Source organism: Streptomyces sp. NPDC039424 (genome assembly GCF_055639495.1).
Genome location: NZ_JBVKAI010000001.1, coordinates 30,254 through 254,066, shown reverse-complemented (window position 1 = coordinate 254,066; position 223,813 = coordinate 30,254). Strand labels below are relative to the sequence as shown.

At 72.6% G+C, this 223,813-nt stretch carries 211 protein-coding genes, 3 tRNA genes, 2 pseudogenes and 1 riboswitch (1 of these 217 only partly in view); of the genes and pseudogenes, 121 read left to right on the top strand and 95 right to left on the bottom strand.

The window, feature by feature from the left end; translation table 11 throughout:
* From ACZ7L0_RS01250 to ACZ7L0_RS01180, 15 genes are all read left to right on the top strand, one after another.
* Positions 1-398 carry the end of an ABC transporter permease gene (locus ACZ7L0_RS01250; protein WP_471240294.1) on the top strand. 535 nt of this gene lie to the left of the window's left edge, so 398 of the gene's 933 nt are visible here — the last part of the coding sequence; the start codon falls outside the window, past its left edge; its stop codon occupies positions 396-398.
* Complete coding sequence (locus ACZ7L0_RS01245) at positions 391-1,179, top strand: ABC transporter ATP-binding protein (RefSeq protein ID WP_471240293.1); 789 nt, start codon at positions 391-393, stop codon at positions 1,177-1,179. The genes ACZ7L0_RS01250 and ACZ7L0_RS01245 overlap by 8 nt, the downstream gene beginning before the upstream one ends.
* 360 nt (positions 1,180-1,539) lie before the next feature.
* A complete protein-coding gene (gene hpnC, locus ACZ7L0_RS01240; RefSeq protein ID WP_471240292.1) occupies positions 1,540-2,436 on the top strand; it encodes a squalene synthase HpnC in 897 nt (298 codons plus the stop codon).
* A complete protein-coding gene (hpnD, locus tag ACZ7L0_RS01235; protein WP_471240291.1) occupies positions 2,433-3,395 on the top strand; it encodes a presqualene diphosphate synthase HpnD in 963 nt (320 codons plus the stop codon). The genes hpnC and hpnD overlap by 4 nt, the downstream gene beginning before the upstream one ends.
* Complete coding sequence (locus ACZ7L0_RS01230) at positions 3,395-3,535, top strand: DUF6380 family protein (protein ID WP_471240290.1); 141 nt, start codon at positions 3,395-3,397, stop codon at positions 3,533-3,535. The genes hpnD and ACZ7L0_RS01230 overlap by 1 nt, the downstream gene beginning before the upstream one ends.
* On the top strand, positions 3,532-4,938 hold the full coding sequence (gene hpnE / locus ACZ7L0_RS01225; protein WP_471240289.1) for a hydroxysqualene dehydroxylase HpnE: 1,407 nt from the start codon (positions 3,532-3,534) through the stop codon (positions 4,936-4,938). Before ACZ7L0_RS01230 ends, hpnE begins: the two co-directional genes overlap by 4 nt.
* A 68-nt stretch (positions 4,939-5,006) precedes the next feature.
* Positions 5,007-6,071, top strand: a complete 1,065-nt coding sequence (locus ACZ7L0_RS01220) for a polyprenyl synthetase family protein (RefSeq protein ID WP_471240959.1) — start codon at positions 5,007-5,009, stop codon at positions 6,069-6,071.
* Between the two features lie 119 nt (positions 6,072-6,190).
* Positions 6,191-8,230 carry a squalene--hopene cyclase gene (gene shc, locus ACZ7L0_RS01215; protein WP_471240288.1) on the top strand — a complete coding sequence of 680 codons (2,040 nt, stop codon included), beginning with the start codon at positions 6,191-6,193 and terminating at the stop codon, positions 8,228-8,230.
* Positions 8,230-8,871, top strand: a complete 642-nt coding sequence (locus ACZ7L0_RS01210) for a phosphorylase family protein (RefSeq protein WP_471240287.1) — start codon at positions 8,230-8,232, stop codon at positions 8,869-8,871. The genes shc and ACZ7L0_RS01210 overlap by 1 nt, the downstream gene beginning before the upstream one ends.
* A gap of 5 nt (positions 8,872-8,876) precedes the next feature.
* Positions 8,877-9,899 carry an adenosyl-hopene transferase HpnH gene (hpnH, locus tag ACZ7L0_RS01205; protein ID WP_471240286.1) on the top strand — a complete coding sequence of 341 codons (1,023 nt, stop codon included), beginning with the start codon at positions 8,877-8,879 and terminating at the stop codon, positions 9,897-9,899.
* A gap of 4 nt (positions 9,900-9,903) precedes the next feature.
* Positions 9,904-11,019 carry a flavodoxin-dependent (E)-4-hydroxy-3-methylbut-2-enyl-diphosphate synthase gene (gene ispG, locus ACZ7L0_RS01200; RefSeq protein ID WP_471240285.1) on the top strand — a complete coding sequence of 372 codons (1,116 nt, stop codon included), beginning with the start codon at positions 9,904-9,906 and terminating at the stop codon, positions 11,017-11,019.
* Positions 11,020-11,055: 36 nt separating this feature from the next.
* Positions 11,056-12,969, top strand: a complete 1,914-nt coding sequence (gene dxs, locus ACZ7L0_RS01195; protein ID WP_471240284.1) for a 1-deoxy-D-xylulose-5-phosphate synthase — start codon at positions 11,056-11,058, stop codon at positions 12,967-12,969.
* Complete coding sequence (locus tag ACZ7L0_RS01190) at positions 12,966-14,351, top strand: aspartate aminotransferase family protein (RefSeq protein ID WP_471240283.1); 1,386 nt, start codon at positions 12,966-12,968, stop codon at positions 14,349-14,351. Before dxs ends, ACZ7L0_RS01190 begins: the two co-directional genes overlap by 4 nt.
* A gap of 71 nt (positions 14,352-14,422) precedes the next feature.
* Complete coding sequence (locus tag ACZ7L0_RS01185; protein ID WP_471240282.1) at positions 14,423-15,070, top strand: helix-turn-helix domain-containing protein; 648 nt, start codon at positions 14,423-14,425, stop codon at positions 15,068-15,070.
* A complete protein-coding gene (locus ACZ7L0_RS01180; RefSeq protein ID WP_471240281.1) occupies positions 15,067-15,189 on the top strand; it encodes a DUF6126 family protein in 123 nt (40 codons plus the stop codon). The genes ACZ7L0_RS01185 and ACZ7L0_RS01180 overlap by 4 nt, the downstream gene beginning before the upstream one ends.
* A 24-nt stretch (positions 15,190-15,213) precedes the next feature.
* On the opposite strand, the gene ACZ7L0_RS01175 is transcribed toward ACZ7L0_RS01180, so the two are convergent.
* Positions 15,214-16,011 (bottom strand): tyrosine-protein phosphatase, encoded by a 798-nt coding sequence (locus ACZ7L0_RS01175; RefSeq protein WP_471240280.1) that lies wholly within the window; start codon positions 16,009-16,011, stop codon positions 15,214-15,216.
* Between the two features lie 171 nt (positions 16,012-16,182).
* Here ACZ7L0_RS01175 and ACZ7L0_RS01170 point away from each other — a divergent pair, with 171 nt between their 5' ends.
* From ACZ7L0_RS01170 to ACZ7L0_RS01160, 3 genes are all read left to right on the top strand, one after another.
* Positions 16,183-18,255: an alpha-galactosidase gene (locus ACZ7L0_RS01170; RefSeq protein ID WP_471240958.1), complete on the top strand. Its 2,073-nt coding sequence runs from the start codon at positions 16,183-16,185 to the stop codon at positions 18,253-18,255.
* Between the two features lie 307 nt (positions 18,256-18,562).
* A riboswitch (cyclic di-AMP (ydaO/yuaA leader) is annotated at positions 18,563-18,721 on the top strand.
* A 4-nt stretch (positions 18,722-18,725) separates the two neighbouring features.
* Positions 18,726-19,661, top strand: coding sequence for a M23 family metallopeptidase (locus ACZ7L0_RS01165; protein ID WP_471240279.1), 936 nt, complete (start codon positions 18,726-18,728; stop codon positions 19,659-19,661).
* Between the two features lie 252 nt (positions 19,662-19,913).
* The gene (locus ACZ7L0_RS01160; protein ID WP_471240957.1) at positions 19,914-20,699 is read left to right on the top strand and encodes an SGNH/GDSL hydrolase family protein; all 786 of its coding nucleotides are present in this window, start codon (positions 19,914-19,916) and stop codon (positions 20,697-20,699) included.
* Positions 20,700-20,814: 115 nt separating this feature from the next.
* On the opposite strand, the gene ACZ7L0_RS01155 is transcribed toward ACZ7L0_RS01160, so the two are convergent.
* Both ACZ7L0_RS01155 and ACZ7L0_RS01150 read right to left on the bottom strand, forming a co-directional pair.
* Positions 20,815-21,429 carry a TetR/AcrR family transcriptional regulator gene (locus ACZ7L0_RS01155; RefSeq protein WP_471240278.1) on the bottom strand — a complete coding sequence of 205 codons (615 nt, stop codon included), beginning with the start codon at positions 21,427-21,429 and terminating at the stop codon, positions 20,815-20,817.
* A gap of 54 nt (positions 21,430-21,483) precedes the next feature.
* On the bottom strand, positions 21,484-22,662 hold the full coding sequence (locus tag ACZ7L0_RS01150) for a glutamate dehydrogenase (protein WP_471240277.1): 1,179 nt from the start codon (positions 22,660-22,662) through the stop codon (positions 21,484-21,486).
* A 169-nt stretch (positions 22,663-22,831) separates the two neighbouring features.
* Here ACZ7L0_RS01150 and ACZ7L0_RS01145 point away from each other — a divergent pair, with 169 nt between their 5' ends.
* The 10 genes from ACZ7L0_RS01145 to ACZ7L0_RS01100 all read left to right on the top strand — a co-directional run bounded on the left by ACZ7L0_RS01145 (position 22,832) and on the right by ACZ7L0_RS01100 (position 32,572).
* Positions 22,832-24,136, top strand: coding sequence for an MBL fold metallo-hydrolase (locus tag ACZ7L0_RS01145; protein ID WP_471240276.1), 1,305 nt, complete (start codon positions 22,832-22,834; stop codon positions 24,134-24,136).
* Positions 24,137-24,499: 363 nt separating this feature from the next.
* Complete coding sequence (locus ACZ7L0_RS01140) at positions 24,500-26,632, top strand: sensor histidine kinase (RefSeq protein ID WP_471240275.1); 2,133 nt, start codon at positions 24,500-24,502, stop codon at positions 26,630-26,632.
* 95 nt (positions 26,633-26,727) lie between these two features.
* Positions 26,728-27,162 carry a roadblock/LC7 domain-containing protein gene (locus ACZ7L0_RS01135; RefSeq protein ID WP_471240274.1) on the top strand — a complete coding sequence of 145 codons (435 nt, stop codon included), beginning with the start codon at positions 26,728-26,730 and terminating at the stop codon, positions 27,160-27,162.
* Between the two features lie 2 nt (positions 27,163-27,164).
* Positions 27,165-27,536: a DUF742 domain-containing protein gene (locus ACZ7L0_RS01130; protein WP_471240273.1), complete on the top strand. Its 372-nt coding sequence runs from the start codon at positions 27,165-27,167 to the stop codon at positions 27,534-27,536.
* Positions 27,514-28,113 carry a GTP-binding protein gene (locus tag ACZ7L0_RS01125; RefSeq protein WP_471240272.1) on the top strand — a complete coding sequence of 200 codons (600 nt, stop codon included), beginning with the start codon at positions 27,514-27,516 and terminating at the stop codon, positions 28,111-28,113. Before ACZ7L0_RS01130 ends, ACZ7L0_RS01125 begins: the two co-directional genes overlap by 23 nt.
* Positions 28,114-28,187: 74 nt before the next feature.
* The gene (locus tag ACZ7L0_RS01120; RefSeq protein ID WP_471240271.1) at positions 28,188-28,763 is read left to right on the top strand and encodes a GAF domain-containing protein; all 576 of its coding nucleotides are present in this window, start codon (positions 28,188-28,190) and stop codon (positions 28,761-28,763) included.
* A gap of 170 nt (positions 28,764-28,933) precedes the next feature.
* On the top strand, positions 28,934-29,962 hold the full coding sequence (tdh, locus tag ACZ7L0_RS01115) for an L-threonine 3-dehydrogenase (protein ID WP_471240270.1): 1,029 nt from the start codon (positions 28,934-28,936) through the stop codon (positions 29,960-29,962).
* Positions 29,963-30,014: 52 nt separating this feature from the next.
* Positions 30,015-31,208 carry a glycine C-acetyltransferase gene (locus ACZ7L0_RS01110; protein ID WP_471240269.1) on the top strand — a complete coding sequence of 398 codons (1,194 nt, stop codon included), beginning with the start codon at positions 30,015-30,017 and terminating at the stop codon, positions 31,206-31,208.
* 46 nt (positions 31,209-31,254) lie between these two features.
* Positions 31,255-32,157: a LysR family transcriptional regulator gene (locus ACZ7L0_RS01105; protein WP_471240268.1), complete on the top strand. Its 903-nt coding sequence runs from the start codon at positions 31,255-31,257 to the stop codon at positions 32,155-32,157.
* 58 nt (positions 32,158-32,215) lie between these two features.
* The gene (locus ACZ7L0_RS01100) at positions 32,216-32,572 is read left to right on the top strand and encodes an MmcQ/YjbR family DNA-binding protein (protein ID WP_471240267.1); all 357 of its coding nucleotides are present in this window, start codon (positions 32,216-32,218) and stop codon (positions 32,570-32,572) included.
* On the opposite strand, the gene ACZ7L0_RS01095 is transcribed toward ACZ7L0_RS01100, so the two are convergent.
* Positions 32,542-33,468: a transketolase family protein gene (locus ACZ7L0_RS01095; protein ID WP_471240266.1), complete on the bottom strand. Its 927-nt coding sequence runs from the start codon at positions 33,466-33,468 to the stop codon at positions 32,542-32,544. The two genes, ACZ7L0_RS01100 and ACZ7L0_RS01095, sit on opposite strands and share 31 nt — an antisense overlap.
* A gap of 40 nt (positions 33,469-33,508) precedes the next feature.
* Positions 33,509-34,192, bottom strand: coding sequence for a transketolase (locus ACZ7L0_RS01090; RefSeq protein WP_471240265.1), 684 nt, complete (start codon positions 34,190-34,192; stop codon positions 33,509-33,511).
* Positions 34,193-34,329: 137 nt separating this feature from the next.
* Between ACZ7L0_RS01090 and ACZ7L0_RS01085 the strand changes: the two genes are divergently transcribed.
* A tRNA-Pro gene (locus ACZ7L0_RS01085) sits at positions 34,330-34,403 on the top strand.
* A gap of 90 nt (positions 34,404-34,493) precedes the next feature.
* On the opposite strand, the gene ACZ7L0_RS01080 is transcribed toward ACZ7L0_RS01085, so the two are convergent.
* The gene (locus ACZ7L0_RS01080) at positions 34,494-35,495 is read right to left on the bottom strand and encodes a glycoside hydrolase family 43 protein (protein ID WP_471240956.1); all 1,002 of its coding nucleotides are present in this window, start codon (positions 35,493-35,495) and stop codon (positions 34,494-34,496) included.
* Between the two features lie 110 nt (positions 35,496-35,605).
* Here ACZ7L0_RS01080 and ACZ7L0_RS01075 point away from each other — a divergent pair, with 110 nt between their 5' ends.
* Entirely contained in the window at positions 35,606-37,432 is a 1,827-nt protein-coding gene (locus ACZ7L0_RS01075) for an ABC transporter ATP-binding protein (RefSeq protein ID WP_471240264.1), read from the top strand.
* A 180-nt stretch (positions 37,433-37,612) separates the two neighbouring features.
* Complete coding sequence (locus ACZ7L0_RS01070) at positions 37,613-38,695, top strand: hypothetical protein (protein ID WP_471240263.1); 1,083 nt, start codon at positions 37,613-37,615, stop codon at positions 38,693-38,695.
* 14 nt (positions 38,696-38,709) lie between these two features.
* Here ACZ7L0_RS01070 and ACZ7L0_RS01065 read toward each other — a convergent pair whose 3' ends face one another.
* The 4 genes from ACZ7L0_RS01065 to ACZ7L0_RS01050 form a co-directional block, all read right to left on the bottom strand.
* Positions 38,710-39,237, bottom strand: a complete 528-nt coding sequence (locus tag ACZ7L0_RS01065) for an NUDIX hydrolase family protein (RefSeq protein ID WP_471240955.1) — start codon at positions 39,235-39,237, stop codon at positions 38,710-38,712.
* A gap of 66 nt (positions 39,238-39,303) precedes the next feature.
* Positions 39,304-40,470 carry an amidohydrolase family protein gene (locus ACZ7L0_RS01060; protein ID WP_471240262.1) on the bottom strand — a complete coding sequence of 389 codons (1,167 nt, stop codon included), beginning with the start codon at positions 40,468-40,470 and terminating at the stop codon, positions 39,304-39,306.
* 2 nt (positions 40,471-40,472) lie between these two features.
* The gene (locus ACZ7L0_RS01055) at positions 40,473-41,876 is read right to left on the bottom strand and encodes a type I glutamate--ammonia ligase (protein ID WP_471240261.1); all 1,404 of its coding nucleotides are present in this window, start codon (positions 41,874-41,876) and stop codon (positions 40,473-40,475) included.
* A 20-nt stretch (positions 41,877-41,896) separates the two neighbouring features.
* The gene (locus ACZ7L0_RS01050) at positions 41,897-42,730 is read right to left on the bottom strand and encodes an SAM-dependent methyltransferase (RefSeq protein ID WP_471240260.1); all 834 of its coding nucleotides are present in this window, start codon (positions 42,728-42,730) and stop codon (positions 41,897-41,899) included.
* A 116-nt stretch (positions 42,731-42,846) separates the two neighbouring features.
* Between ACZ7L0_RS01050 and ACZ7L0_RS01045 the strand changes: the two genes are divergently transcribed.
* Positions 42,847-43,710 (top strand): Cof-type HAD-IIB family hydrolase, encoded by an 864-nt coding sequence (locus tag ACZ7L0_RS01045; RefSeq protein ID WP_471240259.1) that lies wholly within the window; start codon positions 42,847-42,849, stop codon positions 43,708-43,710.
* 25 nt (positions 43,711-43,735) lie between these two features.
* Here ACZ7L0_RS01045 and ACZ7L0_RS01040 read toward each other — a convergent pair whose 3' ends face one another.
* The 6 genes from ACZ7L0_RS01040 to ACZ7L0_RS01015 all read right to left on the bottom strand — a co-directional run bounded on the left by ACZ7L0_RS01040 (position 43,736) and on the right by ACZ7L0_RS01015 (position 47,297).
* A complete protein-coding gene (locus ACZ7L0_RS01040) occupies positions 43,736-44,545 on the bottom strand; it encodes an SAM-dependent methyltransferase (protein ID WP_471240258.1) in 810 nt (269 codons plus the stop codon).
* A 65-nt stretch (positions 44,546-44,610) separates the two neighbouring features.
* A complete protein-coding gene (locus ACZ7L0_RS01035) occupies positions 44,611-45,267 on the bottom strand; it encodes an endonuclease (protein ID WP_471240257.1) in 657 nt (218 codons plus the stop codon).
* Between the two features lie 2 nt (positions 45,268-45,269).
* Positions 45,270-45,614 carry a DUF3140 domain-containing protein gene (locus tag ACZ7L0_RS01030; RefSeq protein ID WP_471240256.1) on the bottom strand — a complete coding sequence of 115 codons (345 nt, stop codon included), beginning with the start codon at positions 45,612-45,614 and terminating at the stop codon, positions 45,270-45,272.
* Positions 45,615-45,658: 44 nt separating this feature from the next.
* The gene (locus ACZ7L0_RS01025) at positions 45,659-46,144 is read right to left on the bottom strand and encodes a Dps family protein (protein ID WP_471240255.1); all 486 of its coding nucleotides are present in this window, start codon (positions 46,142-46,144) and stop codon (positions 45,659-45,661) included.
* Positions 46,141-46,407: a WhiB family transcriptional regulator gene (locus ACZ7L0_RS01020; RefSeq protein WP_471240254.1), complete on the bottom strand. Its 267-nt coding sequence runs from the start codon at positions 46,405-46,407 to the stop codon at positions 46,141-46,143. The genes ACZ7L0_RS01025 and ACZ7L0_RS01020 overlap by 4 nt, the downstream gene beginning before the upstream one ends.
* 68 nt (positions 46,408-46,475) lie before the next feature.
* Complete coding sequence (locus ACZ7L0_RS01015; RefSeq protein WP_471240253.1) at positions 46,476-47,297, bottom strand: alpha/beta fold hydrolase; 822 nt, start codon at positions 47,295-47,297, stop codon at positions 46,476-46,478.
* Positions 47,298-47,422: 125 nt separating this feature from the next.
* On the opposite strand from ACZ7L0_RS01015, the gene ACZ7L0_RS01010 reads away from it, so the two are divergent.
* Both ACZ7L0_RS01010 and ACZ7L0_RS01005 read left to right on the top strand, forming a co-directional pair.
* The gene (locus ACZ7L0_RS01010; protein WP_471240252.1) at positions 47,423-48,610 is read left to right on the top strand and encodes a thiolase family protein; all 1,188 of its coding nucleotides are present in this window, start codon (positions 47,423-47,425) and stop codon (positions 48,608-48,610) included.
* A 140-nt stretch (positions 48,611-48,750) separates the two neighbouring features.
* The gene (locus ACZ7L0_RS01005; RefSeq protein WP_471240251.1) at positions 48,751-49,524 is read left to right on the top strand and encodes a sulfite exporter TauE/SafE family protein; all 774 of its coding nucleotides are present in this window, start codon (positions 48,751-48,753) and stop codon (positions 49,522-49,524) included.
* On the opposite strand, the gene ACZ7L0_RS01000 is transcribed toward ACZ7L0_RS01005, so the two are convergent.
* A complete protein-coding gene (locus tag ACZ7L0_RS01000) occupies positions 49,513-50,298 on the bottom strand; it encodes an HAD-IIA family hydrolase (RefSeq protein WP_471240250.1) in 786 nt (261 codons plus the stop codon). The two genes, ACZ7L0_RS01005 and ACZ7L0_RS01000, sit on opposite strands and share 12 nt — an antisense overlap.
* Before the next feature lie 89 nt (positions 50,299-50,387).
* On the opposite strand from ACZ7L0_RS01000, the gene ACZ7L0_RS00995 reads away from it, so the two are divergent.
* A complete protein-coding gene (locus ACZ7L0_RS00995; protein WP_471240249.1) occupies positions 50,388-51,158 on the top strand; it encodes a cobalt-precorrin-6A reductase in 771 nt (256 codons plus the stop codon).
* Between the two features lie 31 nt (positions 51,159-51,189).
* On the opposite strand, the gene cobF is transcribed toward ACZ7L0_RS00995, so the two are convergent.
* Both cobF and ACZ7L0_RS00985 read right to left on the bottom strand, forming a co-directional pair.
* Entirely contained in the window at positions 51,190-51,963 is a 774-nt protein-coding gene (cobF, locus tag ACZ7L0_RS00990) for a precorrin-6A synthase (deacetylating) (protein WP_471240248.1), read from the bottom strand.
* 56 nt (positions 51,964-52,019) lie between these two features.
* Complete coding sequence (locus ACZ7L0_RS00985; protein ID WP_471240247.1) at positions 52,020-52,550, bottom strand: DUF309 domain-containing protein; 531 nt, start codon at positions 52,548-52,550, stop codon at positions 52,020-52,022.
* Between the two features lie 104 nt (positions 52,551-52,654).
* Here ACZ7L0_RS00985 and ACZ7L0_RS00980 point away from each other — a divergent pair.
* A tRNA-Pro gene (locus tag ACZ7L0_RS00980) sits at positions 52,655-52,728 on the top strand.
* A gap of 80 nt (positions 52,729-52,808) precedes the next feature.
* Here ACZ7L0_RS00980 and ACZ7L0_RS00975 read toward each other — a convergent pair.
* Positions 52,809-53,369, bottom strand: coding sequence for a DinB family protein (locus ACZ7L0_RS00975; RefSeq protein ID WP_471240246.1), 561 nt, complete (start codon positions 53,367-53,369; stop codon positions 52,809-52,811).
* 153 nt (positions 53,370-53,522) lie between these two features.
* Between ACZ7L0_RS00975 and ACZ7L0_RS00970 the strand changes: the two genes are divergently transcribed.
* The gene (locus ACZ7L0_RS00970) at positions 53,523-54,347 is read left to right on the top strand and encodes a DUF427 domain-containing protein (protein ID WP_471240245.1); all 825 of its coding nucleotides are present in this window, start codon (positions 53,523-53,525) and stop codon (positions 54,345-54,347) included.
* Here the strand turns inward: ACZ7L0_RS00970 and ACZ7L0_RS00965 are convergent.
* The 7 genes from ACZ7L0_RS00965 to iolD form a co-directional block, all read right to left on the bottom strand.
* Entirely contained in the window at positions 54,344-56,383 is a 2,040-nt protein-coding gene (locus tag ACZ7L0_RS00965; RefSeq protein ID WP_471240244.1) for a beta-galactosidase, read from the bottom strand. The two genes, ACZ7L0_RS00970 and ACZ7L0_RS00965, sit on opposite strands and share 4 nt — an antisense overlap.
* The gene (locus ACZ7L0_RS00960) at positions 56,380-57,705 is read right to left on the bottom strand and encodes a glycoside hydrolase family 36 protein (RefSeq protein ID WP_471240243.1); all 1,326 of its coding nucleotides are present in this window, start codon (positions 57,703-57,705) and stop codon (positions 56,380-56,382) included. The genes ACZ7L0_RS00965 and ACZ7L0_RS00960 overlap by 4 nt, the downstream gene beginning before the upstream one ends.
* A 29-nt stretch (positions 57,706-57,734) precedes the next feature.
* Positions 57,735-58,625: a carbohydrate ABC transporter permease gene (locus tag ACZ7L0_RS00955; RefSeq protein ID WP_471240242.1), complete on the bottom strand. Its 891-nt coding sequence runs from the start codon at positions 58,623-58,625 to the stop codon at positions 57,735-57,737.
* Complete coding sequence (locus tag ACZ7L0_RS00950; protein ID WP_471240241.1) at positions 58,622-59,602, bottom strand: carbohydrate ABC transporter permease; 981 nt, start codon at positions 59,600-59,602, stop codon at positions 58,622-58,624. Before ACZ7L0_RS00950 ends, ACZ7L0_RS00955 begins: the two co-directional genes overlap by 4 nt.
* Positions 59,599-60,912: an ABC transporter substrate-binding protein gene (locus ACZ7L0_RS00945; protein ID WP_471240240.1), complete on the bottom strand. Its 1,314-nt coding sequence runs from the start codon at positions 60,910-60,912 to the stop codon at positions 59,599-59,601. Before ACZ7L0_RS00945 ends, ACZ7L0_RS00950 begins: the two co-directional genes overlap by 4 nt.
* A 211-nt stretch (positions 60,913-61,123) precedes the next feature.
* Positions 61,124-61,909, bottom strand: coding sequence for a GntR family transcriptional regulator (locus ACZ7L0_RS00940; RefSeq protein WP_471240239.1), 786 nt, complete (start codon positions 61,907-61,909; stop codon positions 61,124-61,126).
* A 26-nt stretch (positions 61,910-61,935) separates the two neighbouring features.
* Complete coding sequence (iolD, locus tag ACZ7L0_RS00935; protein ID WP_471240238.1) at positions 61,936-63,825, bottom strand: 3D-(3,5/4)-trihydroxycyclohexane-1,2-dione acylhydrolase (decyclizing); 1,890 nt, start codon at positions 63,823-63,825, stop codon at positions 61,936-61,938.
* A gap of 175 nt (positions 63,826-64,000) precedes the next feature.
* Here iolD and ACZ7L0_RS00930 point away from each other — a divergent pair, with 175 nt between their 5' ends.
* The 6 genes from ACZ7L0_RS00930 (at position 64,001) to ACZ7L0_RS00905 (ending at position 69,491) form a co-directional block, all read left to right on the top strand.
* Complete coding sequence (locus tag ACZ7L0_RS00930; RefSeq protein WP_471240237.1) at positions 64,001-65,020, top strand: sugar ABC transporter substrate-binding protein; 1,020 nt, start codon at positions 64,001-64,003, stop codon at positions 65,018-65,020.
* Positions 65,020-66,096: an ABC transporter permease gene (locus ACZ7L0_RS00925; protein WP_471240236.1), complete on the top strand. Its 1,077-nt coding sequence runs from the start codon at positions 65,020-65,022 to the stop codon at positions 66,094-66,096. The genes ACZ7L0_RS00930 and ACZ7L0_RS00925 overlap by 1 nt, the downstream gene beginning before the upstream one ends.
* Before the next feature lie 5 nt (positions 66,097-66,101).
* Entirely contained in the window at positions 66,102-67,013 is a 912-nt protein-coding gene (locus ACZ7L0_RS00920) for an ATP-binding cassette domain-containing protein (RefSeq protein ID WP_471240235.1), read from the top strand.
* Positions 67,014-67,016: 3 nt separating this feature from the next.
* Positions 67,017-67,919 carry a sugar phosphate isomerase/epimerase family protein gene (locus ACZ7L0_RS00915; RefSeq protein WP_471240234.1) on the top strand — a complete coding sequence of 301 codons (903 nt, stop codon included), beginning with the start codon at positions 67,017-67,019 and terminating at the stop codon, positions 67,917-67,919.
* Between the two features lie 103 nt (positions 67,920-68,022).
* Entirely contained in the window at positions 68,023-69,264 is a 1,242-nt protein-coding gene (locus tag ACZ7L0_RS00910; RefSeq protein WP_471240233.1) for a serine hydrolase domain-containing protein, read from the top strand.
* A gap of 50 nt (positions 69,265-69,314) precedes the next feature.
* Positions 69,315-69,491, top strand: a complete 177-nt coding sequence (locus ACZ7L0_RS00905; protein WP_471240232.1) for a hypothetical protein — start codon at positions 69,315-69,317, stop codon at positions 69,489-69,491.
* A gap of 4 nt (positions 69,492-69,495) precedes the next feature.
* Here the strand turns inward: ACZ7L0_RS00905 and ACZ7L0_RS00900 are convergent, their stop codons facing one another.
* The 3 genes from ACZ7L0_RS00900 to ACZ7L0_RS00890 form a co-directional block, all read right to left on the bottom strand.
* Positions 69,496-70,500, bottom strand: a complete 1,005-nt coding sequence (locus ACZ7L0_RS00900) for a Gfo/Idh/MocA family protein (protein ID WP_471240231.1) — start codon at positions 70,498-70,500, stop codon at positions 69,496-69,498.
* Positions 70,501-70,580: 80 nt separating this feature from the next.
* Positions 70,581-71,357 (bottom strand): SDR family oxidoreductase, encoded by a 777-nt coding sequence (locus tag ACZ7L0_RS00895; RefSeq protein ID WP_471240230.1) that lies wholly within the window; start codon positions 71,355-71,357, stop codon positions 70,581-70,583.
* Positions 71,358-71,365: 8 nt separating this feature from the next.
* The gene (locus tag ACZ7L0_RS00890) at positions 71,366-72,532 is read right to left on the bottom strand and encodes a phytanoyl-CoA dioxygenase family protein (RefSeq protein ID WP_471240229.1); all 1,167 of its coding nucleotides are present in this window, start codon (positions 72,530-72,532) and stop codon (positions 71,366-71,368) included.
* Between the two features lie 118 nt (positions 72,533-72,650).
* On the opposite strand from ACZ7L0_RS00890, the gene ACZ7L0_RS00885 reads away from it, so the two are divergent.
* Positions 72,651-73,682: a LacI family DNA-binding transcriptional regulator gene (locus ACZ7L0_RS00885; RefSeq protein WP_471240228.1), complete on the top strand. Its 1,032-nt coding sequence runs from the start codon at positions 72,651-72,653 to the stop codon at positions 73,680-73,682.
* On the opposite strand, the gene ACZ7L0_RS00880 is transcribed toward ACZ7L0_RS00885, so the two are convergent.
* Positions 73,663-74,823 carry a Gfo/Idh/MocA family protein gene (locus ACZ7L0_RS00880; RefSeq protein ID WP_471240227.1) on the bottom strand — a complete coding sequence of 387 codons (1,161 nt, stop codon included), beginning with the start codon at positions 74,821-74,823 and terminating at the stop codon, positions 73,663-73,665. The two genes, ACZ7L0_RS00885 and ACZ7L0_RS00880, sit on opposite strands and share 20 nt — an antisense overlap.
* Positions 74,824-74,954: 131 nt before the next feature.
* Between ACZ7L0_RS00880 and ACZ7L0_RS00875 the strand changes: the two genes are divergently transcribed.
* Entirely contained in the window at positions 74,955-75,971 is a 1,017-nt protein-coding gene (locus ACZ7L0_RS00875; protein ID WP_471240226.1) for a LacI family DNA-binding transcriptional regulator, read from the top strand.
* Here the strand turns inward: ACZ7L0_RS00875 and ACZ7L0_RS00870 are convergent.
* Positions 75,961-76,305, bottom strand: coding sequence for a cupin domain-containing protein (locus ACZ7L0_RS00870; RefSeq protein ID WP_471240225.1), 345 nt, complete (start codon positions 76,303-76,305; stop codon positions 75,961-75,963). The two genes, ACZ7L0_RS00875 and ACZ7L0_RS00870, sit on opposite strands and share 11 nt — an antisense overlap.
* Before the next feature lie 166 nt (positions 76,306-76,471).
* Between ACZ7L0_RS00870 and ACZ7L0_RS00865 the strand changes: the two genes are divergently transcribed.
* Together ACZ7L0_RS00865 and ACZ7L0_RS00860 are read left to right on the top strand one after the other, a co-directional pair.
* The gene (locus tag ACZ7L0_RS00865) at positions 76,472-76,984 is read left to right on the top strand and encodes a hypothetical protein (protein WP_471240224.1); all 513 of its coding nucleotides are present in this window, start codon (positions 76,472-76,474) and stop codon (positions 76,982-76,984) included.
* 65 nt (positions 76,985-77,049) lie between these two features.
* Positions 77,050-78,258 carry a serine hydrolase domain-containing protein gene (locus ACZ7L0_RS00860; RefSeq protein ID WP_471240223.1) on the top strand — a complete coding sequence of 403 codons (1,209 nt, stop codon included), beginning with the start codon at positions 77,050-77,052 and terminating at the stop codon, positions 78,256-78,258.
* A 2-nt stretch (positions 78,259-78,260) separates the two neighbouring features.
* Here ACZ7L0_RS00860 and ACZ7L0_RS00855 read toward each other — a convergent pair whose 3' ends face one another.
* Positions 78,261-78,839 carry a TetR/AcrR family transcriptional regulator gene (locus ACZ7L0_RS00855; RefSeq protein ID WP_471240222.1) on the bottom strand — a complete coding sequence of 193 codons (579 nt, stop codon included), beginning with the start codon at positions 78,837-78,839 and terminating at the stop codon, positions 78,261-78,263.
* 191 nt (positions 78,840-79,030) lie between these two features.
* On the opposite strand from ACZ7L0_RS00855, the gene ACZ7L0_RS00850 reads away from it, so the two are divergent.
* A complete protein-coding gene (locus ACZ7L0_RS00850; protein ID WP_471240221.1) occupies positions 79,031-80,458 on the top strand; it encodes an MFS transporter in 1,428 nt (475 codons plus the stop codon).
* Between the two features lie 43 nt (positions 80,459-80,501).
* Positions 80,502-80,575, top strand: a tRNA-Pro gene (locus tag ACZ7L0_RS00845).
* Between the two features lie 71 nt (positions 80,576-80,646).
* Here ACZ7L0_RS00845 and ACZ7L0_RS00840 read toward each other — a convergent pair.
* From ACZ7L0_RS00840 to ACZ7L0_RS00805, 8 genes are all read right to left on the bottom strand, one after another.
* Positions 80,647-81,363: a GntR family transcriptional regulator gene (locus tag ACZ7L0_RS00840; RefSeq protein WP_471240954.1), complete on the bottom strand. Its 717-nt coding sequence runs from the start codon at positions 81,361-81,363 to the stop codon at positions 80,647-80,649.
* Between the two features lie 12 nt (positions 81,364-81,375).
* Positions 81,376-82,377, bottom strand: coding sequence for a proline racemase family protein (locus ACZ7L0_RS00835; protein ID WP_471240220.1), 1,002 nt, complete (start codon positions 82,375-82,377; stop codon positions 81,376-81,378).
* Positions 82,378-82,390: 13 nt separating this feature from the next.
* Entirely contained in the window at positions 82,391-83,281 is an 891-nt protein-coding gene (locus tag ACZ7L0_RS00830; RefSeq protein ID WP_471240219.1) for a dihydrodipicolinate synthase family protein, read from the bottom strand.
* Complete coding sequence (locus ACZ7L0_RS00825) at positions 83,278-84,723, bottom strand: FAD-dependent oxidoreductase (RefSeq protein ID WP_471240218.1); 1,446 nt, start codon at positions 84,721-84,723, stop codon at positions 83,278-83,280. Before ACZ7L0_RS00825 ends, ACZ7L0_RS00830 begins: the two co-directional genes overlap by 4 nt.
* A complete protein-coding gene (locus ACZ7L0_RS00820) occupies positions 84,716-85,015 on the bottom strand; it encodes a (2Fe-2S)-binding protein (protein ID WP_471240217.1) in 300 nt (99 codons plus the stop codon). Before ACZ7L0_RS00820 ends, ACZ7L0_RS00825 begins: the two co-directional genes overlap by 8 nt.
* Complete coding sequence (locus ACZ7L0_RS00815; protein ID WP_471240216.1) at positions 85,012-86,172, bottom strand: NAD(P)/FAD-dependent oxidoreductase; 1,161 nt, start codon at positions 86,170-86,172, stop codon at positions 85,012-85,014. Before ACZ7L0_RS00815 ends, ACZ7L0_RS00820 begins: the two co-directional genes overlap by 4 nt.
* Before the next feature lie 106 nt (positions 86,173-86,278).
* Positions 86,279-87,061, bottom strand: coding sequence for a hypothetical protein (locus ACZ7L0_RS00810; protein ID WP_471240215.1), 783 nt, complete (start codon positions 87,059-87,061; stop codon positions 86,279-86,281).
* 104 nt (positions 87,062-87,165) lie between these two features.
* The gene (locus ACZ7L0_RS00805) at positions 87,166-87,507 is read right to left on the bottom strand and encodes a hypothetical protein (RefSeq protein ID WP_471240214.1); all 342 of its coding nucleotides are present in this window, start codon (positions 87,505-87,507) and stop codon (positions 87,166-87,168) included.
* Positions 87,508-87,645: 138 nt separating this feature from the next.
* On the opposite strand from ACZ7L0_RS00805, the gene ACZ7L0_RS00800 reads away from it, so the two are divergent.
* The 9 genes from ACZ7L0_RS00800 (at position 87,646) to ACZ7L0_RS00760 (ending at position 95,523) form a co-directional block, all read left to right on the top strand.
* Entirely contained in the window at positions 87,646-88,101 is a 456-nt protein-coding gene (locus ACZ7L0_RS00800; RefSeq protein WP_471240213.1) for a potassium channel family protein, read from the top strand.
* Positions 88,102-88,407: 306 nt separating this feature from the next.
* The gene (locus ACZ7L0_RS00795; RefSeq protein WP_471240212.1) at positions 88,408-89,292 is read left to right on the top strand and encodes a glutathione S-transferase C-terminal domain-containing protein; all 885 of its coding nucleotides are present in this window, start codon (positions 88,408-88,410) and stop codon (positions 89,290-89,292) included.
* 120 nt (positions 89,293-89,412) lie between these two features.
* Complete coding sequence (locus tag ACZ7L0_RS00790) at positions 89,413-89,562, top strand: hypothetical protein (protein ID WP_471240211.1); 150 nt, start codon at positions 89,413-89,415, stop codon at positions 89,560-89,562.
* Between the two features lie 216 nt (positions 89,563-89,778).
* Positions 89,779-90,759 (top strand): amino acid ABC transporter permease, encoded by a 981-nt coding sequence (locus ACZ7L0_RS00785; protein ID WP_471240210.1) that lies wholly within the window; start codon positions 89,779-89,781, stop codon positions 90,757-90,759.
* Positions 90,756-91,541, top strand: coding sequence for an amino acid ABC transporter ATP-binding protein (locus tag ACZ7L0_RS00780; RefSeq protein ID WP_471240209.1), 786 nt, complete (start codon positions 90,756-90,758; stop codon positions 91,539-91,541). The genes ACZ7L0_RS00785 and ACZ7L0_RS00780 overlap by 4 nt, the downstream gene beginning before the upstream one ends.
* Positions 91,542-91,619: 78 nt before the next feature.
* On the top strand, positions 91,620-92,648 hold the full coding sequence (locus tag ACZ7L0_RS00775) for a transporter substrate-binding domain-containing protein (RefSeq protein ID WP_471240208.1): 1,029 nt from the start codon (positions 91,620-91,622) through the stop codon (positions 92,646-92,648).
* 42 nt (positions 92,649-92,690) lie between these two features.
* Positions 92,691-92,849 (top strand): putative leader peptide, encoded by a 159-nt coding sequence (locus tag ACZ7L0_RS00770; protein ID WP_471240207.1) that lies wholly within the window; start codon positions 92,691-92,693, stop codon positions 92,847-92,849.
* A gap of 77 nt (positions 92,850-92,926) precedes the next feature.
* The gene (locus ACZ7L0_RS00765; protein ID WP_471240206.1) at positions 92,927-94,129 is read left to right on the top strand and encodes an LLM class flavin-dependent oxidoreductase; all 1,203 of its coding nucleotides are present in this window, start codon (positions 92,927-92,929) and stop codon (positions 94,127-94,129) included.
* A gap of 20 nt (positions 94,130-94,149) precedes the next feature.
* Positions 94,150-95,523 carry an NtaA/DmoA family FMN-dependent monooxygenase gene (locus ACZ7L0_RS00760; protein ID WP_471240205.1) on the top strand — a complete coding sequence of 458 codons (1,374 nt, stop codon included), beginning with the start codon at positions 94,150-94,152 and terminating at the stop codon, positions 95,521-95,523.
* Positions 95,524-95,752: 229 nt separating this feature from the next.
* Here ACZ7L0_RS00760 and ACZ7L0_RS00755 read toward each other — a convergent pair.
* Positions 95,753-96,157 (bottom strand): annotated as a pseudogene (locus ACZ7L0_RS00755) (ABC transporter substrate-binding protein); the annotation flags it as partial.
* A 405-nt stretch (positions 96,158-96,562) separates the two neighbouring features.
* Between ACZ7L0_RS00755 and ACZ7L0_RS00750 the strand changes: the two are divergent.
* Positions 96,563-97,444 (top strand): sulfurtransferase, encoded by an 882-nt coding sequence (locus tag ACZ7L0_RS00750; protein ID WP_471240204.1) that lies wholly within the window; start codon positions 96,563-96,565, stop codon positions 97,442-97,444.
* Between the two features lie 105 nt (positions 97,445-97,549).
* Here ACZ7L0_RS00750 and absR1 read toward each other — a convergent pair whose 3' ends face one another.
* Positions 97,550-98,635 carry a beta-glucuronidase AbsR1 gene (gene absR1 / locus ACZ7L0_RS00745; protein ID WP_471240203.1) on the bottom strand — a complete coding sequence of 362 codons (1,086 nt, stop codon included), beginning with the start codon at positions 98,633-98,635 and terminating at the stop codon, positions 97,550-97,552.
* Positions 98,636-98,730: 95 nt separating this feature from the next.
* Between absR1 and ACZ7L0_RS00740 the strand changes: the two genes are divergently transcribed.
* Positions 98,731-100,503 (top strand): LuxR family transcriptional regulator AbsR2, encoded by a 1,773-nt coding sequence (locus tag ACZ7L0_RS00740; protein WP_471240202.1) that lies wholly within the window; start codon positions 98,731-98,733, stop codon positions 100,501-100,503.
* Between the two features lie 7 nt (positions 100,504-100,510).
* On the opposite strand, the gene ACZ7L0_RS00735 is transcribed toward ACZ7L0_RS00740, so the two are convergent.
* Positions 100,511-103,114, bottom strand: a complete 2,604-nt coding sequence (locus ACZ7L0_RS00735; RefSeq protein WP_471240201.1) for a CHAT domain-containing protein — start codon at positions 103,112-103,114, stop codon at positions 100,511-100,513.
* A 121-nt stretch (positions 103,115-103,235) separates the two neighbouring features.
* On the opposite strand from ACZ7L0_RS00735, the gene ACZ7L0_RS00730 reads away from it, so the two are divergent.
* The 3 genes from ACZ7L0_RS00730 to ACZ7L0_RS00720 are packed head-to-tail and all read left to right on the top strand — an operon-like array spanning position 103,236 to position 105,792.
* Positions 103,236-104,672 (top strand): S8/S53 family peptidase, encoded by a 1,437-nt coding sequence (locus ACZ7L0_RS00730; protein ID WP_471240200.1) that lies wholly within the window; start codon positions 103,236-103,238, stop codon positions 104,670-104,672.
* Positions 104,669-105,307 carry an RNA polymerase sigma factor gene (locus ACZ7L0_RS00725; RefSeq protein ID WP_471240199.1) on the top strand — a complete coding sequence of 213 codons (639 nt, stop codon included), beginning with the start codon at positions 104,669-104,671 and terminating at the stop codon, positions 105,305-105,307. The genes ACZ7L0_RS00730 and ACZ7L0_RS00725 overlap by 4 nt, the downstream gene beginning before the upstream one ends.
* Before the next feature lie 5 nt (positions 105,308-105,312).
* Positions 105,313-105,792, top strand: coding sequence for a hypothetical protein (locus ACZ7L0_RS00720; RefSeq protein ID WP_471240953.1), 480 nt, complete (start codon positions 105,313-105,315; stop codon positions 105,790-105,792).
* A 213-nt stretch (positions 105,793-106,005) separates the two neighbouring features.
* On the opposite strand, the gene ACZ7L0_RS00715 is transcribed toward ACZ7L0_RS00720, so the two are convergent.
* Complete coding sequence (locus tag ACZ7L0_RS00715) at positions 106,006-106,803, bottom strand: N-formylglutamate amidohydrolase (RefSeq protein WP_471240198.1); 798 nt, start codon at positions 106,801-106,803, stop codon at positions 106,006-106,008.
* A 104-nt stretch (positions 106,804-106,907) separates the two neighbouring features.
* On the bottom strand, positions 106,908-109,127 hold the full coding sequence (locus tag ACZ7L0_RS00710; RefSeq protein WP_471240197.1) for an NADP-dependent isocitrate dehydrogenase: 2,220 nt from the start codon (positions 109,125-109,127) through the stop codon (positions 106,908-106,910).
* A gap of 208 nt (positions 109,128-109,335) precedes the next feature.
* On the opposite strand from ACZ7L0_RS00710, the gene ACZ7L0_RS00705 reads away from it, so the two are divergent.
* Positions 109,336-110,886 (top strand): M1 family metallopeptidase, encoded by a 1,551-nt coding sequence (locus ACZ7L0_RS00705; protein ID WP_471240196.1) that lies wholly within the window; start codon positions 109,336-109,338, stop codon positions 110,884-110,886.
* Here the strand turns inward: ACZ7L0_RS00705 and ACZ7L0_RS00700 are convergent.
* From ACZ7L0_RS00700 to ACZ7L0_RS00690, 3 genes are all read right to left on the bottom strand, one after another.
* Entirely contained in the window at positions 110,883-111,284 is a 402-nt protein-coding gene (locus tag ACZ7L0_RS00700) for a DUF4186 domain-containing protein (RefSeq protein WP_471240195.1), read from the bottom strand. The genes ACZ7L0_RS00705 and ACZ7L0_RS00700 overlap by 4 nt on opposite strands.
* A gap of 633 nt (positions 111,285-111,917) precedes the next feature.
* A complete protein-coding gene (locus ACZ7L0_RS00695) occupies positions 111,918-113,009 on the bottom strand; it encodes a mechanosensitive ion channel family protein (protein WP_471240194.1) in 1,092 nt (363 codons plus the stop codon).
* A gap of 218 nt (positions 113,010-113,227) precedes the next feature.
* On the bottom strand, positions 113,228-114,202 hold the full coding sequence (locus ACZ7L0_RS00690) for a lysylphosphatidylglycerol synthase transmembrane domain-containing protein (RefSeq protein ID WP_471240193.1): 975 nt from the start codon (positions 114,200-114,202) through the stop codon (positions 113,228-113,230).
* A gap of 183 nt (positions 114,203-114,385) precedes the next feature.
* On the opposite strand from ACZ7L0_RS00690, the gene ACZ7L0_RS00685 reads away from it, so the two are divergent.
* The 7 genes from ACZ7L0_RS00685 (at position 114,386) to rpmG (ending at position 122,385) form a co-directional block, all read left to right on the top strand.
* Entirely contained in the window at positions 114,386-116,278 is a 1,893-nt protein-coding gene (locus ACZ7L0_RS00685) for an ABC transporter ATP-binding protein (RefSeq protein ID WP_471240952.1), read from the top strand.
* 71 nt (positions 116,279-116,349) lie between these two features.
* A complete protein-coding gene (locus ACZ7L0_RS00680) occupies positions 116,350-117,216 on the top strand; it encodes an SCO4651 family lipoprotein (protein WP_471240192.1) in 867 nt (288 codons plus the stop codon).
* A 103-nt stretch (positions 117,217-117,319) separates the two neighbouring features.
* Positions 117,320-117,919, top strand: a complete 600-nt coding sequence (locus tag ACZ7L0_RS00675) for a 2Fe-2S iron-sulfur cluster-binding protein (RefSeq protein WP_471240191.1) — start codon at positions 117,320-117,322, stop codon at positions 117,917-117,919.
* A complete protein-coding gene (locus ACZ7L0_RS00670) occupies positions 117,916-118,911 on the top strand; it encodes an FAD binding domain-containing protein (protein ID WP_471240190.1) in 996 nt (331 codons plus the stop codon). The genes ACZ7L0_RS00675 and ACZ7L0_RS00670 overlap by 4 nt, the downstream gene beginning before the upstream one ends.
* A 6-nt stretch (positions 118,912-118,917) precedes the next feature.
* Complete coding sequence (locus ACZ7L0_RS00665; RefSeq protein ID WP_471240189.1) at positions 118,918-121,044, top strand: xanthine dehydrogenase family protein molybdopterin-binding subunit; 2,127 nt, start codon at positions 118,918-118,920, stop codon at positions 121,042-121,044.
* A 76-nt stretch (positions 121,045-121,120) separates the two neighbouring features.
* Positions 121,121-122,152, top strand: coding sequence for an NAD(+)/NADH kinase (locus ACZ7L0_RS00660; RefSeq protein ID WP_471240188.1), 1,032 nt, complete (start codon positions 121,121-121,123; stop codon positions 122,150-122,152).
* A gap of 68 nt (positions 122,153-122,220) precedes the next feature.
* Positions 122,221-122,385: a 50S ribosomal protein L33 gene (gene rpmG, locus ACZ7L0_RS00655; RefSeq protein WP_471240187.1), complete on the top strand. Its 165-nt coding sequence runs from the start codon at positions 122,221-122,223 to the stop codon at positions 122,383-122,385.
* 39 nt (positions 122,386-122,424) lie between these two features.
* On the opposite strand, the gene ACZ7L0_RS00650 is transcribed toward rpmG, so the two are convergent.
* Both ACZ7L0_RS00650 and ACZ7L0_RS00645 read right to left on the bottom strand, forming a co-directional pair.
* The gene (locus tag ACZ7L0_RS00650) at positions 122,425-123,111 is read right to left on the bottom strand and encodes an SDR family NAD(P)-dependent oxidoreductase (protein WP_471240186.1); all 687 of its coding nucleotides are present in this window, start codon (positions 123,109-123,111) and stop codon (positions 122,425-122,427) included.
* An 85-nt stretch (positions 123,112-123,196) separates the two neighbouring features.
* Positions 123,197-123,589, bottom strand: a complete 393-nt coding sequence (locus tag ACZ7L0_RS00645) for an ester cyclase (protein ID WP_471240185.1) — start codon at positions 123,587-123,589, stop codon at positions 123,197-123,199.
* Positions 123,590-123,783: 194 nt separating this feature from the next.
* On the opposite strand from ACZ7L0_RS00645, the gene ACZ7L0_RS00640 reads away from it, so the two are divergent.
* A complete protein-coding gene (locus ACZ7L0_RS00640) occupies positions 123,784-124,392 on the top strand; it encodes a TetR/AcrR family transcriptional regulator (protein WP_471240184.1) in 609 nt (202 codons plus the stop codon).
* Between the two features lie 172 nt (positions 124,393-124,564).
* On the opposite strand, the gene ACZ7L0_RS00635 is transcribed toward ACZ7L0_RS00640, so the two are convergent.
* Genes ACZ7L0_RS00635 through ACZ7L0_RS00625 form a run of 3 tightly spaced genes read right to left on the bottom strand, consistent with a single transcriptional unit; the run spans position 124,565 to position 128,120 of the window.
* Complete coding sequence (locus ACZ7L0_RS00635; RefSeq protein ID WP_471240183.1) at positions 124,565-126,910, bottom strand: ABC transporter permease; 2,346 nt, start codon at positions 126,908-126,910, stop codon at positions 124,565-124,567.
* Complete coding sequence (locus ACZ7L0_RS00630; RefSeq protein WP_471240182.1) at positions 126,907-127,599, bottom strand: ABC transporter ATP-binding protein; 693 nt, start codon at positions 127,597-127,599, stop codon at positions 126,907-126,909. The genes ACZ7L0_RS00635 and ACZ7L0_RS00630 overlap by 4 nt, the downstream gene beginning before the upstream one ends.
* Entirely contained in the window at positions 127,596-128,120 is a 525-nt protein-coding gene (locus tag ACZ7L0_RS00625) for a PadR family transcriptional regulator (protein WP_471240181.1), read from the bottom strand. The genes ACZ7L0_RS00630 and ACZ7L0_RS00625 overlap by 4 nt, the downstream gene beginning before the upstream one ends.
* Positions 128,121-128,477: 357 nt before the next feature.
* On the opposite strand from ACZ7L0_RS00625, the gene panD reads away from it, so the two are divergent.
* Together panD and ACZ7L0_RS00615 are read left to right on the top strand one after the other, a co-directional pair.
* A complete protein-coding gene (panD, locus tag ACZ7L0_RS00620) occupies positions 128,478-128,897 on the top strand; it encodes an aspartate 1-decarboxylase (RefSeq protein ID WP_471240180.1) in 420 nt (139 codons plus the stop codon).
* A 23-nt stretch (positions 128,898-128,920) separates the two neighbouring features.
* Entirely contained in the window at positions 128,921-129,265 is a 345-nt protein-coding gene (locus ACZ7L0_RS00615; protein WP_471240179.1) for a GNAT family N-acetyltransferase, read from the top strand.
* Between the two features lie 433 nt (positions 129,266-129,698).
* On the opposite strand, the gene gndA is transcribed toward ACZ7L0_RS00615, so the two are convergent.
* Complete coding sequence (gene gndA / locus ACZ7L0_RS00610) at positions 129,699-131,138, bottom strand: NADP-dependent phosphogluconate dehydrogenase (protein ID WP_471240178.1); 1,440 nt, start codon at positions 131,136-131,138, stop codon at positions 129,699-129,701.
* A 303-nt stretch (positions 131,139-131,441) separates the two neighbouring features.
* On the opposite strand from gndA, the gene ACZ7L0_RS00605 reads away from it, so the two are divergent.
* Positions 131,442-132,659, top strand: coding sequence for a transglycosylase family protein (locus tag ACZ7L0_RS00605; RefSeq protein WP_471240177.1), 1,218 nt, complete (start codon positions 131,442-131,444; stop codon positions 132,657-132,659).
* Here ACZ7L0_RS00605 and ACZ7L0_RS00600 read toward each other — a convergent pair.
* On the bottom strand, positions 132,649-133,794 hold the full coding sequence (locus tag ACZ7L0_RS00600) for a DMT family transporter (RefSeq protein WP_471240176.1): 1,146 nt from the start codon (positions 133,792-133,794) through the stop codon (positions 132,649-132,651). The genes ACZ7L0_RS00605 and ACZ7L0_RS00600 overlap by 11 nt on opposite strands.
* 229 nt (positions 133,795-134,023) lie before the next feature.
* On the opposite strand from ACZ7L0_RS00600, the gene ACZ7L0_RS00595 reads away from it, so the two are divergent.
* The 3 genes from ACZ7L0_RS00595 to glgC are packed head-to-tail and all read left to right on the top strand — an operon-like array spanning position 134,024 to position 137,253.
* Complete coding sequence (locus ACZ7L0_RS00595; protein WP_471240175.1) at positions 134,024-134,791, top strand: (2Fe-2S)-binding protein; 768 nt, start codon at positions 134,024-134,026, stop codon at positions 134,789-134,791.
* Positions 134,792-134,829: 38 nt separating this feature from the next.
* Complete coding sequence (gene glgA, locus ACZ7L0_RS00590; protein ID WP_471240174.1) at positions 134,830-135,981, top strand: glycogen synthase; 1,152 nt, start codon at positions 134,830-134,832, stop codon at positions 135,979-135,981.
* A gap of 51 nt (positions 135,982-136,032) precedes the next feature.
* A complete protein-coding gene (gene glgC / locus ACZ7L0_RS00585; RefSeq protein ID WP_471240173.1) occupies positions 136,033-137,253 on the top strand; it encodes a glucose-1-phosphate adenylyltransferase in 1,221 nt (406 codons plus the stop codon).
* Positions 137,254-137,258: 5 nt separating this feature from the next.
* Here the strand turns inward: glgC and ACZ7L0_RS00580 are convergent, their stop codons facing one another.
* Positions 137,259-137,636: a cupin domain-containing protein gene (locus ACZ7L0_RS00580; RefSeq protein ID WP_471240172.1), complete on the bottom strand. Its 378-nt coding sequence runs from the start codon at positions 137,634-137,636 to the stop codon at positions 137,259-137,261.
* Positions 137,637-137,802: 166 nt separating this feature from the next.
* Here ACZ7L0_RS00580 and ACZ7L0_RS00575 point away from each other — a divergent pair, with 166 nt between their 5' ends.
* The 3 genes from ACZ7L0_RS00575 (at position 137,803) to ACZ7L0_RS00565 (ending at position 143,331) form a co-directional block, all read left to right on the top strand.
* Positions 137,803-140,124 carry a GH92 family glycosyl hydrolase gene (locus tag ACZ7L0_RS00575; RefSeq protein ID WP_471240171.1) on the top strand — a complete coding sequence of 774 codons (2,322 nt, stop codon included), beginning with the start codon at positions 137,803-137,805 and terminating at the stop codon, positions 140,122-140,124.
* Between the two features lie 149 nt (positions 140,125-140,273).
* Positions 140,274-141,632 carry a wax ester/triacylglycerol synthase family O-acyltransferase gene (locus tag ACZ7L0_RS00570; protein ID WP_471240170.1) on the top strand — a complete coding sequence of 453 codons (1,359 nt, stop codon included), beginning with the start codon at positions 140,274-140,276 and terminating at the stop codon, positions 141,630-141,632.
* Between the two features lie 223 nt (positions 141,633-141,855).
* Positions 141,856-143,331 (top strand): SDR family NAD(P)-dependent oxidoreductase, encoded by a 1,476-nt coding sequence (locus ACZ7L0_RS00565; RefSeq protein ID WP_471240169.1) that lies wholly within the window; start codon positions 141,856-141,858, stop codon positions 143,329-143,331.
* Here the strand turns inward: ACZ7L0_RS00565 and ACZ7L0_RS00560 are convergent.
* Positions 143,310-144,134, bottom strand: coding sequence for an SDR family oxidoreductase (locus tag ACZ7L0_RS00560; RefSeq protein ID WP_471240168.1), 825 nt, complete (start codon positions 144,132-144,134; stop codon positions 143,310-143,312). The genes ACZ7L0_RS00565 and ACZ7L0_RS00560 overlap by 22 nt on opposite strands.
* Before the next feature lie 25 nt (positions 144,135-144,159).
* The gene (locus ACZ7L0_RS00555; RefSeq protein WP_471240167.1) at positions 144,160-144,567 is read right to left on the bottom strand and encodes a hypothetical protein; all 408 of its coding nucleotides are present in this window, start codon (positions 144,565-144,567) and stop codon (positions 144,160-144,162) included.
* Between the two features lie 401 nt (positions 144,568-144,968).
* Here ACZ7L0_RS00555 and ACZ7L0_RS00550 point away from each other — a divergent pair, with 401 nt between their 5' ends.
* Positions 144,969-145,142, top strand: a complete 174-nt coding sequence (locus ACZ7L0_RS00550) for a hypothetical protein (RefSeq protein ID WP_356037185.1) — start codon at positions 144,969-144,971, stop codon at positions 145,140-145,142.
* A 60-nt stretch (positions 145,143-145,202) separates the two neighbouring features.
* Positions 145,203-145,674, top strand: a pseudogene (locus tag ACZ7L0_RS00545) (GNAT family N-acetyltransferase); the annotation flags it as partial.
* A 166-nt stretch (positions 145,675-145,840) separates the two neighbouring features.
* Here ACZ7L0_RS00545 and ACZ7L0_RS00540 read toward each other — a convergent pair.
* The 3 genes from ACZ7L0_RS00540 to ACZ7L0_RS00530 all read right to left on the bottom strand — a co-directional run bounded on the left by ACZ7L0_RS00540 (position 145,841) and on the right by ACZ7L0_RS00530 (position 149,029).
* Positions 145,841-147,184 (bottom strand): amidase, encoded by a 1,344-nt coding sequence (locus tag ACZ7L0_RS00540; protein ID WP_471240166.1) that lies wholly within the window; start codon positions 147,182-147,184, stop codon positions 145,841-145,843.
* 126 nt (positions 147,185-147,310) lie between these two features.
* Entirely contained in the window at positions 147,311-147,892 is a 582-nt protein-coding gene (locus tag ACZ7L0_RS00535; protein ID WP_471240165.1) for an Rv1733c family protein, read from the bottom strand.
* Positions 147,893-147,982: 90 nt separating this feature from the next.
* The gene (locus ACZ7L0_RS00530; RefSeq protein WP_471240164.1) at positions 147,983-149,029 is read right to left on the bottom strand and encodes a LacI family DNA-binding transcriptional regulator; all 1,047 of its coding nucleotides are present in this window, start codon (positions 149,027-149,029) and stop codon (positions 147,983-147,985) included.
* Between the two features lie 219 nt (positions 149,030-149,248).
* Between ACZ7L0_RS00530 and ACZ7L0_RS00525 the strand changes: the two genes are divergently transcribed.
* Genes ACZ7L0_RS00525 through ACZ7L0_RS00495 form a run of 7 tightly spaced genes read left to right on the top strand, consistent with a single transcriptional unit; the run spans position 149,249 to position 159,042 of the window.
* On the top strand, positions 149,249-150,541 hold the full coding sequence (locus ACZ7L0_RS00525) for an ABC transporter substrate-binding protein (protein WP_471240163.1): 1,293 nt from the start codon (positions 149,249-149,251) through the stop codon (positions 150,539-150,541).
* A gap of 5 nt (positions 150,542-150,546) precedes the next feature.
* Complete coding sequence (locus tag ACZ7L0_RS00520) at positions 150,547-151,440, top strand: carbohydrate ABC transporter permease (protein WP_471240162.1); 894 nt, start codon at positions 150,547-150,549, stop codon at positions 151,438-151,440.
* A complete protein-coding gene (locus tag ACZ7L0_RS00515; RefSeq protein ID WP_471240161.1) occupies positions 151,437-152,342 on the top strand; it encodes a carbohydrate ABC transporter permease in 906 nt (301 codons plus the stop codon). Before ACZ7L0_RS00520 ends, ACZ7L0_RS00515 begins: the two co-directional genes overlap by 4 nt.
* A gap of 33 nt (positions 152,343-152,375) precedes the next feature.
* Positions 152,376-153,635 carry a glycoside hydrolase 5 family protein gene (locus ACZ7L0_RS00510; RefSeq protein WP_471240160.1) on the top strand — a complete coding sequence of 420 codons (1,260 nt, stop codon included), beginning with the start codon at positions 152,376-152,378 and terminating at the stop codon, positions 153,633-153,635.
* Positions 153,632-155,638, top strand: coding sequence for an endo-beta-N-acetylglucosaminidase (locus ACZ7L0_RS00505; protein WP_471240159.1), 2,007 nt, complete (start codon positions 153,632-153,634; stop codon positions 155,636-155,638). Before ACZ7L0_RS00510 ends, ACZ7L0_RS00505 begins: the two co-directional genes overlap by 4 nt.
* 27 nt (positions 155,639-155,665) lie before the next feature.
* Positions 155,666-158,686, top strand: coding sequence for an alpha-mannosidase (locus ACZ7L0_RS00500; RefSeq protein WP_471240158.1), 3,021 nt, complete (start codon positions 155,666-155,668; stop codon positions 158,684-158,686).
* A 47-nt stretch (positions 158,687-158,733) separates the two neighbouring features.
* Positions 158,734-159,042, top strand: a complete 309-nt coding sequence (locus ACZ7L0_RS00495; protein ID WP_471240157.1) for a protease inhibitor I42 family protein — start codon at positions 158,734-158,736, stop codon at positions 159,040-159,042.
* 56 nt (positions 159,043-159,098) lie between these two features.
* Here ACZ7L0_RS00495 and ACZ7L0_RS00490 read toward each other — a convergent pair whose 3' ends face one another.
* The 3 genes from ACZ7L0_RS00490 to ACZ7L0_RS00480 all read right to left on the bottom strand — a co-directional run bounded on the left by ACZ7L0_RS00490 (position 159,099) and on the right by ACZ7L0_RS00480 (position 161,804).
* Complete coding sequence (locus tag ACZ7L0_RS00490; protein ID WP_471240156.1) at positions 159,099-159,608, bottom strand: hypothetical protein; 510 nt, start codon at positions 159,606-159,608, stop codon at positions 159,099-159,101.
* Positions 159,609-159,631: 23 nt separating this feature from the next.
* The gene (locus tag ACZ7L0_RS00485) at positions 159,632-160,741 is read right to left on the bottom strand and encodes a C1 family peptidase (RefSeq protein ID WP_471240155.1); all 1,110 of its coding nucleotides are present in this window, start codon (positions 160,739-160,741) and stop codon (positions 159,632-159,634) included.
* Positions 160,742-161,102: 361 nt separating this feature from the next.
* Complete coding sequence (locus ACZ7L0_RS00480) at positions 161,103-161,804, bottom strand: FadR/GntR family transcriptional regulator (protein ID WP_471240154.1); 702 nt, start codon at positions 161,802-161,804, stop codon at positions 161,103-161,105.
* A gap of 164 nt (positions 161,805-161,968) precedes the next feature.
* On the opposite strand from ACZ7L0_RS00480, the gene ACZ7L0_RS00475 reads away from it, so the two are divergent.
* The 8 genes from ACZ7L0_RS00475 to ACZ7L0_RS00440 are packed head-to-tail and all read left to right on the top strand — an operon-like array spanning position 161,969 to position 169,797.
* Positions 161,969-163,039 carry a sugar ABC transporter substrate-binding protein gene (locus ACZ7L0_RS00475; protein WP_471240153.1) on the top strand — a complete coding sequence of 357 codons (1,071 nt, stop codon included), beginning with the start codon at positions 161,969-161,971 and terminating at the stop codon, positions 163,037-163,039.
* Positions 163,036-164,526, top strand: a complete 1,491-nt coding sequence (locus ACZ7L0_RS00470) for a sugar ABC transporter ATP-binding protein (RefSeq protein ID WP_471240152.1) — start codon at positions 163,036-163,038, stop codon at positions 164,524-164,526. The genes ACZ7L0_RS00475 and ACZ7L0_RS00470 overlap by 4 nt, the downstream gene beginning before the upstream one ends.
* Entirely contained in the window at positions 164,519-165,547 is a 1,029-nt protein-coding gene (locus ACZ7L0_RS00465; protein ID WP_471240151.1) for an ABC transporter permease, read from the top strand. The genes ACZ7L0_RS00470 and ACZ7L0_RS00465 overlap by 8 nt, the downstream gene beginning before the upstream one ends.
* A 45-nt stretch (positions 165,548-165,592) precedes the next feature.
* The gene (locus ACZ7L0_RS00460) at positions 165,593-166,933 is read left to right on the top strand and encodes an enolase C-terminal domain-like protein (RefSeq protein WP_471240150.1); all 1,341 of its coding nucleotides are present in this window, start codon (positions 165,593-165,595) and stop codon (positions 166,931-166,933) included.
* On the top strand, positions 166,930-167,685 hold the full coding sequence (locus ACZ7L0_RS00455; protein ID WP_471240149.1) for an SDR family NAD(P)-dependent oxidoreductase: 756 nt from the start codon (positions 166,930-166,932) through the stop codon (positions 167,683-167,685). Before ACZ7L0_RS00460 ends, ACZ7L0_RS00455 begins: the two co-directional genes overlap by 4 nt.
* The gene (locus tag ACZ7L0_RS00450) at positions 167,682-168,650 is read left to right on the top strand and encodes an aldo/keto reductase (protein WP_471240148.1); all 969 of its coding nucleotides are present in this window, start codon (positions 167,682-167,684) and stop codon (positions 168,648-168,650) included. The genes ACZ7L0_RS00455 and ACZ7L0_RS00450 overlap by 4 nt, the downstream gene beginning before the upstream one ends.
* Entirely contained in the window at positions 168,647-168,961 is a 315-nt protein-coding gene (locus ACZ7L0_RS00445) for an L-rhamnose mutarotase (protein ID WP_471240147.1), read from the top strand. The genes ACZ7L0_RS00450 and ACZ7L0_RS00445 overlap by 4 nt, the downstream gene beginning before the upstream one ends.
* Positions 168,958-169,797 (top strand): amidohydrolase family protein, encoded by an 840-nt coding sequence (locus tag ACZ7L0_RS00440; protein WP_471240146.1) that lies wholly within the window; start codon positions 168,958-168,960, stop codon positions 169,795-169,797. Before ACZ7L0_RS00445 ends, ACZ7L0_RS00440 begins: the two co-directional genes overlap by 4 nt.
* Here ACZ7L0_RS00440 and ACZ7L0_RS00435 read toward each other — a convergent pair.
* A complete protein-coding gene (locus ACZ7L0_RS00435; protein WP_471240145.1) occupies positions 169,785-171,206 on the bottom strand; it encodes a lipase maturation factor family protein in 1,422 nt (473 codons plus the stop codon). The two genes, ACZ7L0_RS00440 and ACZ7L0_RS00435, sit on opposite strands and share 13 nt — an antisense overlap.
* A gap of 135 nt (positions 171,207-171,341) precedes the next feature.
* Here ACZ7L0_RS00435 and ACZ7L0_RS00430 point away from each other — a divergent pair, with 135 nt between their 5' ends.
* Together ACZ7L0_RS00430 and ACZ7L0_RS00425 are read left to right on the top strand one after the other, a co-directional pair.
* Positions 171,342-173,417, top strand: coding sequence for a SpoIIE family protein phosphatase (locus ACZ7L0_RS00430; RefSeq protein WP_471240144.1), 2,076 nt, complete (start codon positions 171,342-171,344; stop codon positions 173,415-173,417).
* Between the two features lie 40 nt (positions 173,418-173,457).
* Entirely contained in the window at positions 173,458-174,321 is an 864-nt protein-coding gene (locus ACZ7L0_RS00425) for an Fpg/Nei family DNA glycosylase (protein ID WP_471240143.1), read from the top strand.
* A gap of 12 nt (positions 174,322-174,333) precedes the next feature.
* Here ACZ7L0_RS00425 and ACZ7L0_RS00420 read toward each other — a convergent pair whose 3' ends face one another.
* From ACZ7L0_RS00420 to ACZ7L0_RS00410, 3 genes are all read right to left on the bottom strand, one after another.
* Positions 174,334-174,999 carry a zf-HC2 domain-containing protein gene (locus tag ACZ7L0_RS00420; protein WP_471240142.1) on the bottom strand — a complete coding sequence of 222 codons (666 nt, stop codon included), beginning with the start codon at positions 174,997-174,999 and terminating at the stop codon, positions 174,334-174,336.
* 150 nt (positions 175,000-175,149) lie between these two features.
* Positions 175,150-175,665, bottom strand: a complete 516-nt coding sequence (locus ACZ7L0_RS00415; RefSeq protein ID WP_471240141.1) for a hypothetical protein — start codon at positions 175,663-175,665, stop codon at positions 175,150-175,152.
* A gap of 136 nt (positions 175,666-175,801) precedes the next feature.
* Entirely contained in the window at positions 175,802-176,350 is a 549-nt protein-coding gene (locus ACZ7L0_RS00410; protein ID WP_471240140.1) for a sigma-70 family RNA polymerase sigma factor, read from the bottom strand.
* 213 nt (positions 176,351-176,563) lie between these two features.
* On the opposite strand from ACZ7L0_RS00410, the gene ACZ7L0_RS00405 reads away from it, so the two are divergent.
* Complete coding sequence (locus ACZ7L0_RS00405) at positions 176,564-177,685, top strand: CapA family protein (protein ID WP_471240139.1); 1,122 nt, start codon at positions 176,564-176,566, stop codon at positions 177,683-177,685.
* Positions 177,686-177,701: 16 nt separating this feature from the next.
* Here ACZ7L0_RS00405 and ACZ7L0_RS00400 read toward each other — a convergent pair whose 3' ends face one another.
* The 3 genes from ACZ7L0_RS00400 to ACZ7L0_RS00390 all read right to left on the bottom strand — a co-directional run bounded on the left by ACZ7L0_RS00400 (position 177,702) and on the right by ACZ7L0_RS00390 (position 180,344).
* A complete protein-coding gene (locus ACZ7L0_RS00400; protein WP_471240138.1) occupies positions 177,702-179,114 on the bottom strand; it encodes an amino acid permease in 1,413 nt (470 codons plus the stop codon).
* 108 nt (positions 179,115-179,222) lie between these two features.
* Positions 179,223-179,570, bottom strand: a complete 348-nt coding sequence (locus tag ACZ7L0_RS00395; protein WP_471240137.1) for a hypothetical protein — start codon at positions 179,568-179,570, stop codon at positions 179,223-179,225.
* A 312-nt stretch (positions 179,571-179,882) separates the two neighbouring features.
* Positions 179,883-180,344, bottom strand: coding sequence for a universal stress protein (locus ACZ7L0_RS00390; RefSeq protein ID WP_471240136.1), 462 nt, complete (start codon positions 180,342-180,344; stop codon positions 179,883-179,885).
* A 127-nt stretch (positions 180,345-180,471) separates the two neighbouring features.
* Here ACZ7L0_RS00390 and ACZ7L0_RS00385 point away from each other — a divergent pair, with 127 nt between their 5' ends.
* The gene (locus tag ACZ7L0_RS00385; protein WP_471240135.1) at positions 180,472-181,305 is read left to right on the top strand and encodes a polysaccharide deacetylase family protein; all 834 of its coding nucleotides are present in this window, start codon (positions 180,472-180,474) and stop codon (positions 181,303-181,305) included.
* A 37-nt stretch (positions 181,306-181,342) separates the two neighbouring features.
* Here the strand turns inward: ACZ7L0_RS00385 and ACZ7L0_RS00380 are convergent, their stop codons facing one another.
* On the bottom strand, positions 181,343-182,023 hold the full coding sequence (locus tag ACZ7L0_RS00380) for a class F sortase (protein WP_471240134.1): 681 nt from the start codon (positions 182,021-182,023) through the stop codon (positions 181,343-181,345).
* Between the two features lie 332 nt (positions 182,024-182,355).
* On the opposite strand from ACZ7L0_RS00380, the gene ACZ7L0_RS00375 reads away from it, so the two are divergent.
* Positions 182,356-183,246 (top strand): hypothetical protein, encoded by an 891-nt coding sequence (locus ACZ7L0_RS00375; protein ID WP_471240133.1) that lies wholly within the window; start codon positions 182,356-182,358, stop codon positions 183,244-183,246.
* A gap of 35 nt (positions 183,247-183,281) precedes the next feature.
* Here the strand turns inward: ACZ7L0_RS00375 and ACZ7L0_RS00370 are convergent, their stop codons facing one another.
* Together ACZ7L0_RS00370 and ACZ7L0_RS00365 are read right to left on the bottom strand one after the other, a co-directional pair.
* Positions 183,282-184,013, bottom strand: a complete 732-nt coding sequence (locus tag ACZ7L0_RS00370) for a bestrophin-like domain (RefSeq protein WP_471240951.1) — start codon at positions 184,011-184,013, stop codon at positions 183,282-183,284.
* A 55-nt stretch (positions 184,014-184,068) separates the two neighbouring features.
* The gene (locus ACZ7L0_RS00365) at positions 184,069-184,674 is read right to left on the bottom strand and encodes a hypothetical protein (RefSeq protein ID WP_471240132.1); all 606 of its coding nucleotides are present in this window, start codon (positions 184,672-184,674) and stop codon (positions 184,069-184,071) included.
* A 252-nt stretch (positions 184,675-184,926) separates the two neighbouring features.
* On the opposite strand from ACZ7L0_RS00365, the gene ACZ7L0_RS00360 reads away from it, so the two are divergent.
* The 3 genes from ACZ7L0_RS00360 (at position 184,927) to ACZ7L0_RS00350 (ending at position 189,115) form a co-directional block, all read left to right on the top strand.
* Entirely contained in the window at positions 184,927-185,910 is a 984-nt protein-coding gene (locus ACZ7L0_RS00360) for an SCO0930 family lipoprotein (protein ID WP_471240131.1), read from the top strand.
* Between the two features lie 251 nt (positions 185,911-186,161).
* The gene (locus ACZ7L0_RS00355) at positions 186,162-186,974 is read left to right on the top strand and encodes an SAM-dependent methyltransferase (protein WP_471240130.1); all 813 of its coding nucleotides are present in this window, start codon (positions 186,162-186,164) and stop codon (positions 186,972-186,974) included.
* Complete coding sequence (locus ACZ7L0_RS00350) at positions 186,971-189,115, top strand: putative bifunctional diguanylate cyclase/phosphodiesterase (RefSeq protein WP_471240129.1); 2,145 nt, start codon at positions 186,971-186,973, stop codon at positions 189,113-189,115. Before ACZ7L0_RS00355 ends, ACZ7L0_RS00350 begins: the two co-directional genes overlap by 4 nt.
* 85 nt (positions 189,116-189,200) lie before the next feature.
* On the opposite strand, the gene ACZ7L0_RS00345 is transcribed toward ACZ7L0_RS00350, so the two are convergent.
* Positions 189,201-190,085 (bottom strand): LysR family transcriptional regulator, encoded by an 885-nt coding sequence (locus ACZ7L0_RS00345; protein WP_471240128.1) that lies wholly within the window; start codon positions 190,083-190,085, stop codon positions 189,201-189,203.
* Between the two features lie 232 nt (positions 190,086-190,317).
* Here ACZ7L0_RS00345 and ACZ7L0_RS00340 point away from each other — a divergent pair, with 232 nt between their 5' ends.
* The 4 genes from ACZ7L0_RS00340 to ACZ7L0_RS00325 all read left to right on the top strand — a co-directional run bounded on the left by ACZ7L0_RS00340 (position 190,318) and on the right by ACZ7L0_RS00325 (position 193,092).
* Positions 190,318-191,088, top strand: coding sequence for a GNAT family N-acetyltransferase (locus ACZ7L0_RS00340; RefSeq protein ID WP_471240127.1), 771 nt, complete (start codon positions 190,318-190,320; stop codon positions 191,086-191,088).
* Entirely contained in the window at positions 191,088-191,885 is a 798-nt protein-coding gene (locus ACZ7L0_RS00335; protein ID WP_471240126.1) for a lysophospholipid acyltransferase family protein, read from the top strand. Before ACZ7L0_RS00340 ends, ACZ7L0_RS00335 begins: the two co-directional genes overlap by 1 nt.
* Before the next feature lie 62 nt (positions 191,886-191,947).
* Positions 191,948-192,505 carry a hypothetical protein gene (locus tag ACZ7L0_RS00330; protein ID WP_471240125.1) on the top strand — a complete coding sequence of 186 codons (558 nt, stop codon included), beginning with the start codon at positions 191,948-191,950 and terminating at the stop codon, positions 192,503-192,505.
* 32 nt (positions 192,506-192,537) lie between these two features.
* Entirely contained in the window at positions 192,538-193,092 is a 555-nt protein-coding gene (locus ACZ7L0_RS00325; protein WP_471240124.1) for a hypothetical protein, read from the top strand.
* Here ACZ7L0_RS00325 and ACZ7L0_RS00320 read toward each other — a convergent pair.
* Complete coding sequence (locus ACZ7L0_RS00320) at positions 193,085-195,427, bottom strand: ATP-binding cassette domain-containing protein (RefSeq protein WP_471240123.1); 2,343 nt, start codon at positions 195,425-195,427, stop codon at positions 193,085-193,087. The genes ACZ7L0_RS00325 and ACZ7L0_RS00320 overlap by 8 nt on opposite strands.
* Positions 195,428-195,478: 51 nt before the next feature.
* On the bottom strand, positions 195,479-196,477 hold the full coding sequence (locus ACZ7L0_RS00315) for an LLM class flavin-dependent oxidoreductase (RefSeq protein WP_471240122.1): 999 nt from the start codon (positions 196,475-196,477) through the stop codon (positions 195,479-195,481).
* A gap of 135 nt (positions 196,478-196,612) precedes the next feature.
* Here ACZ7L0_RS00315 and ACZ7L0_RS00310 point away from each other — a divergent pair, with 135 nt between their 5' ends.
* Together ACZ7L0_RS00310 and ACZ7L0_RS00305 are read left to right on the top strand one after the other, a co-directional pair.
* Positions 196,613-198,328: a hydrogenase maturation protein gene (locus ACZ7L0_RS00310; protein WP_471240121.1), complete on the top strand. Its 1,716-nt coding sequence runs from the start codon at positions 196,613-196,615 to the stop codon at positions 198,326-198,328.
* Positions 198,325-198,846 (top strand): hydrogenase maturation protease, encoded by a 522-nt coding sequence (locus ACZ7L0_RS00305; RefSeq protein WP_471240120.1) that lies wholly within the window; start codon positions 198,325-198,327, stop codon positions 198,844-198,846. The genes ACZ7L0_RS00310 and ACZ7L0_RS00305 overlap by 4 nt, the downstream gene beginning before the upstream one ends.
* 9 nt (positions 198,847-198,855) lie before the next feature.
* Here the strand turns inward: ACZ7L0_RS00305 and ACZ7L0_RS00300 are convergent, their stop codons facing one another.
* The 7 genes from ACZ7L0_RS00300 to ACZ7L0_RS00270 all read right to left on the bottom strand — a co-directional run bounded on the left by ACZ7L0_RS00300 (position 198,856) and on the right by ACZ7L0_RS00270 (position 204,819).
* Positions 198,856-199,011 carry a hypothetical protein gene (locus tag ACZ7L0_RS00300; protein WP_471240119.1) on the bottom strand — a complete coding sequence of 52 codons (156 nt, stop codon included), beginning with the start codon at positions 199,009-199,011 and terminating at the stop codon, positions 198,856-198,858.
* Positions 199,012-199,029: 18 nt separating this feature from the next.
* Complete coding sequence (locus ACZ7L0_RS00295) at positions 199,030-199,236, bottom strand: hypothetical protein (protein WP_471240118.1); 207 nt, start codon at positions 199,234-199,236, stop codon at positions 199,030-199,032.
* Between the two features lie 10 nt (positions 199,237-199,246).
* Positions 199,247-199,846: a DUF5947 family protein gene (locus tag ACZ7L0_RS00290; protein ID WP_471240117.1), complete on the bottom strand. Its 600-nt coding sequence runs from the start codon at positions 199,844-199,846 to the stop codon at positions 199,247-199,249.
* Complete coding sequence (locus ACZ7L0_RS00285; protein ID WP_471240116.1) at positions 199,843-200,385, bottom strand: NifU family protein; 543 nt, start codon at positions 200,383-200,385, stop codon at positions 199,843-199,845. The genes ACZ7L0_RS00290 and ACZ7L0_RS00285 overlap by 4 nt, the downstream gene beginning before the upstream one ends.
* A complete protein-coding gene (locus ACZ7L0_RS00280) occupies positions 200,378-202,174 on the bottom strand; it encodes a nickel-dependent hydrogenase large subunit (protein ID WP_471240115.1) in 1,797 nt (598 codons plus the stop codon). Before ACZ7L0_RS00280 ends, ACZ7L0_RS00285 begins: the two co-directional genes overlap by 8 nt.
* Positions 202,175-202,238: 64 nt before the next feature.
* Positions 202,239-203,327, bottom strand: coding sequence for an NADH-quinone oxidoreductase subunit B family protein (locus ACZ7L0_RS00275; RefSeq protein ID WP_471240114.1), 1,089 nt, complete (start codon positions 203,325-203,327; stop codon positions 202,239-202,241).
* Between the two features lie 49 nt (positions 203,328-203,376).
* A complete protein-coding gene (locus ACZ7L0_RS00270; protein ID WP_471240113.1) occupies positions 203,377-204,819 on the bottom strand; it encodes a hypothetical protein in 1,443 nt (480 codons plus the stop codon).
* A 280-nt stretch (positions 204,820-205,099) separates the two neighbouring features.
* On the opposite strand from ACZ7L0_RS00270, the gene ACZ7L0_RS00265 reads away from it, so the two are divergent.
* A complete protein-coding gene (locus tag ACZ7L0_RS00265) occupies positions 205,100-205,591 on the top strand; it encodes a phosphatase domain-containing protein (RefSeq protein WP_471240112.1) in 492 nt (163 codons plus the stop codon).
* Here ACZ7L0_RS00265 and ACZ7L0_RS00260 read toward each other — a convergent pair whose 3' ends face one another.
* Positions 205,592-205,807, bottom strand: coding sequence for a dodecin (locus ACZ7L0_RS00260; protein WP_453414111.1), 216 nt, complete (start codon positions 205,805-205,807; stop codon positions 205,592-205,594).
* Positions 205,808-206,020: 213 nt separating this feature from the next.
* On the opposite strand from ACZ7L0_RS00260, the gene ACZ7L0_RS00255 reads away from it, so the two are divergent.
* Positions 206,021-207,280, top strand: coding sequence for an extracellular solute-binding protein (locus tag ACZ7L0_RS00255; RefSeq protein WP_471240111.1), 1,260 nt, complete (start codon positions 206,021-206,023; stop codon positions 207,278-207,280).
* 48 nt (positions 207,281-207,328) lie between these two features.
* On the opposite strand, the gene egtD is transcribed toward ACZ7L0_RS00255, so the two are convergent.
* Genes egtD through egtA form a run of 4 tightly spaced genes read right to left on the bottom strand, consistent with a single transcriptional unit; the run spans position 207,329 to position 211,735 of the window.
* Positions 207,329-208,291, bottom strand: a complete 963-nt coding sequence (gene egtD, locus ACZ7L0_RS00250; protein WP_471240110.1) for an L-histidine N(alpha)-methyltransferase — start codon at positions 208,289-208,291, stop codon at positions 207,329-207,331.
* The gene (gene egtC / locus ACZ7L0_RS00245; RefSeq protein ID WP_471240109.1) at positions 208,288-209,100 is read right to left on the bottom strand and encodes an ergothioneine biosynthesis protein EgtC; all 813 of its coding nucleotides are present in this window, start codon (positions 209,098-209,100) and stop codon (positions 208,288-208,290) included. The genes egtD and egtC overlap by 4 nt, the downstream gene beginning before the upstream one ends.
* On the bottom strand, positions 209,100-210,428 hold the full coding sequence (egtB, locus tag ACZ7L0_RS00240) for an ergothioneine biosynthesis protein EgtB (RefSeq protein ID WP_471240108.1): 1,329 nt from the start codon (positions 210,426-210,428) through the stop codon (positions 209,100-209,102). Before egtB ends, egtC begins: the two co-directional genes overlap by 1 nt.
* Entirely contained in the window at positions 210,425-211,735 is a 1,311-nt protein-coding gene (gene egtA, locus ACZ7L0_RS00235; protein WP_471240107.1) for an ergothioneine biosynthesis glutamate--cysteine ligase EgtA, read from the bottom strand. Before egtA ends, egtB begins: the two co-directional genes overlap by 4 nt.
* A gap of 255 nt (positions 211,736-211,990) precedes the next feature.
* Between egtA and ACZ7L0_RS00230 the strand changes: the two genes are divergently transcribed.
* Positions 211,991-212,806, top strand: coding sequence for a TIGR02452 family protein (locus ACZ7L0_RS00230; protein ID WP_471240106.1), 816 nt, complete (start codon positions 211,991-211,993; stop codon positions 212,804-212,806).
* 42 nt (positions 212,807-212,848) lie between these two features.
* Here ACZ7L0_RS00230 and ACZ7L0_RS00225 read toward each other — a convergent pair whose 3' ends face one another.
* Together ACZ7L0_RS00225 and ACZ7L0_RS00220 are read right to left on the bottom strand one after the other, a co-directional pair.
* Positions 212,849-213,295 carry a type II toxin-antitoxin system PemK/MazF family toxin gene (locus ACZ7L0_RS00225; RefSeq protein WP_471240105.1) on the bottom strand — a complete coding sequence of 149 codons (447 nt, stop codon included), beginning with the start codon at positions 213,293-213,295 and terminating at the stop codon, positions 212,849-212,851.
* Between the two features lie 25 nt (positions 213,296-213,320).
* Entirely contained in the window at positions 213,321-214,121 is an 801-nt protein-coding gene (locus ACZ7L0_RS00220; RefSeq protein WP_471240104.1) for an alpha/beta fold hydrolase, read from the bottom strand.
* 61 nt (positions 214,122-214,182) lie between these two features.
* On the opposite strand from ACZ7L0_RS00220, the gene ACZ7L0_RS00215 reads away from it, so the two are divergent.
* Complete coding sequence (locus tag ACZ7L0_RS00215; protein WP_471240103.1) at positions 214,183-214,605, top strand: MarR family winged helix-turn-helix transcriptional regulator; 423 nt, start codon at positions 214,183-214,185, stop codon at positions 214,603-214,605.
* A gap of 31 nt (positions 214,606-214,636) precedes the next feature.
* Here the strand turns inward: ACZ7L0_RS00215 and ACZ7L0_RS00210 are convergent, their stop codons facing one another.
* The 3 genes from ACZ7L0_RS00210 to ACZ7L0_RS00200 all read right to left on the bottom strand — a co-directional run bounded on the left by ACZ7L0_RS00210 (position 214,637) and on the right by ACZ7L0_RS00200 (position 217,930).
* Complete coding sequence (locus ACZ7L0_RS00210; RefSeq protein WP_471240102.1) at positions 214,637-216,127, bottom strand: SPFH domain-containing protein; 1,491 nt, start codon at positions 216,125-216,127, stop codon at positions 214,637-214,639.
* Positions 216,128-216,260: 133 nt separating this feature from the next.
* Positions 216,261-216,479, bottom strand: a complete 219-nt coding sequence (locus tag ACZ7L0_RS00205) for a hypothetical protein (protein WP_471240101.1) — start codon at positions 216,477-216,479, stop codon at positions 216,261-216,263.
* Positions 216,480-216,505: 26 nt separating this feature from the next.
* On the bottom strand, positions 216,506-217,930 hold the full coding sequence (locus tag ACZ7L0_RS00200) for an amidase (protein ID WP_471240100.1): 1,425 nt from the start codon (positions 217,928-217,930) through the stop codon (positions 216,506-216,508).
* Positions 217,931-218,112: 182 nt separating this feature from the next.
* Between ACZ7L0_RS00200 and ACZ7L0_RS00195 the strand changes: the two genes are divergently transcribed.
* The 5 genes from ACZ7L0_RS00195 to ACZ7L0_RS00175 all read left to right on the top strand — a co-directional run.
* Positions 218,113-219,501: a glycoside hydrolase family 43 protein gene (locus ACZ7L0_RS00195; RefSeq protein ID WP_471240099.1), complete on the top strand. Its 1,389-nt coding sequence runs from the start codon at positions 218,113-218,115 to the stop codon at positions 219,499-219,501.
* 269 nt (positions 219,502-219,770) lie between these two features.
* Positions 219,771-219,896, top strand: coding sequence for a hypothetical protein (locus ACZ7L0_RS00190; RefSeq protein ID WP_471240098.1), 126 nt, complete (start codon positions 219,771-219,773; stop codon positions 219,894-219,896).
* A gap of 128 nt (positions 219,897-220,024) precedes the next feature.
* Entirely contained in the window at positions 220,025-221,929 is a 1,905-nt protein-coding gene (locus ACZ7L0_RS00185; protein WP_471240097.1) for a diguanylate cyclase domain-containing protein, read from the top strand.
* 385 nt (positions 221,930-222,314) lie between these two features.
* Positions 222,315-223,061, top strand: a complete 747-nt coding sequence (locus tag ACZ7L0_RS00180) for an IPT/TIG domain-containing protein (protein ID WP_471240096.1) — start codon at positions 222,315-222,317, stop codon at positions 223,059-223,061.
* A gap of 124 nt (positions 223,062-223,185) precedes the next feature.
* Positions 223,186-223,813 (top strand): IPT/TIG domain-containing protein (locus ACZ7L0_RS00175; protein ID WP_471240095.1); only part of this gene is annotated, 628 nt, incomplete at its 3' end.

Here is a 223,813-nt window from a genome sequence, read left to right as displayed (position 1 = left end):
GCTACCCGGGCCTGTCCTGGCTGCTGATCGTGCCGGTGCTGGTGCTCCAGTTCCTGTTCAACACCGGGCTCGCGCTGATCGTGGCCCGTATGGGTGCCAAGACGCCGGACCTGGCCCAGCTGATGCCGTTCGTCCTGCGCACGTGGATGTACGCCTCCGGCGTCATGTTCTCGATCAACAAGATGCTCGAGGGGCGTCCCGAGTGGATCGTCCGGGTGCTCCAGGTGAACCCGGCCGCCGTCTACATGGACCTGATGCGCTTCGCCCTGATCGACGGCTACGGCGCCTCGAACCTCCCGCCGCACGTGTGGGCCATCGCCCTGTTCTGGGCCGTGGTCGTCTTCGCCGGCGGCTTCGTGTACTTCTGGAAGGCGGAGGAGCGGTACGGCCGTGGCTGAGCAGCACACCGGGGAGCTCATCCCCACCGTCATCGCGGACGACCTGCACATCGTCTACCGCGTCAACGGCGCCAAGACCGGCAAGGGCAGCGCCACCGCGGCCCTCAGCCGGATCGTCAAGCGCGGCTCCGACGACGCGGCGCGGGGCGTACGCAAGGTGCACGCCGTGCGTGGCGTCTCCTTCGTCGCCTACCGGGGCGAGGCCATCGGCCTGATCGGCTCCAACGGTTCCGGCAAGTCGACGCTGCTGCGCGCCATCGCCGGCCTGCTCCCGGCGGAGAAGGGCAAGGTCTTCACCGACGGCCAGCCCTCCCTGCTCGGCGTGAACGCGGCCCTGATGAACGACCTCACCGGCGAGCGCAACGTCATCCTCGGCGGGCTCGCCATGGGCATGACCCGCGAGGAGATCAAGGAGCGCTACCAGGACATCGTCGACTTCTCCGGCATCAACGAGAAGGGCGACTTCATCACCCTGCCGATGCGCACCTACTCCTCCGGCATGGCGGCCCGTCTGCGCTTCTCCATCGCCGCCGCCAAGGACCACGACGTCCTCATGATCGACGAGGCACTGGCCACCGGCGACCGCAAGTTCCAGAAGCGCTCCGAGGAACGCATCCGGGAGCTGCGCAAGCACGCGGGCACGGTGTTCCTGGTCAGCCACAACAACAAGTCGATCCGTGACACCTGCGACCGGGTGCTGTGGCTGGAGCGCGGCGAACTGCGCATGGACGGCCCGACCGACGAGGTCCTCAAGGAGTACGAGAAGTTCACGGGCAAGTGACCTGATTCGGCCAGGGCCCCGCCGGAACCTCTCCGGCGGGGCCCTGCGTCTGCAAAAGAAACGTCAACTCGGTCTGTTGTCAGGAATCTTGACGCCAATCGGTGTGTTGTTGTGATGTGCAGGACACCCCGACGGACCATGGCGCGTTGTACAACGTAAGCTGTACCGGTCCCCGAAAGCGGCAAGTGGGGCGATAATGCGCGACACCCTCCGCCCGTGGCGCCCCGCGGGCGGCCGGGCGGCGTGTCCGAAATAGTGAGTATTGGGTCGGCGGTGTAGAACGGGAGATGTGACGGCAATGGCTACGGAAACTCCCCAGCTCAACGCAGCATGTGCCGTCCCCCCCACGGGCAGCCCACGGTGACGGGAACCGGGACGGCGCACGACCTGGAGCGCGCCACCCTCGACAAGGCCGCGGGCGAGAACTTCCCCGTGGCGCCGTTCTTCCTGCCCCGGGCCTGGCGCGACGACCTCATGGCCGTCTACGGCTTCGCGCGCCTGGTCGACGACATCGGCGACGGCGACCTCGCCCCCGGCGGCGCCGACGCCCGGTTCCTCGGCGTGTCGGCCACCGACGCCGAGGACCGCCTCGTCCTCCTCGACGCCTTCGAGGCCGACCTGCGCCGGGTCTTCGACGCCACCCCCCGCCACCCCCTCCTGCGCCGTCTGCAGCCGACCGTCCGCCGCCGCTCGCTCACCCCCGGCCCGTTCCTCGGCCTGATCGCCGCCAACCGCCAGGACCAACTCGCCCGGCGGTACGAGACCTATGACGACCTGCTCGCCTACTGCGAGCTGTCCGCCAACCCCGTCGGCCGTCTCGTCCTCGCCGTCACCGGCACCACCACCCCCGAACGGATCCGTCTCTCCGACCGGATCTGCACCGCTCTGCAGATCGTCGAACACCTCCAGGACGTCGCCGAGGACCTCGGCCGCGACCGGATCTATCTGCCCGCCGCGGACATGAAACGCTTTCACGTCCAGGAGGCGGACCTCGCCACGGCGACCGCGGGCGCATCGGTGCGCGCCCTGGTCGCGTACGAAGCGGAACGCGCCCTCGATCTGCTGAATGAAGGCGCCCCCTTGGTGGGTAGCGTCCACGGCAGGCTGAAGCTGCTGCTCGCGGGGTTCGTGGCGGGGGGAAGGGCGGCGATCCACGCGATCGCCGCCGCCGAATACGACGTACTTCCCGGCCCGCCCAAGCCCGGCAAGGCTCAGTTGCTGCGTGAGGTGGGCGTGTCTCTGCGAGGAGAGGGGTGATCCGGACCGTGGAGTCTGTGCCGCACGTGTCCGCACCGGTACTCGCCGCCTACAGCTACTGCGAGGCCGTCACCGGGCAGCAGGCCCGCAACTTCGCGTACGGGATCAGGCTGCTGCCGACGCCCAAGCGCCGCGCGATGTCGGCGCTGTACGCGTTCTCGCGGCGTGTCGACGACATCGGCGACGGCGCGCTGGCGGACGACGTCAAGGCAGCGCGGCTGACGGACACCCGGGCGCTGCTCACCCGGGTCCGGGAGGGCGCGGTCGACGAGGACGACACCGACCCGGTCGCGGTCGCCCTCGCCCACGCCGCCCGTATCTTCCCGATCCCGCTCGGCGGCCTCGACGAACTCATCGACGGCGTCCTGATGGACGTGCGCGGCGAGACCTACGAGACCTGGGACGACCTCAAGGTCTACTGCCGCTGCGTGGCCGGCGCCATCGGCCGGCTCTCCCTCGGCGTGTTCGGTACGGAACCGGGGGCGCGCGGCGCCGAGCGCGCACCCGAGTACGCCGACACCCTCGGGCTCGCCCTGCAGCTCACCAACATCCTCAGAGACATCCGCGAGGACGCCGAGGGCGGACGCACCTATCTGCCCGCCGACGACCTCGCCAAATTCGGCTGCTCGGCCGGGATCGGCGGACCGACACCACCGGAGGGCGCCGACTTCGCGGGCCTCGTGCACTTCGAAGTGCGTCGGGCCCGCGCCCTTTTCGCCGAGGGCTACCGGCTGCTGCCCATGCTCGACCGGCGCAGCGGCGCCTGCGTCGCCGCGATGGCCGGCATCTACCGCCGCCTGCTCGACCGCATCGAGCGCGAGCCGGAGGCCGTGCTGCGCGGCCGGGTCTCGCTGCCCGGACGCGAGAAGGCGTATGTCGCCGTGCGCGGTCTGTCCGGGCTGGACACCCGGCACGTGACCCGGCACGTCACCCGGCGGGCCGTCAGGAGGCGTGCCTGATGGACCACCTGGACACGGCCAACCGCACTCCCGGCATGCGGCACGCAACCCTCCGGTGCGGCGTGGCGTCCCTGACTGCGACGACGCGCCGTGCACCGGGCCGGCCGCACGGCGGGGCCGCACGGGAGGGCGCACGATGACCGATGGGACGCGGTCCGACGGACCGTCCGGGCGCACGGCCGTGGTGGTCGGCGGCGGCCTGGCCGGGATCACGGCGGCGCTCGCGCTCGCCGACGCGGGCGTGCGGGTCACCCTGCTGGAGGGCAGGCCGAGACTGGGCGGCCTCGCCTTCTCTTTCCGGCGCGGCGAGCTGACCGTCGACAACGGACAGCACGTGTACCTGCGCTGCTGCACCGCCTACCGCTGGTTCCTCGACCGGATCGAGGGCGCGGCGCTGGCACCGCTGCAGGAACGTCTCGACGTACCCGTCCTCGACGTCACCAGGCCCGAGGGCCGACGGCTCGGCAGACTGCGGCGCGACGCGCTGCCGGTGCCCCTGCACCTGGGGCGCAGCCTCGCCGCCTACCCGCACCTCTCGCTCGCCGAGCGGGCCAGGGTGGGGCGTGCCGCGCTCGCGCTCAAAGGGCTCGACCTCGCCGATCCGGCCCTGGACACCCAGGACTTCGGCAGCTGGCTGGCCGCCCACGGCCAGTCGGCGCGTGCCGTCGAGGCCCTGTGGAACCTGGTCGGGATCGCCACCCTCAACGCGGTCGCGGGCGACGCCTCGCTGGGGCTCGCCGCGATGGTGTTCAAGACCGGTCTGCTGTCCGACCCGGGCGCCGCCGACATCGGGTGGGCGCGCGTCCCGCTGGGCGAACTGCACGACCGGCTGGCCCGCAAGGCGCTCGACTCCGCGGGCGTGCGTACCGAGGTCCGTTCACGCGTCACCTCCGTCTCTACCAACGAAAACGGGACCTGGAGCGTTCAGGTTCCCGGCGAGAACCTCGCCGCCGACGCGGTCGTGCTCGCCGTACCGCAGCGCGAGGCGCACGACCTGCTGCCGCCCGGCGCCCTCGACGCCCCCGAGCGGCTGCTGGCGATCGGCACCGCGCCGATCCTCAACGTCCACGTCGTCTACGACCGCAGGGTGCTCGGCCGTCCCTTCTTCGCCGCCCTGGGCACGCCCGTGCAGTGGGTCTTCGACCGCACCGAGTCGTCCGGGCTGCGCGAGGGCCAGTACCTCGCCCTGTCCCAGTCGGCCGCGCACGACGAGATCGACGCCTCCGTCGGCGTGCTGCGCAAGCGCTACCTGCCCGAACTCCAGCGGCTGCTGCCCCGCGCGCGCGGGGCCGAGGTGCGGGACTTCTTCGTGACCAGGGAGCGCACGGCGACCTTCGCTCCCACCCCCGGTGTCGGGCGGCTCAGGCCCGGCGCCCGTACCCAGGCCCCCGGCCTCTACCTGGCCGGATCGTGGACCGCCACGGGGTGGCCCGCGACCATGGAGAGTGCGGTCCGCAGCGGAGTGAGCGCGGCCGACGCCGTGCTGCACGCCCTCGGCCGGCCCCGTCCCAGCCACCTCTTCGCGTTCGAGGAGGCGGCCTGATGCCCGACCGGCATGCGGCGGGCCCCCGCACCCCCGGTACCGCGACAAGAGGAGTAACTGTGCCCACTGTGCCCCCGGCCGAGACGGCCGCTCGAGAGACCGCGGTGGACGTGACCGCGCTCCTGGAGCGCGGCCGGACCCTGGCCACACCGGTACTGCGGGCGGCCGTCGACCGCCTGGCGCCTCCCATGGACACCGTCGCCGCCTACCACTTCGGCTGGATCGACGCGCAGGGCAACCCGGCCGACGGCGACGGAGGCAAGGCCGTGCGCCCCGCGCTCGCCGTGCTCTCCGCCGAGGTCACCGGCGCCGCGCCCGAGACCGGTGTCCCCGGCGCGGTCGCCGTCGAACTGGTGCACAACTTCTCGCTGCTGCACGACGACCTGATGGACGGCGACGAACAGCGCCGCCACCGCGACACCGTCTGGAAGGTGCACGGCCCCGCCCAGGCCATCCTCGTCGGTGACGCCCTGTTCGCCCTGGCCAACGAGGTCCTCCTGGAACTCGGCACGGTCGACGCGGGCCGCGCCACCCGCCGCCTGACCACCGCCACCCGCGCCCTGATCGACGGTCAGGCGCAGGACATCTCCTACGAGCACCGCGACCGCGTCAGCGTCGAGGAGTGCCTGGAGATGGAGGGCAACAAGACCGGCGCCCTGCTCGCCTGCGCCTGCTCCATCGGCGCGGTGCTCGGCGGCGCCGACGAGCGCACCGCCGACACGCTGGAGAAGTACGGCTACCACCTGGGCCTGGCCTTCCAGGCCGTCGACGACCTCCTCGGCATCTGGGGCGACCCGGAGGCCACCGGCAAGCAGACCTGGAGCGACCTGCGCCAGCGCAAGAAGTCCCTGCCGGTCGTGGCCGCGCTCGCGGCGGGCGGATCCGCCTCCGAGCGGCTCGGCGAGATGCTCGCCGCCGACGCGAAGAGCAGCGACTTCGAGAACTTCTCGGAGGAGGAGTTCGCGGCCCGCGCCGCACTCATCGAGGAGGCGGGGGGCCGGGAGTGGACGGCCGAGGAGGCACGCCGCCAGCACACCATCGCCGTGGAGGCCCTCGACACCGTCGAGATGCCCGACCGGGTCCGCGCCGCGTTCACGGCGCTCGCCGACTTCGTCGTCGTACGGAAGAGATGATCGTTATCGGTCGAACAGCCCTCGCGTAGTCGCCGGCCGGTGCCTCGTCCCGCACCCGAGCACCGGCCGACGGCGGACCCACAGCAGCACGACTCGCACGACTGCACGAAGGGGAAGCCATGACAGCGACGACCGACGGAAGCACCGGGGCCGCACTGCCGTCCCGCGCTGCCGCGGCCAGCGACACCGACATCACCATCCCCGTGGCGGCCGGGGTGCACGAAGCCGCCGCACGCGCCGCGCGGCGCGCCACCGACTTCCTCCTGTCCCGGCAGGACGCCGAGGGCTGGTGGAAGGGCGACCTCGAGACCAACGTCACGATGGACGCCGAGGATCTGCTGCTCCGTCAGTTCCTGGGCATCCTCGACGAGGAGACCACCCGGGCCGCCGCGCTCTTCATCCGCGGCGAGCAGCGCGAGGACGGCACCTGGGCCTCCTTCTACGGCGGTCCCGGCGAACTCTCCACCACCATCGAGGCCTACGTCGCCCTCCGTCTGGCCGGCGACGAGCCCGACGCCCCCCACATGGCCAGGGCCTCGGCCTGGGTCCGCGAGCGGGGCGGCATCGCCGCCTCGCGGGTCTTCACCCGGATCTGGCTGGCCCTGTTCGGCTGGTGGAAGTGGGAGGACCTGCCCGAACTCCCGCCGGAGCTCATCTTCTTCCCCACGTGGTTCCCGCTCAACATCTACGATTTCGGCTGCTGGGCCCGGCAGACCATCGTGCCGCTGACCGTCGTCTCCGCGAAGCGCCCGGTACGTCCGGCGCCCTTCCCGCTGGACGAGCTGCACACCGACCCGGACAACCCCAACCCGCCCAAGCCCCTTGCGCCCGCGGCCAGTTGGGACGGCGCCTTCCAGCGCCTGGACAAGGCGCTGCACCGGTTGCGCAAGGTCGCGCCGCGCAGACTGCGCCGGGCCGCCATGAACTCCGCCGCCCGCTGGATCATCGAACGGCAGGAGAACGACGGCTGCTGGGGCGGCATCCAGCCGCCCGCCGTGTACTCGGTCATCGCGCTGCACCTGCTCGGCTACGACCTCCAGCACCCGGTGATGCGCGCGGGCCTTCAGTCGCTGGACCGTTTCGCCGTCCGGCGCGAGGACGGGGCCCGGATGATCGAGGCCTGCCAGTCGCCGGTGTGGGACACCTGCCTGGCCACCATCGCGCTCGCCGACGCCGGGCTCCCCGAGGACCACCCGGCACTTGTCAAGGCCGCCGACTGGATGCTGGGCGAACAGGTCGTGCGGCCCGGCGACTGGTCGGTCAAGCGGCCCGGACTGCCGCCCGGCGGCTGGGCGTTCGAGTTCCACAACGACAACTACCCCGACATCGACGACACCGCCGAGGTCGTTCTCGCACTGCGCCGCGTCAAGCACCACGACCCGGAACGGGTGGACAAGGCGATCGGCCGCGGGGTGCGCTGGAACCTCGGCATGCAGTCGAAGAACGGCGCCTGGGGCGCGTTCGACGTCGACAACACCAGCCCGTTCCCCAACCGGCTGCCGTTCTGCGACTTCGGCGAGGTCATCGACCCGCCGTCGGCGGACGTCACCGCCCACGTCGTCGAGATGCTCGCGGTCGAGGGCCTCGCCCACGACCCGCGCACCCGGCGCGGCATCCAGTGGCTGCTGGCCGAACAGGAGCCGGACGGTTCGTGGTTCGGGCGCTGGGGCGTCAACTACATCTACGGCACCGGGTCCGTGGTGCCCGCCCTGACCGCGGCGGGGCTGCCGGGCTCGCATCCCGCGATCCGGCGCGCGGTCGCCTGGCTGGAGTCGGTGCAGAACGACGACGGCGGCTGGGGCGAGGACCTGCGCTCCTACAAGTACGTCAAGGAGTGGAGCGGCCGGGGCGCCTCCACCGCCTCCCAGACCGCGTGGGCGCTGATGGCGCTGCTCGCGGCGGGGGAGGCGGGCTCCAGGGCCGTCGAGCGCGGCATCGCGTGGCTCGCGGCGACCCAGCGGGAGGACGGCTCCTGGGACGAGCCGTACTTCACCGGCACCGGCTTCCCCTGGGACTTCTCCATCAACTACCACCTCTACCGGCAGGTCTTCCCGCTCACCGCGCTCGGCCGCTACCTGCACGGCGAGCCCTTCACCCCGAAGCCCGCCACCCGGTCCGTCGAAGTCGGGGCGTCCCTCGTCGAGGCCGAGGGGAGCTGATGAGCGCACCTTCCGCCCCGGCCCCGCTGCTGATCGCCTGCGCGCTCGGCATCGAGCACCTCGCCCTGCGCACCCGCGACCGCGGCGGCGCCGGCGGGCCGGTCACCGTGCTGCGTACGGGGATGGGCCCGAAGGCGGCGGAACGCTCCGTCACCCGCCTGCTGGCCGACCCGGCGTTCACCGGGGCCGCCGTGCTGGCCACCGGCTTCTGCGCGGGACTCGCCCCCGGCATGCACCCCGGCGACCTGGTCGTCGCCGAGGAGACCCGGGACCCGCGCGGGACCGTCCCGTGCGTGGCCACCGACCTGCTCGTCAAGGAACTCGCGCGCGCCCTGCCCGGGCGCGCCGTCCACACCGGCCCGCTCACCGGCTCCGACCACGTCGTGCGCGGTCAGGAGCGGTCCGGTCTGCTCGCGACCGGCGCGATCGCGGTCGACATGGAGTCGGCGGCCACGCTCCTGAGCGCCGTCCGCGCGGGCGAGCGCCCGGTTGCGGCCGTACGGGTGGTCGTGGACGCTCCAGAACATGAACTCGTCCGGATCGGCACGGTGCGCGGTGGAATATCGGCTTTCCGTGTCCTTCGCTCCGTCCTTCCCGCTTTTTACGAATGGCACCGTTCTTTGCTGCTCCCCCGGAGGTGAGCCAGATGGCCATGCCGCTGCGTCAGTCCATCAAGGTCGCTACATACCTGGCCGAACAGAAGCTCCGTAAGCGGGAGAAGTTCCCGCTGATCGTGGAGCTGGAGCCGCTTTTCGCGTGCAACCTCAAGTGCGAGGGCTGCGGCAAGATCCAGCACCCGGCCGGAGTGCTCAAGCAGCGCATGCCGGTCGCGCAGGCCGTGGGGGCGGTGCTCGAATCCGGCGCGCCCATGGTCTCCATCGCCGGTGGCGAGCCCCTGATGCACCCCCAGATCGACGAGATCGTGCGTCAGCTGGTGGCGAAGCGGAAGTACGTCTTCCTGTGCACCAACGCCATGCTGCTGCGCAAGAAGATGGACAAGTTCAAGCCCTCTCCCTACTTCGCCTTCGCCGTGCACATCGACGGGCTGCGGGAGCGGCACGACGAGTCCGTCGCGAAGGAGGGCGTGTTCGACGAGGCGGTGGAGGCCATCAAGGAGGCCAAGCGGCGCGGCTTCCGGGTGACCACCAACTCGACCTTCTTCAACACCGACACCCCGCAGACCGTCATCGAGGTGCTCGACTTCCTCAACGACGACCTCGAGGTCGACGAGATGATGATCTCGCCCGCCTACGCCTACGAGAAGGCGCCCGACCAGGAGCACTTCCTGGGCGTGGAGCAGACCCGGGAGCTGTTCAAGAAGGCCTTCTCGGGCGGCAACCGGCGCCGCTGGCGGCTCAACCACTCCCCGCTGTTCCTCGACTTCCTCGAGGGCAAGGTCGACTTCCCGTGCACCGCCTGGGCGATCCCGAACTACTCGCTCTTCGGCTGGCAGCGCCCCTGCTACCTGATGAGCGACGGGTACGTGCCGACGTACCGCGAGCTCATCGAGGACACCGACTGGGACAAGTACGGCCGCGGCAAGGACCCGCGCTGCGCCAACTGCATGGCGCACTGCGGCTACGAGCCCACCGCCGTGCTGGCCACCATGGGCTCCCTGAAGGAGTCCCTGCGCGCCATGCGTGAGACGGTCTCCGGAAACCGGGAGTGACGTCATGACGGCCGTTCCCCTGGGCGTTCCCGAGGTGCCGGCCCGGCCGGTGGCGCCGCGGCGTGTGTCGCGGCGGATCCAGGTCGGATCCGTGGCGGTCGGCGGGGACGCGCCGGTGTCGGTGCAGTCGATGACCACGACCCGTACGTCCGACATCGGCGCCACCTTGCAGCAGATCGCGGAACTGACCGCGTCCGGCTGCCAGATCGTGCGGGTGGCCTGCCCCACGCAGGACGACGCGGACGCGCTGGCCACGATCGCCCGCAAGTCGCAGATCCCGGTGATCGCGGACATCCACTTCCAGCCGAAGTACGTGTTCGCCGCGATCGAGGCCGGGTGCGCGGCCGTCCGCGTCAACCCGGGCAACATCAAGCAGTTCGACGACAAGGTCAAGGAGATCGCGAGGGCGGCGAAGGAGCACGGCACGCCGATCCGGATCGGCGTCAACGCGGGCTCGCTGGACCGTCGGCTGCTGCGGAAGTACGGCAAGGCGACCCCGGAGGCGCTGGTCGAGTCCGCGCTGTGGGAGGCCTCGCTGTTCGAGGAGCACGACTTCCGGGACATCAAGATCTCCGTCAAGCACAACGACCCGGTCGTGATGATCGAGGCCTACCGGCAGCTCGCCGAGCAGTGCGACTATCCCCTCCACCTGGGCGTCACGGAGGCCGGACCGGCCTTCCAGGGCACGATCAAGTCGGCCGTCGCGTTCGGCGCGCTGCTCAGCAGGGGGATCGGCGACACGATCCGGGTCTCGCTGTCGGCGCCTCCCGTGGAGGAGGTCAAGGTCGGGATCCAGATCCTGGAGTCGCTGAACCTCAAGCAGCGCGGTCTGGAGATCGTCTCCTGCCCGTCGTGCGGCCGTGCCCAGGTGGACGTCTACAAGCTGGCCGAGGAGGTGACGGCCGGCCTGGAGGGGATGGAGGTCCCGCTGCGCGTCGCGGTGATGGGCTGTGTCGTCAACGGTCCGGGCGAGGCCCGCGAGGCCGACCTCGGCGTCGCCTCCGGCAACGGCAAGGGTCAGATCTTCGTCAAGGGCGAGGTCGTCAAGACCGTCCCCGAGTCCAGGATCGTGGAGACCCTGATCGAGGAGGCCCTGAAGCTCGCCGAGCAGATGAAGTGAGTCCGAAGCCAGGCACGGACCTAGAGGGGGCCCGACGTGACGATTCTGGAGACGATCCGGCAACCACGAGACCTGAAGGCGCTGTCCGGGGCGGAACTCGGGCAACTGTCGGAGGAGATACGCGAGTTCCTGGTACACGCGGTGGCCCGCACCGGCGGACACCTCGGGCCCAACCTGGGGGTGGTGGAACTGACCGTCGCGCTCCACCGGGTCTTCGAGTCCCCGGTCGACCGCATCCTGTGGGACACCGGCCACCAGAGCTACGTACACAAACTGTTGACCGGGCGTCAGGACTTCTCCAAGCTGCGCGGCAAGGGCGGCCTGTCCGGCTACCCCTCGCGCGAGGAGTCCGAGCACGACGTCATCGAGAACAGCCACGCCTCCACCGCGCTGGGCTGGGCCGACGGGCTCGCCAAGGCCCGCCAGGTGCAGGGCGAGGCGGGCCATGTCGTCGCGGTCATCGGCGACGGGGCGCTCACCGGCGGCATGGCCTGGGAGGCGCTGAACAACATCGCGGCCGCCAAGGACCGGCCGCTGATCATCGTCGTCAACGACAACGAGCGCTCCTACGCGCCCACCATAGGCGGCCTCGCCAACCACCTGGCCACCCTGCGCACCACCGACGGCTACGAGAAGGTCCTGGCCTGGGGCAAGGACGTACTGCTGCGCACCCCGGTGGTCGGCAACACCCTCTACGAGTCCCTGCACGGCGCGAAGAAGGGCTTCAAGGACGCCTTCGCCCCGCAGGGCATGTTCGAGGACCTGGGCCTGAAGTACCTCGGCCCGATCGACGGCCACGACATCGGGGCCGTCGAGTCCGCGCTGCGCCGGGCCAAACGCTTCCACGGGCCCGTCCTGGTGCACTGCCTCACCGAGAAGGGGCGCGGCTACGAACCCGCCCTCGCCCACGAGGAGGACCACTTCCACACCGTCGGCGTGATGGACCCGCTGACCTGCGCGCCGCTCGCGCCGGCCGGCGGCCCGTCGTGGACCTCGGTGTTCGGCGAGGAGCTCGCGCGGATCGGCGAGGAGCGCGAGGACGTCGTGGCGATCACGGCGGCCATGCTCCACCCGGTGGGCCTCGGCAAGTTCGCCGAACGCTTCCCGGACCGGGTGTGGGACGTCGGCATCGCGGAGCAGCACGCGGCCGTGTCGGCGGCGGGCCTGGCGACCGGCGGCCTGCATCCGGTCGTCGCCGTCTACGCCACCTTCCTCAACCGCGCCTTCGACCAGCTCCTGATGGACGTGGCGCTGCACCGCTGCGGGGTCACCTTCGTCCTGGACCGGGCGGGCGTCACCGGCGTCGACGGGCCCTCCCACAACGGCATGTGGGACATGTCGGTCCTCCAGGTCGTCCCCGGCCTCAGAATCGCCGCCCCGCGCGACGCCGACCAGCTGCGCGCCCAGCTGCGCGAGGCCGTCGCCGTGGACGACGCGCCCACCCTGGTCCGCTTCCCGAAGGAGTCGGTCGGCCCGGAGATCCGCGCCGTCGGCCAGGTCGGCGGCATGGACGTCCTGCACCGCGCGGAACGCCCCGAGGTGCTCCTGGTCGCCGTCGGCGTCATGGCACCGGTGTGCCTCCAGGCGGCCGAGCTGCTGGCGGCCCGGGGCATCAACTGCACGGTGGTGGACCCGCGCTGGGTCAAGCCGGTCGACCCGGCGCTGCCCGGGCTCGCCGCCGAGCACCGCCTGGTGGCCGTCGTCGAGGACAACAGCCGCGCGGCCGGCGTCGGCTCCGCCGTGGCGCTGGCCCTCGGCGACGCCGAAGTGGACGTACCCGTAAGGCGGTTCGGGATCCCCGAGCAGTTCCTCGCACACGCCAAGCGCGGCGAGGTGCTGGCCGACATCGGCCTCACACCGGTCGAGGTGGCCGGCAGGATCAGCGCGAGCCTGGCCGTCAAGGACGCCGCGGGCCCCGAGAAGGCGGAGAAACAGGAGAGAGCTGAATGACCACGAAGTTCGACCTCGGCGCACTCCTGGCCGAGCGCGGAGCCGAGCGCTACGAGCTGCACGCCAGGTACCTCAACCACCAGCTCCCGCGCATGCTGCACACCATCGGCTTCGACAAGGTCTACGAGCGGGCCGAGGGCGCCTACTTCTGGGACACCGACGGCGACGACTACCTGGACATGCTCGCCGGGTTCGGGGTGATGGGCCTGGGCCGCCACCACCCCGTCGTCCGCAAGGCGCTGCACGACGTCCTCGACGCCTCCCTCGCCGACCTCACCCGCTTCGACTGCCAGCCCCTGCCCGGCCTGCTGGCCGAGAAGCTCCTCGCGCACAGCCCGCACCTGGAGCGGGTGTTCTTCGGCAACAGCGGCACGGAGGCGGTGGAGACCGCCCTGAAGTTCGCCCGGTACGCCACCGGAAAGCCCAGGATCCTGTACTGCGACCACGCCTTCCACGGCCTGACCACCGGCTCCCTGTCGGTCAACGGCGAGGACGGCTTCCGGGACGGCTTCGCCCCGCTGCTGCCCGACACGCCCGTACCGCTCGGCGACCTCGACGCCCTCGCCCGGGAGCTGAGGAAGGGCGACGTCGCCGCCCTGATCGTCGAGCCGATCCAGGGCAAGGGCGTCCACGAGGCCCCGCCCGGCTACCTCCGCGCCGCCCAGGAACTGCTGCACCGGCACAAGGCGCTGCTCATCGCCGACGAGGTGCAGACCGGCCTCGGCCGCACCGGGGACTTCTACGCCCACCAGCACGAGGACGGCGTCGAGCCGGACCTGGTGTGCGTGGCCAAGGCCCTGTCCGGCGGCTATGTCCCGGTCGGCGCCACCCTCGGCAAGGACTGGATCTTCAAGAAGGTCTACTCGTCCATGGACCGGGTGCTGGTCCACTCGGCGAGCTTCGGCGCCAACGCCCAGGCGATGGCCGCCGGGCTCGCCGTGCTGTCCGTCATGGAGAACGAGCAGATCGTCGCGAACGCCCGCGCCACGGGGGAGCGGCTGAAGTCGCGGCTCGCGGCCCTGACCGACAGGTACGAACTGCTCGCCGACGTGCGCGGCCGGGGCCTGATGATCGGCATCGAGTTCGGCAGGCCGAAGTCCCTGAAGCTGCGCAGCCGCTGGACCATGCTGCAGGCCGCCCGCAAGGGACTGTTCGCGCAGATGGTGGTCGTCCCGCTGCTCCAGCGCCACCGGATCCTCACCCAGGTCTCCGGCGACCACCTGGAGGTGATCAAGCTGATTCCGCCGCTGGTCATCGGCGAGCGGGAGGTGGACCGGTTCGTGGACGCCTTCACCGCCGTGATGGACGACGCGCACAGCGGCGGCGGCCTGATGTGGGACTTCGGCAAGACGCTGATCAAGCAGGCGGTGGCCAACCGCTGACCTCACCGCCAGGGGTTTGCCTCTGAGGCAAGAAATTTGCCACTGGGGCAAACCTGCGGCTTCATGGAGGCATGAGCTCCTCCGCAGCCGAGCACCCGCCCGAGCACGGACCAGGGCCGTCGGACGGGCCGGTCACCGAGCTGCCCGCCGTCGCGCCCCGACTCCGCGCGCTGCGCCGCCGCACCGGCCTCACCCTGGAGGCGGCGGCCCGCGCCGCCGGACTGTCGCCCGCCCACCTCTCCCGGCTGGAGACCGGGCAGCGCCAGCCCTCGCTGCCGATGCTGCTCGCACTGGCCCGCACCTACGGTACGACAGTCTCGGACCTGCTCGGTGAGACGGTCGCCGAGCGGGACGCGATCGTGCGCGCCGCCGACATGGAACCGACCCGGGCGGGCGGCTGGACCTACTGGCCGGCCGGCGCGCCCGGCCGCGGGATGCAGGCGCTGCGCGTCCGCGTGCCGTACGGCTCGCAGGGCGACATCGTGCGCGTGCACCCCGGCGAGGAGTGGCTGTACGTCCTCAAGGGGCGGCTCAGGCTGCGCCTCGGGGACGCCGCGCACCTGCTCGCGCCCGGCGACAGCGCGCACTTCGACTCGCTGACCCCGCACCGCCTCGCCGCCGAGGACCACGACGGGGTCGAGCTCCTCTTCGTCCACACCCTGCTGCAGAGCCCCACGGCCACCCTGTGCCTGGGCCCCCTCAATGGAGAGACGCCATGAGCAACCTGGAGGACAAGTTCCCCCGCGCCCTGTGGGTCCGGCTGATCATCTACATCGCCGTCGGCCACCTCTTCGCCGCCTTCCTCTACCTGCTGTTCGCGGTCGGCGCCAAGGGATGACACCCCGCGGGGGCGCGGCCGGGGTCAGTCGAGCAGCCGCTCCCGCAGCCGCCCGCGGATCTCCGGCGTGACTCCCAGCCCCTGCTCCAGGTAGGCGTCCACGCCGCCCCACGTCTCCTCGACGGTCTCCATCGCCGCCGCCAGGTACTCGGCGCGTGCGTCGAACAGCGGACCGAGCAGCTCCATGACCTCGGGGGAGTAGGCCGAGTCGGAACTGCCGCTGCGGCGCACCTTGTAGCGGCGGTGCTTGGCGTTCGACTCCAGGTAGTCGGCCAGGATCGCGTCCCGCTCCACGCCCAGCGCGAGCAGGGTGACGGCTATGGACAGGCCCGCACGGTCCTTGCCCGCCGCACAGTGCATCAGGGCGGGGACGCTGTCCTCGGCGAGGGCGTGCAGCACCCGGGAGTGCTCGGCGGTGCGCTCCTTCACGATCCTGCGGTAGGAGGCGATCATCCGGTTCGCCGCCTTGCCGTCGGACAGGAGCGCGCGCAACTGGTCGAGATCGCCGTCGCGGACCATCGCCCAGAACTCCGCGCCGTCCGCCGGGTCGCTCAGCGGCAGGTTCACATTCCGCACACCGGGCAGCTCGACGTCCGGCCCCTCCAGCCTCTTGTCGGCCGCGTTGCGGAAGTCGAAGACCGTGTGCAGCCCCAGGGAGGCGAGGAACGCCGCGTCCTCCTCGGTCGCGTGCGCGAGGTGACCGCTGCGGAACAGCACCCCGTGCCGCACCCGCCGTCCGTCCCTCGTGGGCAGACCGCCCACGTCCCGGAAATTGCGCACTCCGGTCAGCTCCGGCTCGGTCGACGGGACCTGCTGCGTCACGTGGGCTCCTCACGGTCGCTCCCGCCGTCGCGGCTCGTCGGCGGGCCCGCCGTCGACCATACGACATTGGTTTTCCCGGGCAATGAGTTGTCCACAGGCGTTGCCTCGGAGGCCGTGAGCCGTCGATGATGTTGGTGCTTGAGCGGATCTGTTGCCACTTGTGAGGGCTCGATGGTGGACATCGCCGAAAACGGTCGTACATGGCTCCTGACGGGGCCCACCAGCGGTTACGCGCTGCACCTCACCGAGGAGCACGAACTGCTCCACCTGCACTGGGGCCCGCGCATCGCGCTCGCCGACGCCGAGGCGCTCGCCGAGCACCCGCTGCCGGGCTACTGGCCCTTCGAGTCCCCGCTCGACGGCCGCGAGGAGTACCCGGTCGAGGGCGGCCCCCGCTTCGTCAGGCCCGCCCTGTCCGTGCGCACCGAGGAGCGGCGCGGCACCGAGTGGACCTTCGAGGCGTACGACGCCGACGGCGACGAACTCCGGCTCCGCTTCCGGGACGCGGGGCTCGCGATCACCCTGCACTACCGGATGCGCGGGGACGTCGTCGAGCGCTGGGTGAGCGTCGGCAACGAGGGGGACGCGCGCGTGGAGCTGCTGCGCGCCGACGCCGCCACCTGGACGCTGCCCGACCGGGACGGCTGGCGGCTGTCCCAGCTGCACGGCCGCTGGGCCGCCGAGTCCCGGCTGGCGCGCGCGCCGCTCACCTACGGCGACAAGGTCATCGGCAGCCGCCGCGGCCACACCGGCCACCAGCACCTGCCCTGGGTCGCGCTCGACACCGACGCCACCGAGGAGCGCGGGGAGGTCTACGGCTGCGCCCTGGGCTGGTCGGGGTCCTGGCGGATCGCGGTCGCCCAACTCCCCGACGCGCGCGTGCAGATCACCGGGGGCGCGGGCTACGACGACTCCGGCCTGCTGGCGCTGGCGCCCGGGGAGTCGTACACCACGCCCGTCTTCGCGGGCCTGTGGAGCGACGGCGGCTTCGGCGGCGCCAGCCGCACCTGGCACGCCTACCAGCGGGCGTACGTCATCCCGGACGCGGACCGGGACCGGCCCGTGCTGTTCAACTCCTGGGAGGCCACCAACTTCGACATCTCCGAGGACCAGCAGGCCACCCTCGCCCGGCGCGCCGCCGCGATCGGCGTGGAGCTCTTCGTGGTCGACGACGGCTGGTTCGGCGCCCGCACCAGCGACCGGGCCGGACTCGGCGACTGGACGCCCAACCCCGAGCGCTTCCCGGGCGGCCTCAAGCCGCTCGCGGACTACGTGCACGCCCTCGGCATGCAGTTCGGCATCTGGGTCGAGCCCGAGATGGTCAACCCCGACAGTGAGCTGTACCGCGCCCACCCCGACTGGGTGCAGTTCCAACCGGGACGAAAGCGGACGGAATTCCGCAATCAGCTCGTCCTCAACCTGGCCCGTGAGGACGTCCAGGAGTACCTCTGGCGGCAACTCGACGGTCTCCTGTCCAACGCCCCGGTCGACTACGTGAAGTGGGACTTCAACCGCTGCTTCACCGACGCGGGCTGGCCCGGCGAGCCGTACCCGCAGCGGCTGTGGGTGGACCACGTCCACGCCCTGTACGCGCTGCTCGACCGGCTGCGGGCGGCCCACCCGGGCGTGGCCTTCGAGTCCTGCTCGGGCGGCGGCGGCCGGATCGACCTCGGCGTGATGAGCCGTACGGACCAGGTGTGGACCTCCGACAACACCGACCCGCTGGACCGGCTCGCCATCCAGCACGGCTTCAGCCAGATCCACCCCGCGCGGACCATGGCCGCCTGGGTCACCGACAGTCCGAACACCCAGCTCAACGGCCGGGTCAGCACCCTGCGCTTCCGCTTCGTCAGCGCCATGGCCGGAGTCCTCGGCGTCGGCGGCGACCTCTCCGAGTGGACCGAGGAGGAGCTCACCGAGGCCCGGGAGTGGGTGGAGCTCTACAAGGAGATCCGTCCGGTCGTGCAGCGCGGCGAGCTCTACCGGCTGCGGCCCCCGGAGGGCGGGCTGAGCGCGTTGCAGTACGTCCTCGGGGACGAGGCGGTCGTCCTCGCCTGGCTCCAGGCACAGCGGTACGGCGAGCCGGTCCCGGCGCTGAGGCTCAGCGGCCTCGACCCCACGGCAGCGTACGAATGCCGCGAAACGGGCGAAGTTCACCGGGGTGCCGTCCTGCTGCACCACGGACTGCGCACCGGACTGCGCGGTGACTTCGATGCGACGGTTGTCCGTCTGCGTCGCATCTGAGTCTTCTGCCTGAATTAGCCCCTTCATCACAACTCGCCATGTAATAGCGGGACATGGGGGACGGGTGGGTGAGGAGCGTCATAGTGGTGACCGAGCGTCGCGCGTCATGTCCACGTAATTCGCAGGGTTTTCCTGGGAATTGAGGGCGCGAAGCCAGGGGGAATTCACGGAGGGTGACCGGGAATTCCCATAACGGATCAAGCGAAACACGGACAGAGGGAACCATCCGCTTGTCCCTGTGTGTCCTGCTCGCTTACGTTCGCCACCACTCCGGACGGACCGCCGAATCCTGCCGCCGCCCGGAACCCGCACACACTCACCCGTGCCCGGCAGGAGCGGGGGACCCACCAGGCACGACTGCCTGTTCCGGTCTCCGGAACAGGCTAGGGGTGAAGCCGCGCACCGCGCGGCCGGGCATCTCCAGCCCGAACCCGACAGCTCACCTCGCAGGCGCCGGAGAGGAACCCGTCATGCCCGCGAAGGGTAAGCACCGCCGTCCCAAGAACCGGCGTTTCACCCGCTCGATCGCCGTGGCCGGAACCGGCGGCGCCGCGCTGGCCCTGCCCCTCATGGGTGCCACCGGCGCCCATGCCGCCACCCCCGCCAAGGACTCGGCTCCCGAAAAGGCCGTCCAGGCCGTGCCGGTGGCCGAGAAGAAGACCTCCACCGCGCAGTCGGAAGTGCGCACCTACACGGTGAAGGCCGGCGACTACCTCTCCAGGATCGCCGACGAGCAGCACGTCAGCGGCGGCTGGCACCGGCTCTACGAGGACAACCGCGAGGCCGTCGGCAGCGACCCCTCACTGATCCACCCCGGCCTGAAGCTGAGCCTCGGCAAGAAGGCCGCGCCGACGAGCACCGAGTCCTCCGCTTCCACCGGCTCTTCGACCGCCTCGCGGGCCAAGTCGCCGTCCAAGCCCTCGTCGAAGCCGTCGGTGAAGTCCGACTCGCAGTCGGCGTCGCAGACCCGGTCCCGGTCGTCGTCCGGCGCCGCCACCGGCTTCACCCTCCCCGTGGCGAGCGCCGCCGTCGGCACCGGCTACCACGTGGCGGGCAGCATGTGGTCCAGCGGCTACCACACGGGCGTCGACTTCGTGGTCCCGACCGGCACCCCGCTCAAGGCCGTGGGCGCGGGCACGGTCGTCTCCGCGGGCTGGGGCGGCGCCTACGGCAACCAGGTCGTGATCAAGCTCGCCGACGGCTACTACGCCCAGTACGGCCACCTCTCCGCGCTCTCCGTCTCGGCCGGGCAGACCGTCTCCGCGGGCCAGCAGGTCGGCCTCTCCGGCGCGACCGGCAACGTGACCGGCCCGCACCTGCACTTCGAGATCCGCACCACGCCGAACTACGGCTCCGACGTGGACCCGGTCGCCTACCTGCGCTCGCACGGCGTCGCCGTCGCCTGACAGGCGGGCCATCAAGGCCACCGAAGGCCGGACCCCTGATCCCCGGGTCCGGCCTTCGGTGTGCCGACCGTCGGACCGTGGGAGCCATTTCCGGATCACCGGCTTCCGGGTGTGGCGTATTCCCGGATGACGCTTATTGGGGCAGTGGCTTATCTCACCGACCGTCAACCCCGTATTACGGTCGCGTAGGTCACATCGGAAGGTGAATCATGGTCCGACGTGGCAGACGATTCGAAGAATGACAACAGATCAGTGATCGGGTCGTACGTGGCGGTGGGGGACAGCTTCACCGAGGGCGTGGGCGACCCCGGCCCCGACGGGGCGTTCGTCGGCTGGGCCGACCGGTTCGCGGTACTGCTCGCGGACCGGCGGCCCGAGGGCGACTTCCGGTACGCGAACCTCGCGGTGCGCGGCAAACTGCTCGACCAGATCGTGGAGCACCAGGTCCCGCGGGCCGTCGAACTCGCCCCGGACCTGGTGTCCTTCTGCGCGGGCGGCAACGACATCATCCGGCCCGGCACCGACCCCGACGAGGTGGCCGAGCGCTTCGAGCGGTCGGTGGCGCGGCTCGTCTCCGTCGCCGGTACGGTCCTGGTGACGACCGGCTTCGACACCCGCGGTGTGCCCGTGCTCAAGCATCTGCGCGGCAAGATCGCCACGTACAACGGGCACGTCCGGGCCATCGCCGACCGGTACGGCTGTCCCGTGCTCGACCTGTGGTCCCTCAAGACGATCCAGGACCGGCGCGCCTGGGACCACGACCGGCTCCATCTCTCGCCCGACGGACACACGCGCGTGGCCCTGCGCGCCGGCCAGGTCCTCGGACTGGAGGTCCCGGCCGACCCGGAGCAGCCCTGGCCCCCGCTCCCGCCCCGCGGCACGCTCGACGTCCGCCGCGACGACGTCCACTGGGCCCGCGAGTACCTGGTCCCGTGGATCGGCCGCCGTCTGCGCGGCGAGTCCTCCGGTGACCATGTGACGGCCAAGGGGGCACTGTCCCCGGACGACATCAGGATGCGGATCGGAGTGGTGGCCTGAGCGGGTCCCCTCCGGGGGTCCGGCGTCTGTGCGTTCCCCGCCGACGGGGGGCGGGGAACGCACTCGGCCGGACGTGACCGGCCCAACGTGGGCCGCACCCGGTCACCCGCTCACCTCAGTCCTCCGCCACTGCCTCGCGGTCCAGGCCCAGTTCGCGGGCCAGTGCCTCGTCCACCCAGCGCTGGGCCCGGGAGCGGGGCACCGCGCCCGCGTACGAGGTCAGTTGGACGGCGAGACCGTCGAGGAGGGCCGTCAGGCGCAGGGCCGTTGCGGCCGGGTCCGGGCAGTGGAACTCGCCCGCGCCGCCCCCCTCGGCGATGACCTCGGTGAGCGCGGCCTTCCACTGCCTGTCCAGCTCCCGGGTGACCTCCCGCAGGGCGGGTTCGCGCAGCGCCACCGCCCAGCCCTCGATCCACAGCCGCCAGCCCTTGGCCTGACCGGTGGGCGCGTACCAGCGCACGGCGGCCCGCAACCGGCGCAGCGCGGTCGTACGGCGGCCCAGCAGCCCCCGCAGGTGCGCGAGGTCGCCCTCGGCGGCGTGCGTGAACGCGGCGGCGACCAGCTGTTCCTTGGTGGAGAAGTGGTAGAGGACGAGCGCGTTGCTCACACCGAGCGCCGAGGCCACGTCGGCGATCCGCACCGCCGCCACGCCCCGCGCCTCGATCTGCTCGACGGCGGCCCGCAGCAGTTCCTCCCGCCGCTCCGCCACGCTCAACCGCACTCTCGCCACGCGGTCACCCTAAACGGTCACCCGGGCGCGGCGGCGAAGCGCCCGGCCGCCCGGTCAGCGGTACCGGCCGAAGCGCTCCGCGATCACCGGCAGCCGGTCGGCCACCAGGGCGTGCGCGGCGGCCCGCGGGGTCGTCCCGTCGGCCTCCGCGCGGGCGAGCACCCGGTCGATCAGGGCCCGCATCGAGCGCCGGGTGTGCGCGAACGCCTCCCGCGCCTCGGGGCCGATGTCACCGAAGAGCGTCCACCACCACCAGGCGTTCGTACCGGAGTTGACCACCACGTCCGGCAGCACGGTCACCCCGCGCGCGGACAGCGCCTCCTCCGCGGCCGGGAGGACCGGCATATTGGCCGCCTCGGCGATCCAGCGGGCGGTGACACGGTCCTGGTTGGCGGTGTCGATCGCGTACGACACCGCCGCCGGCACCAGCACCTCGGCGTCGGCGGACAGCCACGCGTCGCCCGGGAGTTCACGGTCGCCGGGGCGCAGCACGGCCCGGTCCACGGTGCCGTACGCGTCCCGGGCGGCCAGCAGCGCCTCGACGTCGAGACCGGCCGGGTTGGCGACGGTGCCCTTGATGTCCGCGACGGCCACGATCCGCAGACCCGCGCGGGCCAGGAAGCGCGCCGTGGCCCCGCCCATGGTGCCCAGCCCCTGCACCGCCACCCGCGTCCCCGCGTGGGGCACCCCGGCCCGGTCCAGGGCCGCGAGCACCGACTCGGCCACCCCGCAGCCGCCGACCAGCTCGTCCAGGCCGATGCCGTCCACCTCCAGGGCGAAGGCGTCCGCGAGCCGCCGCCGGGCCGCGGCCTCGTCGTCGAGCAGCGGGTACACGGCCTGGATCGACGACACCAGCCCCGCCTCGGCGGCGGCCCGGTCGACCAGGTCCTGGGTGAGCCCGAGGTCCTCACCGGTGGTCCAGCAGCTCTCGACATACGGCCGCACGGCCCGCAGATAGCGCACCAGCAGTCCGTACGCCTCCGGGTCCTGCGGATCACAGTCGATGCCGCCCTTGGCGCCGCCCAGCGGCACGTACCGGGCCTCGGGGTCGTAGTGCAGCGCCTCTTTCATGGTCATGCCGCGGGCGAGCCCGGTCACCTCCTCCAGCGTGCAGCCGGGCCGCATCCGCAGCCCGCCGCTGGCCACCCCCCGCACCAGCCGGTCGACGACCAGGAACCCCTGGCGGCCGGTGACGTGGTCCGTCCAGACCAGCGAGATCAGGGGGGCGGTCATGCGGACTCCTAGGGGCGTGCCACGGAGGGGAGCGGGTGGCGGGCGGTACCGCTACTGAACAGCGGGTCAGTAATGGAGAGTGTCCGACAGTATCGGGGCCGCGGGCGGCCGGGCAAGAGCGAACCGGACCCCGGCCCTCCCGGGCTGTCGGAGGGGCCGCCCATAATGGATGACCTCGCCGACTCCACCTGGAGGTACCGTGACCGGTTTGGGTTCCCTGAGCTCGGGGCTGCGCGCGCTGAGGCCCGCGGCCTTCGGCGCGGACCCCGGTGGTGAGCGCCTCGCGCGCATCCACAGCTCGCCCCACTTCAAGGACGGCGTCTTCCAGAACCCAGGAGGCACCGCCCGGACCCGGCCCTCCGGTTCCACGCTGGACTTCGCCAAGGTCTTCTTCGACAAGGACGAGCGGCCCCGGCGCTCCCCCCGGGGCACGGTCCCGGTGCACGCCACCACCCTCGCCGACCTCGCCCGGCCGCCCGCCACCGGACTGCGGCTGACCTGGATGGGCCACTCCAGCGTGCTCGCCGAGATCGGCGGGCAGCGCGTGCTGTTCGACCCCGTGTGGGGCGAACGCTGCTCCCCGTTCCCCTTCGCCGGTCCCAAGCGGCTGCACCCGGTGCCGCTGCCGCTGGCCGCGCTCGGCCCGGTCGACGTGGTGGTCATCTCGCACGACCACTACGACCACCTGGACATGCCCACCATCGAGGCGCTGGCCGGGACGGACACCCTCTTCGCCGTGCCGCTGGGCGTCGGGGCCCACCTCGAACACTGGGGCGTGTCCGAGGGGCGGCTGCGCGAGCTGGACTGGCACGAGGCGACCAAGGTCGGCGGACTCACCCTGACCGCCACCCCCGCCCGGCACTTCTGCGGCCGGGGCCTGCGCAACACCCAGCACACGCTCTGGGCCTCCTGGACCGTGGCCGGCGAGTCGCACCGGATCTACCACAGCGGCGACACCGGATACTTCGACGGCTTCAAGGACATCGGCGCCGACCACGGCCCGTTCGACGCCACCATGATCCAGATCGGTGCCTACAGCGATTTCTGGCCCGACATACACATGACGCCCGAGGAGGGCATGCGTGCCCACCTCGACCTCCAGGGCGGCCGGGCCTCCGGCGTGATGCTGCCGATCCACTGGGCCACCTTCAACCTGGCGACCCACGCCTGGTCGGAGCCCGGCGAGGGCACCGTCGCGGCCGCCCGCGCGGCCGGCGCCCGGGCCGCGCTGCCCCGCCCCGGCGAGCCCTTCGAGCCCACCGCCGAGACCGTCCCGTCCGAGCCGTGGTGGCGCGGTGTGGCCCTGGCCCCGGCGGGCGGCTGGCCCACGGCGGTCACGGAGGCGGCGGTGACGGAGGCGGCGGTCAAGGCGACCGCCGACTCCGCGGCCAGGGCCCAGGCCGACACGGCCGGTGACGTCGCCGACGGCACGGTCGAGGGCGAGGGGGACCCGGAAACCGTTCCGGCCGGCTGAGCGCGGGCGGACGACAGCCGGGCCGGGCGCGACAGCCGAGGGCCGGGGAGTCTCGTACTCCCCGGCCCTCGTCGTCTGTTCGTGACCGCATTCGACCAGGTCGGATCGGTATTTTCCCGCTCTGTTTCGCGCGTCCGGCACGGTTATCGGTCTTTCGTACGAGGCCTCATACCAGAGCGGGACCCTCTCCGGGGGAGTTCGTCAACTGCCCATCCCGCGCGACGCCGATGCGACTACGGTGAGTGTCCGCCGGGCGACGCAGGGCCGACCCGTCGGTTCCCGCCCGGCACCGCGATGGCGCATGCCCAGGTCGCGCATCCCGCGCGAGGAAACCAGGCCCGACGGACCAGTACGAGGACACCGATGTCTCACCTCCGTGCACCGGCCGCTCGCGCCGACCGCCGTGAGGGCGGCCGGCACGGGCGGCCGGTCGCCCGTCCCGTTCCCGCACTGCCCGAGGCCCACATACGGCCACAGCTGATGCGCCTCGCGGTGCTGCCGCCCGTCGCGGTCGCGCTCAGCGCCAGCGCGGCCGTCCTGGTCACCGTCCGCTCCGCCGGAGTGCGGCCAGGCATCACCCTGTGGGCCGTGCTCAGCGGCGCGGTCTCGGTCACCGTCGCCGGCATCCTGATCGCCGCCGTGGCCGCCGACCGGGCCGCCCGGTCGGTCAGCGACCGGGTCGGCGCCCTACGGCGCAGCGCCGCCTGCGGCGAGGCCGACCTGAGGGCCCTCGTCGAAGCGCTGCGGCGCGGCGAGACCCCGGCCCCGCGGGGGCCGCGCGGCAAACCCCCGCAGGACGCCGACGACCTCGAACTGCTCGCCGCCGACCTCGCCCGCGCCCACGACGGCGCCGTCACCGCCGTCGTCCAGGCCGCCCAGCTCTCCAGCCAGGCGGGCAGCGAACAGAAACTCGAGGTCTTCGTCAACCTCGCCCGGCGGCTGCAGTCCCTGGTGCACCGCGAGATCTCGATCCTCGACGAGCTGGAGAACGAGATCGAGGACCCCGACCTGCTCAAGGGCCTCTTCCACGTCGACCACCTCGCCACCCGCATCCGGCGGCACGCCGAGAACCTCGCCGTGCTCGGCGGCGCCGTCTCCCGGCGGCAGTGGAGCCATCCCGTCTCCATGACCGAGGTGCTGCGCTCCGCCGTCGCCGAGGTCGAGCAGTACTCGCGGGTCCGGCTGGTCCCGCCCGTCGACGGCATGCTGCGCGGCCACGCGGTCGCCGATGTCATCCATCTGCTGGCCGAACTCGTCGAGAACGCCACGCTGTTCTCCGCCCCGCAGACCCCGGTGCTGCTGCGCGCCAACCTGGTCACCTCCGGGCTCGCCGTCGAGGTCGAGGACCGCGGGCTCGGCATGCCGGTCGGCGAGCAGGCCAGGATGAACGCCCTGCTCGCCGACCCCGACCAGGTCAACGTCGCCAGCCTGCTGGCGGACGGGCGCATCGGCCTCTTCGTGGTCTCGCAGCTCGCCCGGCGGCACGGCATCACCGTCCGGCTGCAGACGAACATCTACGGCGGTGTGCAGGCCGTCCTGGTGGTGCCGCAGGGGCTGCTGGGTACGGCGCCGGACGACACGACGGGTACGGGGCGTGCGGACGCCGGAGCGGGCCGGGTTCCGGCGCCCCCGCTGCCCGCAGTGCCCCCCGTACCGGCGGCGGGTCCGGAGGCTGTGGGGGACCTGGGCGGGCGGACCGGTCCGCAAGGCGGCGCCGCGGAGCCGCCGACCGGTCGGCGGCGGCACGCCCAGCGGGACACCGCCCGGGCGGGCGACCCGGCGAACGACGGCGCACCGCCGCCGCTGCCGGTGCGCGGAGCCCACGAAGCGCGGCCCGCACCCGCGCAGACCCCGCCCGGCACCCGGCCCCACGAGCGAGGCACGGCCGCGCCGGACACGGCCGCGCCCCCCGCCCCGCGCACCGGTGGCACGGTGCGCGGCACCATGGGCAAGCCCCAGCTGCCCCGGCGCCGCGCCCAGGAGCACATCGCCCCCCAACTGCGGGGCGGTCCGGCACCGCGCCAGGACAGCGACACCCTCGCCGGTCACGACCCCGGCCTGATGGCGGCCTTCCAGCGGGGGATCGGCCTGGCCGAGGCGCAGCAGCACAGGGAGGCGACGCCCCCGGCGGGGCATGCCGAGCCCTCGCCTGCGGGCTCCGCCTCTATGGGCTCGCTCCATATGGACGCAGCACATGTGCGCTCGGCACACGTGGAGTCGGTCCCCGTGCGATCGGCACAGCCGGAGACAGGCCTTCAGCAGACAGGCCTTCCGGAGACAGGCCGTATGGAGACAGGCCGTATGGAGTCGACGTACGGGGGCCGAGCCCACACGGATTCGGCCCACCTGGAGCCACCCCACACCGAGCGGGCCCCCATCAAGGCACGGGCCGTGGACCCCGCCGACATGGACGTTCCCCCCAGACCCGAGACGCACCCGCACACGCCCGGGGCCGGTCTCACCGTCCGGCCCGACGGGAGCGCACCGGCCGGATGACCCCCCTCGCCAGCCCCGTCCCCACCCGCACCCCCACCCCCGTCTCCACTCCCAGCGCTCCCGAAGACCTTCGTACCCCAAGGAGTCGATCCACCATGGCGAGCGATGCGCCGACCGCCCAGGCATCCGACCTCGACTGGCTGATGAGCGGCCTCGTCCAGCGCGTACCGCACACCAGCAGCGCGGTGCTGCTGTCCTGCGACGGGCTGGTGAAGTCCGTCCACGGCCTCGACGCCGACAGCGCCGACCACATGGCGGCCCTCGCCTCCGGCCTGTACTCGCTGGGCCGCAGCGCGGGCGTCCGGTTCGGCGACGGCGGAGAGGTCCGGCAGGTCGTCGTCGAACTCGACTCGGCCCTGCTGTTCGTGGCCACCGCCGGCTCCGGCACCTGCCTCGCCGTGCTGGCCGGCCGCGAGGCCGACGCGGCCGTGCTCGGCTACGAGATGGCCATGCTGGTCAAGAGCGTCCGCCCCTACCTGGTGACCGCGCCCCGCCAGCACTCCGTCGGACCCACGGCGACGAGGCCTTGAGGGTGGCGGCGGCCGGCGACGGGCCCTGGCTCGACGACGCGGCCGGACGGCTGGTGCGCCCCTTCACGGTCAGCAACGGCCGTACCCGGCCCAGCATCGCGCTCGACCTGCTGTCGCAGGTGATGGCCACCGGGGCCACGCCCCTGGGCTACTTCGGCCCCGAGCACGCCCAGGCGCTCGACCTGTGCCGGGCGCCCGTCCCGGTCGCCGAGGTCGCCGCGCATCTGAAACTGCCCGCGGTGGTCACCAAGGTGCTGCTCTCCGATCTCGTCGACTGCGGGGCGCTCACCGCCAAGCCCCCCGCGTTCCACCACAACCCCACTGACCGGTCTCTTCTGGAGGCAGTGCTCGATGGACTACGACGACAGCTCTGACCCGTTTCCCACCGCGCTGAAGATCCTGGTGGCCGGTGGGTTCGGGGTGGGCAAGACCACCTTCGTGGGCGCGGTGAGCGAGATCGCGCCGCTCAGCACGGAGGAACTGCTCACCACGGTCAGCGCCGCGACCGACAACCTCGACGGCATCGAGAACAAGGTCGAGACCACGGTGGCCATGGACTTCGGCCGCATCACCCTCGACCCGCAGCATGTGCTGTACCTCTTCGGCACGCCCGGGCAGGAGCGGTTCTGGTTCATGTGGGACGAACTGTCCGAGGGCGCCCTCGGCGCGGTCATCCTGGCCGACACCCGCCGTCTGGAGGACTGCTTCGCGGCGGTCGACTTCTTCGAGGAACGCGGCCTCGGATTCGTCGTCGCCGTCAACGAGTTCGACGGGTCCTACCGGTACGACCCCGAGGAGGTGCGCGCCGCCATAGACCTCGACCCCCGGATCCCGGTCGTCCCCTGCGACGCCCGCATCTCAAGTTCCGGCGTCCAGACCCTGCTCACCCTCGTACGCCACCTCATCGCCCACGCCCCGGCGCCCGCGCCGAGCCACGGCGCCCACATGTGATCCCCACACCGCCCACGGAGCCCGTATATGACCCATGCCCATATGAGCTATGCCCACAGCGGCGGGACCCGGTCATGAGCTACGACCCACCGCGGCCGGTCCGGGGTCTGCTGCTCACGCCCGAGGACAAGGAGGCCCCCGCCCGCACCCGGCGGCTCAGCGGGCTAGGCCTGGGGGAGCGGGCCGAGCCCGCCCTCGACGCCTTCGCCGACCACCTCGCCGGGCTCGCGGACACCCCGTACGCGATGGTCAACTTCGTCGGTGCGAAACGGCAGTTCTTCGCGGGCCTGCGCACACCGGCCGCCGGGCCGTTCGCCAAGGCCGACGGCACCCGGCCCGAGGTGGGCCGCTGGCTGCCGCGCGACCATGGGTTCTGCCCCCATGTGGTGGTGCGACACCGGGCGCTGGTCCTGGAGGACGTCCGCGACTACCCGCGGTTCGCCTGCAACCCGGTCGTCGACGAGTACGGCATCCACTCCTACCTGGGCGCCCCGCTCATCGACAGCACGGGGATGGTGCTGGGCACGGTCTGCGTCGCCGACATCGCCCCCCGGCCCTGGGGGAAGACCGGGCTGGAGACCATCAAGGCGCGGGCCGCCGAACTCGCCGTACGCCTGGAGCGGCGCGCGGACGACGGATTCCCGCTGTGACGGCACCAGGATGCCCGGTGTGAAGCGGAGCTGTGGCGCCGCTTAAGAAATCCTCGATGGACCAGCGCGCCGCCGTACGGCAGATTGCTGTGCGAATCCACTTCCCTCCCCGAACGCGGGCGCCTTCGGCATGCCCGCGGACCGGGACCGTACCCACAGGAGCCGTAGCGTTGAAGGCGCTGGTCAAGGAGAAGGCGGAGCCGGGGCTGTGGCTCGCGGACGTGCCCGAGCCCGCCGTCGGACCCGGTGACGTGCTGATCAAGGTCCAGCGGACCGGGATCTGCGGCACCGACCTGCACATCCGGTCCTGGGACGGCTGGGCGCGGCAGGCGATCCGCACCCCGCTCGTGGTCGGGCACGAGTTCGTCGGCCAGGTCGTTCAGACCGGCCGGGACGTCACCGACATCCGGATCGGCGACCGGGTCAGCGGCGAGGGCCACCTGGTGTGCGGCAAGTGCCGCAACTGCCTGGCCGGGCGCCGCCATCTGTGCCGGGCCACCGTCGGCCTCGGCGTCGGCCGCGACGGCGCGTTCGCCGAGTACGTCGCCCTGCCCGCCGCCAACGTCTGGGTGCACCGCGTCCCCGTCGACCTCGACGTCGCCGCGATCTTCGACCCGTTCGGCAACGCCGTGCACACCGCGCTGTCCTTCCCGCTGGTCGGTGAGGACGTCCTGATCACCGGCGCCGGGCCGATCGGCCTGATGGCAGCCGCCGTGGCCCGGCACGCGGGCGCCCGCAACGTGGTGATCACCGATGTCAGCGAGGAACGGCTCGACCTCGCCCGCAAGACCGGCGCGAACCTCGCCCTGAACGTCACGGACACCACCATCGCCGACGGCCAGCGGGAACTGGGCCTGCGCGAGGGCTTCGACATCGGCCTGGAGATGTCCGGCCGCCCCGAGGCCCTGCGGGAGATGATCGCCAACATGACGCACGGCGGCCGGATCGCCATGCTCGGGCTGCCCGCGCAGGAGTTCCCGGTCGACTGGGCCCGGATCGTCACCAAGATGATCACCCTCAAGGGCATCTACGGCCGGGAGATGTTCGAGACCTGGTACGCGATGTCCGTCCTGCTCGAAGGCGGCCTCGACCTCGCCCCCGTGATCACCGGCCGGTACGACTACCGCGACCACGAGGCGGCGTTCGCCGACGCGGCAAGCGGCCGCGGCGGCAAGGTCATCCTCGACTGGACCGCGTAACCCCCGGGAACCACGTACCCCCTTCCGCGTCGGCACCTTCAGGAGCTTTCCCATGTTCGACTCCGTCCGCGACGACCTGAGCGCCACCCTCGACGAGATCCGCGCCGCCGGCCTGCACAAGCCCGAGCGGGTGATCGGCACCCCGCAGTCCGCGACCGTCGCCGTCACCGCCGGCGGCCGCCCCGGCGAGGTCCTCAACTTCTGCGCCAACAACTACCTCGGCCTGGCCGACCACCCCGAGGTCGTCGCCGCCGCCCACGCGGCCCTGGACCGCTGGGGCTACGGCATGGCCTCCGTACGCTTCATCTGCGGTACGCAGGAGGTGCACAAGGAACTGGAGGCGCGCCTCGCGGCCTTCCTCGGCCAGGAGGACACGATCCTGTACTCCTCCTGCTTCGACGCCAACGGCGGGGTCTTCGAGACCCTCCTCGGCGAGCAGGACGCGGTGATCTCCGACGCCCTCAACCACGCCTCGATCATCGACGGCATCCGGCTGTCCAAGGCCCGCCGCCTGCGCTACGCCAACCGCGACCTTGCGGATCTGGAGCGGCAGTTGAAGGAGGCGGCCGGCGCTCGCCGCAGGCTGATCGTCACGGACGGCGTGTTCTCCATGGACGGCTACGTCGCCCCCCTCCGCGAGATCTGTGACCTCGCCGACCGCTACGACGCGATGGTCATGGTCGACGACTCCCACGCGGTCGGCTTCGTCGGCCCGACCGGCCGCGGCACGCCCGAACTGCACGGCGTCATGGACCGCGTCGACATCATCACCGGCACCCTCGGCAAGGCGCTCGGCGGCGCCTCCGGCGGCTACGTCGCCGCCCGCGCCGAGATCGTCGCCCTGCTGCGCCAGCGTTCGCGGCCGTACCTGTTCTCCAACACGCTCGCCCCGGTGATCGCGGCGGCCTCGCTGAAGGTGCTGGACCTGCTGGAGTCGGCGGACGACCTGCGGGTGCGGCTCGCCGAGAACACCGCGCTGTTCCGTCGCCGGATGACCGAGGAGGGCTTCGACGTCCTGCCCGGCGACCACGCCATCGCGCCGGTGATGATCGGCGACGCGGCGCGGGCGGGCCGTATGGCGGAGCTGCTGCTGGACCGCGGGGTGTACGTGATCGGCTTCTCCTACCCGGTCGTACCGCAGGGCCAGGCCCGCATCCGCGTCCAGTTGTCCGCCGCGCACTCCACCGAGGACGTCGACCGGGCGGTCGACGCGTTCGTCGCGGCGCGGGCGGAACTGGACGCGTGAGGCTCCCGGGCCTGGTCGGCCCGGACATATTGCGATAATCGGAGTCATGATCGAGGCGCGGCGGCTCCACATCCTCCGTGCGGTGGCCGACCACCGCACGGTGACGGCGGCTGCCGCCGCGCTCTACCTCACGCCCTCCGCCGTCTCCCAGCAGCTGACGGCCCTGGAGCAGGAGACCGGCCACCGGCTGGTCGAGCGCGGCGCGAAGGGCGTACGGCTGACCCCGGCCGGGGAGATCCTGCTCGGCCACACCAACGCGGTCCTCGCCCAGCTGGAGCGGGCGGAGGCGGAACTCGCCGCGTACGGGTCGGGTGAGGCCGGCACCGTCACGGTGGCCGCCTTCGCGACCGGCATCGCCCAGGTGGTGGCACCGGCGGTGGCCCGCCTGGCCGCGTCCGCGCCCGGCATCCGCATCCGCGTCCAGGACGCCGAGGGCGACGCCAGCCTGCCGATGGTCCTTGACCGGCAGGTGGACGTGGCCGTCGCCGTCGAGTACCGCGGCGCCCCGGCCGCCGACGACCCCCGGCTGACCCATGTCCCGCTGTACGCCGAGCCCTTCGACGCGGTCGTCCCGGTCACCCACCGCCTGGCCGATTCCGCCGAGGTCCCCCTCGCGGATCTGGCCAAGGACTCGTGGATCGGCCCCTACCCCGGCAACCCCTGCCATGACGTGGTCGTCCTGGCCTGCGAGAACGCCGGGTTCCAGCCCCGTCTCGAACACTCCTCCGACGACTTCCGCGCGGTCGTCGCGCTGGCCGCGGCCGACGTGGGTGTGGCCCTGGTCCCGCGCTCGGCCCTGCGCGGCATGGACCTCACCGGCGTGGTCGTCCGCCCCGTCGACGGCGTCGCCCCCACCCGCCGCGTCTTCGCGGCCGTACGACGGGGAGCCGAGGGGCATCCCCTGATCCGCCCGGTGCTGGACGCGCTGGGCGAGGCGGCGCGGGCGTAGCGGGCACCCCATTCGCCCGCCGGGGGCACTGTCAGTGGGACGGGCTACGGTGCGGAGCATGCCGGATGCCGAAGACGTACGCCGTATCGCCCTCTCCTTCCCGGACACGGCCGAGAAGACCGCCTGGAGCATGCCCACCTTCCGGGTGGCCGGGAAGATGTTCGCCACCCTGCCCGAGGACGAGACGTCCATCGCCGTGCGCTGCCCCAAGGAGGAGCGCGACGAACTGGTGCTGGCCGAGCCGGAGAAGTTCTGGATCGCCGGTCACGAGGCCCAGTTCGCCTGGGTACGGGCCCGGCTCGCCGCCCTGGAGGACGAGGCCGAACTGCGCGACATCCTCGCCGACTCCTGGCGCCAGGCGGCCCCGCCCCGGCTGCTGGAGGCCTACCCGGAGCTGGGCAGGCCGGATGCCTGACCTGCGACGAAGCCGCCGATCCGGGCCCGCAGGCCCTCGGCGTCCAGGCCGTGCGCGGCGAGATGCTCCTCGACGGTCCCGTACCGGCGCAGCTCACGGCGGCCGACGCCGAGCCCCAGCACCCGGTGCGGCAGGTCGGACAGCGCGTCGTTCGCCGCGGCCGTCGAGGTCCCGGCGAGGTACGGCTCGACGAGGACGACGTCCGTGCCCGCCCGCTGTGTGGCGCGGCGCAGCGCGGGCGCGTCGAAGGGCCGTACGGTCGTCGCGTACAGGACCGTGACGTCCAGGCCCTGGGTGGCGGCCAGCACGGCGTCCAGCGTCGGCCCGACGGCGACCACCACGCCGGAGCGCCCCTCGCGGATGGTGACGAACCGCTGTCCGTCGACGGCGCGGGCCTGCCGGTTGGCCTGCACGGACAGCCGGACGTACACCTTGTCGTCGCCCGCGGCGACCGCCTGCCGGAGCAGGGTCTCCGCCTCGTCCGGGTGCCCGGGGACGTGCACGGTCCAGCCGTCCAGGGTGTCGAGCAGCGCCACGTCGCCGGGCGCCATGTGCGTGTAGCCGCCGGCGGGCCAGTCGAAGGAGGCCGCGGCGCTCACCAGCACCGCCCCGGCGTCCTGGTGCCCCAGGTCCAGCTTGACCTGCTCGAACGGCCGCTCGACGAGGAAGCTGGCGAAGGTGTGCACGACCGGTCGCAGTCCGGTCAGCGCCAGCCCGGCCGCGGCCCCGACCAGAAGCTGCTCACGGATGCCGACGTTGATCACCCGGTCCGGATGCCGGCGCCGCGCCTCGGCGAAGCCGTCCGTGCCGATCTCGGCGAGGACGACCGCCACCCGCGGATCCTCGTCCAGCAGCCGCGAGACGACGGGGGCGAAACGGTCACGCATGGTGTCCATGGCGGTGGGACCCTTCTGCAGTTCGGGGGAGGGGAGGCGGTCAGGCGTACTTGGGCTCGACGCGGGCGACGACCACGTGCGGGCGGCCCGGGTGCGGCGCGGTGAAGGCCGCGTACAGCGCCTCGTGATCACGTCCGTCGACGGTCGTGGCGGACCAGCCGGCCGCCTCGAAGCGCGCGGCGATGCCGCCGGGCCGGGCGTGGCTGGCGGAGGAGTTGTCGACGACGACGGTGTGCAGCCGCTCCAGCCCCGCGGGCCCGGCGAAGGCGATCGCCTCGTGGTTGCTGCCCTCGTCTAGTTCGGCGTCCCCGATGAGCACCCAGACCCGCGGCTCGTGGAGCCCCTGGGCGCGCAGCCCCAGCGCGGTGCCCACGGCGATCGGCAGCCCGTGCCCCAGCGACCCGCTGCCGATCTCGGCACCCGGCACCAGCACCCGGTCCGGGTGGTGGCCGAGCGGCGAGTCGTAGGAGCCGAAGTCCGGCAGCCACTCCACCGGCACGAACCCCTTCGCGGCCAGCACGGCGTAGTACGCCATCGGGCCGTGCCCCTTGCTCAGCAGGAACCGGTCCCGGGCCGGGTCCTCCATCCCCTGCGGGCCGACCCGCAGCACCCGGTCGTAGAGCACCCACAGCACGTCCAGGGTCGAGGTCGCCGCCGGTCCGTGCTTCTCGTCTCCGGTCATCAGGCTCATCAGCCCGGGCAGGTCCGCGTACGTGATCGTCATGCGGACGATCCTGCAACCTCGACCGAACCTGAGGTCAATCCCGAACATCCCGCGAATAAGGAGCGCGCGACCACCGACCCGAGTGCGGTATTGTTTCCGTGCGCGTTCGGCCAGGGAAACCCCAGGTCAACGAGTATCGGGACGTGGCGCAGCTTGGTAGCGCACTTGACTGGGGGTCAAGGGGTCGCAGGTTCAAATCCTGTCGTCCCGACTGTTGAAGTCGCAGCTCGGAGGCCGTTTCCTCAGCGATGAGGGGACGGCCTCCGTCGTGTTTCCGCGACCGGGGTCCGGCGCGGGGGCGTCAACCGCCGCCGTCGAGGTCGGTGCGCCGGCGGAGCACCCGTAGCCAGTGACCGAGGAGTTGCATCTCGTACAGCTTCCCGCGCGCGTTGGTGAAGGGGCGGTGGAGGACCATCATCAGCCTGCCGTCGAAGGTGTGGAACAGCATGCCGTGACCGCTGTCGTCGCGGACCAGCGGCCGGTGCTGTCGCCACGATCCCTCGATGCTGCCGGACGTCGAGACGGCCGAGGTCTGCACATAGCCACCGCCGACGGTGCCGTCCTTTTCAGCCACGTTCTTCTCGTACGTCGACCACAGCATGAGCAGGGACCCGTCGGGCGTGTGGTACAGCTGCGGGCCGTCGGTGACGTAGGGCGGGAGCTGGTGGGGTACGCCGGCGGGGATCTGCTCGCTGATCCAGAACGCGTCCGAGGCCTTGAACAGGAAGACCGGATCACCGATGGTCCGGGTCAGATCCGGAGCCAGCCGGATCGCCTCCATGGTCCCGTCGATGGTCTGCAGCCACTCGTGCGCGTACACCATCCACGGTTGGCCGCAGGGATCGACGTAGAGCGTGCCGTCGAGCGTCATGAGGTGCTGGGGCGGGGTGGGGCGTGAGGGGTCGACGACGGTGAAGGGGCCCAGCAGCGAATCGGACACCGCCGTGATGGTGCCGCGCATGTGGTTCGGTATCCGAAACGGCGTGCCCCACGGGCCGGGCGGTGATACCGCGAGCGGCTCGTCCTCGTTGTGCAGCGTGGTGAACAGGTAGTACTTGCCGCCCCATGCGTGCACCTCCGGCGCCCAGCCGCCGTCGGTGGCCCAGATCCCCTTCTGCTCGGCGGTCAGGAAGACCACGACGGGGCGCAGCCAGTCACGGAGGTCGTGACTGCGGTAGACCATCGTGCCGGTGCCGTCCGTGCCCGACACCGATGGGTCGTTGGCCGTGTAGAGGTAGTAGGTACGGGTTTTGTCGTCCGCCACGATGAACGGGTCGTGCAGCGGCATGTCGGGAAGCCGCATCACTTCGGTCTCAGCCACGGTCGAAGAATAGGCCGCACCCGGCTTTTGGGCGGAAAACGCTTGGACCGCGTGACCACCGCCGCGGGACACTGCGATTCCCGGGGGGTGGCATGGGATCGCCTGAATCGCGCGGGGTTGTGCCGGGCCGGGGCCCGGTGCTCCTCGCCCTTCGCTACTACGGACGAGAGCTGGCCCGGCTGCGGCGGCTCACGGTGCCCGCGATGCTGCTGCCGGCGCTGGGCAACATCGGCATCAACTACACCGCGCCGCTGGTCGTCGCCAAACTCGTCGGCCGCATCGCCGGCGACACCGGTGCCGCCGTCGGCCCGACACTGCCCTACGTCCTCGGTTTCGCCGGCGTCCTGCTGCTCGCCGAGACGCTGTGGCGCCTCGGCATGCACTGCCTGAACCGTCTGGACGCCCTCGGTATCGAGCACCTGTACGTGATCGGCATGGACGAACTGTTCGCGAAGGACGCCGCGTTCTTCCACGACAACTTCGCCGGGTCGCTGACCAAGCGGGTCCTCAGCTTCGCCTCCCGCTTCGAGGAGTGCGTCGACACACTGACCTTCCAGGTCGTGGGCAGCCTCGTGCCACTGCTGTTCGGGTCGGTGGTGCTGTGGAGCTACGAACCGCTGCTCGTCCTCGGGCTGTTGACGATGATCGCCCTGACGGCACTGGTCGTGGCGCCCCTCATCCGGCGCCGCCAGGCACTCGTCGACCAGCGCGAGGAGGCGATCGCCCGGGTGTCGGGGCACGTCGCCGACAGCCTGATGAACATGGACACGGTCCGGGCGTTCGCCGCCGAGGAACACGAGGCGGCCGAACACCGCTCCCGGGTCGCCGCGTCACGCCGGCTCACGCTGCGGTCGTGGGACTACGGCAACCTGCGCATCGACACCCTGGTCGCGCCGATGTCGGTGCTGACCAACGCGCTGGGCCTGCTGCTCGCGGTCGCGCTCGGCGGCGGGGAGCACGGGGTGGAGGCGGTCGTGGTCGCCTTCACGTACTACGGCAACGCGACGCGGATCATGTTCGAGTTCAACCAGATCTACCGCCGGCTGGAGAGCTCGATGACGGAGGCCGCGCAGTTCACCGAACTACTGCTGGTGCCGCCGACCGTGCTCGACCCGGCGTCTGCGGAGCCGCTGCTGCCCGGTTCGGCCGACGTCCGCTTCGAGCAGGTGACCTTCGCCCACGGGGGCGCCGAGCCGTTGTTCGAGGGCCTCGACCTGGCGGTGCCGAGCGGCGCGCGGATCGGTCTCGTCGGCCGGTCCGGCGGAGGCAAGACGACGCTCACCCGGCTGCTGCTGCGGATGACGGACATCGACTCCGGCCGGATCCTGATCGGGGGTCAGGACATCAGCCGGCTGCGCCAGTCCGACCTGCGCGGCCTGATCGCCTACGTGCCGCAGGACCCCGCGATGTTCCACCGCACGCTGCGGGACAACATCGCGTTCGCCCGGCCGGACGCCACCGACGCCGAGATCCGCCGCGCGGCCGAGGCGGCGCACGTCACGGAGTTCGCCGACGCGCTGCCGGACGGCTTCGACACCATGGTGGGCGAGCGCGGGGTCAAGCTGTCCGGCGGGCAGCGCCAGCGGGTCGCCCTCGCCCGGGCGATCCTGCGCGACGCGCCGGTCCTGCTGCTCGACGAGGCGACCAGCGCCCTGGACTCCGAGAGCGAGATCCTCGTCCAGGACGCGCTGTGGCGGCTGATGGAGGGGCGGACGGCGCTCGTGGTGGCGCACCGGCTGAGCACGGTGGCCGGCATGGACCGGCTCGTCGTCCTCGACCGCGGACGGATCGTCGAGCAGGGCACGCACCGGGAACTGCTCGCGTCGGACGGCGCCTACGCGAAGCTGTGGCAGCACCAGTCGGGCGGCTTCCTCGACGACGACCCCGCCCGGGCGGACCTGCGCGTCCTACCAGACTGACCGGCCCGGCAGGGGCCGGACGACGGAAACCCGACAGGCCCGACGGACTTGCGCCATGCTGCTCCCAGCAACGAGATCGGGGGGCACGTGCAAGCATTCCTGGCGGGGGCCGTACTTCTGGTGTGTCTGATCACGCCGCTGGCCGGAGGGGTTCAGCGGCCGCGGTTCAGGGCGAAGCGGTTGACGCCCGAGTTCTCGACGGCGGCGCCGTTCGCCGTGGCGTTCGGCACCTGGGTCATGTGGGTTCTGGCCTTTCCGCTGCTGCACCTCGGCTTCGCCGGTCTCGGGGACAGCCGGCTAGCCCTGGCGCTGCTCGCGTGCTGCCCGCTGGTCGCCTTCCCCATGGTCCGCACGGTGGCGCCCGGACGGCTCAAGGGCAACCGGCTGCTCCTGGCGGCACGCGCGGTGGCCGTCGTCTGTGCCGCGGCGGCGGCGCTGGAGGCGGGGGCTTTCCGGTCCTCCCCCGCGATAACCCAGTGGATGGTGGTGTTCGCGGCGACGGCCGCGGTGCTGGCCCTGCTGCGGATCGCGGACCACGGCTACTTCCCGCTGGTGCTGCTGTGGACGGCGGCGAAGAAGGCACTCGTGGCCGTCGCCACCGGGTACTGGATCCACCGTGCCGGCGGCACCCTCGTCCCCGATCCGCAGGACTCGGCCACCGGGGCCCGGTTCCTGGCCCTGCTGTGGTGGTCGCTGGTGGCGTTGTCCGGGGGATGCGCGCTGGTCGCGGTCGTCCGGCTGGTGCGCTGGCTGCGGTTCGGTCCACCGGCTCGTCCCGCGCCGCCGGGTGTCACCTCCTGGCCGCCGGCGGTGGGCTACGTATGGACGGCCGAGCTCACCCACGACGACGACACCTACAAGGAGCGCCCGGTGGTGGTGCTGGAGCACACCCCGGGCTTCGTCCGCGTGCTCTACGTCACCAGCGCCGACAAGTCCGGCCGGCCGCGCGGCTACCTGAAACTCCGCGCGGGGGAATGGAACGGCGCGCTGACCAAGGACGGCTGGCTCAACCTGGAGATCGCGCACATTCCGTACTGCGACTTCCTGTGGCGGCGCGGGGAGTGCCCGGACCGGGTGTGGGACCTGCTGTGCACGAAGGCCGACGTCCGGGAGCGCTCCGCCAAGGCGGGACCGGCCCCGGGGTTCACCTTCCGGCACCGGCTGTGGTCGGCGATGAACGCGCACGCCGGCCGCGACTCGCGCACGGTCCACGCCGCCTCCGGCAGCCGGCCGGGCCGGTCCTGGACGCGGGCGAAGGTGTGACGCGGGGCCCCGCCTCAGGAGACGTGACCCACATGGGCGAGGGCCTGCTTCAGCAGCACCCCGTGGCCGCCCGGCATCTCGCTCTGCAGCGCCGCTGACGCCGCCTCCTGCGGGCTGAACCACACCAGGTCCAGCGCGTCCTGCCGGGGCCGGCAGTCGCCGGAGACCGGAACGATGTAGGCGAGGGACACCGCGTGCTGACGGGGGTCGTGGTACGGCGTGATGCCCGCGGTGGGGAAGTACTCGGCGACCGTGAACGGCTGCAGGGAGGCGGGGACCCGGGGGAGGGCCACCGGGCCGAGGTCCTTCTCCAGGTGCCGCAGCAGCGCGTCGCGGACCCGCTCGTGGTGCAGGACACGGCCGGAGACCAGCGTCCGGCTGACCGTTCCGTCCGGTCCGATACGGAGCAGCAGTCCGATGCTGGTGACTTCGCCGCTGTCGTCGACGCGCACCGGCACGGCCTCCACGTACAGGATCGGCATGCGGGCGCGCGCCATCTCCAGCTCGTCGGGGGTCAGCCAGCCGGGCGTGGTTTCGGTCATGTCAGACATTGCTTGATCATACTTTCCGGGGATCGGGAATGGCGTGGCCTCAGTCACAGACGGCGGTCACGGACGGCCCGGTACGGGAGGCTCCGGCGAGGGCAGTCGGTACAGGCGGCGGGCGTTGTCGCGCCCCGTCCAGGCGGCGATCCGCAGGGCGTCGGGCAGACCCAGCTCGTCGGCGTCGACCCGCTCCTGGAGCAGCGCGGCCAGCCCCCGGCGGAAGCACAGCGCCCCGAGGTGGTGGAATTCGGCCACACCGTACGCGTCGGAGCTGTACAGAAGTTTGCGGAACGGTGTGATCTCCAGGGCTTCCTCCAGGATCGCCCGCGAGCGGGCCGGGCCCACGTGGTGCAGAGTCAGCCCGACGTCCAGGTACACCCGCTCGAACACGGCGGCCAGATAGGCGGCTTGGCGCTGGTAGGGCCAGCAGTGCAGCAGCAGCACCGGGATCGTGCCGGACGTCAGGTGCAGCCAGTCCGTCAGAAGGGCCGGGTCGGCCCGGTGCAGCCGGATGTCGTCGTCCCCGAACCCGGTGTGCAGCTGCAGCGGCAGACCGAGGTCGACGGCGGTCCACAGCAGGTGGCGTACGAGGACCGGGTCGGCCAGCCGGCCGCCGTGCGCGAGCCAGCGCCGGGCCGCCTCCGTCACCTCGGCGCCGGCGGGCCGCGCCGGGTCCAGGGCGAAGCCGGTGCGGTAGGCGGCCACGGACTTCACCGCCACCACCCCCGGCCGGCTCACGGCGGCCCTGGCCGCCGCCCCGAACGCGCTCGCGTACTCGCCCGCCTCCACGCCCCGCGCGGCCACCGACTCGGCCACGCCCTCCAGCCGGACGATCTCGTACGCCGTACCGCCCGAGGCGTCCGCCAGGTCCGCCGGGGAGGTCACCGGGTGCGGGGCGTAGCCCATGTCCACGCAGAACACCTCCGCCCCGGCCGCCGCGAGGAACCGCCGGTTGACCTCGCGCCAGCCCAGCGCCGCCCGCCGCGCCGTGTAGGCGGCGGGAGCGTGCCGGGGCAGGTCCAGCAGGGGAGCGCAGTGCCGCCGTACGGCCACACCGGCGGGGGTGTCGAAGGGGGAGGTCCCGCTGCCGGGCCGGCCCTCGCCCTCGGTGAGCAGCGAGGCGAACTCCTCGGGGCCGAGATCGGCGGTGACGGCGCCGTGGCAGTGGTGGTCGACCAGCGGCAGGGCGTCGAGGAACTCCTGGACCGGGCCGGACGCCGGGCCGCCCACGGTCAGTACCTCCAGCGGTAGGCCGCCGCGACCCGCTCGTCGTCCAGCCCGTCCACGGCCGCCGCCTCACCGAGGCGCACGGCGGTCACCGCGTCGGCCAGGACCGGGCCCAGCGCCGTGCGCAGGACCTCGTCGCGGCGGAACTCGGCGACGGCCTCCGGCAGCGAGAGAGGCAGCCGGCGCACGCCCCGCGCCGCCGCCTCCCCGGCGTCGAACCGGGCCGGGTCCCCGGTGGTCTCCTCGGGCAGCGCCGCCGCCGAGGCGACGCCGTGGAGTCCGGCGGCGATGACGCAGCCGAGGGCGAGGTACGGGTTGGCGGCCAGGTCGACCGGCTTGACCTCGAGGTTCGCCGACTGCTCCCGGTGGCCCGCGGTACCGGTGACCACGCGCACCGCCGCCTCCCGGGTCTCCCGGCCCCAGGCGGTGAACACCCCCGCCCACTGGGAGGGTTTGAGCCGGAGGTAGCTGGCCGGGCTGGGCGCGGTCACCGCCGTCAGGGCGGGCAGGTGCGCGAGGATCCCGGCCGCGAACGACTCGGCCCCGGCCGTCATGCCGTACCGGCCCGGCCCCCCGGCGTGCAGGTTCGCCCCCTCGCGCCAGGCGGAGAGATGCAGATGGCCGCCGTTGCCGACGCCCTCGGCGAGAACGGCCGGGGCGAAGGAGACGCGCAGGCCGTGCCGCTGGGCCACGGCCCGGACGGTCTGCCGTACCAGCACGCTCCGGTCGGCGGCGGCCACCGGGTCCAGGGCGCCCGCCGACAGCTCGAACTGGCCGGCCGCGTACTCGGGGTGGAACTGCTCCACGTCGATGCCCTGTGCCGCGCAGGCCGCGAGCAGGTCGGCGCCGTAGTCGCTCAGCTCCACCTGCCGGACGGCGCCGTACGCCGGGCCGGACACCGCCGGGACGAACTCCCCGCCGGGCGCCGAGGCCAGCCCCACGGCCCACTCGACCTCCACGGCGGCGCGGAAGGAGAGGCCGTACCGCTCGGTGGCGTCCGTGACGATCCGCCGCAGGAAGGTGCGCCCGCATCCGGGGTGCCGCTCGCCCTCCTGCGTGATCCGGTCGACCGGGGCCCAGGCCCAGCCGGGCTGCCCGGCCAGGACCACCAGCCGGTCGAGGTCCGGGTAGAGGCGCAGGTCGCCGTCCGGGGAGCCGAGGACGTCGGTGGTGACGATGGAATCGTTCGCCAGGAAGGTGTCGAAGACCGGCGACATGCCGACGCCCCAGGCGGCCGCCGAGGGCAGCCGCGCCGCCGGGACCGTCTTCACCCGGCCGATGCCCGCGGTGTCGACGTAGGCCAGCACGACGCCGTGCACGCCCCGCCCGGTCAGCTCGGCGGCGAGCGCGGTGGCCCGCTGGACGTCGCCGGGGCGCCCGCCGGGCACGGGATCGGCAAGGGTGGTCATCCGTCCTCCTCCGGTTCCGGTCAGGGTTTCACGGCCACCCCGCCGAACTGCGGTACCACGGCCGGGGAGCCGGGCCCGGCACGCCACCGGGAGCAGGGCACCAGGCCCGGTTCGAGCAATTGGAGCCCGTCGAAGAGGGCGGCGGTCCGGGCGCGGTCGCGGGCGGTGACCGGCGGGGTGGCGTGCTCGTTCCAGAACCGCATCGCCGCCTCGTTGCCCGCGCCGCCCAGCTCCGGGTCGCAGGTGGGGTGCGTCAGCACCAGGAAGCTGCCCGAGGGGACCGCCGCCATGATCCGGCGCACGGCGTCCCGCGCCGCGCCGTCGTCCAGGACGAAGTTGAGGATGCCCAGCATCATCACCGCGACCGGCCGGGTGAGGTCGAGGGTCTCGGCGGCGCGCCGGACGATGCCGTCCGGGTCGTGCACGTCGGCGTCGACGTAGTCGGTGACGCCCTCCGCGCTGCTGGTCAGCAGGGTGCGGGCGTACATCAGTACGATCGGGTCGTTGTCCACGTACACGATCCGTGACTCCGGCGCGATGCCCTGGGCGATCTCGTGGGTGTTCTCCGCCGTCGGCAGCCCGGTGCCGATGTCCAGGAACTGCCGCACCTCGTGCTCTTCGGCCAGCAGCCGCACCGCCCGCCCGAGGAACTCGCGGTCCGCGCGCGCCACGTCCCGGATCACCGGCAGCATCCCGGCGACCTGCTCGCCGACCCGCTGGTCGACCGCGTAGTTGTCGCGACCGCCGATCCAGTAGTTCCAGACCCGCGCGGCGTGCGCCACGGACCCGGTGGGCCCCGCCGATCCGCCCTCGTTCACGTCGCCGCCCCCCGCCCGTGCGATCTCCGCGGCCATTGTGCCGTCCGGTGATCGCGCTGTCCCGGGAATCCGCCGACCGGCCGGGGTCCGGGCCCGGACGGGCCATGAGGAACACTGGTTCCCCTACGCCCGCCGCCGACCGGAAGCAGCACATGTCCGCCTCCCCCTCGTCCCTCTCGACCGCCTCCGGCCTCCCGGCCGGCTCCGCCGACATCCGCCTCGTCGTCACCGACATGGACGGCACGCTCCTCGACGACGACAAGCGGATCCCGGAGGGACTGTGGCCGATGCTGGCCGAACTGCGCCGGCGCGGGGTGCTGTTCAGCCCGGCGAGCGGCCGGCAGTACGCCACGCTGGCCCGGCAGTTCGCCGAGGTGGCCGAGGGCATGGTGTTCATCGCGGAGAACGGCACGTACGTGGTCCGCGACGGGGTGGAACTCAGCTCCGACCCGCTGCGGAAGCCGGTCGTGGCCCGCCTCGCGCGAACCGTGCGGCGGCTGGTGGCCGGCGGCACGGACGTCGGCGCGGTGGTCTGCGGCAAGCGGTCCGCCTACGTCGAGCGGACCGACGAGGCCTTCCTCGCCGAGGTGCGCCGGTACTACGTGGAGCACCGGATCGTCGAGGACGTCACCGCCGTCGAGGACGAGGTGATCAAGGTGGCGCTGTTCGACTTCGGCCCGGCCGAGCGGACCACCGCCCCCGCGCTGGCCGAGTTCACCGCCACCCACCAGGTGGTCGTCTCCGGCGAGCACTGGGTCGACGTCATGAACCCCACCGCCAACAAGGGTGCCGCCCTGCGCCTCCTCCAGCGCGAGCTGGGCATCACGCCCGCGCAGACCATGGTGTTCGGCGACTACCTCAACGACCTGGAGATGCTGGACGCCGCCGAGTGGTCCTTCGCCATGGCGGGCGCCCACCCCGAGGTCATCCGCCGGGCCCGCCACCTGGCCCCCTCCAACAACGACAACGGCGTGCTGCGCACCGTCGCCCGGGTGCTGGGGATACCCGAGGCCTGAGCCCCGCTCAGTTCTCCGGCCCCTCTCAGCCGGTGGGCTTGCGCCCGACCGCGCCGTACAGGGACACCGGGCCCGCCCCGTCCTGGTCCGCCGCTTCGGCACGCCAGTCCGCCACGGAGACGATCCCCGGCTCCAGAAGGTCGAGTCCGGCGAGGAACCGGCCGACTTCGGTCCGCGAGCGCGGCACCAGGGTCACCCCGCCCGCCGCGTACGCCGCGACGCCCCGCCGGACGTTCTCGGGCTCGAAGTCGGCGGTCATCGCCGACAGGACCAGGCAGCTGCCCGGAGCCAGAGCGCCGAGCAGGGTGGCCACCAGGTCGGGGGCGCCGTCCTCGTCCGCGATGAAGTGCAGCAGGGCGATGAGGGACAGGGCGACCGGCCGGCCGAAGTCCAGTACGCGGGCGGCCTGTTCGAGGATGGCGGCGGGTTCGCGGGCGTCGGCCTGGACGTACTCCGTCACGCCCTCGGGGGTGCCGCGCAGCAGGGCGCCCGCGTGGGCCAGCACGATCGGGTCGTTGTCGACGTAGACCACCCGCGCGTCCGGGGCCACGGACTGGGCGACCTGGTGGAGGTTGGGCTCGGTGGGGATGCCGGTGCCGATGTCGAGGAACTGGCGGATTCCCGCCTCCCCGGCCAGCAGCCGGGTGGCCCGCCGCATGAACGCGCGGTTGGCGCGCGCGGCCCGCGGCGCACCGGCCTCGATCGCCATGATCTGCCGCCCGAGCCGCTCGTCGACCGGGTAGTTGTCCTTGCCGCCGAGGAACCAGTCGTACACCCGGGCCGGATGCGGCCGGGTCGTGTCGATCTCGGTCAGGGCCGGCTCGGTCCCGGTCACGCGGTGCTCCCTCTGCTCGTGCGGCCCCGCCCGCCCAGGCGGGGCCCGCGAGCAGTCTGGCATGATCACACGGCGCGTCGAAGGCTGTCTTCGGTCACCTGTTTGTCCAGGGCGGCGCGCACCAACGCGGCGGCGAGCACGGCCGGTTCGGTGTCACCGGCGAGGTCCAGCAGCCGCTCGGGGTCCGTCGGCAGGCCCAGCCGCTCCGCGCCGGCGAGCGCCTTGCCGTCCAGGTACGGCGCCACCTCCGGCCACACCCGCTGCGCCTCGCGCAGGAAGATGTCGGCGCCCGCCGGGCCCAGTCCCGGTATCTCCCGCAGCAGCCGCTTCAGTTCGCCGAGGTCGCCGTCGGCCGCGGCGCGCATCCGGCGCGGGTCGCCGGCCCACCGCTCGGTCAACAGCTCGGCGCCGTCGCCGAGTTGGGTGGCGGTGCGCTCGTCGTAGCGCCGGTAGCCGCCGCGGCCCAGCGCGTCGACCCGCTCCTGCCAGTCGGACCCGGCCATGCGGCGCGCGGTGTCGAGGCCCGACTCGTGCAGGGCCCGGGCGGCGGCCACCGCGACCGAGGCGCGGATCCGGGCGCTGAGCAGCACCGCCAGGACGAGGAGCCGGTACAGCGGCTGCGGGGTGTCCCTCAGCCGGATGCCCGCCTCCTGCGCGTACGTCCGCCCGTACCCGGACACCAGCTCGGCGAGGATCCGGCCGGACCGCTCGGCGCCGGTCACGGCTACGGCTTGAGCGGGTCGTGGCCGATGGTCATCAGCTGGTGCCGGCGGCGGGTGTCCTCGGGCGTGATCTCCGGCAGCGGCTCGTTCTCCACGTCCACCAGGCCGGTGACCCGGTCCACGACCCTGTACATCACCCGGATGTCGTCGTCGGTGAGGTCCGTGCGCCGCTTCTGCAGGATCGCCAGCACATGCTGCCCGGTGGGAGTGCCCGCCTCGTCCGGCAGCGGCTCCGCGTTCTCGTCGGCGTCGCGCACCCGCAGCCAGGCGGCCAGTTCCTGCGAGGTCATGTTCACCACGCGGTGGAAGTCCTCCCACAGCGCGTCGAGTTCGAGGGCGTCGGCCATGCCGTGTCCCCTTCCGTACGTACGTGTGCTTCGGGCCGCGCGGGTCACTTGTCCTCGGGCGGCCAGTTCTCGGCCTCGAACATCCAGCGCTGCTTCTCCAGGTCGGCGGTGATGCCGATCAGCAGGTCCTGGGTGACGGGGTCGGCCTTCTCGGTCGCGTCGATCCGTTCGCGCAGCCGCCCGATCGCCGCCTGCAGCGACTCCACCAGCAGCTGTACGACCTCCGTGTCGCGCAGCCAGCCGTCCTTGGTGCCGGGCAGCGCGAAGGTCGCGGAGATGGTCTCCGGGCGCCCGTCCGGCGCCACGCCCAGCGCCGCGGCGCGCTCCGCGACCGTGTCGGCGTAGTCGCGCGCCGCCGTCACCACCTCGTCGAGCTGCAGATGGATCGACCGGAACCGGGGTCCCACGATGTTCCAGTGCGCCTGCTTCCCGATCAGCGACAGCCCCAGCAGGTCCACGAGGGTCTCCTGGAGGGCGTTGCCGGTCACCCGGAGCGATTCCTCGGGCAGCGTGCTCTTCACCACGGTCATAGGGCGCTTCTCTCCTTCTCGAGCTCTCTGTCGTGCCTGGACTCACGGAGCAGTGCGTCGCGCTCCTGTTCGCAGGTGCCACCCCAGACGCCGGAGGTCTGGCCGTTCGCCAGTGCGTAGGCCAGACACTGGGTGATCACCGGGCAACGGGCACAGACGCGCTTGGCGGCGGCGACATCCCGCAGCGCCGGTCCGGTCGTGCCCACCGGGAAGAACAGCTCGGGGTCCTCGCCCACGCAGGCGGCAGTGCGCAACCACTCCATGGGGGCGCGGGTGCCCCGCGCGTACACCGGCAAACGCGGCGCCGAGCAGGGCGTATCCGGGTTCCGCCCTAGGCCGTGTCCGGTGCCGTGAACACGCCGTCCAGGAAGGCGGTCAGGTCCGCGAAGACCTCGGCGCGGTTGGTCTCGTGGAACACCTCGTGCCGGGCCCCGGCGTAGATCCGCCCGGTCGCCCGGCCCCCGGTCAGCCGCTCGACGCCGGGGCGGCTGCCGGGCAGCGGGACCAGCCGGTCGTCGTCGCCGTGCAGCCACAGCACCGGGAGCGGGCCCACGTCGCCGCCCTCGTCGACGGTTTCCAGGGTCCGTACGAACGCCTGCAGCGTCGGCCGCTTCATCGGACCGTGCCAGACCAGCGGATCGGCGGTGTACGCGGCGCCCACCGCCGGGTCGCGGGAGAGCGCGGCGGGGCTGACGGGGGTGTCCGGGATCTCGGGGAGGGCGAGCATCCGTCCCGGCAGCTCCCAGGCGCCGATCACCGGGCCGGACAGCACGAGCGCGGCGAGCTCGGCACCGTACCGCTGGGCGTGACGGGCCGCGATCAGGCCGCCCATCGAGTGGCCGACGAGGACCAGCGGCAGGCCGGGGTGCGCGGCGCGGGCCGACCGGGCCACCGCGTGCACGTCGGTGACCACGTCCTCGAAGTCCTCGACCACCACCCGCTCGCCGGCCGACCTGCCGTGGCCCATGTGGTCGGGCCCGAACACGGCCGCGCCGTGCGCGCCGAGCACGGCGGCCAGCTCCCCGTACCGGCCGATGTGCTCCCCGTACCCGTGCACCACGAGGGCGAGGTAGCGCGGCCGGGGGTGCGGCCACTCGCGTGCGGTGATCGTGCCCCGCGTCCCGGTCAGGACGTGCTCGCGGGCGTCGGCCATGGCTCCTCCGGCTGCGTCGGTGACGGTACCCGGGGATCTTCCCAGCGGGCCGGTGGGCGGTCTATAGTCCAAAACTAGCGGTGCTAATTAACAAGTGCGGAAACAGTCGGTCAGGAGTCCTCCCCGTGCGTCCCGTCCATTTCGCGGCCGCCCGCCGCACCCCCATCGGCAAACTGCGCGGAGCCCTGTCCTCCGTGCGCCCCGACGACCTCGCGGCCACCGTGATCCGCACCCTCGTCGCGGAGATCCCCGCCCTCGACCCCGCCCGGATCGACGACGTCTACTGGGGCGCCGCCAACCAGGCGGGCGAGGACAACCGCAATGTCGCCCGCATGGCCGCCCTGCTCGCGGGCCTCCCCGAGACCGTGCCCGGCGCCACCGTCAACCGGCTGTGCGCCTCCGGCCTGGAGGCCGTCACCCTCGCCGCCCGCACCGTCGCCGCCGGCGAGGCCGACATCGTGGTCGCGGGCGGCTCGGAGTCGATGAGCCGCGCCCCCTTCGTGCTGCCCCGCCCCGACGAGGCGCTGCCGCACCGCGTCGAGACCGTCGACACCCGCCTCGGCTGGCGCCTGGTCAACCCGGCGATGAAGGACCTGCACGGGCTGCTGTCCATGGGCGAGACCGCCGAGGAGGTCGCCGCACGGTACGGCATCCCGCGCGAACGCCAGGACGAGTTCGCGCTGCGCAGCCACCAACGGGCCGCCGCCGCCCGCAAGGACGGCCACTTCGACGACGAACTCCTGCCCGTCGAGCGCCCCGACGGCGTGGTCGTGGACGCCGACGAGTGCGTCCGCGAGGACACCTCCTACGAGAAGCTGTCCCGGCTGAAGCCCGTCTTCCGCGAGGGCGGCACGGTCACCGCCGGCAACGCCTCGCCGATGAACGACGGCGCGGCCGGACTGCTGCTGGTCAGCGAGGAGGCCCTGAACGAGCTGGGCCTGGAGTCCCTGGGCCGCTACGTGGCCGGCGCCTCGGCGGGCGTGCACCCCGACGTGATGGGCATCGGCCCCGTCCCCGCCACCCTGAAGGCGCTCGCCCGGGCGGGCTGGGAGGTCGCCGACCTCGCGGAGGCCGAGTTCAACGAGGCCTTCGCCGCCCAGGCCCTGGCCTGCGTGGACCGGCTCGGCATCGACCCCGAGCTGGTGAACCCCACCGGCGGAGCGATCGCCCTCGGCCACCCCCTGGGCTGCTCCGGCGCCCGCATCCTCACCACGCTGCTGCACCGCATGCGGCGTACGGGGGCGGCCCGAGGGCTGGCGACGATGTGCGTGGGCGTGGGGCAGGGCAGCGCGGTACTCGTCGAGCGGCACTAGGCCGTGTCCGCAAAGTCCCGCCTGCCCCTCCGGGCGGACGACGGGACTTTGCGGACACGACCTAGGGGCACCACCCCGGCGGGCCGACTGGCGAGACGGTGCTTACGCCGCCAGATGCATGCGCATAGCATCGGCCCGGCATGAACACGATGACGCTCTGGCACATATCCGGGTGGGGATTCGCCGCGCTCGCCCTCGCGGCGCTGCTCGTCGGCTTCTCCAAGACCGCCGTCAGCGGGGCCAACACCGTCAGCCTCGCCATCTTCGCGGCGGTGCTGCCCGCCCGCGCCTCCACCGGCGTGCTGCTGCCGGTGCTCATCGCGGGCGACGTGCTGGCCGTCCTCACCTACCGGCGCCACGCCCACTGGCCCACGCTGTGGCGGCTGTTCCCGGCGGTGGCGGCCGGGGTGGTCATCGGCACGGTGTTCCTGATGTGGGCCGACGACGGGATCGTACGGACCTCGATCGGCGCGATCCTGCTGCTGATGGCCGCCGTCACGCTGTGGCGGCGGCGCCGCGCCGACGCGGACGAGGCGCCGGACCCGGTCACCAGCCCGGCGGGCCGGATCAAGGCCCGCTCCTACGGTGTGCTCGGCGGCTTCACCACGATGGTCGCCAACGCGGGCGGCCCGGTGATGTCGCTGTACCTGCTGTCCGCGGGCTTCCGGAAGCTGGGCTTCCTGGGGACCTCGGCCTTCTTCTTCCTGATCGTCAACGTGTCCAAGGTGCCCTTCAGCGCCGGTCTCGGTCTGATCGACGGCCGCTCGCTGCTCCTCGACGCCGCGCTCGCGGTGTTCGTCGTGCCGGGCGCGCTCTTCGGCAAGTGGGCTGTGAACAGGATCAACCAGCGGCTGTTCGAGCAGCTGGTGATCGCGGCGACCATCGTGGGCGGCGTCCAGCTGCTACTGCGTTAGCCCGAGCAGCGCGGGCAGGTCCGCGAACGAGTCGAGGACGTGATCCGGGCTGCCGCTCGCCCGCTCATGGGTCTCGGGCAGGTACTTGCCGGTCTTCACGAGCACGCCGGTGATCCCGGCGCGCTGGGCCGCGAGGACGTCCGACTCGATGTCGTCGCCGACCATCAGCGCCCGCTCCGCGCCGACCCCCAGACGGCCCAGCGCCGCTTCGAAGAACGCGGGCGACGGCTTTCCGGTGACCACCGCCTCCACCCCCGCCGCCCGCTCCAGGCCCAGCAGGAACGCCCCCGAGTCCAGCCGCAGCCCCGCGTCGGTCCGCCAGTACAGGTTGCGGTGCATGGCGACCAGCCGCGCACCGCGCTGCAGGTGCCCGAAGGCCCGGTCGAGCGCCGCGTAGCCGAACTCGGGCCCCGCGCCGCCTACGACGACGACCTCGGGGTCGGCGTCCTCCGCCACGAAGCGCACGCCCTCCAGGTCCTCCCCGATGTCCCCGCTGTTGAGCAGCGAGCAGCGCGCGCCGGGGTAGTGCTCGGCGAGGTGGGCGGCGGTGACCGAGGGAGCGGTGAGCACGTCCTCGGCGGCCACGGGGAAACCGGCGTCCGCGAGGGTCGCGGCGATCGATCCACGCGTACGCGAGGTCGTGTTGGTCACCAGCGCCACGGCGAGCCCGGCCGCCCGGATCTGCCGCAGCGCCTCCACCGCACCCGGCAGCGGCTCCCACGACACGGTGAGCACTCCGTCGATGTCGATCAGCACGGCCCGCACGGATTCCATGCCTGGACGATAGCGATCCGGCCCGCGCTTCGGCCCGTACGACATCACGCCCGGCGATCACCGGGTCGGCGGCCCCGTACGCTGACGCCATGTCCCCGCACGCCACGACGCCGCACGTCCTGATCCTCGGCGGTACCACCGAGGCCCGCCGGCTGGCCGCCGGGCTGACGGCGCGTGGCGGGATCCGGGTCACCACATCGCTGGCCGGACGGGTGGCCCGGCCCGTGGCACCGGACGGGGAGGTCCGCGTCGGCGGGTTCGGCGGACAGGACGGTCTCGCCGCGTGGCTGCGCGAGCACGCCGTGGACGCCGTCGTCGACGCCACCCACCCCTTCGCCGCCCGGATCACCGCCCACGCGGCAGGGGCCACTACGGCGGCCGGGCTGCCGCTGCTGGTCCTGCGGCGCCCGGGCTGGCGGCCCGCCCCCGGCGACCGCTGGCACCCGGTCCCCTCCCTGGGCGAAGCCGCCGACGCGCTGCCCGGCCTCGGCCACCGGGTGTTCCTCACCACCGGCCGCCTGGGCCTTGCGGCCTTCGCCCACCTCACCGGCCTGCACTTCGTCGTACGGTCGGTCGAGCCCCCCGAGCCGCCGATGCCCCCCGGCCTCGAAGTCCTCCTGGCCCGCGGCCCGTTCACCCTCGCCGACGAACGGGATCTCCTGCGCGCCCACCGGATCGACGTACTGGTGACGAAGGACAGCGGGGGAGAGGCGACGGCCGCCAAACTGACGGCCGCCCGCGAACTCGGGCTGCCCGTGGTCGTCGTACGCCGCCCGCCGCTGCCGGAGGGCGTGACCGCGCTGCCCGACGTGGCGGCCGTACGGGAGCGCCTGGAACGGCTGGGCCTCAGCCGGCCGTGACCGAGGCCCGATGGCCACCGGGCCGGTCGGGTCAGCCCTCCTTCGGGTGCCGGCGCAGCAGGTAGGTGTCCATGATCCAGCCCTTGCGTTCCCGGGCCTCGGCCCGCAGCCGCTCGATGCGCGGGGCGGCCTCCTCGATCGGGCCGGAGACGAGGATCTCGTCCGGGGTGCCTATGTAGGCGCCCCAGTAGATGTCGATGTCCTCGCCCGCGTACCGCCGGAAGGCCTGGTGGGCGTCGAGCATCACCACCACGTCGTCCACCCCCTCCGGGAAGCCCTCGGCCAGCCGCCGCCCGGTGGTGATCTGCACCGGGCGGGCGACCCGGTTCAGCCCCGTGCGGTGCCGGGCGACGAGCGCGGAGACGCTGCTGATGCCGGGCACGACGTCGTACTCGAAGGCCACGGTGCCCCGCTGGAGCACCTCTTCCAGGACGGCGAGGGTGCTGTCGTACAGCGACGGGTCGCCCCACACCAGGAACGCGCCGGTCTGGTCCTCGCCCAGCTCCCCGGCGATCAGCCGTTCGTAGATGTCGGCCCGGGCGCTGCGCCAGTCCCCGACCGCGGGAGAGTAGGCGGAGCCCCCCGCACTGCGGTCGCGCTCCGGGTCCCGGGCCTGGACGAGCCGGTAGGACCCCTCGGGTATGTGCGTCCGCAGCATGTCCCGGCGCAGCCCTGTCAGGTCGCTCTTGACCTCGCCCTTGTCGAGGAGGAAGAACACGTCCGTGTCCTGGAGCGCCCGGACCGCCTGCAGGGTCAGCTGGTCGGGGTCGCCCGCGCCGATACCGATGACATGAATCTTTCGCACGCCCCCGAGTCTGCCGCATGCCACTGACAGTGCGTGCACCGCCTCCACACGCGCCGCTACGGCGTCCCGGGCCCCCGCAGCCGGGGCGCCCGCGCCCGCGCGTCCACCGGCCCGCCGCCCTCCTCCACGGCCCCGGCCAGCTCCCGCGCCCAGAGGGCGACCCCGTCGACGTCGATCCCGTACGGCCGCCTCTGCCCGCTTTGCGCCGCCCACTCCTCCACGGCACCCGCACCGCGCCGCAGGAGCCTGGCCCCGCCTCCGGCGTTCCCGCGGGCCGCGTGGGTCAGCCCCACCGCCAGCTGCGCCAGGCCCCGCCACAGCGCGCGCTCACCCTCCGGACCCGACTTCCAGGCGTCCTCGAAGACCTCGTGCGCGTGGAACGGCTTCCCCGCCGCCAGCAGCGCCTGCGCCTCACCGACGGTCTCCTGAGGAGTCCGCACGACACCCTCGGGCTGCCGCGCCACCCCCTCCGTGCCGTACGGCAGGGGCCGCCCCAGCCCGTCCCGGGGCCGCGCGTTGCGCGCCCGCCCCGCACTGTCCCGGTCCCGTGCCTGCGCCGGCCCGCCGTTTCCGCCTGTGCTGCCCATACGCCCGATTGTCCACTCCCGCCCGGAGCCCCTTTCGGACCGGCCCCCGGCGTACGGTAAAGTGCTGTCCGCGCGCTCGCACGACTCACCGTGCGTGAGCGCACCGGGACGTGGCGCAGCTTGGTAGCGCACTTGACTGGGGGTCAAGGGGTCGCAGGTTCAAATCCTGTCGTCCCGACGGTCTTGACGGGCTCGGAGCCCGGCGAGGGCCTTGCTCCACTTCGGTGGAGCAAGGCCCTCGATCATGTCCGGGAGGCGTTACTGGCCCACTCTTCCGTCGACGCACTCGCGCAACAGGTCGGCGTGCCCGCAGTGACGGGCGTACTCCTCGATCCTGTGCACCAGCAGCTCCCGGACCGCGATCCCGTCCTTGCCCAGCCGCTCGCCCAGATCCGGGTGCCCGGCCAGCGCGGCGTCGGTCGCGGCCTGCTCGCGCTCCAGGTCGGCGTACGCGGCGTCGACCTCGGCCTGATCGGCAACGGCTCCGTCGAAGTCCGCGTCACGCTTGCCGTACAGCTTCGGCACCGGATCACCGTCGCTGATCCAGTTGCGCCAGTCCCGTTCCACCTCGGCGAGGTGCCGGAGAAGGCCGAGCAGCGACATCGTCGACGGCGGAACCGACCGACGGGCCAGTTGCTCCGCATCCAGGCCCTCGCACTTCATCCGCAGGGTCATGCGGTAGTTCGTCAGGAAGTCCTGCAGCGTCGCGAGCTCGCCGTCCGGACTGGCACCGTCGCTGTCGCGGGGGTCGTCGTCCGGGTCGGCCCACATGTCGGGGTACACGGTCGCCCGGCTCCATCGTGCGGGTTGGTCATTCATGCGTGCCATGGTCGGCCGTGAGGGCCCGAGCCCGCTAGAGCCCGGCGTGCGAAGGGTTCCGCACGGCCGGCCGCCGCGCACTGGGCGCGCCGCCCGCCCGCCGTCGACGTACCCTCCTGGGGAGAGGCCCTGGCCGAGGCCGAGGAGCAGGTCATGACCACACTTCCGACCGCCCACTCCGTCCGCACCACCCCGGAGGGCATCCTGTGGGAGCCCAGCGAGCGCTGGGTGCGCGGTGTGAAGGGCGAGATCACCGTCGTGGACAGCCGGCACCCCGTGCTCGTGTGGGAGCCCGGGCTGCCCGTCCCCCAGTACGCCTTCCCCCGCGAGGAGGTCCGCGCCGATCTTCTGCGCCCGGCGGCGCATCCCCCGACCGGCGCGCACGCCGGGTCGCGCAGCTTCTACGACCTGGACGTCGGCGGCGAGCTGCTGGCGAACGCGGCCTGGACCTACCCCGGCCGCCAGCTGGCCGGATATGTCGCCTTCGCCTGGTTCATGACCGCGGCCAGAGGGCTCGACCACTGGTACGAGGAGGAGGAAGAGATCTTCGTCCACCCCCGTGACCCGCACAAACGCGTCGACGCCCTGCCGAGCAGCCGCCATGTCACGGTCGAGATCGACGGCACGGTCGCGGCGGACACCCGGCGCCCCGTGCTGCTGTTCGAGACCGGCCTGCCGACGCGGTTCTACATCCCCCGCGAGGACGTCCGCCTCGACCTGTTCGCCCCCACCGACCACAGCAGCAGATGCCCGTACAAGGGCGTCGCCGAGTACTGGTCCTGGCGGGGCGACGCGGACGTGCCGTCCAACATCGTCTGGAGCTATCCGGACCCCCTGCCCGCGGTGGGCGCGGTCAGGGGGCTCCTCGCCTTCTACAACGAGGCCGTCGACGTCACGGTGGACGGCGAACGCCGCAAACGCCCCGTCACCCTGTTCACCTGGGCCCTCTTCGACAGACCCGAGGCGAGCAGGGCCTAGGCGAGCAGGGCCTGGGAGGGCGTGCCCGCGCGCGGCTCCCGCAGCACGGCCACGTCACCCGGCGCCAGCGTGACCGAGCCCGCGGTCTCCTTGCCGGTGAGGAGTTCCGTGGCGCCGTCGGGGACGGGGATCTGCGCGCCCCGCCCGGCGTGGTCGATGAGGAACACGTAGTCCGCGTCCGCGCCGCGCCGCCGGACCACCTCGACGCCCGCGGGCACTTCGCGCACCGGCTCCACGCCCGCCTCCGCGCGCACCCGGCCGAGGAGCGCGGCGAGGGTGTCGGGGTCCGGGAGCGTCGCCACGTACCAGGCGGCGCCCGCCCCGTGCGCGCGCCGGGTCACGGCCGGTACGCCCGCGAGCGGGCCGTCCGTGTACGAGGCGACCGCCTCGGCGCCCGCCAGGGCGAGCCGCTCCGACCACAGCGTGCCCGTGGCTCCCTCCGGCACGCTTCCGGCCAGGCCGACCGACTCGCCGGGCAGCAGCGGGAACGGCTCGTCGCTCCGCACGCCCAGCACCTCCCGGAACGCGCCCGGGTAACCGCCCAGCCGCACATGGCAGTTCTCGTCCACCGCGCCACTGTGGAAGCCCACGGCGAGGGTGCCGCCGCGCTCGGCGTACGAGGTGAGGTTCGCGGCGCCCGCGTCGTCCACGAGGTACAGGCTGGGGGCGAGGACCAGGCGGTACGCAGAGAGGTCGGCGTCCGGGCGGACGAAGTCCACGGCCACCCCGGCCCGCCACAGCGGCTCGTACCAGGCCCGCACCAGGTCCAGATGGCGCAGCTCGCCGCTCGGCTGGGAGGGCAGTTCCAGGGCCCACTGGGCGTTCCAGTCCCACACGATCGCGACCTCGGCCGTACCGGTGCTGCCGCGCACCTCGGCCAGGGCCTTCAGGTCCGCGCCGAGACGCACCACGTCCCGCCAGATCCGGCTGTCCGTGCCCGCGTGCGGCAGCATCGCCGAGTGCCACTGCTCGGCGCCCGCCTTCGCCGCCCGCCACTGGAAGTAGGCGATGCCGTCCGCGCCGTGCGCCACATGGGCGAGGGCGTTGCGCCGCAGCTCGCCCGGGCTCTTGGCCCGGTTGACCGGCTGCCAGTTCACGGCGCCGGTGGAGTGCTCCATCAGCAGCCACGGGCCGCCCGCGAGCGAGCGCATCAGGTCGCCGCTGAGCGCGATGTCGATGTGCGACTCGGCGTCCGTGGACCGGAGATAGTGGTCGTTGGAGACGATGTCCAGCTCCGGGGCCCAGCGCCAGTAGTCCAGCGCCTCGAAGCTGAAGTTCACCATGAAGTTGGTGGTGGCCGGCACCGACGGTGCCGCCGCGCGCAGCACGTCCCGTTCCGCCGTGTACAGGGACAGCAGCTCGTCCGAGCAGAAGCGCCGCCAGTCCAGTTGGTGAGTGGGGTTGGGCACGGCGCCGGTGGCCCGCGGCGGGAGGATCTCGTCCCAGTCGTAGTACCACTGGCTCCAGAAGGTGGTGCCCCAGGCGTCGTTGAGCGCGTCCAGGTCGCCGTACCGGGCCCGCAGCCAGCCGCGGAACGCCGCCGCGCTGGTGTCGCAGTAGCAGGCCGCGTTGTGGCAGCCGTACTCGTTGTGGACGTGCCACATCGCCACCGCCGGGTGGTCGGCGTAGCGCCGGGCCAGCTGGTCCGCGATGCGCAGGGCCGCCCTGCGGTAGGCGGGGCTGCTCGGGCAGAACGTCTGGCGGCTGCCGTACGAGAGCCCGCGGCCGTCCTGGTCCACCGGCAGCGCCTCCGGGTGGGCCCGGAAGAACCACGCGGGCGGCGCCGCGGTCGGCGTGGCGAGGTCGGCGGCGATGCCGTTCTCGCGCAGCAGGCCGAGGATCCTGTCCATCCGTGAGAAGTCGTACACGCCCTCGGAGGGCTCCATCAGCGCCCAGGAGAAGATGCCGACGCTGACCATGGTCACCCCGGCCTCGCGCATCAGGCGGACGTCCTCGGCCCACACCTCCTCGGGCCACTGCTCGGGGTTGTAGTCGCCGCCGTAGGCGATGCCGGGGACGGACAGGGTGTGCTTCATCGGGCGTCTTTCGTGAGGAGGCGGCGCGTGGTCTGAACGCCCCACCGGTCGAGGGAGAGCAGACGGTCGCTGGAGGCCATCAGACCGCCGGTGGCCTCCACGTGCGCGGCCCAGCGCTCACGGGTCTCCACCGCCGGACGGGCCATCAGGCAGTCGGGGTCGTTGGTCCAGAGCCGGCCGTGCTGCCACTGGCGGGCGGCGCCGGTGAACTCGGCCGGGTCCTGCCCGGGCTGGCTGTAGTCGCCGGCCTCGGGGCGGCGGTGCGGGGCCGTGTCGGGGCTGACCCGCATCGCGTCGAACAGGCCGAGGGAGGGGAGGACGGGCGCGCCGCAGCCCAGCAGATAGGCGCCCTCGCCGATCGCCTCCCGGATCAGGCCGATGCCCGCCCGGTAGGCGGCCGGCGCGTCCGCGTCCTCGTGGCGTACGCCGTCCAGCGCGCCCGCGTAGAGGAAGTCGACCTTGAAGTAGTCGTAGCCCTCGGCGCGCAGGGTCCGGAAGACCTCGGCCAGGTACGCCGCCGCCTCGGGGTGGGTGGTGTCCAGGACGCACAGGTCGTGGCCCCAGTTGCGGCCCGCGTGCGCGAAACCGCCCTCGGCGTCGCGTACCAGCCACTCGGGGTGCTCGGCCGCGAGGTCGCTCGCCGGGTCCACCAGGAACGGCGCCGTCCAGATCCCGGCCCGGCGGCCCCGGGCCCGGATGGCGTCCGCGATCCCGGCGCGGGAGCGGAAGCGGCCGGAGAGGGTGAGCCAGTCGCCCAGCGCCTTCTGATAGCCGTCGTCGATCTGGACCACGTCGATCGGCAGGTCGAGGGTGTCCATCGCACGAAGGTTCTCGTGGATGTCCTCCTCGGTGACGGCGGTGAAGTACTCGTACCAGGAGCACCAGACGGTGGGCGCGGGGCCGGGTTCCTCCAGGCCGAGGCTGTCGGCCCAGTCGGCGAGGGCGCCCTGGATGCCGCCGGGGCCAAGGTAGGAGTAGAAGTCCACCTTGCCGTCGGCACTGATCTCCGCCCGGCCGTCGCGCACCTCCAGCCGGATGGAGGGTACGGAGGCCGACGGATCGGCCGCCGCGCACACGACGACCGGTCCGTCCTCGCCCTTGGGCGCCAGGGCGAGCAGCCCCTCCCCCTGGAAGACCCCGGCGGGCACGGTGACCCCGGGCCGGTAGCAGACGGTCGCCCAGTTGTCGTTCGTCGGGCGGTACGGCCTGGCGTCGAGGGCGTAGGTGCCGCTGGGGCTCCAGGACTGCCAGCCCTCCTCGTGGACGCGCGCGGTGCGCGGGTCCACGGGGACCGAGGCGACCGGGGTGAAGGGGTGGTGCACGGGCTTCTCTTTCGCGGAAAAGGGGGGCGTCAGCCCTTGTTGGCACCCAGCGTCAGACCGCTCACGAACTGCCGCTGCAGCACGAAGTACACGATCAGCGTGGGGATCGCGGTGAGCAGGGCGCCGGCGGCGACCAGGTTGGGGTCGGTGAAGTACTGGCCGGAGAGATTGTTCAGCGCCGAGGTGATCGGCATGTTCTCGCCGGTGGAGATCAGCACGATGGCCCAGAAGAAGTCGTTGTAGATCCAGATGGACAGCAACGTCGCCAGGGCGGCCATCGCGGGCTTGCACAGCGGCAGCACGATCTGCCAGTACATCCGCCACACCGACGCGCCGTCGACCAGCGCGGCCTCCGTCAGCTCGTGCGGCAGCATCCGCATGTAGTTGCTCAGCACGAAGGCGCAGAAACCGGACTGGAACGCCACGTGGATGAGGACCAGGCCGAGGGCGGAGTCGTACAGCTTGCCGCTGACCGTGATGCCGGGCAGGTCGATCAGCAGGTACATGCGGTACAGCGGGGTGATGATGACCTGCTGCGGCAGCAGGTTGCCGGCCGTGAAGACCAGCAGCAGGGCGATGTTGAGCCGGAAGTCGAAGCGGCTGACGTAGAACGCGACCATCGACGACAGCAGCAGCGTCAGCAGCACGGCGGGCACCGCGATCAGCAGCGTGTTGCCGAAGTAGTGCATCATGTCGGACTGCTCGAACGCGTTCTTGAAGTTGTCGAGGCTCAGCTTGTCCGGCCAGGAGACGTAACCCTTGTCGCTGGTCTCCGAGTACGGGCGCAGTGCCGCGAACACCGCCCACAGCAGCGGGGCGAGCCAGGCCAGCGAGGTGACGACGAGGAACACGTGCAGCAGGACCCGGGCCGGGCGGACCGGGGTGCGCTGCCGGGCGAGCGCGGCGGTGGGGGTGCTCATGCGCGCCGCTCCTTCCGGAAGGTCGCGATCAGGTACGGGATGATGACCGCCAGGGAGATCACCAGCAGGACGACGGCGATCGCCGACCCGTATCCGATCCGGCTGGACTCGCCGATGATGTTGTTGGTGATCAGGATCGACAGCAGCTCGGTGCCCTGGGCGCCCTTGTTGAAGACGAACACCAGGTCGAAGGCGCGCAGCGCCTCGATGATGGTGACGACCAGGACGACCGTGTTGGTGGGCCGCAGCGTCGGGAAGATGACGTTCTTGAACGTCTGCCACTCGTTCGCGCCGTCCAGCGAGGACGCCTCGCGCAGGGACGGGTCGACGCCCTTCAGGCCGGCCAGGTACAGGATCATCATGTAGCCGGTGTGCCGCCAGGACGCGGCGACCAGGACGGCCCACAGGTTGAGGTGCGGGTCGCCGATCCAGTCGATGTAGTGGCCGGGCTTGTTGGCGCCGATGAGGCTGTTGATCAGGCCCGTGTCGGGGTTGTAGACGAGCTGCCAGACGAATCCGGTGACCGCCAGCGACACCACGACCGGCAGGAAGAACGCGGTCTGGTAGACGCGGCTGAAGCGGATCCTCTTGTCCAGCTGGACGGCCAGGAACAGGCCCATCGGCGTCGGGACCAGTATGAGTACGACGAACCAGATGATGTTGTGCTGGACGGCGGGCCAGAACTGCGGGTTGTCGCTGAACAGCTGTTTGAAGTTGTCCAGGCCCACCCACTTGATCGAGTCGAAGCCGATGCCGTCCCAGGTGGTGAAGGCCAGGGCGATCGAGGCGAGGGCGGTGACCCAGACGAGGGCCACGTGCAAGACCGTGGGCACGCCGGCCATGAAGGCGAGCGTGACGCGGTCACGGCGGGTCAGCAGGCGCTTGTGGCCCTGCGGGACCCGCTTCTTCTCAGGCGCGGGGCCCGGAGGCGGCACGGGGGCCGCCTCCGGGCTCTTCGAGGTGGTGTCGGTGGTCATGCGGAGGCGAAGATCGTCTTCTTCTGGCGCTCGATCGAGGACAGTAGGCTGTCGACGCCCTTGGGGTTCTGGAGGAACTTCTGCAGTCCGGGCTGCATCACCGTGGAGGTGAAGTCGGGCCGACTGTCGCGGTCCATGAACTGCGTCAGGCTCTTGGCCCCGCTGATCATCGCGTACGCCTTCTTCTGCAGGGCGGTGTACGACGACGTGTCCGCCTTGCTGGAGGCGGCCACCACACTGGAGTCGGCCTTCAGGTAGATGGCCTCGGCCTCCGGGGTGCCCAGGTACTCCAGCAGCTTCACGACACCGTCGTGGTTCTTCGGGGACTTGCTGACCATGAAGCCGTCGGTGGGCGCCTCGACGGTGTCCTGGCCGTACGCGGAGTTCATCTCCGGGAAGGCGAAGAAGTCCAGGTCCTCCACGTCGGCCTTGTTGGTGAACTGCTGCGCCACGAAGGAGCCCAGGAGGTACATGCCGGCCTTCTTCGACACCAGGGTCTGGGCGGCGTCCTGCCAGGTGCGGCCCATGAAACCGTCCTGGTGGTAGGGCAGGATCTCGGCCCAGTGGTCGAAGACGGCCTTCACCTTGGCGTCGGTCCACGACTCCTTGCCCGCCATCAGGGACGTGTGGAAGTCGTAGCCGTTGAGGCGGAAGTTGATCTGGTCGAAGGTGCCCATCGCTGGCCAGGCGTCCTTGTCGCCGAAGGCGATCGGGACCAGGCCGTCCTTCTTCATCTGCTTGCACAGGGCGACGAGTTGGTCCCAGGTGGTGGGGACCTCGTACCCGTGCTGCTTGAACACGCTCTTGCGGTAGAAGAGCGCCCACGGGTACGTGTACAGCGGAACGAAGTAGTACTTGCCGTCCTCGCCCTTGCTGAGCTTCTTCATCGCGTCGGGGAAGTTGTCCCCGATCTTCGCCCACACGTCGTCGATCGGCGAGGCGAGCTTCTTGGCCGCGAAGAACTGCATGCGGTAGCCCGCGAACCAGGTGAACACGTCGTCCGGCGTGCCCTGCAGGTAGGAGTTGATCTGCTCCTGGAAGGTGTTGTGGTCCTTGGTGTTGACGTCGACCTTGATGCCGGACTGCTTCGTGAAGGCCGCGTAGATCTGAGCGAACGCCTTCTTCGGCACCGCGTCGGAGGAGTTGGAGCCGAGGGAGACGGTCTTCGGGTCGGAGGACGAGCCGCTGCTGCCGCAGGCGGACAGCAGGGGTATGCCGGCGCCGGCGAGGACGGCGGCTCCGCCCGCTCCGCGCAGGAGGGAACGGCGGCTGGGACCCGGGAGGGCAAGACCGGAGGGGGAGAGGCGCATGGCGGCTCCTGAAAAGGCAGGGCTCGGACAAGGGGAGAGCCGGTCTCCGAAAGGTCCTCGAAACCGATCAGAAACCAACTCGACCGAACATCGTGGGCGTAATAACAGCCGCATGTCCGCTCATGCGTCAATACCTTCCGTCCGTCTCGTGCGTCTCTTGCCCGAAACGTAATCGACACGGCCACCAGCGACTTCGTTCACAAAGTGACGGTCACGGCCTGACCAGCAGCTGGAAGTCGAATGCGTACCGCGAGGCCCGGTACACGTGGGTCCCGTACTCGACCGGGCGGCCCGTGTCGTCGTACGCCGTGCGCTGCATCGTGAGCAGGGCGGCGCCCTCCGTCTCGTCGAGGCGGACGGCCTCCTCGGCGGTGGCGCGGCGGGCGCCTATGGTCTGCCGGGCGCTGTGCAGGGTGATCCCCGCGGTGCGCATCATCCGGTACAGACCGGTCGACTCCAGCCGGGCGGTGTCGAGTTCCAGCAGGGCGGCGGGCAGGTAGTTGCACAGGAACGCCACGGGCTGGCCGTGCGTGAAGCGCAGCCGTTCCACGACCGTGACCTCGCCGCCCTCCGCCATGCCGAGCGCGGCGGCCACGTCGGCGCTCGCCGGCACCGGCTCGTTGCGCAGCACCCGCGTCGTCGGGCCCTGCCCGGCCGACTCCAGGTCGTCGTAGAGGCTGCTGAGTTCCAGGGGCCGCTTGACCTGGCTGTGCACGACCTGCGTGCCCACGCCCCGGCGGCGCACCAGCAGCCCCTTGTCCACGAGGGACTGGATCGCCTGTCTGACCGTCGGCCGGGACAGGCCCAGCCGGACGGACAGGTCGATCTCGTTGCCCAGCAGGTTCCCCGGAGCCAGCAGCCCGTGTTCGATCGCCGACTCCAGCTGCTGGGCGAGCTGGTAGTACAGCGGCACCGGACTGGTCCGGTCCAGGGCGAAGTCCAGGGAGTCGAGCGCGCAGACGGTCGCGGGGCGGGCGCGGTCACCGGTCCGGGCCATCGGGACACCTCCTTCGGGGGTGGGGGTCACAGGTGCCGGCGGCGGTCGGCGACCTGCCGGTCGTAGTCCCCGCGGGCCCGTACGGCGGCCTCGCGGGTGGCGGTCTCGGCGACCGGTACGTCCCACCAGGCCTCGGCCGGGGGAGCCGTGGGGCTGGGACTCCTGGGGTCCGTCTCCACGTACACGCAGGTCGGCCGGTCGGCGGCGCGGGCCGTGGCGAGCGCCTCGCGCAGCTCCCGGACGGTCTTGGCGCGCAGCACGTCCATGCCGAGGCTGGCCGCGTTGGCGGCGAGGTCCACCGGCAGCGGGGCGCCCGTGAAGGTGCCGTCGGCGGCGCGATGGCGGTACGCGGTGCCGAAGCGCTCGCCGCCCACCGACTCCGACAGGCCGCCGATGGAGGCGTAGCCGTGGTTCTGGATCAGCACCAGCTTGACCGGCAGCCGCTCCTGCACGGCCGTGACGATCTCGGTCGGCATCATCAGGTACGTGCCGTCGCCGACCAGCGACCAGACCACGGTGTCCGGGGCGGCCTGCTGGACGCCGATGCCCGCCGGGATCTCGTAGCCCATGCACGAGTAGCCGTACTCCAGGTGGTACTGGCGCCGGCCGCGTGCCCGCCACAGCTTGTGCAGGTCGCCGGGGAGCGAGCCCGCCGCGTTGATGACCACGTCGTCCTCGCCGACCACCGCGTCCAGGGCGCCCAGCACCTGCGTCTGGGTCGGCGCGGCGTCCTCGTCGGCGGCCCGGTAGGCGCTCTGGACGACCTGCTCCCAGCGCTCCTTGCCCGCCCGGTACCCGGCCTCGTACGCCGGGTCCACGCGGTACCCGGCCAGCGCCTCGCCGAGGGCCTCCAGGGCGGCCCGGGCATCGGCCACCACAGCCTTGGCGGCCAGCTTGTGGGCGTCGAAGCCGGTGATGTTGACGCCCAGGAAGCGGACGGCCGGGTTCTGGAACAGCGTGCCGGAGGCGGTGGTGAAGTCGGTGTACCGGGTGCCGACCCCGATGACCAGGTCGGCGGTGCGGGCGAGGTCGTCGGCGACCGCCGTGCCGGTGTGGCCGATGCCGCCCACGTCGGCGGGGTGGTCGTGGCGCAGCGAGCCCTTGCCCGCCTGGGTCGAGGCGACCGGGATGCCGGTGGCGTCCACCAGGGCCCTGAGCGCCTCCTCGGCCCGGCTGTGGTGGACGCCGCCGCCCGCGACGATCAGCGGCCGTGCGGCGGCGCGGACCGCCCGTACGGCCGCGGCGAGTTCCACCGGGTCCGGGGCGGGACGGCGTACGCGCCAGACACGCTCGGCGAAGAACTCCTCGGGCCAGTCGTAGCCTTGTGCCTGCACGTCCTGCGGCAGCGCCAGGGTGACCGCGCCGGTCTCCGCCGGGTCGGCGAGCACCCGCATGGCGTTCAGGGCGGAGGGGATGAGCGCCTCCGGACGGGTGACGCGGTCGAAGTAGCGGGAGACCGGGCGCAGGGTGTCGTTGACGGACACATCGGCCTCGGTCGGGTGCTCCAGCTGCTGCAGCAGCGGGTCGGGGGCGTGCGAGGCGAAGTAGTCGCCGGGCAGGAGCAGCACCGGCAGGCGGTTGATCGTGGCCAGCGCGGCGCCGGTGACCAGGTTCGTCGCGCCGGGGCCGATGGACGTGGTCACGGCCTGCGCGGAGAGACGGTCGAGATGCCGGGCGTGGCCGACGGCCGCGTGCACCATCGCCTGCTCGTTGCGACCCTGGTGGTAGGGCATCACGTCGCCGTACTCCAGGAGCGCCTGCCCGATCCCGGCGACGTTGCCGTGGCCGAAGATGCCCCAGGTTCCGGCGATCAGCCGGTGCCGTACGCCGTCGCGTTCGGTGTACTGGACGGACAGGAACCGCACCAGCGCCTGCGCGACGGTCAGGCGGACGCTCGCGTGAGGTGAGTGGCTCATGCCTCACAGGTGTAGGTGCCCGCGGACGACACTGTCAATGGTTTGTACTTACATTCTGACTAGCTCGTGAAATGATGTCTTAACAAAGTATTGACAGCGGGCTCGCCAGGGACTTGGATCCCGTCCCAGCGCAACAGCGTCCTTTCCCCCGTAGGCACAGTGAGGTGCAGGAAAAATGGACCGCTCTTCTCACTCCCGCTCCCGCAGACTGGCCCCCGTCGTGGCCGTGGCCGCCGCGGCAGCACTGACCCTCGCCGGCTGCTCCAGCAGTTCGGGAGGGAAGAAGGCCGAAGAGGGAGGGTCGGACGCCTCCGCGGGCAAGGCCAGCACCCCCCGGATGACGGTGGCGCTCGTGACCCACCAGGCCGCCGGCGACACCTTCTGGGACATCGTCCGCAAGGGCGCCGAGGCCGCCGCCGCCAAGGACAACATCAAGCTCATCTACTCCAACGACCCCAACGCCGGCAACCAGGCGAACCTGGTGCAGAACGCCGTCGACCAGAAGGTCGACGGCATCGCCGTCACCCTCGCCAAGCCGGACGCCATGAAGGGTGTCATCAACAAGGCGACCACCGCGAAGATACCCGTGGTCGGCCTCAACTCGGGCGTCAGCGACTGGAAGAAGCTCGGTCTGCTGGAGTTCTTCGGGCAGGACGAGAGCGTGGCCGGTGAGGCGCTCGGCAAGCGGCTGAACGAGGCCGGCGCCAAGAAGACCGTCTGTGTGATCCAGGAGCAGGGCAACATCGGACTCACCCAGCGCTGCGACGGTGTGAAGAAGACGTTCTCGGGCACGACTGAGACGCTGTACGTGAACGGCACCGACATGCCGTCCGTGAAGTCGACCATCACCGCCAAGCTCAAGCAGGACTCCGCGATCGACTACGTGGTCACCCTCGGCGCCCCCTACGCGCTCACCGCCGTGCAGTCGGTGGGCGACGCGGGCAGCAAGGCCAAAGTAGCCACCTTCGATCTGAACAAGGAGCTGACCAACGCCATCAAGAAGGGCACCATCCAGTTCGCCGTGGACCAGCAGCCCTATCTGCAGGGCTACCTGGCGATCGACTCCCTGTGGCTCTACAAGAACAACGGCAACTACAGCGGCGGCGGCGAGCAGCCGGTGCTGACCGGGCCGGCCTTCGTCGACAAGTCCAACGTCGACACCATCGCCCAGTTCGCCGCGAAGGGCACCCGGTGATGAGCATGACCCAGCACGCGCAGCCGGCGGTGGACACACCGCCGGGTGCCGGCCCTCACAAGAGCGACGGGCGTACCACCGAGCGGCCCCTGGTGATCCGGCTGCTGGCCCGCCCCGAGGTGGGTGTCTTCCTCGGCGCTCTGGCGGTGTTCGTCTTCTTCCTGATCGCGGCGCCCACCGTCCGGCAGGGCAGCTCGATGGCGACGGTCCTCTACCAGTCGTCGACCATCGGGATCATGGCGCTGCCGGTGGCCCTGCTGATGATCGGCGGCGAGTTCGACCTGTCCTCCGGTGTCGCGGTCATCACCTCGGCGCTCACCGCGAGCATGCTCAGCTACCAGCTGACGCTGAACGTGTGGATGGGCGTGATCGTCGCCCTGATCGTCTCGCTCGGCATCGGCGCGTTCAACGGCTGGATGGTGGTGCGCACGGGGCTGCCCAGCTTCCTGGTCACCCTCGGCACCTTCCTGATCCTCCAGGGCGTGAACCTCGCGGTCACCAAGCTGATCACCACCAACGTCGCCACCGACGACATCAGCGACATGGACGGCTTCGACCAGGCTCAGAAGATCTTCGCGTCCTCCTTCGACGTCGGCGGCGTCCAGGTGAAGATCACGGTCGTGTACTGGCTGGTGTTCGCCGCCATCGCCACCTGGGTGCTGCTGCGCACCAAGTACGGCAACTGGATCTTCGCCGTCGGCGGGAACAAGGAGTCCGCCCGCGCGGTCGGTGTCCCCGTCAGGTTCACCAAGATCACGCTCTTCATGACCGTGGGCTTCGGCGCCTGGTTCCTCGGGATGCACCAGTTGTTCTCGTTCAACACCGTGCAGTCCGGTGAGGGTGTGGGCCAGGAGCTGATCTACATCGCGGCGGCCGTGATCGGCGGCTGTCTGCTCACCGGCGGCTACGGTTCCGCGATCGGGCCGGTGTTCGGCGCGTTCATGTTCGGCATGGTGAACCAGGGCATCGTCTACGCCGGCTGGAACCCCGACTGGTTCAAGGCCTTCCTCGGCGTGATGCTGCTCGGCGCCGTCCTGATCAATCTGTGGGTCCAGCGCACGGCGACCCGGAGGTGACCCGAATGAAGACCGACGGAACCGGAACCCACGGCGCCATCCTCCAGGACACCGCGCCCCCCGAGGACGGGGCCCTCGTCGAACTGCGCTGCGCCGGCAAGTCCTACGGCAACATCCGCGCCCTGCACGGCGTCGACCTGAAGGTCCATCCCGGCCGGGTGACCTGCGTGCTCGGCGACAACGGCGCCGGCAAGTCCACCCTCATCAAGATCGTCTCCGGGCTGCACCAGCACACCGAGGGCGACTTCCTCGTCGACAACACCCCCGTCCGCTTCACCAGCCCCCGCGAGGCCCTCGACCGCGGCATCGCCACCGTCTACCAGGACCTCGCCACCGTCCCCCTCATGCCGGTATGGCGCAACTTCTTCCTCGGCTCCGAGATGACCAAGGGCCCCTGGCCCATCCGCCGTCTCGACATCGACACGATGAAGAAGACCGCGGACGAGGAACTGCGCAACATGGGCATCGTCCTCGACGACCTCGAACAGCCCATCGGCACCCTCTCCGGCGGCCAGCGCCAGTGCGTGGCCATCGCCCGCGCCGTCTACTTCGGCGCCCGCGTCCTCATCCTGGACGAGCCCACCGCCGCCCTGGGCGTCAAACAGTCCGGTGTGGTGCTGAAGTACATCGCCGCCGCCCGCGACCGCGGCCTCGGCGTCATCTTCATCACCCACAACCCCCACCACGCCTACATGGTCGGCGACCACTTCAGCGTCCTGCGCCTGGGCACTCTCGAACTCTCCGCCGACCGCACCGAGGTCAGCCTCGAAGAACTCACCAACCACATGGCCGGCGGCGCCGAACTCGCGGCCCTCAAACACGAACTCGCCCAAGTCCGAGGCGTCGACGTGGAGGAACTCCCCGAAGAGAAGGACCTCACCGCGCCCGTGGCGACCTCTCCGGAAGGGACCCCCTGAACCATGGTCAACGCCCTCGACCGCATCCGGGTGGGCTCGGCCCCCGACTCCTGGGGTGTCTGGTTCCCCGACGACCCGCGACAGGTGCCCTGGCAGCGCTTCTTGGACGAGGTCGCCGAGGCCGGGTACTCCTGGATCGAACTGGGCCCGTACGGCTATCTGCCCACCGACCCGGCCCGCCTCACCGATGAGGTGAACCGGCGCGGCCTGAAGGTCTCCGCCGGCACGGTGTTCACCGGCATGCACCGCGGCCCCTCGGTCTGGGAGTCCACCTGGGAGCACGTCAGTCAGGTCGCCGCGCTCACCCGGGCGATGGGGGCGAAGCACCTGGTGGTGATCCCCTCCTTCTGGCGGGACGACAAGACCGCCGAGATCCTGGAGCCGCCGGAGCTGACGACCGAGCAGTGGGCGCACCTCACCAAGGGCATGGAGCGGCTCGGTCACGAGGTCAAGGAGGTCTACGGCCTCGACATCGTCGTCCACCCGCACGCCGACACCCACATCGACACCGAGGACCACGTGGAGCGCTTCCTCGACTCCACCGACTCCGAGCTGGTCAACCTCTGCCTGGACACCGGCCACTACGCCTACTGCGGCGGTGACAGCGTCAAGCTGATCGAGACCTACGGCGAACGCATCGGCTATCTGCACCTCAAGCAGGTGGACCCGGAGATCCTGGCCGACGTCGTCGCCCGTGAGGTCCCGTTCGGCCCGGCCGTCCAGCGCGGGGTGATGTGCGAACCGCCGTCCGGCGTCCCGGAGCTGGGGCCGGTGCTGGAAGCGGCGCAGAAGCTGGGCGTGGAGCTGTTCGCGATCGTCGAGCAGGACATGTACCCGTGCGAGCCGGACAAGCCGCTGCCCATCGCGGTGCGCACACGGCAGTTCCTGAGGTCGTGCGGGGCCTGACACCGGAGCCCCGAGGGGCGTGCGACGCCCGCGCGTCATCGCCGACAGGCGACGGCGCGCGGGCGCTCCTATGCTGGGAACAGCCGACGTCGGGAGCACGCCCATGTCGCACACGTCATCACGACTGCGCCGGGGGGCCGTAGTCGCCGCCGCGGTGGGAACGCTGCTGGCACCGGCCACGGGCTGGGCCGCCGCCGCGCCACCACCGGCCGCCACCGCCCCCACACCGCCCTCGCCCTCCGCCTCGGGCGGCGACGTCCGCGAGCTCACCCCCGCAGTGCGGCAGCAGCTCGACCAGACCGTGCGGCGGGTCATGCGGGAGGCCCGCGTTCCCGGGGTGACCGTCGGGTTCTGGACCCCCGACAAGGGGCAGTACGTCAAGTCCTTCGGCGTCGCCGACAAGGCCACCGGCATGCCGATGTCCCCCGACCTGTACATGCGGATCGGCAGCGAGACCAAGACGTTCACCGTGACGGCGCTGCTGGAACTCGTCGACCAGGGCAAGGCGGGGCTGGACGACCCGATCGGCGAGTACGTCGCCGGCGTGCCGAACGGCGACGACATCACCCTGCGCGAGCTGGCCGGGATGCGCAGCGGACTGTTCAACTACTCCGAGGACGACGGCTTCTTCAAGGCGCTGACCGCCGATCCGCAGCGGCCGTTCACCCCGCGGGAGTTGCTCGACTACTCCTTCAAGCACCCCGTCCTGTTCCCGCCGGGACAGAAGTTCTCCTACTGCAACACCAACCTGATCCTGCTCGGCCTGGTGGTCGAGAAGCTCAGCGGTCAGCCGCTCGCGCACTACATCCAGGACCACGTCCTGGACCCCGTCGGTCTCAGGCACACCCTCTTCCCGGCCGGCAACGAGTTCCCGACCCCGCACGCGCAGGGCTACACCGACCAGACGGCGAACGGCGAGGTCGCCGACACGGCCGACTGGAACCCCTCCTGGGGCTGGGCGGCCGGCGCGATGATCTCCCAGCTCCAGGACCTGCGCGTATGGGCGCGGACGGTGGCCACGGGACGGCTCCCGGACGGGGGCGCCCTGATCAGCCCCGCCACGCAGAGGCAGCGGCTCATCACACCGCCCACGCCCATCCCGGGTGCCGGATACGGCCTCGGCATCTTCGACGTCCAGGGCTGGATCGGCCACAACGGCTCGCTGCCCGGCTACGAGTCCCTCACCATCTACCTCCCGTCGGCGCGGGCGACCCTCGTCGTCCTGCTGAACACCGACATCGACTACAAGGGAGCCGAGCCCAGCACCGTCTTCGGTGACGCGATCACGCGGATCGTCTCCCCGGACCACGTCTTCAACCTGCCCGCGGAACCGGCGGCGCGGTGAGAACGTTCAAAGGGAGGGCGGGGTGTGGACTCCGCGACGGGGAGGGCGAGATGAAGGAAGACCCGACGCACGACACCGCCGAGGCCGCGGTACGCCGGGCCCGGTTCGGGACCCTGCCGGAGCGGGTGCGCCCCGAGGACACGGTGGAGGAGACACCGGCCACCCGCCCGGATCCGGCGCGGGACGCCTACGACCCGGACGAGTGGCTGGTGCGGTACTGCCTGTGAGAGGTCAGGCGCCCCGGACCTCCGCCACCGTCACCGGCCGGTGCTCGTGCAGCGACAGGGTGCAGGCCTCCGCGATCCAGCCGGCCTCCAGGGCGTCCGCGATCGTGCAGGGGGAGGGCCGGTTACCGGCCACGACCTCGGTGAAGGCGGTGAGTTCGGCGCGGTAGGCGTCGGTGAAGCGGTCCATGAAGAAGTCGTGCGGGGTGCCGGCCGGGAAGGTCACGCCGGGCTCGACGGAGCGCAGCGGGAGCTTGTCGTCCAGGCCCACGGCGATGGAGTCCGTGAAGCCGTGCAGCTCCATGCGGACGTCGTAACCCCGGGCGTTGTGGCGGCTGTTGGAGACCACCGCGATGGTGCCGTCGTCCAGGGTGAGGATCGCCCCGGTGGTGTCGGCGTCGCCCGCCGCCTCGATGTAGTCGGCGCCCCGGTTGCCGCCGACCGCGTACACCTCGGCCACCTCACGGCCGGTCACCCAGCGGATGATGTCGAAGTCGTGGACGGAACAGTCCCGGAAGATGCCCCCGGAGGCGGCGATGTACGCGGCCGGCGGCGGGGCCGGGTCCAGTGTCGTCGAGCGGACCGTGTGCAGTGTGCCCAGCTCGCCGGCCCGGACGGCGGCCCGCGCGGCCACGAAGCCCGCGTCGAAGCGGCGGTTGTAGCCGATCTGGATCGGTACGCCGCTGCCCTCGACGGCCTTGAGCACCTCCACGCCCTCGCGCATGGTGCGGGCGACGGGCTTCTCGCAGAAGACGGGGACGCCGGCCTCGACGCCGGCCAGGATCAGGGCGGGGTGGGCGTCGGTGGCCGCCGCGACGACGATGGCGTCCACACCGGCCGCCAGCAGGGCCTCCGGTGAGTCGGCGACCTCGGCCCCGAACCGCTCGGCGGCGGTCTTGGCGGCGTCCGCGAACGGGTCGGCGACGACGAGGGACTCGACGGCGTCGAGCCCGGAGAGGGTCTCGGCGTGGAAGGCGCCGATGCGGCCGAGGCCGAGGATTCCGATGCGCATACGCTCCGCTGCTTCCTGTGAGTGGTGTTGCTGTCTGTCGCTGGGGCTCCGCCCCGGGAACGGGCTCGATTCCGCCCGGCTCAGTCCAGCCCGCCGAGCACGTTCTGGTCCCAGTCGATCACCGAACCGGTGACCACCCCGGAACGCTCGGACAGCAGGAGGACCACGAAGTCGGCGATCTCGTCCGGTCGGCCGAGCCTGCCCATCGGCAGCCGGGCCGCGGCCTGTTCCCGCCAGTCGTCCCCGGCGCCGTGGAAGGTCCGCTGTGTGGCGTCCTCGCCCTCGGTCGCGGTCCAGCCGATGTTGAGGCCGTTGATCCGGATCCGGTCCCAGCGGTGGGCGTGCGCCGCGTTGCGGGTCAGGCCGATCAGCCCGGCCTTGGCGGCGACGTACGGCGCCAGGAAGGGCTGTCCGCCGTGCGCGGAGGACGTGATGATGTTGACGATCGTGCCGGGCGCCTCGCGCGCCAGCATGTCGGCGACCGCGGCCTGCATGGCGAAGAACGGCCCCTTGAGGTTGATCGCGACATGCGCGTCGAACAGCTCGGGCGTGGTGTCCAGCAGGGTGCCCCTGGAGGTCAGCCCGGCGGAGTTGACCAGGCAGTCGACACGGCCGTACACGGCGACCACCTCGGCCACGGCGGCCTTGGCCTGCTCTGCGTCCGCGAGGTCGGCGCGTACGTACCGGGCCTTGGCCCCGGCCGCCGTCAGCTCGGCCACCAGGGCCTCGCCCGGCTCCGGGCGCCGCCCGGTGACGGCCACGACCGCCCCCTCGCGGACCGCTGCCCGCGCGACGGCGGCGCCCACCCCCTGGCTGCCGCCGTTGACCAGGACGACCTTGTCGTCGAGAAGTCCCATGCGCGTCCTCAGCTCTCGCGTCGCTCGGCCGAGGCGCGCAGCTCCTCGCGCAGCGCCTCGGGGGTCGCTTCCCTGTCCAGCGCCCGCCGGACGAGGTCCGCCTGCGAGGCCGGGGCCAGACCGTCCACCGGCGGGTCGCTGTCGAGGTTGGTGGGGAAGGGGTAGCCCTCGGCGCTCGCGGCGACGACGTTCTCCAGCCAGGCCTCGCCGACGCCCGCCGCCCGGCGCTCCAGCAGCACCGGGTAGACCGCGTTGACCACCGCCTCGCGGTCCACGCTCTCCATCGCGCGCCCGAAGGCCGAGGACACCTGCAGCAGATTGGCCATGCGCCGGATGTCCGTCGACCGGTTCGTCCCGGCGGCGTGGAAGAGCGCCGGGTTGAAGAAGGCCGCGTCGCCCTTGGCCAGCGGGAGCTGCACATGGTGCGCCTCGAAGTGGGCCTGGAACTCGGGCAGTCGCCAGGCGAGGTAGCCGGGCTCGTAGCGCTGCGAGTACGGCAGGTAGAGCGTCGGCCCCGACTCCACCGGCATGTCGCAGTGCGCGACGGCGCCCTGGAGGGTGAGCACGGGGGAGAGCCGGTGCACGTGCGCCGGGTAGGCCGCGGCGGCCTCGGCCGACAGGAAGCCGAGGTGGTAGTCGCGGTGCGGGCGCTGGGCGGCGCCGCCGGGGTTGACCACGTTGATCTGCGAGGTGACCTGGTAGCCCGGGCCGAGCCAGGCTCGCGCCACCAGGGCCAGGATGTCGTTCGCGTAGTAGTCGGCGAACGCCTCCGGGTCGTACCGGGCCGCTTTCTCCAGGGCGTTCCACACCCGGTCGTTGGCTCCCGGCCGGGCGAAGTGGTCCCCGCCGCCCGCGCCCGAGGCCCGCTGCCCGTCGATCAGCGCGTCGAACACGGCCGTGGCCCGGTCGACGACCGCCGGGTCGGGAAAGGCGCCCTTGAAGACCACGACACCGGGGCCGTCGGTGAGCGCGCGGACCAGTTCCGCCGACACGGCGCGGTCGTCACCGGCCCCGCGCAGCCGTTCGCTGTCGTAGACGAGGACGTCGTCCTCCACCGACGAGGCGCAGGGGTAGTCGGCGGGCTCGGTGGCGCGCTCCACGAGGGCGCGGAAGGCGTCGAGGTCGCAGTCCTGCTCGGACAGCCAGGCACGGCCTGGTGCGGAGGTGAGGGACATCGGTGTCCTTCTTTCGGTCACGGGTGCGACGCGGTCCTGCCATTCTTGTCAGTACAAACCCCTCGAACAACCAGCACACGGCCATCAAAAACCCCTCAAGAAGCGGAGGAGTCCTGTCATGGGCCACCCGTTCCCGATCCGTGAGATCGCACGTCAGGCCGGTCTCAGCGAGGCCACCGTGGACCGGGTGCTGAACGGCAGGGGCGGCGTGCGGGAGAGCACCGAGCAGGAGGTGCGCCGGGCGATCGCGGACCTGGACCGGCAGCGCACCCAGGTCCGGCTGGTCGGCCGGACCTTCATGGTCGACATCGTGATGCAGGCGCCCGAGCGGTTCAGTACGGCCGTGCGCGCCGCCCTGGAGGCCGAACTGCCCGCGCTGCACCCGGCCGTGCTGCGCTCCCGCTTCCACTTCCGGGAGACCGGCCCGGCCGAGGAACAGGTGCGGGTCCTGGACCGGATCGCCCGGCGCGGCTCGCAGGGCGTGATCCTCAAGGCCCCGGACGTCCCCGAGGTCACCGCGGCCGTGGGCCGGCTGGTGGAGGCCGGGATCCCGGTCGTCACCCTGGTGACCGACCTGCCCGCCAGCGGCCGGCTCGCCTACGTCGGCATCGACAACCGGGCGGCCGGGGCCACCGCCGCGTATCTGACGGGCCAGTGGCTCGGCGACCGGCCCGGCAACGTCCTCACCAGCCTCAGCAGCGGCTTCTTCCGCAACGAGGAGGAGCGGGAGATGGGCTTCCGCGGCGCCATGCGGACCCGGCACCCCGAGCGCACGCTGGTGGAGATAGCCGAGGGGCAGGGGCTGGACGCCACGCAGTACGACCTGGTGCGGGCCGCCCTGGAGCGGGACCCGGAGATCCGGGCGGTGTACTCGATCGGCGGCGGCAACATCGCCACCCTGCGGGCCTTCGCGGACCTGGGCCGCGAGTGTGCCGTGTTCGTCGCGCACGACCTCGACCAGGACAACACCCGCCTGCTGCGCGAGCACCGGCTGTCCGCCGTGCTCCACCACGACCTGCGCCAGGACCTGCGCGAGGCCTGCCACCTGGTGATGCGCGCCCACGGCGCGCTGCCGCCCGCCGGGCCCGTGCTGCCGTCCGCGATCCAGGTGGTGACGCCCTACAACATGCCTACGGCGCTTGGGGGCTGACCCACGCGCCGCTACCGGCCGAGAGCGCCATCGCGTCCAGCGCGGCGGCGCTGTGCACGGCGTCGGTGAGCGTGGCACCGTACGGCCTGCCCTCGGCGATCGAGCGCAGGAACCGGTACGCCTCGATGACCTTCAGGTCGTCGTAGCCCATGGCGTTGGCCGCGCCCGGCTGGAACGCCTCGTACTCGCCCTCGCCCGGCCCGACGTAGACCGTGCTGACGGGCTGGTCCTGGTAGGTCGTGCCGCGGCTGACACCGAGTTCGTTCATCCTGCGGAAGTCCCAGAACACCGCTCCCTCGGTGCCGTGCACCTCGAAGCCGTAGTTGTTCTGCTCGCCGACCGAGACCCGGCAGGCCTCCAGGACGCCGCGGGCGCCGGAGGCGAAGCGCAGCAGGCAGCTGACGTAGTCCTCGTTCTCGACCGGGCCGAGTTCGCCGCCCGTGGCCCGGGAGTGTCCGGCGGTGGCGCCGGTGGGCCGGGCGCGCTCCGGTACGAAGATCGCCGTGTCGGCCATCAGGGAGGCGATGTCCCCGAGCAGGTACCGGGCCAGGTCCACGCCGTGCGAGGCCAGGTCGCCCAGGACTCCGCTGCCGCCGCGCTCCCGCTCGTACCGCCAGGTCAGCGCGGACTCGGGGTGCGCCGCGTAGTCGCTGAAGAGGCGGATGCGGGCATGGGTGACCCGCCCGATCCGCCCGGTCGTGATCAGCCGGCGGGCCGCCTCCACGGCGGGCGCGTTGCGGTAGTTGAAGCCGACCGCGCCGCACACCCCCGCCTGCGCCGCCGCGTCGGCCACCGCCCGGGCGTCGCCGGTCGTCAGGCCCACCGGCTTCTCGATCCAGATGTGCTTGCCGGCCGCGGCCATCGCGACGCCGATCTCCCGGTGCAGGAAGTTCGGGGCGGTGATGCTGACCGCCTCGACGCGCGGATCGGCGGCCACCTCGCGCCAGTCGCGGGTGGCCGAGGCGAAGCCGAACCGTTCGGCGGCCTCCTCGGCCCGGCCCGGCACGTCCTCGGCGACGGTCACCAGCTCCGGACGCAGGCCGAGCTTCGGATAGTGGTGCGGGACGCGGGCGTACGCCTGCGTGTGCACCCGGCCCATCCAGCCGAAGCCGACGACGGCGACCCCCAGCGTCTCCACCATCACACCCTCCACGACCGCGCTTCCACGACCTTTTGGACCGGTCCATTTTCCTTCCAGGCCACCCTGAGTGGGCCTGTCCTGCATGTCAACCCCTTTGACAGGGCGACGCGCCACGTGGAACGGTCCATCCCATGAGAGCGCCGACCATCCGCGACGTGGCCGAACGGGCCGGGGTGTCCAAGTCGCTGGTCTCGCTGGTGCTGCGCGGCTCCGGCCGGGTGCGCCCCGAGAAGCGGGACGCCGTGCTGCGGGCGGTGCGGGAGCTGGGCTACCGCCCGAACGCCGCCGCGCGCAGCCTGAGCGAACAGCGCAGCCGCACCATAGGCGTCCTCCTCAACGACCTGCGCAACCCCTGGTTCGTCGACCTGCTCGACGGCCTCAACGCCCCGCTGCACGCGGCGGGTCTGCACATGGTGCTCGCCGACGCCCGCCTGAACCGCCGTACGGGCCACGACCTGACCGGTCCCTTCCTGGACCTGGGAGTCGACGGCCTGGTGGTGGTCGGCACCCTGCCCGACCCGGCCGTCCTCGGCACGGTCGCCGAGCGGCTGCCGGTGGTGGTCGCGGGTGCCCGCGAGCCCGTACTGGCCGGCGTGGACATCGTGGCCGGGGACGACGAGCACGGCGCCCGGCTGGTCACCGAGCACCTCATCGGGCTCGGCCACCGCCGCATCGCGCACCTCGCCGGGTACGGCGCCGTCGGCGAGCTGCGCCGGCGCGGCTTCGAGGCGACGATGCGGGACCGTGGACTGGCCGGGCAGGCGGTGGTGGAGCCCGGCGACATGACCGAGGAGGACGGCTACCGCGCCGCCGTACGGCTGCTCAGCCGCCCCGAGCGGCCCACCGCTCTGCTCGCCGTGAACGACATCGCCTCCGTCGGCGCGCTCTCGGCCGCCGCCGAAATGGGGCTGCGGGTGCCCGGGGACGTGTCGGTCACCGGCTACGACAACACCGGCATCGCCCGGCTCCGGCACGTCTGGCTGACCACCGTCGACACCGCCCCCCACGAGGTCGGCCGCCGCGCCGCCCGCTGCCTCCTGGACCGCCTCGAAGGGGGCGGGGGAGCGGGCGGCGTCCACCTCGCCGCGCCGACGCTGCGGATCCGGGGCACCACGGCGGCGCCGCCCCGGTCCGCCGTCACAGATTGATCGCGTACACCTTCCGCAGCGTCTCGTGCACCGTCCACGTCGTACGGTCGCCCGCGCGCAGCACCGCCATGTCCCCGGGGCCGACCCGCAGCGTCGGCCCGCCCTCGACCTCGACGGTCGCCGAGCCGCTGAGCACCACGAACAGTTCGTCCGCCTCCGTGTCGGTGACGACCCCCGGCGTGATCTGCCAGACGCCCCGGACCTGCCGCCCGTCCGCCGACTCCCAGACCACCTTCCCGGTCACCTCGGGCGTCCCGGAGACGATCTGCTCCGGGGCGAGGGGCTCGGGTTCGAGCTCGGCGTCGGGTACGTGCAGGGCGAAACTGTGGGTCATGGCGGCGACCCTAGCCGGGGCGGACGGTACCCGGCCGTGGACACAGTGTGGGGGATCGGCGCGGCTCACGAGACGCTTCGTCGCGGCCCCGGTGCAGTGGCGGGGCGGGTCCGGCCGGGTGATCGTTGAAGGGACCGTCTCCGTAAGCCCGTGGAGAGTGCGGCCCATGACGGACAGCAGGGAGGCCGTTCCCCGGCGGCCCGCGCACGACCGCCGGTCCATGCTGCTCTTCGGCGGTGTCTACGGCGCCGTGGTCGCCAGCGCCATGCTCGCGGCGCTCACCGAGTACGGGCGCTACTCCCGCGCCGACCGGCGCTACGACGCCGCCTGGCTGCTGGTGACCGCTCTGGCCTCCGCCCTGGCGCACGGCTACGCCCACTACATCGCCGATCGCGGCGCCCGCCGGCGCGGACAGGCCCTTCGCGCACTCGCCGCCGAGTGGCCGCTGGTCGTGGCCATGCTGCCCAGCGTCCTGATCCTGGCGGGGGCGGGCTGGGGCTGGTGGCCGACGCGGAGCGTCGAGTACGCGGCGTTCTCCTTCAACATCATCCTGCTGTTCGTGCTGGGGCTGTTCTCGGCGAAGTCCGTGGGACGCGGATGGGCCGTCTCGGTGGCCACCGGGGTGGGGGACGCGCTGATCGGGGTGGTCGTCGTGGTGGCCAACGCGATCATCAAGTAGCCGGCGCTCACGGCTCGTGCCCCGGCGCCGCGCGGACCGCCGCGCGCGGTGCCACCATGGTGTTCATGGCCCGTAGGAGCGGTGTCCGTACCGCCTCACTGTGCGCCGCCGCTCTCCTCGCAGTGGCGCTGCAGACGCCCGCGGTGCCGGCCGCCGAACCCCCCGGGCAGGACTGCGTCGCCGCAGGGCAGAGCACCGACGGCCGGGCACGGCAGGTGCGCGACATCGTGCGGAAGGCCCAGCGGGAGCTCGACCTGAAGGCCGTACTGGTCCGGGTCACGGTGGACGGCGGCGAGCCGGTCACCGACGCGGCCGGTGAGTCGATGGCCGGTGTCCCGGCCACACCGGCCATGCACTTCCGCGCCGGGTCGGTCGCCATCGCCCACCTCGCGACCGTGCTGCTCCAGCTCGTCGACGAGGGCCGGGTGGGTCTCGACGACCCGGTCTCCCGCTGGCTGCCCGACCTGCCGCACGGTGACGAGATCACGCTGCGGATGCTCGGCGACAGCACCTCTGGCCTGCACGACTACGTCACCGATCCGAAGTTCGTGCAGCGGTTCTACGCCGGCCCCTTCCGCCAGTGGACCCCGCGCGAGGTGCTCGCGTTCTCGCTCAGCCACCCCCTGTGGTACGCGCCGGGATCGAACTGGAGCTACTCGCATGCCAACTTCGTCCTCCTCGGCCAGGCCCTGGAGAAGATCACCGGCACGCCGCTCGACAGGCTGCTGCGCGAGCGGGTCCTGGACCCGCTGCGGCTGCACCAGACCGCCAACGGCTTCACCCCGGACATCCCGCGGCCCGTGCTGCACGCCTACGACGGAGAACGCGGCAGGTACGAGGAGTCCACCTTCTGGAACCCGTCCTGGACCACCGCCCCGGGCGCCGTCCTCACCACCGACATCTGCGACCTCGCCCGCTCGGCCCGGGGCATCGGCTCCGGCGAACTCCTCTCCCGGCGCTCCCACCAGGTGCAGCTCGACCCCGGCACCCCCGGCCTCGGCACCGCGACCGGGGGCTGCCCCGCCACCGTGTGCCTGAAGCAGACCGAGGACCTCCACTACGGGGTGGGCGTCATCGTCAAGAGCGGCTGGGTCGTGCAGAACCCGTCCTTCGCGGGCTTCGCCGCGGTCCAGGCGTACGAGCCCGACGAGAAGCTCGCCATCGCCGTGTCCACGACCGTCGGACAGAAGGCGCCCCAGGGCAACACGGCCCAGACGATCACCAACCGCATCGCGGCGGCCCTCGCGCCTGACCACCCGCTCGGCCTCGGCTGACCTCAGCGGGCGGCGCGGACCCCGTCCAGGGCGATCCGCAGCACGCGGTCGCGCTGGGCGTCGTCGTCGAAGGCCGTCGCCGTGATCCCGGCGACCATCCGCACCAGGTCCGTGAAGTCCATGTCCGTACGCGCCTCGCCCGCCTGCTGCACCCGCTCGAACAGCGGACCGCCGGCGGCGTACATCGACTCGCGGCAGGCCTGGAAGACCTCCGACTCGTCGTTGAGGGCCTCGCGCACCGCCCGCTTGGTGACCATGTAGTCCGTGAACCGCTCCAGCCAGGCCGTCAGCGCCTCCCAGGGCGCCAGCTCGGCCATCTCGACGGCTGCCCGGCACAGGGCGTTCACCTCGTCCGCGTAGACGGACTCGAAGAGGTCGCGGCGGGTGGGGAAGTTCCGGTACAGGGTGCCGATGCCGACGCCCGCGCGCCGCGCGACGTCCTCCAGGGAGGCCTCCGCGCCGTGCTCCGCGAAGGCCTCGCGGGCGGCCACGAGCAGGGCGTCGTAGTTGCGGGCGGCGTCCTTGCGGTGCGGTCGGCGGGACGCGACGAGCTCGCTGATGGGGAACGGCGTGGCCGTCACTGCTGCCTCCCGGGCGGGATTCGGTTGAAGCGGAGGTAGTCCTCCGCTACAGTGGAGGGGTACCTCCACTTTAGCAGTGCGGGGTCGCTCCGCCCTGGGCAGACGTGCCCGGCGATGTGCGCCCCGCCTCCCTCCACCCCTCCGCGCATCCACCGCACATCCCGCGCGCTCCGATTCGGAGAGGCTCTTTCATGCCCCGGACGTCCCCACGCCTCACCTTCGCGGTCCTCGCGACCGGTGCGGGCGTGTTCTCCATGCTGCAGTCGCTGATCGCCCCGGCCCTGCCGACCGTCCAGCACGAGCTGCACACCTCGCAGTCCACCGCGACCTGGGTGATGACGGCGTACCTGCTGTCCGCCTCGGTCTTCACCCCCATCCTCGGCCGGGTCGGCGACCTCGTCGGCAAGAAGCGCACCCTGGTCGCCGTGCTGCTGACCGTCCTGGCCGGATGCCTCGTCGCCGCGCTCGCGCCGGACATCGGCGTCCTCATCGTCGCCCGGGTCGTCCAGGGCGTCGGCGGTGCCCTCTTCCCGCTGTCCTTCGGCATCATCCGGGACGAGTTCGACCCGAGCCGGGTCGGCGGCAGCATCAGCAACCTCTCCGCCGTGATCGCGGCCGGCGGCGGCGTCGGCATGGTGGCCGCCGGTCCCATCGTGTCCGCGCTCGACTACCGCTGGCTGTTCTGGATCCCGGTCGCCGTCGTCGCCGCCACCGTGCTGATCGCCCTGCGATACGTCCCCGAGTCGCCCAACAGGAGCCAGGGGAAGGTCGGTTGGCTCGGCGCCGCCTTGCTGTCGGCCTGGCTGGTCGCGCTGCTGCTGCCGCTGACCCAGGCGGGCCGGTGGGGCTGGGGCTCGGCGAGGACGACCGGCCTGTTCGCCGCCGCCGCCGTGCTGTTCGCGGTGTGGCTGCGGGCCGAGACCCGCTCCCGCACCCCGCTGATCGACCTGCGCGTGATGCGGCTGCCCGCCGTGTGGACGACCAACACGGCCGCCCTGCTGTTCGGTGCGGGCATGTACGCGATCTGGTCCTTCCTGCCCGGCTTCGTCCAGACGCCCGGCTCGGCCGGGTACGGCTTCGGCGCCGACGTCACCGAGTCCGGGCTGCTCATGCTGCCGATGCTCGTCGCGATGTTCGTCTCGGGTGTCCTCAGCGGCCGCCTGGAGCCCGTCCTCGGCGCCAAGACGCTGCTCACCGCCGGTGCCGCGCTCGGCGCGTTCGCCTGCGGCTTCCTCGCCCTCTGGCACGACGCCCGGTGGCAGGTCGGGTTCGTCGCGGGCGTGTTCGGACTCGGTATCGGCCTCGCCTTCGCCTCGATGGCCAACCTCATCGTGGGCAGTGTCCCGCCCGAGCAGACCGGCGCCGCGACCGGCATGAACGCCAACATCCGCACCATCGGCGGCTCCATCGGCGCCGCGCTCACCAGCGCCCTGGTCACCGGCCACCCGCAGTCCTCGGGGCTGCCCCACGAATCCGGCTACACCCACGGCTTCGCCCTGCTGGCGCTGCTCTGCCTGGCCGCCGCCGGGGCCGCGCTCCTGGTCCCGGTCGGGCGCACCTCCCGGACCGCCGGCCCGGTCGCCGGGCGTCCGGCAGCAGCACCCGTACGCGTGCGGTAGGGTTGACCTGCGCGATCACGCGGGACACCGCGTGGCACCGCACCGGGACGTGGCGCAGCTTGGTAGCGCACTTGACTGGGGGTCAAGGGGTCGCAGGTTCAAATCCTGTCGTCCCGACGGTGCGAGGGTCCTCGCGGACGGAAGTCCGCGGGGGCCTTTCTCGTTATGCGCCCGGGTCGGCCGCCCGGTCAGGCCTCACCGTCCCGGGCGGCCCACAACCCCCGTACGTGACCCAGGTGGCGGGTCATGATCTCGCGCACCGCCCGCTCGTCGCGGTCCAGCAACGCGTCGAGGAGTTCGAGGTGTTCCTCGGCGGAGGCCGGCAGACGGCCCGCCTCCGCCAGCGCGGTCAGCCCGTACAGACGGGAGCGCCCGCGCAGGTCGGCGACCACCTCGACGAGGTGGGCGTTGCCGGCGAGGGCGAGCAGGCCGAGGTGGAAGCGGGTGTCGGCCTCGACGTACGCGATGAGGTCACCGGCCGCCGCCGCGCCGACGATCTCCCGGGCGACCGGGCGCAGCGCCTCCAGCGGGGCGCGGTCGGCCGTGCCGGCCAGCGCCACCACGGTGGGGATCTCGATGAGCGCGCGGACCTGGGTGTACTCGTCGAGCTGCCGGTCCGAGACGGCCGTGACCCGGAAGCCCTTGTTGGGCACCGGGTCGACCAGGCCCTCCTTGGCCAGGTCGAGCATCGCCTCCCGCACCGGCGTCGCCGAGACCCCGAAGCGGGCGGCGAGGGAGGGGGCGGAGTGGACCTCGCCGGGCCGCAGCTCCCCCGCGATCAGCGCGGCCCGCAGCGCGTCGGCGACCCGCTCCCGGTAGCTGCTGCGCCTGCCGCCCAGCCGGGGGAGTGCGGGGACCTCCGCGCCCCGGTCCGGCCCCTGCGACTGCTGTGCCATGTCACGCATCACCGGGGGAGTCTAGAGGACGAAACCCGCGGGGAACGGGTCCGTCGGGTCGAGCAGGTACTGGGCCGTGCCCGTGATCCAGGCGCGGCCGGTGAAGCTCGGCAGCACGGCCGGGATCCCGGCGACCTCGGTGGTGCCCAGCAGCCGGCCGGTGAACCGGGTGCCGATGAAGGACTCGTTCACGAACTCGGTGTGCAACGGCAGTTCGCCGCGCGCATGCAGTTGCGCCATGCGCGCACTGGTCCCCGTACCGCAGGGCGAGCGGTCGAACCAGCCGGGGTGGATGGCCATCGCGTGCCGGGAGTGGCGGGCGGTGGCGCCGGGCGCGTACAGGTGGACGTGGTGACAGCCGTGGATGGACGGGTCCTCGGGGTGGACCGGTTCCTCCTCGCGGTTGATGGCCGCCATCAGGGACAGGCCCGCCCGGAGGATGTCGTCCTTGCGGGCGCGGTCGAATGGCAGCCCGAACTCCTCCAGCGGCAGGATGGCGTAGAAGTTCCCGCCGTAGGCCAGGTCGTACGTCACCGTCCGCCCGTCGTCGAGCACGGCCTTGCGTTCCAGGCCCACCGAGAAGGACGGCACGTTGCGCAAGGTGACGTTCCTGGCGGCGCCGTCCTCGACCGCGACCTCGGCCACGACCGGTCCGGCCGGGGTGTCCAGGCGGATGGTGGTGACCGGTTCGACGACCTCGACCATCCCGGTCTCCACCAGCACGGTCGCCACCCCGATCGTGCCGTGCCCGCACATCGGCAGATAGCCGGAGACCTCGATGTAGACCACGCCCCAGTCGCAGTCGGGCCGGGTCGGCGGCTGCAGGATCGCGCCGCTCATCGCGGCGTGGCCGCGCGGCTCGTTCATCAGCAACCGCTTGATGTCGTCGCGGTGTTCACGGAAGTACAGCCGCCGCTCGTTCATGGTCGCGCCGGGGATGGTGCCGATCCCGCCGGTGATCACACGGGTGGGCATGCCCTCGGTGTGCGAGTCGACGGCGTGCAGGACGAGCTTGCTGCGCATGATCCCGTTCCTCCTAGGTCAGTCCCGCCGCGACGGCCTTCTCGGTGGCCGCCCGCACGGCCGCCTCCTGTTCGGGCAGCAGCGGCATGCGCGGCGGCCGTACCGGACCGCCGTACCGCCCGACGACGTCCATGGACAGCTTGATCGCCTGGACGAACTCGGTGCGCGAGTCCCAGCGCAGCAGCGGGTGCAGCTGACGGTAGAGCGGCTCGGCGGTGGCGAGATCGCCGGCGGTGGCCGCGCGGTAGAGCTCGACGCTCGCGGCGGGCAGCGCGTTCGGGTATCCGGCCACCCAGCCCTTGGCGCCCGCGACGGCCAGCTCCAGCAGCACGTCGTCGGCGCCGATCAACAGGTCGAGTTCCGGGGCGAGTTCGGCGATCCGGTAGGCGCGGCGGACATCGCCGGAGAACTCCTTCACCGCGTGGATCAGGCCCTCGCCGTGCAGCCGGGCGAGGAGTTCGGGTACCAGGTCGACCTTGGTGTCGATCGGGTTGTTGTACGCCACCATGGGCAGGCCCGCCTTCGCGACCTCCGCGTAGTGGGCGAGCACCGAACGCTCGTCGGCGCGGTAGGCGTTGGGCGGTAGCAGCATCACCGCGCCGCAGCCCGCGTCCCGTGCCTGCTCGGCCCAGCGGCGGGCCTCGGCGGAGCCGTAGGCGGCGACGCCCGGCACGACGCGCTGTCCGCCGATCGCGGCGACGGCCGTCTCCACGACCTTGGCACGCTCCTCGGGGGTGAGCACCTGGTACTCGCCGAGCGAGCCGTTCGGCACGACGCCGTCGCAGCCACCCGCGACGAGCCAGGCGCAGTGTTCGGCGTACCGGTCGTAGTCCACGGCCAGGTCGTCGTCGAGCGGGAGCGCGGTGGCGACGAGGACGCCGTGCCAGGGGCGGTGGTCGGTCATGAGGATCCTTCCTCGGTGGGGACTTCGGGGCCTCGGGCCAGCACGCCGAGCGGCACCGGCCGGGCGAACGGCCGCCGGGAGGGCGCGGGTTCGCACCCGGCGAGCCCCGCCACCGCCGGTCCGCACATCCGGCCCTGGCACCAGCCCATCCCGGCCCGGGTGAGCAGCTTCACGGTGCGCGGGTCGCCCGCGCCGAGCCCGGCGACGGCCGCGCGGACCTCGCCGGCGGTGACCTCCTCGCAGCGGCAGGCGACCGTGTCGTCCGGTACACGGTCCGGCCAGCGGGCGGGCGGCGCGCACACCGCGTCGACGGCCGCGAAGAACGCCCGCCCCCGGGTACGGGACCGGGCAGCCGCCGACCAGGCCTCGCGGTCGGGCTCCCGGCCGTGCAGACGGGCGGCGATCGAGCGGCCGGCGATGTGGCCCTCGGCGAGCGCGAGGGCGGCGCCGCCGATTCCGGTGGCCTCGCCGGCCGCCCACACGCCCGGGACGTCGGTGCGCTGCTCGTCGTCGACGTGCACGTCCGGCCCGGTGAGGCGGCAGCCCAGGGTCTCGGCGAGGTCGGTGTGCGGCAGCATGCCGTGGCCGACGGCGAGGGCGTCGCAGGGGATGCGGTGCGCGCTGCCGGGCCTGGTCCGCCCGTCGGCGTCCAGCGCGACGACGGTCACGGCCTCCAGCCGGTCCGCGCCGTGTGCCTCGACGACGGTGTGCCGGGTCAGGACGCGTACGCGGTGCCGCAGGAGCCGTACCGCGTACCCGGCGCCCTCGGCGAGCTTGCCGGGCTGCGCGGCCAGTGCCGCCGGCCGGCGCGCCAGGTCCCGGGGGCCGGCGGACTCCACGAGCGCGGCCACCCGTGCGCCCGCCGCCGCGAGACCGGTCGCCACGGGCAGCAGCAGCGGCCCGGTCCCGGCGACCACGGCCGTCCGACCCGGCAGCACCAGCCCGCCCTTGAGCATGGCCTGCGCGCCACCGGCGCTCACCACACCGGGCAGGGTCCAGCCCGGGAAGGGGAGGACCACCTCGTAGCCGCCGGTGGCGAGGAGCACGGCGTCGGCCCGCACCGACGCGGCCTCCTCCTGCGCCGGGCCGCGCAGCGCGTGCACCGTGAATCCGGGCGTCTCCCGCTGCGTCTGCCGCTCCGAACCGCGCTCCGAATCCCGCTCCACGCACCACACGTGATGGTCCGCCAGGTGGCTGATCCGTCCGGCCGCGCGATGCCCGTCGAGCCCGTCCCGCAGCCGCTCCCAGGTGCGCCACTGGTGGTGCAGCGCGCGGGCGCGGCGCGCGCCGAGGGCCGCGGCGGGCTGCCGGTAGAACTGTCCGCCCGCCTCCGCTCCGGCGTCGACCAGGGTGACGCGCACCCCCCGGGCGGCGGCGGCCAGGCTCGCGGCGAGCCCCGCCGGACCCGCGCCGATCACGGCGAGACGCGGTCGCTCAGCCATCGTGGCCCGTCCCTTCCTGCGTGACGATGACGTCGCCCGGCCGTACGGGCACCAGGCAGGCGCGTCGGTTCGGTTCGCCGTTGACCGTCACCAGGCAGTCGAAGCAGACCCCGATGCCGCAGAAGACCCCGCGCGGGCGGCCCTCGCGCCGTGTGGTGCGCCAGGCGGTCACGCCCGCCGCCCAGAGCACGGCGGCGACCGTCTGGCCGGGCAGCGCCTCGATGGCGCGGCCGTCGAAGGTGACCGTGAACGCGGGACCGGGTCGTGCCCCGGCCAACTCCATCGGGTTCACGTGGTGTTCACCCCGTTCACCGCGAAACGCTCCGGCCGGAAGGGCGCGAGGTCCAGTTCGGGCGGCCGCCCGCTCAGCACCTGGGCGATCAGGTGCCCCGTCCCGGTGGCGAGTCCGATGCCCGCGCCCTCGTGTCCGCAGGCGTGGACCAGCCCGGGCACCCGCGGGTCCGGGCCGATCGCGGGCAGGTGGTCGGGCAGGTAGGGCCGGAATCCCAGGTACGTCCGCATCGCGCGCACCCGCTCCAGGAACGGGAACAGCCGTGTCGCCCCGGCAGCCAGCGCCCGTACGGCGGGCAGCGAGAACGAGCGGTCGAACCCCACCCGTTCACGGCTCGCGCCGATCAGGACGGGCCCGGCGGCCGTGCCCTCGACGACCGGTGAGGTCTGCAGCGCGGCCGAGTCGCTGGCCACGTCGGCCACGTAGTCCGCGGCGTACACCTTGTGCCGGACCAGCCGGGGCAGCGGCTCGGTGACCAGGACGAAGCCGCGCCGGGGGAGGACGGGGAGGTGCGCACCGGCGAGCCGGGCCAGGTCGCCGCCCCAGGTCCCGGCGGCGTTCACCACGGCCGGCGCGTGCACCTCCCCCCGGTCGGTGCGTACGCCGCGCACCGCGCCGCCCGCCGTGCGCAGCACCCCGGTCACCGTCCACCCGGTGCGCAGGCGGGCGCCCGAGGCGCGGATCAGCCGGGCGGCGGCCAGGGCCGGCATGACCTGGGCGTCCTGCGGATAGTGCACGGCGCCCGCGAGGCCGGGGGCGAGGTGCGGTTCGAGGTCGTGGAGCCGGTCGGCGCCGACGGGCTCCGCGGTGACCCCGGCGGCCCGCTGGGCGGCGGCGAGCGCGGCCAGGGCGGTGAGGTCCCCGGGCGTGGCGGCGACCACGACGCCGCCCTTGGGCTCGTACTCGAACGCCGGTCCGTCCTCGCGGGCCAGGCCGGACCACAGCCGTGCCGACAGCAGGGCGAGTGCGAGTTCCGGTCCGGGTTCCTTGTCGGAGACCAGCAGGTTGCCCTCGCCCGCGCCGGTCGTGCCGCCGGCCACCGGGCCCCGGTCGACGAGGACCACGTCCAGGCCCGCCCGGGCCGCGTACAGCGCACAGGCCGCGCCCGTCATCCCGGCGCCGACCACCACGACATCGCAGGTCAGTCGCTTCGCCACATCAGTACTATGTCACATATCGCTGTGCCGGGGGAGCCCTCGGGAAGGGCGAGGCCACCGGCTGTGGGTCAGGGAACTCGCGGACGACGGGCGGGAGCCGGGGCGGTCAGTCGAACTCGCTCGGGGTCCCGGCCGGAGTCTTCCCGGCGAGGACGTCCGCCAGGCGCTGGGCGCCCTGCTGCACCGCCGTGTCGGTGCTGTCGTGGTCCGCGCCGGAGGGGCCGCCGTTGTTGACCGTGATACCGGAGGCGCCGACGCGCACCGCGGCGACGTCCAGCGTGAGGGTCACGGGCTCGCCCTCCGTGGTGCCCTGCATCGTCAGGGTCAGCCCCTGCCGGTCGTCGCCCGCGTCGGGCAGCGAGCTCTCGACGACCTGCACCGTCCGCTTGCCGCCGTCGGAGCCGGTCGCGGTGAACTCGTCGCACTTCTGCGGGAGGGTCGCGACCCAGTCCAGGGACTTCTGCACGGAGTCCTGGCCGTAGTCGCCGACCTGGTACAGCAGCCGGGCGTCGCCCTGGGTGAAGCCGGTGAGGGCCGACGCGCCGGACGGACGGCCCAGCAGGGTGTCGGAGTACAGGCTGTCGAGCAGCTTCTGGCAGTCGGCCGCGTCGGCCTTCGCGGAGAGGAACGCGGCGGCGTCGACCTTTCCGGCCAGGAGCTTGTCGCGCCAGGACGCCGCGTCGCCGACCTGCGACCAGTCGTCCTCCAGGTCGCCCTCGGTGACCAGGGCGGCCTTCGCCCCGGCGCCGGTCAGCGCGGCCGTGGACGACGGGGACGCGGACGCGGTGTCCGAGGAGCCGCCCCCGTCCGAGCAGGCCGCCGTGGCCAGCAGGGTCCCCATCGCCAGGGCCGAGGCGAGCACACGCACGGGGCGGGACGGACGGTTCATCGAGACGGCCTCCTCGGAACGCGGTACGTCCTCCCACGCCACCACCCGCCCCGAGGGCCGACCAGCCGCGCCGGGCCGTTCGGGTGAGGAGCGCCCGGCGCCGCTCACCCCGAGCCGGGGCCCGTCCCGGGTGGCCGGCGCCGCAGGTGGAAGCGGTGCCGATGGCGCACGGGTGGCGGTCGCACGGCCTCCTCGGCGCGCTCGGGAGTCGTCACCCGGACCCTGCGTCCGCCGCACCGGGGGCAGACCGCGTCGGCGAGGGGCGACCGCAGGGCCCGGCCGGCCTCGTCGACGTACTCCTGGGTGTACAGCGAGGTCGGGTCGGTGAAGAACACCACCTGGAACACGGACTGCCAGAGGTACCCGCAGTCCGCGCACACGAACACGAACGTCTCCGGCACGGCTCCGGGAACCTCCCCGGTCACGGGCCGGGGTTCCTCGGCCATCGGATCCGGCTCCTTCCCGGCGGGTCGGCCCACTTCCAGCGCACCCCGCCCGCCGCCGCGCGGCAACTCGAACGCCCCGCCCCGCGTGCCGGGGCCGCCGACGCCGGGTGAGACTGGCCGCGGGCGGAAGGAGTGATCATGCTGCCCGGATTCCTCACCAGGGCGGTCGCGGTGCTGCTCGGCCGGGGGGGACGCTCACTGCACCTGAAGGCGGCGGGCGGCGCGACGGTCGTGCTGGTGCTGGTGATGCTCACCGGGTCCTGGGCCGTGGTGGCCGCCGAGGCCGGGGCGCGGGGCGCGAACCTGACCTCGTACCCCAAGGCGCTGTGGTGGTCGATCGAGACCGCGACCACCGTCGGCTACGGGGACTTCTTCCCGGTGACGCTCTGGGGGCGGATCATGGGCTCGGTGGTCATGGTCGTCGGGATCACGACGTACGGCATGGTCACCGCGGCGCTCGCCACCTGGTTCGTGGGCCGGGAGCAGCAGCGCCGCGGCCGGGCGCACCGCCTGCGCGAGGAGACCGCCCAGGCCCTGCACGAGCGTTTCGACCGGCTGGAGCGGCTGCTGACCCGTCAGGGGGAGGGCGACTGAGGGAACCCGCTCACCCGCCCGGAGTCCCAGGGGTGGACGCCCTCTTGACGCCGCGCCGAGGCGGATCGACACTCCCCATGGGAATCCTAGTGAACAGGTAGGGAAACATGGGGCGCCTCGACACGGTCAGCGGCACAGCGGGCCGCACGCCGCCGTCCCCCCTGCTCACCTCCCGCCGCCACATCGACCTGCTGCGTGTCTGCAGCGCGCGATCAGCCTCCTGAGCCGAATCCCGGCCCCTCGCGCCCACCGTCCGACGACGCTTTCGCCGCGCGTACGTCCGCGCGCCCGCACCCGGGGAGACTCATGTCCATCACTCCGCTCGCCGCCGTCCCGTCCGCCCGCGGCACCGCCCCCGCCTTCCGGGGCCGCCTCGGCCGGGACGCGCGCAGTGGCCACCACGCCGTGCCGCGCCGCTACCGCCTGCATCTGTCCACCGCCTGTCCGGACGGCCTGCGCATAGCCGTCAGCCACAGCCTGCTGGCCCTGGACGACATCTGTCCGGTGACCTTCCTGCCCGCGGTCCCCGACTGCCCCGAAGGCGGCCACACCGCACTGCGCCCGCTGTACGAGGCGAGCGCGCACCACTACGCCGGACCGGCCCTCGGACCGGTCCTCGGCGACGACTGGTCCGGACGGATCGTCAGCACCCACACCCCCGACATCCTGCGCGACCTCGACCACTGCTTCGGCGACGGCGGCGTCCGGCTGCGCCCGTGCGGCGCGGAGGCCGAGATCGAGGAGGTCGAGCGGCTCTGCGCGGGCGTCGAGGAGGCCGCGCAGAGCGCGGGCCGGGCCGGGGCGGACGCGGCGGAGCGTGCCGCCGCCCTCGACGCGCTGCTCGGCGCGCTGGCGGAACTGGAACACCGGCTCGCCGGGCGGGACCACCTCGTCGGCGGACGACTCACCGCAGCCGACGTGGAGTTGTGGGTCACGCTGGTCCAGCTCGACACCGTGCACCGCTACCACCTGGACGCCTCCGCCGTGCACCGCATCGCCGGCCACCCCGCGCTGTGGGCCCGCGCCCGGCGCCTGGCCGCCCACCCCGCCTTCGGCGCGCACCTCGACCTCGACGGCATCGCCCTTCGCCACCACGCCCGCTGCCAGGGCCTGGAGGCCGCCGGAGCTGCCGTCCAGATCCTGGACTGGGCGGGCCACGCGGCGGACGCCTCCGGCACTCGGCGCAGGTGAGCGGCGCCTGAACCGGTCCACCACGTGGACGGGCGTTGACATCCCCGTGGGCCGACTGCCTTACTTACGGCTCCGGCAGGCGTGAGGCCCACGGGGCCGGCACAGCGATAGGTGACGGACATGTACGCAGCTCCCAGGACGGCGACCCGCCGCCCCCAGAGCTGCGTGCGGCCGTACCCGAACCCGCTGGTCGCCGACCGCGCCGTCGATCTGCTCCGCGTCAACAGCGCACTGTGTACCGCACCGGGCCGTGCCCGCTGCCGGGGCTGACCGCTTCCCGCGTTCCCCCGCCGTTTCGCGGCCCGCGTCAGCCTGACGACCACCGCTTCCCCGCTGTGCCGTCGTCCGTCCAGGCCCCGCCCCCGTGCGTTCCCGTGCGCCCCGCCCCCGCCGTTCCCCGAAGCAGGCCCCCGCCCTGCCTCGTACCGCCGGGGCCGCGCCGGATGGCCGCCCGGGCCGGGGTGCCCGACTCCGCTGGAGCCCGTCATGAGTGAACCCCCAGGCGCCGCCGTGTCCCTCGCCGAGGCACCGCCCGCCGACAGACCGTCAAAAACCCTCACCGCCCAGCGGGTTCAGCCGCTGCGCCGGCCGGGCCGGTGGATCGTCACCGCCGTGGTCCTGGTGCTCGTGGCACAGATCGTGCACGGCCTGGCGACCAACCCCTTCTACCAGTGGGACCGCTTCCGCTACTGGTTCCTGCGCCCCGCCATCCTCGACGGACTCGCCATCACCCTCGAAGTGACCGCGTTCAGCGCGGTGCTGGGCCTGCTGGGAGGCGTTCTGCTGGCCCTCGGCCGGCTCTCCGGCAGTCCGGTGCTGCGCGCGGTGAGCTGGGTGTACACCTGGCTCTTCCGCTCCGTGCCGCTGATCGTCGTCCTGATCTTCCTCTACAACTTCAGCGCCCTGTACAAGACGCTGAGCCTGGGCGTCCCGTTCGGCCCGGCCTTCGTCACCTTCGACGAGTCCCGGCTCGCCACCGACATGACGGTCGCCGTGATCGGCCTCAGCCTCAACGAGGCGGCGTACGCGGCCGAGGTCGTGCGCGGCGGCATCCTCTCCGTCGACCAGGGCCAGCACGAGGCGGCGGCGGCGCTCGGCCTGCCGAAGGGCTACCAGTTCACCCGGATCGTCCTCCCGCAGGCCCTGAGGTCCATCACCCCGAACTACGTCAACCAGCTCATCGGCCTGATCAAGGGCACCTCCCTGGTGTTCTACGTGTCGCTGCTGGACCTGTTCGGCTCGGTGCAGACCATGGGCAGCACCTACCCCGGCGACATCGTGCCGCTGCTGCTGGTCGCCACCGTCTGGTACCTGATCCTGACCAGCGCCGTGTCCGTCGTCCAGTTCTACGTCGAGCGGTACTTCGCCCGGGGCGCCACCCGCACCCTGCCGCCGACCCCGCTGCACAAGCTCCGCACCACTCTCGGCGACCTGCGGGACCGGGTGCGCAGGGAGGCCGCCGTATGACCGCCGAGACCCTCGCGAACGCCCCGGCCGCCGTGCAGGTGCACGACGTGCACAAGTGGTTCGGCGCCCACCGGGTGCTGGACGGCGTGGACCTGACGGTGCGGCCGGGCGAGGTGACCGTGATCCTCGGGCCCTCCGGCTCCGGCAAGTCCACCCTGCTGCGGGTGATCAACCACCTGGAGAAGCCCGAACGCGGCTACGTCAGCGTCGGCGGCGAGCCCATCGGCGTACGCCGACACGGCGACCGGCTGAAGGAGCTGAGCGAACGGGCCATCCTGGCCCAGCGCGGCCGTATCGGGTTCGTCTTCCAGAACTTCAACCTCTTCCCGCACCTGACCGTGCTCGACAACGTGGCCGCCGCCCCCGTCGCCACCGGCAGGCTGAGCAAGCCGGAGGCGCAGGCACTGGCCCGCGAGCTCCTCACCCGGGTCGGCCTCGGCGAGAAGACCGGCGCCTACCCGCGGCAGCTGTCCGGCGGCCAGCAGCAGCGCGTGGCCATCGCCCGCGCCCTCGCCCTGCGGCCCGGCGTGATCCTCTTCGACGAACCGACCTCCGCGCTCGACCCGGAGCTCGTCGGCGAGGTCCTCACCGTCATCAAGGACCTGGCCACCAGCGGCACCACCCTGGTCATCGTCACCCACGAGATCGGCTTCGCCCGCGAGGTCGCCGACACGGTGGTCTTCATCGACGGCGGCCGCATCGTCGAACAGGGCCCGCCCGCCGAGGTGCTGGACAACCCCCGGCACGAGCGCACCCGGGACTTCCTGAGCAAGGTGCTCTGAACCCCGGGCGCCCACCCCGATCGTCACCCCCCGCCACCCCGTCACCCCGCACACCCTCACCGAACGAACAGGACAGCCATGCCCTCCCACGTCACCCGGCGCACCCTTCTGCGCGGCATCACCGCGGCGACCGCCGTCGCCTCCCTCGCCTCCGGTCTCGCCGCCTGCGGGGGTGAGAGCGACGCCGCCACGACCGCCTCGGCGAACGACGCCGCCGGCACGGTGACCGTGGGACAGGTGTCCAACGGCGCCGCCAAGGAGACCGCGCTGAATGTCTCCGAGGTCAAGTCGATCAGCGCCGAACTGCCCGCCGCCGTCCGCGAGAAGGGCACACTGGACATCGGCGCCGGTGTGCTGCCCGACGGCTTCCCGCCGCTGGCGTACACCGGCAGCGACCAGAAGACCCTCACCGGGGCCGAGCCGGACCTCGGCCGCCTGGTCGCCGCGGTCCTCGGGCTGAAGCCGCAGTTCTCCAAGGCCACCTGGGAGAACATGTTCGTCGGGGTCGACAGCGGCAAGTACGACGCCGCCTTCGCCAACATCACCGACACCGAGGAACGCAAGAAGAAGTACGACTTCGCCTCCTACCGCAAGGACAACGTCGGCTTCGAGGTGCTGAAGAAGAGCACCTGGAACTTCGACGGGAACTACCAGAACCTCGCGGGCCGGACGGTCGCCGTCGACAACGGCACCAACCAGGAGAAGATCCTCCTCGAATGGCAGAACAAGCTGAAGAAGGAGGGCAAGAACCTCACCGTCAAGAACTACGCCAGCAAGAACGCCACCTACCTGGCGCTGACCGGCGGCCGGATCGACGCCTACTTCGCCGCCAACCCCGGGGTCGCCTACCACGTCACCCAGACCGCCAAGTCGCCGAACCCGACGCGCAGCGCGGGCACCTTCTCCGGCGCCGGAGCGAAGCTGCAGGGCCTGATCGCGGCGACCACCAAGAAGGACAGCGGACTGGCCAAGCCCTTCGCCGACGCCATCAACTACCTGATAGAGCACGGCCAGTACGCCAAGTGGCTGGCCGCCTGGAACCTCTCCGACGAGGCCGTCACCAAGGCGGAGGTCAACCCGCCCGGACTGCCGCTGGACAACTCCTGACCGGTCGGGCGGGCCGGGAACAGCAGGCGTGGCGGCCGTGTTGTGGCTGAGGAGAGATGCGCACGGCACGGGCCGGTACGGCCCGCCGAGCCCTTGGCGGAGGAGGTGACGGACGTGCGGCCCACCTTGCGTTCGGCCCTCCTCCACTCCCGGCCCCATATCGATCTGCTGCGCGTGGCCGGCGCGCTCTGTTGCTCCTGACCCGTCCCCTTCCGCCGCCGCGCCCCCATGCCCGGGCGCCGGCGCCCTTGTACGGACCTCCAGGAAGGCACCCCTTCGTGTCCACGACCTCCGCCCGTTTCCTGCACCTCGCCGTCGCCCTGGACGGCACCGGCTGGCACCCCGCCTCCTGGCGCGAGCCGGTGGCCCGGCCCCGGGAGCTGCTCACCGCCCGGTACTGGACCGACCTGGTGACCGAGGCCGAGCGCGGTCTGCTCGACTTCGTCACCATCGAGGACGGCCTGGGCCCGCAGTCCTCCCACCTCCTCGAACCGGACGAGCGCACCGACCAGGTACGCGGCCGCCTCGACGCCGTCCTGATCGCCTCCCGCGTCGCCCCGGTCACCCGCCACATAGGTCTGGTACCGACGGTGGTGGCCACGCACACGGAGCCGTTCCACATCTCCAAGGCGATCGCCACCCTCGACTACGTCAGCACCGGCCGCGCCGGACTGCGGGTGCAGATCACCGGCCGCCCCAGCGAGGCCGCGCACTTCGGCCGCCGGACGATTCCCCGGATCGACTCCTACGAGAGCCCGGCCGCGCGGGAACTGGTCGCCGACCTCTTCGACGAGGCCGCCGACCATGTCGAGGTGGTGCGCAGGCTCTGGGACAGCTGGGAGGACGACGCGGAGATCCGGGACGCGGCCACCGGCCGCTTCATCGACCGCGACAAGCTGCACTACATCGACTTCGAGGGCCGCCACTTCAGCGTGAAGGGCCCCTCCATCACGCCCCGGCCGCCCCAGGGCCAGCCGGTGGTGACCGCCCTGGCCCACCACTCGGTCCCCTACCGGCTGGTGGCCCGCCAGGCCGACGTCGGCTACGTGACCCCCGAGGACACCGCCCAGGCCCGTGCGATCGTCGCCGAGATCCGCGCCGAGCAGGAGGCGGCCGGCCGCGCCGAGGAGCCCCTGCACATCTTCGGCGACCTGCTGGTCTTCCTCGACGAGGACCCGGCCGAGGCCGCCGCCCGGCGGGAGCGTCTCGACGCCCTCGCGGGCACCCCGTACACGGGGGACGCCCGGATCTTCACCGGTACTCCGGCCCAACTCGCCAACCGACTGGAGGAGTTGCGGGACGCGGGGCTGTCCGGGTTCCGGCTGCGGCCCGCCGTGCTCGGGCACGACCTGCCCGCGATCACCCGGCACCTCGTGCCCGAACTCCAGCGCCGGGGCCTGTTCCGCAGCGCCTACGAGGCCGACACCCTGCGCGGACTGCTCGGGTTCGCCCGCCCCGCCAACCGCTACGCAGCAGCCTGACCGGAGAGGGACCGCACGCCATGAGCAAGCCGCTGAAGCAGATCCACCTGGCCGCCCACTTCCCCGGCGTCAACAACACCACCGTGTGGAGCGACCCGGCCGCCGGCAGCCACATCGAGTTCAGCTCCTTCGCGCACTTCGCCCGGACCGCCGAACGCGCCAAGTTCGACTTCCTGTTCCTCGCCGAGGGCCTGCGCCTGCGCGAACAGGGCGGGAGGATCTACGACCTGGACGTGGTCGGCCGCCCGGACACCTTCACCGTGCTGGCCGCGCTGGCCGCCGTCACCGACCGGCTCGGCCTGACCGGCACCATCAACTCCACCTTCAACGAGCCCTACGAGGTGGCCCGCCAGTTCGCCAGCCTCGACCACCTCTCCGGCGGCCGTTCCGCCTGGAACGTGGTCACCTCCTGGGACGCCTTCACCGGCGAGAACTTCCGCCGCGGCGGCTTCCTGCCGCAGGACGAGCGCTACTCCCGCGCCAAGGAGTTCCTCGCCACCGCCGGCGAACTCTTCGACTCCTGGCGCGGCGACGAGATCCTCGCCGACCAGGCCACCGGCACCTTCCTGAGCGACGCGAAGGCCGGCGCCTTCGTGCACCGCGGCAAGCACTTCGACATCCACGGCCGGTTCAACGTCCCGCGCTCCCCGCAGGGCCGCCCGGTGATCTTCCAGGCGGGTGACTCCGAGGAGGGCCGCGAATTCGCCGCCTCCAGTGCCGACGCGATCTTCAGCCGGTACGCCACCCTCAAGGAGGGCCAGGCCTTCTACACGGACGTGAAGTCCCGCCTCGCCAAGTACGGCCGCCGCCCCGACCAGTTGCTGATCCTGCCCGCCGCCACCTTCGTCCTCGGCGACACCGACACCGAGGCCGAGGAACTGGCCCGCGAGGTGCGCCGCCTCCAGGTCAGCGGGGCGACCGCGATCAAGCATCTGGAGTTCGTGTGGAACCGGGACCTGTCGGCGTACGACCCGGAAGGCCCGCTCCCCGACGTCGACCCCCTGGTCAGCGAGGACCACATCTCCCGGGGCCGTGCCCAGGTGCGCATGTACCGCGACCCGCTGGCCATCGCCCGCGAGTGGCGCGAGCTGGCCGAGGCGAACAAGTGGTCCATCCGCGACCTGGTCATCAACACCGGCAACCGCCAGACCTTCGTCGGCTCCCCGGCCACGGTGGCGCGAACCATCGACGACTTCGTGCAGGCCGACGCCAGCGACGGCTTCATCCTCGTCCCGCACATCACCCCCGGCGGCCTCGACCCGTTCGCGGACAAGGTGGTCCCGCTGCTCCAGGAGCGCGGCGTGTACCGCACCGACTACGAGGGCACCACCCTCCGCGACCACCTCGGCCTCTCCCACCCGGACGAGGGGCGCCGCGAGCGGGCGGCGTCGTGAGGTTCGTCCGTACGCGATCGCTTCGACGCGGCCCCGCCTCGTCGCCGCGCCGGTAGCGGACACCTTCCCCGCGTACACGACCACGCGCTCGTCCCCGGCGGTGGTGATCATGTGTGTTCCCCGCACTGGTGGCCGGCGTGCGCGGGGAGGGTGAGGCGGTCAAGGAGCCGGCGGCCGGCCGGTCCGGCGCTGGGTCCACAGCGGGGCGAGGCCGCTCGCGGCTGCCCGCGTCGACGGTGATCACGGCGTCGGGGTCGCCGCCGTCGGCCGCCACCAGATGGCGGACCATGGCCCGGCCGCGGGGGGTCGGGTTGTAGGCGATGCGGCGCCCGGCGAGGTCCCGGGGGCGGGTGATGCCGGTCGCCGTCGTGGTCTGGATCGCCTCCAGGCCCCGGTGGTTGACGGCCGCCACGGCGATCAGCGGCTGGCCCTGCGCGGCACGGCGGGCGAGCAGCCGGTTGGGCGGGAAGACACCGAAGTCCACCTCGCTCCGGGCCACATACTCCAGCGTGTCCCCGCGCCCCGGGTCCTGCACCACCAGCTCGACGTCCAGACCGGCCTCGGCGAACCAGCCGCGGGCACGGGCGACATAGAAACCGGCGGAATTGGGCCAGGGATGGAAATAGTCGAGCATGACCCGAATATGCGGCATGGGGATACTCCGGACAGTACGCAGGCGTGGCGGAGCCTGGGAGCAAGGGAGGGGAGAGGGGTGAAGGAGAGTCAGTGCGTGCGACAACAACAGGAGGGCGCCGTCGGGGCGTCGGCCACCGAAGACCTCGACTCGACTGCTGCTGTGGACACGTGAACTCCTACGCGGGGCGCCCGAGGCGCGAGTGGTGCGGTCGGCGTCCCCATGGGGACCGCGCTCGACGAGCGGATCCCAGACGCCCTCTCAGCCCAGCCGGGGAGGGGCTCCCGCGTAGATGGCCGAAACCATAACGGCACTCCCCGGACGCTGTGCAAGAGCCGTCCGCGATGTGGGACAGGGATGCCCGGAAGGTAAGACGCCCAGCTCACCGGCGTACCATCGGCCGCCATGACCACCTTCCTGCCCGGCCCCCTGGTCGACGACACCTGGCTCGCCGCCCACCTCGACGACCCGCGTCTGGTCGTCCTGGACGCCACCACCGTGCTGCCCTCACCCCGGCACGACGGCGACTACCGGTGTGCGAGCGGGCGCCCCGGCTGGACCGAGCGGCACATCCCCGGCTCCCGGCACGCGGATCTGACCGGTGACCTCTCGGACCACGACGCGCCGTACCACTTCGCCGTCCCCGCCCCCGACGCCCTGGTGGCCGCCCTCGCACGCCTCGGCGTGGGGGAGGGGAGCGCGGTCGTGACGTACGACAGCGGCGGCGGCATCTGGGCGGCCCGGCTGTGGTGGATGCTCCGGGCGCTCTCCGTCCCGGCGGCCGTCCTCGACGGCGGCCTGGAGGCCTGGGCGGCGGCCGGGCGCCCCCTCGTCGCCGGGGACGACCCGAGCCCGGTGCCGGACGTCATCCCCGTCACCCCGGTGCAGCGCCCCGACCTGTGGACCGGCATCGACGCCGTGGCCGCCATCAGCCGAGGCGAACGCCCCGGCACGCTGGTGTGCGCCCTGCCCGCCGACGGCTACGACGGCACCGCCCCCACCCGCTACAGCCGTCGCGGCCACATCCCCGGCAGCCGCAGCCTCCCCGGCCGCGAACTCCTCGACGCCGACGGGCGGGTCCTGTCCGGCGACCGGCTCGCCGCCAGGGCCGGCGCGGTGCTCGACACCGCCGATTCCCCCGTCGTGCTCTACTGCGGCGGCGGCATCTCGGCCGCGGGCGCCGCGCTGGCGCTCACCCTGCTCGGGCGGACGGACGTGTCGGTGTACGACGGCTCACTGGAGGAGTGGTCCAAGGACCCGGCGCGGCCACTGGAGTCGGGCGCCTGAATGGCGTGGCCGCGGACGTCTCCCTCCCCCGAAGGCGACGTCCGCGGCCGCTCCCCCGGTGCCGGACGGTGGTCCGGACGCCCGCGTGGTGCGGCCGGTGCGCTGTCACCAGCACATGACGGCCGTCTCGCCCGAACCCCACGCGGAGTACAGGCGGACGCGGACGAAGTAGCGGCGGCCCTTGACGAGCCGGACGCCCAGCACGGCGTTGTGCGGGGTGCCCCCGTCGTCCCGGCCGGCGAGGTAGCGCGGCTCCCCGTCGCGCTCCTCGAAGACCACGACGACACTGTCGGCGTCCCCGAAGGTGCCCACGGTGTACTCGCGGGTCTCCGGCGGCTCGACGGTGAAGTCGGCCTGCCCGCCCGGGCCGAGGCCGAGCGGCGCCGAGCGGAACGGTATGAGTGCGGGCGGCCCCGAGGGCTCGGCGGGCGGGTACCAGCGCAGTACGAACTCCTTGTCGGCCGGGGACAGGGAGCCGGGCGGGTGCAGGCCCGCGCGGTACTGCTCCGGCTCCAGGACCAGCCCCGGCCCGAAGGGGTACTCCATGACGGACTGCGGGTCCCACACCGACCCGTTGACCTCGGCCGGGTCCAGCCTGCGCAGGATGTTGGCGTATGTCGTGCCCCGGCTCCAGAAGTTCGGCGGGCCCGCCAGATCGGCGTACACGGCCTCGTCGTCCCAGTGGATCCCGGCGAACGGACTCTGGTGCTCGTGCAGCATGCCGAGCGCGTGCCCGATCTCGTGCAGGGCCGTCCCGCGCTGTCCCGGCGCCGTCAGGTCCCAGCCGAAGTTCATGGTGCGCTCGCCCAGGCCGACCGAGAGCGCGTCCCGGCCCACCGCCGACCAGGAGCCGTCACCGCACTGGAACCCGATGCGCAGCTCCGCCTCCCGCCGGTCGCCGACCTCCGCGAAGACCAGGCCGATACCGAGGTCCTGCCACTCGCGGAAGGCCTCGCGCACGACGTCCTTCTGCTCCTCGGCGCCCGCCCACGGCACCCGGCGGGTCTCCCCGGTCCCCGGGACGGGGATCACCGAGGCGTCGGTGCCGGCGTCGAGGAAGCAGTAGTGCAGGACCGTGCCGTCGACCCACATCCGCCGCCCGCCGGTCAGCGCGCTCAGCCGCTCGGCGGTCAGCCCCGGTGCGAAGGCGGGGGCCGACTGCTGCGGGAGCGAGCAGTAGCGAGCGGTCATGCGCACAGACTGCCGCCGGCCCCGGCCCGGGCGCCTGAGTCGGGGTCTACTCAAGTCACCCTGTATCAGCGGTGAGTAACACGTCTCTCACTGACGTGACGACTTACGAACGGGACGCGCGGGCCCTCGAACTGCCCTGGCCGTTCACCGGCCGGGAGGACGAACTGGAGCTGGTGCGCCGCTCCCTGACCGGCGCACGGCGCGGCATCGTGGTGACCGGGCCGTCCGGCCGCGGCAAGACACGGCTGGTCACCGAGGCCGTTCGGCGCACCGACCGGGCCCGGGTGACCGGGACGCCCGAGACCCGCCGGCTCGACTTCGCCGCGTTCGCGCATCTGCTGCCCGGGGCGGTCTCGCTGCACCGCGCGGTGCACCTGCTGTCCGGCACCCGTCTGCTCGTGGTCGACGACGCCCATCTCCTCGACGACGCCTCCGCCGCCCTGGTCCACCAGCTCGCCGTGCACGGCCGTACCCGCCTCGTGGTGATCGCCGCGGACGACGGCGCCCCGGTGCCCGCCGCCGTGTCCCGGCTGTGGACCGGCGAGCTGCTGCCGCGCCTGGCCCTGGAGCCGCTGCCGCGCGAGGAGACCGCGCGGCTGCTGAGCGTCGGCGCGGGCCGCTCCCCGGAGCCGCTCACGGCGGGCCGGCTGCACCGGCTGTGCCAGGGCGATCTCCGGCTCCTGCGGGACCTGGTGGGGGCACTGCGCGAAGGGGGGCTGCTGACCCCCCTCCCGCCTCCGGCCGGGGGGACCCCGGTCCCGCCTCGCTCGCCCGAGACGGACGAGTGGGCCTGGCGTGGCCCGGTGCCGGTGACCGCCGCCGTACGCGAACGCGTCGCTCCCGCCCTGGAGGGCACCGGCCCCGCCGGGCGCGAGACCCTGGAGCGTCTCGCGTTCGCCGAACCACTGCCCCTGCACCTCGACGACCTGGACCTGGACACCCTGGAACACCTGGAGACCGACGGGCTGGTCCAGGTCGGCGACGAGGGCGCCGTCCGCCTCGCACACCCCCTGCACGGCCCGGTCCTGCGGGCGGGCGCCGGACGGCTGCGCGCCCGGCGGCTCGCCCGCACACCCGAGGACCGCGGCCCGGCCCTGGCGGCCGAACGGGAGGCGCTGGCCCGCCGGATCGCGGAGGCGGACGTACGGGACCTGCCGACACCGGTGGGGGACTGGCTGGTGGGGGAGGGTGTCCCGGTACCGGCCGGGTACGCGGCCGTCCGCGCCCGGTTCGCGCGGTTGCGGGGAGAGGTGCGGGAGGCGGCGGCCTGGGCGCGGGAGGGGCTGCGGGCGACCCCGGACGATCCGGCCTGCCGCGCCGAACTCGACCCGGACGCACGGTTGTCGGAGACGTCCGGCACCGACGACATGTACGCCCTCTACGACGCCGTACGCCTCGGCGTCCCGGAGCGGGCCGCCGGACGCCTGCCGGCCGGCGGGGTGTTCGCCCGGCACGCCGACGCGCTCGCCCGGGGCGACGGTCCGGCCCTGGACAGGACGGCCGAGGCGCTGCGGGAGCGCGGCTTCCTGCTGTTCGCGGCCGAGGCCTACGTACAGGCCGCGCACGCGCACCGCGACCCGAGCGCCGCCCGCACCTCCCGCACCCGCGCGCTCGCCCTCGCCCGCCGCTGCCAGGGCGCGCGCACTCCCGCCCTGTCCGGCCTGGTGCTCGGCGAACTCACCGCACGGCAGCGGCAGATCGTCGCCCTCGCGGCGGCCGGCCTGAGCAACCGGCAGATCGCCGAGCGGCTCACCCTGTCGGTCCGCACCGTCGGCAACCACCTCTACAGCGCCTACGCCCGGCTCGGCGCGAGCGACCGGGGCGAGCTGCCGTGGCTGGTGGAACCGTCGGCCGAGCGCTCGGCGTGACCTGCCGTCAGGCCGCCCCGAACGCCGCGAACGCCCACCCCGTCGCCTGGTGCACCGCGTCCCCGGGCAGCGCCGCCCGGGCGTCGCGGAGGGCCTCGGCGAGGGACAGGCCCGCGTCGAGGCCCTTGTGCAGCGCGAGCATCAGCGGCACCACCGCCGCGTCGTTGACCGGCGCGCTGCTCGCCACCACCCCGGCCGTGCCCAGCGGCAGCAGCGCGGTGACCAGGCCGAGCAGCTCGTCGGCGCCGACCGAGGCGAGCCGCGCGGTGTCGCAGCTGGAGAGGATGATCCGGTACGGGCTGCGGTCGAGGCGTTCGAAGTCGTGCACGATGAGCGGGCCGTCGGCCATCCGCAGGGACGAGAACAGGGGGCTGTCCGCGCGGAACGTGCCGTGCGCGGCGAGATGGGCGAGCGCGGCGCCGTCCAGCTCCTCCAGGACACGCGGCACCTGCGCGTCGTCGCCCTCCAGGACCGTCGCCGTGCCGTAGCGGCCCGCGAGTTCGGGCACCTCGGCACCGCCCGTCGCCAGACCCGGGCCGCGCACCAGGACGGGCCCGCCACCCGGCGGCGGTTCGGTCTCACGGGCGCGCAGCCAACTGCCCGCCGACGGCGACACGCTGAGCACCCGTTCCCTGAGCGACGGCAGCAGCGCCCAGGGCACCCGGTGCAGCGCGCCGGGCGGCACCACCACGACCGGCCCCGGACCCAGGTGCCGTACCGCCCCGGCGAGCAGCAGCTCCTCCAGCCGGCGGCCCGCGGCCTCGACCACCGGCAGCCGGCCCTCCGCCCCCGGGTGGGCGAGCCTGCGCAACCCCGCCTGGACGTGTTCTGCCTCGGCCACCGCCTCCGCGAGCGCCCCGCCCTCGAACCGCCGCACCCGCCCCCGCCCGCACAGCAGCACGTGCACCCGCCCGTCCAGCACGGCCAGTTCGACCAGCCGGGTGTCACCGAGCCGCCCCAGCAGGCGCCCGGGCTCGAAGCGGTCCCCGTAACCGGGCGTCACACCGCGCATGTGCAGGGTGCGGGAGCGGATCTCCCGCTCCAGGCGCCGCTGTTCGCGTTCCAGGGCGGGCACCGGACGGCCGTCCACGCGGGCGGCCTCCGCGCGGGCGGCGATCTCCCGGAACGCGGTCAGGCCGCTGAGCAGGGCCGGGTCGGCGGGCGGCCGGGTGGGCGGCGCGGCCAGCACGGTGGCCCGCCACCGCTCGCTCCACTCCAGCAGCCGCCGCGGGCCGCCCCGGGCCAGGCCCGCCTGCTGGGCCAGCGCCGCCAGCTCCGCGCCCTGGGCCGTGGCCCGGGCCCTGAGCTCCGAGGCGCCCAGCGTCATGCGGTGGTCGTCGAGGACGTCCAGACCGCGACGGCACGCCTCCAGCACACCCCGCCCGGAACCGGCCGCGCGGGCCCTGAGCGCCTGCGCCGCCCAGCCCGTCATCCGCGCCAGCGGCGGCCCGGCCCGTCTGCTGCGGGCGGCCACGGCCAGATGGCGTTCCGCGTCCGCCGTCCAGCCCAGGGCGAGTGCGATCCGGCCCGCGAGCAGCGAGGCCTCCGGCGCGGCGGGCGAACCGAAGGAGGCCAGCTGCTCGGCGACCCCGGCCGCGTCCGCGACCATCCGCCCCGACCGGCGCCCGGCCGCCACCCGCGCCTCGATCAGCACCAGCCGGGCATGCGTCTCCCACCAGGTGCGCCGCTGCCCGGCGAACAGCCGTACGGCGACGGCGGCCCGTGCGATCGCGGTGTGCGCGTCCCCGGCCGAGCGGGCGGCCCGGGCGGCGGCCAGCAGCAGTTCGGCCTTGCGGGTGGACTGCCCGCCGATCTCGTCGAGCGCCGCGATGGCCGCGTCCGCCTCGGCGAGCGCCTCCGGGGCGAGCCCGGCGGCCATCAGCACCTCGCAGCGCCGGATGCACAGCATGAACGTCGGGGTGCCCAGCTTGGCGTACCGCTCCTCGGCCTCGTCGAGCAGACTGAGCGCCGCCGGGATGTCGCCGGACCGGAACGCGGCCAGGCCCCGGCTCTCCACCGCGTCGGCCTTGTCGTGCTCCTGGCCGGTGGTCTCCCACAGCCGCTCCGCCGCCGTGAAGTCGGCGTCCGCCCGCTCCACCGCGCCCAGCGCCAGATGCACGGTGGCCCGCAGGGTCAGCGCCCGCGCCGTCCAGATCACGTCGTCGGCCTGCCGCAGCACCGGTATCGCCCGGCGTACGTCCTCCAGCGCCTCCCGGTGGTGGCCCAGCACCCACCAGACGTACGCCCGGCGGTACAGCACCCGGGCCCGGGTGTGCCCGGTGCCGCGCGCGACCCCGCGCTCGAACGCGGCGAGCCCCTGCCGTGTGCGCCCCGAATGCACCAACGCGACCCCGAGGGTGGCGAGGACGTCCGCCTCCCGGTCGGCCGACTCCGCGCGGGCCGCGAGATCGCGGGCGCGCCGCAAGTGGCCGAGGGCGATCCTCAGGTCGCCGAAGTCCCGGTGCCAGATGCCGATCACCTGGTGGGCGACGGAGGCGTGCGACGGCGACGGATCGGCGTCCAGCACCCGCTGGGCCCCGGCCAGGGCCTCGTTGGGGGCGGCGAACACCATCGGCAGCAGTTCCAGGACCGACGCGTTTCCCGCTGTCACTCCTCGGATGGTAGTGGCCCCGGGACACCCCTCAACACGGTCCGGCGCCGTACGAAGCTGTATCAATGGGCCGCCGCGGGGCTCAGACTGACGACCACCGGCCTCAGGGGGAGGACATGCCATGGCACCTCAGCGATTCCACGAGCAGTTCGAACAGGTCCAGCGCTCGATGCCGGACGTGCCCCTGGCGATGGGGCCGGACGACTCCGCCGAGTTCTTCTACGAGAAGGGCGTGGTCCTCGCCCGCGACGGCGAGGAGGCCCGGCTCGTCGAGGACACGGTCCGTGGTCACTTCACCGAGGCCGCCGGCCTGGTCGCGGACCGGGTGCGCCGGGTGAGCCCCGAGACCAACCGGACCGGCGTCACCCGCATCCGGGTCGGCGACCCGGGCGAGGGGGGCCGCGGCGGCGACCACACCGTGGCGCACGCGCTGCGGGCGCTGCGCGAGCACGAGGGACGCCAGGGGCGCCGGCTCGTCAGCCGCAACCACGTGGTGTCCATCGCGGTCAACGCCTGCCCCGGTGACGAACCGGTGCCCGCCCCCCTCAGCGAGCCGTCCAACCCGGCGGCGGACGGTACGCCGTACGACCCGGACACCGCCGTCGGCGTCCTCGTCGTCGACACCGGCCTCATGCACGACTACCGGTCCTGCCCGCTGCTCGCCCACACCGACGGCGACGGCCAGGTCCGGGAGACCGACGGCGGGGGCGTCCTCAGGCAGTACGTCGGCCACGGCACCTTCATCGCCGGGCTGGTCGCGGCCGTCGCGCCCAACACCGACGTCACCGTCCGGGGCACCCTCGACGACGCCGGCGCCATCCTGGAGTCCGACTTCGGTGCCAGGCTCTTCGAGGCCGTCGACCGGGGCGGCTGGCCCGACATCATCAGCCTCTCCGCCGGCACCTCCAACGGCCGCACCGACGGCCTGCTCGGCGTCGACGCCTTCATGCGCGAACTGCGCGAGCAGGCCACCCTGTTGGTGGCGGCGGCCGGCAACAACGCCAGCGCCACCCCGTTCTGGCCCGCCGCCTACGCCACCCTGCCCGGGTACGAGGACGCGGTGCTCTCGGTCGGCGCGCTGCGCGGCGACGGCGAGTTCGGCGCCTGCTTCACCAACCACGGCCCCTGGGTGCGGGTGTACGCGCCCGGCGAGCGGCTCACCAGCGCCCTCACCGGCTTCGACGCGCCCGTGCCGTACGTGTACCAGCACTCCACCTACGACGCCTGCCGGTACGGCTTCGCCTACGCCTGCACCTGCCAGTACCCGAGCCACACCGGCGTGCTGACCGAGGAGCGGGCGACCACCTCGGGCAAGCCGGACCAGGTGATGTTCGAGGGGTTCGCGCAGTGGAGCGGGACCTCGTTCGCCACTCCGGTCGCCGCCGGACTGGTCGCCGCCCACATGACGGCGCACAAGGAGCGCGACCCGCGCGCGGCACGCAGGCAACTGCTGGAGTCCAGCACCGAGTACGCGGAAGTGCGCGGGGCGCACGTACCGGCGCTGAGGCCACCCACCTGGCGCCCGGTCCCCGTCGCGCGACTGGCTCCTGGCGTATGAGGACGGAATGCGTCCCCTCCGCGGCGTACGATGACTTGCCGTACACGAGGGGTGGAACCGTGGACCGAGCAGATGTCGGCGCGCTGGTCCGGTCAGCCGTCGACGGCGACGCGGCGGCCTGGAAGGCGCTCGTGGAGGGGCTGAGTCCGCTGGTGTGGTCCGTCGTGCGCGCGCACCGGCTCTCCGACGCCGACTGCGCCGAGGTCTACCAGACCGTGTGGTTCCGCTTCGCCCAGCACCTCGGCCGGATCCGGGAGCCGGAGAAGGCGGGGTCGTGGCTGGCGAGCACCGCGCGGCACGAGTGCCTGAAGGTGATCAAAGGGCTGACCCGGTTGATGCCGACGGACGATCCGCAGGTCCTGGACCGGGTCAGCGAGGACCGTACGCCGGAGCAGTCGCTGCTGGACTCGGAGGAGGCGGCGGCCGAGGCCGAGCGGATCCGGCGGCTGTGGCAGGAGTTCGAGGAACTGGGCGAGCGCTGCCGCCAGTTGCTGCGTGTCCTGATGGCCTCGCCACCGCCCAGCTATCTGGAGGTCTCCGCCGCCCTGGGCATCGCGGTCGGCAGTATCGGACCCCTGCGCCAGCGCTGTCTGCGCCGGCTGCGGGCACGGCTCGACGCACGAGGGGCGGTGTGAGCGGCATGCACGAGGAGGACCTCCCGACGGAAGAGCCCTTCGACGAGGCCGGGTTCGACGGCGGACCGCTGGAGGAGGAGCTGCGCCAGGCCGCCGCCATCCTCGACCCCGTCCCCGCCGAACTGCGCCAACTGGCCATCGACGCGTACGTGTTGCACGACCTGGACGCCCGTGTCGCCGAGCTCACGTTCGACTCCCTGGTCGACGCCCTCCCGGTCCGCGGCGCGACGGACGTGCCGCGGATGCTCACCTTCCGCGCCGGTGACCTGACCGTAGACGTCGAGGTCACCGGCGACGGTCTGCTGGGCCAGCTCCTGCCCCCGCAGCCCGCCCGCATCGAGGTACTCGGCGGCCCGCAGACGGCCACCCCCCTCGCGGCGGACCCCCTGGGCCGCTTCACCAGCGACACCCTCCCCGGGGGCCCCTTCGCCCTGCGACTGCAAGCCGGAGCGGACGTCATCATCACGGAGTGGCTACGGGCCTGACGACCCGCCCGCGGCCGACCGCCCGACCCACGGCCGCGGGCACGCGACCCGGCTCCGGCCCACCGGCGCTCCGACCGGGGCTTCGGGGTGGGCCGCGTCGGCATCGGGGTGGTCGGTGGCCCGTAGGCGGCGGTCCGGGGCGCGGTGGACGCCATGGGGCGGTTCGCCACTGACGCGCTGCCCCGCGGCCGGTACCCGTTCCGGGCGCGGGTGTCAGCCGGGGATGCCGTCGAGCACGGTGGCCAGCGCCGACGCCAGGTGGGAGAGGCCTGCTCCGGCGGGGCCGCCGGGCTCGGACATATAGGTGTCCCGCCGGATCTCCACCATCAGGGCGCTGACGCGTGGCTCGGTGCCGTAGAACTCCAGGGGGACGTACGCGCCGCTGAAGGGGCTGTCCAGGCCCGTCTCGCCGCACTCCGCGAACGCCTTGCGGGCCCGTTCCGCGAGCTCCGGTGGTGTGTGGAAGGCATCGGTGCCCAGGCAGACCGGCGGGCGGGGCCCGGCGCCGTGCAGTTCGTAGGGCAGCGCCTCGGTGGGATAGGAGTGCACGTCGATCACGACGGCCCGGCCGGTCGCGGCCAGCCGTCCGGCCACCGCATCCGTCATGGCCCGGGCGTACGGCCCGAAGTACCGGTCGATCAGCGGCCCGGCGTCGACGTCGTCGGGGCGCAGCGGAGCCCGGTGCGTGGTCCGCGTGTACACGGCGCCCATCCCGACGGCGAGCATCTCCTCCCGCTCGTCCGGGAACCGCTCCGGGTCGACGACCAGCCGTGACAGCCGGTTGACGAACCGCCAGGGCGTCACCCCGGCCAGCCCGGCCGCCGCCTCGGCGAGCTCCGCGGTGTGCGCGTCCGTGATGTGGTCCAGCTCCCGCTCCAGCGCCGCGTCGTCCAGCAGGATCCCCGCCCGCACGGCCTCCGGGATCGCCCGCGCCGAGTGCGGTACGTGCAGGATCACGGGCGAGTCGTCGGCACCGGGCAGGAGCTCGAACGACGGCGGGGCCAAGGACACTTGGTCTCTCCAGGGGCGAGTGGCGGGAGGGACGACCGCGCCCCGGCCGGGCGGTGCCGGCCGGGGCGGGATCGGTTACGGGAACGGCTCGTGGACCGCGCGCGTCAGCTGAGGGACGCGAGCGCCTCGTTCCAGGTGGCCGACGGGCGCATGACCGCATCCGCCTTGGCCTTGTCGGGCTGGTAGTAGCCGCCGATCTCGGCCGGGGAGCCCTGGACGGCGACCAGCTCGTCGACGATCTTCTGCTCGTTGGCGGCGAGCGTCTCCGCGAACGCCGCGAACGCCTTGGCGAGGTCCGCGTCGTCGGTCTGCCGGGCCAGCTCCTGCGCCCAGTACAGGGACAGGTAGAAGTGGCTGCCGCGGTTGTCGATGCCGCCGACGCGACGGGTCGGGGACTTGTCCTCGTTGAGGAAGGTCGCCGTGGCGCGGTCGAGGGTGTCGGCGAGGACCTGGGCGCGGGCGTTGCCGGTGGTCTTCGCGTACTGCTCGAAGGACGGCACCAGGGCGAAGAACTCGCCCAGGGAGTCCCAGCGCAGGTAGTTCTCCTTGACCAGCTGCTGGACGTGCTTCGGCGCGGAGCCGCCGGCGCCCGTCTCGAACAGGCCGCCGCCCGCCATCAGCGGGACGACCGACAGCATCTTGGCGCTGGTGCCCAGCTCCAGGATCGGGAACAGGTCGGTCAGGTAGTCGCGGAGCACGTTGCCGGTGACGGAGATGGTGTTCTCGCCGCGGCGGATGCGCTCCACCGACAGCTTGGTGGCCTCCACCGGGTTGAGGATCCGGATGTCCAGGCCCTCGGTGTCGTGCTCCTGCAGGTACTGCTCGACCTTGGCGATCAGGTTGGCGTCGTGGGCGCGGGTCTCGTCCAGCCAGAACACCGCCGGGTCGCCGGTGGCGCGGGCGCGGGTGACGGCCAGCTTCACCCAGTCCTTGATCGGGGCGTCCTTGGTCTGGCAGGCGCGGAAGATGTCGCCGGCCGAGACCGTCTGCTCCAGGACCACGTTGCCGGCCTGGTCGACCAGGCGGACCGTACCGGTGGTCGCGATCTCGAAGGTCTTGTCGTGGCTGCCGTACTCCTCGGCCTTCTGCGCCATGAGGCCGACGTTCGGGACGGAGCCCATGGTGGACGGGTCGTAGGCACCGTTGGCGCGGCAGTCCTCGATCACGGCCTGGTAGACGCCGGAGTAGGACGAGTCCGGCAGGACCGCGAGGGTGTCGGCCTCCTGGCCGTCCGGGCCCCACATGTGGCCGGAGGTGCGGATCATGGCCGGCATGGAGGCGTCGACGATGACGTCGGACGGCACGTGCAGGTTGGTGATGCCCTTGTCGGAGTCGACCATGGCCAGCGCGGGGCCCTCGGCGAGCTCGGCGTCGAAGGAGGCCTTGATCTCTTCGCCGTTCGGCAGGGCCTCGAGGCCCTTGAAGATGCCGCCCAGACCGTCGTTCGGGGTCAGACCGGCCGCGGCGAACGTCTCGCCGTACTTCGCGAACGTCTTCGGGAAGAACGCGCGCACCACGTGACCGAAGACGATCGGGTCGGAGACCTTCATCATCGTGGCCTTCAGGTGCACGGAGAAGAGCACGCCCTCCTCCTTGGCCCGGGCGACCTGCGCCGTGAGGAACTCGCGCAGGGCGGCGACGCGCATCACGGAGGCGTCGACGACCTCGCCCTCGAGGACCGGCACGGACTCGCGCAGCACGGTGGTGGAGCCGTCGTCGCCCTTCAGCTCGATGCGCAGCGCACCGGCCTCGGAGATCACGGCGGACTTCTCGGTGGAACGGAAGTCGTCCACGCCCATGGTCGCCACGTTGGTCTTGGACTCAGAGGTCCAGGCGCCCATGCGGTGCGGGTGGGTCTTGGCGTAGTTCTTCACCGAGGCGGGGGCGCGGCGGTCGGAGTTGCCCTCGCGCAGGACCGGGTTGACGGCGGAGCCCTTGATCTTGTCGTAGCGGGCGCGGATCTCGCGCTCCTCGTCCGTCTTCGGGTCGTCCGGGTAGTCCGGCAACGCGTAGCCCTTGCCCTGCAGTTCGGCGATCGCGGCCTTCAGCTGCGGGATGGACGCCGAGATGTTCGGCAGCTTGATGATGTTGGCCTCGGGCGTCTTGGCCAGCTCGCCCAGCTCCGACAGGGCGTCCGGGATGCGCTGGCCCTCGTCCAGGTACTCCGGGAACACCGCGATGATGCGCCCGGCCAGCGAGATGTCGCGAGTCTCCACGTCGACACCGGCCTGCGAGGCGTACGCCTGGATCACCGGCAGGAACGAATGCGTCGCCAGGGCCGGGGCCTCGTCTGTGTAGGTGTAGATGATGGTCGAGTCAGTCACCGGGTGCTCCGCTCCACGTCTGCAACATTGCTCGACATCAAGATATCTCGTGGCGGCTGTCCGTTCGACAGGGGTCCGCCCACACGCCGGGATCACATCGGTGTCGCCCAGGGGCAACCGAGGGGGCCGATTCTGCGGTCCAGAAGGTAGATCGCCCACTGCCCCGGCGGCCGGACCGACCACCCGGCCGCCCCAGCGAAAGCGGACCATGAGATATCGCACCAGAGTGACGGCCCCCGCGGTCGCCCTGCTCGGCACGGCCACCGCACTGACCGCGGGCTCCGCCGCCCACGCCGCCGCCCGCACCGGCGGCGACCCGGCGGCCCCGGGCCCGGAGACCCTCGGCGACCCCGTCTTCCCCGACCTCGGCAACGACGGCTACCGCGTCTCCTCGTACGACCTCGACCTCGCGTACGACCCCACGACCGGGCTGGTCGACGCGACCGCGACCCTGGGGATCCGCACCGACCGGCCGCTGACCCGGTTCTCGCTCGACGCGCTCGGCCTGGACATACGCTCCATACGCGTCGACGGGTGCCGGGCCGACTTCGAGCAGGTGGACGAGAAACTGCGGATCACCCCCGCCAAGGCCCTGCGGGCGAAGGACCGGGTCACGGTGTGCGTGGCGTACTCCGCCGACCCGCGCCGCAGCCTCCCGCACACCGGCTGGGTCGTCACCCCCGACGGGTTCGCGGTGTGCGGCCAGCCGGACTCCGCGCACACCGTCTTCCCGTGCAACGACCACCCGTCGGACAAGGCGGACTTCACCTTCCGGATCACCGTGCCGGACGGGCTGCGCGGGGTCGCGAACGGCCTGCTGGTCCGTACCGAGCACCTGTCCGGGGACCGTACGGCGTACACGTACCGCTCCCGCTCCCCGATGGCCACCGAGCTGGTCCAGATCACCGTCGGCGACTACGTGGTCAAGGAGCGGCAGGGTCCGCACGGGCTGCCCCTGCGCGATGTGGTGCCCACGGCCCGCGCCGCCGCCCTCGAACCGGCGCTCACCCTCACCCCCGGCCTGGTGGAGTGGCTGGAGGCCCGCCTGGGCGCCTACCCCTTCGAGACGTACGGCCTGCTGCCGTGCAACTCCGACGACCCGAAGGCCTTCGACTTCACCGGCCTGGAGACCCAGACCCTCACCCTGTACAAGCCGAACTTCCTGCTCCAGGAGGAGAAGAAGATCGGCTCGCACATGATGCACGAGCTGGTCCACTCCTACTTCGGCAACAGCGTCAGCCCCGCCACCTGGGCCGACCTCTGGCTGAACGAGGGCCACGCCGACTTCTACGGGCTGCTGTACCGCTACGAGCGCGGCTGGGCCGACTCCCTGGGACTGACCACCATGGAGGCCCGGATGAAGGACACCTACGCCCGCGGCGACCAGTGGCGCCACGACTCGGGCCCGGTCGCCGCGCCCAATGCCGTCAACCTCTTCGACAGCCAGCGCTACGTGGGCGGGGTCCTCGTCCTGTACGCGTTCCGGCAGCTGGTCGGCGAGGACGTCTTCCACGCGGTCGAGCGCGCCTTCCTGCAGTGCTTCCGGAACTCCTCGGCCTCCACCGAGGACTACATCGCCGTCGCCTCGCGCGTCTCCGGCCAGGACCAGTCCGGCTTCCTGCGGGACTGGCTCTACGGCACCAAGACCCCACGCATGCCCGGCCACCCCGACTGGACGGTCACCCCCGTGACCCCGTCCCTGGCGGCGCCGCACAGCCTGCGCGGCGGCCACTACCACGACAACTCGGCCACGCTCTAACCCTCGCCGGTCATCTCGCGCTCGATCCAGCGGCAGATGACGGCCACCACGTAGGCGCGCTCCACGCGGCTCAGCTCCCGCCCCTTGGGGATCCCGTGCCAGCGCTGGAGGCACGTACGGCAGCACGTCGCGGTGGCGTGCTGGGCGACGAAGACCGGGTGACCGCGGTACGGCGTCTGCCTGCCGTCCTTGTACGGCTCGGCCGGCGCCAGCCGCCTGGCGATCAGGTCATAGGCGTGCCATCGCATCGTGCCCGGGCCACCGAGCTCCGCGGTGGCCCGCTCCCGCCCGCGCAGATGGAATCCGGCCCGGAACGGATGGCGCGCGATCGCGTCCAGCCGCTGGTCGAGCACGGCGGCCGGCGGATCGGGAACCGGGGAGTCGGAGGCAGAGCCCATGCTGCCTCCAGCGTACGGTGACCGGTCCCACGACCACGGAGGCGCCGACCCGGCGGCGCCCGTGACCGGGCAGGGGCGCGTGGCGCACAGGGACGTACGCCGGGCCCCCGGCCGCGCCGCAGCCCCGCCACCGGCGAGAGAGGCCAAGCCCTGCCGGGCGGCTCCGCGGGCGGTGTGCGGCGGGGCGATTGCGGCCCGGGCGGGCGTTGCCGGGGCCGTGAGCGTCGGCGTCCGGCGTGGCCTGCCTGGCAGCGGCATCACTGGGCAAGGGGCGTGGGTCCGGAGATGCCGGGCTGCCCCGGGCGGCTCTGCGGGCGGTGAGGCTGCGGCCCGGGCGGGCGTCGCCGGGCCGTCGGCGTCGGCGTCCGTCTCGCTTGTGCCCGGCAGCGGTGCCGCCGGGCGGGGGCGGCGCCGACGTGGACGGGCGTCGCCAGGGCCGGTGAGCCTCAGCGCCTGGTGTCGGTTGCCCGGAATGGGCATCGCCGGGCAAGGGGCGTCGGCCCCGCCGACATCGTGTGGCCGGTGGGTCGCGGCCGGGATCGGTGCCATTGGGGCCGTGGGTGTCGGCGTCCGCGTCACCGGGCAGGGGGCGCAGGCGTGCAGATGCCGGGCCGCCTCGGGTGTCCGACGGGGTCAGCCGCTGATTCCGGGGTTCGAGGTCGCGTCCTCGGGGCTGCGCTGCTGGGGTATCACCACCGTGCCCTGCTGGAGGGCGACCGTGCGGGTGGGGGCCGGGATGCGGATGCCCTCCTCGCGGTAGCGGCGGTGCAGGCGCTTGATGAACTCGTGCTTGATCCGGTACTGGTCGCTGAACTCGCCGACGCCGAGGATGACCGTGAAGCCGATGCGGGAGTCGCCGAAGGTGTGGAAGCGGATGGCGGGCTCGTGGTCGGGGACGGCGCCGGTGATCTCGGTCATCACCTCGGCGATGACCTCCGTGGTGACGCGCTCCACATGGTCGAGGTCGCTGTCGTAGCTCACCCCGACCTGCACCAGGATGGTCAGCTCCTGCTCCGGGCGCGTGAAGTTGGTCATGTTGCTCTTCGCCAGCTCCCCGTTGGGGACGACGACCAGGTTGTTGGAGAGCTGGCGGACCGTCGTCTGGCGCCAGTTGATGTCCACGACGTAGCCCTCCTCACCGCTGCTCAGCCGGATGTAGTCGCCGGGCTGCACGGTCTTGGAGGCGAGGATGTGGATGCCCGCGAAGAGGTTGGCGAGGGTGTCCTGCAGGGCCAGGGCGACCGCCAGACCGCCCACGCCGAGGGCGGTGAGCAGGGGCGCTATGGAGATGCCCAGGGTCTGCAGCACCACCAGGAACCCGATCGCCATGACCAGGACGCGGGTGATGTTGACGAAGATCGTGGCCGACCCGGCGACACCGGAGCGGGACTGGGTGACGCTCTGCACCAGACCGGCGACCACCCGGGCCGCCGACAGGGTCACCACGAAGATCAGCAGCACCTGCAGGGACTGGCTGGTGTGGTGCTGGACGCTCCGGGTCAGCGGCAGCGCCGCCGCCGCGCCGGCCGCCCCGGCCGCGATCGCCGCCCACGGCACCACCGTGCGCAGCGCGTCCACGACCACGTCGTCGCCGCTCCACTTGGTGCGCTTGGCGTGCTTCGCCAGCCAGCGCAGCAGTGTGCGCGAGGAGAAGGCGACCAGCAGGCCCGCCGCCAGGGCGATGCCGGCCAGGATCAGATCGTCCAGGGTCAGCGCGCGGTTCACCGGTCACCTCCGGGGCGGGAAGCTGCGGCGAACGGCGTCGCCGGCGGCCCAGTGTGAAGAATCGTCACGTTGTCACCTGCTCGTTTCCGGGATGTGCGGTGGCGCCGGCCGGTACGACGTCGACGACCGGCGCGACTGTTCATCCTGCCGTATCCACGGCGGCAGTTCGTACGCGCTGCGCGACGAACGGGCCATGAGCGCGGCGAGTTGCCCGCCCCTCAGATGACCTTCAGCCGTACCAGCGCCCCGAGCGTCAGCGCCCCCGGCACCAGCGGTACCCACACGGTGATGATCCGGTAGGCGAGGACCACGGCGGTGGCCACGGCCGCCGGACCGCCCACCGCGACCAGGGCCACGATCAGCGCGGCCTCGACGGAGCCGAGCCCGCCCGGCGTCGGGACCAGTGCCACCGCGACCGTCGCCGCCAGATAGGCCAGCGCCATGTGCGCCGCCGGCACCGGCAGCCCCAGCGCCCGCCCCACCGAGGCCAGCCCGGCCGCCTGCAGCGCGGGAAACGCCAGCGACCCGCCCCACAGGGCCAGCGCCCGGGCCGGGCAGGCGTGCACCGACCGCGCCTCGCCCAGCGCGGTGCGAAGGAAGGAGAGAACGGCCGTGCGCAGCCGTCGTACGAGCATCAGCGCGCCCGCCGCCACCAGCAGCACGGCACCGGCGCCCAGCAGCAGCGGGCCCAGCGCCCCGGCGGGGAGCAGGCCGGCCGGCCGCAGCGCGTCGGGGAAGGCGATCAGCAGCGCGGCCAGCAGGGCCAGCCGGCCGACGCACTCCGCGAGCAGGTAGAGCGCGAGGGCGGCCGAGGAGCGGGCGAGCGGCACCCCGCACACGGTCATGAACCGCAGGTTCACCGCGCTCGCGCCGAGCCCGGTCGGCAGCAGGTGGTTGGCGGCGCCGGCCGCGAACTGGGTGGCCAGCAGCCGCCGCTTGGGCAGTGACTGCACCACGGCGCCCTGCCGGGTGAAGGCGGCGGCGACCCAGGTCAGACAGGTCGCGCCGGCCGCGGCCAGCAGCCACGGCCAGGACGCCGTCCGCAGCTGGCCGAAGCCCTCGGCGAGCACGGAGCGGTGCCGCACCGCGGCCACGGTGACGAGAAGGAGCGGGACCAGGCACAGGGCCTGGCGGACGGGGACGCGTCGGGGGAGTCGTCCCGGGCGGAGTTCGGGGAGTTGTACCGCTGTCACATCCGCAGAGGTTTTCCACGCCGCGTCAACGCCGGATGGCGCGGGCACGGCCGGCGGCTTACGGACGGGAAGCGGATGAGGGGGAAGCTGCGGGGGAGGGGTCATCGGGTCCTTCCTGCGAGGGGACGGCGGGCGGACATTGACCTCAACGGAGCTTGAGGTTCTACGTTCTCTCCCATGAGCATGGAAACCACAGCGTGGACACAGTTGCACAGTGTCATGAACGCCCAGCAGGAGCGCCGCCCCTTCGCCCGGGCGACCCTGCGCCGCATCGCCGCCTTCGCCCGCCCGCACCGCCGCCGCATCGCCTGGTTCGTACTGCTCGGGGTGGTGACCGCGCTGCTGGCCGTCGCGACCCCCGTGCTCGCCGGCCGCGTCGTGGACGCGATCGTGTCGGACGGCGAGGAGAGCACGGTCGTACGCCTGGCCGTGCTCATCGCCCTGATCGCCCTGGCCGAGGCCGCCCTCGGCGTCTTCAGCAGACGGCTCTCGGCGACGCTCGGGGAGTCGCTCATCCTCGATCTGAGAACGGCTGTGTTCGATCATGTGCAGCGCATGCCGGTCGCGTTCTTCACACGCACTCGTACGGGGGCGCTCGTCTCCCGTCTCAACAACGACGTCATCGGCGCCCAGCGCGCCTTCAGCAACACCCTCTCCGGCGTCGTCAGCAACATCGTCACGCTGCTGCTCACCCTCGCCGTGATGCTCACCCTGTCCTGGCAGATCACCCTGCTCGCGCTGGTGCTGCTCCCGGTGTTCGTGGTGCCCGCGCGCCGGATGGGCAGCCGGATGGCCCGGATGCAGCGGGAGGCGGCGGCCCTCAACGCGGCGATGGGCACCCGGATGACCGAGCGGTTCTCCGCCCCCGGCGCCACCCTGGTCAAGCTGTTCGGGCGCCCCGAGGAGGAGTCGGCCGAGTTCGCGGCCCGCGCCGCCCGGGTCCGGGACATCGGCATCCGTACGGCGACCGCCCAGTCGGCCTTCATCACCGCCCTGACCCTGGTGTCGTCCCTGGCCCTCGCCCTGGTCTACGGCCTCGGCGGCTGGTTCGCGCTGCGCGGCCACCTGGAGCCCGGCGCGGTGGTGTCCCTGGCGCTGCTGCTGACCCGGCTGTACGCGCCGCTCACCGCGCTCGCCGGGGCCCGCGTCGAGATCATGAGCGCACTCGTCAGCTTCGAGCGGGTCTTCGAGGTGCTCGACCTGAAGCCGCTCATAGCGCAGAAGCCGGACGCCCGCGACGTGCCCGAGGGGCCCGTGGCGGTGGAGTTCGACGGCGTCCGCTTCGGCTACCCGGCCGCCGACAAGGTCTCCCTCGCCTCCCTGGAGGAGGTCGCGACCCTTGACGGCCGCGGCGGCGCCGAGGTCCTGCACGGTGTCACCTTCCGCGCCGAACCAGGGCAGACCGTCGCCCTGGTCGGCTCCTCCGGCGCCGGCAAGTCGACCGTCGCCCAGCTGCTGCCGCGCCTGTACGACGTCGACGAGGGCGCCGTCCGGGTCGGCGGCGTCGACGTCCGCGACCTGACCGCCGCCTCCCTGCGCGCCACCCTCGGCATGGTCACCCAGGACGGCCACCTCTTCCACGACACCGTCCGGGCCAACCTGCTGCTGGCCCGCCCCGACGCGGACGACGACGAACTCTGGGACGCGCTCGGCCGCGCCCGTCTCGACGAGGTCGTACGCTCCCTGCCCGACGGCCTGGACACGGTGGTCGGCGAACGCGGCTACCGCCTCTCCGGCGGCGAGCGGCAGCGGATGACCATCGCCCGGCTGCTGCTGGCCCGGCAGCGCGTCGTCATCCTCGACGAGGCCACCGCCCACCTGGACAACACCTCCGAGGCGGCCGTGCAGGAGGCCCTCACGGAGGCGCTGCGGGACCGTACCGCCCTGGTGATCGCCCACCGCCTGTCCACCGTCCGGGCCGCCGACCTGATCCTGGTCGTCGAGGCGGGGCACATCGTGGAGCGGGGCACGCACGAGGAACTCCTGAGCGCCGGCGGCCGGTACGCGCAGCTGTACCGCACCCAGTTCGAGAAGCGGGACGCCGAGACCGGGGCCGAGGTGCCGGCCGGGGCGTGACCGGCGCCGGGCTGGGCACCCGAGGACGGGTCAAGTACGTGCCCGTACACCCGACTTGGGAGGCAGACATCGTGTCGAAAGCGCAGATCGGAAGTGCCGTGGCCACGCTCGTCCTCGCCGCCGGACTGGCCGGCTGCGGCAGCGAGGACGGCTCCGGGGCGGGCGGCGACGCGAAGAGCGGGGCGAGCGCGACGCCGAAGGCACAGGCCGTCCAGGACGCCTACCGCAAGACCGTGGCAGCGGACACCGCCAGGATGACGGTGAGCACCAAGGCCGTCGCCGACGGGCAGGCCGTCACCGCGCACGGCAGCGGCGTGGTGGACCTGGCCGAGGGCGCCAGCCGGATGACGCTCACCTCGCAGGGCACCGAGATCGAGCAGCGCGTCGTCGACGGCGTGGTCTACCAGAAGCCGTCCGGCGGGCAGCGGGGCACCGTACCCCACGGCAAGACCTGGATGAAGATCGACCTCGCCCGGCTCGCCCGCTCCGGCTCCGCCGGGCGGACCGGGGCCAGTGACCCCGCCGAGCCGCTGCGCTACCTCAAGGGCGTCGGCTCCCGGGACGTCACCCGCCTCGGCACCCAGACCATCGACGGCACCCGCACCACCCACTACCGCGTGGCGGTGCCCGTGTCGGCGCTGGCCTCCGGCGGCACCGGCCAGGCCGCGGAACTCCGGCGGCAGCTGGGCAGGTCCTCACTGCCGGTCGACCTGTGGCTGGACGACCGGGGGCGCCTCAGGCAGGAGAGCGTCCGCCTGTCCCTGCACCCCCTCAAGGACCGGACGCCGGGCAAGCGCGACACCCAGGTGGTGAGCACCACCGTCCTGCGGTTCACGGACTTCGGTACGAAGGTGAGCGTCGCGACGCCCCCAGCCTCGGACACCGCCGACATCACCGGCCGGCTGACCAAGGCGGGCGGCTCCGCGCAGACCGGCTGAGCACGGCCGAACGCGCTCCCGAGGTGCCGGAACGTGTCAGGTGCCGCAGCCTGGATACGCGGTCAGCACGGCAGCACGGCCCGTCCGGAAGGTCAGCCACCCCATGGGCAGCGAGACGCACGACGAGATCCCCGAGATCCCAGACGACGCGACCGGACCGGCGCGCACCGCGCCACCGGCCCCGCACCACTCGGAAGTCACCCTCCGGGTGAACGGAAAACCCCACACCCTCCTCGTCGACCACCGGCGCGCCCTGCTGGACCTCCTGCGCGAGGACCTCGACCTCACCGGAGCCAAGAAGGGCTGCGACCACGGCCAGTGCGGCGCCTGCACGGTCCTGGTCGACGGGCGCCGGATCAACAGCTGCCTGCTGCTCGCCGTCACCCTCGACGGCAGCGAGGTCACCACCGTCGAGGGCCTCGCGGGCGACGGCGAGGAGGAACCGCACCCCCTGCAACGGGCCTTCCTGGACCGCGACGCCTTCCAGTGCGGGTACTGCACACCGGGCCAGATCTGCTCCGCCGTGGGCGCCCTGGCCGAGGCCGCGGCCGGTCACCCCTCCCACGTCACCGACCCCGCGGCCCCCTCCGGCCGGCCCGTGCAGCTGGACCGGGCGGAGATCCGCGAACGGCTCAGCGGCAACCTCTGCCGCTGCGGGGCCTACCCGCGCATCGTCGAGGCCGTGGAGGACGTGAACCGGTGAAGTCCTTCGGATACGTACGGGCCCGCAGCGTCGAGGAGGCCGCCGAGGCGTACGCCGCGCACCCCGGCGCCCAGTACCTCGGCGGCGGCACCAACCTGGTCGACCTGATGAAACTGGGCGTGGCCCGGCCGGACGTCCTCGTCGACGTCAGCCGCCTGCCCCTGGACACGGTCCAGGAGCTGCCCGACGGCTCGCTGCGGGTCGGCGCCACGGTCCGCAACAGCGACCTCGCGGCCCACCCGCTGGTCCGCGACCGCTACCCCGCGCTGTCCCAGGCACTGCTCGCGGGCGCCTCCGGCCAGCTGCGCAACGCCGCCACCACCGGCGGCAACCTGCTGCAGCGCACCCGCTGCCCCTACTTCCAGGACCTGTCCAAGCCCTGCAACAAACGCGAGCCCCACACCGGCTGCGCCGCCCGCGACGGCGTGCACCGCGACCACGCGGTCCTCGGCCACTCCCCGCACTGCATCGCCACCCACCCCTCCGACATGGCGGTCGCCCTCACCGCCCTCGACGCCCACGTCGAGCTGTACGGCGCCGAGGGCAGCCGGAGCGTTCCGGTGGCCGACTTCCACCGGCTGCCCGGCGACCACCCGGAGCGGGACACCGAGATCCGGCCCGGCGAACTGATCACCGGCGTGGTGCTCCCGGCCGCCACCGCGGGGGCCCCCTCCGCCTACCGCAAGGCCCGCGACCGGGCCTCGTACGCCTTCGCGCTCGCCTCCGTCGCCGTGCTGCTGCGGGTGACCGACGGCGTGGTCACCCAGGTCGGCCTGGCCTTCGGCGCCCTCGCGCACCGGCCGTGGCGGGCCCGGCTGGCGGAGGAGGCCCTGCTGGGCGCCGCCGCCACCCAGCCCGCCTTCGAGGGCGCCGTCGACCTCGAACTCGACGCCGCCGAGCCGCTGCGCGACAACGCCTACAAGGTGCCCCTCGCCCACAACCTCGCCCTGGACGTCCTGACCAGGCTCGCGCCGGCCCCCGCCAGGAGCTGAACCGGAATGTCACAGGAGAACACCATGGCCCCCACCGGCAGCGCCCTGGGCGCCCCGGCCGAACGCCGGGAAGGCCGGGAGAAGGTCACCGGCCAGGCCCGCTACGCGGCCGAGCACCCCCTGCCCGGCCGCGCCCACGCCTGGCCCGTGCCCGCCACCGTCGCCCGCGGCCGGGTCACCGCGATCGACCCGGCCGCCGCCCGCGAGGTCCCCGGCGTCCTGACCGTCCTCACCCACGAGAACGCCCCCCGGCTCGCCGAACCGGAGGACGCCACCCTCGCCGTCCTGCAGAACCCCCGGGTGCCGCACCGGGGCTGGTTCGTCGCCCTGGTCGTCGCCGACACCCCGGAGGCGGCCCGCGCCGGCGCCCGGGCGGTCCGCGTCACGTACGCCACCGAGGAGCACGACGCGACGCTCCGACCGGATCACCCCGACGCGTACGAACCCGAGGAGGCCAACGCCGGCGTGCCCGCCCGCACCGAGCACGGCCACCCGGACGGCGCCTTCGCCGCGGCCCCCGTCCGCGTGGACACCGGGTACCGGGTGCCGCCCCTGCACAACCACCCCATGGAGCCGCACGCCACCACCGCGCACTGGGACCGTGCCCGGGACCGGCTCACCGTGTACACCTCCAGCCAGGGCGGCACCACCGTCCGCTCCGTGCTCGCCGGACTGTTCGACATGCCGGAGGACCACGTCACCGTCGTCGCCGAACACGTCGGCGGGGGCTTCGGCTCCAAGGGCACCCCGCGCCCCGACGTAGTCCTGGCCGCGCTGGCCGCACGCCACACCGGCCGGCCGGTGACCGTCAACCTGCCGCGCAAGTACCTGGCCGCCGTGGTCGGCCACCGCGCCCCCACCCTGCACCGGGTACGTCTGGGCGCCACCGCCGACGGCCGCCTGACCACGCTCCTGCACGAGGTGACCACGTACACCTCCCGCGTCCGGGAGTTCGTGGAACAGGCGGCGGTCCCCGCCCGGGTCATGTACGCCGCCCCCCACCTGCGCACCTGCCACCGGGCCGTACCGCTGGACGTGCCGAGCCCCTCCTGGATGCGCGCCCCCGGCGAGGCGCCCGGCATGTACGTCCTGGAGTCCGCGATGGACGAGCTCGCCGACGCGCTCGGCGAGGACCCGGTGGAGCTGCGGATCCTCAACGAACCGGACCGCGAGCCCGACAGCGGCCTGCCGTTCAGCAGCCGGCACCTGGTGGAGTGCCTGCGGGAGGGCGCCCGCCGTTTCGACTGGGCGCGCCGCGACCCGCATCCCGCGGTCCGGTCCGAGGGCCCGCTGCTCATCGGCACGGGCGTGGCCGCGGCGACCTACCCCGTCCAGGCCATGCCGTCCACCGCGACCGCCCACGCGCTGCCGGACGGCACCTTCGTGGTGCGGATCAACGCCGCCGACATCGGCACCGGCGCCCGTACCGTGCTCGCGCAGGTGGCGGCCGACGCCCTCGGCGTACCGCTCGAACGGGTGCGCAGCGAGGTCGGCCACAGCGACCTGCCGTCCGCCTCGCTGGCGGGCGGCTCCTCCGGCACCGCCTCCTGGGGCTGGGCCGTGCACGAGGCGTGCACCCGGCTCGCCGCCCGCCTGGCGGGCCACACCGGGCCGCTGCCCGACACCGGTCTCGCCGAGCGGGCGGACACCACGGGCCGCGCCGACGCCGACAGCCCGTACGCGCGCCACGCCTTCGGCGCCCACTTCGCCGAGGTCGCCGTCGACACCGTCACCGGCGAGGTCCGGGTACGCCGGCTGCTCGGCGTCTACGCGGCCGGACGGATCCTCAACGCCCGCACCGCCCGCTCCCAGTTCGTCGGCGGCATGACCATGGGCCTCGGCATGGCGCTGACCGAGGGCAGCACCATGGACGCCGCCTTCGGCGACTTCACCGAGTCGGACCTCGCCTCGTACCACGTGCCCGCGCACGCCGACGTGCCCGACATCGAGGCGCACTGGATCGAGGAGGACGACCCCCACCTCAACCCCATGGGCAGCAAGGGCATCGGCGAGATCGGCATCGTCGGCACCCCCGCGGCCATCGGCAACGCCGTCCACCACGCCACCGGCATCCGCTTCCGCGAACTGCCGCTCACCCCGGACCGGGTGCTGACCCGGCTGTCGGGGCCGTGACGACGTTCCGCGTTCCGGCTCCGGTCGGCGGACAATGGTGGATCCGGACACGAGAGACGGCAGCCTGGGAGATGACATGCCGATCAGCCGGCTCGGACTCGTCGTGCACGCAGGCCGTCCCGAGGCGGTGTCAGGGGCACGGACCGTGCGTCAGTGGGCCGCACGGCACGGTATCGACTGCGTCGACATCGACGTGTGGCACCAGGGAAGCCGCCGCAGCGCCCGCGAGGAGGCGCGGGCCGCGGGCAGCCCCGACCTCATCGTGACCCTCGGCGGGGACGGCACCTTCCTGCGAGGAGCGCGCATCGCCGCGAAGAACAACGTCCAGGTGCTGGGCGTCGACCTGGGCAAGGTCGGCTTCCTGACCGAGACCCCGGTCGCCGACGTGGAGCGGGCGCTGGACGCCGTGCACGCCGGGAGGTCCGCCTGCGAAGAGCGCATGACCCTCACGATGCGGGCGTCGAAGATGCTGGAGGTGCCCACCGACATGGAGGAGATCCTCTGCTACGGGCGGGGACCCGCCCTGCCGCCGCCGCGGCCACGGACCGACCTCCCCGAGGACGACATCTGGGGGATCCCGCTGGACGTCACCGCGCTGAACGACGTCGTGGTGGAGAAGCTGGCACGGGACCGCCAGGTCAGTGTGGGCGTCTACATCGCCGGACGGCTGCTGGCCTCGTACTCGGCCGACGGCGTCATCATCGCCACCCCGACGGGCTCGACCGCCTACAGCTTCGCCGCCGGGGGACCCGTGCTCTCCCCCCGGATGCGAGCGGTGATCTTCACCCCCGTGGCCCCGCACATGACCTTCAACCGCACGGTGGTCGCGGGCGCGGACGAGGCGATCGCCCTGCGGGTGCTGCCCCACTCCGGCCGTGCCGCGGTGAGCGTCGACGGGCAGCCACGGGGCATCCTCGACCCCGGCGACTGGATCGGGGTGACCGCTGCGCCCGAGCCGCTGCGCCTGGTCCGGCTCGCCCCCGCCGACTTCTACGGGCGGCTGCGCGGGCGCATGCGGCTCACCGACGCCCCGGCCACGGCCGCGGACGGCGAGGCGGCACCCCTGTTCAGGCCCACCGGCCCGGTCCCCGACGACGTACGGGAATGATTGCCCCGGCCCGCTGGTTGGAGGGGACATGCCCAGTCGAACCTGGGTGTGAGGGAAGGAAGGACCCCATGGCACGCACCACCGCCCGCCCGGTCGTCAGGCTGAGGTCGACCGCCGGTACCGGTGTCACCTACGTGACGCGCAAGAACCGTCTCAACGACCCCGACCGGCTCGTCCTGCGCAAGTACGACCCCGTGGTCGGGCAGCACGTCCCGTTCCGCGAGGAACGCTGAGGCAGGCCGCCAGGGCCGTTCACCCGAACAGACGGACGCCTACCAGGGCACTTCCCCGTTTTCGTCCTGGAAGGTTCCTGTCGGGCCGTCCGCGTCGAGAGTCGCGAGACGCACGACGACCCTGGCGCTCTCCTCCGGCGCCCTTCCGATTCCGAATGCCGCGGTCAGGTCGGTCGCGGTGGTGCCGGGCTCGACCGCGTTGAACTTGATGCCCGGCTGGGACTTGGCGTACTGGACCGTGAGCATGGTGGCCGCGGACTTCGAGGCGGAGTAGAGAGCCAACGGCAGGTTGAACTCCGGCCGGTCCGGATTGGTCACCGCCCAGAACGACCCGGCACTGCTCGAAACGGTGACCACGGTCGGGTTCGAGGATTTACGCAGCAGGGGAAGCGCCGCCTCCGTGACGCGCACGATTCCCACCGCGTTGGTGTCGAAGGCCCGAAGAGCCGTCGGACCGTCGGTGACTCCGTCCCCCAAGATGCCCGCGTTGTTCACCAGGACGTCGAGCCGGCCCTCGGCCGAGTCGATCGTCGCCAGCGCGCTGCTCACCGATGCGTCGTCGGTCACGTCGAGCTGCACGAATCGTGCGCCGAGCGCCGCCGCTGCCTTCTCGCCTCGCTCGACATCACGCGCGCCGATGTAGACGACGTGGCCCAACGCCAGAAGCTGTCTGGCTGTCTCGAAGCCGATTCCCTTGTTGGCCCCGGTGATCAGTGTGATGGTCATGTGTATCCCCACGAGTGATGTGGCCCGAGTGGGCCGTTGTCGGTGCCCGGACTGTTCTTTGCGTCGCTGTCGCTGATCCGGGAGGTCAGCCGGCCAGCTGCCGGAGGAGTTCGCCGGCGTCGTGCAGGGCGGTCATGTGCACGAACCGCCCGTCGCGGACCTGGTAGATGGCGTACTCGACGATCTCGAACGAGGCGCCGGTGGGAGCAACACCGAGCCACTCCTTCACCGGAGTACCGGTGTTGACCAGACGCGCGGCGAGACGGTCACCGTCGAAAAGCAGTTCCTTCAGCTCCCAGTGGAGGTCCGGAACCGCGTCCACGTCATGCTTCTGAACCGCGATGAGGTCGTCCCGGGTGGCCGGCTCGCCGTTCAAGGTGGTCCGGTCGTTGATGAACTCGTCCATACCGTCGAACTCGTGGGCGTTGAGCGCCTCGATGTACCGCAGGTAGAACGCGTGCAGATGACCGTCGGACATGAAGACGACCCTTCTGTGGGGCAGTTCCCGATCGGAGCTGCAACCGGATGTCGATGACACGCGACGCCCTCCACGGCCTCGCCGTGCCAGCCATTGCTGAAGCGACGGTGCCCCTAGACTTCTGCAGCGATCGCTGCGGAAGTTGAACGTTAGCACTTCTGCAGCGATCGCTGCAGAAGCGGTAGACTGCGGGAGTGGAGAGGAAACGGAGCAGCCCGATCGGCCGACCGCGAGGATTCGACGCCGACGAAGCTCTCGAGCGCGCCATGCTGGTCTTCTGGAAGCACGGCTACGAGGGGGCCAGTACGGCCTGCCTGACGAACGCGATGGGCATCTCCACCACCAGCATGTACGCAGCCTTCGGCAACAAGGAAGAGCTGTTCCGCAAGGCCCTGGAGCGCTACACCGAAGGCCCGAGCGCCTACCTGCCCCGTGCCCTGGAGGAGCCGACCGCACTCGACGTCGCCACCGCGATCCTGGCCGGCACCGTCCGAACCACCACCCGCCCGGCCAATCCCCACGGGTGCCTGGGCGTCCAGGGCGCCCTGACCACCAGCGACTCCGGCCAGGAAGTCCGTGCCCTCCTCGTCGCCTGGCGCAACACCGGCTACTCCCGCATCCGGGAGCGGTTCCAGCGAGCCGTCGACGACGGCGACCTGCCTCCGCAGACCGATCCGGGGCTACTGGCCCGCTACCTCACCACCTTCGCCTACGGCATCGCCGTACAAGCCGCCAGCGGTGTCAGCCGCGACGAACTCCAGGAACTGGCCGACGCCGCCCTGCGCAACTGGCCGCCCTCCTGAGGCCAAGGCGCGGCCGATGCCAACCGCGCCTCCCGACGAAGCGAGACTGAGGATCCTGCTGTGCACCGAGGGCACCCTGACGGTGACTGGGCTGACGCCGACCGGGCTTGCCTGCGTGCGGGGGTGGGCTCCTCCTGGTGGGAGGAGCCCACTTCATGGGATGTGTGCGGGGTTATTCCGTGCGCAGGCCCGCCGGGCGCATCATGCGCAGTAGCGGCGGCAGGCTGAGCAGCGTGACCACGCCGACCACGGCCGCGCCCACGCCGGTCATGGTGAGCACGCTCGCCCAGTCCATGGTCACCGGTGTACGGGTCATCTTCAGCAGTACCGCGCCGAGGGTGACGCCCACCGTCGTGGCCAACGCGAGACCGAGTCCGACCGGGAGGGCTGTCTGCCACAGGACGGACAGGCTGAGTGTGTGGCGCCGGGTGCCGAAGGCGACCAGCGCGGAGAGCAGCTTCCTGCGTTCGCGCAGCTGTTCCAGCTGGGAGACCAGCAGGCTCGCTCCGATCAGTGCCAGCACGAAGGCGGAGCCGACGAACAGGCCGGTGCGGATGGAGGTGTACTTGGCGTCCTCCTGGGTCGCCGACCAGCCGAAGGTTTGTGCCAGGGGGTCGACGCGGGCGGCGACGTTGCGTACGTACTCCCGTGAGTCCGGCACCGAGGGGTCCAGACGCAGGTAGACACCGTCCGAGAACACCGCGGGCGCGGCCTTGCGGGGCAGGGCGGCGGGGGTGACCAGCAGACTGGTGTAGTCCTGCAGTGAGTCCTTGCGCGCGTTCACCGCGCGGATGTTCGCCGGAACGGTCCAGGGCACCTCGAGGCCGCGTTCGGCGCCGTCGTACGACGGGTCGATGTAGAGCTGCCGACCGGGCTTCACCAGGGCGATTTCGGATGCGTTGCTGGGGTCCGAGTAGCCGCTCCGCGTTCGCGTGATGAACACGTCACCGTCCTTGCAGGAGGGCAATGTGGCGAGTTCGCGCAGGGCGGCGCAGTCGCCCACGGTCAGGCCGTTGCTGTTCTCCGGGTCGCGACGTGCGTCCCCGTACTGGGTCCGGGCCAGGGCCACCGCGGCCCGGACCCCCTTGGTGCCGGTGAATTCGCGCTCGATGCCGGGCAGCGGCTTGGGGCCGCTGAAGTCGACCTGCATCTGGACCCGGCCGGGGTCCTGGCCGGTGCTCTCGGTGTACTGGCTCTGCGTTCCCGTGAAGAGCATCTGCAGCGCGATGGCCCCGGCCACCGCCACGGCGATGCCGTTGACCATGCGGGCGGCAGTGCCGCTGCTCAGCTGCAGCCGTCGCACGGCCAGCTGCCAGGACAGCGGGCCCTTGCCGAGCCGGGCGACGACCGCCTCCACGACCCAGGGCAGCAGGGCGGTGATGCCGATCAGCAACATCAGGACGCCGCCGATGACGAGGTACTGGTTGAAGTTTCCGTTCTTGCGGCCTTGGCCGATCATCGGGTAGAGCATCCCGAGGCCGGCCAGAGTCGGCAGCAGCCGCCACCACAGCCGGCGGCGGCTCTGCTTGGCGGCGCGCACGACACCGAGGGGTTCGACGACCACGCCGCGCATCGCGAGCAGCGTGACCAGCACCGCGGCGACCGGCACCGCCACCGCGACCAGCGCGGCGAGCGCGGGAGCGGGGTCGAGGTAGCGGGGCCAGACGCTCACGCCCAGCAACTCGCCGGTGCCCAGCCTCTGGCGGCCGAGCAGGAAGAAGCCGGTGCCCACGGCCAGGCCGAGCAGGGCTCCGGCCAGCGCCTCGCCCGCCGCGATCCGCCGGGTCATCCCCCGGTCGGAGCCGACCAGGCGCAGCGCGGCGAGGCGGCGGTCGCGGCGTTCGCCGCCGAAGCGGACGGCGGCGGCGATGAACACGGCGACCGGCGTCAGCAGCACCACGAACACGACCAAGACCATGAGCAGCAGCACCGGGTCGGTCTTCTCGGTCGTCGCGTCCGGTTTGCCGAACTTGGCCAGCCGCGTCACCAGGGAGGAGTCCGTGAGCTTCAGCCCCGAGGCGCCCGCGTAGTAGGCCAGTTCGTGCGAGCCGATCAGCCCGCTCTCGCCGATCGTGCCGGTGATCTTGTACGGCAGGCGCTCCCGCAGCAGTTTCGCGTCGTCCGAGTCCAGCAGGTCCTTGAGCGCGGGGGAGACCACCATCTCGCCCTTGTCCGGGAAGCGGTCGACCCCCGGGGGCAGCGGCGCCCGCCTGCCCTCGGGTTCGACGAACCGGCCCTGGATGTCGTCGTCGTGCCAGGTGGTGTCGGCGTCGGCGATCAGGAGAGTGTTGTCGGCCTTGGGCGGGACCGTCCGGGAATACATGTCGGCGTAGCGGGCGTCCTCCACCTTGCTGCGGGAGGCGAACACGTTGGGCATCGCGGTGCACAACAGGAGCAGGGCCACGCCGAGACCGACGCCGACCGCTGTCAACGTCATGCGGACCCAGCCCTCGCGGCCGCCGGTGACGGCGAACCGGGCCCCCATGGCCAGGTCTCTGGACCACTGCCGCGGACTCATATGGTGCGCTCCATGTCCCGGGACTTGCCGTCGCGTACGACGATCTCGCGGTCGGAGTAGGCGGCCACCCGTGTCTCGTGGGTGACGAGGACGACGGCGGCGTTGGTGGAGCGGGCCGCTTCGGTGAGCAGTTCCATCACGCGCTCGCCGTTGGAGGAGTCGAGCGCGCCGGTCGGTTCGTCGGCGAACAGCACCCGGGGGCCGGTGACCAGCGCGCGTGCCACGGCGACGCGCTGGCCCTGGCCGCCGGAGACCTCGCCGGGCCGCTTGTCCAACAGGTCGTCGACCTCCAGGCGTTCCATCCAGCCGAGCGCCGCCCGCTCGGCTTCCTTGCGGGAGGTGCGGTTCAGCCTGAGCGGCAGGGCGACGTTCTCCACGCAGGTCAGTTCCGGTACGAGCTGCCCGAACTGGAACACGAAGCCGAACTCGGAGCGGCGCAGCGCGCTGCGCTGGGCGTCGCTCATCGTCGTCACCTCGCGCCCGTTGTAGGTGATCGACCCGGAGTCGGGCGGCAGGATGCCCGCGAGGCAGTGCAGCAGCGTCGACTTGCCGGAGCCGGAGGGGCCCATGACGGCGACGACTTCGCCGGGGTGGATGGAGAACTCGGCGCCGTCGAGGGCGTGGGTGTGCCCGTAGGTCTTGCGCAGGTCCTGCGCGGCGAGCAGGGAACCAGGGGGAGAAGTCGTCATGGGGTTACGGCCTCACGGAGTTTGTCGAGTCGGGCGGCGGTCAGCTCCAGCCAGCGCAGGTCCGCCTCCAGGTGGAAGAGGGCGTGGTCGCAGATCAGCTGGTCCGCCAGATCGCCCTCGCGCTTGCGGTCGGTCAGGATGCGCATGCTGCGCAGGTGCTCGGAGCGTTGGGTGTCCAGGATGTCGGCGGCGTCCCGGTGGGTGAGCAGCGCGAGGACGACCTTGGTGTAGAGGGCCGACTGGAGGTACTCCTCCGGCTTCTGCGGGGTCGCGAGCCACTGCTCCACGTCGGTGATGCCGGCGTCGGTGATCGCGTAGCGCTTGCGCTCGGGCCCGCCGCCGGCCTCGATCCCGTCGACTTCGACGAGGCCGTTCTTCAGCAGCCGGGACATCGTCGAGTAGACCTGGCCGTAGTGCAGCGGCCGGTCGTGACCGAACGTCTCGTCGAAGGCCCGTTTCAGGTCGTAACCGTGTCGCGGGCCGGACTCCAGGAGCCCTAAAAGGGTGTGACCGATGGACATGGGCACACTATACACATCGTGTATACGCAGCATGTATACGCCGAGTGTGTAGCTCGTGGCGGGGTGTGCGTCCGTGCAGGTGAGGGAGGGAAGGCGCCCCTTGTCGTGATCCCGAAACGGGCCGATCCCGAACCGCCCGGCCCATGGCGGGGCCCGTGGACGGGCGCTGCGACGGTGTTCGCCCGGGAAACTTTGCCGACCTGTCTGATGACGCATCAGGTGAGTCGGGTGAGAAGCCTGCTCGCCGAGGCGCACGATGTTCTGCAAGGCCTTCGGCTGGAAGGCGTGCCGGTGTACAGTGAAGGACGCCTTTGACCTGCACAAAGCAGGCAGGGAGCCGTCTTCCAGGAGTCCAAAGTGCTGCGTACTCTGTTCAAGTCCAAGATCCACCGAGCCACCGTCACCCAGGCCGACCTGCACTACGTGGGATCGGTGACCATCGACGCCGATCTCCTCGACGCGGCGGACCTGCTGCCCGGCGAGCTCGTGCACATCGTCGACATCACCAACGGCGCCCGTCTGGAGACGTACGTCATCGAGGGTGAGCGCGGGTCGGGGGTCGTGGGGATCAACGGGGCCGCCGCCCATCTCGTCCATCCCGGTGATCTGGTGATCATCATCAGCTACGCTCAGGTGACAGACGCCGAGGCGCGGGCGCTGGAGCCGCGGATCGTCCACGTCGACCGCGACAACCGGATCGTGGCCCTCGGCGCCGACCCGTCCGAACCGGTGCCGGGCTCGGACCAGCGGCGCAGCCCGCAGGCCGTGTCGGCCTGACCGACGCCACCAGGAGCGTGCCCATGAGCGACATCGAGATCCGCGACGACCGGGCGGCGGGGCGCCTGGAGGCGGTGGCCGGCGGTGAAGTCGTCGGCCGTATCGAGTACTTCGTGCTCGACGCCCCCGAGCGCGCGCTCGTCCCCGTGCACACGATCGTCGAACCGGCGCACGAGGGGAAGGGCATCGCCGGCTCCCTCGCCCGCGAGCTGTACACGATCGCCGAGCGCGAGGGCATCCCGGTGGCCCCGCTGTGCCCGTACGTCGTCAAGTGGGCCGAGCGGCACCCCGAGGCCGCTCCGGCGCCCGCCCCGGAACTGCTGCGCGCCGCGAAGGACTGGCTGGTGGCACACCCGGGGCGGTTCTGAGGAACACGCCACCGCGTCTGTCTGTTCGATAAGCCCGACGGGTGAGTGGCCGAGCGGGGGCCGGGTAGGTGGGGGAGTAGTCCAGAGCCGATGTCGAGTGACTGGCCGGAGGACACCATGACCACCCCGTACCCCGAACCGGTCCGGCCCGGACCGACGCCGGGACCGGATCCCCAGCACCGGGAACCGCCCCCGAACCCGGTTCCGCCCCCTGAGCCGCCCCCCGCCCCCGGGCCGCCCCCGGTCCCCGGGCCGCCCCCGGGGCCGGTGCCCCAGCCGCCGCCCGAGCCGGGCGGGCCGCCGGAGCCCTCTCCGTCCCCGATCCCGCCGGGTCCGGAGCCAGTACCGAACCCTGAGCCGGGACCGCCCCTGAGTTGAACCCGCGGGAGACGGTGGGCGGCCGTCCGGGCCGCCCACCTCGTCGTACCAGCCGTTACGCGGACACCTCGGACCGGTCGCCGCCCCACAGCGTGTGGAAGGACCCGTCCTGGTCGACCCGCCGGTAGGTGTGCGCGCCGAAGAAGTCCCGCTGCCCCTGGGTGAGCGCGGCGGGCAGGCGGTCGGCGCGCAGGGCGTCGTAGTAGGCGAGGGCGGCGGCGAAGCCGGGGGTGGCCACGCCCTGCCGGGTGGCGGCGACGAGCACCTCGCGCCAGTCGTCCTGGGCCGCCGCGATCTCCTGCGCGAACGTCTCGTCCGACAGCAGGCTCGGCAGGTCGGGCCGGGTGTCGTAGGCGGCACGGATGCGGTCCAGGAACGCCGCCCGGATGATGCAGCCACCGCGCCAGATCGCGGAGACCGCGCCGAGGTCGATGTCCCAGTCGTACTCCTCGCTGCCCGCCGCGATCTCGTGGAAGCCCTGCGTGTACGACACGATCTTCGAGGCGTACAGCGCCTGCTCCACCCGGTCCGCGAAGGCCCCGGCCTCCGACTCGCTCAGCGCGGCGGGCTTCGGCCCGGCCAGGCCCCGCGAGGCCTCCCGCAGCGCCGCGTGGCCGGAGAGGGAGCGGGCGAAGACCGCCTCCGCGATGCCGGAGACCGGGACACCGAGGTCGAGCGCGATCTGGACCGTCCAGCGGCCGGTGCCCTTCTGCTCGGCCTGGTCCACCACCACGTCCACGAACGGCTTGCCGGTCTCGGCGTCCACGTGGGACAGCACCTCGGCGGTGATCTCGATGAGGTAGGAGTCGAGCCGCCCGGTGTTCCACGTCCGGAAGATGTCCGCGATCTGCGCGGGGGTGTACCCGGCGACGTCGCGCAGCAGCTGGTAGGCCTCGCCGATCAGCTGCATGTCGGCGTACTCGATGCCGTTGTGCACCATCTTCACGAAATGCCCGGCGCCGTCCGGACCGACGTGCGTCACACAGGGCGCCCCGTCCGCCGCCTTCGCCGAGATCTTCTCCAGCATCGGTCCGAGCGAGTCGTAGGACTCCTTCGGGCCGCCCGGCATGATGCTCGGCCCGTGCAGCGCGCCCTCCTCGCCGCCGGAGACGCCCATGCCGACGAAGTGGATGCCCTGCTCGCGCAGGTCCCGCTCGCGGCGCCGGGTGTCGGCGAAGTGCGCGTTGCCGCCGTCGATGATCATGTCGCCGGGCTCCAGGAGCGGGGCGAACTCCTGGATCACCGCGTCCGTCGGGTCACCGGCCTTGACCATGATGACCAGGCGGCGCGGCCGTTCCAGCGCCGCCACGAACTCCTTGGCGGTCTCGGCCGCGATGAAGTCGCCCTCGTGTCCGAACTCCTCCACCAGGGCGTGCGTGCGCGAGGAGGTCCGGTTGTGCACCGCGACCGTGTAGCCGTTGCGCGCGAAGTTCCGGGCGAGATTGCGGCCCATGACCGCGAGTCCCGTGACGCCGATCTGGGCTGAAGTGCTCATACCGCCTGCTCCTAAAAGTCCGGAAGGTCGTGTGGATCCGGTATGGGGTGGTGTCGTCCGTGCCCGTCAGTATGGCCGTTCAGACCATCCTGACGTGCCGGTACGGCCACCGCACATCCGGGTCCCACAGGCTTGTTTACGCACGGGAGGGGTCGCATGCCTCAGTGGGCCCCGGCCGGACCGGTCAAGGGGGGACGGTTCCTGGCCACTTGACCGCCCAGGCGGCCGATTTACCGTCTTGTCATGGCCTGTTCGCGCCGCTTACTTTTGCCCCTCCTGACGCATGGCGAGGGGGCTTCAGACATGGCCGTACGCGGCCGGCACCGCCGGTATCAGCCGAACAGGATCAACCGCGCCTCACTGACCGTCACGGCGGGCGGCGCGGGCCTCGCCCTCCCGCTCGTCGCGGCCGGCACCGCCGACGCGGCCGACGCGTCCACCTGGAACGAGGTCGCCGCCTGCGAGTCCAGCGGCGACTGGGGCATCAACACGGGCAACGGCTTCTACGGCGGCCTGCAGTTCACCCAGTCCACCTGGGAGGCCTACGGCGGCACCCGGTACGCGCCGCGGGCCGACCTGGCCACCAGGGACCAGCAGATCGCCGTCGCCGAGAAAGTCCTCGACGGGCAGGGGCCCGGCGCCTGGCCGGTGTGCTCGGTGCGGGCCGGACTGACCCGGGACGGCGGCGCCCCCGACATACACCCGGCGAGCGCCGCCGACCGGCCCTTGAAGAGCTCCGCCAAGAGCTCCGCCGAGGGGGCGGCCGCGAGTTCCGCCAAGAGTTCCGTACGGGATGTACAGCCGCAGACCACTCCCCAGTCCCGGGCCGGCAAGGCCGAGATGTACACGGTGGTGCACGGCGACACGCTCTCCGGGATCGCCGACGACCAGCACGTCCGGGGCGGCTGGCGTGGGCTGTACGAGGCCAACCGCAGTACCGTCGGACAGGACCCCGACCTGATCATCCCGGGGCAACGGCTGGCCGTGCGGGGCGGATCGGTCTCCCCGGCCACGCACACACCGGCCAAGTCCCCGGCGAAGAAGGCGGAGACGAGGAAGGCGGAGAGCAAGAAGGCCGAGACGAGGAAGCCGGAGAAGCGGGCCGACCGCGGCGGCCACTCGCTGGTCGCCCCCGTCAGCGCAGCGATGGGCACGCCGTACCACGCGGCGGGCTCGCACTGGTCGAAGGGCTACCACACCGGCGTCGACTTCCCCGTGCCCACCGGCACCTCCGTCAAGGCGGTCGCGGGCGGTCATGTGGTCGCCGCCGGCTGGGGCGGCTCGTTCGGCTACCAGGTGGTGATCCGGCACACCGACGGCCGCTACACCCAGTACGCCCACCTGTCGGCCATCTCCGTGAAGGCGGGGCAGGTGGTCAGCGCCGGCCAGCGCATAGGCCGCTCGGGGTCCACCGGAAACGTCACGGGCCCGCATCTGCACTTCGAGGTGCGGACGGGGCCCGGCTTCGGTTCGGACGTCGACCCGGTCGCCTATCTCCGGGCCGGCGGCGTCAGGATCTGACCCGCGTGCGGTGCCGGCTGAAGACCGGCAGAGGTACGTACGGCCCCGTGTAGTGCATCGGGACGAGGGTCTCCAGGTCATCCGGCACGGTGTTCTCCAGGGCCGCGTCCGCCAGCACCACCTCGGCCAGGACGGCGTCCGCGCGGGCCGCGTCCTCAAGTGCCGAGGCGGAACGCTGCCGGGGCAGCGCGGGGGGCTGCTTCCCGGTGGGGGAGGCGGGCTCGGGGGAGACCGGCTCGGCGGCCGTCTCCGGCGCGGGGCCCGCCACCACGGGTTCCCGCACCGCCGCACGCCCGGCCCGCGGCGCGGTCTCCAGCCGCTCCGTGGTCAGCAGGATCAGACCGCCCGCCGCCACCACCCCGCAGCTCAGGGCGAGCGCGGTGCCCGTGGCGCCGTACCGGAAGGTCTCGCCGAACATCGTGATGCCGACCGCGGCGGCCAGCACCGGGTTCACCACCGTCAGCGTGGCCAGCGGCGCGGTGAGGCCGCCGCCGCGGTAGGCGGCCTGCGACAGCAGCACGCCGGCCACGGCGAAGACGCCGATCACCGCGAGGGAGGGGAGGTCCGCCGCCGAGACCCCGTCGGCCCAGTCGACCGCGACGGTCTTGGTGAACACCGACGACATGCCGAAGGCTATGCCGGACGCGACGGCGAGCAGCACGCTGCGCACCGCCGGGTGCCGGTGCGCGGCCCGGCCGGCGATCATCAGCGCGACGACCGCCGCGCCGGTGACCAGCGCGACGCCGGCCCGCTGGGCGGTGGCGAGGGAGTGGCCGTCGGACGTGCCGACCAGGGAGAGCAGACCGGCGAGGCCGACCGTGGCCATCACGGCGCCGCGCCAGGCGGTCGCCCCGGCCCTGCGGCCGACGAACAGGGCGGCCATGGGCAGGGCGAAGACTATGGTCAGCGCGCCGAGCGGCTGCACCAGGCTGAGGGGACCGTAGGCCAGCGCCACGACGTGCAGCAGTCCGCCGAGGCCGTTCAGCGCGAGCGCCGCCCACCAGGTCGGCCGGCGCAGCGGCGCGTACTGGCCGTCTGGGGAGGACAGCGCGACCTGCTCCTGTACGATCGCCCCGCCCGCGTAGGCGACGGCGGAGACGAACGACAGCAGCACGGACAACGCGAGGGCGCTCATCAGCGGCTCCTCTGCGAGGGGCGGGGGCCCGGGGCCCGGCGCGGCGAACGGTCGGCCTTCATGACCAACACTCTGCCCGGTCGATCTGTTCCCGTCGTCGTCCCTGAGCACGCAATGGGTCCTACTGCCGATGGAGTATGCGTGGGGGCCCCTCATCCCCAAGGTGGGCGACACGGGGTGGAGGCCCGCCTCCGCCGGGCCTTCCCCGGCCCTGGTACTACTCTCGTCCGTGGACCTCGACCCCGATCTCGCCGCGCTCCGCCCGCTCGGCGGTTTCTTCGTCCTGCGTACGGAGCCGCCCGCCGCTCCACCCGCCGCCGTGCCGCCGACGGCCCCGCCGACACTCGCGCAAGCCTACGCGGGCGCCGCGTCGCAGGGAGGCCCGAACGCCCTGGTCTCCCGGGTCGAAACGGTCGCCCGCCGGCTCGGCACCCCCGAGCCGCGAGTGGCCGCGTCGATCGCCCACCAGGCACTCGCGGCGCGCCTGTGGTCCGTGGCCCTCGGCTGCGCCGCCCTGTACCGCCGCCTCCCCGACCTGGACCCGGCCCTGCTGCGCTGGGACGCCGGCGCCGCCGCCCCGGACGACCTGTGGCTGACCGGGGTGCGCCCGCTGCCCGGCGATCCCGGCGACCCCGGCACGCTCGCGCGCGCGGTGCTGCACGGCCACCTCGAACCGCTGACGGCCGCGCTGCGGGCCCGCCACGGCCTCGCGGCGGGCCTGTTGTGGGGCAACGGGGGCTCCGCGCTGGCCGGCGCCGGCCGCGAACTGGACCGGTGGGCCCGCGCGAACGGACGGACGGACGTGGCCGACCGGGCCCGCGCCCTCACCGCCGCCCTCTTCGCCCACCCCCTGCTCAGGCCCACCGGCACCCTCACCGGCACCGCCTTCCGGCGCCGCAGCTGCTGCCTCTATTACCGCGTCCCGGGCGGCGGGATCTGCGGCGACTGCTGCTTCCCACGGCCGCCGCGCCCTTCCCCGCGCGCCACATCTGGGTGACCATGGGGGGACGGCCGCGTGAGAGCAGGGAGTTACGGGTGCGAGTGGGACTGCTGACCCGGGAGTACCCCCCGGACGTGTACGGCGGAGCGGGCGTCCACGTCGAGTTCCTCGCCCGGGAGTTGCGGCCCCTGGTGGACCTGGAGGTGCACTGCTGGGGGGAGGGCCGCGGGGTCGGCGTCGTACGCCACCGGCCGTGGTCCGCGCTCGACGGCACCAACGACGCGCTGCGCACCTTCTCCGTGGACCTGGCCATCGCCGCCGCCCTGGAGGGCCGCGAGCTCGTCCACTCCCACACCTGGTACGCCAACCTCGCCGGCCACGTCGCCAAGCTCCTGTACGGCGTCCCGCACGTGCTGACCGCCCACTCGCTGGAGCCGCTGCGCCCCTGGAAGGCCGAGCAACTCGGCGGGGGATACGCCCTGTCCGGCTGGGCGGAGCGCACCGCGGTCGAGGCCGCCGACGCGGTGATCGCCGTCTCGGGCGCCATGCGCGAGGACATCCTGGCCTGCTACCCGGCGCTGGACCCGGCCCGGGTGCACGTCGTGCACAACGGCATCGACACCACCCTCTACCGGCCCGACCCGGGCACCGACGTGCTGCGCCGCGTCGGCCTGGACCCCGACCGGCCCTATGTCCTGTTCGTCGGCCGCATCACCCGGCAGAAGGGCGTGCCCCATCTACTGCGCGCGGTCCGGGACATCGACCCGGCGGCGCAGGTCGTGCTGTGCGCGGGCGCGCCCGACACCCCGGAGATCGACCGGGAGTTCCGCGACCTGTTCCAGGAGCTCAGCCGCGTCCGCGCGGGCGTGCACTGGATCCCGCAGATGCTGCCGCGCGCGGAGGTGATCCAACTCCTGACGCACGCCGCCGTGTTCGTCTGCCCCTCGGTGTACGAACCGCTCGGCATCGTCAACCTGGAGGCGATGGCCTGCGGCACGCCCGTCGTGGCCTCCCGGGTCGGCGGCATCCCCGAGGTCGTCGAGGACGGCGTGACCGGCCTCCTCGTAGGGGCCGACGACGACTTCGAGACGTCACTCGCCCATGCGCTGGACACCGTCCTGGGCGACCCGGGGACGGCCCGGCGGATGGGGGAGGCCGGACGGGAGCGCGCGCTGGGCGAGTTCGGCTGGGACACGGTGGCTCGGCGGACGGTACGGCTGTACGAGGAGATCCTCAAGCAGGCTTAGGTCGCGCTGCTCGGGGCAACCATGGTTCCAACCAGGGTGAGGGGAGCGGCCATGCGTCGTGGTGGTCCTTCGGTGCTCGGAATCGTACTGGCGGGCGGAGAGGGCAAACGCCTGATGCCCCTGACCGCCGACCGCGCCAAACCAGCGGTCACCTTCGGCGGCACCTACCGCCTCGTCGACTTCGTGCTGTCCAACCTCGTCAACGGCGACATCCTGCGCATCTGCGTGCTGACCCAGTACAAGTCGCACTCACTGGACCGGCACATCACCACCACCTGGCGGATGTCCAGTCTGCTCGGCAACTACGTCACCCCCGTCCCGGCGCAGCAGCGGCTCGGCCCGCGCTGGTACCTGGGCAGCGCGGACGCCATCCTGCAGTCGCTCAACCTCGTGCACGACGAGCAGCCCGAGTACGTCGCGGTCTTCGGCGCCGACCATGTGTACCGGATGGACCCGCGGCAGATGCTCGCCCAGCACATCGAGGGCGGTGCCGGGGTGACGGTGGCCGGGATCAGGGTCCCGCGCGGGGAGTCCTCCTCCTTCGGCGTGATCACCCCGGGCTCGGACGGGCGGATCGTGGAGCGCTTCCTGGAGAAGCCCGCCGACCCACCGGGCCTGCCCGACGACCCGGAGTCCGTGTTCGCCTCGATGGGCAACTACATCTTCACCACCAAGGCCCTGATCGAGGCGCTGCAGCGGGACGCCGAGGACGAGCACTCCGTGCACGACATGGGCGGTTCGATCCTGCCCCAGCTCACCGCCCGGGGCGAGGCACAGCTGTACGACTTCAGCGACAACCACGTCCCCGGCGAGACCCTGCGCGACCAGGGCTACTGGCGGGACGTCGGCACCCTCGACGCCTACTACGACGCCCATATGGACCTGATCGCCGAGCGCCCCGCCTTCAACCTCTACAACCGCAGCTGGCCCGTCTACACCCACTCGTACCAGCTCTCGCCCGCCCGCTTCAACGCCGGCGGCATCGCGAGCGAGTCCATCATCAGCGCGGGCTGCCTGGTCCGCGGCCAGGTCACCCGGTCCGTGCTGTCCCCGGGCGTCCGGGTCGACCCGGGGGCGGTCGTCCAGGGCTCGGTGCTGCACGACAACGTCCACATAGGCCGGGGCGCCGTGGTGCGCGGGGCGGTCCTCGACAAGAACGTGGAGGTGCCGCCCGGCGCGACGATCGGCGTCAACCCGGAGCGGGACGCGGAGCTGTACACCGTCTCCAAGGGCGGGGTGATCGCGCTCGGCAAGGGGCAGCGGGTGCCGTAGCCGGCTCAGCCGGTCAGCGGCGGGAAGTGGGTCATGGTGACCTCGCTGGTGCGGCGCAGGTCGTCGGCCGGGCTGAACCGGACGTACTCGCTGCCCGGCTCGGTGCGCACGGTCACGTGCCCGGGCGGGGCGTAGAAGGCCTCACCGCCGCGGTACACCTCGTCGTGGTCCGGGTAGCGGAAGGTGAGCTCGCCCTTGAGGACGTACCCCCAGTGCGGGCACTGGCAGCGGTGGTCGGGCAGGCCCTGGAGCAGCGGGGTGTGGTCGACGTCCTCCCGGAACGTCAGGAAGTCCACCGTGTAGGGCTCGAGGTCCTCGGAGTGGTCGACCACCGAACCGTAGTCGCCGCCCTGGGTGGCCGTGTCCCTGGAAACCTTCGGCATCGTCCTCGCCTTCTTTCCGCTGAGGGTGCCGTCTTCCCTCCCGCCGAGGGGTGGCTGCCTCCATTGTTCGCGCGCGACGCGTTCCGCGCGATCCGCGCGGCCTCCCCGGCTTCGCGGCCCCGGGACCGCAGGATGCGGACAACGATGTCGATCCTGCGGAGGTCACATGAGAGGGACCCGGCGCCCGCGGCTGTGCCTGGCCGGGGTGATGGCGGCGTCCGTGCTGCTCGCCACCCCCGCCGCACGGGCCGCCGACCCGTCCGACGGGCACCTCACCGACCTGGTCAACCCCTTCATCGGGACCCAGAACGAGGGCAACACCTTCCCCGGCGCGGCCGTGCCCTTCGGCATGGTGCAGCTCTCGCCCGACACCGGGCACCACACCGGCTACGACCACACCCACCGCCGTATCCGGGGTTTCTCCCTGGTGCACCTCTCGGGTGTCGGCTGCCGGATCGGCGGCGACCTGCCCGTGCTGCCGACAACGGGCGAGGTGACGGAGACGGATCACGCGCGGTACGCGGCCGGGTTCCGCCACGAGGACGAGAGCGCGAGCCCCGGCTACTACCGGGTCGGCCTGGACTCCGGGATCGAGGCCGAGCTCACGGCCACCGAGCGCACCGGTGTGCAGCGCTACACCTTTCCCGCCACCGACCACGCCAACGTCCTGCTGAACGCGGCGCGGGCGCTGCACAAGCCGGGCGGCAGCGCCGTGGAGATCCTCGACGACCGGACCGTGCGCACCGAGATCACCGGGCACGGCTTCTGCCGGGACACCGGCCCGTACACCGTGTACACGCTCACCCGCTTCTCCCGGCCCTTCACCGCGTACGGGACCTGGGACGGCGCCACGGTGACGGCGGGCTCCCGCACCGGTCACGGCGGTGCCTACGTACGCTTCGACACCACCCGGGACCGCACCGTGGAGGCGACCACCGCGCTGTCGTACGTCGACGCCCGCGGCGCGGAGGTCAACCTGCGGGCCGAGGGCGGGCGCTCCTTCGACGCCGTCCGCGACCGGGCCCGGCAGGCCTGGGAGCGCCGCCTCGGCGCCGTCCGGGTGCGCGGCGGCGACGCGACCGCGCGCCGCACCTTCTACTCGTCCCTGTACCGCTCGTTCCTAGCGCCCAACATCGGCAGCGACGCCGACGGCCGCTACACCGGCTGGGACCGGCGGGTGCACCGCGCCCGGGGCTTCACGTACTACCAGAACTGGTCGCTGTGGGACACCTACCGCACCCAGTGCCAGCTCCTCGCCCTGCTCGCGCCCCGCGAGGCCCGCGACATGGCGATCTCGGTGATCAAGGTCGCCGAGGACGGCGGCTGGCTGCCCAAGTGGGGCTACGGACCGGTCGAGACGAACATCATGACCGGCGACCCGGTGACCCCGTTCCTGACCACCGCCTACCAGCTGGGCCTGCTCGGCGGGTACGAGGAGCGGGCGTACCGCGCGCTGCGGAAGAACGCCGACGGTGTGCCCCCGGCCGGCTATCCCGGAGTGGGCCGGGAGGCCAACGCCGAGTACCTCGCGAACGGCTTCGCCCCCTACGTCAAGGGCCGCCCGCACACCAAGGCGGGCGACTCCGACTACGACCACGGCGCCTCCGTCACCCTGGAGTACGCCCTGTCGGACGCGATGCTCGCCCAGATGGCGCGCGGACTCGGCCACGACGAGGACGCGGCCCGCTACGCCGCCCGGTCCCGCGGCTACCGGAACGTCTTCGACCCCTCGACCGGCTTCTTCCGCGCCCGTGACGCCTCCGGCGCCTTCACGGGACCGGCCGACCCGGCCCGCGGTGCCGGCTTCCACGAGGGCACGGCCTGGCAGTACCAGTGGATGGTGCCGCAGGACCTGCCCGGCGTGGTCGGCCTGCTCGGCGGTGAGCGCGCGGCCAACGACCGGCTCGACGCCTTCTTCGCATACGACCTGCTGCTCGCCGACCCGGCGCGCACCGCGCGCGAGGTGTGGGTGCACGGCGACCCGTACGCCTACTACAACGCCGCCGTCTACAACCCGCAGAACGAGCCCGATCTCATCGCCCCGTACACCTACCTGTCGACCGGGCAGCCCTGGAAGACCACCGACGTGGTGCACGCCGCGCTCACCCTGTTCACCGACGCGCCGACCGGCATCACCGGCAACGACGACCTCGGCACGATGTCGGCCTGGCACGTGCTGTCGTCGATCGGGATCTTCCCAGTGCAGCCCGGCTACGGCACCTGGGGTCTGACCACGCCCGTCTTCGACCGCGTCGACCTCACTCTGGACCGCCGCTACTGGCCGGGCGGCACGCTGACGGTCACCGCGCCCGGCACCTCGGCGGCCGACCGCTACGTCCAGGGGGTGCGCGTGGACGCGGCGCCCCACGAGCGGACGTACCTGACCAACCGTGAGCTGCGCTCCCTGCGCAGGCTCGCGTTCACGGTCGGCCCGCGCCCGTCGGAGTGGGGTACGTCGCCCCAGGCGGCACCCCCGGCGCTGAGGTGACCTCAGGTGTCCAGGCTCTCCCGCCCCCTTCGGTGGGGCGGGACTTAATCTGCTGTTAACTGTGCGTAGCCTGATCGTACTTGACCGTAATCGACTGTCGGGGATTGACTGCTGGTGCACCCCGTCCGTCGTCGACGCGAGGCAAGCCATTGACAAGTGATCCGCTCGCTCCTCTCGATCTGGCGTTCTGGAACATCGAGTCCGACCGGCACCCGATGCACCTGGGCGCGCTCGGCGTCTTCGCGGCGCACTCGCCCACCGCGGGCGCCCACGCGGCCGACCTGCTCGCCGCCCGCGCCGTCGCCGTGCCCGGCCTCAGGATGCGCATCCGGGACGTGTGGCAGCCGCTCGACCTGCGCCGGCCCCTGTCCTTCGGCTCCTTCGGCGGCGCGGCCCGCGAGCCCGACCCCGCCTTCGACCCCCTCAACCACGTCCGGCTGCACGCCCCGACCGACGACTTCCACGCCGTCGCCGGCCGGCTCATGGAGCGCCCGCTGGACCGCGCCCGGGCGCCGTGGGAGGCGCACGTGCTGCCGGGGGAGGACGGGGTCTCCTTCGCCGTCCTGTTCAAGTTCCACCACGCGCTGGCCGACGGACTGAAGGCGCTGACGCTCGCCGCCGCCGTGCTGGACCCGATGGACATGCCCGAGCGCAGTCCCCGCCCCGTCGAGCCGCCGCGCGGGCTGCTCGCCGATATGCGCAGACTGCCCGGGCGGGTGCCAGGACTGCTGCGCGGGGCGCTGTCCGACGCGGGCCGCGCCCTGGACATCGGCGCCTCCGTGGCCCTGTCGACCCTGGGGGTGCGCTCCTCCTCGGCGCTGACCTCCGGCGCCAGCGGCACCCGCCGCACCGCCGGGGTCGTCCTGGACATCGACGACGTGCACCGGGTGCGCAAGGCGGTCGGCGGCACCGTCAACGACGTCCTCATCGCCGTCGTCGCGGGCGCGCTGCGCCGCTGGCTCGACGAACGCGGCGACGGCAGCGAGGGCGTGGCCCCCCGCGCCCTGATCCCGGTCTCCCGGCGCCGTCCGCGCACCGCGCACCCACAGGGCAACCGGCTCTCCGGCTACCTGATACGGCTCCCGGTCGGCGACCCCGACCCACTCGCCCGCCTGGACCGGGTCCGTACCGCGATGGACCGCAACAAGGACGCCGGCCCCAACCGGGGCGCGGGCGCCGTCGCCCTGCTCGCCGACCACGTTCCCGCCCTCGGCCACCGGGTCGGCGGCCCGCTCGTCGGACAGGCGGCCCGGCTCTGGTTCGACATCCTGGTCACCAGCGTGCCGCTGCCCGGCCTGGGCCTGCGCCTGGGCGGCCACCCGCTCACCGCGGTCTACCCCTTCGCCCCGCTCGCCCCGGGCCAGTCCCTCGCGGTGGCCGTCTCCACCTACCGCGGCCGCGTCCACTACGGCCTGGTCGCCGACGCCGAGGCCGTCCCGGACCTCGACCACCTCGCCCGAGCGGTCACCGACGAGGTGGAGACACTGATCGCGGTCTGCGACCCCTGACGGAAGGGGGGCGGGGCGGCGGGGGCCGGACGCCGTCGCCTTCGTCCCCGTCCCCGTCCCGGCCGTCGGGTTCCGGGCGGGTCCGCGCACCCCGGGCGGAGCGGTTCCGCGCACCCCGGGCGGAGCGGTTTGGCGGGGGGGCCCGGCGCTGACGTAAAATCCCCCGTTCGGAAGGCGAGCGCGAGTCGGAGCGCTGCGCGGTGATCAGGGAAGCGGCAGCGCGATGACGGTGACAGAGGACGGCTCGGCGTCCATGGACGAGATGGTCTACGGGCCCGGGATCGACCCGGAGCGGCTCGCGGTGTGCCTCGGCGTGCTGGAGGAACTCGACAAGCTGGACGTCGACCACCCCGACGCGATCGCGGTCCGCCGGGCCACCGCGGGCATCTACCGCACCGTGAAGCAGCGCCGCCGCCAGGAGCGCCGGGCCGCCAAGACCGCCCACGACAAGGCGGTCACGGAGGCCACCGCGACCGGTTCCGCCGAGCGCATCGACGACGAGACCGAGGGCATCCTGCCGTCGTCCAGGACGGACGAGGGACAGATCGCGGGGATACTCCAGCGCCCGCGCTCCTGCTACGTCTGCAAGACGCGGTACGTCGAGGTCGACTACTTCTACCACCAGCTCTGCCAGAAGTGCGCCGCCGAGAACCGGGCCCGCCGCGACGCCCGCGCCGACCTCACCGGCAAGCGCGCGCTGCTCACCGGCGGACGCGCCAAGATCGGCATGTACATCGCGCTGCGGCTGCTGCGCGACGGCGCCCACACGACGATCACCACCCGGTTCCCCAACGACGCGATCCGCCGCTTCAAGGCCCAGCCCGACAGCGCGGAGTGGATCCACCGCCTGAAGATCGTCGGCATCGACCTGCGCGACCCGGCCCAGGTCGTCGCGCTCGCCGACTCGGTGACCGCCGAGGGCCCCCTCGACATCCTGATCAACAACGCGGCGCAGACCGTACGGCGCTCCCCGCAGGCCTACAGCGAACTGCTCGCCGCCGAGTCGGCGCCCCTGCCCGCCGGTGAGCTGCCCGCCGCCGAGGTGATCGGCACCTTCGGCTCCGGCGCGGTCGCAGCCCTCCCGGTCGCGGGCGGCGGCGCCCTCACCGCCCAGGACGTGACCGACCTGGCGCTGGTGTCGGGCTCGGCGTCCCTGGAGCGCATCGCCGCCGGTACGGCGATCGACGCGGGCGGGCTCGTCCCCGACCTGCACGACACCAACAGCTGGATCCAGACGGTGGAGGAGGTCACGCCCGTCGAGCTGCTCGAGGTCCAGCTCTGCAACTCCACGGCCCCCTTCATCCTGATCAGCCGGCTGCGCCCGGCGATGGCGGCCGCCCCGTCCCGGCGGACGTACATCGTGAACGTCTCCGCCATGGAGGGCGTCTTCGCCCGCGGTTACAAGGGCGCCGGCCACCCGCACACCAACATGGCCAAGGCCGCCCTGAACATGCTCACGCGCACCAGCGCCCAGGAGATGTTCGACAAGGACGGCATCCTGATGACGGCCGTGGACACCGGCTGGATCACCGACGAGCGCCCGCACCCCGACAAGATCCGTCTCGCCGAGGCCGGCTTCCACGCCCCGCTCGACCTCGTCGACGGCGCGGCCCGCGTCTACGACCCGATCGTGCGCGGCGAGGCGGGCGAGGACCTGTACGGCGTCTTTCTGAAGGACTACGCGCCCGGCAAGTGGTGAGCCCCGGGGGGCGCCTGCGTCCGCAGCCGGTCGTGCACCGCGTAGGCGGGGCCGCCGGCCGCGGCCCGCACCCGGGTGCCCCCGTCCACCAGCAGATCGGTCCCGGTGACCCAGTCCGCCGCGTCGGAGACCAGCCACAGCACGGCCCGCGCCACGTCCTCGGGCTCCCCGATCCGCCCCAGCGGCAGCCCGGCCGCGACCCGCTCCTCGCCGGGCTCCCACACGAACCGCGCCAGCTCGGTGCGGACCAGACCGGGGGAGACGGAGTTGACCCGCACCTTCGGCGCCAGCTCACCGGCGAGTTGCCGGGTCAGATGCAGCAGGGCGGCCTTGCTCGTGCCGTACGCGCCGATGTTCGGGCCGACGTGCGCCGCGCCCTCCGTGCAGACGTTGACCACCGAGCCGCCGTGCGCCCGCATCCAGCCCCGCCACGCGCACTGCACCAGGCGCAGCGGCGCCTCCACGTTGACCGCGAACGCCTCGCGCCAGGCCGCCGGGTCGACGTCCACGAGCGGGCCGTACGGCTGGTTGGTCGCCGCGTTGTTGACCACGATGTCGAGCCGTCCGAACTCCCGCAGGACCAGCTCGGTCACCTCCCGCGGGTGATCCGGCCCGGCCACGCTCCCGGCCACTCCGATGCCGCCCAGCTCCGCGGCGGTGCGCCGCACCTCCCCGGCGTCCCGCGCGGTCACGCAGACCAGCGCCCCGGCCGCGGCCAGCGCCCCGGCGACGGCCCGGCCGATCCCGCGGGTGCCCCCGGTGACGACGGCGGCCCTGCCCGCCAGCCCGTACGACGACGTCATCGCCGTACCGTCTCATGACGGGCCGTCAGTCGACAGCCCCCAGGCGGGAGTTGCGCGCCGCCACCAGGTCCAGCACGGTGCGCCAGTCCTCCAGGACCCCGGCGTCGAATCCGGCCACCGAGCCGTCCTCGGCGGCCTGCCGCAGGCGCAGCAGGTCGTCGTCGCCGGCGGGGCCGTCGTCCCCGGGCCGCCCGCGCACGAGCCGGGCGACCCGCTCCCCGAGCAGCGACCGCACCGCGTGCGCGGCGGCGTCCGCCCGCCCGGCCCGGTCGCCGGGACGCAGCAGCATCCCGATGCCCGAGACCAGCCCGGCCACCTGGAGCTCCTTGTCGGCGGGACGGGCGCGGCGCAGCAGGGCGGCGGTGCGCAGCGCGTGATCGTACCGGCCGGCGTACAGCAGATCCATCAGCTCCTCGACGCTGCGCAGCTCCATGCGTCGGTCCTCCCGCGAGACAGCCGTTGCCGTACGGCAGCAGACCATGACCGGCTTTCGGCCCGGCCAACGGCACCTGAACTGCGCGGCATGTAGGCCGAGCGGGTGGATCTCAAAACGTGCATTATGGAGCAAGTCGCGCCTAACCGGGCGGCCGGGAGGCCAAGTGACGCGCGAAAGTTACACCTTGTTTGCACTCCCTATCGAGCGGACCCCCGCTCATTTGGTTAATCTGGAGCGGACGGACAAGCAGTACGGGGTCCCACCCACACCCATGGTCCGTTCCACCGGCGCCACCGCGTCCGAACTGGCATTCAAACCAGACCCAAGCGGGCGTCAGGCGGCGGATCGCAGACTGGCCGGCACGCCCCGAGGGTGACCCGACACATAAGGAGTGCGCGGTGACACCGGAGAAGACGAATCGCGATCAGCGCCCCAAGGAACGCACGGAGCGCGCGGGCCGACGGCCCGGAGAGCTCGGCAGCCTCGACGTGTGGGCCCGTTCCGCCCCCATCCGCCTCGCGGGCTACGAAGAGGACCTCGCCGAACCCCACATCCTGCCCAGCGTGGACTGACCCCCGCCGGGCCGGTCCCGTCGCGATCGCCGCACGCGTGGGCGTGCCAGACTCACGCCCATGCTGATCAGGGAAGCCGTGGCCGACGACTGGTCACGCATCTGGCCCTTCTGGCACCGGATCGTCGCCGCCGCCGACACCTACACCTGGGACCCGGGCACCTCCGAGGAGGCGGCCCGGGCCTTGTGGATGGGCCCGGCCAAACGCGTCTAAGTCGCCGAGGACCCCGGCGGGGCCCTGGTCGGCTCGGCCTACCTCACCCCCCAACTACGGCGGCCCCGCCGCGGACGTCGCAGGCGCCGGCTTCATGGTCGACCCCGACCACACCGGCCGCGGCATCGGCCGCGCCCTCGCCGAACACGTCCTCGCCGAGGCCAGGGCCCACGGCTACCGGGCCATGGTCTTCAACGCGGTCGTTGAGACCAACCCCGCCGTCACCCTGTGGACGTCCCTCGGCTTCACGATCCTGGGCACGGTCCCCGAAGCCTTCGACCATCCCCGGCACGGCCGGGTGGCACTGCACATCATGTACGCGCTCGCGCGGGGGGACCCCCATCGCGTCGACGCCCTCCTCCGCCTTGCAGCTGGACGCTCCCCCACGCTCGAATGCGCTCGCGCGGGGGGACCCCCATCGCCCCGCTCACCAGCGCCGATGAGGCGCCGCCCGTTTTCCTGCGACCTGATCCGCCGGACAGGCCCTAGCCGACCGGCGCCGTCCGCTGCCACGGCCGCAGGTCCTGCAGCTGCTCCGCCAGGTCCAGCAGGGCCGTCTCCGAGCCCGGGAGGCCCACGAGTTGGACGGCGCAGGGGGCGCCGGAGGGCAGGGTGGCGAACGGGACCGACATGGCCGGCCATCCCGTGAGGTTCCACGGCGGGGTGAGCGGCGAGTAGTTCGTGTTGGCCAGGACGTTGCGCAGCCAGCCCCGCTCATGCCACGGCCCGGCCTGGGGGGAGCGGCGCGCGAGGGCGGGGGTGAGGAGCACCTCGTGCTCGGCGAAGAAGGGCTCCAGACGGCGGCGGAGCCGCTCGCGCCCCTCGCCGGTGCGGACCGTCCCGACGAAGCGGCGCCCCACCGCCGCGTGCACCCGGGTCCGCCGGGCCAGCCGCGCCGGGTCCAGGCCCTCGGCGTCCACCGCGGTGCCCGCCGTCCAGTGCTGGAGCGCGGTGACGCCCAGCGACGGCGGATACGGCGGCTCGGCGCGCCGCACCCGGTGCCCCGCCCCGGCCAGCAGCCCCGCCGCCTCCCGGGCGGCGGCCGTGTACGGCTTCCCGACGCTCACACCGAGGAGCGGACTGCGCAGCCCGACGGCGATCCTCCGGGAGGCGGTGTCCGAGGACCGTACGAACTCGGTGTCCGCGAGGACCGACAGCACCAGCCGCAGATCCTCGACCGTGGTCGCCAGCGGCCCGTTCTCGGACATGCCGAACCAGTCGCCGTTGCCGATCCCGGCCGGCACCACCCCGTGCCCCGGCTTCAGCGTGACCAGGCCGCAGTTGGCCGCGGGGATGCGCAGGCTGCCCATGCCGTCGTTGCCGAGGGCCACCGGGACCAGACCGGCGGCCACCGAGGCCGCGCTGCCGCCGGAGGAGCCGCCCGCCGTGCGGGAGAGGTCCCAGGGATTGCGGGCGGTGCCGTGCACGCCCTCCGTGGTCCCGAAGACACACAGTTCGGGCACGTTGGTCAGGCCCACCACCACCGCGCCCGCCGCGCGCAGCCGGGCCACGGTGACGTGGTCCTCGGCGGCGGGCCGCTCCGGGGTCGCGGCGGAGCCGTTGCGGTTGGACTCGCCGCGCACCGCCAGGTTGTCCTTGACGGCCACCGGCACGCCCGCGAGCGGGAGTCCGGCCAGGCCCGCGCGGCCCGCGACCTCGTCCGCCTCCGCGAGCGCCGCCTCGGCCCGGACCGTGCGGAACGCCCCGATCCGGCCGTCCAGCCGCTCGATCCGGGCCAGGTGCTCGGCCACCACCTCGCGGGGTGTGGCCCGCTTCTCCCGTACGGCGGCGGCGATCTCGGCGGCGGTCCGGCCGGCCCAGCTGGTCACGGGCGCTCCTTGGCGGTGGGTGCGGTGGGGCGGGCGTACTGGCGAGTACGTACGGAGAACTCTGCCCCGCCGCGGTCGCCCGCGTCGAGAGGCCACCGCCCACCGGTCGCGGCGGTCCGTCCGGGGTCAGCCGGTCCTGCCGCCCCGCGGGGTGTCGACGCGCGCCCACTCCTCGTCCCACTGCCGCAGACGCCGCCGCTCCAGGCCCGCGCGGGCCAGCTGAGCGCCGCCCGCCACGGCGGCGGCCGTGCCCGTCGCGATCAGGATGCCCGTCCATCCGGCCCGGAACCCCGCCTCACCCGGTGACAGGGGCTTGGGGACCAGCCGCCCGTGCTGGTCCGTCCACACCGTGACCGGGGTGCCCGACGCGGTGCCGGGGTTCACCTTCGTGCGGCCCGTGTGCACCGTGCCGTCCGGCGCCGTCCAGCGGACGGCGGCCCGGACCCGGCCGTCGTCGGTGCCCCGCCCCGAGGCGATCTCCGGCGCCCGCCCGGTGAGGACGGCCGCGACCGGACGGCGCTCCGCCCGCTGCCGGTCGAGGTCCCGCAGCACGGAGTCCGCGGCCACCAGCCCGGCGAGCAGGCTGCCCACCAGGGCGACCACCCACGCCGTCAGCACGATCCAGGCCTCGACGACGTCACTGCGGCGCCGCAGCGGGTTGCGGTGCCACCGCCACGCCCGCGAGCCGCCGCTTCGGGTTCCGGTCACGACCTCACCCCCTCGCGAGCGCCGGCACCTGCGTCTTGTCCCTCCCAGTGTCCGCCCGGACGGGGCCCCGGGCACCCCGGAGCGCAGGACTCAGCGGTCCTGTGCCCGCCCCGTGCTCTCCCGTCCGGTCAGCCGTGGCACCGGCACCCGTACCGTCCGTGCCGGCCCCCCGTCCAGCAGCGCGGTCAGCTCGGTCGCGGCCGTGCGGCCGAACTGGACGCTGTCCCGGGACAGGGCGGACAGCCGGGGCCTGACCATGCGGCACAGCGCCGAGTCCTCCCAGGAGACGACGGACACGTCCGCCGGGACCAGGAAGCCGAGTTCGGCCGCGGCGGCGACCCCGGCGACGGCCATCACGTCGTTGTCGTAGATCAGCGCGGTCGGGGCGGGGGAGTGCCGCAGGACCCGGCGGGTGACGGCCGCGCCCTCCGCGTCCGAGTAGTCGGTGGTCACGGACCGCACCTCGGTCAGGCCGCGCCGCTCCGCCTCGGCGCGCAGGGTCCCGATCCGGCGCTGGGTGTGCGCGAGGCCGGGCAGGCCCGCGATATGCACGATCCGGCGGTGGCCGAGGGCGGTCAGCTCGTCCACCACCGACGCCATCGCACCGGCGTCGTCCGCCCACACCGTGGACAGGCCCGGGTGGCGGTCGTCCGGCGCGCCGCCGATCACCACGGCGGGCAGGCCCAGTCCGTCGAGCAGGTCCGGGCGCGGGTCGTCGGTGCGCGGGTCGACCACCAGCACGCCGTCCACCCGGTGCTCCGCCCACCAGCGGCGGTAGACCGCGCACTCGTCGGCGAGGTCCTCGGCCACCTGGAAGAGCAGCCCGAGGTGGCGCCCGGCCAGCACCTCCTGGATGCCGGAGACCAGTTGGAGGAAGAAGGAGTCCACGCCCAGCGTGTGTGCGGGGCGGGCGAGGACGAAGCCGACGGTGGCCGCGCCCTCCCCGGACAGCGCGCGCGCCGCCGTACTGGGCCGCCAGCCCAACTGCTCGGCGACCCGGCGCACCCGGTCGCGGGTCACCTCCGACACCCCGGGGCGGCCGTTGAGCGCGAAGGAGACCGCGCTCTCGGAGACCCCGGCGCGCCGCGCGATGTCCTTCATCGTCGGCCGACGCGCGGGGGACCGTTTGTCCGGCACGTTGCTCGCCCCTTTCTCCGCAGCGTAGCTAATGCGCTTGAGTGCCAGCAGTCTAAAGCGCATTAGTCACGGCGGCCAATTTCGGCCAAGGCGGCTATGACCTGGACTAATGAAGGCCGGATTTCTTTAGCTGCGACGAATGCATTGACTTTGCCGGAAGCGGCCGGGCAAGGTCCATGCGTCACCGCCGCCGACGCCGCAAAAGGGAGCCGTGTCACCGTGCCCACATCCCGCAGAGCACTCGCCGTCGCCGCCGTCGCCGTCCTCGTCCTGCCGCTGAGCGCGTGCGGCTCCCCGGACGACGGCGGCGGCTCGGCGGACGCCTCCGGCAAGGTCGAGGGAGACATCACCTTCCAGACCTGGAACCTGCGCGCCAACTTCAAGCCGTACTTCGAGGGCCTGATCGCCGACTTCGAGAAGAAGTACCCGGGCACCCATGTGAAGTGGATCGACCAGCCCGCCGAGGGCTACGCGGACAAGATCAGCGCCGACGCGGCCGGCGGCACCCTGCCGGACGTCGTCAACGTCTCGCCCGACCTGGTCGCCCCGCTCGCCAAGGCCGGCCTCGCGCTGGACCTCGACAAGAGCGCCGCCGGGTACCGGAAGGAGTACCTGGACGGGGCCTGGGCGAGCCACCGGATACCGGGCATGACCGGTACGTACGCCTTCCCCTGGTACCTGAACACCGGGCCGCTGTTCTACAACAAGTCCCTGTTCAAGAAGGCCGGACTCGACCCCGAGCAGCCCCCGAAGACGTACGACGAACTCTTCGCCGACGCCCTGGAACTGGCCGGGAAGAGCGGCGGCAAGGTCGCCACCCTCGCCAATGTGCCCACCATCGAGGACTTCGGCCGCTACGGCGTCGGCCTCATGAACAAGCAGGGCACCGGCTTCGCCTTCAACGACGCCAAGGGCGTCGAACTCCTCACCAAGTACAAGGAGTTGTACGACGCGAAGGCCCTGGACCCGCAGGCGCTGACCGCCACCCCCGAGTCCTCCGGCAAGAAGTTCCTCACCCGGGCCGTCGCCATGAATCCCGGCAGCGCCCTCGACCTCGGCAACTTCAAGAAGCAGGCGCCGAGCCTGTACGAGAACATCGGCATCACCGACCAGATCACCAGCACCGGCCACGTCAACATGTACGTGATGGGCGTGATGGTCAACTCCAAGACCCGGCACACCCCCGCCGCCGTCGCTTTCGCACACTACGTCACCGACGCCGAGCACCAGATGTCGTTCGCCAAGAAGGTCGCCATCTTCCCCAGCACCGCCGGCTCGCTGGACGACCCGTACTTCACCAAGGAGGACGGGACCGACGAGACCCGGGTGCGCGTCGCCGCCGCCAAGTCCCTGAAGAACGCGGTCAACTACACGCCCGTGCTGTTCAGCGAGCAGATGAAGACGGCGCTGCGCAACGAGGTCGCCAAGGCCCTCCAGGGCAAGGAGAGCCCCGAAGCAGCTCTTGACAACGCTGTCAAGGCCTGTGACACGCTCCTCCAGCAGCAGGGGTAGCCTCCATGGCCTCGTCGACCGTCACCCGCGTGCGGCGCCATCTGCCCACCAGCCCCTGGCTGTTCGCCGCCCCCGGGCTGCTGATCACCGGCGTGTTCGTCGTCTACCCCTTCGTCTCCACGCTGGTGAACGCCTTCACCGACCGCCGCACCCTGATCCCGGGCCACTTCGTGGGCCTCGCCAACTTCCGCGAACTGCTGCACGACGACATGTTCTGGACCGGCCTTCGCAACAGCACCCTCTACGTCCTCGGGGTCGTCCCCGCGCTGGTCGTCCTGCCCCTGCTGCTCGCGCTGCTGGTCCAGAAGAACATCCCCGGCATCACCTTCTTCCGGTCCGCCTTCTACACCCCGGTCGTCGCCTCGATCGTGGTGGTCGGACTGATCTGGGTGTGGCTGCTGGACGAGCGCGGTCTGGTGAACTCCCTCCTGGAGACGGCCGGCGTCGGCCGGGTCGGCTTCCTCAGCGACCAGTGGCTGCTCCTGCTGAGCGCGATGGCCGTCACGGTCTGGAAGGGCCTCGGCTACTACATGATCATTTACCTGGCGGCGCTCGCGAACGTGCCCCGCGAACTCCACGAGGCCGCGGCCGTCGACGGCGCGGGCGCGGTCCGCCGATTCCTCACGGTCACCGTGCCCGCGGTCCACTCCACCATGATCCTGGTCGCCGCGCTCTCCTCGGTCGCCGCGTTCAAGGTGTTCTCCGAGGTCTACCTGATGGCGGGCCCGAGCGGCGGACCGGCCGGCGAGGACACCACCCTCGTCATGCTCGTCCAGCGCACCGGCACCGGCCTGACCGGCCGCGTCGGCTACGCCTCCGCCCTCTCCGTCGTCGTCTTCGCCGTCACCGTCGCCCTGATGCTGCTCGTGCTGCGCGCCGACCGGAGGGACGAGGCATGAGCGTCATCGAGAAGGTACGGCCCGCGGCACCGCGGCCGGTGGTGCGCGAACCCCGGGTCACCGACGAGCACGGCCGTCGCATCCGGGTGTGGGAACTGCTCCTGCGCTACGCGCTGCTGCTGGCCGTACTCGCCCTGACCGTCGGCCCCTTCCTGTGGCAGCTGTCCACCTCGCTCAAGGGACCGACCGAGGACGTCTACAGCTCCCCGCCCGCCTTCCTGCCCGACCACCCCACCCTGCACAACTACCAGCGGGTCGCGCACACCATCCCCGTCTGGGACTACGCGCTGAACTCGCTGAAGGTCGCCGCCGCCAACGTCGTCACCAACTGCGTCGGCTCGGCCCTCGCCGGCTACGCCCTGGCCCGGCTGCGCTACCGGGGCCGCGGCGCCGCCACCCTGGTCTTCGTCCTCGCCATGCTCGTCCCCGTGGAGGGCATCGTCATCGCCCAGTTCACGACCATGCGGGAGCTCGGCCTCAACAACACCCTCGTCGGCGTCCTCCTGCCGGGCTGCGTCGGCGCCATGAACGTGCTGCTGATGCGCAACGCCTTCCGCAACCTGCCCTACGAGATCGAGGAAGCGGCCTACGTCGACGGCGCCAACGCCTGGCAGCGGTTCCTGCGCGTCGCGCTGCCCTCGGTGAAGGGCACCCTCGCGGTCGTCGCGATCTTCGCCTTCATGGGCGCCTGGGACGACTTCCTGTGGCCGCTCATCGTGCTCAGCGACCCGTCCAAGTTCACCCTGACCATCGGCCTGAACTATCTGCACGGCACCTTCGCCAATGACGAACGCCTCGTCGCCGCGGGCACCGTCATCGCCGTGGCACCGCTGATCGCCCTCTTCGCCTGCCTCCAGCGGTACTTCTTCCGCGGAGTGGGCGAGGGCGCCGTCAAGGGCTGAAGTCCGCCGCCCCGTCCCGAGGGAACCGTGTCCATGCCTCCTGCCGTGCGCTTCGGCGTCAACTACACCCCCAGCGAAGGGTGGTTCCACCACTGGCTCGACTTCCGTGCGGACTCCGTACGCGCCGACCTCGGCTCGATCGCCGCGCTCGGCCTGGACCACATCCGGGTCTTCCCGCTGTGGCCCTACTTCCAGCCCGACCGGGCGCTCATCCGCCCCAAGGCCGTCGAGCAGCTCGGCCAGCTGCTCGACATCGCGGCCGAGTTCGGCCTGGACGTCAACGTGGACGGCCTCCAGGGGCACCTGAGCAGCTTCGACTTCCTGCCCGCCTGGACCCGCACCTGGCACCGGCGCAACCTCTTCACCGACCCGGACGTGGTGGACGCGGAGGCCCGCTACCTGCGCACCCTCGCCGCCGCCCTCGCCGGCCGGCCCAACTTCCTCGGGATGACGGTCGGCAACGAGGTCAACCAGTTCGCCGCCGGACCCCACCCCGACCCCGACCGCGTCACCACCGCGCAGGCCGGACGCTGGCTGAACCGGCTGCTCGCCGCCTGCGCCGAGGGCGCCCCCGGCCGGCTCCACCTGCACGCCTCCTACGACGCCGCCTGGTACCAGGACGACCAGCCCTTCACCCCGGAGCACTCGGCCCGGCTGGGCGACGCCACCGCCGTGCACTCCTGGGTGTTCAACGGCACCGCCCAGCGCCACGGCCGCACCGCCGTGCCCACCGAGCACCACGCCGCCTACCTGGTCGAACTGAGCAAGGCCTGGGCCGGCACCCCGCACCGGCCGGTCTGGCTCCAGGAGGTCGGCGCGCCCGCCCCCCTCGTCCCGGCCGAGCACGCGGCCGCCTTCGCCGAGGCGACCGTCACCCACGCCCTGGACTGCCCCGACCTGTGGGGCATCACCTGGTGGTGCTCCCACGACGTCAGCCGCGACCTCGCCGACTTCCCCGAACTCGAATACGGACTCGGCCTGCTGACCAACGACCGGCGGCCCAAGGACCTGGCGCTGACGCTGGCACGCCTCGCCCGGGAACGCCGGGCCGCCGCCCCGGCGACCCGCCGTACGGCGCTCGTCGTGCCCGCCGACCCGGCCGTCCGCTCCCGCTGCGCCCCCGGCGGGCCGGTCTTCGACGCCTACTTCCGGCTGGTCGCCGACGGCGCCCGCCCCACCACCGTCCTCGACGCGCGCGCGGACGACGAGGAGCACCTCGCCGCCCGCGGCATCACCGAGGTCGTCACTCCCGACCAGGTACTCCCCACCCCACAAGGAGGCACCCGCTCGTGAACCCCTCCAGACGCACCGTCCTCATCGCCGGCGCCGCCGCTGCCCTGCTGCCCGCCCCGGCCGCGGCGGCGGCCCCGAAGGCCACCGGCGCCACCCCGCCGTACGCCTCCTACTGGTACCCGGACTCCCTCCCCTCCGGCACCCCGGGCACCGGCGTCACCTGGCGCAGCCTGAGGACCTGGCGCGCGGCTGACGACGCCGACCTCGCCTTCAACGCCGCCTCCGTGCCGCTCGCCCCCCGCTTCACCCCGGCCCCGGCGAACACCACGGCCCGCTCCGGGCAGGCCCGCATCCAGGCGCTGGTCTCCTTCGGGCCCACCTCGGCCAACCCCTCCCAGGGCTCGGCCACCGCCGACCACTACGCGCTCACCCACTGGGCGTACCTGGACGAGCTGGTGTTCTGGGGCGGCTCGGCGGGGGAGGGACTGATCCTCGCCCCGAACGCGCCGGTCGTGGACGCCGCCCACCGGCACGGCGTGCCCGTCCTCGGCAATGTCTTCCTGCCGCCCACCGCGTACGGCGGACAGCTGCAGTGGACCCGCGACCTGGTGCGGAAGGACTCCACCGGGCACTGTCCGCTGGCCGCCCAACTAGTCGCCGTGGCCGCCGCGTACGGCTTCGACGGCTGGTTCGTCAACGCCGAGACCAGCGGCGGGAACACCGCGCTCGGCACCGACATGCTCGGCTTCGTACGGGAGCTGAAGTCCCTCGCGGCGGCGCGCGGGCAGCGGGTCACCTGGTACGACGCGATGACCGTGAACGGCACCGTGAGCTGGCAGGGCGCGCTGAACAGCCAGAACCAGGCGTTCTTCCAGGCCGCCGACGACATGTTCGTCGACTTCCGGTGGAGTGCGGGCACGCTGGCCTCGTCCGGGGCCGGGGCGACGGGCCTGGGCCGCAGCCGGTACGAGCTGTGGGCGGGCGTCGACGTCGAGTCGAACGGCTCGAACACCGCCGTGAACTGGGACGCGATGGTGCCGGCCGGCAAGGCGCACATCACCTCGATCGGCCTCTACCGGCCCGAGTGGACCCGCAACCACCTGCCCGCGGGGCGCACTCCGGGCGACTTCCACGCCGCCGACGACCGGTTCTGGACCGGGCGGTCGCTGGATCCCTCGCGGCCGGACGGCACGGACCCCTGGCGGGCGCCGGCGGTGTCGGTCGCGGACCGGTCGACGGTCTCCTCGGTGCCGTTCGCGAGCGTCTTCAACACCGGGCACGGGCTCAGGTGGTACGAGGACGGCGAGGTCACCTCGGAGGCGCCGTGGAACCACCTCGGGCTGCAGGACCGGCTGCCCTCGCGGCGCTGGGTGGTGCGCACGGACGGGGAGCGGCCGGCCGTCACCTTCGACTTCGCCGACGCTTGGCGGGGCGGGAGCAGCGTGCTGGTGGAAGGTGAACTCGATCAACCGGTGGTGCTGGACGTGTACGCGGCCCGGCTGCCGATCACTGTGAACACTGTTGTCGAGCTGACGCATCGGACCGACGCCGGGAGTGTGAACGTCGAGCTCGCCGTCGCCACCGCCGAGCCGGGCGGCGCCGGTGCCACACCGCCGTACACCCGTCTGCCGGTGACGCCTGTGAACCCGGTCAACACCTGGCAGACGTCGACCGTACGGCTCACCGGACTGTCCGGCACCGTCCACGCGCTCGGCGTCCGGCTCACCGCGACGAACGGCCCCGTGCGCTGGCGGCTCGGAGGGATCGCCGTCCGGGACGTGGTCGTCACCCCCGCCGCCCCCTCCGGCCTCCGCGTCACCGCGGCCACCGGCGGCGACCTGCGCCTCGCCTGGGACGCGGCCCCCGGCGAGGTGCGCCACTACACCCTGCACCGTCTGCTGCCCGACGGCACCCGGCGCTTCCTCGGCGGCACCTGCCAGCGGGCGTACTTCCTCTCCGGCCTCACGCCCGAGCAGGGCGAACGGGCCGCGCGGTTGGAGCTGCGCGCCGTAGGGGAGCTGTACACCTCGTCGGCCCCCGTGACCGTGACCCACCCCTGGTAACCGTTCCCCAGCCTTGGAGCACCCCGTATGCATGACGACCGCGGCCTGGTCGAAGGCCGCCTCAAGCGCGTCCTCGACGAACGCGTCCGCCCCGCCGTGTACCCCGAGTCCGTGCCGCTCCAGGTCGCGGTGTGGCACGCGCCCGGCGAACCCGTGCCGGTCGCCGAGGGCCTCGCGGCCGAGCCCGAGCCGATCGAGGTGGGCGCCCGGTGGGGTGCTCCCTGGGGCACCAGCTGGTTCCGGGTGACCGGGACCGTGCCCGAGGCCTGGGCGGGCCGGACCGTGGAGGCCCTCCTCGACCTCGGCTTCGACGAGAACATGCCCGGCTTCCAGTGCGAGGGCCTGGTCTACCGGCCCGACGGCACCCCGGTGAAGGGCCTCAACCCGCGCAACCAGTGGGTCCGGATCGGCGCGCCCGTGGCGGGCGGCGAGCGGGTGCGCCTGCACATCGAGGCGGCCTCCAACCCCGTCATCCTCGACTACCACCCCTTCCTGCCCACCCGGCTCGGCGACAAGGAGACCGCGGGCGGCGAGCCGCAGTACACCCTCGCCCGGATGGACCTCGCCGTCTTCGACGAGACCGTGTGGCGGCTGGTGACCGACCTGGAGGTGCTCGGCGAGCTGATGGCGGAGCTGCCGGTGGACTCCGCGCGGCGCTGGGAGATCCTGCGGGCGGTGGACCGGGCGCTGGACGCGATCGACCTCCAGGACGTGGGCGCGAGCGCCCAGCGGGCCCGCGCGCACCTGACGGACGTGCTGGCCGCGCCCGCCGTCCCCTCCGCCCACCGCGTCAGCGCCGTCGGCCACGCGCACATCGACTCGGCGTGGCTGTGGCCGCTGCGCGAAACGGTCCGCAAGGTCGCCCGCACCACCGCCAACATGACCGCCCTCATCGAGGACGAGCCGGACTTCGTCTTCGCCATGTCGCAGGCCCAGCAGTGGGCGTGGGTGAAGGAGCACCGGCCCGAGGTGTGGGCCCGGGTGAAGAAGGCGGTGGCGGACGGGCGGTTCGTGCCGGCCGGCGGGATGTGGGTGGAGTCGGACACCAACATGCCGGGCTCGGAGGCGATGGCCCGTCAGTTCGTGCACGGCAAGCGGTTCTTCCTCGACGAGTTCGGCGTCGACAACCAGGAGGCCTGGCTGCCGGACACCTTCGGCTTCGCCGCCGGCCTGCCGCAGATCATCCGGGCGGCCGGCTCCAAGTGGCTGCTCACCCAGAAGATCTCCTGGTCCCGGACGAACACGTTCCCGCACCACACCTTCCAGTGGGAGGGCATCGACGGCACCCGGATCTTCACCCACTTCCCGCCCGTCGACACCTACAACTGCTCCATGAAGGGCAGCGAACTCGCGCACGCCGCCCGCAACTTCCGGGACAAGGGCCGCGCCCGCCACTCCCTCGCCCCCACCGGCTGGGGCGACGGGGGCGGCGGCACCACCCGCGAGATGGTCGCCAGGGCGGCCCGGCTGCGCGACCTCGAAGGCTCACCCACCGTCGTCTGGGAGACCCCCGAGGCGTTCTTCCAGAAGGCGGAGGCCGAATACCCCGACGCGCCGGTCTGGGTCGGCGAGCTCTACCTCGAACTCCACCGCGCCACCCTCACCAGCCAGGCGAAGACCAAGCAGGGCAACCGGCGCAGCGAACACCTCCTGCGCGAGGCCGAACTCTGGGCGGCCACGGCCGCCGTACGCACCGGATTCCCCTACCCCTACGAGGAGTTGGACCGCATCTGGAAGACGGTCCTGCTGCACCAGTTCCACGACATCCTGCCCGGCTCGTCCATCGCCTGGGTGCACCGGGAGGCGCGGGCGACGTACGAGCGGCTCGCCGCGGAGCTGAACGGGATCGTCGACGCGGCCCAGCGCGCCCTGGCCGGCGAGGGCACGACCCCCCTCGTGTTCAACGCGGCCCCGCACGCGCGCTCGGGCGTCCCGGCGGGCGGCGCCGCGCCCCCGGTCACCGAGGGCCGCACGACGCTCACCGCCCGCGCGGAGGGCGGGCACGTCCTGCACGACGGTGTGCTGCGGGTCGAGATCGACGCCCGGGGCCTGGTGGTGTCGGCCTACGACACCGAGGCCGGCCGCGAGACGATCGCCCCGGGCCGGGCGGCGAACCTCCTGCAGCTCCACCCCGACTTCCCGAACATGTGGGACGCCTGGGACGTGGACGAGTTCTACCGCAACACGGTCACCGACCTGACCGACGCCGACGAGGTGACCCCGGGCGAGGACGGCGAGTCGGTGCGGGTCGTACGGTCCTTCGGTGCCTCCCGCGTCACCCAGGTGCTGTCCCTGCCGCCGGGGGAGCGGCGGCTGGTGCTGGACACCGAGGTCGACTGGCACGAGACGGAGAAGTTCCTCAAGCTCGCCTTCCCCCTCGACGTGCACGCCGAACGGTACGCGTCGGAGACGCAGTTCGGGCACGTGCACCGCCCCACCCACACCAACACCTCCTGGGAGGCGGCTAAGTTCGAGGCCTGCAACCACCGCTTCGTGCACCTGGAGGAGACCGGCTGGGGCGTCGCGGTCGTCAACGACTCGACGTACGGCCACGACGTGACCCGTACCGTCCGCACCGACGGCGACCGCGGTACGACCACCACCGTACGGGTGTCCCTGCTGCGGGCCCCGCGTTTCCCGGACCCCGAGACGGACCAGGGCGTCCACCGTTTCCGGCATGCGCTGGTACCCGGCGCGTCCATCGGTGACGCGGTGCGCGAGGGATGGCGGGTCAATCTGCCCGAGCGGCGGGTGCCCGGCGCCGGGGACGTGGCGCCACTGGTCGGCGTCGACCGGGACGCGGTCGTGATCACGGCGGTGAAACTGGCCGACGACGGCAGCGGTGACGTGGTGGTCCGCCTCCACGAGGCGCACGGCGGCCGGACCCGGGCCACGCTCACGGCCGGCTTCCCGCCGGCCCGGGTCACCGTGACCGACCTGCTGGAGCGCCCGCTGGCCGACGCGGCCGTACCCGAGCTCGACGGACAGGCGGTGAGGCTGGCGCTGCGGCCCTTCGAGCTGATGACGCTGCGGCTGGCCAGGGCCTGACGCGCGGGGTACACCGGTAGGACCTACAGCCGAGGAGGTGCGGTCCCGTGGGCGAGGTGCACGTGTCGGCGCAGGACGGCGAGGTGCGCGTGGGGCCCGGCGACGAGGTCGTTCTCCGGCTGCCCGAGAACGCCACCACCGGATACCGGTGGCACGTCGAGCGCCTGGACGGCGCTCTGGAGGTCGCCTCCGACGACTACGCCCCGCCGGATACGGCCCTCCCCGGCGCCGGAGGCACACGTGTGCTGCGGCTGCGGCCGGCCGGGGCCGGCCGGGGGCGGCTGGAGCTGGTCCTCAAACAGCCGTGGGGCGACGACGTGGCCGACCGGTACGCCCTGCGCGTCACCGTCGAGTGACGCGCGAGGGGCCGCGCCCGGCACAGGCCGGACGCGGCCCCTCACCCGGACAGGCCCTAGAGCAGGTAGATCTCGTGGACCAGGCCGTCCGCCTCCTCGCGGAAGGAGATCGGCCGGCCCGTCTGGCGGGCCTGGGAGGCGAGCGTGGTCAGGGCGGTGAACGCCCAGTCGCTGCCGTTGAAGATCTTCTTCCAGGCGCCGCCCTTGACGTGCAGGAAGGCGTTGCGGGTCTGGTGGATGGACCACATCGCGTCGACCACCGCGTTCTGCGTCCAGGTGCCGGTGACCGCCGTGGCGGCCTGGGCCGCCGCGAACGCCGCCAGGTCGCCGCGGAGTTCGGGTGTGATCGTCGGCCGGGCCTCGCCGGCCGCGCTCTGCTCGAAGCGGGCCACCATCACGTCACTGGCCGGCTTGCCCGGCGCGGTGCCGTTGAGGCCGATGTCCACCCCCGGCGGGAGCAGTGCGGGCCGGCCGGCCTCGTCCTGCTCGGCCGAGGAGCGGACCGCCTGGGTGGCGGGCGGCTGCTGCTGCGGCCGGTCCTCGCGACCGCTGTGCTGCGTGCTCATCTCGTACTCCCCTCTCCCCGGTGTCACCAGGCGTAGATCTGCTGGACGGAGCCGTTGTCCTCGTAGATGCCGACCTTGGCGCCGTTCGCCTTGGACGCGGCGAGTTCCGCGAGCATCGCCGAATCGGTCGCCCCGGCCGTGCCGTTGAGACTGAGCCAGCCGCGCAGTTCGCCGTACGCCCATACGTTGGCGTCCGCGTCGTTGCTCCACAGCGCGAGGATGCGCTGGTCGGGCAGCCAGTTGTGGATGACCGTGCCGAGCGCCGCCACGTTGTGCCAGGTCTCGATGCCGCACTCGCCGTAGCCGATGCGGAAGAAGCCCTGCTCGCCCCAGCCCGGACCCCAGCTGTTCTTGCCGATCCAGCACTGCTGGGCGTCGTCGTAGCCGATGAGCGTGACGCAGTGGCCGCCCGCGAGGTCACCGGCCCGGTGCCGGTAGACACCGCCGGCGTAGCTGAAGAAGTCCTGGTAGACCAGGAAGCAGGCGGTGATGGAGCCGTAGGTGGCGATGTTCTCCTTCATCGCCGCCGGGTTGCCCGTGACCGACTGCCAGGAGCGGATCCTCACCAGCCGGTTGGGCCAGTCGGCGTTGAGCCGGGAGGCGTCCTGGTCGCCCGCCGTGTAGGGGAAGTACTCCTCGATGGTGATGCCGTGGTCGCGTGCCTGGTCGGCGAGGGGCTCGGGCAGCCAGCCGTTGCCGCAGTTCCGTCCGGCCTGGCGGCCGTAGTAGTAGAACGCCTGCGCCTCGGACAGGTCGACCGGGAGGGAGGGCGCCCGGTAGCCGAAGCGGGTGACGTGCTCCATCGTGCCGACGGTGCCGAAGGCCACGCAGGAACCGCACGCCCCCTGGTTCCTGACCGGCGTCGTGTAGTTCACGCCGCCGATGCTGCGCAGGTCGAACGCGGCGGGCGCGCCCACCGAGTCGGCCCTCGCCTCGAGGGCTGCGGCGATGCTGCTCTGCCGCGCGTTCTCGATCGCCAGGCGGTCGTGTTCCTCGACGGGGACGCCGAGGCGCACCACGCGCTGCTCCTCGGTGAGCTCCGTCATGTGGGTCGTGGTCATGTGCCACGGATTGCCCGCCTGGTCGAGTACCGACCTGAGGTGGTCGAGGTCCAGTGGGTCGTTGACAGGCATGCCGAACCCTCCTTCGTGCTCGATGCGTTGCGTGCCGTGCCGGCCGGTGGCGGCGGGCAGGGCAGGGCGGAGCGGTCACGGCCCCGGGCGGGGCACGGGCGCGTCCGTGATGGGTGCGGGCAGACCGCGCCGCACGGTGGAAAGTGGTCGAACGGTGCCGACTACGCGGGTGGGATCACGTTCTCTGAGAGGCATTCACAGCCGTACCCCCGGTACCTGAGTGACAGCGTGGCACCCCCCGATGCCGCGCGGCTGTCGACTTGGAGCTAAGCAGAGAACCGCGGGGCCGGGAATACGACGGAATGCGGGTGTCGCAAGGGAGAGGCCGCCCTCCTCTTGCACGGCCCGTGCATACGCCGGTTCAGGGGCTCAGCTGCGCGCGCAGCCACTCCTCCACCTCGCCCACGTGCGCCGCCGCCGCCGCGCGGGCCGCCTCCGGGTCGTGGGCGGCCAGGGCACGGTGGATGGCGGCGTGCTCCCGGCGGGTGCGGGCGAAGGCGCCCTCCTCCTGGTAGCCGCGCCAGACGCGGGCCCGGAAGGTGCGGGAGGACAGGCCGTCCAGGATGGCCGCCATCGTCTCGTTGCCCGCGGCCACCGCGATCTCTCGATGGAAGGCCAGGTCGTGGGCGAGGATCTCCTCCGGGTCGTCGGTGGCGTTCATCGCCGTCAGGTGCTTCTCGACCTCGGCGAGCTGGTCCGGCGTGATACGGGCCGCAGCGAGCGCGGTCGCCGTGGACTCCAGGACCCGGCGCACCTCCAGCAGTTCCACCAGGCGCGGGCCCCGGGACAGGTCGGCGACCACGCCGAAGGTCTCCAGCAGGTCGCCGGCCTGGAGCTGGGTGACGTAGATGCCGGAGCCGTGCCGGGCCTCCAGCACGCCGAGCACCGTCAGCGCGCGGATGGCCTCGCGCATCGAACTGCGGGAGATGCCCAGCTGGGCGGCGAGATCGCGCTCGGTGGGCAGGCGCTGGCCCGGCTCCAGGCGGCCCTCGCCGATCATCGCCTTGATCCGTTCGATGGCGCGTTGCGTCACGGTGCCCTTCTGTGGGGCTGTCTCGTCCACGCCATTCCTCCACTCACCGGGTGCGCCGCAGTCTAACCGTCAAGGTGGTCGGACCACTACGGCCTGAAACCTGGAAAATCTGCCGACGGAGGGTGTTGTTCCGAGGGAGTGGTCTGATAAGTATGCCGTCATCTGCTCGAACACGCTCAACGAGGAGCCGCCAGATGCCCGGCAGGACAGTGGGGAAGCGGAACAGGTCTCGGATCGTCGGCGCGGTGGCCGCAGTCGCCGGCGTCTCGCTCGTGCTCGCCGCGTGCGGCAGCACCAAGGACACCGGCGCGGCCAACGCCGGGGGCGGCGGCACCGGCAAGGTCGGGGTGATCCTGCCCCTGCTGACCTCGCCGTTCTGGCAGTCGTACAACGACTACGTACCGAAGATGGCCAAGTCCGAAGGCGTCGACACCCTGAAGACGGTCAACTCCAACAGCGACCCCTCACAGCAGATCACCGACATCAACAACGAGCTCAACCAGGGCGTCAAGGGCCTGGTCGTCGCCCCGCTGGACAGCGCCGCCATCGAGGCCGGCCTCGACCAGGCCGAGCGCAAGGGCGTACCGGTCGTCGCGGTGGACGTCGCGCCCGACAAGGGCAAGGTCGCCATGGTCGTCCGCGCCGACAACGTCGCCTACGGCCAGAAGGCCTGCGAATACCTCGGCACGCACGTCACCAGCGGCAAGGTCGTGCAGATCATGGGCGACCTCGCCTCGGTCAACGGCCGGGACCGCTCCGAGGCGTTCCGCTCCTGCGTGAAGAAGAAGTACCCGAAGCTCAAGGTCCTGGAGATCCCCGCCAAGTGGGAGTCCGACACCGCCGCCTCCAAGCTCGACACGCTGCTCAACGCCAACCCCGACATCAAGGGCATCTATATGCAGGCCGGCGGCGTCTACCTGGCGCCCACCCTGCAGACCCTGAAGTCCAAGAACATGCTCAAGGCGGCCGGGCAGAAGGGCCACATCGTCATCGTGTCCAACGACGGCATCCCGCAGGAGTTCGACGCCATCCGCAAGGGACAGATAGACGCCACCGTCTCCCAGCCGGCCGACGCCTACGCCAAGTACGGCATGTACTACATCAAGGCGGCGATGGAGGGGAAGACGTTCAAGCCCGGTCCGACCGACCACGACTCCACCATCGTCGAACTGCCCAGCGGCATCCTCGAGGACCAGTTGCCCGCGCCCCTGGTCACCAAGGACAACGTCGACGACCCCAAGCTCTGGGGCAACACGGTCAAATGAGTACGCCACTTGTCGAGGCGCGGGGCATCGTCAAGCGGTACGGCCCCACCACCGCCCTCGCCGACGGCCGGCTCACCGTGCTGCCCGGCGAGTCCCACGCCCTGGTCGGCCGCAACGGCGCCGGCAAGTCCACCCTGGTCAACGTCCTCACCGGGCTGCAGACCCCGGACGAGGGCACGGTCCGCTTCGACGGCGAGCCCGCGCCCCCGCTCGCGGACCGGGACGCCTGGCGCCGCAGGGTCGCCTGCGTCTACCAGAAGCCCACGGTCGTTCCGGAGCTGACGGTCGCCGAGAACCTCTTCATCAACCGCCAGCCCCTCACCCGCGGCTTCATCAGCTGGCGCAGGCTGAAGGCCGAGGCCGCCGAGCTCCTCGGCACCTGGGACGTGCGCGTCGACCCCGAGGCCCGCACCGCCGACCTCAAGGTCGAGGACCGCCAGATGGTCGAGATCGCCCGGGCGTTGAGCTTCGGCGCACGGTTCATCGTCCTGGACGAACCCACCGCCCAGCTCGACAACCGGGAGATCGAGCGGCTGTTCACCCGTATGCGCGCCTTGCAGGACTCCGGCGTCACCTTCCTGTTCATCTCCCACCACCTCCAGGAGGTGTACGAGGTCTGCCAGACCGTCACCGTGCTGCGCGACGCCCGCTGGATCGTCACCGCGCCCGTCGCCGAGCTGCCGAGGGCGGCGCTGGTGGAGGCGATGGCGGGGGAGTCGGTCGAGGACCACCGGCACGCGCACGCCACGGTCGCCGACGCCTCCCCCGTGGTGCTCGACGTGCGCGGGCTCGGCTCCGAGACGTACGACGGCATCGACCTCACCGTCCGCCGCGGCGAGGTCGTCGGCCTCGCCGGATCCAGCGGCAGCGGCAAGACCGAGCTCGCCGAAGCCCTCGCCGGACTGCGCACGCCGACGGCCGGGACCGCGCGGCTGGACGACCGGGACCTCCCCTTCGGCGACGTGCGGGCCACGCTGGAGGCGGGCGTCGGCTGTGTGCCGCGCGACCGGCACGACCAGGGGCTGGTCGCCGGCATGACCATCGGCGACAACACCACCCTCGGCGTGCTGGACCGGCTCGGCCGCTTCGGCTTCGTCGCCCCCGACCGCAAACGCGGCTTCGCCACCGACCTCATCGAACGCCTCGACATCCACGCCGAGGGCCCCGACCAGCCGGTCTCCGACCTGTCCGGCGGCAACGCGCAGAAGGTGGTCATGGCCCGCGCCCTCGCCCGTGACCCCCGACTGCTCGTCCTGATCAACCCCACCGCGGGCGTCGACGTGAAGTCCAAGGAGTCCCTGCTGGCCCGGGTGGACGGCGCCCGGGAGGACGGCACCGCCGTCCTGGTCGTCTCCGACGAACTCGACGACCTGCGCCGCTGCGACCGCGTCCTCGTCCTCTTCCACGGCCGCGTCGTCGCCGAGCATCCGGCCGGCTGGCACGACCACGAGCTGATCGCCTCCATCGAAGGAGTGGACCATGGCTGAAACCAAGGCAGCTCCGCCGCTCGCCCCCCTGCGGGCCCCCGACCCGCACGCCACCAAGGCCGTCCTGCTCCGCCGGGCTCGCGAACTCGCCCTCGTACCCGCCCTGTTGCTGCTCATGGTGCTCGGCGCGGTGGTCAACGACTCGTTCCTCACCGAACGCAACCTGATCTCGATCCTCGGCGCCTCCGCCGCGCTCGCCATGGTCGTGCTCGCCGAGTCCCTCGTGCTCATCACCGGCAAGTTCGACCTGTCCCTGGAGTCGGTGGTCGGCATCGCGCCCGCCGTCGGAGCACTCCTCGTCCTGCCGTCCGCCCAGTCCGGCTGGGGCACCGAACTCCCGGCGCCGCTCGCCCTGTCGGCGGTCCTCGTGGCCGGCGCGGCGGTCGGCGCCTTCAACGGCGTCCTCGTCGTAAAGTTCAAGCTCAACGCGTTCATCGTGACCCTGGCGATGCTCATCGTGCTGCGCGGCCTGCTGGTCGGCGCGACCAAGGGCAAGACCCTCTTCGGCATGCCGGACAGCTTCTACTCCCTGGCCACCAGCACCTTCCTCACGGTGCCGCTGTCGGTGTGGCTCGCCGCGGCGGCCTTCGCGGTCGCCGGGTTCCTGCTGAAGTACCACCGGATCGGCCGCGCCCTGTACGCCATCGGCGGCAACGCGGAGGCGGCCCGGGCGGCCGGCATCCGGGTGGAGCGGGTGATGCTCGGCGTGTTCGTGGTCGCCGGGGTGCTCGCCTCGGTCGGCGGCATCATGCAGACCGGGTACGTCGGCGCGATCAGCGCCAACCAGGGCAACAACATGATCTTCACGGTGTTCGCGGCGGCGGTGATCGGCGGGATCAGCCTGGACGGCGGCAAGGGCACCATGTTCGGCGCGCTGACCGGCGTACTCCTTCTGGGTGTGGTGCAGAACCTGCTCACCCTCGCCCAGGTGCCGTCGTTCTGGATCCAGGCCATCTACGGCGGGATCATCCTCGTCGCCCTCATGATCGCCCGCGTGACGACGGGCCGGGCCCAGGACTGACCCCGGGACCCCCGGCCCCCACCCACTCCGACGGAAAGGCCTTCTGTGTCCCCGACCCCCGCCCGTGTCACCGCGGTCGACACCTACGACATCCGCTTCCCCACCTCGCGCGAGCTGGACGGCTCCGACGCGATGAACCCCGACCCCGACTACTCCGCGGCCTATGTCGTGCTGCGCACCGACGCGGCCGACGGCCACGAGGGGCACGGGTTCACCTTCACCATCGGGCGGGGCAACGATGTCCAGGTCGCCGCGATCGACGCACTGCGGGACCATGTGCTCGGGCGCCCGGTCCAGGAGATGTGCGACGACCCCGGGTCACTCTTCCGGGACCTGATCGGCGACAGCCAGCTGCGCTGGCTCGGACCCGAGAAGGGCGTGATGCACATGGCGATCGGGGCCGTGGTCAACGCCGTCTGGGACCTCGCCGCCAAGCGCGCCGCCAAGCCGCTGTGGCGGCTGCTCGCCGACGCCGAACCGGACTGGCTGGTGCGGCAGATCGACTTCCGCTACATCACCGACGCCCTCACCCCCGAGGAGGCCCTGGACCTGCTGCGCCGCGGCCGGGCGGGCGCCCGGGAGCGCCGGGCCCGGCTGCTGGAGCGCGGCTACCCCGCCTACACCACCTCAGCCGGCTGGCTCGGCTACGACGACGACAAGCTCACCCGGCTCGCCGCCCAGGCGGTCGCCGACGGCTTCCGGCAGATCAAACTGAAGGTCGGCGCCGACCTCGACGACGACCTGCGCCGCTGCCGGGTCGCCCGCGCGGTGGTCGGACCGGACGTCCGCATGGCGATCGACGCCAACCAGCGCTGGGACGTCGAGGAGGCGATCCGCTGGACCAAGGCCCTCGCCGACTTCGACCCGTACTGGATCGAGGAGCCCACCAGCCCCGACGACATCCTCGGTCACGCGGCGGTCCGCGCCGCCGTCGCCCCGGTGAAGGTCGCCACCGGCGAGCACGTGCACAACCGCATCGTCTTCAAGCAGCTGCTCCAGGCCGGCGCCCTGGACATCGTGCAGATCGACGCGGCCCGGGTCGGCGGGGTCAACGAGAACCTGGCGATCCTGCTCCTCGCGGCCAAGTTCGGCGTCCCCGTCTGCCCGCACGCGGGCGGCGTGGGCCTGTGCGAACTCGTCCAGCACCTGTCGATGTTCGACTATCTGGCCCTCTCCGGCAGCACCGAGGACCGGGTCATCGAGTACGTCGACCATCTGCACGAGCACTTCCTCGCCCCGGTGGTGATCCGCGAGGGCCACTACACGGCACCCACCGCGCCGGGCTTCTCCGCCGCCATGCGGCCGGAGTCCATCGCGCGGTACACGTTCCCCGGCGGCACCTTCTGGGCCGCCGACCCCGAGACACGGAAGGGAAAGGCGGCATGAGCGACTTCGCGGGCCTGAGGGCCCTGGTGACCGGCGGCGCCTCCGGCATCGGCCGGGCCACCGCCGAACTCCTCGCCGAACGCGGCGCCCGGGTGGCGGTGGTGGACCTGGACCCCTCGACCGTGGACAAGCCCCTGCTCGCCTTCCGCGCCGACGTCACCGACGACGCCTCGGTACGCGCGGCCGTGGCGGAGGCGGCCGAGGACCTCGGCGGGCTGGACGTCCTGGTCAACAACGCGGGCATCGGCGCCCAGGGCACCGTCGAGGACAACGACGACGAGGAGTGGCGCCGCGTCTTCGACGTCAACGTCCTCGGCATGGTCCGCGCCGCCCGCGCCGCCCTCCCGCACCTCAGGCGCTCCCGGCACGCGGCGATCGTCAACACCTGCTCCATCGCGGCCACCGCGGGGCTGCCGCAGCGGGCGCTGTACAGCGCGACCAAGGGCGCCGTGCACTCGCTCACCCTCGCCATGGCCGCCGACCACGTCCGCGAGGGCATCCGCGTCAACTGCGTCAACCCCGGTACGGCGGACACCCCGTGGATCGGCCGCCTGCTGGACGCGGCCCCCGACCCGGCCGCCGAACGCGCCGCACTGGAGGCCCGCCAGCCCACCGGCCGCCTCGTCTCGGCGGCCGAGGTCGCGGGCGCCATCGCCTACCTGGCGAGCCCCCTGTCCGGCGCCACCACCGGCACCGCCCTCGCCGTCGACGGCGGTATGCAGGGCCTGCGGCTGCGCCCGGTGGGCCGGTGACGACGCTCGGCCGCGGCGGCGTCCCGGTCAGCCCCCTGGGCTTCGGCGCCGCCGGAATCGGCAACCTGTTCACCGAGGTCGGCGACGAGCAGGCGTACGAGGCGGTACGCGCGGCCTGGCGTCACGGCATCCGCTACTTCGACACCGCCCCCCACTACGGCCTCGGCCTGTCCGAACGCCGCCTGGGCGCGGCCCTGCGGGACTTCCCCCGGGACGAGTACACGCTCTCCACGAAGGTGGGCCGCCGTCTGGAACCGTCGGACGCGGGCGGCGACGACCTGGCGGACGGCTTCGCCGTCCCCGCGACCCATCGCCGTGTCTGGGACTTCAGCGCCGACGGCGTCCGCCGCACCCTCGAGGCGAGCCTGGCACGGCTCGGTGTGGACCACGTGGACGTCGTCTACCTCCACGACCCCGACGACCACGCCGAACAGGCCTTCCGCGAGGGCTATCCCGCCCTGGAGCGGCTCCGCTCCGAGGGCGTGGTCGGCGCGATCGGCGCGGGCATGAACCAGGCCGGGATGCTCGCCCGGTTCGTCCGCGACACGGACGTCGACGTGGTGCTGTGCGCCGGCCGGTACACCCTCCTCGACCAGAGCGCCTCGGCCGAGCTGCTGCCCGCCGCCGTGGCCCGGGGGGTCTCGGTCGTCGTCGGCGGTGCCTTCAACTCCGGCCTGCTGGCCGACCCGCGGCCGGACGCCACGTACGACTACGGCCGCGCGCCCGCCGAGCTGCTGGACCGCGCCCTGCGCATGAAGGCGGTCGCCGCCCGGCACGGCGTCACCCTGCGCGCCGCCGCCCTCGCCTTCTGCGCCGCGCACCCGGCCGTCGCGAGCGTCCTGGCCGGAGCCCGCTCGGCCGGCGAGGTCCGCGACTGCGCCGAGCAGTTCGCGGCACCGGTCCCCGCCGCCCTCTGGCAGGAGCTGCGGGACAGCGGTCTGCTGCCCCCCGAGGAGCCGTCATGAGAGTCGCCCTGCACACCAAGGTCCGCGCCGACCGCGTCGCCGAGTACGAGGCCGCCCACCGCGAGGTCCCGGCCGAACTCACCGACGCCATCCGCGCCGCCGGCGCCACCTCCTGGACGATCTGGCGCAGCGGCACCGACCTCTTCCACGTCCTGGAGTGCGAGGACTACGCCCGGCTGCTGGCCGAACTGGAGAAACTGCCGGTCAACGTGGCCTGGCAGGCCCGGATGGCCGAACTCCTCGACGTGGTGCACGACTACTCCGGCGAGGGCGCTCGGGCCGGTCTGCCCGTCGTGTGGGAGCTGCCGTGACCGTCGACGCCCACCACCACGTCTGGGATCTGTCGGTCCGCGACCAGGACTGGATCCGGGGGCCCGGACTCCAGCCGCTCGGACGGGATTTCACGATCGCCGACCTCGAACCCGAAGCCCGCGCCGCCGGGGTCGGCCGCACGGTCCTCGTGCAGACGGTCACCGTCCCCGAGGAAACCCCCGAGTTCCTGGCCCTGGCCGACACGCACGACCTCGTCGCGGGCGTCGTCGGCTGGACCGACCTCACCCGCCCCGACGTCGCCGACGAACTGGCCCGCCTCGCGGAGCTCCCCGGCGGCCGGTACCTGAAGGGCGTCCGCCACCAGGTCCAGTCCGAGCCCGACCCCGAGTGGCTGCTGCGCGCGGACGTCCGCCGGGGCCTGGCCGCGGTCGCCGACGCGGGCCTCGTGTACGACCTGGTCGTCCTGCCCCACCAGCTCCCGGCCTGCGTCGAGGCGGCCGAGTCGCTCCCTGGGCTCACCTTCGTCCTGGACCACCTGGGCAAGCCGCCGATCGCCTCCGGCGCGCTCGAACCGTGGACGGCGGCCGTCCGCGCCCTCGCCGCACTCCCCAACACGGCCGCCAAGCTCTCCGGCCTCGTCACCGAGGCCGACCCCGCCTCCTGGACCACCGGCGACCTGCGCCCTTACACGGACGTGGCCCTGTCCGCCTTCGGCCCGCACCGCCTGATGTTCGGCTCCGACTGGCCGGTCTGCACGCTCGCGGCGTCCTACGGCGAAGTCCTCGCCGCCGCACGGGAGCTGACCTCCCAGCTGAGCGAGTCCGACCGCTCCGCGCTCTTCGGCGCCACCGCGATCCGCGTCTACGACCTCTGAGCCACCCCCGCCAGCCGGGTCGGCGGCAGATACTCCCGTACGAACGTCCGCTCCCAGCACGCGCCCGTCTCGCGCAGCTCCCGCCAGGTGGTGTAGCGGTAGCGGAAGAGGCGGGCGCGGACGTAGCGCGGGGGTTCGCCGGGCGGGAAGGGGGAGCGGCGCAGGAGTTTCAGCGTGTCGGGGTCGTTCTCCAGCAGCCGTTCCACCAGCCCGCCGAACCACGTCCCGGCGTACCCGGGCGACAGCGCGGCGAACCACATCAGCCAGTCCAGCCGCAGATGGTAGGGCGCGAACTGGCGCGGCCAGCGCCGGGGATCGCCCGGCTTGCCCTTGAACTCGTACTCCCGCCAGTCCGAGTCCGGGTGCGGCGCGTCGTCCGGCGTGCCCTCCACCACCACCTCGTACCGGATCCGGCTGACGCTGCCGAACGCGCCGTAGGTGTTGACCAGGTGCAGCGGGTCGAAGGAGCGGTTCATCACCTGGCGGCGGGAGATCATGTTCACCACCGGGTGGTAGCTGAGGAACAGCAGCAGCGCGGCGACGGCCAGGACCACGATCGCGTACCACAGGGGCGCCGCGGGCACGGACGGCGCGGCCGTCGGGAACCGCACCGCCGACAGCGCCAGCACGATGGTGATCCAGTTCAGCCAGGAGAAGTTGCCGGACAGCACCAGCCACAGCTGGGTGAGGATCATCAGGGACGCGGCGGCCGTGGCGACGGGATGCGGGGTGAACAGCAGGAACGGCACCACCAGTTGCGTGACATGGTTGGCGGCCACCTCCACCCGGTGCAGCGGCTTCGGCAGATGGTGGAAGAACCAGCTCAGCGGGCCCGGCATCGGCTGGGTCTCGTGGTGGTGGTCCAGACAGGTCAGCTTCCGCCAGCACGCGTCCCCGCGCATCTTGATCAGACCGGCCCCGAACTCCACCCGGAACAGCACCCAGCGCAGCAGGAAGAGCACCACCACCGGCGGGGCCACCTCGTCGTTGCCCAGGAACACGGCCAGGAAGCCGGTCTCCAGCAGCAGCGACTCCCAGCCGAACGCGTACCAGGTCTGCCCCACGTTGACGATCGACAGATACAGCGCCCAGGGCACCAGCCACAGCAGCATGCCGCCCCACAGGGGCAGTTCGCCGTCCGCGCCCGCGAGCAGCGCCACCGAGACGGCACAGCCCGTCCAGGCCGAGGCCGCGAAGAAGCGGTCGGAGTAGCGCAGGTGGAACAGGCTCGGCGCGCGCCGGAACGGCACCCGGGCCACGAAGCCGGGGATCGGCAGCATGCCGCGCTCGCCCAGCAGGGCCCGGAACTGCAGGGCCGCCGTCAGGAACGCGACGAGGTACACGGCGGCCAGGGCCCGCTGGAAGACCAGCCGGCTCAGCCAGTAGTCGGGTGCGGTGAACCAGTCCACGGCCGTGTGCTCCTCCCTCCATGGTGACGCCGGAGGTGTCCGTCACTCTGTGTACCGCGAGTCAGCGGTCGCGTAACCCGAAACGATCCCGCCGCCCCGCTCGAAGAATCAGGCAAATCCTGGCAAGGTAGCCCCATGGCCGATCGGGGCACGAGCGCCCTGTCCCTACCGGACGACTGGACCGCCCATCCGGATCCCATCCTGGCGCTCAACCGCATGGGCACCTTCGACTGGGACCTGGACACCGGTCTGTTCCACATGGACGCCCAGGCCCACGAGGTCTTCGACATCCTCCCGGAGGAGTTCGACGGGCGCCCGGAGACCCTCGCGCTCCGGGTTCCCCAGCCGGAGGCGAGCATCCTGGACTCCGTGGTGGCCCGGGCCATCAAGGACGGCAGCGAGAACTACGGGACGTACTTCCGTATCCGCTGCCGCGACGGCACCCGGCGCTGGACGCACACCCAGGGCTACATCCGCCGCGACGAGACCGGCCGCCCGCGCCGGGTCATCGGCATCGTCCGGGACGCCACCCGGGAACTGGAGGAGAGCGAGGCCCGCAGCCTGCGCGCCGCCCAGGACGCGGCCGTGCGGCGGCAGACCGGCATCGTGCAGGTCATCACCGCCGCCCTCTCGCACGCCCGCAGCGTCCAGGACGTCATCGACGTCCTCAAGGACACCCACGGCGTCCGGCACCTCGGCGCGGCCAGCCTGGTCATGGGCCTGGTGGAGGCCGGCCGCATCCGGATGATCGCCGAGGGGCCGGAGGGCAGCTTCGTGCCCGGCACCCGGATCAACCGCATAGACGAGCCCTACCCCATGAGCGAGGTCGTACGGACCCTCGTCCCGCGCTTCATCGAGTCCCCGGAGGAGTTCGCCGAGGGCTACCCGATCCTGTGGCCGCACCTCACCGGCCTGAGCATCACCTCCGCCGCCTACCTCCCGCTGATCGCCCAGGCCCGCCCGATCGGCGCCATGGGCCTGCTCTACAGCGACCGGCGCGGCTTCTCGGACGAGGAGCGCACCGTCCTGGTGGCACTCGGCAGCAGCATCGCGCAGAGCCTTCAGCGGGCCATGCTCTACGAGCAGGAGAAGGACCTCGCCCAGGGCCTGCAACAGGCGATGCTGCCCCGCACGATCCCCAGCGTGCCCGGGGCGGACGTGGCGGTCCGCTACCGCTCGGCGTCGCTGGGCCGGGACATCGGCGGCGACTGGTACGACCTCATCCCGCTGCCCGGCGGCCGGGTCGGCGCCGTCATCGGCGACGTCCAGGGGCATGACACGCACGCGGCGGCCGTCATGGGCCAGCTGCGCATCGTGCTGCGCGCCTACGCGGCCGAGGGGCACACCCCGGCCACCGTGACCGCCCGCGCCTCGGTCTTCCTCCACGAACTCGACACCGACCGCTTCGCCACCTGCCTGTACGCGGAGGCCGACCTGTCCACCGGCGTGGTGCAGGTGGTCCGGGCCGGCCACATCGACCCGCTGATCCGGGACACCGACGGGTCCTGCCGCCGGATATCCGTCGAGGGCGGCCTGCCGCTGGGGCTGTCCGCCGAGTTCGGCCGCCTGGAGTACCCGGTCTCCACCGTCGAGCTCGACCCCGGCCAGACCCTGCTGCTGTGCACCGACGGCCTCGTCGAGCAGCCCGGCGCCGACCTCGACGACGGGCTGCACACCCTGACCGCGCTCATCGAGGCGGGCCCGGACGATGTGCGCGAACTCGCCGACCGGCTCATCGACGTGGCCGAGGAACGCGGCGGCGACGACGACGTGGCCCTGCTCCTGCTGCACCGCCGCGGCCTGGACGTCCCGCGCCCCGGCGGCCGGCTCCAGCAGCACGTGGCCTCCGGCGACCCCGAGGCCCTCAGGCTCGCCCGGCACACGATCCGCGCCTCGGTCCGCGCCTGGGGCGCCGGCGAATGCGCCGACGAGATCGAACTGGTCGCCGACGAGCTGATCACCAACGCCCTCCTGCACACCGAGGGCTCCGCGATCGTCACCCTCAGGGTGCTGGGCGGCAGCGACCGCCGGCTGCGCGTCGAGGTCGAGGACTCCTCCAGCGCCCTGCCCCGCCGCCGGGACGCGGGCGACTCCGGCGTCTCCGGCCGCGGGCTGCTGCTGGTCGACCGCCTCGCCGACGTGTGGGGCGTGGAGGCGCGTGGCGGCGGCAAGTGCGTGTGGTGCGAGTTCGAGGTACCGGAGCGGACCTGACCCGGCTGACCGCGGCGGCCCCTGATGGCACTCTGGACGTATGCCGGAACTGCCCGAGGTCGAGGCGTTGAAGGACTTCCTGGCCGAGCATCTGGTCGGCCACGAGGTGGTGCGGGTGCTGCCCGTCGCGATCAGCGTCCTGAAGACGTACGACCCTCCGCTCACCGCTCTCCAGGGCCGCGAGGTCACCGCCGTGCACCGGCACGGCAAGTTCCTCGACATCGCGACCGACGGCGGCCCCCGCCTGGTCACGCACCTGGCCCGCGCGGGCTGGCTGCAGTGGAAGGACCGGTTGCCGGACGGCCCGCCCCGCCCCGGCAAGGGCCCCCTCGCCCTGCGGGTGGCCCTGGAGACCGGCGCGGGCTTCGACCTCACCGAGGCCGGCACCCAAAAGCGCCTCGCGGTGTACGTCGTGCACGACCCGGGGGAGGTCCCGGGCATCGCCCGCCTCGGCCCGGACCCGCTCGCCGACGACTTCGACGCCGACCGCCTGGCCGCCCTGCTGAGGGACGAGCGACGACAGCTCAAGGGAGCCCTGCGCGACCAGAGCCTGATCGCGGGCGTGGGCAACGCCTACAGTGACGAGATCCTGCACGCGGCCCGGATGTCCCCGTTCAAGCTGGCCGCCTCCCTCACCCCGGACGAGGTCCGCGCCCTCCACACAGCCCTGCGCACCACCCTCACCGAGGCGGTCGAACGCTCCCGGGGCCTGGCGGCCGGCCGCCTGAAGGCGGAGAAGAAGAGCGGCCTGAGGGTCCACGGCCGCACCGGAGAGCCCTGCCCGGTGTGCGGCGACACCATCCGCGAGGTCTCCTTCAGCGACTCCTCGCTCCAGTACTGCCCCACCTGCCAGACGGGAGGCAAGCCACTGGCGGACCGCAGGATGTCCCGGCTGCTGAAGTAGGGGCCCGGTTGCCTAGTCGGCGTCCAGGCTGACCAGCCGCTCCCCGGCCGCCGTGCGGACCTCGTAGCGGACGACCTGGTCCGAGTGCATGGAGGAGCCGCCCTCCACGGTGGTCATGCCGGTGTCGTGGCCGGGTACGGCCCAGCTGGTCACGACCTGCTCCGAGCCGTCGCGGCCGATGGCGACGAGGCGGCAGGAGCGGGGGCCGGCGCTGTCCTTGATCTTCAGCTGCACATCACTGCCGTGGTCGTCGTCCTTGGTCATGACCTGTGCCCACACGCCCGAGTGCGCGTCGGTCGCCGCCATGACCTGCACCGAGGTGTCGGCGGTGCCGCTCGTCTGGCCGGCGTACATGGCGATCCCGGGTCCGGCCACGGCGAACACCACCGAGGCGGCCAGGCCGTACAGGAAGCGCCGGCGGCCGGCCCGCCGCCGGGACGCCACCGCCGTGAGCAGGCTGTCCAGCAGCCGGGGGCCGGGCTGTGCCATGGGGTGCACCAAGCGCGGGGTCGCCCGCCGGTACAGCATCAACTGCCGTGCGGCGGGGCCGAACTCGGTCACGTGTGCCGCGCATTGGGGGCACTCCATGAGGTGGTCCTCGAAGCGGAACGCCTCCGCCTCGTCGAGCACGCCGAGCGCGTAGGCGCCGACGTCGCGATGCCGTTCCAGGGACCTCATGCCGAATCCTCATGCCGATGGGTGCGGGTGGGGTTACTCCGTGCTCCCATCCGTACGCACCGGACAGACGAATCACTCAAGCCGTGCACCGAATCGTAACCAACGGATTCGGAGCGGCCGGGCCCGCGGATTGGTCCGACTTCAGAAAAGTCAGAAAAGATGGATGGCGAGGTGCCCGAGGGGCAGCCCGAGCCGCCAGGCGGGCGTCCACACCTTCGGCCCGTCGTCCTCGCCCACCACCGGCCCGCCGCCCGGCACCGCGTCCAGATCGGGCGCGAGCAGCTCGGTCTCCTCCAGCCAGCGCCAGGCCGCCGCGGCCAGCTCCAGGTCCGGTGACGGCGTGCCCGCGCCGGCGGTCTCGGCGGCGAGCTGCGCCATGCGCTCGCTCACCCAGTCCTGCCACGGCTGGTCGTACGCCGTCAGCGACAGCCAGGTCTCCAGCTGGGAGACCACCTGGATGCCGGAGAGTTCGCCCTCGGTGTCGGAGAGAAAGATGGTCAGCGCCAGCGCGTCCCGGCCGGCCCGGAACTCGAAGGACGTCGGCGGCATCAGGTCGCCGGTACGCAGCAGCTCGTCGGCGATGTACTCGGCGTACAGCCACGCCATCGGCACGGTCAGTTCACCGCCACCGGCACCGTCCGTGCTCTCTTGACCTCTGTGCAGCATCCCTTCCTGCCCTCCTCCGGTACGTGCGCGTCGCCCGAACACGAGCCCCCGGTCCGGAACACGGATGAGGACAGCTGATTGCTCAACCGGGGTCCTCAGCAAGGCGCTTTGCGAAGCCTTTGCTGTGGATGTGGTTTCACCGCAGGTCGGCCGCGTAACCCGGAAGCACCCGGCGCAGGGCGCGCAGCGCGTAGTACGCACGGGACTTCACGGTACCGGGCGGAATCCCCAGGCATTCCGCGGCCTCCGCCACACTCGCCCCGTGGAAGTACACGAGCACCAGGACTTCACGGTGCTCCGGAGTGAGTGTCTTCACAGCCTCGCGCACATCGAGCGTCGCGGCCGCCCGTTCGGCGTGATCGGCCATCACCCGCGCGTTCTCCAGGACCGCGTCCCCGACCTCCGGCGGCCTCGCCTGCCGGGCCCGCCGGGCGTCGATGGCGAGCCGCCGGCCCACGGTCAGCAGCCAGGGGCGTACGGAGTCGAAGGCGTCGGCGCGCAGTGCCTCGGGGTGCTGCCAGGCGCGTACCAGGGTCTCCTGCACGAGGTCCTCGGCGCGCTGCCGGTCCCCGTCGCAGAGCCTCAGCAGCAGGGCGAAGAGCGGTCGGCCGTGCTCGCGCTGGAGCGCGGCGAGCTCGTGCTCGGCGGTCGTCGTCCCGGCGGGGAGGGTGGTTCCGGCCGTCATGGCCGTATGGCATCGCAGGGCGCCGCCCGGGGACAGGGGGCGCACAGGGATCTGCGACGGACGGTCGATCGCGTCGACGAACGGTTCGACGAACGGTCCGCCCCGCTGTCGTCCCCGACACCGGACGGGTCAATGAGGGCGCCGGAACCGTTTGCGACGGCGGTCAGCTTCGTACCTATGTGGCAGTAAATGTCATAACTGTGGGGTGAGCTGATGATCGCACGCAGACGGCAGGTGGCCCTGGCCCTGACGGCGCTCCTCGCGGCGGGCGCCGCCTGTCAGGCCCACGCACGGCAGGAGCGGCCCGCGCCGCCGGGACACCCGGCGCCGCCCGCCGCCGCCCGTGGATTCACCCTGGTCGCCACCGGCGACATCCTGGCGCACGGCTCCGTCGTCGACAGAGCGGGCTTCGACGCGGGCGGCACCGGCCACGACTTCCGTCCGATGCTGGCCGGGGTCCAGGGCGCCGTCGCCACGGCCGACCTGGCGCTGTGTCATCTGCGGAGCGTCCGCGGCGGCAACCCGCCGGAGCTGGCCGAGGGGCTCGCCGCGACCGGCTACGACGGCTGCTCCACCGCCTCCGCGTACTCCCCGGACGACGGCCCCGCCGGCCTGAGCGGCACCCTGGACGCCATGGACCGGGTGGGCCTGCGGCACGCGGGGACGGCACGCACCGAGGCCGAGGCGCGCACCGCCACGATCCTCACCGCGGGCCCGGCGAGGGTCGCGCATCTGGCGTACACGTACGGCGCCGACGGCTCCGCGCCCCCGCCGGGCGGCCCCTGGGCCGTCAATCCGATCGACGGCGACCGCATCGTCGCCGACGCCCGCGCCGCCCGGCAGGCCGGCGCCGACGTGGTGGTCGTCTCCCTGGGCTGGGGCACCGAGTGGCAGGACGCCCCCGACCGGTCGCAGCTCACCCTCGCCCAGCGGCTCACCGCCTCCCGCACCGGCGACCGACCCGACATCGACCTCGTCCTCGGCACCCACGCCCATGTCCCGCAGCCGTACGAGAAGGTCAACGGCACCTGGGTGGCCTACGGCCTGGGCGACCAGATCGCCGGCGAACCCGACGGCAGCGGCGTCCGGGACCCCCGCGCCAACGAGTCCACCCTCGGCCGTTTCACCTTCGCCCCGCCCGCCCGGCCCGGCGCCCGCTGGGAGGTGACCCGGGCGGAGTTCGTCCCGCTGATGTACGACCTCGACGCCGGACGGGTGGTCGACCTGGACGCGGCGATCGCCCGGGGCGCCGATCTGACGGGCGTGCGCGACGCGATCCGCGACGCGGTCCTCGGCCGGGGCGCGGCCGAGGACGGGCTGATGACGGGCGGTTGACGCCGGTGAGCGGTGGCTAACGCCCCGCCAGCGCGGACCGCCGGTACGAGTAGCCGAAGTAGATCACGCAGCCGATCAGGAACCACAGGGCGAACCGCACCCACGTCTGCCACTGCAGGAACGTGATCAGCCAGACGGAGAAGACGACCCCCAGCGCCGGCACGAACGGCATCCACGGCGTGCGGAAGGTGCGCGGCAGGTCCGGCTGCCGGTAGCGCAGCACGATCACCGCGGCGCACACCACCACGAAGGCCAGCAGGATGCCGATGTTGGTCAGTTCGGCCGCCTGCCCGATGGGGACGAACCCGGCGATGAGGGCCGAGCCCGCCCCGACGATCCATGTCACCCGGGTGGGCACGTGCCGCGTCGGGTGCGTCTTGGCGAACCACTGGGGCAGCAGCCCGTCGCGGGACATGGAGAACCAGACCCGGGTGACACCCAGCATGAAGGTGAACATCACGGTGAGGATGCCGATGATCGCGCCCACCGCGATCACGTCCGCCAGCCCGCTCAGCCCCACCGACTTGAACGCCGTGGAGAAGCCGCTCTCCGGGTCGATGTCCTTGTAGTTCTGCATGCCCGTCAGCACCAGGCAGGCCGCCACGTACAGGACCATCGAGATCGCCAGCGAGTAGATGATCGCCTTCGGCATGTGCCGCTGCGCGTCCTTCGACTCCTCGGCCGCCGTCGACATCGCGTCGTACCCGAAGACCGCGAAGAACACGGTCGCCGCGCCGGTGAAGGCCCCGCTGATGCCGAAGGGGAAGAAGGGGTGGTAGTTCGCGGTGGTGATGTGGAACACGCCCACCCCGATCACCAGCAGCACCACCAGCACCTTCAGGGCGACCACGAACGTCTCGAAGCGGGCCGCGGTGCGGATGCCGAGGTTGAGCAGCCAGGCGATCAGCAGGCACAGCAGCGCGGCGAACAGGTCGACCCGGTGCCCGTGCCCGGTGCCGGGCGCGCCGAGCATCCAGGCGGGCAGGTTCGCGCCCAGTTCCTCGACCAGGAAGCTGAAGTACCCGGAGATGCCGATCGCGACCACCGCCACGATCGCGGTGTACTCCAGCAGCAGGTCCCAGCCGATGAACCAGCCCGCGAACTCGCCGAGCACCGCGTAGCCGTACGTGTACGCCGAACCCGCCTTCGGGATCAGGCCCGCGAACTCCGCGTACGACAGCGCGGCGCAGGCGCTGGCCAGACCGGCGATGAGGAAGGAGACGAGCACCGCGGGCCCCGCCGTGCCGTTCGCCACCGTGCCGGCGAGGGTGAAGATGCCCGCGCCGATGATGCCGCCCACGCCGATCGCGGTGAGCTGCCACAGGCCGAGCGATTTGTCGAGGTGGGGGCCCTCGGCGTGCTCGGTCTCCTCGATGTGTTCGATGGGTTTGCGGCGGAGAATGCCCTCACCCGTACGGAGCCTGGCCATGCGCCTCACCTCTTCGCCGATCGTAACGGCTGACGGCGGATCATGATGGCTCAGGGGCGCACGTGACGGAAGACGCCACGCACGGGTCAGGCCGGTCTCGCGTGAACGCTATTCGTCCTCGTCGCAGACGTTGTCGAAGACCTCGTAGGCCTTTTGATACGCCGCTTCGTAGGCGGTCTCGTACTTCTGGTAGTCCTTCAGCTTGTACTTGCTCTTCTTTGCTTCAGGATTGTCGGACTTCCCCCAATTGCAGTGAGTGCCGTCCTTCTTCCCGGCCGTTTCCCCGTCTTTCGCGCCCTGTGCGCCCGGGCTCTTGGCGGCGGGGGCCTGCGGGGCTGACGCCGCCGCCCCCTGGGTGGTGTCGGCTGCCGCCTGCGTCATCAGGGCCGGCGAGAACACCAGTGCTGCTGCGGTGAGGGGGCCCGCCATGACTGCGACGAATCGCTTCGCGCGCATAGCTATCCTCTTCCTTCGAGTTGGTACGCGGACATGGCGCCTCGTTCCGGCCAGGACCCATCCCGTGCGCGGGTTGCGGTCCGGAGCGGTATCTGCACCGCGATGCGCTGGGCACCATGAGGGCCGGTGGATTCCGGCCCGCGACGCCGCTTTCCTTCCCTACGTGCGGACTTGGACTGCTCCTGCACGTGCGGTGTCCGCACTTCGACCGTAACGAGGGGCAGGTGGGATGTCCACTTATGGCCTAATGTGCGTAATTTACGCCTCAACTGTGCGGGCCCGCCGAGGCCGCGATCGCCCCCCTGACCACGCCTACGGCACCACCGTCACCGGCCAGCGTCCCGCCTTCACCAGGCGGATCGCCACCGAGCCGATGATCCGGTGCCCGGCCTGTTCGGAGGCGCCGACGACCACGGCGTCGGCCTTGAGGTCGTCCGCCGCCTTCACCAGGCCGTTGTACGGATCGCCGCGGAAGGTGTGGAACTCCCAGCGGATGTCGTACATCCCCTTCAGCCGCTCCGCCCCGTCGCGGATCTGCGCGACCAGGTCCTCGGCGATCTCGTCGGTCGTCTCCGCCACCGGCACCCCGAGCGCCGCGCCCGCCGTCATCACCGGCTGCACGTAGACGACGGCCAGCAGGGCGTGCTGCCGCCGGGCGAGGCCACCGGCGTAGGCGGCGGCTCTGAGCGAGGACTCGGAGCCGTCCACGCCGACGACGATGACCTTCGGTCCGTCCGTACCCCGCTCGAACCGGTGCGCGTGCTGTTCCGTCACGGCCGCGAGGTTATCGGAGCCGGGAACTCCGCCGCCCGTCCGGGGCTCTACGCCGGGTGGGTGTATTCGTGCCCCCGCATCGGTGTCGCTGTCCCCGGGCGGGCCCGGGCGGGGCGACTGATGGGGCATGACGAAGGATCAGTTGCTCACTCGCCGTCGGGCCCTGCTCGCCGGGGCCGCCGCTGTGGGGGCCGCCGGACTGTTCATCGCGGGGACGGGCGGCGAGGAGCCCGTACGGACCGGTGCCGCGCCCGTCGCGGGCCCGCAGGCGCGCGCGGCGCTCAGGCCGTCCGCCTACCGCCTGCAGCCCCTGACCGGTCAGGCGCCGCCGCCCGCCCGGCCCCGGCGGCTCGCGGTGCGCCGCGAACCCATCCTGGAGTTCCCCGGACGCGGCCGGACCATGGTGCTGACCTTCGACGACGGCCCCGACCCCCGCTACACCCCGAGCATCCTGGACACCCTGGCCAAGTACGACGTCCGCGCGATGTTCTTCGTGTGCGGGGAGATGGCGGCCGACAACAAGGACCTGCTGGCGAGGATGGCCGACGAGGGGCACGTCGTCGGCAACCACACCTGGACGCATCCGCTGCTCACCCAGTTGGGCCGCAAGGAGATCCGCTCCGAGATGGAGCGCACCAGCGACGTCATCGAGGACGCCTACGGCGAACGCCCCCAGTGGTTCCGCGCCCCCTACGGCGCCTGGAACCGCGCCGCCTTCCAACTGGGCGCCAAGATGGGCATGGAGCCGCTCGCCTGGACGGTCGACAGCCTCGACTGGACCACCCCCGGCACCAGCACCATCGTCGACCGCATCGAGAGCGGCGCCGCCCCCGGCGTCGTGGTCCTCTCCCACGACGCCGGGGGCGACCGCTCACAGAGTGTCCGGGCGCTGCGCAAATACCTGCCGCACCTGCTCGACTCCGGATACCACATCACCGTCCCGCGCCGTCGCGCCGGCTGACGGAAACGGGCTTTCGCCCGCCCGGCCCGGAAGACGTTCAGCGGACCTCGACCAGGCGGGCGAAGACGACGACATTGCCGTCGTAGCCGTTCTGTTTGGAGAAACCGCCGCCGCAGGTGATGACCCGCAGTTCCGGCGTGCCCTTCGACGCGTAGACGCGGTCACCGGGAAAGTCGGCCTTGGCGAACACCTCGACGCCGTAGATGTCGAACACCGCGGTCTTTCCGTCCCGGCGGACGACCTCCACCCGGTTCCCCTTCTTCAGGGCTCCGAGTCCGTAGAACACGGCCGGCCCCTGCTTGTTGTCGACATGGCCGACGACGACGGCGGTGCCCTTTTCCCCGGGGGACACCGCACCGGTGAACCAGCCGGCCAGATTGGGGGTTTCCGGCGGCGGCGCGCCGACCCAGCCGTCCGTGTCCAGGCCGACCGGCACGACCGGGGCGTCGACCTGGATCGCGGGGATTCTGACCCGGTCCGCCACGGCGAACGGCAGCGGCGCCGGGGCGCCCGTGAAGGTGTCGGACTCGGCACGGCTGTCCGCGGCGGCGGCCGAGGCGGGCTGCGGTGGCCCCGTGTCGAATTCCCCCGAACCATTGCGAATGAGCGCCAGACCGGTCAGCAGGACAAGCGCTATCACGCCCCAGGGGGCGCGCTTCTTCCGCCGCGCCTCCTCTTCGGCCAGTTCGGCCAGTCCGGCCGACTCGGACGCAGTCATTCGCCATCCCCTCTCGACGCGGCCGTCACCACGTCCCTCGCATGGGAAAACGCTAAGTCCCGCGCACACGACCGGCGACGGGGCGAGCGGCGAACGGGTGGCCCGAACGGCTTTCCCGTGCGCCATCCGAGTTGCCGTCGGCGGAAAATTTCTGACGGCCCGTGACCTGCGGCAATATCCGATTGTGTGCTTGTCCTACGGTGCGCTCTCTCGCTCGGACGGAGCATTCTCGACATGCGGGCGTGTTCCGGTCGTCCGAGGGTCTATCCGGGAGGTGCTTTCTCGCCGATCTCCGGGGACGGGTCCCGGGGCGCCTCCCGCGGAGGGACCACATGCGCAACTCTCCTGCCCTGGCGACCGCGTGCACCGCGGCCGCCGTCCTAGGGCTCGCCGCCCCCGTGGCCGTCGCGGACGGCATGGGCAACGGGGGCGGAACGAGCAGCAACACCACCGTGATCGTCCCGGGCAACGACAACCTGGGCGTCCCGGGCCGTGATCCCTTCAATGGTCAGGGCCGGGACCCGTTCAACAACCAGGGCCGGGACCAGTTCAACAATCAGGGCCGCGACCCCTTCAACAACCAGGGGCGCGACCAGTTCAACGGCAACCAGGGGCGTGACCAGTTCAACAACCAGGGCCGCGACCCCTTCAACAACCAGGGCCGGGACCAGTTCAACGGCAACCAGGGCCGGGATCAGTTCAACAACCAGGGCCGTGGCGACAACGGCGGTGACCCGGGCCGCGGCAACTCGGCGGGGCAGGGCCAGGGTCAGGGCCACGGCGGCAACGGCAGTGATCCCAACTTCGGCGGTCCGGGCAACGGCACGCTGCGGAACATCGTCGCCTCGCCCGCCGCGATCGCCCGGGGCGGCCGGCTCACCGTCACCGTGGACGGATGCCGGGGCGGCACCATGTCCTCGCGTGCCTTCCCCACCACCCGGCTGACGTCGATCAGCGGCGCCGGCGACACCTCGAGGGGCACCGCGACGATCAGCCGCGACGCCCGCCCGGGCTCGTACGACATCACGGTCAACTGCAACGGCGCCACCCTGACCCGCCCGGCGGCCTTCACCGTGCTCGGCGGCGTGCAGGGCGGCATCGGCGGCAGCAGCTCCTCCGGGGCGACGCCGGCCGACATGGCCATCGGCGGCGGACTGCTGGCCGCCGCCGCGATCGGCGGCGGCGTGGTCTGGCTGCGCCGACGGCACGAGAAGCGGATCTGACCCGACGGCCCCGCCACCCGGCGGGGCCGGTCGCGTCACCCGGCATGCGGGAACAGCGTCAGGAACGGCTGCGCGCTCGCCGCGATGCCCCGGCTGTACGGCGCGTCGAAGTCCCAGATGAGGAAGAGCAGGAAGGTGATCAGCGCGGAGAACAGCCCGGCCAGGACCAGCTCGCGCGCCGTACGCCGGATCTGCAGCGCGAAGACCATGCCGATGGTGACCGCGGCACCGGTCAGCAGCCCGAACCACACCACGCCCGGCATGGTGGCCCCGGTCGAATCGGCCCGGGCGTTGCGCGCCTGGTCGGCGGCGGCCACCTGGTCGACCAGCGGCTGGTAGGCCTGCGCCTGGAAGTCCGTCCTCGGCTCGAAGTCCGTGATGTCCTCGCGGACCCGCCCGAGCAGCTCGCCGCCTCGCTCGGTGACGCGGCCGTGCTCGGCCATGCTCTTCCACTCGGTGGTGACGACGTGTCCGACATAGGCGTTGACATCGGTCCGAACGCGGTCACGGACGTCGGGCGGATAGACCCGGACCCGCTCCGAGATCTCGTGCAGCGCCTGGGCCTCCGCCTGCACATGGTCCTGGGCGACGCTGCGCGCCTCCCACACCCCGGCGATGGCCAGGCCCAGGACGATGGCGTACACGACGCCGATCCACATGGTCATGTACTCGATGACGTCCGGGGTCTCGCTGGGGTCCTCGTCCTCCCGCGCCCTGCGGTCGCGTACGAGGGTGATGATGACCACCACGGCGCAGGCGGCCAGCATCGCGAGGGCGAGAACAAGCCAATCCGACAACAGGTGCCTCCAGGATCTCGGTGCGTCAGCGCGGGCGCAGCGCGGCGACGGCGACCACCGCGGGCGCGGTGATGAGCAGGACGTAGGTGACGGGGGAGGTGCCGCCGTGCGACGGGTGGTGGGGCGGCTGGGGCCGGTAGTGCGGATAGCCGACCGGGCTCAGCGAGGGACGCGGGGCGGGCCTGGGCGGCGGGGGCGGCTTCGGCGGCGGTGGCGGCTCGGGAGTGGGGGTGGGCTTCGGCGCGGGCGGGGCCGGTGGCGGAATGCGCGCGGGCGGCGGCTTCGGGGCCGGCCTGGGCCTCGGCTTCGGCGGCGGGGGCGGTTCGGGTGTCGGGGTGGGGGTGGGCTCGGGTGACGCGGGAGGCGGTGTGGGTGTCGGCGTGGGTGTGGGTGTCGGGGACGGGGTGGGTGTCTCGCAGGGCGGGGGAGTGGGCTGCGGGCAGGCCGGGGGCGTCGGCCAGGAGCCTCCGGCGACGGCCACCACCTGCGTGCCGTCCGGGCCCGCCGAGACGTACGCACAGGCGTCGGCCGCCGCGGTGCCGGCCGGGCAGCCCACGAGGCCCCAGGTCAGCGCCGCCAGGACCAGGGCCCGTACGGCGGGCGCGAGTCGGGTCGGTTGGGGTCCTTGCACGACGGAGATCATGAGGCGCACCGGACCGCCGTACGCCGTAGTACGGATGTTTTGCCCCCGAACGGGGGAAAACGGCCCGCGGTGGTTTGAGCGGCGAGGAGGCCCGCGAGGGCGGTGCGGGGCCGCCGGGCACAGCTTTCCGAAAGAAATTTGTGCGCCCGTTGAACACTTCCACCCGTCCGATCCGTACCCAGTGTCGTGCGGCGGCGCAGCAGGCGCTGCAATATCCAGGCGATAATGGGGAGTTGACGGATGAGGACCTCCTGGCGGACCGCCTCACTGGTGGCCACAGCGGCTTCGGTGCTGGCGCTTACGACGGCGTGCGGTCAGGACAACGCCACCACCCCGTCGTCGGCGGCCCAGAACGTCGGTGCCACGGCCCCGGCGGGCGGCGTCGGTGCCGCGGGCGCCGGCACCGGTACGGGCACCGGCACGGACACGGGCGCGGGCAACGGTTACGGTGCCGACGGCCAGCAGAGCAGCGCCTCCCCGAGCCCCGGGGAGCCCGCGGGCAAGCTGTCGGTCGCCAGCAACCCCGACCTCGGCAACGTGCTGACGGACGGTGCGGGCCTGACCCTCTACCGTTTCGACAAGGACACCGCCAACCCGCCCAAGTCGAACTGCGAAGGCGACTGCGCCACCACCTGGCCGCCGGTCCCCGCGGACGACGCCGAGGCCGGTGCCGGCATCGACAAGGCGCTGCTGGGCGAGGTCACCCGCCCCGACGGCACCAAGCAGCTCACCGTCAACGGCTGGCCGGCCTACCGCTACGCCAAGGACGTCAACGCCGGCGACGTCAACGGCCAGGGTGTGGGCGGCAAGTGGTACGCGCTGGCCCCCAGCGGCAAGAAGGCGACCCTGTCGGACCTGCCCGGTCTCTCCGTGCGCAAGGACGCCAAGCTCGGCGACATCATCGTCGACAAGAACGGCATGACGGTCTACCGCTTCATCAAGGACAAGGCGTGGCCCAAGGTGGTCTCGAACTGCACCGGCGCCTGCCTCGAGAAGTGGCCGGCCGTCGCCGAGGTCAACGCCGACGACACCAAGGGCGTCGAGAAGAAGGGCCTGATGGGCTTCACCCGGCCCGACAACGGCTCCAAGCAGCAGACCGTCGACTGCTGGCCGATCTACACCTTCTCCGGCGACAAGGCCCCCGGGGACACCAACGGTCAGGGCGTGGGCGGCACCTGGTACGCCGTCTCGCCCGCCGGCAAGCTGGTCGGCGCGTCCAAGTAGTCGAAGTAGAAGTCACCTCCCCAGGGTTGATGGAACGACAACCGGCGCACGACCACCTGGTCCGCCCCCTCCGCACCGCACGGAGGGGGCGGACCGCTGTGCTGCGGGCCACCGCACCGCGGCGCCGCTGTGGCACATACCGCAGGCAGTGACCGGGAACGGATGGTCAATTTCCGTTTCGGGTCGCTCACTTGGCGGGCGATCAGTAGCCTCTGCTCGAACACCGGATCGCCTACGCCTTGGAGAGATACATGGAACGTCCCGCCTGGGCTCCCCGCAGCATCGACATCTCGGTGCCCAGTGTCGCGCGTATCTACGACTACTACCTGGGCGGTGCGTACAACTTCGAGGTCGACCGGGAAGCGGCCCGCAAGGCCCTTGAGTTCATGCCGGGACTCCCCAAGATCATGCAGGCGAACCGGGCGTTCATGCGCCGGGCCGTGCGCTTCGCCGCCGCCGAGGGCATCACCCAGTTCCTCGACATAGGCTCCGGCATCCCCACCTTCGGCAACGTCCACGAGGTGGCCCAGGAGGCCGTACCGGACGCGCGCGTGATGTACGTCGACCACGATCCGGTGGCCGTGGCGCACAGCGAGGCGGTCCTGGCCGGCGACGACCGCACGGACGTGCTCGCCGCGGACCTCCGCAAGCCCCACGAGATCCTGGCCAGCCCCCAGGTCAACGACCTCATCGACCTGAACCGGCCAGTGGCCCTGCTCCTCGTTGCCATACTGCACTTCGTGGAAGACGCTGACGACCCCTACGGCGCGGTGGCCCAACTGACCGCCGCCCTCGCGCCCGGCAGCCTGCTGATCCTCACCCATGCCTCGTACGAGGGGATCCCGGTGTCCGCGGAGCGGGCCGAGGGCGCGGTGGACGTGTACAAGGGCATCCGCAATCCGCTGATCATGCGCTCGCGCGAGCAGATCGCGCGGTTCTTCGAGGGGTACGACATGGTGGAACCCGGGCTGGTGCCGATGCCGCTCTGGCGGCCCCAGGCGGCGCCGGAGGACGAGGATCCGTATGCCTTCTCCGGATTCGGCGGCGTGGGGCGTACGGCGTGAGCGCGGAGCCGGACGGGCCGGAGGACAGACTGCGGCGGTTCGCGACGATCTGGAGCCGGGCGGTGTTCCCGGTGACCTCGACGTCGCTGACCCGGCCGGAGTTCGAGGAACGGCTGCTGCCGCTGGCGCGCCGGCTCAGCGAGCTGCTGCGCGCGCGCAGCTTCGATGCCGAGGGGGCCCGGGCGGTCGGCGCCGCGCTGATCGACGCGCACTGCACCGACCCCGAGGCGCTCAGCCGCACCCTGGACTGCGTCGACGCCTACCTGGTGCTCTACTGCGGTGCGGACGGCCCGCAGGACGAGCTCAGGATGCGTTCCTCGCGGCTGCAGCACGCGATGGCCGCCGGGTTCGCGCAGGCGCTGCGCCGGCGCACCCTGGCCGAGCAGGAGGCCATCGCCCAGGCGGCGCTGCGGGCCCAGGGCGTGGTGGCACAGGCGCTGCACGCCACTGAGGCCCGCTTCCGGGCGGTCTTCGAGGGCGCCGCGATAGGGATCGGCATCGCCGACCTGGACGGCAACGTCCTGCAGGTCAACAAGGCGCTGCTGCGCATGTTCGGCGGCTCCGAGCAGGCGGTGCGCGGCCGCAACGTCATGGAGTGGACGCACCCCGAGGACGCGCCCCAGGTCTGGAAGCTCTACGACGAACTCGTCACCGGCGAGCGCGAGCACTACCACGTGGAGAAGGCCTTCTACCGCCCCGACGGAACGGTCCTGTGGACCAACCTGACCGTCTCCCTGCTGCGTGACGCCGACGGCGACCCGCAGTACCAGCTCGCCCTCATGGAGGACACCACCGAGCGCCGGCTGCTCAACCTCAGGCTGCGCTACGAGGCCACGCACGACGCGCTCACCGGACTGCCCAACCGCACCCTGTTCTTCGAGCGGCTGGAGAAGGCGCTGAACGCGGGCGAGGGCCAGCGCTTCGGGCTGTGCTACCTCGACCTGGACGGGTTCAAGACCATCAACGACAGCCTCGGCCACGCGGCCGGCGACCGGCTGCTGGTGGAGGTCGCCGACCGGCTGCAGTCCTGCGCGACCGCGCCCGGTGAGATGGTCGCCCGGCTCGGCGGCGACGAGTTCGTGGCGCTGACCACCGGGCCCGGCACCGAGCGCGAGGTCGACGACCTCGCCGAGCGCATCATGAACGCCCTGGTCACCCCGGTCAGCATCGACGGCCGTGATCTGCTGGTGCGCGGCAGCATCGGCATCGTCGAGGGCCCGGCGGGGGAGCGGACCCCGGCCGAGGTGCTGCGCAGCGCCGACATCACCATGTACCGGGCCAAGTCGGCGGGCGGCAACCGCTTCGAGCTCGCCGACCCGGAGGCCGACGCCCGCGCCATCACCCGGCACGGACTCACCACGGCCCTGCCGACGGCCCTGGACCGGGGCGAGTTCTTCATCGAGTACCAGCCGCTGGTGCACCTCGGCGACGGCAGTGTGCGCGGCGCGGAGGCGCTGGTGCGCTGGCTGCACCCGCAGCACGGCGTGCTCGGCCCGGACCGGTTCATCCCGCTCGCCGAGCACACCGGCCTGATCGTCCCGCTGGGCCGCTGGGTCCTGGAGGAGTCCGTCCGCCAGGCCCGCGAGTGGCGAGAAAGATACGGCGACGAGTCGGCCGCCGGGCCGCTGCGCATCAACGTCAACCTCTCGCCGTGCCAGCTGACCCACCCGGGCCTGGTGCAGGACACGGTGGACATCCTCGAACGGATCGGCATCGCACCGCACGCGCTGTGCCTGGAGGTGACCGAGTCCGCCCTGATCGGCGCCGACGACGACCTGCTCAAACCCCTGCGCCGGCTGCACGAGATGGGCGTCGACATCGCCCTGGACGACTTCGGCACGGGGTACTCCAACCTCGCCAACCTGCGCCGGCTGCCGGTGAGCATCCTCAAGCTGGACCGCTCCTTCACCCAGAGCATGCAGCAGTTCCCGGCCGACCCCGTCGACCTGAAGATCGTCGAGGGCATCGTCTCCCTCGCCCACAGCCTCGACCTCGCCGTGACCGTGGAGGGCGTGGAGACCGGCGCCCAGGCCGAACAGCTGCGCATCCTGGGCTGCGACACCGCCCAGGGCTGGTACTACGCCCGGCCGGGCCCGCCCGAGCGTCTGCACCAACTGGCCCTGGTGGACGCGACGGGCTGACGGGCGGACGGGGGAGGAGAAGGAGGCAGACCGCGCCTCACCGGCCGGGAACGGGAGCTCACCGGGCGCTCCCGGCCGGGGCGGGTCAGCGCTCCAGCAGCATCCGCTGCAGTTCCCGCGCCGCCCGGGGCGGAGCCACATCACTGCGGTGCGCCAGCGCGATCGTCCGGTGCAGCCCCGGCCGGGCCAGCGGAGTGACCCGCAACCCGTGGCCGGACCTCGTCGCGACCATGCGCGGTACGACGGCCACCCCGAGCCCCGCCCGCACGAACCCCAGCACCGCGTCCATCTCGCCGCCCTCGACCGCGAAGTCCGGCTCGAAGCCCTCGGCCCGGCAGGCGGCCACGGTCAGCTCCCGCAGGTCGTAGCCGTGCCGGAACATCACCAGCCGCTCGCCCTCCAGGTCGGCGATGCGGACGTGCCGGCCGCCCCGGCCCGGCGCCGGCGCCTCCGGCGAGGACACGACCACCAGGTCCTCGCGCAGCAGCTCCACCGTCGTCAGCGCGGGCGACGGCGTCGGCAGCGGCAGGACGACCAGGGCGAGGTCGAGGGCGCCGCGCGCGAGTTCCCGTACCAGGTCGTGGGAGCCGCCCTCCTCGACCAGCAGCCGGACACCGGGATACCGGTCGTGGAAGGCGCGCAGCACGTCCGGGACCAGACCCGTGCACAGGCTCGGTGTGGCACCCAGCCGGACCCGGCCCCCGCGCAGCTGCACCAGTTCCTGCACCTCGTGCCGGGCGGTGTCCGCGTCGGCCAGGATCCGCCGGGCCAGCGGCAGCAGCGCCTGGCCGGCGTCGGTGAGCGTGATGTTGCCCCGGGCCCGCAGGAACAGATCCGCCCCCAGCTCCCGCTCCAGCGCCTTGATCTGCTGCGACAGCGACGGCTGGGCCACGTGCACCAGGTCGGCGGCGCGGGTGAAGTGCCGGGTCTCGGCGACCGCGACGAAGTACTGGAGCTGCTGGAACTGCACCCGCCCAGCATAGCCATCCCCTATGAAAACGAGCCCGACCATGTCCCGGGCCGATGGTGAACGCCAGTGGCACGGCCGCCGCGGGATGTGTGCCGTTCAACAGCCTCACATCCACTCTCCTGGCCTCGGTCACGCGGGCGCCAACCGGTGTCGGAAGAACTTGAGATGCGGGCCGCGGCTCAGCGGTCCGCTCGCCGTCCTCGCCGACCCGGCCCGTGACCAGGAGAGAGCCATGACCGGCGTCATCACGCTCGACCGCGCTCCGCAGCCCGCCGCACCCGCCCGCTACACCGTGACCCTCGCCCGCGACGAGGCCGACGTACGTGCCGCGCAGCGGCTGCGGCACGAGGTCTTCGCCGGGGAGATGGGCGCCCTGCTGCCCAGTCCGCAGCCGGGGTACGACGTCGACGCCTTCGACGCGTACTGCGACCACCTGCTCGTCCACGACACCGTCGCGGGGCAGGTGGTCGGCACCTACCGGCTGCTGCCGCCGGAGCGGGCCGCCGTCGCCGGACGGCTGTACTCCGAGGGCGAGTTCGACCTCGCCCCGCTGGACGCGATCCGGCCGGGCCTGGTCGAGGTCGGCCGGTCCTGTGTGCACCCCGACCACCGCGACGGCGCCGTCATCGGGCTGATCTGGGCCGGGATCGCCCGCTACATGGTCGACCGGGGCCACGAGTGGCTGGCGGGCTGCTGCTCGATCCCGCTGGCCGACGGCGGCACCCTCGCCGCCGCCACCTGGGACCGGGTGCGCGAGCGGCACCTGGCTCCGCCGGAGTACCGGGTACGGCCGCTGCTGCCGTGGACCGCGCCCCAGGCGGGCGAGCGGGGCCGGCACGAGCTTCCCGCCCTGCTGCGCGGCTACCTCCGCCTCGGCGCCTGGGTGTGCGCCGAGCCCGCCCACGACCCGGACTTCGGGGTCGCCGACCTGTACGTGCTGCTGTCGATGCGCCGGGTCAACCCGCGTTACCTGCGGCACTTCCTCTCCCTCGTACCGGCCTGATGAGCGTCTGGCTGCCCACCGCGCCCTGTACCCCGCAGGGGTGCGTGGAGCCCACCGGATCCCGCGCCCTCGCCCCGCGGGCCGTGCTGCGGCTCGCCGCGGTCGCGGTGCTCCTGCTCGCCGGGGTCGCGCTGTCTCCGCTCGGCGGCCGGATCCCCGCCGACTGGGTCAGGCGGTGGTGCCGGGCCCTGGTGCGGGCGGCGGGCGTCCGGATCCGGGTCACCGGGGCCGCCCCGCCGGACGGCGGCGTCCTGCTGGTCGCCAACCACATCTCCTGGCTGGACATCCCGCTGCTCGCGGCGGTGCGGCCGGCCCGCATGCTCGCCAAGGACGAGATACGGCGGTGGCCCGTGGCGGGCCGGCTGGCCGCGCTGGGCGGGGTGCTGTTCATCGAGCGGGACCGGCTGCGCGCCCTTCCGGAGACGGTCGCGCGGATCGCCGCGGCCCTGCGCGCCGGCACCGCCGTCGCGGCCTTCCCGGAGGGCAGCACCTGGTGCGGACGCGCCCAGGGACACTTCCGGCGGGCCGTCTTCCAGGCCGCGCTCGACGCCCGCGTCCCCGTCCAGCCGGTGCGTCTGAGCTACCGGAGCGCGGGGGGAAGGGCGGGCACGGCCGCCGCGTTCGTCGGCGCGGACACCCTCCTCGCCTCGCTGTGGCGGGTGGCGTCGGCCCGCGGTCTGGTGGCCGAGGTGGAAGTGCGTCCGCTGCTACCGGCGGACGGCCATCCGGACCGGCGTGCGCTCGCCCGGGCCGCCGAACCCGGCGGGGCCGCACTCGACCACCAGTCAAAAGGGTAAAAACCGGCTAAATGGGAACAAGTTAGGGTGCACATCACTACTCCCGAAGGAGCGTGCGCCCCATGTCCACGGGAACGCTTCTGGCGATCATCATCCCGATCGCGGTGGTGGTCGTCCTGGCCGCGGTGGCGGTCTCACAGATGAGGCGACGCCGTCACCTCCGCGAGCGCTTCGGCCCGGAGTACGAACGCACGGTCGAGGGCGCCGACAGCCGGCTCGCCGGCGAGCGTGAGCTCAGGGCCCGCGAAAAGCGGCACGACGAGCTGGAGATCAAACCGCTGCCCCCCGTCTCGCGGGACCGCTACGCGCGGGAGTGGAGCGGCGTCCAGCAGGAGTTCGTGGACCGGCCGGAGGACGCCGTGCACGACGCGGACCGGCTGGTGACCTCCCTGATGCACGAGCGCGGGTACCCGACCGAGGGGTTCGAGCAGCAGATGCGCGACCTCTCGGTGGAACACGGCCGCACGCTGGAGCACTACCGTGCCGCGCACGAGGTGGAGACGCTCACCACCCGCAGCCAGGCGACGACCGAGCAGCTGCGGGGTGCCATGGTGCACTACCGCGCCCTGTTCGACGAGTTGCTCTCCGACGGCGGCCGGGCCCAGCCCGCCCGGTCCTGAACGCCGACCCCGACCCGGCATGGAGGAACGCCATGCACAGCAACGAGGAAACGGACCGCACGACCGGCGGCCTGTCCACCGAGGACCTCGCCCAGCCGTCCGGCGCCGCCCAGGGGTCACCGGGGGAAACGGAGGAAGCGTCACGGGCCCCGGTCTACCCGGGCGAGAGCACCCCGACGACGGGGACGCGGAGCCCCGCCGACGAATCCGCCACCGACGAATCCGCCACCGGTGAGTCCGCCGCGGATGAGCCGGCCGCCGGTGAGTCCGGCACCGGGGCCGCGGCCCAGGGCGCCTCGGACACTGCGGAGGACGAGGTCCCGCCGCTGCTGACGGAGGACGACGAGCGGGCCTTCCGCGACCGCTGGCAGGAGATCCAGAGCAAGTTCGTGGACGACCCCCGCGAGGCCGTGCACGCCGCCGACGCCCTGGTCGCGGACGTCATGCAGACCCTGGCCACCACCTTCGCCGAGCACAAGAAGGACCTGGAGGGCCAGTGGAGCCAGGGCGAGAAGGTGGACACCGAGCAACTGCGCGGGGCGCTGCGCCGCTACCGGTCGTTCTTCAACCGGCTGCTCATCACGTGAGTTCCCCTCCCAGGGCCCGGGCCAGGTAGGGAGCCGTCGCGCTCCCCGCGGCCCGGGCCACCTCCGCCGGCGGCCCGGCCGCCACGATCCGCCCGCCCGCGTCACCGCCGCCCGGCCCCAGGTCGATCACCCAGTCCGCGCCCGCTACCACGCTCATGTCGTGCTCGACCACCACCACGGTGTGCCCGGCGTCCACGAGGCCGTGCAACTGGCGCATCAGCACCTCGACGTCCGCCGGGTGCAGACCGGTGGTGGGCTCGTCCAGCAGGTAGAGCGTGCGGCCGCGACGGCCGCGCTGCAGTTCCCCGGCGAGCTTGATGCGCTGCGCCTCGCCGCCGGACAGCTCCGTCGCGGGCTGCCCGAGGCGCAGATAGCCGAGCCCCACGTCGAGCAGCGTGCCGAGGCTGCGGGCCGCCGCCGGGATGTCCGCGAAGAATCCGGCCGCGCCCTCCACCGTCAGGTCGAGCACCTCCGCGATGTTGTGCCCCCGGTAGGTCACTTGCAGCGTCTCGGGGTTGTAGCGCGCCCCGCCGCAGTCCGGGCACGGCGCGTACGTGCTCGGCAGGAAGAGGAGTTCGACGCTCACGAACCCCTCGCCCTGACAGGTCTCGCAGCGCCCTCCCGGCACGTTGAAGGAGAACCGGCCGACGCCGTGACCGCGCTCCCGGGCCTCGTCGGTGGCCGCGAACACCTTCCGTACGACGTCGAACAGGCCGGTGTAGGTCGCCAGGTTGGAGCGCGGGGTGCGGCCGATCGGCCGCTGGTCGACGCGGACGAGCCGTCCGACGCCGGGCAGTTCCTCCGTGATCGCGCCGATCAGGGTGGACTTCCCGGAGCCGGACACACCGGTGACGGCGGTGAACGCGCCGAGCGGGAACTCGGCGCTCACCGCGCGCAGGTTGTGCCGGGTCACCGGCCCCACCTTCAGCTGCCCGCGCGGGGTGCGGGCCGGACGCGCGGGCGCGGGCGAGCGGCCGAACAGGAACCGGGCCGTCGCCGACTGCGCGACCGCCGCCAGGTCCGCCACCGGCCCGCTGTGCAGCACCCGCCCGCCGTGCTCGCCCGCGCCCGGGCCCACGTCCACCAGCCAGTCGGCGCCGCGCACCACGTCGAGGTGGTGCTCCACCACGAACACCGAGTTGCCCGCCGCCTTCAGCCGCGCCAGCACCGTCAGCAGGGCCTCGGTGTCCGCCGGGTGCAGTCCGGCGGACGGCTCGTCCAGGACGTACACCACCCCGAACAGCCCGGAGCGCAGCTGGGTGGCGAGCCGCAGCCGCTGCAGCTCGCCCGCCGACAGGGAGGGGGCCGGCCGGTCGAGGCTCAGGTAGCCGAGGCCGAGCTCGACCACCGGCGCGATCCGGGACTTCAGGTCCTCGGTGAGGACACGCGCGGTCTCCGAGGTGCCCACGAGCAGGCCGGCCAGCTCCGTCAGCGGCAGCGCGGCCAGCTCCGCGATCGTGCGGCCCGCGAAGGTCACCGCCAGCGCCTCGGGCCGCAGCCTGCCGCCGCCGCACACCGGGCAGGGCGCGCTGGTGAGGAACCGCTCCGCCTTCGCGCGCAGGGTGGGGCTCTTGGAGTCGGAGAAGGTCTTCATCACGTACCGGCGGGCGCTCATGTACGTTCCCTGGTACGGGCGTTGGATGCGGTCGGCGTCCCGCACCGGATGCACGGTCACCACCGGCTGCTCGTCGGTGAACAGGATCCACTCCCGCTGCCCGGCGGGCAGTTCGCGCCACGGCCGGTCCACGTCGTGGCCGAGCGCGTCGAGGATGTCCCGCAGGTTCTTGCCCTGCCAGGCGCCCGGCCAGGCGGCGATCGTGCCCTCCCGGATCGACAGGGAGGGGTCGGGGACCAGCAGTTCCTCGGTCGTGCGGTGCACCTGCCCCAGCCCGTGGCACTCCGGGCAGGCCCCGGCCGCCGTGTTGGGGGAGAAGGCGTCGGAGTCGAGCCGCTCGGCGCCCGGCGGATAGGCGCCGGCCCGGGAGAACAGCATGCGCAGGGAGTTGGAGAGGTTCGTGACCGTGCCGACGAAGGAGCGCGAGGTGGGCGTCGAGCGGCGCTGCTGGAGCGAGACCGCGGGCGGCAGCCCGGTGATCTCCCCGACCTTCGGCGCCCCCACCTGGTGGATCAGCCGGCGGGCGTACGGCGCCACCGACTCGAAGTAGCGCCGCTGGGCCTCCGCGTAGACCGTGCCGAACGCCAGCGACGACTTCCCCGAGCCCGACACACCGGTGAACACCGCCAGCACGTCCCGGGGGATGTCGAGGTCCACGCCCTTCAGATTGTGCTCACGGGCACCGCGGACGCGGACGTAGGCGTCGTGGGGGCTGGGCATGCGGGGGTACTCCGTACGGGCCTTCGGCTGCGGTGGACAAACCCCGCGATCCTATGTCTCGGCCACGATCCGGGCGAGCCGGCGGTAGGAGTCCAGCAGGGCCGCACGGTCGTACGTGCTGGTGGTGACCAGGACCTCCTGCGCGCCCGTCTCCTTCAGCACCGTCTCCAGCTCCTGGGCGACCTGCTCCCCGGTGCCGGCGATGTGCCCGGTGAGCCCGGCCTCGTAGAGGTCCCGTTCCCTCGCGGTGGTCGGACGGGCCTCGGCGTCCTCGGCCGGAGGCAGGGGAGGGAAGGTGCCGTGGGTGCGGGAGTACGCCATCGACCAGGCCTCCGGGACGAGCAGCCGCCGGGCCTCCTCGGGCGTGGCGGCCACCGCGACCGTGCCGGAGACGACGACGTACGGCTCCGGCGCCCAGGGGGAGGGACGGAAGCGGGCGCGGTAGTGGTCGATGCCGCGCAGCATCTTCTCGCGGTTCCTGAGATCGCCGATCACCATGGGCAGCCCGGCGCGCGCAGCGATCCGGGCGCCTTCGCCCATGGCGAGCACGAAGGGCGGCACACGCAGCCCCTCCGCCGGGCGGGCCCGCACTCCGGTCGGCGAGATGCCCGCGAACCAGCCGAGCAGCTCCGCCAGCTGGGCGGCGAAGTCCTCGGCGTCGCCCTTGTCCCGGCCCAGCGCCCGCCGCACCCCGTCCGTGAAGCCCACCGAGCGGCCCAAACCCATGTCGATCCGCCCCGGGAACAGCGACTCCAGCACCCCGAACTGCTCGGCGACGACGAGGGGCTGGTGGTTGGGCAGCATCACCCCGCCGGTGCCGACCCGGATGGTGCGGGTCGCGGCGGCCACGGCGGCGGCCAGCACCGTCGGCGCCGACCCGGCGACGCCGGGCACCCCGTGGTGCTCGGAGACCCAGAAGCGGTGGTAGCCGAGCGCCTCCAGCTCCCTCGCCAGCGCGACGGTGTCACGCAGCGCCTCGGCGGGCGGACGCCCCTCGCGGGTGCGGGAGCGGTCGAGGACGGAGAAGCGCACGTTCTGCGGAAGGGACACGACATGCTGACGCCCGGCGAGGGGGCGTTATTCCGTACGGCGAACCCCCGGCCCCGCATCCGTCCGGAGGAACTTGTCCCGCAGTGCCGTCGCGGTCCTTCCCGGGCCACGGCCCGAGGACGATGCTGAGGCCGTATGGACATCCTCCTCGTCGCCAGCGCGTTCAACAGCCTGTGCCAGCGCGTCCACGCCGAACTCACCGACCGCGGTCACCGGGTGGAGGTGGTGCTCGCCTCGCACGGGGACGACGCGGTCCGCGAGGCCGTCCGGGACACCGCCCCGGAGCTGATCGTCGCGCCGATGCTGAGGACGGCCCTGCCGGAGGACGTGTGGCGGGAGCACACCTGCCTGATCGTGCATCCCGGCCCGCCCGGCGACCGGGGCCCGTCGTCCCTGGACTGGGCCATCGCGGAGGGGGCGGAGCGCTGGGCGGTGACCGTGCTCCAGGCCGAGGCGGGCATGGACGCCGGTGACATCTGGGCCTCGGTGCCGTGCGCGGTGCCGCCCGTCGGCAAGAGCGACCTCTACCGGGGCGAGGTCTCCGACGCCGCGCTGACCGCCGTCCTGCTGGCGGTGGAACGCTACGCCGACGGCTCCTGCAAACCGCGGCCCCAGAGCGACCCCGCCATTTCCGTCGTCCGGCGCGACTTCTTCCGGCAGGACCGGCGGCGCATCGACTGGCGGTACGACGACACCGCCACCGTGCTGCGCAAGCTGCGCGGCGCCGACTCCCAGCCCGGCGTCCTCGACGAACTCCTCGGACAGGAGCTCTTCCTGCACGGCGGCCACCCCGAGGACGAGCTGCGGGGCAGCCCCGGCGACCTGCTGGCCACCCGGGACGGCGCGGTGTGCCGGGCCACCCGGGACGGCGCGGTGTGGATCCCGGAACTCCGGCCGCGCCGCGCCTCCGGCGACCCCGCGCCCTTCCGGCGCCCGGCGGCCGACGTCCTCGGCGGCCGGCTGCGCGCCGTACCTGAGGTGCCCGCGCCCCTGGAGCCGCCCCCGGGCCGCCGTACCTGGAGCGACATCCGCTACCGCAGACACGGCGACGTGGGCTTCCTGTCCTTCACCTTCCCGGGCGGCGCGATGAGCACCTCCCAGTGCCGCCGCCTGCTCGCCGCCTACCGGCACGCCCTCACCCGGCCCACCCCCGTCCTCGTCCTCGGCGGCGTCCGGGACTTCTTCTCCAACGGCATCCACCTGGGCGTCATCGAGGCCGCCGAAGACCCGGCCGCGGAGTCCTGGGACAACCTCATCGCCATGAACGACCTGGTCGAGGCGGTGCTGCGGACCACGGACCGGCTGGTGGTCGCCGCGCTCGGCGGCAACGCGGCGGCGGGCGGGGTCATGCTGGCGCTGGCGGCGGACGAGGTCTGGTGCCGCTCCGGCGTGGTCCTCAACCCGCACTACCGGCGGATGGGCCTGTACGGGTCCGAGTACTGGACGTACAGCCTGCCCAGGCGCGTCGGCGACACCGCCGCCGAGCGGCTGACCCGCGAGGCGCTGCCGGTGAGCGCCGCCACGGCCGTCCGGCTGGGCCTGGCCGACCGGCTGGTCCCCGCCTCGCCGGGCGCCTTCCCCGGGGAGGCGGACCGGCTCGCGGCCGCTCTCGCCGGATCGCCCGGAGTGCGGGAGCGGATCGCGGCCAAGGCGGCGGCACGGGCCCGGGACGAGGAACGGCGGCCGCTCGCCGCCCACCGGGAGGAGGAACTCGCCCGGATGCGCCGCGTCTTCTTCGACCCCGGGGCGCCGTACCACGCCCTGCGCTCGGCGTTCGTGCGGAAGATGCCGAGCGGTTCGCCCCGGCCGCTCGCGCCCGCCGGGGCCCTCCTGCCCGGGGCGGCACGGTGACGCCGCCGCGCCTGCTGGTGGCGGGCATCGGCAACATGTTCCTCGCCGACGACGCCTTCGGACCGGAGGTGATCAAGGCATTGGGCGGGCGGCCCCTGCCCGCCGGGGTCCACGTCCGGGACTTCGGCATCCGCGGAATGGACCTCGCCTACCAGCTCCTGGACGGCTACGACGCGGCCGTGTTCGTCGACGCGGCCCCGCGCGGCCTCACACCGGGCACGCTGTCGCTGATCGAGCCCGAGCTCCCGGACCCCGCCGACCCCGCCCGGCAGGTCCCCGAGGCGCACGGCATGGACCCCGTGAAGGTGCTGGCGCTTGCCGCGCACCTCGGCGAGGGCCCACTGCCCCGCATCGTCGTCCTCGCCTGTGAGCCCCGGACGGTGCCGAGCGCGGACGCGGACGTCACCGTCGGCCTGAGCGCACCGGTGCGCGACGCCGTCGAGCGGGCCGTGCCGCTGCTCCACACGGTGGTGGGGCAGCTGCTGGCCGACGCCGGCGCCGCGCTCGCGGCCGGGTGACCGGGGGGCTCAGGGGCGCCGCGCACCCGACGAGGAACCCGCCATGCGCCAGATCTTGATCTCGCGCATCAGCCCCGGCAGCTCCCAGACCAGCAGGCCCACCACGGCGCCTCCGAGGAGCACCGCCTCCGCCGTCAGTACGCGTTTGGCCGTCATCGTTGCCATCTCTGCTCCCTAAGCCGGTCAGCCCGGCGAAATGTTCGGCATGATCTTCATGATCGCTTCGTGCTTCTTCCAGTGGATGCCCGTCGACCGGCGCGCGTCGGAGGTGCCGTCCTCGTGGTGCCCGGTCTGGTGCCCGTAGGGCCCCCTGTTGCCCTGGTGCAGGCCGGTGACGTGGGTGGGTGTGTCGGGCTTCGCCTGCGGTCTTCCGACCCTGATGCTGCCCATGGCGTGCTCCTTAGGGTTGTGCGGCCAGCTCGGTGAAGAACCGTTCCAGTGCCGGCCAAATCGTCTCTCCACCGGACATTCCCTGCCACTCCTGGCGTACCACCCCGACGATCCGGAAGCAGTCGTCGACCGGCACGATCCAGTGGTGGTCGAGGCCCCGGGCGGTGTTCACCAGCAGCGCCTCCACCTCGGGTGCGACGGTGGCCAGCGGCGGACACCCGGCCACGACCTTCCGCCAGTCGTCCGCGTCCACCTCCCACCGGGTGGCGCCCGCCGGGCTCGGGTAGTGGGCGACGACCGTGCCGTCCTTACGGGGGACGAAGAAGGCCAGGCCCACGGGTACGCCCAGCGGCCCGGTGTCCACCGGCGGCAGCCGGACCCGGCGCTGCGGGATCAGCCGGTACTTCCCCTCGCCTTCGCCGCCCTCGCCGCCCTCGGTGAACAGCAGCGCGCACGGCCGGCAGGCGCACAGCACCTCCTCCCGCACGCCGTCGAGGAGGTGGCGGTGGTCGTCCGGCACCGGTGCGGCGCACAGGTCGCACAGCTCCTCGACGGCGGTCTGCCGGGCGGCGGCGGAGCGGATGACCCGGGCCAGCGCGCCGCCGGTCACGGCGTCCCCTGCGGCTGCCGGACGCGGTGCGTGAGCGAGTCCAGCGGTACGAAGGCGGGGGCGGTGTCCGACACCTGTTCCACCGCCTCCAGCTCGGGCGCCACCCCGAGCACCGCCTCCCGTACCGCCTCCAGGATCCCGGCGGCCGACGAGCCGCAGCCCTTGACCGTCAGGCGCACCCGCGCCACCGTCCCCTCGACGCCCGCCAGTTCCAGGTCACCGCCCCGCTCGCGCAGCTCCCCGCGCAGCCGCTCCACCGCACGGGCCACCCGGTCGCGCACCGGCTCGGGATGGATCCCGTGCAGGACCATCAGATGGCCGAGGAGCTCGTCCTCGGCCAGCGCCCCGGCCAGCCCGGCGTCCGCGCGGTCCAGGATCCGGGCCAGCGCCTCGCCGTAGACCTCGGTCAGCGCCCGTACCGCCTCGACCGCCTCCCGAGCGGCCGGGCCCGGCGCGTTCTCCATGCGTTCCAGCAGGTCGTCGAGGTGGGCCAGCCGCGCGGTGAGGGACGCCTCGTCGAGCCGGACGCCGTCAGCCATGGCCGCCGGCTCCGTACGTCGGCGAGTGCAGGGTGGTCAGCGTCTTGCCCTTGCCCACGTACATGTGCACACCGCACGGCAGACAGGGGTCGAAGCTGCGCACGGTGCGCATGATGTCGACGCCCTTGAAGTCGTCGGGGCCGTTCTCCTCGAAGATCGGCTGGCCCTGGACGGCGTCCTCGTACGGGCCGGGGGTGCCGTAGATGTCCCGGGGGCTGGCGTTCCACGGGGTGGGCGGGTACGGGTGGTAGTTGGCGATCTTCTTGTCCTTGATCACCAGATGGTGGGAGAGGACACCGCGCACCGCCTCGTGGAACCCGCAGCCGATCGCCTCGTCCGGCACCTCGAAGTTCTCGAACACCTTGGTGTCGCCCGCCCGGATCATCCCCATCGCCTCCTCCACGAACTGCAGGGCCATGGCTGCGGCGTAGGCGACGAAGTACGGCCGGGCCCGGTCCCGTTCGATGGTGTTGCTCCACTTCGGGATGTGCCACTCCAGCGTCGTCTCCGGCAGGCTCTCGCCCTTGGGCAGCGAGATCCGCACGCTGTGGCCGGTGGCCTTGACGTACGGGGTGTCCACCAGGCCGCTCAGCGCGGTCGACCACAGCCGGGCGAGCGGACCGCCGCCCGTGTCGAGGGCGAGGTGGTCGCCGCTGCGCTTGTCGTACCAGCGCGGGCTCATCACCCAGCTGTACTTGTCGTTGAAGTCGCGCTTCTGCGGCACCGGGACGGTGGTCTGGTTCCACGGGTGGCGCATGTCGACGGGGTTGCCGAGCGGGTCGTGGGTGACGAACGGCTGCTCGTTGACCCAGTCCTCGTAGTAGGAGCTGCCCAGCATGATCCGCAGGCCGAGGTTGATGTCGATCAGGTTGTTGGTGACCAGTTCGCCGTCGACGATCACGCCCGGGGTGACGTACATCGCCTTGCCCCACTGGTTCATCGTCTCGTAGCGGTAGTCGACGACGCTCGGGTCCTGCCAGGCGCCCCAGCAGCCCAGCAGGATACGGCGCTTGCCGACCTCCTCGTAGCCGGGCAGCGCCTCGTAGAAGAAGTCGAAGACGTCGTCGTTCATGGCGACGGCCTTCTTGATGAAGTCGATGACGTGCATCAGCCGGCTGAGGTAGTCGGTGAAGGTGTTCGGCTGCGGCATCGTGCCCACGCCACCGGGGTACAGCGTCGACGGGTGGACGTGCCGCCCCTCCATCAGGCAGAACATCTCGCGGGTGACCCGGCTGACCTTCAGGGCCTCCTTGTAGACCTCGCCCTCGAAGGGGTTGAAGGCCTTCATGATGTCGGCGATGGTGCGGTAGCCGTGGATCTCGCCGCGGGGCGCGTCGGTGCGCTCGGCGCGGGCCAGCAGACCGGGGTTGGTGGCCTTGACCATGGCCTCGCAGAAGTCCACGAACACCAGGTTGTCCTGGAAGATCGTGTGGTCGAACATGTACTCGGCCGCTTCGCCGAGGTTGGTGATGTGCTCGGCCAGCGGCGGCGGTTTGACGCCGTAGGCCATCTGCTGCGCGTAGTTCGAGCAGGTGGTGTGGTTGTCGCCGCAGATCCCGCAGATGCGCGAGGTGATGAAACCGGCGTCGCGCGGGTCCTTGCCCTTCATGAACACCGAATAGCCGCGGAACAGCGACGAGGTGCTGTGGCATTCGACGACTTCCCGGTTGGCGAAGTCGATCTTCGTGTAGATGCCCAGGTTGCCGATGATCCGGGTGATCGGATCCCAGGACATGTCCACGAGCTGGGCGGGCTTGCGCCCCGTGGACCGGGACTCGGTTGTCGTCATCTGGCTTGTCGCCCCTTGCTGTTCGGGTTGCCGTCGGTGAGTGGAGTCCCCCCGGGGTGCCGCGTCAGGGGCGCCAGTGCGGGTCGTAACCGCTGGTCAGCTTGCGCTTGTTGTGGCGCCACTTGGGTTCGTGGTTGACGATGTCGTTGGTCAGGCCGCGCAGCCGGCGCACGACGGCCCCGTACGGCTGGATGACCAGCGACGACAGTGTTCCGCCGGGGGGCTCGTCCATGAACGGCATGAACGCGTCGGGGAAGCCGGGCATCGTGCACCCGATGCACACACCGCCGACGTTGGGGCAGCCGCCGATGCCGGCCATCCAGCCCCGCTTGGGTACGTTGCAGTTGACGACCGGGCCCCAGCAGCCGGTCTTCACCAGGCACTTGGGCGAGTTGTAGTCCTTCGCGAAGCTGGCCTGCTCGTAGTACGAGCCCCGGTCGCAGCCCTCGTGCACGGTCTTGCCGAACAGCCACTGCGGGCGCAGCATGTGGTCCAGCGGCGGCGGGGGAGCGGAGCCGGCCGCGTGGTAGAGCACCCAGATCAGGGTCTCCATGAAGTTCTCGGGCTGGATGGGGCAGCCGGGCACGTTGACGATGGGCAGGCCGCCCTGCGACTTGAAGTCCCAGCCGAGGTAGTCCGCGAGGCCCATGGAGCCGGTGGGGTTGCCCGCCATCGCGTGGATGCCGCCGTAGGTGGCGCAGGTGCCGGCGGCCACCACCGCCCAGGCCTTCGGGGCCAGTTGGTCGATCCACCAGTTGATGGTCTGCGGCTCGCCGGTCTCCGGGTCGTTGCCGAAGGACGTCCAGTAGCCGTCGCCCTTGATGATGTTCTGGTTGGGGATCGAGCCCTCGATCACGAGGATGAACGGGGCCAGTTCGCCGCGCACCGCCGCCCGGTACGGGGCGAGGAAGTCCTCGCCGCCCAGGCTCGGTGAGAGCACCTTGTTGACCAGGTTCACCTTCGGCAGGCCGGGGATCACCCCGAGCACCAGGTCTTCGATGGAGGGCTGGTCGGCGGCCGTCAGTGAGACGGTGTCGCCGTCGCAGCTCATCCCCTCGGAGATCCAGAGGATGGTGATCTCGTCGAAGCCCTCTCGCTGTTCGGACCTGCTGGGGTCCTGGCTGACTTGGGTGGTGCCGCTTTCAGTGGTCATGTCCTGGGCCTTTGCTGCAGTCGGTCCCCGAGTCGGTCGTACGCCGCGGTCAAGGGCGTGCGTCGGTGGCCAGTGGCTGGAGTTCGTGCGGGCGGAAGTAGAGGTAGCGGCCGTACCAGGCGTTGAGCTCCGCGGCCGGGTCGTCGTCGAGCGTGACGGCCAGGTGCAGGCTGCCGTCCACGTCGTGGAAGACGGCCGCCACATGGGCCGTGCGGCCGGCCAGGAACATGTCCTGCGCGTCGGCCCCCCGCCCGGCCGGCCGCAGCCGCACGGCACTGCCGGCCGCCACGGCCACGCCGTCCACCACCACGCTGTCCGTCGTCGGCGACAGCCCCTCGTCCCCACCCTCCTGCCACCAGGGCGCCGAGGCGCGCGGGTCGGCGGCGGGGAGGGCCTCCGCGGCCGGGCGCAGGGAGCGGATCGCGCCGTGGAGGCGGGCGAACATCTCCGGCGGCATGGTCTCGACCCGGTCGAGGATCTCCGCCGCCCGCCGGTCGGTGGCGCGTGCCTCGCGCTTCTCCTCGTCCGTGAGCAGCAGCGTGCGCAGGCTCAGGATCTCGTCGATCTCGGCGGCGTCGTGCAGGTCGCCGGGGCTCTCGGGGGCCACCTCGGGGTGGTCCGGCAGGATGATCGGCGAGGACAGGACCGCGTCGCCGCAGCCCGGGCCGCCCCCCAGGACGGGGAACGTGTGCAGGTTCTCGCAGTCGCGGGCGTACCGCTCGTACGCCTCGGCCGGGTCGATCAGCGACACGAACCGGACGCCGTCGCCGCCGATCAGCGTGTGGGTGGCCATGAGCGCGTGCCGCAGGGCTTCGGCGCGCGGCACCGTGGCGCCGGGCGAGGACCCGGTGTTCTCGGTGCGCACCCGCAGCCGGTAGAGCGCGGTGCCGTCGCCGTCTTCGCGAAGCCGTTCGGCCCGGACCGTCGTCACGGCGTGGACCGGGTCCCGGCGGCGCACCACCCGGCCGGCTCCACCGTCCAGCGCTTCGGTCCGGACGCCACCGGGCGACCCCACCGGCGTACGGTGGGCGCCCTCGACGAGCCGGGCCAGCGGAAGGCCGATCTCCGCCTCGCGCGGCACCGCCTCGTCGAAGGTCAGATGGACCTCCGCACCGGCCTCCAGCGTGTCCACCGGCCGGTGCCCGCCGTCGCCGGTGGACTCCTCCACCTGCTTGCGCTGGAGCTGCAGGTAACGCACCGTCACCCGCACCCTGGCGTCGCCGGACGCCCGCAGCAGGCACTCGGTCTGCTGGTACCAGGAGTCCACCGACCCGGAGACGCCCGGCGGCACCGGCCCGTCCCCTTCGGCCCACTCGCGCGGGGTGAGCACCCCGAACTGCCAGCGCACCCGGTTCTTGGGGGACGACCGGCGGTAGGGATACAGGAGGTAGCCCTCGTAGAGCACGGCGTCGGCAACCGTGCGCAGCCGCTGGAGCACCTCGTCACGTGATGCGAGCGCAGCGCATCCGCTCCGAGCGGTCGTGTCCACCATCCTGTCTCCTGTCACGCCGGCCATCCCTTCCACCAGCGTCACACCGCTCACACCGGACGGCCTCCCGAGGCGCGGTACGTTGAGCCACTCGGGCGAGCGCCGCTCCAACTGGCGGGCGTGACAGGTCCCGCGGCCTCCACCGCCGCCGTCCAGATCGATGCGTTGCGCATACGGCCTCCCTCTGCCTGTGCCTGTGTACGTAGCCGTCGGCTTCCGCCGGACAGCAGTGGCCGCCCGAGGCAGGGAGGTTGCCGGGTCGCGGGCTGTCTAGGGTGGGTGTGTGACAGACAGCAGCAAGCGCCCGCTGGCCGTGTTCGACCTCGACAACACGCTCGCCGACACCGCGCACCGGCAGCGGTTCCTGGAGGCCAAGCCGCGCGACTGGGACGCCTTCTTCGCCGCCGCGCCCGCGGACCCGCCGCTCGCCGAGGGCGTGGCGCTGGCCCGCGGCAGCGCGGGGGAGTGCGAGGTCGTCTACCTCACCGGACGGCCCGAGCGCTGCCGGCGCGACACGCTCGACTGGCTCGCCGCGCACGACCTGCCCGAGGGAAGGGTGTTCATGCGGCGCGACGCCGACCGCAGGCCCGCCCGGCACACCAAGCTGGAGATTCTGCGCCGCCTGGCCCGCGACCGGGAGGTCCGGGTCCTGGTGGACGACGACGAGCTGGTGTGCGAGGCCGCCGAGCGGGCCGGATTCACCGTCGTACGGGCCCGCTGGGGCGAGCGGTCGGCCGCGCTGGCGGACGCCCAGGAGCGGGAGGGGCGGACCTGATCAGCCCTCGTCCTCGAGGCGGAAGCCCACCTTCAGGCCGACCTGCCAGTGCCCGATCTCGCCGTTCTCGATCTGGCCCCTGACCTGCGTCACCTCGAACCAGTCCAGGTTGCGCAGGGTCTGGTGGGCGCGGGCGATGCCGTTGCGGATGGCCTGGTCGACGCCTTCGGGGGAGGTGCCGACGATCTCGGTGACCCGGTAGGTGTGGTTCGACATGCGAGTGCTCCTCTCCACCGTGACGGGTGTGTCACGGGTCACTCCACGGTGCCGTATACGGGGGCGGAGTGCGAGACGTCCCGGACGTAACCCCGGGTAGGCCTTGACCGACGCATTGGTCCATACCAAAATCCGGAGCACCCGTACGAGCCCCTGTGCTCGTCCCCCACGCCGGGCCCCCTTCCCTGTCCGTCAGACAGAACAGGACCCCTCGTGCGACGTCGACTCCTCGCCCTGGCCTGCGTGTCCGCCGCCCTCGCCGCCGGCTGCGGTGTTCTGCCGGGCGGTGGCGGCGAGCGGCACACCGTCACCGTGTGGCTGATGAAGGACAGTGCCTCGAAGGACTTCCTGCGCCGGTTCACCGAGGACTTCGAGCACACCCACACCGACATCCGCCTCGACATCCGCATCCAGGAATGGACCGGCATCGTCGACAAGGTGCAGACCGCGCTCGAGGCGGACGCAGGACACGCCCCCGACGTCATCGAGGTCGGCAACACCCAGGTCCCGCAGTACCTGGAGGGCAACCACCTCACCGACCTCACCCTGGAGTCGATGCGCGACTGGGGCAAGGAGCACTGGCTGCCCGGCCTCGCCGAACCCGGGAACGACGGCACACGGCAGTACGGCATCCCCTGGTACGCGGCCAACCGTGTCGTCATCTACCGCAAGGACCTCTTCCGGCGGGCCGGCATCACTACCCCGCCGAAGACCCGCGAGGAGTGGCTCACCGACACCGAAAAGCTCAACTCCCACGGAAACCAGGGCATCTACCTGGCCGGACAGGACTGGTACACCCTCTCCGGCTTCATCTGGGACGAGGGCGGCGACCTCGCCGAGGAGACGGACAACCGCTGGAAGGGCACCCTGGACACCCCGGCCGCGCTGCGCGGCATGGACTTCTACAAGCGGCTCCAGGCGCTCGGCAAGGGCCCCGTCGGCTCCGACGAGGAACACCCGCCCCAGGCCGGGGTGTTCGCGGACGGCAAGGTGGCGCAGATCGTGGCCGTGCCGGGCCTCGCCCAGTCGATCGTGCAGCACAACCCCGGGCTCGCCGGTGAACTCGGCTACTTCCCCGTGCCCGGCAGGACCGCCGCCCGGCCCGGCACCGTGTTCACCGGCGGCTCCGACCTCGTCGTACCGCAGAACACCGACGAACCCGACCGCGCGGTCGCCGTCGTCGCGGCCCTCACCGGCACCAAGTGGGACACCGATCTGGCCCGCACCATGAACTACGTGCCCAACAAGACGACCCTGGCCCGCGCCGTCGCGGGCGAGGAGGGGGTCGCCGCCATGGCGGCGGGCGCCGCGCACGGGCGGGCGACCCCCAGCACCCCTCAGTGGACCGCCGTCGAGGCCGACAACCCGGTCAAGGGGTACATGAGCAAGGTGCTCGGCGGCGCCGACCCGGCGACCGAGGCCCGCCGCGCCTCCCGCAGGATCACCGAGGCGTTGGCCCCGACCCTGGGGTGACGCACCGGACCCGGCGGCTCACCGGGCCGGCGGCTCACCGCACCACGCTCATCGCGCCACGCTCAGCGACAGCGCGAAGCGGCCCTCCGCGTCGGTCCACCAGTGGGTCAGCTCCAGCCCCGCCGCCGCCAGTTCGGCGGTGATGCCGTCCCGCCGGAACTTCGCCGACACCTCGGTGCGCAGCTCCTCGCCTTCCGCGAAGTCGACCGCGAGGTCCAGCGCGGGAACCTTCACGGTCTGGGCGGTACGGGATCGCAGCCGCATCTCGATCCACTCGTTCTCCGCGTCCCACAGCGCCACATGGTCGAAGGCGCCGGGATCGAAGTCCGCGCCGAGTTCGCGGTTGACGACGGCCAGGACGTTCCGGTTGAACTCGGCCGTCACCCCGGCCGCGTCGTCGTACGCCCGGACGAGCACCTCCTCGTCCTTGACCAGGTCCGTGCCGAGCAGCAGCGCGTCGCCCGGCGACAGCAGTGCCCGGACCGAGGCCAGGAACCGGTCGCGTTCGGCGGGGAGCAGATTGCCGAGGGTGCCGCCCAGGAAGGCCAGCAGCCGGGGGCCGGGCGTCTCGGGCAGGGTCAGCGCGGCGGTGAAGTCGGCGATCAGGGCGTGCACGCCGAGGCCCGGCCGCTCCGCGACGAGGGACCGCCCGGCCTCGGTGAGGGCGCTCTCGCTGACGTCGACCGGGACGTAGACGCGCAGATCCGTGAGCGCGTCGATCAGATAGCGGGTCTTCTCCGAGGAGCCGGAGCCCAGTTCCACCAGGGTGCGGGCCCCGGTCGCGGCGGCGATCTCGCCGGAGCGGGTGGTGAGGATCTCGCGCTCGGCGCGCGTCGGGTAGTACTCGGGCAGTTCGGTGATCTGCTCGAACAGCTTGCTGCCCCGGGCGTCGTAGAACCACTTCGGCGGCAGGGTCTTGGGGGCGGCGGTGAGGCCGTGCTGGACGTCGGCGCGCAGCGCGGCGTCCGTCGCGTCCTCGGGGAGGGTGCGGGTGACGTGCAGGGGGCTCACGTGCAGGGCTCCTTCGGTGATCGGGGTGCCCCCGCTCGAGCGGAGCCGAGAGTGGGGGAGGGTGCCAGGTCCTTCAGCGGAGTCAGCCGCGCGCCGGCGAGGTCCGCCGTGAGCAGCGTGCGGTCGGGGGCCTCCCGCCAGCGCGGGTCGTCGTCGTAGGGCTCGGAGGCCACCACGGCGCGGCCGGGCTCGGCGAGGTACCAGAGGGTGTCGCCCCAGGCGGTGGCGGTGATGGTCTCACCGTCGGTGAGCAGCAGGTTGAGCCGGGAGGCGGGGGCCGCCTCGGCGACCTTCAGGACGGTGTCGGACAGGGCCCGGCCCGCGTCGTCGCCGGAGCGCAGCCGGTGCAGGACCAGCGCCCAGACGAACGCCGAGTCGGTGCGCGCCTCCAGTGACAGCAGGTCGACCGGGGGCAGGGCCGGGGCGAGCGGTGCCATCGCCTCGGGCCAGCCCTTGACGGCGCCGTTGTGGCTGAACAGCCACCGTCCCGCCGTGAACGGCGCCGCCGCGGCCTCCGCGTCGGCGCCCGCCAGGGTCGCGTCGCGCACCGCGGCCAGCAGCGCGGTGGTACGGACCACCCGGGCGAGGTCGGCGAAGGACTGGTCCGCCCAGATCGGCCCGGCCCGCCGGTAGCGGGCCGGCGCCGGGTCGCCGGGCGCGTACCAACCCACCCCGAAGCCATCGGCGTTGACCGTCCCGTACCGCTGCCGTCGCGGCGCCCACGACTGCCGGTACAGGCCGTAGGGGGGCTCCGTGATCATCTCGCCCAGCGGCTCGGACGGCCCCAGGTACGCCAGGTGACGGCACATCAGACGGACTCCGAGCGGGCGGTGCGGAAGCCGGAGAAGATCTGCCGCCGGATCGGGTAGTCCCAGTTGCGGAAGGTGCCCCGGCAGGCCACCGGGTCCACGGCGAACGAACCGCCGCGCAGCACCTTGTACTCCGGCCCGAAGAACACCTGCGAGTACTCCTTGTACGGGAACGCGGTGAACCCCGGGTACGGCAGGAAGTCGCTCGCCGTCCACTCCCACACGTCGCCGATCAACTGCCGTACGCCGAGCGGCGACTCGCCCGCCGGATAGCTGCCTGCGGGGGCGGGACGCAGATGCCGCTGGCCCAGGTTGGCGTGCTCGGGCTCCGGGTCGGCGTCGCCCCACGGGTAGCGCGTGGAGCGGCCGGTGCCGGGGTCGAACCGGGCCGCCTTCTCCCACTCGGCCTCGGTGGGCAGCCGGCGCCCGGCCCAGCGGGCGTAGGCGTCGGCCTCGTACCAGCACACGTGCAGCACCGGCTCGTCGGGCGGCACGGCCTCGGTGACGCCGAAGCGGCGCCGCAGCCACTGGCCGCCGTCGCGGCGCCAGAACAGCGGGGCGCGGACGGAGTGCCGGCGTATGTGCGCCCAGCCCTCCGGTGTCCACCAGCGCTCGGTGTCGTAGCCGCCGTCCTCGATGAACGCCTGGTACGCGGCGTTCGTCACCGGTGTGGTGTCGATGTGGAAGGGGCCCACCTCGACCTGGTGCGCGGGGCGTTCGTTGTCCAGGGCCCACGGTTCGGTGGATGTGCCCATGGTGAACGGGCCGCCGGGGACGAGGACTTCGGCCGGTCCGGTGAACAGGGGCGCCGGGCCGGGGTCGGGGGCGGTGAGGGCGGGTGGGCCGGTACGGAGCTGATGGGTGATCAGCATCGTCTCGTCGTGCTGCTGTTCGTGCTGGGCGATCATGCCGAAGGCGAAGCCCGCCTCCGTCAGCCGTGTGCCGTGCAGCGCGGTGTTCTCCAGCAGGTCCAGGGCCCGACCGCGCACCTCCGAGGCGTAGGTGCGGGCCTCGGTCGGCGGCAGCAGCGGCAGCGAGGGCCGTTCGGCGCGGGAATGCTCGAAGGCGTCGTACAGGCCGTCGATCTCGGGGCGCATCGCCTCACGGCCGCCGACCGCCCGCAGCAGCCACAGCTCCTCCTGGTTGCCGATGTGCGCGAGGTCCCACACCAGCGGGGACATCAGCGGCGAGTGCTGGGCGGTGAGCTCGGGCTCCTCGACGCAGCTGGTCAGCAGGGTGGTCCGGTCGCGCGCGGTGGTCAGGGAGGCCAGCGCGCGCTTGCGGAGGGCCTCGTGATCGGTCTCGTGACCGGTCTCGGGGGCGGTCATGGGCGGATGTCCTTCCCGTGGGTGCGGCCGGGCGTGCCGCGCAGGCGGTCCAGCAGTTCGTCGGCGGGACAGCGGCCCTGGACGACATAGCGGTTCAGGTACGACGCGACGGCGTCCGTGACCCCGGTCGTGGCGCCCAGCCGGGGCAGGGCCTCCACGGCGGCCTCGAAGCAGGCGACGGCGGCCTCCCGCAGCTCCGGATCGGCCAGCGCGTACCGCGCCGCGTCGGTCCACAGCGGGTTGTGCGGCGCGGGCAGCGCCAGGGCCCGCTCGGCCAGCGGCTTCACGACGCGGTACGCGGTCTCGGCGGCCTCCGGGTCGTCGAAGAGCGCGGCCGTCACCGCGAGCGGCACGATCCAGCCGTCGTCGCCGGGCTGCGCGTCGATCATGCGCAGCTCCAGATGGCCGCGCGGTCTGACCGGCGGGAACAGCGTCGTGAGGTGGTAGTCGAGGTCGGTGCGGGTGGGCGGCCGGGGCGTCCCCTTCCGGATCCACTCCCGGAAGGTGAGGCCCTCGGGCACCTCCCAGGGCGCGCCGTCCTGCCGCACGCACATCACCGGTGCGTCCAGGACGTGCCGGGCCCAGGCGGTGCGCGGCTCCACGTCCAGCGGGGGTGCGCCCGCACGCCCCGGGCCGATCTCCGTCCACAGCAGCTGCCGGGTGGACCGCCAGCCCGTCGGCCGCCGTCCGACCAGCGGGGAGTTGGCGAACGCGGCCACCAGGACCGCGCCCAGCTGGTGCGCCAGCCACCAGCGCCGCCCGTGGCCCAGCGGGCCCGGCTCCTCGTAGCCGGCGTCGACGCACACCTGCACGGAGGCCGAGGTGCACATCATGTGGCGGCCGGCCGTGCCCGTGCGGTCCAGGCAGGCTTCCATGGCGTCGTAACGCGGCTGGCGCAGGAACCGGCGGGGTTCGTGCCAGGGATCGTGGCCGAAGCCGACGAGACCGAGTCCGTCCTCGGCCAGGACCGCGCGGACGGCGTCCAGGTCGGCGGAGACGGTTGCCACGCACTCCATCAGGGAGGCGGCGGGCGGCGAGCTCAGCTCCAGCTGGCCGCCGGGTTCTACGGTGAGCGCCGACCCCAGGGGGACGGTGCGCAGTGCGGCGTAGGCCGCTTCGAGTCGTTCGGGTGTCACGGGGAGCTGCGGCCGGCGCAGCTCGTGGACGAGCCATTCCACTTCGACCCCGAGCGAGCGGGGCGGTCCGGTCTTGAAGCAGATGCCCCTGACCAGGGCTTCCACCTCGGGTTCGGTGACGGCGGTGCGGTGCTCCGTACAGTCGCCACAATCACTTACCGAATCGGACATGTCGGGATCCTCCTGAGATTCCACCATGCCACCGGCCCGGCCGGGGTGGGCCGGGACGGCATCATCCGTCCCACCCAAGACCCTCACGGCCATTCCCACAAGGGTACAAATACTGATAATCGGGTGCCGGAACCTCTCTTTCCATCGCCGCGAAACTCTGTTGCACCGCAGGACCAGCATCGCTCACGATGCGTTCATGAGCACGACGGGGGAGGCCGCGCGGGCCGCGGTCATGGCGCCGACGGGGGTGGTGCCATGAGCGCGCGCCTGCGCGGAATCGCTCGGCAGACCGAGGAGATCGTGGCGGCGGGCGGGTACCACGCGCCCGGCGGCCGGGAGGTTCCGCTCGCGGCGGCGATCGAGGCGGCCCGGGCCGGTACGCGGCTGTACGGCCCCGGTCCGGTCCCCGCTCCCGCGGCCCCCGCGGCCGACACGCTCGTCGAGGTCACCGGCGAGAGCAGCCTGGAGGCGGCACGGCGGCTCGCCGCCGCCCCGGTGGCCGTCCTGAACTTCGCCTCCGCCCGCAACCCCGGCGGCGGCTACCTCAACGGCGCCCAGGCCCAGGAGGAGGCCCTGTGCCGCGCCTCGGCCCTGCACACCTGCCTGCTCCAGGCACGCGCCTTCTACGACCACCACCGCGCCCACCCCGACCCGTTCTACAGCGACCGGGTCGTCCACGCTCCGGACGTGCCGGTCTTCCGCGACGACCGGGGCGCCCTGCTGGAGGAGCCGTACACCGCGGGCTTCCTCACCGCGGCGGCCCCCAACGCGGGCGTCGTCCGGCGTACGTCCCCGGAGCGCGCCGCCGGCCTGCCGCGGGCGCTGGCCGTGCGTGCGGAACGGGTCCTGGAGACCGCCACCGCGCACGGCTACCGGCGGCTGGTGCTGGGCGCCTGGGGCTGCGGGGTCTTCCAGAACGACCCCGCGCAGGTCGCGGGCGCCTTCCGGGCACTGCTCGGCCCCGGCGGCCGGTTCGCCGACTCCTTCGAGCACGTGGTGTTCGGCGTGCTGGACCGCACACCGGGAGCGGTGGTGCGGGAGGCCTTCGCCAGGGCGTTTCCGGGCCGCTGACCCGGGCCCCGGGTGAAGCGACCGGCGGGTGCCCCGGGCCTGTCAGTTCCAGCCGTAGCGCTCCCGCAGCCGGTGCACGACCAGGTTGAACCGCATCCGGTCCAGCGCGCAGGCCTCGCGGCGCATGCCCACCTCGTGGAGGCGCAGCACGCGGTCCACGTCCACCCAGGAGTCCCGCCCCGAACGGTCCCAGGGCCCCTTGCCGATGGCCACCCACTCCCGGTCGCCGTCGTGGCGCTTGCTGGACAGCTGCACGGCGAGGAAGGTCCCGGCGGCCTCCCGGGCCACGACCAGCACCGGACGGTCCTTGCCCCGCCCGTCGTTCTCCTCGAAGGGCACCCAGGTCCACACGATCTCCCCGGGATCCGGGTCGCCGTCGTGCGCGGGGGAGTACTCGGTGCGTACCCGGCCCACCTCACGGGGGTCGGCCTCGGTGGTGGCGCCGGGCCCGTGGCGGCCGGGGACGTTCTCGTCGGTAAACGCAGTCACGGGTGGCACCCTACGGGGCGGGCTCTCACCGGGCGTGGGCGGCGTGGGCGCCCGTCCGACGCAGATGATCCTCTATCAGCGCGAAGGTCGCCTCCGGCTGTTCGATCTGCGGAAGGTGCCCCGCCTCCGCGACGGCCTCGAACCGCCCGTCCGCGAAGGCCGCCGCGTAGGCGGCTCCGTAGGCGGGTGTCACGATGCGGTCGCTGTCTCCCCACACCAGCAGGGCGGGCCGGTGCACCCGGGCCAGCCGCCGCAGGAGCTTGGGATCGTGCATGTACGGGTCCGAGGCGAGGACCCGCATGGTGGCCATGTTGCCCTGGCGGCGGGCGAGTTCGGCGGCGGGGACATCGGCGGTGTCGATGTGGAAGCGGTCCGGGTCGTGCCAGGAGTGCTCGGCGACGCCGCGGGCGTCGAGCGCGAAGAAGTCCGTGATCGGCTCCTTCGGGACGTGCACGCCGACCGCGTTGATCAGGACCAGGCCGGAGAGGACGCCGGCCGTGTCGCGTACGGCCATCTCGGCCGCGATCCAGCCGCCGAGCGAGGAGCCGACGACCAGTACGTCGTCCAGTCCGCGGTCGTGCAGGAGGTGCAGGTACGCGAGGGCGAGGTCGTCGACGCCGGTCAGCCAGCCGGGGCGGTGGGTGCCGTCCCAGCCGGGGTGAACGGGCGTGAGGACCCGCGCGGTCGAGGACAGCCGGGCGGCGAGTCCGGCGACCGTGGTCCGGCCCCCGCCGCCGTGCAGGACGAGGACCGGACGGCCGGATCCGGCGTCGGAGAGGGTGAGGGGCAGGTCGGCGTACACATGCGTGTTCTGGTCGGTCAGCATGCGGAGACTCTAACTAAACTTCTTTATATAAGCTAGCTTAGTCATCGGCTAGACTCGACTCATGCGCGATGACCTGCAACTTCTCGGCAGGGCGGTCAAACAGGCCCAGTACCGGCAGCACCGGGCCCTCGACAGTGCCCTCGCCACCGCCGGCACCACCCTCGCCCAGTGGGACGCCCTGCGCGCGATCGACCGCTCACCCGGCGCCTCGGCGCGCGAGCTGGCCGCCGCGACCTTCCAGAGCGAGCAGGCCTTCGGCGCCCTGGTGGGCCGCTTGGCCGCCCAGGACCTGGTCGAGCGGCGGCCGGGGCACGGCCGGCGCATCGAGCACCACCTCACGCCCGCCGGCGAACGGATCCTGGCCGCCGGCCACTCGGTCGCCGACGAGGTGCTCGCGCAGTGCTTCTCCGCCCTGTCCGACGCGGACCGCGCCACCCTGCTGGACCTGCTCCGGGCCCTCAACGAGGAGGGCGGCGCACGCTGAACCACCGCGTGCGCCGCCCCGGAACCGAGACCTACCTCCCGTCGCCCTCCACCGGCACCTTCTGCGCCGGAGGGGGTGTCACGACCCCGTTGAGGGACGAAGTCCCCGCCGGGCTCTGCCCGTTCTGGTTCATCGAGGCCAGCAGCTGACGGGCCAGCCCCAGCCCGGTGCCGCCCATGGTGAGCGCCTTGGCGAACAACTCGGCCATGCCGTCGGCGCCGTTGAGCAGCACCATGTTGTCGACGTTGCCGAAGGCGGACGCGCCGGCCCGGACGATCTCCGGCCAGTTCTCGGCGAGTTGCTGGGCGACCACCGCCTCCTGGTTCTCGGCGAGGGCGGCGGCGCGGGCCTTGATCGCCTCCGCCTCGGCGAGACCCTGGGCCTTGGTCGCCTCGGCCGCCGCCAGACCCTTCGCCTGAGCCGCGGCGGCCTCGGCCTCACCGGTGGCCCGGGTCGCCGCCGCGGTGGCCGCACCCCGGGTCTTCGTCGCCTCGGCCTCGGCGCCCGCGGCCGTCTTGACCCGGGTCGCCTCGGCCGCCGCCGCCAGCTCCGTCTCCTTCGCCTTCGCCTGGGCCGCGGAGATCCGCGCGTCGCGCTCGGCCTCGGCCAGCGTGCGCTTCTCGTAGGCCATGGCGTCGGCGGGCTTGCGGACATCGGCCTGAAGCTGCTGCTCGCGCCGGTGCGCCTCCAGCTCCGCGACCCGGGTCTCCTGGACCACGACCTCCTGCCGGGCGGCGGCGTCGGCGTGCGGACCGGCCTGCCGGGCCTTCGCCGCCGCCTTGTCCCGCTCGGCCTGGTACCCGGCCTGGAGGATCTCGCTGTCCCGGGTGGCCTCCGCCATCCGGGCGAACGACTGCTGCTCCGCCTCGGTGGCGAGACGGTTCGCCTCCGCCTGCGCGATGCGCGCGTCCCGCTGCACGGCCGCCGCGTGCGGCATCGCCAGGTTCTGGATGTAGCCGGTCGGGTCCTCGATCTCGTGGATCTGCAGCGAGTCGACGATCAGGCCGAGCTTCTCCATCTCCGTACCGCAGGCCGCCCGGGTCTGCCCGGTCAGCTTCTCCCGGTCACGGATCATGTCCTCCACCGTCAACCCGCCCACGATGGACCGCAGATGACCGGCGAAGACGTTGTGCACCCGCTCCGACATCAGCTTCTGCTGGTCCAGGAAACGGCGGGCCGCGTTGGCGATCGACACGAAGTCGTCGCCCACCTTGAAGATGACCACGCCCCGCACCTTCAGCGGAATGCCCTGGTGGGTCACGCAGTCCACATGCAGTTCGGTCTCGTTCAGGTCGAGGGACATCTTCCGCACCGCCTGCACGCCGGGCAGCACCAGCGTGCCGCGCCCCGTGACGATGCGGAACCCCATGCCCTCCTCGAGCCCCTCGGTACGGTGCTTCGAGCCGGAGATGACGAGCGCCTCGTTCGGTTCGGCGACCCGCCACATCATCTTGAACAGACCGATCAATACGAGAACGGCGACGACCGCCGCCCCCGCAACGACGCCGACAACCATCGGCATACGCCCCCTTTGCATGGTGCCCTTTCGGCACCGAACGAAGGGAGTGTGCTCCTCGGCGAGTCCGGGGTGAAGACGCTGACGGATCCTTGTTGCAATCTTGACGCGGACTGCCCTCACCTGCGGCGCAGCACGCTCAACTGTCGTACGCCGGAGTCACGTACACCGTTCTCGGCGGCAGGTGCTCGACCACCATCACCACCGTGCCCGGCGTGATCCGGCCGCTGCCGTCGGCCGCGTACGCGAGGAAGTGCTCCGCCCCGCCCCGCACCCGGACCATCACCTCGCCGACCAGCCCGGGCCCGATCGTCCCGGTGACCCGCCCCATGAGCCCGACCATCGACGCATCGTCCATGGTCACAGGGTACGGGTGCCACCGCGTCATACGGCCGGGGCGTCCATGAGTTCGTGCTCCGGCGGCCACAGTTCGTGCCACCGCAGCTCCGCCTCCAGCTGGGCGGCCAGGGAGAGCAACAGCGGCTCGCTGCCCGCGGGCCCGAGCAGTTGGGCGCCGACCGGGAGGCCGCCGTCGACGAAGCCGGCCGGGACGTTGACGCCGGGCCAGCCCAGCACGTTCCACGGCCAGGCGTAGGGGCAGGCGGCGATCATGGCGCGGTCGGTGGCCAGGCCGCCGAGGTCGTGGAACGCGCCGATCCGGGGCGGGGGAGCGGCGGTGGTCGGGGCGAGGACGACGTCGTACGACCGGAAGAACGCGCCGATCCTGCGGTGCAGGGCCGCCTCGGCGCGCCGCGCCGCCCTGAGCGGCGCCCCGCCGAGCAGCCGGCCGAGGCGGGCGGAGCCGTGGGTGCGCCGGTCCAGCAGCTCCGGTTCGAGCGTCTCGCGGACCCGCTCGGCGATGCCGGCCGTGGCGCGGGGTACGAAGGTCAGCCCGATCTGCCCGTAGGGCGGGTCGGCCGCCTCGACGGTGTGCCCCAACGCGGCGATCCGCTCGGCGAGTTCGACGACCCGGGCCCGCACCTCCGGCCGGAGCCGGGCGGGTACGGCGGTGAACGGCGGTTTCAGGGAGAGCGCGACGCGCAGCCGGCCGGGGTCGCGCCCCACCGCCGCGACGGCGTCCACGGCCGGCGGCCGGTGCGGGTCGCCCGGGTGGTTGCCGCTCGCCGCGTCCAGCAGCAGGGCGGCGTCGGCGACCGTACGGGCGAGCGTTCCGTTGACGGTGATGCCGTGGAAGGACTCGCCGCGCGGCCAGGTGGAGACGCGGCCGCGCTGCGGTTTGACCCCGATCAGATGGGTCCAGGAGGCCGGGATCCGCACCGACCCGGCGCCGTCCGAGCCGAGGGCGGCCGGGACCAGGCCGGCCGCGACGGCGGCGGCCGAACCCCCGGACGACCCCCCCGGGGTGTGCTCCGTGTTCCACGGATTGCGCGTCTCACCGAACGCGGGCCCCTCGGTGAACGGCCACTGCCCGAACTCGCAGGTGTTCGTCTTGCCGACGATCACGGCCCCGGCCGCCCGCAGCCGGCGTACCGCCTCACCGTCCTCGGCCACCGGCGGGAACGTGCCCCGGCAGCCGAACGCGGTCGGTTCGCCCGCCACGTCCATGTCGTCCTTCACCGCGACGGGCACCCCCAGCAGCGGACGCCGGACTCCGGCGGCCAGTTCCCGGTCGGCGGCGTCGGCCTCGGCGAGCGCCGCCTCGGCCCGGACGATCCGGAACGCGTTCAGCGTCCCCCGGGTGGCCTCGATCCGCGCCAGTGCCGCCTCCACGAGCGCGCGGGAGGTCACCTCCCCCTCGGCCAGCGCGCGAGCGGACTCCGTCAGGCCTGCGGCACGGTCGAGCGTCATTGCGGGACACCTCCGGGAGCACGTCGTCTACCGAACGGTAACGTCCCCGGGGCGCGACGGACAGCTTTTCCACAGGCGGCACGCAGTCACGTCGGAACCATTGACGTGTACCTGCCCCACCTCTACCTTCTGACCGACTTCTCGAACCTCGTTCGATATATCGGAGATAGCGGAGAACCGCCGTGACCACACGACCCCCCACCCCCTCCCGTCGCACCCTCCTGCGCGCGCTGGCCGGCCTGCCCGCCTCGGCGCTCGTCCTGGGCGAGCTCCCCGGTCTGCTCGGCACGGCCGTGGCCGCCGCACCCCCGAGCGGCTCCGCCACCCGCTACACCATCGTGCCCTTCCTGAACAGCGACGACGGCACGGTCAACGTCTACCAGTCGGACGACGCCACCGACTTCCGGCTGGTGAAGGCCTCCGCCTACACCCCGCCGTCCGGCCGCATCCGGGACGCCGGCGTCCTCAAGCACACGGACGGCTACTACTACCTCACCTACACCACCCACACCTGGCAGGACGTCAGCACCACCATCGGCTTCGCCCGCAGCTCCGACCGGACCAACTGGTCCTTCCTGTACGACTACACCGTCCCGGTCGCGGGCCTGTCCCGCGCATGGGCGCCCGAGTGGTTCGTGGACGCCGACGGCAGCGTCAACGTCATCGTGTCCTGCTCGACCACCGCCGACGAGTGGATCTTCACCCCGTATCTGCTGAGGGCCGCCAACTCGGGCCTGACGGCCTGGAGTTCCCCGGTGGCCCTGTCGGGCCTCGGCAGCAACCACATCGACACCTTCATCGTGCGGAGCGGCTCCGCCTACCACGCCTTCACCAAGAACGAGACGACCAAGTACATCGAGTACGCCACCGCCTCGAAGCTCACCGGCCCCTACACGATCTCCCGGACCGGCGACTGGGCCGGCTGGGGCAGCTACCGCGAGGGCCCGGCGCTGGTGCAGCTCGACAACGGCGGCTGGCGGATCTTCTTCGACGGCTACGGAGACGGGAAGTACTACTACAGCGACAGCTACGACACCTTCGCCACCTGGACCGCCCCGGCCGCGCTGCCGGGCATCTCGGGCACGGCCCGCCACTTCACCGTGGTCAAGGAGACGGTCTCCGGCGGAGTGAGCCTCACCAGGAACGCCACCCGTTCCTTCCGGTCGGCCAACTACGCCACCCGCTACTGGCAGGAGCAGTCCGCCCTGCTCAACCTCCCCGTACTGAGCGCCTCCGGTACCGCCGCCGAGAAGCAGGCCGCCACCTTCACCGTCGTGGCCGGCCTCGCCGACGCGAACGGCTACTCCTTCCGTGACGCCTCCGGCAACTACCTCCGGCACTACGCCTTCCGGGGCCGTTTCGACCCCAACGACGGCACGGCCACGTTCGCCAGGGACGCCACCTTCATCGCCCGCACAGGCACCACCGCCGGTTCGCTCCGCTTCGAGTCGTACAACTACCCCGGCCGCTACCTGCGCCACTACGACTACCAGCTGCGCGTCGACCCGTCCGACGGCACGGATCTGTTCCGGCAGGACAGTTCGTTCGTGCCGGTGACGGCCTGGGCCTGACCCGCCGGTGATCACAGTGGAGCCGGTACTGCTCCTGCTGTGCACCGGAGTGGTGTTCCGGGCCGCGCACTCCTACTGCGTCCTCGTCGGCGACCGGCTGCTGCGCAAGCCGCTGAGCCGGCGCGAGATCCGCCATGTCTGCACGCACGAGTGGCCCCTCGCGCAGGCCGCCGTGCCGCCCGCCGCCGCTGTGGTGATCAGTCCGTTCCTGGGCCTCGGTCCGGAGGGGGGCGGCCTGGCCGGCGCTCGGCGTCGCCGTCGTCCAGCAGGTGGCCTGGGCCAGTGCCGCCGTCCTCCGGGCGGGTGCCCCCCGCCGTGTGGTGCCGGCGGCCGGTGCCGTCAACCTGGCGCCCGGTCTGCTGATCGTGGCCGCCAAAGTCGCGATCCAGCACTGACGACGTCCGGGGGCCCTGGGTACGTGGGCCCGGAGCGTCGTCGCCGTACTGGCGGTTGTCGTTATTTCAGGTGAACCACCGCGTCATCGCGCATAGTTGAACCGCATATCCGCCTACCCTTTTTCCGTATGAGGGGGGTGGCGTCGATGCGGCGGCGGGCGGAAACGGAGGGCAGGCCCCTGGGCGCGGGCGCCGCGCTGGGCGCCGCCCTGGCGGCCGGGGCCGGGGTGGGCGCGGCCCTGCCGGCCGGCGTGGGACTGTCCGCCGCCTACGGGCTGGCCGCTCTCTCGCTCTTCGCGCGGGCCCGCACCACCTCGGGAAGGGTGCGTCTGCGTCTGCTGCTGTTCGTTTCCGCGTTGACGGCCGGCGGCCTGCACCACTTGCTCACCTGCCGGCTCCCCGCTTCCCCGCCGCCCTCCGCCGGGCTGCTGCGGACCGTGATGCAGGTTCTGGCGGTCGTCGGGATCGCCGGCTGTCTGGGACTGAGTATCGCCGGGCTGCTGGTGGCGGCAGCGGACAGCGGCACCGTCTCGACCTGGGTCCGGCGCGTACTGGACGGCTGGATGATCGCGGGGGCGCTGCTCACACTGGGCTGGGTCCTCCTGCAGCACTGCTCCGCCGAGGACGGCGGTATGCCGCGGTCCTTGTCGGGGCTCGCGCGCGTCGTGACCGACGTCTTCGTCCTCGGGCTCCTGGTCGCCCTGCGGTACTGCCAGAACCCCGCCGAGCGGACCGCCGTCACCCTCTCCGCCGTGGCCCTCGCCCTCCTCGTCGTGAGCGACACGGCGCGCATCCTGCTGGAGCCCGCGTCGGCCACCTGGTGCGGCATCCCGCTGGCGGAAAGCTGCGCGATGACCGGTCTGTTCCTCGTCGCCGTCGTGCCGTGGCTGCCGGGCGGCGCCCATCTGATGAGTGTCGACCAGCGGGTGACGCCGGTCGTCGGGGTGGTGGCCTCCTTCGTCCCGGTGGCCGTCTGCGCGCTGGCCCTCGCGGCCCACACGCTGGCCGGTGGCCGCGTCGATGTGGGCATGGTGATGCTGGCGGGTTCCGTCCTCGTCGGACTCTGCGCCCGGCAGGCCATCGCGCACGCCGACCACCTGCGTGCCGCGTCCGCCGCCGCGGCCCAGGGGGAGCGGTACCGGACGCTGGTCGACGGCTCGTGCGACGTGATCACGATCGCCGGCCCGGACTGCCGCGTCCGGTATGTCAGCCCCGCCGCACTCACCCTGTTCGGCTACCGGCCCGAGGACCTGGTGGGCGCCCCCCTGCCCCTGTACTGCCATCCGCAGGACCTGCCGCCGCTCAGGCGGGTCATCGAGGACCTGCTGCGGGAAGCCCGCTCCGGCGTCCGCGGTCCGGCCCGCTCCGTGTCCTGCCGGGTGCTGGCCGCCGACGGGCAGTGGCGGCACGTCGAGTCGACGATCGGCCACCACCCCGAAGGCATGATCTTCAGCAGCCGTGACGTGACCGAGCGGATCAGGCGCGAGGAACGACTCGAACGCCTCGCATACCACGACACGTTGACCGGTCTGGCCAACCGCGGACTGTTCGCCGACCGGGTCGCTCACGCACTGCGCAGGCGGAGCGTCGGCACGCACCCGCCGGCGGTGCTCTTCGTGGACCTCGACGGTTTCAAGTCCGTCAACGACTCCCTGGGACACGCGGCCGGCGACGCCCTCCTCGTCCATGCCGCCCGGCGGTTGCGGGCGGCGGTACGGGACTCGGACACCGTCGCGCGTCTCGGCGGCGACGAATTCGCCGTACTGCTGGAGGCGGAGGCCGGTGCGAACCCTCCGCCGGCCAGGGAGGTGGCCGAGCGTGTCCTGTCCGCCCTGACCACGCCCTACCACGTCGGCGGCACCGGTGCGATCGTCTCGGCCTCCATCGGTATCGCGGTGGCCACCGCGGGGATGACGCCCGAGGAACTCCTGCACAGCGCCGACCAGGCGATGTACGCGGCCAAGGCCGCGGGAAAGAGCCGCGTCCATGGCATGGCTCTCCACGAACGAAGCCAAGAAGTCGGGCTCTCCTGAACGGCGTTGGCACGTCACACCGAGCTACTCCGTTCGGGTGATGAGAGTTGACGGCCCCTTGTCACCCAGTTGGGTCTGTGGGTCACTGAGAGTGTGAACCGGCGGGCTGCCCATCCCCGTGCCGGGGGAAAGTTGAGACAGGCAGCGCTTGCCGGTTTTCTCCGTACCCGGGGGGAGACGAGGCTGGCCGCTGTGCGTCCCGCCGTGCGTGCGCGGTGTCTCTTCGATCGCCCGGGACCCGGCACTACCGACGGCGTCTGACGGGATCGGGAAGAGGACGAAGCTTGCCTTGACGGCGGCTCGATCCCCCATGACGCCCCACCGGTGACTCGGGTGTCCCCTGCCGGTTCCTCGCATGTCCCCATCTATCAGCGAGGAGTGCGTCATGCCCATTTCTCCGAATCAGGGTTCCACCGGTGGTGGCACGCTGGTGACCATCACGGGCACGAACCTGTCCAACACCAGCGCGGTGAAGTTCGGCACGAAGTCCGCCACGAACATCACCCAGGTGTCGCCGACCCAGGTGACCGCCGTCTCCCCCTCGGGGACCGGCACGGTCGGGGTCACCGTCACCACCCCCGGCGGGACGAGCAACCCGGTGCCGTTCTTCTATGTCGGCGCCCCGTTCAAGTCGTCCCTGGGAACGAACTCCGGGCCGCTGGCCGGCGGCAACACCATCAGCCTCAGCGGCACCGGCCTGTCCACGGCCACCAACGTGTCCTTCGGCGGGGTGAACGCCACCCCCACCGTGGTCAACGACAGCCAGCTCACCGTCACCGTGCCGGCCGGAACCGCGGCCGGACCGGTGGGAGTCAGCGTGACCACGGCGGGTGGCACCAACAACGGCCTGACGTACACCTACGTCGACGACCCGACCATCACGGCCCTCACCCCGACCTCCGGCCCGACCTCGGGCGGGACCGCGGTGACCATCACCGGCACCAACCTCGACAGCACCGACTCGGTCACCTTCGCCGGGACCCCGGCCCCGTTCTCGGTGATCAACACCACCACGCTGTCGGCGGTCACCCCGCCCGGCGCCGCGGGTGCGGCCGACGTGGTGGTGACCAACCCGGCCGGGTCCGACACCGCGGTCGGCGCGTTCACCTACGTCGCCGGTCCCGGCATCTGATCCAGCCGGCGGCCTTCGCACAGCGAGGACCATCAAACCCCCCGTCCGGGCGTCAGTCCCCCTCCGCCCGGGCGGGGTCCCAACCCGCGTTCACGGACGTGTCCGTAGTGAAGGAGTTACAGCGATGGCTGCCCCTGTGGTCTCTTCGGTCAGTCCCAATCAGGGGACGGCCTCCGGCGGCACCACCGTCACCGTGACCGGTAGCGGCTTCACCGGTGCGACAGCCGTCCGGTTCGGCGCCAAGGCCGCCACCTCGTTCACCGTCGTCAGCGGCACCCAGATCACGGCGGTCAGCCCCTCCGGCACGGGAACGGTGAACGTCACCGTGACCACCGGCCAGGGCACCAGCAGCCAGGTGATCACCTTCACCTACGCCGCCGTATCGGCTCCTTCCCTCTCCGGCCTGTCACCCACCCAGGGACCGGTCGCGGGCGGTACGACGGTCACGTTGACGGGCACGCACTTCACCGGGGCGACGGCGGTGCGTTTCGACGGGGTGGCCGCGACCTCATTCACGGTGGACTCGGCCACGCAGATCACGGCGGTCGCTCCGGCGCACGCGGCGGGTGCGGCGGCGGTGACCGTGACCACGCCGGGCGGCACCAGCAATGCCCTGACGTTCACTTATGTCGCCGTATCGGCTCCTTCCCTGTCGGGCCTGTCACCCACCCAGGGACCGGTCGCGGGCGGTACGACGGTCACGTTGACGGGCACGAACCTGACCGGGGCGACGGCGGTGCGTTTCGACGGGG

What these genes read in the sequence shown, in the direction of transcription:
- ACZ7L0_RS00975 (WP_471240246.1), bottom strand. Translation starts at nt 53,369, where the DNA reads ATGAATGACCAACCCGCACGATGGAGCCGGGCGACCGTGTACCCCGAC.
- ACZ7L0_RS00295 (WP_471240118.1), bottom strand. Translation starts at nt 199,236, where the DNA reads ATGGGCAGCATCAGGGTCGGAAGACCGCAGGCGAAGCCCGACACACCC.
- ACZ7L0_RS01065 (WP_471240955.1), bottom strand. Translation starts at nt 39,237, where the DNA reads ATGACCGAAACCACGCCCGGCTGGCTGACCCCCGACGAGCTGGAGATG.
- ACZ7L0_RS01140 (WP_471240275.1), top strand. Translation starts at nt 24,500, where the DNA reads ATGTCTCACCTCCGTGCACCGGCCGCTCGCGCCGACCGCCGTGAGGGC.
- ACZ7L0_RS00275 (WP_471240114.1), bottom strand. Translation starts at nt 203,327, where the DNA reads ATGACCACTGAAAGCGGCACCACCCAAGTCAGCCAGGACCCCAGCAGG.
- ACZ7L0_RS00985 (WP_471240247.1), bottom strand. Translation starts at nt 52,550, where the DNA reads ATGGGCAGCACAGGCGGAAACGGCGGGCCGGCGCAGGCACGGGACCGG.
- ACZ7L0_RS00515 (WP_471240161.1), top strand. Translation starts at nt 151,437, where the DNA reads ATGAGCGTCATCGAGAAGGTACGGCCCGCGGCACCGCGGCCGGTGGTG.
- ACZ7L0_RS00360 (WP_471240131.1), top strand. Translation starts at nt 184,927, where the DNA reads ATGAGGACCTCCTGGCGGACCGCCTCACTGGTGGCCACAGCGGCTTCG.
- ACZ7L0_RS01095 (WP_471240266.1), bottom strand. Translation starts at nt 33,468, where the DNA reads ATGGACACCATGCGTGACCGTTTCGCCCCCGTCGTCTCGCGGCTGCTG.
- ACZ7L0_RS00660 (WP_471240188.1), top strand. Translation starts at nt 121,121, where the DNA reads ATGCCGATCAGCCGGCTCGGACTCGTCGTGCACGCAGGCCGTCCCGAG.
- ACZ7L0_RS00895 (WP_471240230.1), bottom strand. Translation starts at nt 71,357, where the DNA reads ATGGGACTTCTCGACGACAAGGTCGTCCTGGTCAACGGCGGCAGCCAG.
- gndA (WP_471240178.1), bottom strand. Translation starts at nt 131,138, where the DNA reads ATGAGCACTTCAGCCCAGATCGGCGTCACGGGACTCGCGGTCATGGGC.
- ACZ7L0_RS00875 (WP_471240226.1), top strand. Translation starts at nt 74,955, where the DNA reads ATGAGAGCGCCGACCATCCGCGACGTGGCCGAACGGGCCGGGGTGTCC.
- ACZ7L0_RS00430 (WP_471240144.1), top strand. Translation starts at nt 171,342, where the DNA reads ATGGCCGATCGGGGCACGAGCGCCCTGTCCCTACCGGACGACTGGACC.
- ACZ7L0_RS00385 (WP_471240135.1), top strand. Translation starts at nt 180,472, where the DNA reads ATGACGAAGGATCAGTTGCTCACTCGCCGTCGGGCCCTGCTCGCCGGG.
- ACZ7L0_RS01100 (WP_471240267.1), top strand. Translation starts at nt 32,216, where the DNA reads ATGCCGGATGCCGAAGACGTACGCCGTATCGCCCTCTCCTTCCCGGAC.
- ACZ7L0_RS00955 (WP_471240242.1), bottom strand. Translation starts at nt 58,625, where the DNA reads ATGAGCACCCCCACCGCCGCGCTCGCCCGGCAGCGCACCCCGGTCCGC.
- ACZ7L0_RS00490 (WP_471240156.1), bottom strand. Translation starts at nt 159,608, where the DNA reads ATGAGCACGCAGCACAGCGGTCGCGAGGACCGGCCGCAGCAGCAGCCG.
- ACZ7L0_RS00185 (WP_471240097.1), top strand. Translation starts at nt 220,025, where the DNA reads ATGAGGGGGGTGGCGTCGATGCGGCGGCGGGCGGAAACGGAGGGCAGG.
- egtA (WP_471240107.1), bottom strand. Translation starts at nt 211,735, where the DNA reads ATGTCCGATTCGGTAAGTGATTGTGGCGACTGTACGGAGCACCGCACC.
- ACZ7L0_RS01145 (WP_471240276.1), top strand. Translation starts at nt 22,832, where the DNA reads ATGACCTCGCCGACTCCACCTGGAGGTACCGTGACCGGTTTGGGTTCC.
- absR1 (WP_471240203.1), bottom strand. Translation starts at nt 98,635, where the DNA reads ATGACCGCTCGCTACTGCTCGCTCCCGCAGCAGTCGGCCCCCGCCTTC.
- ACZ7L0_RS00205 (WP_471240101.1), bottom strand. Translation starts at nt 216,479, where the DNA reads ATGGACGATGCGTCGATGGTCGGGCTCATGGGGCGGGTCACCGGGACG.
- ACZ7L0_RS01050 (WP_471240260.1), bottom strand. Translation starts at nt 42,730, where the DNA reads ATGGCCGCGGAGATCGCACGGGCGGGGGGCGGCGACGTGAACGAGGGC.
- ACZ7L0_RS01045 (WP_471240259.1), top strand. Translation starts at nt 42,847, where the DNA reads ATGTCCGCCTCCCCCTCGTCCCTCTCGACCGCCTCCGGCCTCCCGGCC.
- hpnE (WP_471240289.1), top strand. Translation starts at nt 3,532, where the DNA reads ATGACCGATGGGACGCGGTCCGACGGACCGTCCGGGCGCACGGCCGTG.
- ACZ7L0_RS00445 (WP_471240147.1), top strand. Translation starts at nt 168,647, where the DNA reads ATGAGAGTCGCCCTGCACACCAAGGTCCGCGCCGACCGCGTCGCCGAG.
- ACZ7L0_RS01150 (WP_471240277.1), bottom strand. Translation starts at nt 22,662, where the DNA reads ATGACCGCCCCCCTGATCTCGCTGGTCTGGACGGACCACGTCACCGGC.
- ACZ7L0_RS00510 (WP_471240160.1), top strand. Translation starts at nt 152,376, where the DNA reads ATGCCTCCTGCCGTGCGCTTCGGCGTCAACTACACCCCCAGCGAAGGG.
- ACZ7L0_RS01210 (WP_471240287.1), top strand. Translation starts at nt 8,230, where the DNA reads ATGAGCGCACCTTCCGCCCCGGCCCCGCTGCTGATCGCCTGCGCGCTC.
- ACZ7L0_RS01000 (WP_471240250.1), bottom strand. Translation starts at nt 50,298, where the DNA reads ATGGAATCCGTGCGGGCCGTGCTGATCGACATCGACGGAGTGCTCACC.
- ACZ7L0_RS01110 (WP_471240269.1), top strand. Translation starts at nt 30,015, where the DNA reads ATGTTCGACTCCGTCCGCGACGACCTGAGCGCCACCCTCGACGAGATC.
- ispG (WP_471240285.1), top strand. Translation starts at nt 9,904, where the DNA reads ATGACGGCCGTTCCCCTGGGCGTTCCCGAGGTGCCGGCCCGGCCGGTG.
- ACZ7L0_RS00375 (WP_471240133.1), top strand. Translation starts at nt 182,356, where the DNA reads ATGCGCAACTCTCCTGCCCTGGCGACCGCGTGCACCGCGGCCGCCGTC.
- ACZ7L0_RS01020 (WP_471240254.1), bottom strand. Translation starts at nt 46,407, where the DNA reads ATGGAGTGGTTGCGCACTGCCGCCTGCGTGGGCGAGGACCCCGAGCTG.
- ACZ7L0_RS00635 (WP_471240183.1), bottom strand. Translation starts at nt 126,910, where the DNA reads ATGAGTCCGCGGCAGTGGTCCAGAGACCTGGCCATGGGGGCCCGGTTC.
- ACZ7L0_RS01015 (WP_471240253.1), bottom strand. Translation starts at nt 47,297, where the DNA reads ATGGCCGACGCCCGCGAGCACGTCCTGACCGGGACGCGGGGCACGATC.
- ACZ7L0_RS00630 (WP_471240182.1), bottom strand. Translation starts at nt 127,599, where the DNA reads ATGACGACTTCTCCCCCTGGTTCCCTGCTCGCCGCGCAGGACCTGCGC.
- ACZ7L0_RS00785 (WP_471240210.1), top strand. Translation starts at nt 89,779, where the DNA reads ATGAGTGAACCCCCAGGCGCCGCCGTGTCCCTCGCCGAGGCACCGCCC.
- ACZ7L0_RS00600 (WP_471240176.1), bottom strand. Translation starts at nt 133,794, where the DNA reads ATGAGCGCCCTCGCGTTGTCCGTGCTGCTGTCGTTCGTCTCCGCCGTC.
- ACZ7L0_RS00210 (WP_471240102.1), bottom strand. Translation starts at nt 216,127, where the DNA reads ATGCCGATGGTTGTCGGCGTCGTTGCGGGGGCGGCGGTCGTCGCCGTT.
- ACZ7L0_RS00730 (WP_471240200.1), top strand. Translation starts at nt 103,236, where the DNA reads ATGGCACCTCAGCGATTCCACGAGCAGTTCGAACAGGTCCAGCGCTCG.
- ACZ7L0_RS00405 (WP_471240139.1), top strand. Translation starts at nt 176,564, where the DNA reads ATGATCGCACGCAGACGGCAGGTGGCCCTGGCCCTGACGGCGCTCCTC.
- ACZ7L0_RS00565 (WP_471240169.1), top strand. Translation starts at nt 141,856, where the DNA reads ATGACGGTGACAGAGGACGGCTCGGCGTCCATGGACGAGATGGTCTAC.
- ACZ7L0_RS00575 (WP_471240171.1), top strand. Translation starts at nt 137,803, where the DNA reads ATGAGAGGGACCCGGCGCCCGCGGCTGTGCCTGGCCGGGGTGATGGCG.
- ACZ7L0_RS00380 (WP_471240134.1), bottom strand. Translation starts at nt 182,023, where the DNA reads ATGACTGCGTCCGAGTCGGCCGGACTGGCCGAACTGGCCGAAGAGGAG.
- ACZ7L0_RS00625 (WP_471240181.1), bottom strand. Translation starts at nt 128,120, where the DNA reads ATGTCCATCGGTCACACCCTTTTAGGGCTCCTGGAGTCCGGCCCGCGA.
- ACZ7L0_RS00850 (WP_471240221.1), top strand. Translation starts at nt 79,031, where the DNA reads ATGCCCCGGACGTCCCCACGCCTCACCTTCGCGGTCCTCGCGACCGGT.
- glgC (WP_471240173.1), top strand. Translation starts at nt 136,033, where the DNA reads ATGCGTCGTGGTGGTCCTTCGGTGCTCGGAATCGTACTGGCGGGCGGA.
- ACZ7L0_RS01230 (WP_471240290.1), top strand. Translation starts at nt 3,395, where the DNA reads ATGGACCACCTGGACACGGCCAACCGCACTCCCGGCATGCGGCACGCA.
- ACZ7L0_RS00865 (WP_471240224.1), top strand. Translation starts at nt 76,472, where the DNA reads ATGACGGACAGCAGGGAGGCCGTTCCCCGGCGGCCCGCGCACGACCGC.
- ACZ7L0_RS00260 (WP_453414111.1), bottom strand. Translation starts at nt 205,807, where the DNA reads ATGTCGAACCACACCTACCGGGTCACCGAGATCGTCGGCACCTCCCCC.
- ACZ7L0_RS00425 (WP_471240143.1), top strand. Translation starts at nt 173,458, where the DNA reads ATGCCGGAACTGCCCGAGGTCGAGGCGTTGAAGGACTTCCTGGCCGAG.
- ACZ7L0_RS01030 (WP_471240256.1), bottom strand. Translation starts at nt 45,614, where the DNA reads ATGGCCGACGCCCTCGAACTCGACGCGCTGTGGGAGGACTTCCACCGC.
- ACZ7L0_RS01165 (WP_471240279.1), top strand. Translation starts at nt 18,726, where the DNA reads ATGCCCGCGAAGGGTAAGCACCGCCGTCCCAAGAACCGGCGTTTCACC.
- ACZ7L0_RS00840 (WP_471240954.1), bottom strand. Translation starts at nt 81,363, where the DNA reads ATGCGTGACATGGCACAGCAGTCGCAGGGGCCGGACCGGGGCGCGGAG.
- ACZ7L0_RS00925 (WP_471240236.1), top strand. Translation starts at nt 65,020, where the DNA reads ATGAGCATGACCCAGCACGCGCAGCCGGCGGTGGACACACCGCCGGGT.
- ACZ7L0_RS00560 (WP_471240168.1), bottom strand. Translation starts at nt 144,134, where the DNA reads ATGACGTCGTCGTACGGGCTGGCGGGCAGGGCCGCCGTCGTCACCGGG.
- ACZ7L0_RS00880 (WP_471240227.1), bottom strand. Translation starts at nt 74,823, where the DNA reads ATGGTGGAGACGCTGGGGGTCGCCGTCGTCGGCTTCGGCTGGATGGGC.
- ACZ7L0_RS00790 (WP_471240211.1), top strand. Translation starts at nt 89,413, where the DNA reads ATGTACGCAGCTCCCAGGACGGCGACCCGCCGCCCCCAGAGCTGCGTG.
- ACZ7L0_RS01080 (WP_471240956.1), bottom strand. Translation starts at nt 35,495, where the DNA reads ATGCGGCTTCCCGACATGCCGCTGCACGACCCGTTCATCGTGGCGGAC.
- ACZ7L0_RS00885 (WP_471240228.1), top strand. Translation starts at nt 72,651, where the DNA reads ATGGGCCACCCGTTCCCGATCCGTGAGATCGCACGTCAGGCCGGTCTC.
- rpmG (WP_471240187.1), top strand. Translation starts at nt 122,221, where the DNA reads ATGGCACGCACCACCGCCCGCCCGGTCGTCAGGCTGAGGTCGACCGCC.
- ACZ7L0_RS00810 (WP_471240215.1), bottom strand. Translation starts at nt 87,061, where the DNA reads ATGAACCGTCCGTCCCGCCCCGTGCGTGTGCTCGCCTCGGCCCTGGCG.
- ACZ7L0_RS01135 (WP_471240274.1), top strand. Translation starts at nt 26,728, where the DNA reads ATGGCGAGCGATGCGCCGACCGCCCAGGCATCCGACCTCGACTGGCTG.
- ACZ7L0_RS00335 (WP_471240126.1), top strand. Translation starts at nt 191,088, where the DNA reads ATGAGCGTCTGGCTGCCCACCGCGCCCTGTACCCCGCAGGGGTGCGTG.
- ACZ7L0_RS00395 (WP_471240137.1), bottom strand. Translation starts at nt 179,570, where the DNA reads ATGCGCGCGAAGCGATTCGTCGCAGTCATGGCGGGCCCCCTCACCGCA.
- ACZ7L0_RS00580 (WP_471240172.1), bottom strand. Translation starts at nt 137,636, where the DNA reads ATGCCGAAGGTTTCCAGGGACACGGCCACCCAGGGCGGCGACTACGGT.
- ACZ7L0_RS01025 (WP_471240255.1), bottom strand. Translation starts at nt 46,144, where the DNA reads ATGACCGTGGTGAAGAGCACGCTGCCCGAGGAATCGCTCCGGGTGACC.
- ACZ7L0_RS00830 (WP_471240219.1), bottom strand. Translation starts at nt 83,281, where the DNA reads ATGACCGACCACCGCCCCTGGCACGGCGTCCTCGTCGCCACCGCGCTC.
- ACZ7L0_RS00215 (WP_471240103.1), top strand. Translation starts at nt 214,183, where the DNA reads ATGCGCGATGACCTGCAACTTCTCGGCAGGGCGGTCAAACAGGCCCAG.
- ACZ7L0_RS00465 (WP_471240151.1), top strand. Translation starts at nt 164,519, where the DNA reads ATGGCTGAAACCAAGGCAGCTCCGCCGCTCGCCCCCCTGCGGGCCCCC.
- ACZ7L0_RS01185 (WP_471240282.1), top strand. Translation starts at nt 14,423, where the DNA reads ATGAGCTCCTCCGCAGCCGAGCACCCGCCCGAGCACGGACCAGGGCCG.
- iolD (WP_471240238.1), bottom strand. Translation starts at nt 63,825, where the DNA reads ATGAGCCACTCACCTCACGCGAGCGTCCGCCTGACCGTCGCGCAGGCG.
- ACZ7L0_RS00320 (WP_471240123.1), bottom strand. Translation starts at nt 195,427, where the DNA reads ATGCCCAGCCCCCACGACGCCTACGTCCGCGTCCGCGGTGCCCGTGAG.
- ACZ7L0_RS00340 (WP_471240127.1), top strand. Translation starts at nt 190,318, where the DNA reads ATGACCGGCGTCATCACGCTCGACCGCGCTCCGCAGCCCGCCGCACCC.
- ACZ7L0_RS00905 (WP_471240232.1), top strand. Translation starts at nt 69,315, where the DNA reads ATGAAGGAAGACCCGACGCACGACACCGCCGAGGCCGCGGTACGCCGG.
- ACZ7L0_RS01005 (WP_471240251.1), top strand. Translation starts at nt 48,751, where the DNA reads ATGAACACGATGACGCTCTGGCACATATCCGGGTGGGGATTCGCCGCG.
- ACZ7L0_RS00685 (WP_471240952.1), top strand. Translation starts at nt 114,386, where the DNA reads ATGGAAACCACAGCGTGGACACAGTTGCACAGTGTCATGAACGCCCAG.
- ACZ7L0_RS00270 (WP_471240113.1), bottom strand. Translation starts at nt 204,819, where the DNA reads ATGGTGGACACGACCGCTCGGAGCGGATGCGCTGCGCTCGCATCACGT.
- ACZ7L0_RS00485 (WP_471240155.1), bottom strand. Translation starts at nt 160,741, where the DNA reads ATGCCTGTCAACGACCCACTGGACCTCGACCACCTCAGGTCGGTACTC.
- ACZ7L0_RS00940 (WP_471240239.1), bottom strand. Translation starts at nt 61,909, where the DNA reads ATGGCCCGGACCGGTGACCGCGCCCGCCCCGCGACCGTCTGCGCGCTC.
- ACZ7L0_RS00285 (WP_471240116.1), bottom strand. Translation starts at nt 200,385, where the DNA reads ATGGCTGACGGCGTCCGGCTCGACGAGGCGTCCCTCACCGCGCGGCTG.
- ACZ7L0_RS00470 (WP_471240152.1), top strand. Translation starts at nt 163,036, where the DNA reads ATGAGTACGCCACTTGTCGAGGCGCGGGGCATCGTCAAGCGGTACGGC.
- ACZ7L0_RS00915 (WP_471240234.1), top strand. Translation starts at nt 67,017, where the DNA reads ATGGTCAACGCCCTCGACCGCATCCGGGTGGGCTCGGCCCCCGACTCC.
- ACZ7L0_RS00900 (WP_471240231.1), bottom strand. Translation starts at nt 70,500, where the DNA reads ATGCGCATCGGAATCCTCGGCCTCGGCCGCATCGGCGCCTTCCACGCC.
- ACZ7L0_RS00835 (WP_471240220.1), bottom strand. Translation starts at nt 82,377, where the DNA reads ATGCGCAGCAAGCTCGTCCTGCACGCCGTCGACTCGCACACCGAGGGC.
- ACZ7L0_RS00825 (WP_471240218.1), bottom strand. Translation starts at nt 84,723, where the DNA reads ATGGCTGAGCGACCGCGTCTCGCCGTGATCGGCGCGGGTCCGGCGGGG.
- ACZ7L0_RS00325 (WP_471240124.1), top strand. Translation starts at nt 192,538, where the DNA reads ATGCACAGCAACGAGGAAACGGACCGCACGACCGGCGGCCTGTCCACC.
- ACZ7L0_RS00890 (WP_471240229.1), bottom strand. Translation starts at nt 72,532, where the DNA reads ATGTCCCTCACCTCCGCACCAGGCCGTGCCTGGCTGTCCGAGCAGGAC.
- egtB (WP_471240108.1), bottom strand. Translation starts at nt 210,428, where the DNA reads ATGACCGCCCCCGAGACCGGTCACGAGACCGATCACGAGGCCCTCCGC.
- ACZ7L0_RS01090 (WP_471240265.1), bottom strand. Translation starts at nt 34,192, where the DNA reads ATGACGATCACGTACGCGGACCTGCCCGGGCTGATGAGCCTGATGACC.
- ACZ7L0_RS00310 (WP_471240121.1), top strand. Translation starts at nt 196,613, where the DNA reads ATGGACATCCTCCTCGTCGCCAGCGCGTTCAACAGCCTGTGCCAGCGC.
- ACZ7L0_RS00995 (WP_471240249.1), top strand. Translation starts at nt 50,388, where the DNA reads ATGTCCCCGCACGCCACGACGCCGCACGTCCTGATCCTCGGCGGTACC.
- ACZ7L0_RS00280 (WP_471240115.1), bottom strand. Translation starts at nt 202,174, where the DNA reads ATGACGACAACCGAGTCCCGGTCCACGGGGCGCAAGCCCGCCCAGCTC.
- ACZ7L0_RS00705 (WP_471240196.1), top strand. Translation starts at nt 109,336, where the DNA reads ATGAGATATCGCACCAGAGTGACGGCCCCCGCGGTCGCCCTGCTCGGC.
- ACZ7L0_RS00795 (WP_471240212.1), top strand. Translation starts at nt 88,408, where the DNA reads ATGTCCATCACTCCGCTCGCCGCCGTCCCGTCCGCCCGCGGCACCGCC.
- ACZ7L0_RS01055 (WP_471240261.1), bottom strand. Translation starts at nt 41,876, where the DNA reads ATGACCACCCTTGCCGATCCCGTGCCCGGCGGGCGCCCCGGCGACGTC.
- ACZ7L0_RS01105 (WP_471240268.1), top strand. Translation starts at nt 31,255, where the DNA reads ATGATCGAGGCGCGGCGGCTCCACATCCTCCGTGCGGTGGCCGACCAC.
- ACZ7L0_RS00760 (WP_471240205.1), top strand. Translation starts at nt 94,150, where the DNA reads ATGAGCAAGCCGCTGAAGCAGATCCACCTGGCCGCCCACTTCCCCGGC.
- ACZ7L0_RS00920 (WP_471240235.1), top strand. Translation starts at nt 66,102, where the DNA reads ATGAAGACCGACGGAACCGGAACCCACGGCGCCATCCTCCAGGACACC.
- ACZ7L0_RS00500 (WP_471240158.1), top strand. Translation starts at nt 155,666, where the DNA reads ATGCATGACGACCGCGGCCTGGTCGAAGGCCGCCTCAAGCGCGTCCTC.
- ACZ7L0_RS00230 (WP_471240106.1), top strand. Translation starts at nt 211,991, where the DNA reads ATGAGCGCGCGCCTGCGCGGAATCGCTCGGCAGACCGAGGAGATCGTG.
- ACZ7L0_RS00605 (WP_471240177.1), top strand. Translation starts at nt 131,442, where the DNA reads ATGGCCGTACGCGGCCGGCACCGCCGGTATCAGCCGAACAGGATCAAC.
- ACZ7L0_RS01190 (WP_471240283.1), top strand. Translation starts at nt 12,966, where the DNA reads ATGACCACGAAGTTCGACCTCGGCGCACTCCTGGCCGAGCGCGGAGCC.
- ACZ7L0_RS00220 (WP_471240104.1), bottom strand. Translation starts at nt 214,121, where the DNA reads ATGCTGACCGACCAGAACACGCATGTGTACGCCGACCTGCCCCTCACC.
- ACZ7L0_RS00400 (WP_471240138.1), bottom strand. Translation starts at nt 179,114, where the DNA reads ATGGCCAGGCTCCGTACGGGTGAGGGCATTCTCCGCCGCAAACCCATC.
- ACZ7L0_RS00945 (WP_471240240.1), bottom strand. Translation starts at nt 60,912, where the DNA reads ATGCGCCTCTCCCCCTCCGGTCTTGCCCTCCCGGGTCCCAGCCGCCGT.
- ACZ7L0_RS00370 (WP_471240951.1), bottom strand. Translation starts at nt 184,013, where the DNA reads ATGCTGGCCGCCTGCGCCGTGGTGGTCATCATCACCCTCGTACGCGAC.
- ACZ7L0_RS00720 (WP_471240953.1), top strand. Translation starts at nt 105,313, where the DNA reads ATGCACGAGGAGGACCTCCCGACGGAAGAGCCCTTCGACGAGGCCGGG.
- egtC (WP_471240109.1), bottom strand. Translation starts at nt 209,100, where the DNA reads ATGTGCCGTCACCTGGCGTACCTGGGGCCGTCCGAGCCGCTGGGCGAG.
- ACZ7L0_RS00520 (WP_471240162.1), top strand. Translation starts at nt 150,547, where the DNA reads ATGGCCTCGTCGACCGTCACCCGCGTGCGGCGCCATCTGCCCACCAGC.
- shc (WP_471240288.1), top strand. Translation starts at nt 6,191, where the DNA reads ATGACAGCGACGACCGACGGAAGCACCGGGGCCGCACTGCCGTCCCGC.
- ACZ7L0_RS00930 (WP_471240237.1), top strand. Translation starts at nt 64,001, where the DNA reads ATGGACCGCTCTTCTCACTCCCGCTCCCGCAGACTGGCCCCCGTCGTG.
- ACZ7L0_RS01180 (WP_471240281.1), top strand. Translation starts at nt 15,067, where the DNA reads ATGAGCAACCTGGAGGACAAGTTCCCCCGCGCCCTGTGGGTCCGGCTG.
- ACZ7L0_RS00870 (WP_471240225.1), bottom strand. Translation starts at nt 76,305, where the DNA reads ATGACCCACAGTTTCGCCCTGCACGTACCCGACGCCGAGCTCGAACCC.
- ACZ7L0_RS01170 (WP_471240958.1), top strand. Translation starts at nt 16,183, where the DNA reads ATGGTGGACATCGCCGAAAACGGTCGTACATGGCTCCTGACGGGGCCC.
- ACZ7L0_RS00805 (WP_471240214.1), bottom strand. Translation starts at nt 87,507, where the DNA reads ATGGCCGAGGAACCCCGGCCCGTGACCGGGGAGGTTCCCGGAGCCGTG.
- ACZ7L0_RS00300 (WP_471240119.1), bottom strand. Translation starts at nt 199,011, where the DNA reads ATGGCAACGATGACGGCCAAACGCGTACTGACGGCGGAGGCGGTGCTC.
- ACZ7L0_RS00615 (WP_471240179.1), top strand. Translation starts at nt 128,921, where the DNA reads ATGAGCGACATCGAGATCCGCGACGACCGGGCGGCGGGGCGCCTGGAG.
- ACZ7L0_RS00645 (WP_471240185.1), bottom strand. Translation starts at nt 123,589, where the DNA reads ATGTCCGACGGTCATCTGCACGCGTTCTACCTGCGGTACATCGAGGCG.
- ACZ7L0_RS01125 (WP_471240272.1), top strand. Translation starts at nt 27,514, where the DNA reads ATGGACTACGACGACAGCTCTGACCCGTTTCCCACCGCGCTGAAGATC.
- ACZ7L0_RS00650 (WP_471240186.1), bottom strand. Translation starts at nt 123,111, where the DNA reads ATGACCATCACACTGATCACCGGGGCCAACAAGGGAATCGGCTTCGAG.
- ACZ7L0_RS00775 (WP_471240208.1), top strand. Translation starts at nt 91,620, where the DNA reads ATGCCCTCCCACGTCACCCGGCGCACCCTTCTGCGCGGCATCACCGCG.
- ACZ7L0_RS00780 (WP_471240209.1), top strand. Translation starts at nt 90,756, where the DNA reads ATGACCGCCGAGACCCTCGCGAACGCCCCGGCCGCCGTGCAGGTGCAC.
- ACZ7L0_RS00475 (WP_471240153.1), top strand. Translation starts at nt 161,969, where the DNA reads ATGCCCGGCAGGACAGTGGGGAAGCGGAACAGGTCTCGGATCGTCGGC.
- ACZ7L0_RS00415 (WP_471240141.1), bottom strand. Translation starts at nt 175,665, where the DNA reads ATGCTGCACAGAGGTCAAGAGAGCACGGACGGTGCCGGTGGCGGTGAA.
- ACZ7L0_RS00700 (WP_471240195.1), bottom strand. Translation starts at nt 111,284, where the DNA reads ATGGGCTCTGCCTCCGACTCCCCGGTTCCCGATCCGCCGGCCGCCGTG.
- ACZ7L0_RS00725 (WP_471240199.1), top strand. Translation starts at nt 104,669, where the DNA reads ATGAGGACGGAATGCGTCCCCTCCGCGGCGTACGATGACTTGCCGTAC.
- ACZ7L0_RS00860 (WP_471240223.1), top strand. Translation starts at nt 77,050, where the DNA reads ATGGCCCGTAGGAGCGGTGTCCGTACCGCCTCACTGTGCGCCGCCGCT.
- ACZ7L0_RS01075 (WP_471240264.1), top strand. Translation starts at nt 35,606, where the DNA reads ATGGGATCGCCTGAATCGCGCGGGGTTGTGCCGGGCCGGGGCCCGGTG.
- ACZ7L0_RS00200 (WP_471240100.1), bottom strand. Translation starts at nt 217,930, where the DNA reads ATGACGCTCGACCGTGCCGCAGGCCTGACGGAGTCCGCTCGCGCGCTG.
- ACZ7L0_RS00970 (WP_471240245.1), top strand. Translation starts at nt 53,523, where the DNA reads ATGACCACACTTCCGACCGCCCACTCCGTCCGCACCACCCCGGAGGGC.
- ACZ7L0_RS00965 (WP_471240244.1), bottom strand. Translation starts at nt 56,383, where the DNA reads ATGAAGCACACCCTGTCCGTCCCCGGCATCGCCTACGGCGGCGACTAC.
- ACZ7L0_RS00330 (WP_471240125.1), top strand. Translation starts at nt 191,948, where the DNA reads ATGTCCACGGGAACGCTTCTGGCGATCATCATCCCGATCGCGGTGGTG.
- ACZ7L0_RS00675 (WP_471240191.1), top strand. Translation starts at nt 117,320, where the DNA reads ATGGGCAGCGAGACGCACGACGAGATCCCCGAGATCCCAGACGACGCG.
- ACZ7L0_RS00355 (WP_471240130.1), top strand. Translation starts at nt 186,162, where the DNA reads ATGGAACGTCCCGCCTGGGCTCCCCGCAGCATCGACATCTCGGTGCCC.
- ACZ7L0_RS00455 (WP_471240149.1), top strand. Translation starts at nt 166,930, where the DNA reads ATGAGCGACTTCGCGGGCCTGAGGGCCCTGGTGACCGGCGGCGCCTCC.
- ACZ7L0_RS00800 (WP_471240213.1), top strand. Translation starts at nt 87,646, where the DNA reads ATGCTGCCCGGATTCCTCACCAGGGCGGTCGCGGTGCTGCTCGGCCGG.
- ACZ7L0_RS00950 (WP_471240241.1), bottom strand. Translation starts at nt 59,602, where the DNA reads ATGACCACCGACACCACCTCGAAGAGCCCGGAGGCGGCCCCCGTGCCG.
- ACZ7L0_RS00410 (WP_471240140.1), bottom strand. Translation starts at nt 176,350, where the DNA reads ATGACGGCCGGAACCACCCTCCCCGCCGGGACGACGACCGCCGAGCAC.
- ACZ7L0_RS00180 (WP_471240096.1), top strand. Translation starts at nt 222,315, where the DNA reads ATGCCCATTTCTCCGAATCAGGGTTCCACCGGTGGTGGCACGCTGGTG.
- hpnH (WP_471240286.1), top strand. Translation starts at nt 8,877, where the DNA reads ATGGCCATGCCGCTGCGTCAGTCCATCAAGGTCGCTACATACCTGGCC.
- ACZ7L0_RS01120 (WP_471240271.1), top strand. Translation starts at nt 28,188, where the DNA reads ATGAGCTACGACCCACCGCGGCCGGTCCGGGGTCTGCTGCTCACGCCC.
- ACZ7L0_RS00420 (WP_471240142.1), bottom strand. Translation starts at nt 174,999, where the DNA reads ATGAGGTCCCTGGAACGGCATCGCGACGTCGGCGCCTACGCGCTCGGC.
- ACZ7L0_RS00665 (WP_471240189.1), top strand. Translation starts at nt 118,918, where the DNA reads ATGTCACAGGAGAACACCATGGCCCCCACCGGCAGCGCCCTGGGCGCC.
- ACZ7L0_RS00750 (WP_471240204.1), top strand. Translation starts at nt 96,563, where the DNA reads ATGACCACCTTCCTGCCCGGCCCCCTGGTCGACGACACCTGGCTCGCC.
- ACZ7L0_RS00555 (WP_471240167.1), bottom strand. Translation starts at nt 144,567, where the DNA reads ATGGAGCTGCGCAGCGTCGAGGAGCTGATGGATCTGCTGTACGCCGGC.
- ACZ7L0_RS00910 (WP_471240233.1), top strand. Translation starts at nt 68,023, where the DNA reads ATGTCGCACACGTCATCACGACTGCGCCGGGGGGCCGTAGTCGCCGCC.